This window comes from Enterococcus ureasiticus (assembly GCF_001730285.1).
Lineage (GTDB): Bacteria > Bacillota > Bacilli > Lactobacillales > Enterococcaceae > Enterococcus_L > Enterococcus_L ureasiticus.
In genome coordinates this window covers 1-230,686 of sequence record NZ_MIJZ01000012.1, presented here as the reverse complement: position 1 = coordinate 230,686, position 230,686 = coordinate 1, and the positions used below count along the sequence as shown (strand labels likewise).

At 35.9% G+C, this 230,686-nt stretch carries 211 protein-coding genes, 1 tRNA gene and 1 other annotated feature (1 of these 213 cut by a window edge); of the genes, 159 read left to right on the top strand and 53 right to left on the bottom strand.

Annotated features, from left to right (window positions below; translation table 11 throughout):
- The 4 genes in view from BCR21_RS07120 to BCR21_RS07105 are tightly spaced (at most 47 nt apart) and all read right to left on the bottom strand, a layout consistent with a single transcriptional unit that may run on beyond the window.
- Nucleotides 1-226, bottom strand: the 5' portion of a protein-coding gene (locus BCR21_RS07120; RefSeq protein ID WP_069645792.1) for a hypothetical protein. Its footprint begins 944 nt before the window's first position; the window shows 226 of its 1,170 coding nt (coding positions 1-226); the start codon lies at nt 224-226; its stop codon lies off the left edge, out of view.
- Between the two features lie 33 nt (nt 227-259).
- Complete coding sequence (locus BCR21_RS07115) at nt 260-1,054, bottom strand: YitT family protein (RefSeq protein ID WP_420809825.1); 795 nt, start codon at nt 1,052-1,054, stop codon at nt 260-262.
- 47 nt (nt 1,055-1,101) lie between these two features.
- Complete coding sequence (locus BCR21_RS07110; protein ID WP_069645790.1) at nt 1,102-2,241, bottom strand: M20/M25/M40 family metallo-hydrolase; 1,140 nt, start codon at nt 2,239-2,241, stop codon at nt 1,102-1,104.
- A 29-nt stretch (nt 2,242-2,270) separates the two neighbouring features.
- Nucleotides 2,271-2,480, bottom strand: coding sequence for a hypothetical protein (locus tag BCR21_RS07105; RefSeq protein ID WP_069645789.1), 210 nt, complete (start codon nt 2,478-2,480; stop codon nt 2,271-2,273).
- Nucleotides 2,481-2,808: 328 nt separating this feature from the next.
- On the opposite strand from BCR21_RS07105, the gene cls reads away from it, so the two are divergent.
- Complete coding sequence (cls, locus tag BCR21_RS07100; RefSeq protein ID WP_069645788.1) at nt 2,809-4,305, top strand: cardiolipin synthase; 1,497 nt, start codon at nt 2,809-2,811, stop codon at nt 4,303-4,305.
- A gap of 99 nt (nt 4,306-4,404) precedes the next feature.
- Entirely contained in the window at nt 4,405-5,886 is a 1,482-nt protein-coding gene (locus tag BCR21_RS07095) for an AcpB/EbpR/MafR family transcriptional regulator (RefSeq protein ID WP_069645787.1), read from the top strand.
- Between the two features lie 69 nt (nt 5,887-5,955).
- Here BCR21_RS07095 and BCR21_RS07090 read toward each other — a convergent pair whose 3' ends face one another.
- The 3 genes from BCR21_RS07090 to BCR21_RS07080 are packed head-to-tail and all read right to left on the bottom strand — an operon-like array spanning nt 5,956 to nt 9,711.
- Entirely contained in the window at nt 5,956-7,101 is a 1,146-nt protein-coding gene (locus BCR21_RS07090) for an ArgE/DapE family deacylase (protein ID WP_069645786.1), read from the bottom strand.
- A gap of 13 nt (nt 7,102-7,114) precedes the next feature.
- Entirely contained in the window at nt 7,115-8,512 is a 1,398-nt protein-coding gene (locus BCR21_RS07085) for an MFS transporter (RefSeq protein ID WP_069645785.1), read from the bottom strand.
- A 2-nt stretch (nt 8,513-8,514) separates the two neighbouring features.
- A complete protein-coding gene (locus BCR21_RS07080; RefSeq protein WP_069645784.1) occupies nt 8,515-9,711 on the bottom strand; it encodes a M20 family metallopeptidase in 1,197 nt (398 codons plus the stop codon).
- A gap of 189 nt (nt 9,712-9,900) precedes the next feature.
- Between BCR21_RS07080 and BCR21_RS07075 the strand changes: the two genes are divergently transcribed.
- The 11 genes from BCR21_RS07075 to BCR21_RS07025 all read left to right on the top strand — a co-directional run bounded on the left by BCR21_RS07075 (nt 9,901) and on the right by BCR21_RS07025 (nt 25,518).
- Nucleotides 9,901-12,237, top strand: a complete 2,337-nt coding sequence (locus BCR21_RS07075; protein WP_069645783.1) for a helix-turn-helix domain-containing protein — start codon at nt 9,901-9,903, stop codon at nt 12,235-12,237.
- A gap of 84 nt (nt 12,238-12,321) precedes the next feature.
- On the top strand, nt 12,322-12,795 hold the full coding sequence (locus BCR21_RS07070; RefSeq protein WP_069645782.1) for a glutathione peroxidase: 474 nt from the start codon (nt 12,322-12,324) through the stop codon (nt 12,793-12,795).
- 522 nt (nt 12,796-13,317) lie between these two features.
- Nucleotides 13,318-15,000, top strand: coding sequence for a potassium-transporting ATPase subunit KdpA (kdpA, locus tag BCR21_RS07065; RefSeq protein ID WP_069645781.1), 1,683 nt, complete (start codon nt 13,318-13,320; stop codon nt 14,998-15,000).
- A gap of 19 nt (nt 15,001-15,019) precedes the next feature.
- Nucleotides 15,020-17,080 carry a potassium-transporting ATPase subunit KdpB gene (gene kdpB / locus BCR21_RS07060; RefSeq protein ID WP_069645780.1) on the top strand — a complete coding sequence of 687 codons (2,061 nt, stop codon included), beginning with the start codon at nt 15,020-15,022 and terminating at the stop codon, nt 17,078-17,080.
- Nucleotides 17,081-17,095: 15 nt separating this feature from the next.
- On the top strand, nt 17,096-17,626 hold the full coding sequence (locus tag BCR21_RS07055; protein WP_069645779.1) for a potassium-transporting ATPase subunit C: 531 nt from the start codon (nt 17,096-17,098) through the stop codon (nt 17,624-17,626).
- 56 nt (nt 17,627-17,682) lie between these two features.
- The gene (locus BCR21_RS07050) at nt 17,683-20,343 is read left to right on the top strand and encodes a sensor histidine kinase (RefSeq protein WP_069645778.1); all 2,661 of its coding nucleotides are present in this window, start codon (nt 17,683-17,685) and stop codon (nt 20,341-20,343) included.
- The gene (locus BCR21_RS07045) at nt 20,343-21,029 is read left to right on the top strand and encodes a response regulator transcription factor (protein WP_069645777.1); all 687 of its coding nucleotides are present in this window, start codon (nt 20,343-20,345) and stop codon (nt 21,027-21,029) included. The genes BCR21_RS07050 and BCR21_RS07045 overlap by 1 nt, the downstream gene beginning before the upstream one ends.
- A gap of 89 nt (nt 21,030-21,118) precedes the next feature.
- Nucleotides 21,119-22,240, top strand: coding sequence for a glycerate kinase family protein (locus tag BCR21_RS07040; protein WP_069645776.1), 1,122 nt, complete (start codon nt 21,119-21,121; stop codon nt 22,238-22,240).
- Nucleotides 22,241-22,482: 242 nt separating this feature from the next.
- The gene (locus BCR21_RS07035; protein WP_069645775.1) at nt 22,483-23,163 is read left to right on the top strand and encodes an ABC transporter ATP-binding protein; all 681 of its coding nucleotides are present in this window, start codon (nt 22,483-22,485) and stop codon (nt 23,161-23,163) included.
- Nucleotides 23,164-24,447, top strand: coding sequence for an ABC transporter permease (locus tag BCR21_RS07030; RefSeq protein ID WP_069645774.1), 1,284 nt, complete (start codon nt 23,164-23,166; stop codon nt 24,445-24,447). It begins immediately after the preceding gene.
- A 129-nt stretch (nt 24,448-24,576) separates the two neighbouring features.
- Nucleotides 24,577-25,518, top strand: a complete 942-nt coding sequence (locus BCR21_RS07025; protein WP_069645773.1) for an NADP-dependent oxidoreductase — start codon at nt 24,577-24,579, stop codon at nt 25,516-25,518.
- Between the two features lie 39 nt (nt 25,519-25,557).
- Here the strand turns inward: BCR21_RS07025 and BCR21_RS07020 are convergent, their stop codons facing one another.
- Nucleotides 25,558-25,857 carry an ArsR/SmtB family transcription factor gene (locus BCR21_RS07020; RefSeq protein WP_240488075.1) on the bottom strand — a complete coding sequence of 100 codons (300 nt, stop codon included), beginning with the start codon at nt 25,855-25,857 and terminating at the stop codon, nt 25,558-25,560.
- Nucleotides 25,858-25,972: 115 nt separating this feature from the next.
- Between BCR21_RS07020 and BCR21_RS07015 the strand changes: the two genes are divergently transcribed.
- The 8 genes from BCR21_RS07015 to BCR21_RS06980 all read left to right on the top strand — a co-directional run bounded on the left by BCR21_RS07015 (nt 25,973) and on the right by BCR21_RS06980 (nt 32,467).
- Nucleotides 25,973-26,611, top strand: a complete 639-nt coding sequence (locus tag BCR21_RS07015; protein WP_069645771.1) for a nitroreductase family protein — start codon at nt 25,973-25,975, stop codon at nt 26,609-26,611.
- 13 nt (nt 26,612-26,624) lie between these two features.
- Entirely contained in the window at nt 26,625-26,990 is a 366-nt protein-coding gene (locus tag BCR21_RS07010) for a DUF1304 domain-containing protein (RefSeq protein WP_069645770.1), read from the top strand.
- Between the two features lie 162 nt (nt 26,991-27,152).
- On the top strand, nt 27,153-27,749 hold the full coding sequence (locus tag BCR21_RS07005; protein ID WP_069645769.1) for a nitroreductase family protein: 597 nt from the start codon (nt 27,153-27,155) through the stop codon (nt 27,747-27,749).
- 24 nt (nt 27,750-27,773) lie between these two features.
- The gene (locus tag BCR21_RS07000) at nt 27,774-28,619 is read left to right on the top strand and encodes a VOC family protein (RefSeq protein WP_069645768.1); all 846 of its coding nucleotides are present in this window, start codon (nt 27,774-27,776) and stop codon (nt 28,617-28,619) included.
- A gap of 541 nt (nt 28,620-29,160) precedes the next feature.
- Nucleotides 29,161-29,364 carry a hypothetical protein gene (locus tag BCR21_RS06995; protein ID WP_069645767.1) on the top strand — a complete coding sequence of 68 codons (204 nt, stop codon included), beginning with the start codon at nt 29,161-29,163 and terminating at the stop codon, nt 29,362-29,364.
- 53 nt (nt 29,365-29,417) lie between these two features.
- Complete coding sequence (locus BCR21_RS06990) at nt 29,418-29,768, top strand: hypothetical protein (RefSeq protein ID WP_069645766.1); 351 nt, start codon at nt 29,418-29,420, stop codon at nt 29,766-29,768.
- Nucleotides 29,769-30,031: 263 nt separating this feature from the next.
- Nucleotides 30,032-30,781: a potassium channel family protein gene (locus BCR21_RS06985; RefSeq protein WP_069645765.1), complete on the top strand. Its 750-nt coding sequence runs from the start codon at nt 30,032-30,034 to the stop codon at nt 30,779-30,781.
- A gap of 285 nt (nt 30,782-31,066) precedes the next feature.
- On the top strand, nt 31,067-32,467 hold the full coding sequence (locus tag BCR21_RS06980; RefSeq protein ID WP_069645764.1) for a glycoside hydrolase family 1 protein: 1,401 nt from the start codon (nt 31,067-31,069) through the stop codon (nt 32,465-32,467).
- Between the two features lie 55 nt (nt 32,468-32,522).
- On the opposite strand, the gene BCR21_RS06975 is transcribed toward BCR21_RS06980, so the two are convergent.
- The 4 genes from BCR21_RS06975 to BCR21_RS06960 all read right to left on the bottom strand — a co-directional run bounded on the left by BCR21_RS06975 (nt 32,523) and on the right by BCR21_RS06960 (nt 36,196).
- On the bottom strand, nt 32,523-33,245 hold the full coding sequence (locus BCR21_RS06975; RefSeq protein WP_069645763.1) for a GntR family transcriptional regulator: 723 nt from the start codon (nt 33,243-33,245) through the stop codon (nt 32,523-32,525).
- A gap of 73 nt (nt 33,246-33,318) precedes the next feature.
- Nucleotides 33,319-34,587, bottom strand: coding sequence for a PTS cellobiose transporter subunit IIC (gene celB / locus BCR21_RS06970; RefSeq protein WP_069645762.1), 1,269 nt, complete (start codon nt 34,585-34,587; stop codon nt 33,319-33,321).
- Nucleotides 34,588-34,777: 190 nt separating this feature from the next.
- Complete coding sequence (locus tag BCR21_RS06965; RefSeq protein WP_069645761.1) at nt 34,778-35,590, bottom strand: TPM domain-containing protein; 813 nt, start codon at nt 35,588-35,590, stop codon at nt 34,778-34,780.
- A 6-nt stretch (nt 35,591-35,596) separates the two neighbouring features.
- Nucleotides 35,597-36,196 carry a LemA family protein gene (locus BCR21_RS06960; protein ID WP_069645760.1) on the bottom strand — a complete coding sequence of 200 codons (600 nt, stop codon included), beginning with the start codon at nt 36,194-36,196 and terminating at the stop codon, nt 35,597-35,599.
- Between the two features lie 460 nt (nt 36,197-36,656).
- Here BCR21_RS06960 and BCR21_RS06955 point away from each other — a divergent pair, with 460 nt between their 5' ends.
- The 4 genes from BCR21_RS06955 to BCR21_RS06940 all read left to right on the top strand — a co-directional run bounded on the left by BCR21_RS06955 (nt 36,657) and on the right by BCR21_RS06940 (nt 45,144).
- Nucleotides 36,657-37,544, top strand: coding sequence for an SDR family oxidoreductase (locus BCR21_RS06955; protein WP_069645759.1), 888 nt, complete (start codon nt 36,657-36,659; stop codon nt 37,542-37,544).
- A 1,508-nt stretch (nt 37,545-39,052) separates the two neighbouring features.
- Nucleotides 39,053-43,585 (top strand): Cna B-type domain-containing protein, encoded by a 4,533-nt coding sequence (locus BCR21_RS06950; protein WP_069645758.1) that lies wholly within the window; start codon nt 39,053-39,055, stop codon nt 43,583-43,585.
- Nucleotides 43,586-43,896: 311 nt separating this feature from the next.
- On the top strand, nt 43,897-44,649 hold the full coding sequence (locus BCR21_RS06945; protein WP_069645757.1) for a threonine/serine exporter family protein: 753 nt from the start codon (nt 43,897-43,899) through the stop codon (nt 44,647-44,649).
- A gap of 21 nt (nt 44,650-44,670) precedes the next feature.
- Complete coding sequence (locus BCR21_RS06940; RefSeq protein ID WP_069645756.1) at nt 44,671-45,144, top strand: threonine/serine exporter family protein; 474 nt, start codon at nt 44,671-44,673, stop codon at nt 45,142-45,144.
- Nucleotides 45,145-45,206: 62 nt separating this feature from the next.
- Here BCR21_RS06940 and BCR21_RS06935 read toward each other — a convergent pair whose 3' ends face one another.
- Entirely contained in the window at nt 45,207-45,404 is a 198-nt protein-coding gene (locus BCR21_RS06935; RefSeq protein ID WP_069645755.1) for a hypothetical protein, read from the bottom strand.
- A 242-nt stretch (nt 45,405-45,646) separates the two neighbouring features.
- Here BCR21_RS06935 and BCR21_RS06930 point away from each other — a divergent pair, with 242 nt between their 5' ends.
- The 6 genes from BCR21_RS06930 (at nt 45,647) to BCR21_RS06905 (ending at nt 51,778) form a co-directional block, all read left to right on the top strand.
- Nucleotides 45,647-47,698, top strand: a complete 2,052-nt coding sequence (locus BCR21_RS06930) for a BglG family transcription antiterminator (RefSeq protein WP_069645754.1) — start codon at nt 45,647-45,649, stop codon at nt 47,696-47,698.
- Complete coding sequence (locus BCR21_RS06925; RefSeq protein WP_069645753.1) at nt 47,695-47,976, top strand: PTS sugar transporter subunit IIB; 282 nt, start codon at nt 47,695-47,697, stop codon at nt 47,974-47,976. The genes BCR21_RS06930 and BCR21_RS06925 overlap by 4 nt, the downstream gene beginning before the upstream one ends.
- 25 nt (nt 47,977-48,001) lie before the next feature.
- Nucleotides 48,002-49,369, top strand: a complete 1,368-nt coding sequence (locus BCR21_RS06920) for a PTS ascorbate transporter subunit IIC (RefSeq protein WP_069645752.1) — start codon at nt 48,002-48,004, stop codon at nt 49,367-49,369.
- On the top strand, nt 49,369-50,199 hold the full coding sequence (locus tag BCR21_RS06915; protein WP_069645751.1) for a transketolase: 831 nt from the start codon (nt 49,369-49,371) through the stop codon (nt 50,197-50,199). The genes BCR21_RS06920 and BCR21_RS06915 overlap by 1 nt, the downstream gene beginning before the upstream one ends.
- Nucleotides 50,199-51,122, top strand: coding sequence for a transketolase family protein (locus BCR21_RS06910; protein ID WP_084013255.1), 924 nt, complete (start codon nt 50,199-50,201; stop codon nt 51,120-51,122). Before BCR21_RS06915 ends, BCR21_RS06910 begins: the two co-directional genes overlap by 1 nt.
- A gap of 122 nt (nt 51,123-51,244) precedes the next feature.
- Nucleotides 51,245-51,778, top strand: a complete 534-nt coding sequence (locus tag BCR21_RS06905; RefSeq protein ID WP_069645749.1) for a DNA-3-methyladenine glycosylase I — start codon at nt 51,245-51,247, stop codon at nt 51,776-51,778.
- Nucleotides 51,779-51,818: 40 nt separating this feature from the next.
- On the opposite strand, the gene BCR21_RS06900 is transcribed toward BCR21_RS06905, so the two are convergent.
- The gene (locus tag BCR21_RS06900) at nt 51,819-52,553 is read right to left on the bottom strand and encodes a MerR family DNA-binding transcriptional regulator (RefSeq protein WP_069645748.1); all 735 of its coding nucleotides are present in this window, start codon (nt 52,551-52,553) and stop codon (nt 51,819-51,821) included.
- Nucleotides 52,554-53,287: 734 nt separating this feature from the next.
- Between BCR21_RS06900 and BCR21_RS06895 the strand changes: the two genes are divergently transcribed.
- Nucleotides 53,288-55,510 carry an ATP-binding cassette domain-containing protein gene (locus BCR21_RS06895; RefSeq protein WP_069645747.1) on the top strand — a complete coding sequence of 741 codons (2,223 nt, stop codon included), beginning with the start codon at nt 53,288-53,290 and terminating at the stop codon, nt 55,508-55,510.
- A 99-nt stretch (nt 55,511-55,609) separates the two neighbouring features.
- On the opposite strand, the gene BCR21_RS06890 is transcribed toward BCR21_RS06895, so the two are convergent.
- Nucleotides 55,610-57,046: an AcpB/EbpR/MafR family transcriptional regulator gene (locus BCR21_RS06890; protein ID WP_069645746.1), complete on the bottom strand. Its 1,437-nt coding sequence runs from the start codon at nt 57,044-57,046 to the stop codon at nt 55,610-55,612.
- 383 nt (nt 57,047-57,429) lie between these two features.
- Here BCR21_RS06890 and BCR21_RS06885 point away from each other — a divergent pair, with 383 nt between their 5' ends.
- From BCR21_RS06885 to BCR21_RS06845, 9 genes are all read left to right on the top strand, one after another.
- On the top strand, nt 57,430-57,966 hold the full coding sequence (locus tag BCR21_RS06885; protein ID WP_069645745.1) for a helix-turn-helix domain-containing protein: 537 nt from the start codon (nt 57,430-57,432) through the stop codon (nt 57,964-57,966).
- A 136-nt stretch (nt 57,967-58,102) separates the two neighbouring features.
- Nucleotides 58,103-62,716 (top strand): hypothetical protein, encoded by a 4,614-nt coding sequence (locus BCR21_RS06880; RefSeq protein WP_069645744.1) that lies wholly within the window; start codon nt 58,103-58,105, stop codon nt 62,714-62,716.
- 14 nt (nt 62,717-62,730) lie between these two features.
- The gene (locus tag BCR21_RS06875) at nt 62,731-63,063 is read left to right on the top strand and encodes an LPXTG cell wall anchor domain-containing protein (protein WP_069645743.1); all 333 of its coding nucleotides are present in this window, start codon (nt 62,731-62,733) and stop codon (nt 63,061-63,063) included.
- 46 nt (nt 63,064-63,109) lie between these two features.
- A complete protein-coding gene (locus BCR21_RS06870) occupies nt 63,110-63,967 on the top strand; it encodes a WxL domain-containing protein (RefSeq protein ID WP_069645742.1) in 858 nt (285 codons plus the stop codon).
- A gap of 70 nt (nt 63,968-64,037) precedes the next feature.
- Complete coding sequence (locus BCR21_RS06865; protein ID WP_069645741.1) at nt 64,038-64,916, top strand: WxL domain-containing protein; 879 nt, start codon at nt 64,038-64,040, stop codon at nt 64,914-64,916.
- 96 nt (nt 64,917-65,012) lie between these two features.
- Nucleotides 65,013-65,807, top strand: a complete 795-nt coding sequence (locus BCR21_RS06860) for a WxL domain-containing protein (protein WP_069645740.1) — start codon at nt 65,013-65,015, stop codon at nt 65,805-65,807.
- 104 nt (nt 65,808-65,911) lie between these two features.
- Nucleotides 65,912-66,649 (top strand): WxL domain-containing protein, encoded by a 738-nt coding sequence (locus BCR21_RS06855; protein ID WP_167351770.1) that lies wholly within the window; start codon nt 65,912-65,914, stop codon nt 66,647-66,649.
- Nucleotides 66,650-66,778: 129 nt separating this feature from the next.
- Nucleotides 66,779-67,885, top strand: a complete 1,107-nt coding sequence (locus BCR21_RS06850) for a WxLIP family cell surface protein (protein WP_069645738.1) — start codon at nt 66,779-66,781, stop codon at nt 67,883-67,885.
- A gap of 105 nt (nt 67,886-67,990) precedes the next feature.
- A complete protein-coding gene (locus tag BCR21_RS06845) occupies nt 67,991-68,707 on the top strand; it encodes a winged helix-turn-helix domain-containing protein (protein WP_069645737.1) in 717 nt (238 codons plus the stop codon).
- Nucleotides 68,708-68,899: 192 nt separating this feature from the next.
- Here BCR21_RS06845 and BCR21_RS06840 read toward each other — a convergent pair whose 3' ends face one another.
- Nucleotides 68,900-69,148: a hypothetical protein gene (locus tag BCR21_RS06840; RefSeq protein WP_069645736.1), complete on the bottom strand. Its 249-nt coding sequence runs from the start codon at nt 69,146-69,148 to the stop codon at nt 68,900-68,902.
- Between the two features lie 830 nt (nt 69,149-69,978).
- Between BCR21_RS06840 and BCR21_RS06835 the strand changes: the two genes are divergently transcribed.
- The 5 genes from BCR21_RS06835 to BCR21_RS06815 all read left to right on the top strand — a co-directional run bounded on the left by BCR21_RS06835 (nt 69,979) and on the right by BCR21_RS06815 (nt 72,952).
- Entirely contained in the window at nt 69,979-70,266 is a 288-nt protein-coding gene (locus BCR21_RS06835) for a TIGR04197 family type VII secretion effector (RefSeq protein WP_069645735.1), read from the top strand.
- A gap of 12 nt (nt 70,267-70,278) precedes the next feature.
- Nucleotides 70,279-70,644, top strand: a complete 366-nt coding sequence (locus BCR21_RS06830) for a hypothetical protein (RefSeq protein ID WP_069645734.1) — start codon at nt 70,279-70,281, stop codon at nt 70,642-70,644.
- Nucleotides 70,622-72,010 carry a T7SS effector LXG polymorphic toxin gene (locus BCR21_RS06825; protein WP_069645733.1) on the top strand — a complete coding sequence of 463 codons (1,389 nt, stop codon included), beginning with the start codon at nt 70,622-70,624 and terminating at the stop codon, nt 72,008-72,010. Before BCR21_RS06830 ends, BCR21_RS06825 begins: the two co-directional genes overlap by 23 nt.
- A 12-nt stretch (nt 72,011-72,022) precedes the next feature.
- Nucleotides 72,023-72,547, top strand: a complete 525-nt coding sequence (locus BCR21_RS06820; RefSeq protein ID WP_069645732.1) for a hypothetical protein — start codon at nt 72,023-72,025, stop codon at nt 72,545-72,547.
- 69 nt (nt 72,548-72,616) lie between these two features.
- Complete coding sequence (locus tag BCR21_RS06815; RefSeq protein ID WP_139125619.1) at nt 72,617-72,952, top strand: hypothetical protein; 336 nt, start codon at nt 72,617-72,619, stop codon at nt 72,950-72,952.
- Between the two features lie 258 nt (nt 72,953-73,210).
- On the opposite strand, the gene BCR21_RS06810 is transcribed toward BCR21_RS06815, so the two are convergent.
- The 5 genes from BCR21_RS06810 to BCR21_RS06790 form a co-directional block, all read right to left on the bottom strand.
- Complete coding sequence (locus BCR21_RS06810; protein ID WP_069645730.1) at nt 73,211-74,641, bottom strand: 6-phospho-beta-glucosidase; 1,431 nt, start codon at nt 74,639-74,641, stop codon at nt 73,211-73,213.
- A gap of 142 nt (nt 74,642-74,783) precedes the next feature.
- Entirely contained in the window at nt 74,784-76,115 is a 1,332-nt protein-coding gene (locus BCR21_RS06805) for a PTS sugar transporter subunit IIC (protein WP_069645729.1), read from the bottom strand.
- Between the two features lie 241 nt (nt 76,116-76,356).
- Nucleotides 76,357-76,776 carry an effector binding domain-containing protein gene (locus BCR21_RS06800; protein ID WP_069645728.1) on the bottom strand — a complete coding sequence of 140 codons (420 nt, stop codon included), beginning with the start codon at nt 76,774-76,776 and terminating at the stop codon, nt 76,357-76,359.
- 157 nt (nt 76,777-76,933) lie between these two features.
- Complete coding sequence (locus BCR21_RS06795) at nt 76,934-77,698, bottom strand: MurR/RpiR family transcriptional regulator (RefSeq protein WP_069645727.1); 765 nt, start codon at nt 77,696-77,698, stop codon at nt 76,934-76,936.
- A gap of 156 nt (nt 77,699-77,854) precedes the next feature.
- A complete protein-coding gene (locus BCR21_RS06790) occupies nt 77,855-79,360 on the bottom strand; it encodes an amino acid permease (protein ID WP_069645726.1) in 1,506 nt (501 codons plus the stop codon).
- A 100-nt stretch (nt 79,361-79,460) separates the two neighbouring features.
- On the opposite strand from BCR21_RS06790, the gene BCR21_RS06785 reads away from it, so the two are divergent.
- From BCR21_RS06785 to BCR21_RS06710, 16 genes are all read left to right on the top strand, one after another.
- Nucleotides 79,461-79,889 (top strand): GAF domain-containing protein, encoded by a 429-nt coding sequence (locus tag BCR21_RS06785; protein WP_069645725.1) that lies wholly within the window; start codon nt 79,461-79,463, stop codon nt 79,887-79,889.
- 23 nt (nt 79,890-79,912) lie between these two features.
- Nucleotides 79,913-80,917, top strand: a complete 1,005-nt coding sequence (locus BCR21_RS06780; protein ID WP_240488074.1) for a sensor histidine kinase — start codon at nt 79,913-79,915, stop codon at nt 80,915-80,917.
- The gene (locus tag BCR21_RS06775; RefSeq protein WP_069645723.1) at nt 80,914-81,561 is read left to right on the top strand and encodes a response regulator transcription factor; all 648 of its coding nucleotides are present in this window, start codon (nt 80,914-80,916) and stop codon (nt 81,559-81,561) included. Before BCR21_RS06780 ends, BCR21_RS06775 begins: the two co-directional genes overlap by 4 nt.
- Nucleotides 81,562-81,571: 10 nt before the next feature.
- Complete coding sequence (locus tag BCR21_RS06770) at nt 81,572-82,309, top strand: sirohydrochlorin chelatase (protein WP_069645722.1); 738 nt, start codon at nt 81,572-81,574, stop codon at nt 82,307-82,309.
- A complete protein-coding gene (locus BCR21_RS06765) occupies nt 82,297-82,731 on the top strand; it encodes a precorrin-2 dehydrogenase/sirohydrochlorin ferrochelatase family protein (protein ID WP_069645721.1) in 435 nt (144 codons plus the stop codon). Before BCR21_RS06770 ends, BCR21_RS06765 begins: the two co-directional genes overlap by 13 nt.
- A 31-nt stretch (nt 82,732-82,762) precedes the next feature.
- Nucleotides 82,763-83,581, top strand: coding sequence for a hypothetical protein (locus BCR21_RS06760; RefSeq protein ID WP_069645720.1), 819 nt, complete (start codon nt 82,763-82,765; stop codon nt 83,579-83,581).
- Nucleotides 83,582-83,713: 132 nt separating this feature from the next.
- On the top strand, nt 83,714-86,116 hold the full coding sequence (nirB, locus tag BCR21_RS06755) for a nitrite reductase large subunit NirB (protein WP_069645719.1): 2,403 nt from the start codon (nt 83,714-83,716) through the stop codon (nt 86,114-86,116).
- Between the two features lies 1 nt (nt 86,117).
- Nucleotides 86,118-86,423 (top strand): nitrite reductase small subunit NirD, encoded by a 306-nt coding sequence (gene nirD, locus BCR21_RS06750; RefSeq protein WP_069645718.1) that lies wholly within the window; start codon nt 86,118-86,120, stop codon nt 86,421-86,423.
- A 2-nt stretch (nt 86,424-86,425) separates the two neighbouring features.
- Nucleotides 86,426-87,406 (top strand): uroporphyrinogen-III C-methyltransferase, encoded by a 981-nt coding sequence (cobA, locus tag BCR21_RS06745; protein ID WP_069645717.1) that lies wholly within the window; start codon nt 86,426-86,428, stop codon nt 87,404-87,406.
- Nucleotides 87,407-87,656: 250 nt separating this feature from the next.
- Nucleotides 87,657-88,442 carry a formate/nitrite transporter family protein gene (locus BCR21_RS06740; protein WP_069645716.1) on the top strand — a complete coding sequence of 262 codons (786 nt, stop codon included), beginning with the start codon at nt 87,657-87,659 and terminating at the stop codon, nt 88,440-88,442.
- A 47-nt stretch (nt 88,443-88,489) separates the two neighbouring features.
- The gene (hemC, locus tag BCR21_RS06735) at nt 88,490-89,398 is read left to right on the top strand and encodes a hydroxymethylbilane synthase (RefSeq protein ID WP_069645715.1); all 909 of its coding nucleotides are present in this window, start codon (nt 88,490-88,492) and stop codon (nt 89,396-89,398) included.
- Nucleotides 89,395-90,090 (top strand): uroporphyrinogen-III synthase, encoded by a 696-nt coding sequence (locus BCR21_RS06730; RefSeq protein WP_069645714.1) that lies wholly within the window; start codon nt 89,395-89,397, stop codon nt 90,088-90,090. Before hemC ends, BCR21_RS06730 begins: the two co-directional genes overlap by 4 nt.
- Before the next feature lie 121 nt (nt 90,091-90,211).
- Nucleotides 90,212-90,745, top strand: a complete 534-nt coding sequence (locus BCR21_RS06725; RefSeq protein ID WP_069645713.1) for a dihydrofolate reductase family protein — start codon at nt 90,212-90,214, stop codon at nt 90,743-90,745.
- Nucleotides 90,746-90,871: 126 nt separating this feature from the next.
- Nucleotides 90,872-91,708 (top strand): YitT family protein, encoded by an 837-nt coding sequence (locus BCR21_RS06720; RefSeq protein ID WP_139125634.1) that lies wholly within the window; start codon nt 90,872-90,874, stop codon nt 91,706-91,708.
- A gap of 76 nt (nt 91,709-91,784) precedes the next feature.
- Entirely contained in the window at nt 91,785-92,507 is a 723-nt protein-coding gene (locus tag BCR21_RS06715; RefSeq protein WP_069645712.1) for a GntR family transcriptional regulator, LSA1692 subfamily, read from the top strand.
- Nucleotides 92,508-92,537: 30 nt separating this feature from the next.
- A complete protein-coding gene (locus tag BCR21_RS06710) occupies nt 92,538-93,857 on the top strand; it encodes a Sapep family Mn(2+)-dependent dipeptidase (RefSeq protein ID WP_069645711.1) in 1,320 nt (439 codons plus the stop codon).
- Nucleotides 93,858-93,926: 69 nt separating this feature from the next.
- Here BCR21_RS06710 and BCR21_RS06705 read toward each other — a convergent pair whose 3' ends face one another.
- Nucleotides 93,927-94,541, bottom strand: a complete 615-nt coding sequence (locus BCR21_RS06705; RefSeq protein ID WP_069645710.1) for a CPBP family glutamic-type intramembrane protease — start codon at nt 94,539-94,541, stop codon at nt 93,927-93,929.
- 296 nt (nt 94,542-94,837) lie between these two features.
- On the opposite strand from BCR21_RS06705, the gene BCR21_RS06700 reads away from it, so the two are divergent.
- The 14 genes from BCR21_RS06700 to BCR21_RS06635 all read left to right on the top strand — a co-directional run bounded on the left by BCR21_RS06700 (nt 94,838) and on the right by BCR21_RS06635 (nt 106,328).
- Entirely contained in the window at nt 94,838-95,725 is an 888-nt protein-coding gene (locus tag BCR21_RS06700) for an Rgg/GadR/MutR family transcriptional regulator (protein ID WP_069645709.1), read from the top strand.
- Nucleotides 95,726-95,803: 78 nt separating this feature from the next.
- A complete protein-coding gene (locus BCR21_RS06695) occupies nt 95,804-96,127 on the top strand; it encodes a heavy metal-binding domain-containing protein (RefSeq protein WP_069645708.1) in 324 nt (107 codons plus the stop codon).
- Nucleotides 96,128-96,292: 165 nt separating this feature from the next.
- Nucleotides 96,293-97,246: a glycosylasparaginase gene (locus BCR21_RS06690; protein ID WP_069645707.1), complete on the top strand. Its 954-nt coding sequence runs from the start codon at nt 96,293-96,295 to the stop codon at nt 97,244-97,246.
- A 23-nt stretch (nt 97,247-97,269) separates the two neighbouring features.
- On the top strand, nt 97,270-97,599 hold the full coding sequence (locus tag BCR21_RS06685) for a PTS sugar transporter subunit IIB (protein WP_069645706.1): 330 nt from the start codon (nt 97,270-97,272) through the stop codon (nt 97,597-97,599).
- Nucleotides 97,600-97,620: 21 nt separating this feature from the next.
- Complete coding sequence (gene celB / locus BCR21_RS06680; RefSeq protein ID WP_069645705.1) at nt 97,621-98,979, top strand: PTS cellobiose transporter subunit IIC; 1,359 nt, start codon at nt 97,621-97,623, stop codon at nt 98,977-98,979.
- A gap of 15 nt (nt 98,980-98,994) precedes the next feature.
- Nucleotides 98,995-99,513 (top strand): GrdB-related putative oxidoreductase, encoded by a 519-nt coding sequence (locus tag BCR21_RS06675; RefSeq protein WP_069645704.1) that lies wholly within the window; start codon nt 98,995-98,997, stop codon nt 99,511-99,513.
- Between the two features lie 243 nt (nt 99,514-99,756).
- Nucleotides 99,757-100,203, top strand: coding sequence for a CopY/TcrY family copper transport repressor (locus BCR21_RS06670; protein WP_069645703.1), 447 nt, complete (start codon nt 99,757-99,759; stop codon nt 100,201-100,203).
- A 36-nt stretch (nt 100,204-100,239) separates the two neighbouring features.
- Entirely contained in the window at nt 100,240-100,440 is a 201-nt protein-coding gene (locus tag BCR21_RS06665; RefSeq protein WP_069645702.1) for a heavy-metal-associated domain-containing protein, read from the top strand.
- Between the two features lie 213 nt (nt 100,441-100,653).
- Entirely contained in the window at nt 100,654-102,753 is a 2,100-nt protein-coding gene (locus tag BCR21_RS06660) for a BglG family transcription antiterminator (protein ID WP_069645701.1), read from the top strand.
- A gap of 24 nt (nt 102,754-102,777) precedes the next feature.
- Nucleotides 102,778-103,083: a PTS sugar transporter subunit IIB gene (locus BCR21_RS06655; RefSeq protein ID WP_010770846.1), complete on the top strand. Its 306-nt coding sequence runs from the start codon at nt 102,778-102,780 to the stop codon at nt 103,081-103,083.
- Nucleotides 103,084-103,113: 30 nt separating this feature from the next.
- Nucleotides 103,114-104,403 carry a PTS sugar transporter subunit IIC gene (locus BCR21_RS06650; RefSeq protein WP_069645700.1) on the top strand — a complete coding sequence of 430 codons (1,290 nt, stop codon included), beginning with the start codon at nt 103,114-103,116 and terminating at the stop codon, nt 104,401-104,403.
- Between the two features lie 14 nt (nt 104,404-104,417).
- Nucleotides 104,418-104,819, top strand: a complete 402-nt coding sequence (locus tag BCR21_RS06645) for a hypothetical protein (protein ID WP_069645699.1) — start codon at nt 104,418-104,420, stop codon at nt 104,817-104,819.
- A gap of 23 nt (nt 104,820-104,842) precedes the next feature.
- Complete coding sequence (locus BCR21_RS06640; protein WP_069645698.1) at nt 104,843-105,706, top strand: class II fructose-bisphosphate aldolase; 864 nt, start codon at nt 104,843-104,845, stop codon at nt 105,704-105,706.
- A gap of 4 nt (nt 105,707-105,710) precedes the next feature.
- A complete protein-coding gene (locus BCR21_RS06635) occupies nt 105,711-106,328 on the top strand; it encodes an AAA family ATPase (protein ID WP_069645697.1) in 618 nt (205 codons plus the stop codon).
- Nucleotides 106,329-106,411: 83 nt separating this feature from the next.
- Here the strand turns inward: BCR21_RS06635 and BCR21_RS06630 are convergent, their stop codons facing one another.
- Nucleotides 106,412-106,891: a GNAT family N-acetyltransferase gene (locus BCR21_RS06630; RefSeq protein WP_069645696.1), complete on the bottom strand. Its 480-nt coding sequence runs from the start codon at nt 106,889-106,891 to the stop codon at nt 106,412-106,414.
- A 163-nt stretch (nt 106,892-107,054) separates the two neighbouring features.
- Between BCR21_RS06630 and BCR21_RS06625 the strand changes: the two genes are divergently transcribed.
- The 7 genes from BCR21_RS06625 to dagF all read left to right on the top strand — a co-directional run bounded on the left by BCR21_RS06625 (nt 107,055) and on the right by dagF (nt 114,840).
- Nucleotides 107,055-109,877, top strand: coding sequence for a sigma-54-dependent transcriptional regulator (locus tag BCR21_RS06625; RefSeq protein ID WP_084013250.1), 2,823 nt, complete (start codon nt 107,055-107,057; stop codon nt 109,875-109,877).
- A 491-nt stretch (nt 109,878-110,368) separates the two neighbouring features.
- Nucleotides 110,369-110,776, top strand: a complete 408-nt coding sequence (locus BCR21_RS06620; RefSeq protein ID WP_069645694.1) for a PTS sugar transporter subunit IIA — start codon at nt 110,369-110,371, stop codon at nt 110,774-110,776.
- Between the two features lie 16 nt (nt 110,777-110,792).
- Nucleotides 110,793-111,290 carry a PTS sugar transporter subunit IIB gene (locus BCR21_RS06615; RefSeq protein WP_069645693.1) on the top strand — a complete coding sequence of 166 codons (498 nt, stop codon included), beginning with the start codon at nt 110,793-110,795 and terminating at the stop codon, nt 111,288-111,290.
- A 22-nt stretch (nt 111,291-111,312) separates the two neighbouring features.
- Entirely contained in the window at nt 111,313-112,062 is a 750-nt protein-coding gene (locus BCR21_RS06610) for a PTS mannose/fructose/sorbose/N-acetylgalactosamine transporter subunit IIC (protein ID WP_069645692.1), read from the top strand.
- The gene (locus BCR21_RS06605; protein WP_069645691.1) at nt 112,062-112,898 is read left to right on the top strand and encodes a PTS system mannose/fructose/sorbose family transporter subunit IID; all 837 of its coding nucleotides are present in this window, start codon (nt 112,062-112,064) and stop codon (nt 112,896-112,898) included. The genes BCR21_RS06610 and BCR21_RS06605 overlap by 1 nt, the downstream gene beginning before the upstream one ends.
- A 91-nt stretch (nt 112,899-112,989) precedes the next feature.
- The gene (locus BCR21_RS06600; protein ID WP_069645690.1) at nt 112,990-114,084 is read left to right on the top strand and encodes a DgaE family pyridoxal phosphate-dependent ammonia lyase; all 1,095 of its coding nucleotides are present in this window, start codon (nt 112,990-112,992) and stop codon (nt 114,082-114,084) included.
- A gap of 15 nt (nt 114,085-114,099) precedes the next feature.
- Nucleotides 114,100-114,840, top strand: coding sequence for a 2-dehydro-3-deoxy-phosphogluconate aldolase (dagF, locus tag BCR21_RS06595; RefSeq protein WP_069645689.1), 741 nt, complete (start codon nt 114,100-114,102; stop codon nt 114,838-114,840).
- A gap of 315 nt (nt 114,841-115,155) precedes the next feature.
- Here the strand turns inward: dagF and BCR21_RS06590 are convergent, their stop codons facing one another.
- On the bottom strand, nt 115,156-116,538 hold the full coding sequence (locus tag BCR21_RS06590) for a DUF5808 domain-containing protein (RefSeq protein ID WP_069645688.1): 1,383 nt from the start codon (nt 116,536-116,538) through the stop codon (nt 115,156-115,158).
- 14 nt (nt 116,539-116,552) lie between these two features.
- Nucleotides 116,553-116,927, bottom strand: a complete 375-nt coding sequence (locus BCR21_RS06585) for a GntR family transcriptional regulator (protein ID WP_069645687.1) — start codon at nt 116,925-116,927, stop codon at nt 116,553-116,555.
- Nucleotides 116,928-117,073: 146 nt separating this feature from the next.
- Between BCR21_RS06585 and BCR21_RS06580 the strand changes: the two genes are divergently transcribed.
- From BCR21_RS06580 to BCR21_RS06570, 3 genes are all read left to right on the top strand, one after another.
- Nucleotides 117,074-118,402 (top strand): C1 family peptidase, encoded by a 1,329-nt coding sequence (locus tag BCR21_RS06580; protein ID WP_069645686.1) that lies wholly within the window; start codon nt 117,074-117,076, stop codon nt 118,400-118,402.
- An 822-nt stretch (nt 118,403-119,224) separates the two neighbouring features.
- Nucleotides 119,225-119,560 (top strand): DMT family transporter, encoded by a 336-nt coding sequence (locus BCR21_RS06575; protein WP_069645685.1) that lies wholly within the window; start codon nt 119,225-119,227, stop codon nt 119,558-119,560.
- Nucleotides 119,557-119,871 (top strand): DMT family transporter, encoded by a 315-nt coding sequence (locus BCR21_RS06570; protein WP_069645684.1) that lies wholly within the window; start codon nt 119,557-119,559, stop codon nt 119,869-119,871. The genes BCR21_RS06575 and BCR21_RS06570 overlap by 4 nt, the downstream gene beginning before the upstream one ends.
- Nucleotides 119,872-120,032: 161 nt before the next feature.
- On the opposite strand, the gene BCR21_RS06565 is transcribed toward BCR21_RS06570, so the two are convergent.
- Complete coding sequence (locus BCR21_RS06565) at nt 120,033-120,602, bottom strand: recombinase family protein (RefSeq protein WP_069645683.1); 570 nt, start codon at nt 120,600-120,602, stop codon at nt 120,033-120,035.
- Nucleotides 120,603-121,064: 462 nt separating this feature from the next.
- Here BCR21_RS06565 and BCR21_RS06560 point away from each other — a divergent pair, with 462 nt between their 5' ends.
- The 6 genes from BCR21_RS06560 (at nt 121,065) to BCR21_RS06535 (ending at nt 127,645) form a co-directional block, all read left to right on the top strand.
- Entirely contained in the window at nt 121,065-121,814 is a 750-nt protein-coding gene (locus tag BCR21_RS06560; RefSeq protein ID WP_069645682.1) for a signal peptidase I, read from the top strand.
- Nucleotides 121,815-121,905: 91 nt separating this feature from the next.
- Nucleotides 121,906-122,955 carry a BsaA family SipW-dependent biofilm matrix protein gene (locus BCR21_RS06555; RefSeq protein WP_069645681.1) on the top strand — a complete coding sequence of 350 codons (1,050 nt, stop codon included), beginning with the start codon at nt 121,906-121,908 and terminating at the stop codon, nt 122,953-122,955.
- Between the two features lie 36 nt (nt 122,956-122,991).
- Nucleotides 122,992-123,753: a hypothetical protein gene (locus BCR21_RS06550; RefSeq protein WP_069645680.1), complete on the top strand. Its 762-nt coding sequence runs from the start codon at nt 122,992-122,994 to the stop codon at nt 123,751-123,753.
- A 59-nt stretch (nt 123,754-123,812) separates the two neighbouring features.
- Nucleotides 123,813-124,685, top strand: coding sequence for a BsaA family SipW-dependent biofilm matrix protein (locus BCR21_RS06545; RefSeq protein ID WP_069645679.1), 873 nt, complete (start codon nt 123,813-123,815; stop codon nt 124,683-124,685).
- A gap of 16 nt (nt 124,686-124,701) precedes the next feature.
- Nucleotides 124,702-125,361: a hypothetical protein gene (locus tag BCR21_RS06540; RefSeq protein ID WP_069645678.1), complete on the top strand. Its 660-nt coding sequence runs from the start codon at nt 124,702-124,704 to the stop codon at nt 125,359-125,361.
- Nucleotides 125,362-125,398: 37 nt separating this feature from the next.
- Nucleotides 125,399-127,645 carry a vWA domain-containing protein gene (locus BCR21_RS06535; protein WP_069645677.1) on the top strand — a complete coding sequence of 749 codons (2,247 nt, stop codon included), beginning with the start codon at nt 125,399-125,401 and terminating at the stop codon, nt 127,643-127,645.
- 19 nt (nt 127,646-127,664) lie between these two features.
- Here BCR21_RS06535 and BCR21_RS06530 read toward each other — a convergent pair whose 3' ends face one another.
- A complete protein-coding gene (locus BCR21_RS06530; RefSeq protein WP_069645676.1) occupies nt 127,665-128,537 on the bottom strand; it encodes a helix-turn-helix domain-containing protein in 873 nt (290 codons plus the stop codon).
- Between the two features lie 246 nt (nt 128,538-128,783).
- On the opposite strand from BCR21_RS06530, the gene BCR21_RS06525 reads away from it, so the two are divergent.
- From BCR21_RS06525 to BCR21_RS06510, 5 genes are all read left to right on the top strand, one after another.
- Nucleotides 128,784-131,822, top strand: a complete 3,039-nt coding sequence (locus BCR21_RS06525) for a SpaA isopeptide-forming pilin-related protein (protein ID WP_069645675.1) — start codon at nt 128,784-128,786, stop codon at nt 131,820-131,822.
- A 122-nt stretch (nt 131,823-131,944) separates the two neighbouring features.
- Nucleotides 131,945-132,139 carry a serine-rich class II lanthipeptide gene (locus BCR21_RS16825; RefSeq protein ID WP_139125618.1) on the top strand — a complete coding sequence of 65 codons (195 nt, stop codon included), beginning with the start codon at nt 131,945-131,947 and terminating at the stop codon, nt 132,137-132,139.
- A gap of 109 nt (nt 132,140-132,248) precedes the next feature.
- Entirely contained in the window at nt 132,249-135,362 is a 3,114-nt protein-coding gene (gene lanM / locus BCR21_RS06520) for a type 2 lanthipeptide synthetase LanM (RefSeq protein WP_069645674.1), read from the top strand.
- 10 nt (nt 135,363-135,372) lie between these two features.
- Entirely contained in the window at nt 135,373-137,517 is a 2,145-nt protein-coding gene (locus BCR21_RS06515; RefSeq protein WP_069645673.1) for a peptidase domain-containing ABC transporter, read from the top strand.
- A gap of 42 nt (nt 137,518-137,559) precedes the next feature.
- Complete coding sequence (locus tag BCR21_RS06510) at nt 137,560-138,183, top strand: recombinase family protein (RefSeq protein WP_069645672.1); 624 nt, start codon at nt 137,560-137,562, stop codon at nt 138,181-138,183.
- A 56-nt stretch (nt 138,184-138,239) separates the two neighbouring features.
- On the opposite strand, the gene BCR21_RS06505 is transcribed toward BCR21_RS06510, so the two are convergent.
- From BCR21_RS06505 to BCR21_RS06495, 3 genes are all read right to left on the bottom strand, one after another.
- The gene (locus BCR21_RS06505) at nt 138,240-139,289 is read right to left on the bottom strand and encodes a chitinase (protein ID WP_069645671.1); all 1,050 of its coding nucleotides are present in this window, start codon (nt 139,287-139,289) and stop codon (nt 138,240-138,242) included.
- Between the two features lie 31 nt (nt 139,290-139,320).
- A complete protein-coding gene (locus tag BCR21_RS06500; protein ID WP_069645670.1) occupies nt 139,321-139,905 on the bottom strand; it encodes a lytic polysaccharide monooxygenase in 585 nt (194 codons plus the stop codon).
- A 238-nt stretch (nt 139,906-140,143) separates the two neighbouring features.
- Nucleotides 140,144-140,989 carry a helix-turn-helix domain-containing protein gene (locus BCR21_RS06495; protein ID WP_069645669.1) on the bottom strand — a complete coding sequence of 282 codons (846 nt, stop codon included), beginning with the start codon at nt 140,987-140,989 and terminating at the stop codon, nt 140,144-140,146.
- 443 nt (nt 140,990-141,432) lie between these two features.
- On the opposite strand from BCR21_RS06495, the gene BCR21_RS06490 reads away from it, so the two are divergent.
- The 7 genes from BCR21_RS06490 (at nt 141,433) to BCR21_RS06460 (ending at nt 148,828) form a co-directional block, all read left to right on the top strand.
- Nucleotides 141,433-142,173, top strand: a complete 741-nt coding sequence (locus tag BCR21_RS06490) for an acyl-ACP thioesterase domain-containing protein (RefSeq protein ID WP_069645668.1) — start codon at nt 141,433-141,435, stop codon at nt 142,171-142,173.
- A gap of 143 nt (nt 142,174-142,316) precedes the next feature.
- On the top strand, nt 142,317-143,150 hold the full coding sequence (locus BCR21_RS06485; protein WP_069645667.1) for a DUF72 domain-containing protein: 834 nt from the start codon (nt 142,317-142,319) through the stop codon (nt 143,148-143,150).
- A 34-nt stretch (nt 143,151-143,184) separates the two neighbouring features.
- Nucleotides 143,185-144,024 (top strand): Cof-type HAD-IIB family hydrolase, encoded by an 840-nt coding sequence (locus BCR21_RS06480; RefSeq protein ID WP_069645666.1) that lies wholly within the window; start codon nt 143,185-143,187, stop codon nt 144,022-144,024.
- 228 nt (nt 144,025-144,252) lie between these two features.
- Nucleotides 144,253-144,771 carry a pyrophosphohydrolase domain-containing protein gene (locus BCR21_RS06475; RefSeq protein WP_069645665.1) on the top strand — a complete coding sequence of 173 codons (519 nt, stop codon included), beginning with the start codon at nt 144,253-144,255 and terminating at the stop codon, nt 144,769-144,771.
- 321 nt (nt 144,772-145,092) lie between these two features.
- Entirely contained in the window at nt 145,093-146,349 is a 1,257-nt protein-coding gene (locus tag BCR21_RS06470; protein ID WP_069645664.1) for a glycosyltransferase family 2 protein, read from the top strand.
- A 130-nt stretch (nt 146,350-146,479) separates the two neighbouring features.
- Nucleotides 146,480-147,565, top strand: coding sequence for a non-hydrolyzing UDP-N-acetylglucosamine 2-epimerase (wecB, locus tag BCR21_RS06465; RefSeq protein ID WP_069646030.1), 1,086 nt, complete (start codon nt 146,480-146,482; stop codon nt 147,563-147,565).
- A 36-nt stretch (nt 147,566-147,601) separates the two neighbouring features.
- The gene (locus tag BCR21_RS06460; protein WP_069645663.1) at nt 147,602-148,828 is read left to right on the top strand and encodes a collagen binding domain-containing protein; all 1,227 of its coding nucleotides are present in this window, start codon (nt 147,602-147,604) and stop codon (nt 148,826-148,828) included.
- 95 nt (nt 148,829-148,923) lie between these two features.
- Here BCR21_RS06460 and BCR21_RS06455 read toward each other — a convergent pair whose 3' ends face one another.
- Complete coding sequence (locus tag BCR21_RS06455; RefSeq protein ID WP_069645662.1) at nt 148,924-150,276, bottom strand: aspartate kinase; 1,353 nt, start codon at nt 150,274-150,276, stop codon at nt 148,924-148,926.
- A gap of 194 nt (nt 150,277-150,470) precedes the next feature.
- On the opposite strand from BCR21_RS06455, the gene BCR21_RS06450 reads away from it, so the two are divergent.
- The 7 genes from BCR21_RS06450 to BCR21_RS06420 all read left to right on the top strand — a co-directional run bounded on the left by BCR21_RS06450 (nt 150,471) and on the right by BCR21_RS06420 (nt 160,034).
- Nucleotides 150,471-151,136 (top strand): HAD family hydrolase, encoded by a 666-nt coding sequence (locus BCR21_RS06450; protein WP_069645661.1) that lies wholly within the window; start codon nt 150,471-150,473, stop codon nt 151,134-151,136.
- Between the two features lie 229 nt (nt 151,137-151,365).
- The gene (gene ezrA / locus BCR21_RS06445; RefSeq protein ID WP_069645660.1) at nt 151,366-153,087 is read left to right on the top strand and encodes a septation ring formation regulator EzrA; all 1,722 of its coding nucleotides are present in this window, start codon (nt 151,366-151,368) and stop codon (nt 153,085-153,087) included.
- 122 nt (nt 153,088-153,209) lie between these two features.
- Nucleotides 153,210-154,358 (top strand): cysteine desulfurase family protein, encoded by a 1,149-nt coding sequence (locus tag BCR21_RS06440; RefSeq protein WP_069645659.1) that lies wholly within the window; start codon nt 153,210-153,212, stop codon nt 154,356-154,358.
- 44 nt (nt 154,359-154,402) lie between these two features.
- Entirely contained in the window at nt 154,403-155,608 is a 1,206-nt protein-coding gene (gene thiI, locus BCR21_RS06435) for a tRNA uracil 4-sulfurtransferase ThiI (protein ID WP_069645658.1), read from the top strand.
- Nucleotides 155,609-155,759: 151 nt separating this feature from the next.
- A complete protein-coding gene (locus BCR21_RS06430; protein WP_069645657.1) occupies nt 155,760-156,413 on the top strand; it encodes a redox-sensing transcriptional repressor Rex in 654 nt (217 codons plus the stop codon).
- A 144-nt stretch (nt 156,414-156,557) separates the two neighbouring features.
- Nucleotides 156,558-157,049, top strand: a complete 492-nt coding sequence (tpx, locus tag BCR21_RS06425; RefSeq protein WP_069645656.1) for a thiol peroxidase — start codon at nt 156,558-156,560, stop codon at nt 157,047-157,049.
- Between the two features lie 44 nt (nt 157,050-157,093).
- Nucleotides 157,094-157,313 (top strand) — a binding site (T-box leader).
- A 75-nt stretch (nt 157,314-157,388) separates the two neighbouring features.
- Nucleotides 157,389-160,034, top strand: coding sequence for a valine--tRNA ligase (locus BCR21_RS06420; protein ID WP_069645655.1), 2,646 nt, complete (start codon nt 157,389-157,391; stop codon nt 160,032-160,034).
- A gap of 106 nt (nt 160,035-160,140) precedes the next feature.
- Here the strand turns inward: BCR21_RS06420 and BCR21_RS06415 are convergent, their stop codons facing one another.
- From BCR21_RS06415 to BCR21_RS06400, 4 genes are all read right to left on the bottom strand, one after another.
- The gene (locus BCR21_RS06415) at nt 160,141-162,993 is read right to left on the bottom strand and encodes a BspA family leucine-rich repeat surface protein (protein ID WP_069645654.1); all 2,853 of its coding nucleotides are present in this window, start codon (nt 162,991-162,993) and stop codon (nt 160,141-160,143) included.
- Between the two features lie 21 nt (nt 162,994-163,014).
- The gene (locus tag BCR21_RS06410; protein WP_069645653.1) at nt 163,015-163,464 is read right to left on the bottom strand and encodes a DUF1307 domain-containing protein; all 450 of its coding nucleotides are present in this window, start codon (nt 163,462-163,464) and stop codon (nt 163,015-163,017) included.
- Between the two features lie 603 nt (nt 163,465-164,067).
- The gene (locus BCR21_RS06405; protein ID WP_069645652.1) at nt 164,068-164,661 is read right to left on the bottom strand and encodes a TVP38/TMEM64 family protein; all 594 of its coding nucleotides are present in this window, start codon (nt 164,659-164,661) and stop codon (nt 164,068-164,070) included.
- Between the two features lie 26 nt (nt 164,662-164,687).
- The gene (locus BCR21_RS06400) at nt 164,688-167,249 is read right to left on the bottom strand and encodes a YfhO family protein (RefSeq protein WP_069645651.1); all 2,562 of its coding nucleotides are present in this window, start codon (nt 167,247-167,249) and stop codon (nt 164,688-164,690) included.
- A 364-nt stretch (nt 167,250-167,613) separates the two neighbouring features.
- On the opposite strand from BCR21_RS06400, the gene BCR21_RS06395 reads away from it, so the two are divergent.
- The 4 genes from BCR21_RS06395 to BCR21_RS06380 all read left to right on the top strand — a co-directional run bounded on the left by BCR21_RS06395 (nt 167,614) and on the right by BCR21_RS06380 (nt 170,844).
- Nucleotides 167,614-168,933 (top strand): bifunctional folylpolyglutamate synthase/dihydrofolate synthase, encoded by a 1,320-nt coding sequence (locus tag BCR21_RS06395; protein WP_069645650.1) that lies wholly within the window; start codon nt 167,614-167,616, stop codon nt 168,931-168,933.
- 147 nt (nt 168,934-169,080) lie between these two features.
- Nucleotides 169,081-169,740, top strand: a complete 660-nt coding sequence (locus BCR21_RS06390; protein WP_069645649.1) for an HAD family hydrolase — start codon at nt 169,081-169,083, stop codon at nt 169,738-169,740.
- A gap of 86 nt (nt 169,741-169,826) precedes the next feature.
- A complete protein-coding gene (radC, locus tag BCR21_RS06385; RefSeq protein WP_069646029.1) occupies nt 169,827-170,495 on the top strand; it encodes a RadC family protein in 669 nt (222 codons plus the stop codon).
- 148 nt (nt 170,496-170,643) lie between these two features.
- Complete coding sequence (locus tag BCR21_RS06380; RefSeq protein WP_010760372.1) at nt 170,644-170,844, top strand: cold-shock protein; 201 nt, start codon at nt 170,644-170,646, stop codon at nt 170,842-170,844.
- Between the two features lie 320 nt (nt 170,845-171,164).
- Here BCR21_RS06380 and BCR21_RS16985 read toward each other — a convergent pair whose 3' ends face one another.
- Nucleotides 171,165-171,314, bottom strand: coding sequence for a hypothetical protein (locus tag BCR21_RS16985; protein WP_167351769.1), 150 nt, complete (start codon nt 171,312-171,314; stop codon nt 171,165-171,167).
- 177 nt (nt 171,315-171,491) lie between these two features.
- Between BCR21_RS16985 and BCR21_RS06375 the strand changes: the two genes are divergently transcribed.
- Entirely contained in the window at nt 171,492-171,941 is a 450-nt protein-coding gene (locus tag BCR21_RS06375) for a universal stress protein (protein ID WP_069645648.1), read from the top strand.
- A gap of 56 nt (nt 171,942-171,997) precedes the next feature.
- On the opposite strand, the gene rnjA is transcribed toward BCR21_RS06375, so the two are convergent.
- The 3 genes from rnjA to BCR21_RS06360 form a co-directional block, all read right to left on the bottom strand.
- On the bottom strand, nt 171,998-173,668 hold the full coding sequence (rnjA, locus tag BCR21_RS06370) for a ribonuclease J1 (protein ID WP_069645647.1): 1,671 nt from the start codon (nt 173,666-173,668) through the stop codon (nt 171,998-172,000).
- Nucleotide 173,669: 1 nt separating this feature from the next.
- Nucleotides 173,670-173,882, bottom strand: a complete 213-nt coding sequence (locus BCR21_RS06365) for a DNA-directed RNA polymerase subunit epsilon (RefSeq protein ID WP_069645646.1) — start codon at nt 173,880-173,882, stop codon at nt 173,670-173,672.
- A gap of 293 nt (nt 173,883-174,175) precedes the next feature.
- Nucleotides 174,176-174,565 carry a YbaN family protein gene (locus BCR21_RS06360; RefSeq protein ID WP_069646028.1) on the bottom strand — a complete coding sequence of 130 codons (390 nt, stop codon included), beginning with the start codon at nt 174,563-174,565 and terminating at the stop codon, nt 174,176-174,178.
- 194 nt (nt 174,566-174,759) lie between these two features.
- Here BCR21_RS06360 and BCR21_RS06355 point away from each other — a divergent pair, with 194 nt between their 5' ends.
- The 4 genes from BCR21_RS06355 to BCR21_RS06340 all read left to right on the top strand — a co-directional run bounded on the left by BCR21_RS06355 (nt 174,760) and on the right by BCR21_RS06340 (nt 179,297).
- Nucleotides 174,760-176,490, top strand: a complete 1,731-nt coding sequence (locus BCR21_RS06355) for an ABC transporter ATP-binding protein (RefSeq protein WP_069645645.1) — start codon at nt 174,760-174,762, stop codon at nt 176,488-176,490.
- The gene (efrB, locus tag BCR21_RS06350; protein WP_069645644.1) at nt 176,487-178,253 is read left to right on the top strand and encodes a multidrug efflux ABC transporter subunit EfrB; all 1,767 of its coding nucleotides are present in this window, start codon (nt 176,487-176,489) and stop codon (nt 178,251-178,253) included. Before BCR21_RS06355 ends, efrB begins: the two co-directional genes overlap by 4 nt.
- 124 nt (nt 178,254-178,377) lie before the next feature.
- Nucleotides 178,378-178,869 carry a gamma carbonic anhydrase family protein gene (locus BCR21_RS06345; RefSeq protein WP_069645643.1) on the top strand — a complete coding sequence of 164 codons (492 nt, stop codon included), beginning with the start codon at nt 178,378-178,380 and terminating at the stop codon, nt 178,867-178,869.
- A 77-nt stretch (nt 178,870-178,946) separates the two neighbouring features.
- Nucleotides 178,947-179,297, top strand: coding sequence for an iron-sulfur cluster biosynthesis family protein (locus BCR21_RS06340; protein ID WP_069645642.1), 351 nt, complete (start codon nt 178,947-178,949; stop codon nt 179,295-179,297).
- A gap of 68 nt (nt 179,298-179,365) precedes the next feature.
- Here BCR21_RS06340 and BCR21_RS06335 read toward each other — a convergent pair whose 3' ends face one another.
- Together BCR21_RS06335 and BCR21_RS06330 are read right to left on the bottom strand one after the other, a co-directional pair.
- Nucleotides 179,366-179,986, bottom strand: a complete 621-nt coding sequence (locus tag BCR21_RS06335) for a flavin reductase family protein (RefSeq protein WP_069645641.1) — start codon at nt 179,984-179,986, stop codon at nt 179,366-179,368.
- A 23-nt stretch (nt 179,987-180,009) separates the two neighbouring features.
- Nucleotides 180,010-180,981 carry a ring-cleaving dioxygenase gene (locus BCR21_RS06330; protein ID WP_069645640.1) on the bottom strand — a complete coding sequence of 324 codons (972 nt, stop codon included), beginning with the start codon at nt 180,979-180,981 and terminating at the stop codon, nt 180,010-180,012.
- A 168-nt stretch (nt 180,982-181,149) separates the two neighbouring features.
- Here BCR21_RS06330 and BCR21_RS06325 point away from each other — a divergent pair, with 168 nt between their 5' ends.
- The 10 genes from BCR21_RS06325 (at nt 181,150) to BCR21_RS06280 (ending at nt 190,635) form a co-directional block, all read left to right on the top strand.
- Nucleotides 181,150-182,019 carry an SPFH domain-containing protein gene (locus tag BCR21_RS06325; protein ID WP_069645639.1) on the top strand — a complete coding sequence of 290 codons (870 nt, stop codon included), beginning with the start codon at nt 181,150-181,152 and terminating at the stop codon, nt 182,017-182,019.
- A gap of 101 nt (nt 182,020-182,120) precedes the next feature.
- The gene (locus tag BCR21_RS06320; protein WP_069645638.1) at nt 182,121-182,774 is read left to right on the top strand and encodes an HAD family hydrolase; all 654 of its coding nucleotides are present in this window, start codon (nt 182,121-182,123) and stop codon (nt 182,772-182,774) included.
- A 235-nt stretch (nt 182,775-183,009) separates the two neighbouring features.
- Nucleotides 183,010-184,347, top strand: a complete 1,338-nt coding sequence (gene nox / locus BCR21_RS06315; RefSeq protein WP_069645637.1) for a H2O-forming NADH oxidase — start codon at nt 183,010-183,012, stop codon at nt 184,345-184,347.
- 171 nt (nt 184,348-184,518) lie between these two features.
- On the top strand, nt 184,519-185,940 hold the full coding sequence (mltG, locus tag BCR21_RS06310) for an endolytic transglycosylase MltG (protein WP_069645636.1): 1,422 nt from the start codon (nt 184,519-184,521) through the stop codon (nt 185,938-185,940).
- Between the two features lie 261 nt (nt 185,941-186,201).
- Complete coding sequence (greA, locus tag BCR21_RS06305; protein WP_069645635.1) at nt 186,202-186,675, top strand: transcription elongation factor GreA; 474 nt, start codon at nt 186,202-186,204, stop codon at nt 186,673-186,675.
- 199 nt (nt 186,676-186,874) lie between these two features.
- Nucleotides 186,875-187,606, top strand: a complete 732-nt coding sequence (gene liaF / locus BCR21_RS06300) for a cell wall-active antibiotics response protein LiaF (RefSeq protein ID WP_069645634.1) — start codon at nt 186,875-186,877, stop codon at nt 187,604-187,606.
- Complete coding sequence (locus BCR21_RS06295; RefSeq protein WP_069645633.1) at nt 187,603-188,706, top strand: sensor histidine kinase; 1,104 nt, start codon at nt 187,603-187,605, stop codon at nt 188,704-188,706. Before liaF ends, BCR21_RS06295 begins: the two co-directional genes overlap by 4 nt.
- A complete protein-coding gene (locus BCR21_RS06290; RefSeq protein ID WP_010765961.1) occupies nt 188,681-189,313 on the top strand; it encodes a response regulator in 633 nt (210 codons plus the stop codon). Before BCR21_RS06295 ends, BCR21_RS06290 begins: the two co-directional genes overlap by 26 nt.
- A 166-nt stretch (nt 189,314-189,479) precedes the next feature.
- A complete protein-coding gene (locus BCR21_RS06285) occupies nt 189,480-190,145 on the top strand; it encodes a potassium channel family protein (protein ID WP_069645632.1) in 666 nt (221 codons plus the stop codon).
- 178 nt (nt 190,146-190,323) lie between these two features.
- Nucleotides 190,324-190,635 (top strand): HesB/YadR/YfhF family protein, encoded by a 312-nt coding sequence (locus BCR21_RS06280; RefSeq protein ID WP_069645631.1) that lies wholly within the window; start codon nt 190,324-190,326, stop codon nt 190,633-190,635.
- A 113-nt stretch (nt 190,636-190,748) separates the two neighbouring features.
- Here BCR21_RS06280 and BCR21_RS06275 read toward each other — a convergent pair whose 3' ends face one another.
- Nucleotides 190,749-192,236 carry a helix-turn-helix domain-containing protein gene (locus BCR21_RS06275; protein WP_069645630.1) on the bottom strand — a complete coding sequence of 496 codons (1,488 nt, stop codon included), beginning with the start codon at nt 192,234-192,236 and terminating at the stop codon, nt 190,749-190,751.
- 411 nt (nt 192,237-192,647) lie between these two features.
- Between BCR21_RS06275 and BCR21_RS06270 the strand changes: the two genes are divergently transcribed.
- Nucleotides 192,648-193,586, top strand: coding sequence for a glycosyltransferase family 2 protein (locus tag BCR21_RS06270; protein WP_069645629.1), 939 nt, complete (start codon nt 192,648-192,650; stop codon nt 193,584-193,586).
- 54 nt (nt 193,587-193,640) lie between these two features.
- Here the strand turns inward: BCR21_RS06270 and BCR21_RS06265 are convergent, their stop codons facing one another.
- From BCR21_RS06265 to BCR21_RS06255, 3 genes are all read right to left on the bottom strand, one after another.
- Entirely contained in the window at nt 193,641-194,603 is a 963-nt protein-coding gene (locus BCR21_RS06265; RefSeq protein WP_069645628.1) for a phosphoglycerate dehydrogenase, read from the bottom strand.
- A 100-nt stretch (nt 194,604-194,703) separates the two neighbouring features.
- The gene (gene ispG, locus BCR21_RS06260) at nt 194,704-195,795 is read right to left on the bottom strand and encodes a flavodoxin-dependent (E)-4-hydroxy-3-methylbut-2-enyl-diphosphate synthase (protein WP_069645627.1); all 1,092 of its coding nucleotides are present in this window, start codon (nt 195,793-195,795) and stop codon (nt 194,704-194,706) included.
- A gap of 142 nt (nt 195,796-195,937) precedes the next feature.
- On the bottom strand, nt 195,938-196,750 hold the full coding sequence (locus BCR21_RS06255; protein WP_069645626.1) for a DUF1189 domain-containing protein: 813 nt from the start codon (nt 196,748-196,750) through the stop codon (nt 195,938-195,940).
- Between the two features lie 168 nt (nt 196,751-196,918).
- Here BCR21_RS06255 and BCR21_RS06250 point away from each other — a divergent pair, with 168 nt between their 5' ends.
- The 18 genes from BCR21_RS06250 (at nt 196,919) to BCR21_RS06165 (ending at nt 214,199) form a co-directional block, all read left to right on the top strand.
- A complete protein-coding gene (locus BCR21_RS06250) occupies nt 196,919-197,527 on the top strand; it encodes a superoxide dismutase (protein WP_069645625.1) in 609 nt (202 codons plus the stop codon).
- Between the two features lie 129 nt (nt 197,528-197,656).
- Nucleotides 197,657-198,631, top strand: coding sequence for a diaminopimelate epimerase (dapF, locus tag BCR21_RS06245; protein ID WP_069645624.1), 975 nt, complete (start codon nt 197,657-197,659; stop codon nt 198,629-198,631).
- A 94-nt stretch (nt 198,632-198,725) separates the two neighbouring features.
- Nucleotides 198,726-199,541, top strand: coding sequence for a hypothetical protein (locus tag BCR21_RS06240; protein WP_069645623.1), 816 nt, complete (start codon nt 198,726-198,728; stop codon nt 199,539-199,541).
- 156 nt (nt 199,542-199,697) lie between these two features.
- Nucleotides 199,698-200,531: a YveK family protein gene (locus BCR21_RS06235; protein ID WP_069645622.1), complete on the top strand. Its 834-nt coding sequence runs from the start codon at nt 199,698-199,700 to the stop codon at nt 200,529-200,531.
- Between the two features lie 11 nt (nt 200,532-200,542).
- Complete coding sequence (locus tag BCR21_RS06230) at nt 200,543-201,244, top strand: CpsD/CapB family tyrosine-protein kinase (protein ID WP_069645621.1); 702 nt, start codon at nt 200,543-200,545, stop codon at nt 201,242-201,244.
- Nucleotides 201,245-201,270: 26 nt separating this feature from the next.
- Nucleotides 201,271-202,035, top strand: coding sequence for a tyrosine-protein phosphatase (locus BCR21_RS16980; protein WP_069645620.1), 765 nt, complete (start codon nt 201,271-201,273; stop codon nt 202,033-202,035).
- Between the two features lie 128 nt (nt 202,036-202,163).
- Entirely contained in the window at nt 202,164-202,832 is a 669-nt protein-coding gene (locus BCR21_RS06220; RefSeq protein WP_338031216.1) for a sugar transferase, read from the top strand.
- A gap of 52 nt (nt 202,833-202,884) precedes the next feature.
- Entirely contained in the window at nt 202,885-204,003 is a 1,119-nt protein-coding gene (locus tag BCR21_RS06215; RefSeq protein ID WP_069645618.1) for a glycosyltransferase, read from the top strand.
- Between the two features lie 9 nt (nt 204,004-204,012).
- Nucleotides 204,013-204,975 (top strand): glycosyltransferase family 2 protein, encoded by a 963-nt coding sequence (locus tag BCR21_RS06210; protein ID WP_069645617.1) that lies wholly within the window; start codon nt 204,013-204,015, stop codon nt 204,973-204,975.
- A gap of 18 nt (nt 204,976-204,993) precedes the next feature.
- Nucleotides 204,994-205,926 carry a capsular polysaccharide synthesis protein gene (locus tag BCR21_RS06205; RefSeq protein WP_084013247.1) on the top strand — a complete coding sequence of 311 codons (933 nt, stop codon included), beginning with the start codon at nt 204,994-204,996 and terminating at the stop codon, nt 205,924-205,926.
- A gap of 61 nt (nt 205,927-205,987) precedes the next feature.
- Nucleotides 205,988-207,115 (top strand): EpsG family protein, encoded by a 1,128-nt coding sequence (locus tag BCR21_RS06200; RefSeq protein ID WP_069645616.1) that lies wholly within the window; start codon nt 205,988-205,990, stop codon nt 207,113-207,115.
- Between the two features lie 97 nt (nt 207,116-207,212).
- Entirely contained in the window at nt 207,213-208,148 is a 936-nt protein-coding gene (locus BCR21_RS06195) for a glycosyltransferase (RefSeq protein ID WP_069645615.1), read from the top strand.
- Nucleotides 208,149-208,164: 16 nt separating this feature from the next.
- A complete protein-coding gene (locus BCR21_RS06190; protein ID WP_069645614.1) occupies nt 208,165-209,289 on the top strand; it encodes a polysaccharide pyruvyl transferase family protein in 1,125 nt (374 codons plus the stop codon).
- The gene (locus BCR21_RS06185) at nt 209,282-210,691 is read left to right on the top strand and encodes a lipopolysaccharide biosynthesis protein (protein ID WP_069645613.1); all 1,410 of its coding nucleotides are present in this window, start codon (nt 209,282-209,284) and stop codon (nt 210,689-210,691) included. The genes BCR21_RS06190 and BCR21_RS06185 overlap by 8 nt, the downstream gene beginning before the upstream one ends.
- A gap of 28 nt (nt 210,692-210,719) precedes the next feature.
- Complete coding sequence (locus BCR21_RS06180) at nt 210,720-211,304, top strand: VanZ family protein (protein WP_069645612.1); 585 nt, start codon at nt 210,720-210,722, stop codon at nt 211,302-211,304.
- A 124-nt stretch (nt 211,305-211,428) separates the two neighbouring features.
- A complete protein-coding gene (locus BCR21_RS06175; protein WP_069645611.1) occupies nt 211,429-212,538 on the top strand; it encodes an LCP family glycopolymer transferase in 1,110 nt (369 codons plus the stop codon).
- A gap of 129 nt (nt 212,539-212,667) precedes the next feature.
- Entirely contained in the window at nt 212,668-213,369 is a 702-nt protein-coding gene (gene nagB / locus BCR21_RS06170; RefSeq protein ID WP_069645610.1) for a glucosamine-6-phosphate deaminase, read from the top strand.
- Between the two features lie 122 nt (nt 213,370-213,491).
- Nucleotides 213,492-214,199, top strand: a complete 708-nt coding sequence (locus tag BCR21_RS06165; protein WP_069645609.1) for an MgtC/SapB family protein — start codon at nt 213,492-213,494, stop codon at nt 214,197-214,199.
- Between the two features lie 75 nt (nt 214,200-214,274).
- On the opposite strand, the gene BCR21_RS06160 is transcribed toward BCR21_RS06165, so the two are convergent.
- From BCR21_RS06160 to nrdH, 5 genes are all read right to left on the bottom strand, one after another.
- Nucleotides 214,275-215,099, bottom strand: a complete 825-nt coding sequence (locus BCR21_RS06160; protein WP_069645608.1) for a DUF92 domain-containing protein — start codon at nt 215,097-215,099, stop codon at nt 214,275-214,277.
- A 165-nt stretch (nt 215,100-215,264) separates the two neighbouring features.
- Entirely contained in the window at nt 215,265-216,227 is a 963-nt protein-coding gene (gene nrdF, locus BCR21_RS06155; RefSeq protein ID WP_069645607.1) for a class 1b ribonucleoside-diphosphate reductase subunit beta, read from the bottom strand.
- A gap of 242 nt (nt 216,228-216,469) precedes the next feature.
- Entirely contained in the window at nt 216,470-218,629 is a 2,160-nt protein-coding gene (gene nrdE / locus BCR21_RS06150; protein WP_069646026.1) for a class 1b ribonucleoside-diphosphate reductase subunit alpha, read from the bottom strand.
- Nucleotides 218,610-218,987 carry a class Ib ribonucleoside-diphosphate reductase assembly flavoprotein NrdI gene (nrdI, locus tag BCR21_RS06145; protein ID WP_025871456.1) on the bottom strand — a complete coding sequence of 126 codons (378 nt, stop codon included), beginning with the start codon at nt 218,985-218,987 and terminating at the stop codon, nt 218,610-218,612. The genes nrdE and nrdI overlap by 20 nt, the downstream gene beginning before the upstream one ends.
- Before the next feature lies 1 nt (nt 218,988).
- Nucleotides 218,989-219,213 carry a glutaredoxin-like protein NrdH gene (gene nrdH, locus BCR21_RS06140; RefSeq protein ID WP_010760423.1) on the bottom strand — a complete coding sequence of 75 codons (225 nt, stop codon included), beginning with the start codon at nt 219,211-219,213 and terminating at the stop codon, nt 218,989-218,991.
- Between the two features lie 465 nt (nt 219,214-219,678).
- Between nrdH and BCR21_RS06135 the strand changes: the two genes are divergently transcribed.
- The 5 genes from BCR21_RS06135 to BCR21_RS06120 all read left to right on the top strand — a co-directional run bounded on the left by BCR21_RS06135 (nt 219,679) and on the right by BCR21_RS06120 (nt 223,672).
- The gene (locus BCR21_RS06135) at nt 219,679-220,146 is read left to right on the top strand and encodes a FeoA family protein (protein WP_069645606.1); all 468 of its coding nucleotides are present in this window, start codon (nt 219,679-219,681) and stop codon (nt 220,144-220,146) included.
- A 3-nt stretch (nt 220,147-220,149) separates the two neighbouring features.
- Nucleotides 220,150-222,303: a ferrous iron transport protein B gene (gene feoB, locus BCR21_RS06130; protein ID WP_069645605.1), complete on the top strand. Its 2,154-nt coding sequence runs from the start codon at nt 220,150-220,152 to the stop codon at nt 222,301-222,303.
- A gap of 4 nt (nt 222,304-222,307) precedes the next feature.
- Nucleotides 222,308-222,439, top strand: coding sequence for a FeoB-associated Cys-rich membrane protein (locus tag BCR21_RS16615; protein ID WP_084013245.1), 132 nt, complete (start codon nt 222,308-222,310; stop codon nt 222,437-222,439).
- 111 nt (nt 222,440-222,550) lie between these two features.
- A tRNA-Lys gene (locus BCR21_RS06125) sits at nt 222,551-222,623 on the top strand.
- 176 nt (nt 222,624-222,799) lie between these two features.
- Nucleotides 222,800-223,672, top strand: coding sequence for a hypothetical protein (locus tag BCR21_RS06120; RefSeq protein ID WP_069645604.1), 873 nt, complete (start codon nt 222,800-222,802; stop codon nt 223,670-223,672).
- Nucleotides 223,673-224,478: 806 nt separating this feature from the next.
- Here BCR21_RS06120 and BCR21_RS06115 read toward each other — a convergent pair.
- Nucleotides 224,479-224,985 (bottom strand): phosphatidylglycerophosphatase A family protein, encoded by a 507-nt coding sequence (locus BCR21_RS06115; RefSeq protein ID WP_069645603.1) that lies wholly within the window; start codon nt 224,983-224,985, stop codon nt 224,479-224,481.
- Between the two features lie 85 nt (nt 224,986-225,070).
- Here BCR21_RS06115 and BCR21_RS06110 point away from each other — a divergent pair, with 85 nt between their 5' ends.
- A complete protein-coding gene (locus tag BCR21_RS06110; RefSeq protein WP_069645602.1) occupies nt 225,071-225,313 on the top strand; it encodes a DUF1450 domain-containing protein in 243 nt (80 codons plus the stop codon).
- Between the two features lie 40 nt (nt 225,314-225,353).
- Here the strand turns inward: BCR21_RS06110 and BCR21_RS06105 are convergent, their stop codons facing one another.
- Nucleotides 225,354-226,367 carry an NAD(P)/FAD-dependent oxidoreductase gene (locus BCR21_RS06105; protein WP_069645601.1) on the bottom strand — a complete coding sequence of 338 codons (1,014 nt, stop codon included), beginning with the start codon at nt 226,365-226,367 and terminating at the stop codon, nt 225,354-225,356.
- 225 nt (nt 226,368-226,592) lie between these two features.
- On the opposite strand from BCR21_RS06105, the gene BCR21_RS06100 reads away from it, so the two are divergent.
- A complete protein-coding gene (locus tag BCR21_RS06100; protein WP_069645600.1) occupies nt 226,593-227,180 on the top strand; it encodes a peptidylprolyl isomerase in 588 nt (195 codons plus the stop codon).
- 65 nt (nt 227,181-227,245) lie between these two features.
- On the opposite strand, the gene BCR21_RS06095 is transcribed toward BCR21_RS06100, so the two are convergent.
- Nucleotides 227,246-228,412 (bottom strand): MalY/PatB family protein, encoded by a 1,167-nt coding sequence (locus tag BCR21_RS06095; RefSeq protein WP_069645599.1) that lies wholly within the window; start codon nt 228,410-228,412, stop codon nt 227,246-227,248.
- 198 nt (nt 228,413-228,610) lie between these two features.
- On the opposite strand from BCR21_RS06095, the gene BCR21_RS06090 reads away from it, so the two are divergent.
- From BCR21_RS06090 to BCR21_RS06080, 3 genes are all read left to right on the top strand, one after another.
- The gene (locus BCR21_RS06090; protein WP_069645598.1) at nt 228,611-228,979 is read left to right on the top strand and encodes a CvfD/Ygs/GSP13 family RNA-binding post-transcriptional regulator; all 369 of its coding nucleotides are present in this window, start codon (nt 228,611-228,613) and stop codon (nt 228,977-228,979) included.
- 64 nt (nt 228,980-229,043) lie between these two features.
- Nucleotides 229,044-229,415 (top strand): hypothetical protein, encoded by a 372-nt coding sequence (locus tag BCR21_RS06085; RefSeq protein ID WP_205684833.1) that lies wholly within the window; start codon nt 229,044-229,046, stop codon nt 229,413-229,415.
- Between the two features lie 136 nt (nt 229,416-229,551).
- Nucleotides 229,552-230,058, top strand: coding sequence for a GNAT family N-acetyltransferase (locus BCR21_RS06080; protein WP_069645596.1), 507 nt, complete (start codon nt 229,552-229,554; stop codon nt 230,056-230,058).
- Nucleotides 230,059-230,686 lie beyond the last annotated feature (628 nt).

The following is a 230,686-nucleotide window of genomic DNA, read 5'->3' as shown; positions in this document are numbered from 1 at the left end:
TTGTTGTTCCAAGATGGACTAGGATAAACCCAACAACGGTTGTTCCTAAGGCTAATAAAGAGGAACTAGGCAATAAATCTTCTGGAAATAAGTTCGTTTTAAACCCAATCAAGAAGATCAATGAAGCAATCAATAACGTTGAAAGCAGTGACTTGGTCTTTTTAGAAATATAATCACTGACCGTCCAAACAAGCATAATAATCGTAAAAGCTAATACAGAATTCATAATTTTCGCTCTCCTTTTTCTAAGTGGCTATTTTTATTGAATAGGGTGGTAGGTAAAACCTAAGCCATGAACCTCAGCAACGTTTGAAACAATTACAAATGAAGTTGGATCGATTTGATCGATAATGCGCATAACTGCTGGATACTCATTATTTGAACTGACGATCATCAACATTTGATTTTCCTGCTCAGTTTTACCGCCAGTCACATTGAAAAGAGTGACACCGCGATTAACAGTCTGCAGTAATTCCTCTTTAATTTCAGTTGTTTTATCCTTACTGAAAATCAAAATCGATTTTCTTCGTTTGACGCCTGTTTCGATATAGGTCATAACGATAGATGTGATGATGATCGATAATATCGCATATAGAAACGATTCAATGCCAAAGATAAACACATTCAATAAAACGATAAAGGCATCTGTCACTAAAAGACCTGTTGAGGTATTAATGTGCCAATATTTTTGTAAAATCAGAGGTGGAATTGTCGTACCACCACTAGAAGCGCCGATTTTATAAAGAATTGCAACACCGATTCCAAAAATCGCACTGCCAAAAAGCACGGAAAGTAAACGATCTGAGGTAACCATGATTTCAGGAACAACGGCTAAAAAGAATGGGAACAACAAACTGCCGATCAGGGTATTGAAGAACACTTTTTTCCCTAAAAAGAGGATCGTTAAAAGCAACATCAAACAATTTAAGACCAAAACAACGATCGACCGATCAATCGAAAAGGCTGCTTCTGCCAAAATACCTAATCCACTCACACCGCCTGCGGCTATCTGATGAGGGCCTAAAAACATATTGATGGAGATGCTTAGCAGCATAACTGCTAGGATAATCAACAAGATATTTTGACCTTTACGCACCGCAGTCATTTTACTGACCCGCTTGAAGTATGACTGTCGGGCATTTCATTGACGATAGCTAAAGCTAATTCAACTGATTTTAGCATTTCAGCAATTGGAATGTACTCATTGATTGTATGAATTTCTTCATATCCAATCGATAAATTTAATGTTGGTTTGCCGTGTGCGTTAAAGATATTGGCATCACTACCACCACCGCTGATTTCAGGTGTAAAAGTTCGACCAATTTTAGTTGTTGCCGCTTTAGCGATTCTAACAGGATCAGAATCATCAGCTAAATGAAAACCAGTCGCTTTTTGATCAACTGAAAGAGTGAAGTCACCGCCATGTAAGCTAGTCGCATTTTTGAAGGACTGTTCTAATTTAGTAAGAAAATCACGTGCTTTTTCATCTGAGATCGATCGTACTTCCCCTTGGATCATCAAGTGTTCCATCACAACATTGATCCCTGCACCACCAGAAATTTTTCCGATGTTTGACGTAGTATGCTCATCCAGTCTGCCAAACGGAATGCCTTCTAATGCCGTTTGAGCAATCGTGAAGGCTGAAATACCTTTTTCTGGTTCTAAACCAGCATGAGCGGCTTTTCCTGTCACTTCAATATCAAACATATAAAGGAAAGGACTAGCAACGATTCCATTTCCAGCTGGACCAGAATTATCAAATACATAGCCAAATGTTGAATCGATCAATGACATATCCAAGGCGGCGGCTCCAATCAAACCGATTTCTTCACCAGGAGAAAAGACGAGCTCGATCGGTCCTGTTTCGATATTGTTTTCTAAAATAGTCTCAATCATTTCTAAAAGAATCGCAATTCCTGCTTTATTGTCTGCCGCTAAAATCGTTTCACCTTTAGAATAAAGAATATCATCCTTCTCAAGCACTTCAATGCCTACACCAGGTTCTACAGTATCCACATGACAAGAGAAGAAGACCGGCTCCTTAGCTAAACTTCCAGTATATTTGGCAATCAAATTGTTTGAGCCAAGTTTGGTTGTTTTCATTGACTCATCTTCTGTGACTGTCAAACCTAATGCGATTAATTTATCGCTCAATAACTGCACAAATTCTCCTTCTTGACGTGAAACAGAAGCTACTTGTACCAACTCAGTAAAGGTCTCCACTAATCTTTTCTTATTCATATAAAACATCCTTTCTTATTTACAATCATTTATTCTGTGACCATCCATACTTCATCGATCAGTTTGATTTGATGCAATTTAAAATCTTGCAGCAAAGAGATAGTAGAAATGATCTTTTCCATGGCAATTTCTTCATTTTGTTCCATTGAAACAAACTGCTTTGCAATTGTTTCGCCATGTTTATTCAAAAGTTTGGCTTCAAAAAGGAATCCATAAGAAAAGTACTGCTCGATTTTCATGATTAATCACCATCCATTCTAGTTCGCTTGTTTTGTATATCACAAATTTATCACGGAAGGTTCTTGAAATGAATGGCAAAAAAAGGACTGAAATGACATTTTTTGTCATTATTGTATTTTATTTTAAGCATAAGCCAACAAGGACAAGGGTTTAACTAGGAGCGGATACTTTATCTGGCAATGTTTTCCTTTAAAGTGAAAAAAATGCCTGTATTATTAGATTTTTATCCGCTATTATAATGAATAAATAAGTTTTTTATAAAAAGTAATTCATCAGTTTTTATGATAGTTAAATAAAAAAACTTTTGTTATTTTAAGGAGGATAACTATGAATCAAACATTACGCCAATTTAGTATCGTTTTACTTGTTACAATAATCACATTTTTTCTGCTTTTTATTTTTTATCCGCAGTTCGTTTTGGTTATACTTTCATTTTTTGAGCTGATTTCTATTCTACTAAGTATGTACATTGTTTTTAGACGCAAGGATGTAACAAGCGTTAAAGTGGCTTGGGTCCTGACATTATATTTTGTTCCAGTCGTTGGGCTGTTTGTTTACCTTTTTTTCGGGCGCAGTAACTTGAAAAGTAACACTGTTCAAAAGCAAGAGCAGGACAGACTAGTTCGCTATGTTCAGAGTATAAACAGGAAGACATTAGAACCGTTGAGTTGTTTGGAAGAGAAAAATGAGCGCTTGTCGAAAAAGGTCGTAATGGGGGGGAATCAATTTGAGGTGCTTACAGATGGTGAAGAGACTTTTTCGGCTATTTTCGCAGCACTGAATGAAGCGAAACACCATATTCATTTGTTTTATTTCATAATCAAAGAGGATGAACTTGGGGATCAACTCCGAAAAATCTTGATAAAAAAAGCTTCAGAGGGAGTCAAAGTTCGCTTTGGGGTGGACGGTTTAGGTTCTGTAAAATTATCTGATGCGTATCTTGATTCTTTAAAAGCGGCTCAGGTAGAAGTAGAAATTTTCAATCCGATCCAGTCGTTTTATCATATTGCGAGAGCGAATTGGCGCAATCATAGAAAAGTGATCGTCATCGATGGAACGCTTGGTTTTGTAGGTGGTTTAAATATTGGGAATGAATATCTAGGCATAACACCCAAATTCTCTCATTGGCGAGATACGCATTTACAAATAGCAGGTCCTTTAGTGACACAATTACAGGAAAGTTTTTTATATGATTGGCTGTATATGAAAAATAGTGCTGGAAGTGCGAATGAATTTATGGTGGAAAGTTATTTTCCTACAATTGAAGTAGGAAGCGATGAAGGACAAGTGATTTATGGTGGTCCTTACGATCAAGAACGCGTGGTTCGGGATGTTTTGTTTAATTTGATCGATTCTGCGAAGGAGAAAATTTCCATTGCCAGTCCTTATTTTGTGCCAGACGATGAACTGTTGGCTTTATTAAGAAGGGGTGCTCGTAATGGTATCAAGGTGGAGATCATTATTCCAGGAAAAGGGGATAGAAAACTGTCTTATTATGGAAATGACTTTTATTTGGAAGATTTGATCAGTGCGGGGATTCAGGTCTATAAATACGATGATACGGCCTTTTTACATTGTAAAGTAATGATTATTGATGAGCAAGTTGCCACGATTGGCTCGACAAATTTTGATATTCGCAGTTTTGATATCAATCATGAAGTATCCGCTATTTTATATACCGGTCAAGCAATTCAAAAATTAGCGGATGATTTCAAAAAGGATCGAACCAACGCCAAACAAATCACAGCGCTTGAATTAGCACAAAGAAGCACTTGGAAAAAAATCAAAGGCAAAATCTGTGGCTTGTTTGCACCACTGTTATAAAGCTTGGAAAATCATATCTGACGTGTTTTAAAAGCGCTCGTGCTATACTATTACAAAGAAATCTAATGAAAAATGACGACACATTCAAGGGGGAAAAACATGCGGAAATTGTATATAGACTTAGTAACAGATAAAAAAGCGATCCGATTGATTAATCTAATTTATTTTTTAGCGGATACCTCTGATTTACTGACAATGGAAGATGTGGCAGCCAACTTGGGTGTGACAAAAAAAACGTTAAAAAGTGATCTAGCTATACTGCAGGAATACAGCCCAGTGATCGATGGATTTGTGCAAGTGAAAAAAGAAACTATTATTTTTAACCGGGACAGTACCTACACGATCGAAGAAATATTATCAGATATCATTGACCAGCAGCCACTTTTCACCTTGTTGAGTGCTTTATTGGACGGGGAGGAATATTCGATTGAAACATGGTGTGATCGGATTTGGTTGTCAGAGCGAACGTTGAGACGCTATTTGCCTCACTTAACTGAAGTATTAGAACGATATAACTTAACTTTACAACTATCGCCGCATTTGGCTTTGATCGGAGAGGAAGCCGACATTCGGTATTTATATTTCGATTACACAAGCCAACGGGGGTGGCGAGAAGAAGATGTTCATCTTGATGAGATGGTTCAAAAGTTTTATTACGAATTTCAAGAATCATTTCTAAATAAGTATCAAAGGGTGTTAACACTGGATGCAAATCGGGCGAAAATGTGGCACCATGTTATTTTGCAAAGAGTTGATAAGCATTTTTATATCCCTAAAAAACAGGAGTCTAGTCAAAAATATGCGATGACAGATCGTTTTGAAGTGTTTTCTGAAATCTATGATCAATTGATGAAGAAGTATTTTTCAATCGAAAATTTACCTTATGAAGAACACATCTATGCTTATGTCACAACCTTAGCAAGTGTCATTTATTTACCTCCAGAAGGAGAGATTTACTCAATCAATCTGACACGGAAATCCAATTACGACGATCGGTATAATACGATTTTTGATTTTGGTGAAAGTATTCCTCTTGATCCTTCAAGAAGCAAAGAAATGTATCATTGTGTGAATTCATTTTTGGAAAATCTTAGTTTATTATCTAGAATAACGCCATTATTTCAAAGAAACTCGTTCGAACTAAATCAATATGCCAAAGGGGAATTTCCTACTATTTACCAAGCTTGTTTGGCTAAATTAAAACAAGTCAAGTTAGCCCATGAGGCACGATTGGTATATCCAGAAGATGTAGCAACGAATTTGAGTTTACTTTTTAGCTCCTATTTAATTGATACGACGATCGAAAATAATAAAAAAATTCTTTTGAGTATTTCTGGTGAAGCCTGTTATGTTCAGCATTTAATTGCTATTTTAAAGAAACGAATCCCTGGCAATTTTGATGTCAGCTGGGTTTTTAATGAAAAAATTACTGAAGAGTATATAAAAAGAGAAGGCGTTGACGTGATTATTTATAATCATGTGATGCTAGTGCCAACTGAAGGGTGTTTAAGTATTAAGGTTTCACAGTTTCCTGCAACAGGAGAGTTGGAGAGGCTGACGAAAAAGTTATTTGAGCTTTGAGTAAAATCATAAGCAAGAGAAAAAAAGCCGAAATGAACAGATTAAAGTTCATTTCGGCTTTTTTCTAGGTTATTTTAAAAATTCTTTTGCAATGTTTTCATTGATAGTAATCATTTGGTAAAAGTCGTTAATGTTCACGAATTCATTAGGTTGATGCGCATATTTTGTTTCACCAGGACCTAGAATCAAAATAGGGAATTCTTTTTTTACACGTCCAAATTGAGAACCATCGGTATAACCAGTCATACCGAATGTATTCGCTGTTTCACTTGTAACTTTTGAAACAACTTTTTGTGTTAATACAGTGAAAGGATCGTTAAGTTCAGTTTTCATAGAAGGTAAATCATTGATGAACTCGATCTCTGCTTTAAAATCTGGAACGGTTGCTGTTAATTTATCTAGCATCTCTTTGAATTGTTGCTTTAACTCTGAATGATCTTGAGCTTTGATTGTGCGAATGTCGATCTCTACTGTACATTTATCAGGAACAACATTGGTTCCGTTACCGCCATTGATAATATCTAAACTGGAAGTTGAGGCGCCGACTAATTCATCTACAGATTGAGAGAAATCAAAGGTTTCTTTAAAGGCATTCAAAACTAAAAGCATATGTTCGATCGCATTCACTCCTTGATCTGGCATTGAGCCATGAGCTGTTTTCCCGTAAGTTGTGATACGAGGCCATAAAGCACCTTTATGCGCTACACCGATCTCAACATTTGTAGGTTCACCGATGACTAATGCATCTAAATCATCTGCATAGCCTTTATCAACTAATTGACCAGAGCCGATAGCGCTCGTTTCTTCTCCCACAGTCGCTAAAAGTTTGATGGTTCCTTTAAAGTTTGAGCCTGCTTCTTTTAAACGAGTCATCGCAACAACGGCTGCAATCAAGCCTGATTTCATATCACAGGTTCCACGTCCATATAATAAACCGTCTTTTTCAAATGCGGCAAAGGGATCTTCATCCCAAGGAATTTCACCCACAGGAACCACATCCATATGTCCAGAAAAACCTAGGACAGAACCTGCTTCATTGCCTTTTAGCGTTGCAACTAATTGATTACGTCCCTCGCTGTATTCTACCTGTTCACAAGGGATGTCATACTTTTCAAAAATCACTTGCAGTTTATCTGCAACTACTTTTTCTTTCCCTAAAATACTTTTTATTTGAACGACTTCTTTTAATAATTGTAATGCGTCTTGATTATCCATGAATACTCTCTCCTTATACTTGTTTTTCTTTTGGAATAATAAATACGATTGACCCTAAGGCTAAAACACAGAAAAGAATATTTGTCAGTAAACCAAAGGTAGCTCCTTGTGTATAATTACCGCTAGCACTGAATCCATTGTAAACTGCAGCAGAAATTGCTACTCCCAATGCTCCGCCAAGAGAGCTAGCCATTTTATAAATACCGGAAGCTACTCCGGCTTTTTCATTTGGAACACTGGAAATTGCTGTGTCTGTAGAGGGTGTTGCATACATGCCAAGTCCCATTCCGAATAAACTATAGCCAATAAAAACTAATACGAAATAGGCAGTGCCTGTAACCATCGTTAACGCCATCAAACCAACACCTGTTCCAGAAAGAATGGTACCCCACAACATTGGTTTTTTCGCGCCGATTGTTTGTAATAACTTTTCACCAATTCGAATCGTGATCAAAACTAGACACAAGTAACCGATCGATAACATTCCTGTTTTAGCAGAAGAAAGACCACGTCCTTGTTGAACATACGTATTGATAACGATCAATGTGCCGGCCACAGCATTCAATAAGAAGTTAGAAATCGTTGCACCTAGATAACCGCGGTTTTCAAATAAAGAAAACTCAACAAAACTATTGTCGATCGCTTGTTCTACTTTATAAAAAGCAATCAACCCTAAGATCACAACTACGGCTAAAATCAGCACGACTGGACTTGTCCAACCTAATTCAGATCCTTTAGAAACAACAACATTTAAAGCAACCATTGAAACGATAAATAAAAGTAAGCCCATTGAATCAAATTTACTATTGCTATTACTTTCGACCTTACTTTCAGGTGTACCAAAGATCAATAACGCACTACAAATCGAAACAATAATCGAAAAAATAAAGACATAACGCCAGCCTAAAGAACTAGCAATGGCGCCACCAAAGAACGAACATAATCCAGAACCGCCCCAAGAACCGATCGACCAATAACTTAGCGCTCGTTGACGATCTTTGCCTTCATAATAGGTTTTGACTAAGGCCATTGTTGCAGGCATGATACAAGCAGCCGATAATCCTTGTAAAATCCGACCACCGATAAATAAAATAGGGCCGTGTGCAATGACTAAAGCCGCTGAACCGATAACACTTAAAATAAGACCAATATATGTTAATTTCATTCTGCCTAATTTATCTGCCAATCCACCGGCTACCACGATGAAAATACCAGAGAATAAACCAGTCATGGAGATTCCTATGTTTAAAACGCCAGAAGAAACACCTAAGTCACTTTGTACGGCTGGCGCCATATTTAGTAAAGATTGGGCAAACAGCCAATAAGTCAAAACACTTAACACGATTCCTATCAGTAATTTGTTTGTCCCTTTATATGTTACAACCTCTGCTGTATGTGTTGTTGCTTTCATGATTAAACTCCTTCAGATAAATAATGTAAAACAGCTGCACCCATTGATTTTGCAGCGATCAATAAACAATCTTCGTCAATATAAAATTTTGGATGATGATGTGGATACATCGGCGTTCCTTCTTTATGAGCACCAACGAAAAAGAAACAGCTTGGTCGTTCTTTTGCATAATAAGCAAAATCTTCAGAAGGAGTTTGTGGTCCGGATTCGACTAATTGTTTCACTTCTGGAATTTTCGCTTCGGTCAATGCTTTAACAACCATTTCAGTGGTTTTAGCATCGTTGACACAAACTGGGTAATCATTGGCGTAATCAAGTTCGTAACGGATGCCGAATGTTTGGCAGATACCATCCAAAATTTGTTTGAATTCTTTTTCCACGATTGCTCGTGTTTCTTCTTTCATGATCCGTACATCGCCTTCTAGCGTAACAGAATCTTTAATGACATTAGCGGAACCTTTGCCGTCAAACGAACCAATTGTGACTGTTGCAGTATCAAATGGATTGATTCTACGACTGACGATTGTTTGGACAGCCGTGACAAATTGAGAAGCTGCTACGATCGTATCATTCGCATCTTGTGGTGTTGAACCATGTCCGCCTTTTCCTTGCATCACGACTTTAAAGGTTGCTCGACCAGTGTGAACAGGTCCTGAATGATAAAGAACATCGCCAAGGGGCATCAAACTCATCACGTGAATGCCCAAAACATGATCCACACCATCTAAACAACCAGCTTCGATCATCCCTTTAGCGCCACCTGGTGGTACTTCTTCAGCAGGTTGGTGGATCACACGAATCGTGCCCGCTAATTGATCTTTTAATTCAATCAGTGAATCAGCCAAAATCATCATATAGGCTGTGTGCCCATCGTGTCCGCAGGCATGCATGACATTTGGTGTTTTTGAAGCAAAGGGTAAGCCCGTATCTTCTTGGATCGGCAATGCATCGAAATCTGCTCGAATCGCTAAGAACGGTCCTTTTTTGCCGCCATGAATATCGACTAAAATACCATTACCACCGCCTACATTCGTTTGAACCTCACAGTCTTTACCAGCGTAAAAATCGGCGATATATTTTGCTGTTTCTGTCTCATGAAAAGATAATTCCGGATTCTCATGAAAATGTCGGCGAATCTTGATTAGTTCAGCTTCTTTTTGTTGAAGCAATGTGAATAATTGTGTACGTAAATCGTCCATTTGATCTTCTCCCTTCAAATACACTTCATATTCTATGCTTAATTAATAACTTCACAATGCTAGGAATTTCCAAATTTCAGAAATCCCTTTTAGAAAAGCTAACTCGGAAAATAAAAGGTGGTTGAACGAACAATATTTTCTTGTTTAGGTGTTATAATGAAAAGGAAATAAATAAACGAGGTAAAAATAATGATTGTAAATGAAAATTATCATATCAAGTATCAACAACTGCTGACAGAACAAGATGTGCTTTATAAAGAAACGACTATTTTGATGGTCTTAAAAGGAAGCATGTTTATTACTATAGAAGAAACAACTAATCAAGTAAGTGCAGGGGAATTGTTTGTCATCAATACAGGAGATCGGGTGCTCTTGAATAGCGATTTAAAACAAAGTTGTACTTATTTAAAATTGGGGATCAATAGTGTTTTCTTTGCGGCTCAATTTCCAGCTTTTTTTTATACGCGCTTTGACTGTGCACCAATTCAAAAAGAACATGGGAAAATGCCTGCAATCGCAGCATTAAGAAGACAAGTTGCGGAGTTGTGTTTAGTTGAATTTAGCGATGATCCTTCAAAAAGACTCAAAATCACTTTATTTTTAACTCAGATCATATTGTCTTTGGTTCATCATTTTCAAAAAGAAGAAGTCACAGAGTACCATCCTTCAGACAACCAAAAATTAAGAGAGATCTTGGACTACATCGAAGAACATTACCACGAAGGGGTCTTATTATCGGACACAGCAGAATATTTTTTTATGTCGGAATCCTCTTTATCGAAGTTTTTTAAGAAGGAAACCGGAGATTACTTTTCTCATTATGTGCGGACGATTTGTGTGAAACACAGTTTGTCAGAGTTACTGTATACGAAAAAAAGTATCGAGCAAATTGCTTTAGATAGCGGGTTTAGCAATAGTAAAACGTATCGTCAACATTTCAAAAAAATCTTTAACGATTCGCCAACCAGTTATCGTTCATCTCACTTAGAACAGACGAAGGCGCCACAAAAAATCGAACAAGTCGTTCAAACAACAGAGCTTCAAATCAAAGAAATTTTGGTCCCGTTATACAGTTATATTCAAACGGGTTTGGAAGAAGCTCATCCTTCAGAATTATCGCTAAAAACCAAACAGCTCCATATTACAACGGAGCAATCTGAAGCCGATTATCAAAAAAAAGACGTGATCATTCATGTTGGTTCGTGGGAAGCTTTAGCTTCTAAGAAAATTCAAAGTGAAATATTGGACATAAAAAAACAGATTGGGATCAAGTATATTAGTATCCAATCGCTATTTACACAAATTCCTCTAACGGTTCAGATCCATCAAGAAGCGGGGATGAATTCGTTTCCCGCATTTGAACAATGGGACTACATTCTGACATTTTTAGAAGATGCTCGGCTGGATATTTTTTTCCAGTTGTCTCTTGTAAAATTTAACCAGCTAAGTGTTAGCGTGAAAGACATCTGTCGTAAATTTTTTCGACATGTTCAAAATAAATTTGGCACAAAAATGACTGAGCAATGGAAAATCAATTGTCTATTTAAAGGGCAAAATCTTGCTGACTATTATCCTGATTTTCTAGAAGTGAAAAAAAGCTTATCTGAGCTCTCTTCTAAAATAGAAGTAGGCGCAGAAATTCCTTTACCTGACCCATTCTTTGAGCAAAATGACTCAGAACAAACGCGGTTTTTTTGCGAGACGATCGCAGCAAAGTGTGATTTTTTATCATTTTCTGCTGAGCCTAATTATGTGTTTCAAAATTTAGATAGCACCTTTCCGGATTTGAAAAATTACCATCAATATGTGTTGAATAAAACCTTGCATATCAAGCATGTTTTAAAAGAATACGAAATCAAGCTGCCACTTTATCTTACGGAATGGAACACATTGACTGGGATGACAAGAAATAGTAATGGAACCTTCTTTAGAGGCGCGATTATCTTAAAAGATCTTTTGATGCTGGATACGCTAGTATCTGGATTCGGGTTTTGGCTGAACATCGAGTTGTATGAGAAACAAACACAAGACCGTCCATTAAAAAATGATGGGTTGGAATTGTTTCATTTTTACAGTGGGAGAAGACCTGTTTATTTTTGTTTGTGGCTGGCTAGAAGGTTGGAAGGCAAAGTTCTGGCGCAAGGTGAAGAATATCTGCTGACCTATGTTGACGGGAAGTATCAGTTACTGTTGTTTAATCCGAATTATTTTGATCCACATCTTTCTTCAGAAGAGGCGTTTCTAGAAAGCCAGGCCGTAACGTTTGAAATCGAATTAGCAGCGATTAAATCAGCTCATTATCAAATCAAGCAAATTGATTTCAATCGTCATAATGGCGCGTTATTTTACACCTATGAAGAATTCCGCAATGCAAAAGCACTTGATATAGAGACACAAGAATATGTTGTAGAGAGTACTCGACCGAAAATCAAAGTCTTCGATACTCAAATCGATGATACGTTTAATTATTATGTGACACTAGATACAAATGGTATCGTACTGTTGGAATTGACGCCTATTTTATGATCGATCAAAGGTCGTTTCCTTGACGAAAAGCCCTCTACTGGCTAGTATTTAATTAAGACAGGTAATTGGAGAGGAAGAAGTAAAATGAGTATTTATGATTATCAAGTAAAAACGACAAAGGATGAGACCGTTTCATTGGAAGATTATCGAGGAAAAGTACTCCTAATCGTGAATACAGCGACAGGTTGCGGTTTTACACCTCAGTATGAAGGACTAGAAGAGTTATATAAAAAATACCGTGAACAAGGGTTAGAAATCTTAGATTTTCCTTGTAATCAATTTGGACACCAAGCACCTGGAACAAATCAAGAAATCAGTGAGTTTTGTCAGTTGACCTATCAAACGACGTTTCAAACGTTTGGAAAAATCGACGTAAATGGTGAAAATGCTGATCCTTTGTATGAGTATTTAAAAGGTGAAAAAGGTGGACTTTTAGGTGGCGCGATCAAGTGGAACTTTACTAAATTTTTAGTAGATCGTGACGGCAATGTGGTCAAACGCTTTGCACCAACTGTTGAACCAGAAAAAATTGCTGGAGATATTGAAAAATTGTTGTAAGAAATATTTTTTTATTCTTAATATCAATAATCATCTCATGATATAATGATTGTGCTAAGCAAGAACATAAAGAGTAAGCCCCTGGAGAATTGGACTCTCCAGGGGCTTTTTGTGGCTAATGTCACCATATCTACTGTTACTTCTTGTACTTATTATTCAGCCAATACTTAAAATTACGAGAGTAGGATCCCAACAAGAAGCGGACAAGATTAATGCTACGGACATAAAGAGGACACCTCCGTTCAGTCCCAAGACTGTAAGATAGGCGACAACATAAAATACGCAAAGTTTAAAGTAAATCTATTTTTTACAGAGATTTTAGTTTAGAAAATATAGAAACCGCTTACGCGTATAAAGATTGTATAAAGACCCAACCCAAACTTTAACACTATCTTTATATAAAATTTGATATCCTAAATCCATCAGATGAAAGAGAGGGATTTTGATGACGATTATTACTGGAATTATCGCAGGGTTACTGCTTATTTATCTATTTTACCAACTATTTTGGGGGGATCAACAGTGAGCGCAATTATTATTCAACAAGCTATCTTCTTCATCGTTTTAATCGGATTAGCGATTCCGTTAGGTTTTTATATCCATAAAGTGATGACCAATCAAAAAACGTTTTTGACAAAAATCATCAGCCCGATCGAAACAAAGATCTATCAATTTCTAGGTACGCCAGCGCAAAAAGAAATGACAGCGAAGCATTATGGCTTGAGCGTTTTATTTTTTAGTTTCTTTTCGTTTGTTATTTTGATGGCGATGCTTTTAGGACAAGGCTTTTTACCATTGAATCCAGAAAAACTGCCTGGAACTAGCTTTTCATTAGCCTTTAACACTGCAGCTAGTTTTATTACCAATACCAACTGGCAAGCCTATGCGGGTGAAGATACTCTATCGATCTTTACACAAGCATTCGGATTAACCGTTCAAAACTTCGTATCCGCAGCGGTTGGGATTGCCGTGTTGTTTGTTTTACTTCGTGGCTTCACAAATCGGACAAGCAAGCAGATCGGAAACTTCTGGCAAGATTTAACGAAAATTATTTTATATATTTTAGTACCGATTTCTTTTATTGTTTCCTTGTTGTTGATTTCTCAAGGTGTCGTTCAAACCTTTGCTGGTTCTGTTGAAACGACCAGTTTGGAACTAGGGCAAAAAATCTTTTTACCATTAGGAACAGTTGCCAGTCAAGTTGCAATCAAACAATTAGGTACAAACGGTGGTGGTTATTTCGGCGCAAACTCAGCACATCCGTTTGAAAATCCTAACTTGATCAGTAACTTTATCGAAAATTGTTCGATTCTCTTGATTCCAGCAGCATTAATCGTCGCCTTCGGTTTATTTGTAAAAGACTGGAAACAAGGTAGAACGATTATGATCGTTTCACTTGGTTTTTTAATCGCAGCACTGATTGGTGTGACGTTAAGTGAATATTACGGGCCGCAATTCAGTCACGTGATTGGTCAAATGAATATGGAAGGAAAAGAAACACGTTTTGGTATCGGCTGGTCTGCTCTTTGGGCAGTTAGCACAACGGCTGCTTCTAACGGTTCTATAAATGCTATGCTAGATAGCTTTACGCCACTTGGTGGTTTGATTCCGATGTTCTTGATGCAACTAGGGGAAATCATCTTTGGTGGTGCCGGGAGTGGACTATATGGGATGATCGTTTTCATCTTGCTCGCTATTTTTATCGCTGGTTTATTAGTGGGAAGAACACCAGAATATTTAGGTAAAAAAATCGAACCTTTCGATATGAAAATGGCCTGCCTAGTCATCTTAACCCCTTTATTATTAACCCTACTTGGAACAATGTTGTTTATTTTAAATCCTCAAGCAATGTCTTGGTTGACTAATCAAGGACCACATGGTTTTTCTGAGATTCTTTATGCATTTTCTTCTCTAGCGAATAATAACGGAAGTGCTTTTGCAGGTCTAACAACAGATACGACTTTCTTGAATATCTTAGGCGGCATCATCATGATCCTTTCTCGTTTTATCCCGATGTTGGCTGTAATTTACCTCGCTTCAAACTTAGGGAAAAAGAAAGTCGTAGCAACTGGATCTGGAACACTTTCAACGACAAATGCAACATTTGTAACGATGTTGATTATTGTGATTTTAGTGATTGGCGCTTTAAGCTTCTTGCCATCTATGGCGTTAGGACCAATCGCAGAACACTTTATGACAAAATAAAGTAAAGAAGGGGAAACAAGTGAAAAATACACAAAACAAACGCACTGTTTATATAGATGCTTTTAAATCGTCCTTTAAGAAACTGGCACCAATGATTCAACTAAAAAATCCGGTCATGTTAGTCGTTTATTTAGGAGCTATTTTAACGACAGTTCTTTATTTTTTAACTTTTGCAGGCTACAAAGATGCAGAACCATTCTTTATCTTGGCGATCGCCATTATTTTGTGGCTGACGATTTTATTCGCTAACTTTGCCGAAGCCATCGCAGAAGGGCGTGGCAAAGCACAAGCAGAAAGTTTAAAACAAGCGAAAAAAGAGGTTATCGCGCATAAAGTAGCTTCAATAGAAGACGCGAAAACAAAAAAATTCACGGAAATAAAATCATCTGAATTAAAAAAAGGGGATCTCGTTTATGTAGCAGTCAATGAGCAAATCCCAATGGATGGCGATGTGATCGACGGTGCGGCTTCGGTGGACGAAAGTGCCATCACAGGAGAATCCGCTCCAGTGATTCGAGAATCGGGTGGTGACCGTAGTGCTGTAACAGGCGGAACAACGGTTGTTTCAGACTATCTAGTCATCAAAGTGACCGCTGAAAATGGCGAATCATTCTTAGACAAAATGATTTCCATGGTAGAAGGGACAGAACGGAAAAAAACACCAAATGAAATTGGTTTACAAATTATTTTGATCATGTTGACGATCATTTTTCTAGTCGTTTCAGCAACCTTATTGCCTTTCACCAAATTTTCAAGTGAACTTGTCGGCAATGGTTCTGCATTAGCCTTAACAACGATCATTGCATTGTTGGTTTGTTTAGCACCAACGACGATTGGCGCTTTGGTTTCTTCCATCGGAATAGCTGGAATGAGCCGTTTAAATAAAGAAAACGTGATTGCCATGAGTGGCCGTGCAATTGAAGCAGCTGGCGATGTGGATATTTTATTATTAGATAAAACAGGAACGATTACATTAGGCAATCGCCGAGCAAGTGAATTTATCCCAGTTGCTGGTGTCAGCGAATATGACTTAGCAGATGCAGCTCAACTATCTTCTTTAGCCGATGAAACAGCTGAAGGACGCAGTATCGTTATTCTAGCGAAAGAAAAATTCGATATCCGCGGCCGTGAATTAAATCATGTGGAAGTTGAATTTATCGAATTTACAGCCAAAACTCGGATGAGCGGTATCAATTATCAAGGAGACGAAATTCGCAAAGGTGCCGCTGACACGATGAAAAAATATGTGGAAGAAAAGGGCAATCTCTATCCAGAAGAATGTGATACAATCGTTCAACGTGTTGCCAATGAAGGTGGGACACCACTCGTTGTGGTCAAAAATAATCAAGTATTCGGTGTGATCTACTTAAAAGATATCGTCAAAAATGGCGTGAAAGAAAAATTTGAAGATATGCGCAAAATGGGGATAAAAACCATTATGATCACAGGAGACAATCCGATGACAGCCGCTGCGATTGCTGCCGAAGCAGGCGTGGATGATTTCTTAGCAGAAGCAACCCCAGAAAATAAAATGAGTTTGATTCGTGACTATCAAGAAAAAGGACATCTAGTTGCAATGACGGGTGATGGTACCAATGATGCTCCGGCATTAGCTCAAGCAGATGTTGCTGTAGCAATGAATACTGGCACACAAGCAGCCAAAGAAGCAGGAAACATGATCGATCTAGATTCCAGTCCAACCAAATTGATCAGTATCGTCAAAATAGGAAAGCAATTGTTGATGACACGTGGTGCATTGACGACATTTAGTATCGCCAACGATATTGCCAAATATTTTGCGATCATTCCAGTCTTGTTTTTCAGTATTTATCCAGCATTAGATGCGTTGAACGTCATGAAACTGACTAGCCCAACAACAGCGATTTTATCAGCAATCATCTACAATGCCTTTATCATTGTAGCCTTGATTCCGTTGGCGTTAAAAGGTGTTTCATATAAAGAAAAACCAGCTAGTAAAATTTTAAGTCACAATTTACTTGTCTATGGATTAGGCGGTATTGTAGCACCTTTTATCGCCATCAAGTTGATCGATATTATTTTGACTTTTGTTTTATATTAAGAAGGAGAAAAAATGATGAAAAAAATAATGATCACTTCACTGAAAAGTATTTTATTATTTACCATAATCTGCGGTGTCATCTACACCGCAGCAGTTACAGCTGTCGGACAAGTTTTATTTCCAACTCAAGCAAACGGCAGTCTGATCAAAGAACAAAAATCGGGAAAAACAGTTGTCACGGGATCAAAATTAATTGGACAGACCTTTACAGAAGCAAAATATCTACATGGACGCTCCGATCAAGTCAGCCAATTGTCTCCTGTTTCCAAAGAACAAAAAACGCGTGTTGAAAAACGTGTACAAGAATCTGACAAAAAGCAGGTTCCAATCGATTTAGTCACAGCATCAGCAAGCGGCGTCGATCCTGAAATTTCAATAGAAGCCGCAATGACGCAAGTCGATCGCATCGCTGCCGCTAGAAATATGAAAAATAGCCAAGTCCATGCTATAATCAAACAAAATATCAGTGGCGTTAAAATCGGACCTGTTGATTCACAACGTGTGAATGTTTTAGGGGTCAATCAATCGCTGGATAAGTCTGAATAAACGGTGAGATCAGAATCACTTCTGTCTCAACCTGGATATAAAGGATGGAATAACAAGTGGAAGATGAACGTTTAGATCCAGAACAGCTATTAGAAAAATGGAAGAAAAACGAACAAAGCCTGAGGTCTGGTCGACTGAAGGTTTTCTTCGGTTATGCGGCAGGTGTGGGGAAAACATACGCGATGTTAAAAGAAGCCCACGAACAACTTGCAGAAGGTAAATCTGTCCTAGTCGGCTACGTAGAACCTCACGCTCGTCCAGAAACGGAAGCTTTGGTTGCTGGATTACCTACAATGCAAACGAAAAAGTACGAATATAAAGGTATCACCATCAACGAATTTGATGTAGACGAGGCTTTACAAGCTAGACCGGATATTATTTTGGTCGACGAACTGGCTCACACCAATGCGATCGGAGCTAGAAATAGAAAAAGATACCAAGATATTGAAGAATTACTAAAAGCAGGTATCGATGTCTATACCACAGTCAATGTACAACATATCGAAAGCTTGAACGACATCGTGGAACAAGTGACAGGTGTTCATATTTCTGAAACCGTACCGGATACATTTTTTGAAACGAGCGCTTTAAAAGTAGTCGATATTGAGACCGAAGAGCTATTGGAACGACTGAAACAAGGAAAAATCTATCACTCAGAAAACGCCAAAAAAGCCATGGCCAACTTTTTTAAAACAGATAATCTAACATTATTACGAGGCTTGGCGATTCGAAAAGCCTCCGATCATATCAATACAACCAATCAGCAAGAAACACAAAAAAGTACCGGTATTCATTCGAAATTACTAACGATCATTGATGAAAAAAATCCGGATATGACTAAAAAATGTCTGCGCTGGACTGCTCGTTTAGCTCAAGCTTTGGGGACTGAGTGGATCGCATTAGAGATTTTAGAAGATATGTCTGAGCACTCAGAATCGGATAATTCAAAACTCGCAACCAAACTTGGCGGTGAAGTCGTCACCTTAGAAAGCGACAACCAGCGGGACACAATTGTTCAATATGTGAAAATGCGAGGAGTTACGGATCTGGTAATGGGGAAAGTCATCAAGCGCTCTCGCTTTATTCGCTTGTACCGACCAGATTTGGAGGATGAACTGATTGCTTTTATTCCAGATGTGGATATTCACTTAGTTCCGTATCAATCCAATAAATATCTACTAAATAAATATGCTGTTAAGAAAAAGAACTTACATAGTATATTTACTTGGAAAGATTTTTATATGACTTTAGGATTACTTGCAGTGGCAACGTTACTTTCTGAATTGGGTTCTTACTATCATATTGGCGATCAGAATTTGATTTTGATTTACATTCTTTTTGTTTTGTTAGTGGCTCGGATAACGACGGGCTATTTATGGGCAGCATTGGCCTCGATTGCTAGTGTTTTGATGTTTAATTGGTTTTTTGTTGACCCTCTTTTTTCTTTAACTGTTTATAAACAAGGCTACCCAGTCACGTTGATTTTCATGCTTTTGGTGGCTTTATTGGTCAGCAATTTAATGATGCAGATCAAAAAACAAGCTTTTTATGCCATGAAACGGGAACATCAATTAGAAATTTTGTATGAACTCAATAAAAAATATCTGGTCACTCATGATCAAAAAGAAATCTTAGCGACAACAGCCGAATATTTATCGAATATGCTAGATAGAGAAGTGGTTTTGTATGGAGAACAAGAACTGAAAAATCCAGCTGGTGCTCCGATCAAAGGTCCTTTAAGAAGTTTGGAAGAGCTCGCTGTTGCCAATTGGGTGTTTGTGAATCAAAAAGAAGCAGGCTATGGTACGGATACATTAATGGGCGCGAAAGCTCTTTATTTGCCTGTGTTATCAAATGGTGTCACACTAGCAGTGATCGGGATCGAAAAAAGCAAAGAAAATCCGATTACAGATGAGATTATCAGCTTTTTAGAATTGATTTCTACCCAACTCTCTCTAGCAATCGAACAAAATAAACTGACTTCTGAGCGGCAGCAAATTTTATTTGAAAGTGAAAAAGAGCGGATGCGGGGAAACTTATTACGAGCAATTTCTCATGATCTACGTACACCGCTTACTGGAATATCAGGATCTGTGGAAACCATTTTAAATGATAGTGAAACAGCCAAACTTCCAGAAGAAACCAAACGTAAACTACTTGTCGGGATCAAAGATGATGCGGATTGGTTGATTCGTATGGTGGAGAATTTATTGTCGATCACTCGAATCAATGAAGAAACAATGAAAGTTGCGAAAAGTAAAGAAGCCGCTGAAGAAGTTGTGGCCTCAGCCATTCAACGCATTAGAAAAAGTTATCCAACTAGCCAAATCAACGTATCATTACTGGATGAATTTGTGTTAGTGCCAATGGATTCTATCTTGATCGAGCAAGTACTGTTTAACTTAATGGAAAATGCCATCCGACATTCTAACAGTGAGTCGCCTATTTTTGTAACGGTTTCTTTAACTGAAAAAGAAATCACGTTTGAAATAGCAGATCAAGGGAAAGGATTGACCAAAGAGCAACTTAAATTGTTGTTTAGCGGGATGACTAAACAAAGTACGCCAGTGGATTCTAAAAGTGGAATGGGAATCGGTTTATCTATTGTAAAAACGATCATCATGGCGCACGATGGCACACTTACTGCCGGAAACAGACCACAAGGCGGTGCAATTTTTACATTTACTTTACCGCTAGAGCGAAAGGAGAAAAAATAATGGCGACGATTTTGATTGTTGAAGACGATGATGTAATCGCTGAATTTATGGGTGCTGTTTTAGAAAAAGAAAAGCATACGATTCATTTGGCGCATTCAGCTTTGGAAGGATTATCGACATTTCGAATGTGGTCCGTAGATCTGATTTTACTTGATTTAGGTTTACCAGATCAAGATGGGATAGAAGTTTTAAAGAAAATTCGTGAGACCTCTCCTGTACCGATCATCATTATTTCAGCTCGTGATCATGAAAATAATAAGGTTGAAGCACTGGATCTAGGTGCAGATGACTACATTACAAAACCTTTCGGGACACCAGAATTGCTTGCTAGAATTAGGACGGCCTTAAGGCATGCCGCAAGTAATTCCAATCCTCAATTAGAAGTGAAGCAAATCAACAATGGCGATTTGTGTATCGACATTGAACACCATACTGTCAGCAAGAAGGGCAACGTGATCCATTTAACGCCAAACGAATACAAGATCATTCAAGTTCTTGGTGAAAATATAGGAAAAGTACTGACACACACTTATATTTCTCAGAAGGTTTGGGGACCGTATAGTAATGAAAGTCAAACGCTTAGGGTAAACATGTCAAATATCCGTAAAAAAATCGAAGATAACCCTGTTGAACCAGAATATATTTTGACAGAAATTGGGATTGGGTATCGGATGTTGGAAAAATAATAGAAAAAAGGGCATCTGTTGTGCATATCACCTGACAAAGGATGGTGAAATAAACAATAAGACAGTAAGTGAACAAGGGAGGTCTGGAAATGAATGTTGTAACGGCTATTGATTCTATGAAAGGATCTCTATCCAGTATTGAAGCAAATCAAATCATTGCAAAAGTATTTACTAAACAAGGACATGTTGTTAAAGAAATAGCGATTGCCGATGGCGGTGAAGGTACAGTAGACGCTGTTGTGAAAAATGGTGACGGTCAGAAAATTGAAGCAAGAGTCCATGCTTTAAATGGTCAGTTAGTAAATGCTGAATTTGGCTGGTTTAACTCTGGAAAATTAGCTGTGATCGAATCAGCTGCAGCATCTGGCATTCAATATTTAGATGGAACAAAAACGACTCATCCACTGAATACCTCTTCTTATGGCACAGGAGAATTGATTTTGGCAGCAATCGATCAAGGTGCGCAGACGATCGTCATAGGCTTAGGTGGAACGGGAACAGTAGATGGCGGTATTGGGCTATTAAGTGCTTTAGGTGTTGCATTCTTTGATCAAGAAAATCAGCTATTGCCTGCTAAAGGAAGTAGTTTAGAAAAAGTTGCTCATGTCTCTACAGAACACATAGATTCACGCTTGTCAGGTGTCACCTTCCATATTGCTTCTGATGTCACTAGCCCATTATTAGGTGAGACAGGCGCTGTCTATATGTTTGGGCGCCAAAAAGGCTTGGCGGAAAATGAATTGAACAACTACGAGCGTGGTATGAAGAACTATCAGGAAATAATCAGTGGAACGAAAGAGTCAGCTGCAGGAGATGGTGCTGCTGGGGGACTTGGTTTTGCTATCAGAGTATTTTTAAACGGAAGCGTACGTTCGGGATTTGAGTTTATTTCAGAACAGACTGGTTTAGAAGAAGCGATTAAACATGCTGATTTAGTGGTTACTGGTGAAGGGAAAATGGACAATCAAAGCCTCCAAGGAAAAGTCCCAGTTGGAATTGGACGTATTGCCAAAAAATATCAAGTACCAGTTATTGCTTTTGTCGGAAGTTTTAATGGCGATCATCAGCTTTTTTATGAGGAAGGTATTTCTGTGATTATTCCAATTGTCGATCGAATCGTAACGTTAGAAGAAGCGATGAATGAGGCGAAACTAAACCTAGGAACGGCAGCAAATCGAACCTTGGATTTATTGACGCTGATGGAAAAATAATCGACTAAGTTTATGTTATCAAAAGGATTTAAAAACAATACTTATTAGTATAAACAGCTAATAGGTGTTGTTTTTTTATCTCCTCCTTAAGTCCAGAAAATATAGGTCTTAAGTACCATGACAAGAATGAAGAATTCCCTCAGAATAGTAAGAGAAGTAAGGGGATGTAAGATGAAAAAAAGGAAAAAGAGTAGACAATTATTATGTAAGAAAAAAGAGAGAGAATCAGTGGAGGGGAAAACATGTCTGTAATTGAAGCAAGAAATATAAAGAAAAGTTATGGCCGTAATGAATCGAAATTTGATGCATTAAAAGGTGTGGATTTAAAAATCGAAGAAGGTGAATCCGTTGCGATCATCGGGAAAAGCGGATCAGGAAAATCAACCTTTATGCATATTTTAGCCTTATTAGATAAACCAACTTCAGGAGAAATTTTATTAAATAACCAAGATGTAACAAGCATCGGCAAAAAAGAATTGGATAAAACACGAAACAAACAATTCGGATTTGTGTTTCAACAATTTTTCATGAATTCTAAAGATACAGTTTTAAACAATGTCATGTTACCGCTAAAAATCGGTGGTATTTCAAATGGCAAACGCAAAGAAATGGCGCTTGAAGCCCTAAAAGCTGTTGAATTAGATGATAAAATCAACAATAAAGCGAACAACTTATCTGGTGGACAAAAACAACGGGTTTGTATTGCGCGTGCGTTGGTCAATAATCCTAAAATTATTTTTGCAGACGAACCTACCGGAAACTTAGATTCCACAACGGGTGATAAGATCGAGCAGCTGTTATTTGATTTGAACAAAGAAAAAGGGATCACACTGATTATTGTCACTCATGATCCAGAACTTGCGGCGCGCTGTGATCGCCAAATCCATGTGCGTGACGGATTAATTGTGGGAGGGAACGAGTAGATGAAATTTAGTGATATTTTAAAATCAGCCAGTTCAAATTTAATGCGCAATAAAGGGCGCACCATATTAACGATTGTAGCTATTTTTATAGGAGCATTTACCATTTCACTGACAACAGGTGTCAATATTGGGGTCAATGATTATATCGATAAACAAGTCGGTAGTGTCGGTGGCCAAAATCAAATCATGATCCAGCCCAAAATGACTGGGGGGCCTAGTGAAGATGGGGAACCACAAAAATATGATGAAAACAAAAAATCAAGCTCAATGCAACAGCAGGAAGCGTTAGATAAAAAAGATCTTGAGAAAATCAAAAAGATTGATGGAATCAAAAATGCGGAAGCAATGAAATCAGTTTCGACAAGTTATATTTCTGGAGAGAATAATGAAAAATATGTTTTTTCAGGAATGCCAATGGTAGAAGAATTGAATGTAGATCTCGAAGCGGGCAAAGGCCTTGACCAAAAAAGTTCAGAATTTCAAATCAATTTGGCACCAGAATATGTGAAATCGTTAGGTTACAAATCAAGTGAAGAAGCAATTGGAAAAACAGTCAAAATAGCAGCACCCTCCACAGCTACTGGAGAAGAAAAAGTAATTGAAGCTAAGATCACAGGCGTACGTAATACTAGCTTGATCCAAGATGGAATGTCTTTATTGAACCATTCGCTTGTTGATGAGATTTCAAAAATCAATGAAGAAGGTTTGCCAGAAGCAATGACTGGACAATACGGATTGATCATGGGTGAAATGAGCAAAGATGTAACAAAATCAGAAATCGCCGATGTAAAAGAACGTTTGGATAAAGCAGGCTATATGGGACAAACAGTTGAAGACCAAATCGGTATGATCAGAAACGTGATCAATGCGATCACAGGGGTATTAACGATGTTTGGCGCCATTGCGTTATTAGCCGCAAGTTTCGGAATCATCAATACATTGTATATGTCAGTTCAAGAACGTACAAGAGAAATCGGCTTAATGAAAGCGATGGGACTAAGCAGTGGTAAAGTCTTTACGATTTTCAGTGTGGAAGCAGCATTGATTGGATTTTTAGGTTCCCTTTTAGGTATTTTAGGAGCAGTCGGTGCAGGTGCGTTGATCAACCAAATCGCAGCTGATTCATTCTTGAAATCATTGACAGGCTTCACCTTGATTCAATTCTCGGCTTCTTCATCTGCTGTGATTATTTTGGTAATCATGGGAATCGCATTCCTTGCAGGAACATTACCAGCACGTAGAGCAGCGAAACTAGATCCAATTGAATCGTTACGTTATGAATAAGTGTTAAATGATGAGGACAAAGCATTTATTGCTTTGTTCTTATTTTTTGTAAGCATATTTTTTACCTAAATAAAAAATAAGGAGTATACTGAGTTCATATTTTGTTTAAAAGACGGAGGAATCATAACTATGAAAGCAGTAGTCATCAATCAATATGGCAGCAAAGAAGAATTAACTGAGCAAGACGTAACATTACCTGAATTAAAAGAAAATCAAGTACTCGTTAAAGAGCATGCAACATCGATCAATCCAATCGACTGGAAATTAAGAGAAGGCTATTTAAAACAAATGTTTGACTGGCCGTTCCCCATTATTTTAGGCTGGGACGTTGCGGGTGTTATCACAGAAGTCGGCAGTGGTGTAACTGACTGGAAAGTCGGCGATAAAGTTTTCGCTCGTCCAGAAACAACACGTTTTGGTACATATGCAGAGGAAACGATCGTTGATGATACTCTATTAGCGAAAATCCCTGAAAATGTTAGTTTTGAAGAAGCAGCGGCTGTTCCTTTAGCTGGATTGACAGCTTTACAAGCACTTTTTGATCATGGAAAACTTCAAAAGGGTGAAAAAGTTTTGATTCACGCTGGAGCGGGCGGTGTAGGAACTTATGCGATCCAATTAGCAAAACAAGCGGGTGCTTATGTTATTACAACTGCTAGTGAGAAAAATCATGACCTACTAAAAAAACTAGGGGCAGATGAGGTAATCGATTATCATACAACTAACTTCGCAGAAGTGCTAACAGATATCGATGTAGTTTTTGATACAATGGGTGGAGATATCCAAAAATCTAGTTTTTCTGTTCTAAAACCAAATACAGGACGTTTGATTTCAATCGTTGGTATTGCAGATGAAGCGTTGGCGAAAGAAAAAAATATCAAAGCTGAAAGTATCTGGCTTCAAACAAACGGAAAACAATTACAAGAAATTGCTGATCTAATGGCTTCAGGAAAAGTGATTTCAGTCGTCGGAGAAGTTTTCCCATTTTCTAGACAAGGCGTTTATGATGCACATGTCTTGAGTGAAACTCACCACGCTGTAGGAAAAATCGTCATCAAAATGGCTGACTAACTAAATAGACCATCATCAACGGAATTTGTTGATGATGGTCTATTTGTTTGATTTTCCTGCTCTAAAGCGAATCAGTTCTATTAATCCAGGCAATTCTCGTTGGATGTACTCTTGATTTAAAACATATGTTTTTGTTGTACCAGTTTTGATTTCTTGAATCAACTGAGCATCCTTAAGCAATTTTATATGATGAGACAAGGTAGATTTTACAATATTATATTTTTCTGAAGTTATCCGTTTTTCACCATCAAGTAATAAGCAAGTAAGGATATTCAAACGGATCGGGTCACTGACTGCTTGCAACGCTTGAAGAACAGGATCATTGTTGTTATCGATCATTTTATTTTTCATAAACAGATTATAACATAAACTTTCTACTTTACATATTGCGGAGGGAGTGATATATTTTTAATGTTCGAAAACAATCGAACAAAAGGAAGAAATGAGGGATATTATGGAAAACACATATAAAGAAAATAATTTCGACACGATCATGAAAGGGAGAAGATCAATTCGTAATTACGATCCAACCATTAAAATCAGTCGTGAAGAGATGGAGCAAATCATTAACGATACTGTTAAAGCACCTTCTTCTGTGAATATGCAGCCTTGGCGTTTTGCTGTTGTTGAAAGTGATGAAGGAAAAGAAGCTATCGCTCCATTGGTACGTTTTAATAAATTACAAAATGAAACATCAGCCGCAATGATCGTGATATTTGGGGATTTAAATAGTTTTGAACATGCAGAAAAAATCTATGGTACAGCAGTGGAACAAAATTTAATGCCGCAAGAAGTTAAAGAACGTCAATTAGAAGTGTTGAGTCCTTTATTTGAGCAAATGTCGACAGAAGATAAAAAAGAAATGGCGATTATCGATGGCGCTTTGGCTGGGATGAACTTGATGTTAGTTGCTCGTGCGTACGGATATGACACAAATCCAATCGGCGGTTTTGAACGTGAGAAAATTGCTGAAGCACTAAATATGGATAAAGAACGATACTATCCTGTAATGATCGTTTCAATCGGGAAAGCAAATGAAGAAGGTTATCCTTCGTATCGACTACCAGCTGCTGATATTACAACTTGGAAATAGGAGGCGTAAATCTATGCATATTATTCCGTTGATTTTAGCTGTGATCGTTGCAATTGAGCATTATTATATTTTATATCTAGAAATGTTTCAGACAACGTCACCTGCAGCACAACGTAGCTTTGGATTGGATAAAGAATTTTTAGACGATCCAAGAGTACAAACGTTATTCAAAAATCAAGGACTATACAACGGTTTTTTAGCTACAGGAATTTTATGGGGGGCATTTTTTGCTGTTAATAGCTGGAGTGTGGTGATGTTCTTCATCATCTGTGTGGTTGTTGCTGCTGTGTATGGCGGACTGACATCATCCAAATCGATTTTGATAAAACAAGGTATTCCTGCAATTATTACACTGGTAACACTGTTGATTTTTAGATGATCAGAGAAAAGTTTGAGACAAGAACCCCGTTGTCTTAGGCTTTTTCTTTTATTTTAAAAAAACTTATAAAAAGTAAGTCAAAACCCTTTACTTACTTTTAGTAAGACGATATACTATGAAAGTAATCTAAAAACTAATTCGAATCGAAAAGGAGCAATACACATGACAGAATTTACTCAAGCATTAAAAAAACGCCGTTCAATCTACGCTTTAGGAGATAATCTACCACAATCACAAGAAGAAATCACAGCTTTAGTGAAAGAAGTTGTTAGAGAAAGTCCTTCATCATTTAACTCACAAACACAACGTGTCGTTTTCTTATTTGGTGATGCACACAAAAAATTATGGTCAATCACAGAAGAAGCATTGAAACCTTTAACACCTGCAGAAGCTTTCCCAAATACACAAGCTAAATTACAAAGCTTTGCAGCTGGATACGGAACATTACTTTTCTTTGAAGATATGGACATCGTAAAAAACCTACAAGAACAATTTGAACTATATGCAGAAAACTTCCCAGTTTGGTCAGAACAAGCAAGTGGTTTGACTCAAGCAAACGTTTGGACTGCATTAGCACAAGAAAATATTGGTGCAAATTTACAACATTACAACCCGGTAATCGATGAAGCTGTAGCAAAAGAATGGTCAATTCCAAGCCAATGGAAATTAAGAGCACAACTTGTTTTCGGTTCGATCGAAGCGCCTGCTGGCGAAAAAGAATACATGGAAGATAGCGCACGTTTCCTAGAATTTAACTAATTAAACGTGTGGGAGGGGAAAAGTATGGTGACTAAATTACCGCAAGAAACGATAGTAAAACAAGTAAAATTAAAAGTACAAAACCTGAAAGTAATGACAGATTTTTATACGAAGATGATTGGGCTTGTCTTACAAAAAAAAGAGGGAAATACAACTTTCTTGGGTACGCAAGAATCTTCTGAACCTATTTTGATTTTAGAAGAACTTGTTGATCCTGTGGTAAAAAATAATACAACAGGCTTATATCACACAGCTTTTCTCTTACCTTCTCGTAAGGATTTAGGCAATAGTTTATTATGGCTATTACAAAACAATATTGAAATAGGTGCGGCTGACCATGGCTACAGTGAAGCAATTTATCTAAGCGATCCAGAAGGCAATGGAATCGAAATCTATCGTGATAAACCAATGATTGATTGGGATATTCGTGAAGATGGAGAGATCATTGGTGTAACGGAAGAGTTGGATGGAGATAGCGTCGTCGCAGAAGCTGATGGTCAATGGTTAGGCATGGCACCTGGATCAAGAATCGGGCATGTCCATTTACAAGTCGCAGATTTAGAGGAGACGGAGACGTTTTATGAACAGCTTGGTTTTTCTTTAAAATCTAATTTTGGCAGACGCGCTAAATTCTTCGCAGCGGGTGAGTACCATCATCATATTGGGACGAATACTTGGAATGGTGAACATGTGGCTTTAATTGGTGAGAATCAATTGGGCTTGGCTTGGTATACATTTCAATTGCCATCTAAAGAAGCGTTTGAGTCATTGGTTAAGCAACTGAATGAAACGTCTATTGAATATGTAATCAAAGAGCAACAGCTAACGCTTCAAGATCCCAATGCTATGCAGATTAAATTTGAATATTAATTTTAGAACATACTAAGATGAACTTACCCTCTTATCTTGGTATGTTTTTTTGCTGCTCTCCATAATATTGACTAGGTGTGATAGTAAGTTGTTAGATGATAGGATAAATTTTGTTTTTATATTGATTACTTAAGAGATTGATAAGAACCGTGAAATGAGAAAAAAATTCGCTGACAAATATTTAAATTTTTTGAGTAACATTAAAAAGAGCGTGTGCGAGACAATTATCAGGAGTTTTCTGATGATTGTACCACTTTTTGATTTAAGGGCATAAAAAGTAACTCTTCTCTGTATGATTCAAGTGACAAAGCCTAATAAATAAGGAAGTGAGCATCTTATACTTAAAGTTTATAGTATCAAAGTGACAGACATAGTCTATGAAAGCGAATAATAAAAATCAACAGTATGCTTGATTATATTCAAAATAGTGATATTGTTGAAGAGAATCAGAGCATGTGATGAAGAGTGAATCGAATATCTTGACCGAAGAATAAGAAACAAGTATAGAATTTATTGAGGCTTTTAAAAGGAGGAAAAAGGAATGAGTAAGTATGAATCTTTATGGAAAGTAGTAGAATCGGATGGCAGAAAAAATTTTTATCTAAATTATCAGGAAATAGAGGATATCTTAGGCTTTCCAATTGATCACTCCTTTTTGACCTATAAAAAAGAAGCAAAGAATTATGGATATGAGGTTGGAAAAATTTCAATGAAAGAAAAAACTGTGAATTTTAAAAAACTGTAAATTGTTCGATTCCCAAAAAGAATAGAAAATGAAAAGAGTAGGAGAAGTAATAGATGACATTTGTTGAAATTAGTATCTATCAGGTAAAACCAGATAGAAAAGATGATTTTGAATCGATAATGAATCAAGCTGTGGAGCAAATGCAAACATTTGAAGGATGTCAATTACTGAGATTAGTGCATCGCACACATTATATAAAGGCTATGGATACCATTAAAGAAGGACTCCCAGCAGATAAATTGACTCGAACCATCAAATGCATTAAATACGCTCTTTACTGGGAGTTTGATACAAATGAAAACTATGGAAATGCACAAAAAACATTGTATGAAACTTATTGGAAATCAATAGAGAAATGTTTAATCGCACCGCATGACAAAATTTTAGGAGAACGAATTAAATAGTTTTGGCCGATAACGATTGATTAGAAATCAAAATGATAACAGTTAAATTTTAAGGTATGCAGTCTATATTTTTAAATAAACCTTTTGAGAACATTTTTTACAGTTAGAAGGATAAGATGATGAGAACTTTAAGTGATAATTTTCAGAAAGAAATAAACTGATTTTTTGAAAATACCTGTAAAAGTTCAAAAAATGGAAATTAGAGAATATTACTTTGAATGGGTAATTTTCTAAATCGTTTATTTTTTTGGAGGGAACATAAGTTGAACAAGAAATTAGCTCACAAAATTTATGTAGTCAGTGATTTTATATTAACATTTTTTTGGATAATGATATTTATTCTAAGTTTGGCTGGAACCGTTAATATTAATGATTATCCGTTTAATATAATAGATACGACTATTATAACCATATTTACTATTGAATATATAGTAAGGTTTGTACTTGCAAAAAGCAAAAAGAGATACGTTATAGATAATTTATTTAGCTTATTAGCGATAATACCATTAAATTTGCTAAATATAGGAATTTTAGCGAAATCCAATAGAATATTTAGAGTCATAACATTGTTAGCAAAATTAGGTCATAGTAAAAATAGCATTTTATATAAAAATGGTTTTATCTATGCTTTGTATGCAAGTGGCTGTATAGTATTTGTGGGAAGTGGATTTTATAGTATGGTTGAAAATATAAGTTATGAGAACAGCGTCTGGTGGAGTATTGTAACAATGACAACCGTAGGATATGGAGATATTGTACCAAAAACAGCATGGGGTAGAGTAATTGCGGCAATAACGATGTTGTTTGGAATAGGGTTTATAGGTATGTTAACATCTACAATAACAAATTATTTTAAAGACAAAAAAACTAAAATAAATTATGTTAAAGAAAGAAAAACGGATAAAGTAAGAGCAACTACAGACAGAGACGATTTAAAACAGTTAAACAATAAAGTAGATGAATTGACTAAACTAGTAGAAAGTTTATCGAAAAAAATGGAGGATGAAAACTAGATCTTTTGTATTATAATTCCAAATAATAGTAGTTATTGATTATAGTATATAAAAATAGAATGTGAGAAAGAAAAGCTTACTATTTACTAAATGAATAACTATTGAATAAACACTCGTAACAGAAGCAGGCAATATTCAATCTATGTATTAAAAGATAAGACGAATTGTGTCTTGTCTTTTTTTGCATACTTTTAAATTTAAAAGTATAGACATTTATCGGAGTTGGCTTTATAATAATAATGAATACGATGATTGAAAAACAATTCGATGAAAGTAGGGACAGTCATGCAAAGAACATTCAAAGAAGATTTCTGGTGGGGAGCCGCTACATCAGGTCCACAAAGTGAAGGGCGTTTTAATAAAAAACATGCAAATATGTTTGATTATTGGTATGAGATCGAACCAACGGATTTTTATGATCAAGTTGGCCCAGATGTGACGTCAAATTTTTATAATAGTTTTAAAGAAGATATTGCATTGATGAAAGAAATTGGTCTAAATAGTGTCCGTACCTCGATTCAATGGAGTCGCTTGATCGATGATCTGGAGCTTGGAACAGTCAATGAAGATGCGGTTCGCTTTTATAACGAAGTAATTGACACATTTTTAGAAGCTGGGATTCGTCCTGTGATGAATTTACATCACTTTGATTTACCTGTTGAACTTTATCATAAATATGGTGGCTGGGAATCGAAGCACGTGGTCGATTTATATGTGAAATTTGCTGAAAAATGTTTTGAATTATTTGGTGATCGGGTGAAAGACTGGTTTACCCACAATGAACCAATCGTGGTTGTTGAAGGGGAGTATTTACACCAATTCCATTATCCAAAAATCGTGGACGGTAAAAAAGCAGTGCAAGTCGCTTATAACTTAAATCTAGCTTCTGCAAAAGCGATTCAAGCCTTTAGAAAATTAGGACTGCAAAACGAAGGTGGAAGAATTGGCATCATTTTAAACCTAACACCAACATATCCAGCTTCTGACAGTCCGGAAGATTTAGCAGCGGCAAATATTGCTGAGCTATTTAACAATCGTATGTTTTTAGATACAGCTGTCCACGGGGAATTTCCACAAGAGTTAGTTGATTTATTTATCAAAGATGACGTACTTTGGGAAAGTACGCCAGCTGAATTGGCTTTGATTAAAGATAACACGATTGATGTTCTAGGCGTTAATTTCTATCACCCAAACCGTGTGAAAGCACCAGATATTGCACCAAATAGTGTGGGAGAGTGGCTTCCAAATCGTTATTTTGATGAGTACAATATGCCAGGACGTCGAATGAATATCGATCGAGGCTGGGAAATTTACCCTAAAGCATTATATGATATTGCCATCAATATTCGTGATAACTACAACAATATTCCGTGGTTTGTTTCTGAAAATGGGATGGGGATTTCTGGTGAGGAGCGATTCATGAATGAAGCAGGTGTGGTGGAAGATGATTATCGAATTGATTTTATTCGAGAGCATTTAGAATGGGTTCATCAAGGAATTGAAGAAGGGTCTAATTGTTTTGGCTATCATTTATGGACACCGATCGATTGTTGGTCATGGGCAAATGCGTATAAGAATCGCTACGGTTTTATCTCTACAAATATCCATACACAAATCAAGACGATCAAAAAATCCGGGCATTGGTTTAAAACAGTTGCTCAAACAAATACACTTACAGATAAATAAAATGAAAAATGTGGCGCAAAACCGAAAATCAGTTTTGCGTCACATTTTTTTCTGGCTATGCATAATCAACATTTAAAATAGAATAGCTTCTTTGATCGTATCGATTTCGACTACAAGAAAACTCGATGGGACGTCCATTTTTTGAATAGACGACTTGCTGCACTTCCAGAACAGGATCCTCTTTTTTACAATTTAAATATTGTTGATCGTATTCATCAGACTTATCTGCTTGAATATTTCGATAAGCTCCTGCAAAATCGAGAGATAGCTGTTCTTTGACATAGGTATAAATTGATTCTTTTAAAATATCTGTTGTGAGACCTGGCACTAAATCACAAGGCATATAAGTATGTTCTAAAATAAAAGGCTCCTCTTCAAGAATTCTAAGCCGGATGATCTTATAGACAGGCTGTTCTTCAGAAATGGCCAAACGTTCTTGGACTTCTTTAGAAGGAAATTCGACTTCAAATAAAATCACTTGGCTTTTCAACTTTTTATGGCGATCATGCATTTGTTTGCTAAGACCATCATATTCATTGGCAGGTGAAGTATCTTTATCCCAAAAAGAGCGATTCAATACTTTGGTTCCAGAACCGCGTTGAGAATATAAAAGACCTTCCATGACTAAAATACCGATTGCTTTTTTTACAGTCATTCGGCTCACATTAAACTCTTTTACTAAGTCTGTTTGGTTTGGAATCAAGGTATCTGTTTTGTAAGTATTATTTTTTATTCTTTCACGCAATGTATCTGCGATTTCTTCATATTTTGGCTTCATATCGTCACAACCTCCTCATCTGTATTGTAACTGATTATGAATGTATAGACAATTAAAGAAAAAGAAAGTGCGATTAAATCGCACTTTCTTTTTCTTTATCTAATAGGCGTAGGAATGGAAACCAAAGTAGACCAACAATTAATAGATCTATAAGTTGCAATATACCACCTAAGATGGAATTTGTTGCTAACATACCACTAAAGAAAATTGGAACAGTCCAAGGAACGGATACTCCAGTTGGAGGTGGTACAATGCCAGCTGCCATAACAAGATAATTAAGCACCGTAACGATCAGTGGCGCTAATACCCAAGGAATTAGGATCGTCGCATTTAAAACGATTGGTAAGCCAAAAATAACAGGCTCATTTACGTTAAAAATACCAGGTGCTAAACTTAAACGACCAATATCTCGGTATTGTTTTTTCTTCATGACAAACGCCATGATCAAAATAACGGCTAAGGTCATACCAGAACCACCCAATCCAACAGTGAACGTTTCCATAAATGGTTTTGTAATGATATGCGGTAGTTTTTCTCCAGCTTTATATGCATCTAAATTTTCTAACATCAAGGTATTCCAAATAGGATCCATTACCGAATTGACGATAATTTGCCCATGTAACCCGAAGAACCATAAGAATTGTACAAAGAATAACGCAATCAAAGTCGCCGGTAAACTACTACCTAAACCAACTAATGGTTTTTGAATAACATCATAAATAACATCATGAAGATTAGTTTTGAACAAACCAGTGACAATTGCGTTGATAAATAGAAAAACAGATAAGGTTAAAATAGCAGGAATCAACGCAGCAAATGATTTAGCGACAGCAGGTGGTACACCATCAGGCATTTTGATCTGCCAGCCTTTTTTAGTCACTCTACAATAAATTTCACCAGCAAGAAAAGCTGCGATCATGCCAATAAACATTCCTTTAGCGCCTAAACGATCTAAAGATAAGACCCCAGAAACTTCTGTGCCATCTTCAAGTGTCATCATGAAAGGCGTTAAAAGGAGAAAACTAGCAAATGAAACAGCGCCGCCAAAAATTCCTTCAACATCATATGATTTAGACAAATAATAGCCAATACCAAATGTAACGAAGACTGCCATGATGCTCATTGTCGCATTTTGACCGTTACCAAATAAGGAGGATAAGGTTCCTTTTGTAGCATCACTGAAAAAAGGCAAGTTATTGATAACAACAATGATCGATCCGAACATAGTTAATGGAAAAGATAACATAAAAGCATCTCTCAAAACAGAGAGATATCGGTTTTGTCCAAGTTTATTGGCAAGCGGCATGATCTTTTCTCCAAGAGAATCCATAAAACCATTCATACTAATCAGTCCTTTATATTCTATTTGTAATCGATTACAAATAGAATATACCACTTTAATCGTTAAATGTCTATACTTTTGTTTTTTAATGTTTGTATATATTCTGGTTGTGAGAACTTAAAAAAGAGCAAACCCTTGTTGGTTTGCTCTTTTCTTGATTTATTTAGATAAAATAGGAACGTTTTAGTTTTTAAATACTAGCGCCGCCACCGCCGGAAGAACCGCCGCCTCCAGAGAAGCCACCGCCACCACCGAAGCCGCCGCCTCTACTTGAAGAGCCACCGCCAAAACCGCCGCCGCCCCAATACCAAGGACCACTTCCACGGCCACCGCGACCACCACGTCCTCCTTTAGAAAGTAGGAAAGGTAAGATAATCAGTAAAACAAAGAAAATACTGAAAAATCCTTCTCCATCAGAACTGTCTTCTGATGCAACTTGGTCTATCTCGTCATCGGACAATGCATTTTTATCGGCAGGATAATCATAATGTTTATCAATCAAAGTAGTGACTGCATTAAATGTATACTGCAGTCCTTTATTGATTGAAGCGTCATTATTTGATTTCAAATCGTCTTTAGCATGTTGCAGAATATTTCCAGCAATACTATCAGTGATAACTCCTTCTAAACCATAGCCGACTTCGATCCGGACATTTCGTTGCCCGTCATTGATAGCATATAGAATCAAAACGCCGTTATCTTCTTTTTGATTTCCGATTTTCCATTTCTGAAAAAGGTCGGGTGCGTAACTGTCGATACTGTCACCGTCAGTCGAATCGATCACTGCTAAAACAACTTGAGGAGCTTCTTTTTTTTCTTTATAGAGCTCGCCTTTTCTCTCAACTAAATTTTTAGTTGTTTCATCAAGGATTCCAGGTTGGTCCAAGTAAAAATGATCTGGTGAAGCGGGTAATTCAGCAAATGCAGGTACTTGAAAGCTGACGAAAAAGGTGACAAGGAAAAATAATACGCTAGGCAATAAACCTCGTCTAAGAAGTTTCATCGATCATCACTTCCCACTAGAAGTGCTAGTAGAATTATCAAAATTCACAGAAGGCACAGTGCTGGCTGTTGGATCAGCTTTAAAGTAATCCTTCTTACCTAGACCCATCATATTTGCAAAGATATTTTTAGGGAAAGAAACCACTTGTTCGTTGTATTCTTTCACGACATCATTGTAACGTTTTCGTTCAACCGAAATGCGGTTTTCCGTTCCTTCTAATTGAGTCATTAACGTTTGCACGTTATCGTTTGATTTCAGTTCTGGATAATTTTCATTGATGACATTGATCAACGTACCAACAGATTGATCTAATTCTTGACTAGCTTTGATTTTGTCAGAATCGTTATTAGCTGAACCATATGCTTCACGGGCTTTCGCGATATCACCAAAAACTTTTTGTTCTTGTTGCATGCTACCTTTAACGCTGTTGACTAAGTTAGGAACGAGATCGGCTCTACGCTGCATCACATTTTCCACTTGGCTCCATTGTGATTCGACAGATTGTTCTTTCTTTGCTAATCCGTTGTATTGACTGACTCCGAATACGCCGATTAAAACAATGACGATTAAGACAATCAATCCAACTCTTGTTTTGTTGTTTTTCATAAATTTCTCCTCCTAAAATTAAAAAGTGTATCGGGCTCGTCCAGTCTCGACAGAAAAATAGGAAAATATGATTGTGACGCTTTATGTCACAGGTAAATTTTATCTTTTTTCCTAGAGACTAGCTCGTGAAACTAGATAAAAATAAAAGTGTATCGGGCTCGTCCTGTCTGAGAAACTAGATACCAATAAAAGCTGAACGGGCTCTTTAAACTCGATGTAATGATATTGTAATGTTTCTGAAATAATTTGTCATCCATCTTAAGACCTATTTTTTATAAATAAATCCTTCTATACAGTTAATTATAAGGATTTCTAAGCGATAAGCCAAAGAAACCGACTTTTATAAAAACTTCTTTAGTAGAAAAACAGATGATTTGTCAGGGGCTAGAATTTGTATTAGGGTAAAAGAGTAAGCTGGTCTTACTTTTTAACTAGCAACAAATTCATAGGAGGAATCAAGATGACAGAAAAAATCGAAAATCCGTTAACAAGATTCTACGATGGAAAATTTGAAAAACAATCACAAGAAGCACCTGCGTTACAACAAAAAATGACGCCTGTACCTGACTGTGGAGAAACATCTTACAAAGGATCGGGTAAATTGGCAGGCCGTAAAGCTTTGATCACAGGTGGAGATTCTGGAATTGGACGTGCAGCAGCTATTGCATATGCAAGAGAAGGTGCTGATGTAGCAATCAATTACTTACCTTTTGAAGAAGCAGACGCTAAGGAAGTTAAATCGTTGATTGAAGCAGAAGGACGTAAAGCAGTTTTATTACCAGGTGATTTAAAAGAAGAAACATTTACTCGCAAACTCGTTCATGATGCAGCGAAGGAGTTAGATGGCTTGGATATTTTAGTTCTTAATGCAGGAATGCAACAATCTGTGGAGAACATCAAAGACTTATCAACGCAACAAATCATGGATACGTATATGACAAATATTATTTCAATGTATTGGACAGTGCAAGAAGCGCTAGATTACTTACCAAAAGGCAGCAGTATTATTACAACAACTTCAATTCAAAGTGCTGAACCTAGTGCAAATTTATTAGACTATGCTGCAACAAAAGGAGCTATCACATCTTTTAGCAAAGGCTTATCAGCGCAATTAGCTTCTGCTGGTATTCGAGTAAATACTGTTGCTCCAGGACCAATTTGGACAGCTTTGCAAATATGCGGCGGACAACCCCAAGAAAAAATTCCTGAATTTGGACAACAAGAATCTATTGGAAGAGCGGGACAACCTGCTGAATTAGCTGCTGTTTATGTATTCTTAGCTTCAAATGAGGCTAGTTATGTTACTGGGCAAGTTTATTCGATCACAGGTGGGAGTTTCTTTGCCTAGCTAATTTTAGTATGTAGAGGAATTGAATGATGCTGTCTTGCAATTTAAATGAGTATTCAAGTTCGTTCAAAAACTTTTTAGCTTCTATCAAAAAAGATAAGAGAAAGTATCTAGGTTCGCTAATGATTTAATGATTGAAGGGTATCTAGACGATAAAGTAATCGTAATTGTGTTTTTTAGTGAAAATATCTAGATGAGCCAATAGAGCCTGAAAAAGAAGGAACATTATTTGCTACTAAATTTCAAATTTTTAAAGAATCAAGAATATCGCTAAAAATAAAGAATCAAAAGTTATTATCTAAAGGAAAATTTTTTTAATATAAATAGTGTTTAGATAGTTGTATCAAAATAGTTATAGAGTTAGAGAATAAATTGACTTTTTATAACTATTTTGTTTTTTATAACATCTTCTTAGGAGGAGAAAGCCTACTTTATTTTATAACGTATGTTTCGAAAAAGGCTAAAGTATATTTAATTGATTATGATCGACGAGTTAAAATGATGATTCAAAAGTTGAATGCTTTTTAACAGAGTCATATATTGTAAGCGGATTTTTGTTATATGTATAACAACTAAACGAGTCTATAGTATAGGACTTTTCACTGGAATATATTAATGAAGGGAAGAAGTTTTGTGATTTTATTTGCCGTTTAAATTGCTAGCCAATGGAAATTGAATAGAAAAATATTTTACAAATTTTTACTTTAGTATCTAAGCAGTATCAGTTTGTCTTTGATTATGGAATCAAAGTTGTTACGAATAGTAATGACACAAGTGATGGTTAAAATTGAATTACAAAAAGCAATTGCTTGTACTAAAAATCTTTTAAAATGTAGAAGAAAATCACTTACGATTATAGTAAAGTTTTGATTTTATAAAAAATTCAGATAGTTACTTTAAATAGTTGTCTGATAAATTAAACTGCTATTATCTTAGATTCACTAAAGATATTAGCCAAGAAGACAAAAAACAAGCCAGTAATGAAAAAAATTATTACGGTAAACGTTTCGCAAGAGAATGTTAGTTCAAAATGATAGTGAGAACAATGGCATAAATTAGTTGAGTTAGAGTTTAGATGAGATCTAAACTCTTCTTTTATTTAACTGAAACTTATTTCATCACATTTTTGTGATAGGTTAAAAAGTTGTTATTAGTCAAAATTTAGCGATTGATACATTAATAGAACTAGCAAAGTGCTTTGATGTTTTTTTTTTACAAAACGATGTATAAAATTTATTACGTTATATTAATTAATTTTATATAAGGGTCGAACGAAGGGGGGTGAGAGAAATGTTTTTTTATAAATATTAACGTAGAGGTTTTTTATTTAAGGAATGTTTCTTTTTTTTACAGATCCTAGAATAAACATTAAGTTTTGTTCAAAAATTCATTTTATAATGAATATCTTTTTTTAATTTGTTGTTTTTCGTTTTTTCATCAGGCTAATATCGGAAAAATATACGGTTATTCGTATAAAAAATCATGTTTAAAAAATTGGAGGAATCAGTATGACTATTTTAATAAAAAAAAAATTGAGCTATTTGAGTAATTTGACATTAACAATTATTCTTTTTGTATCTACCTTAACAAATTTTATGCCTTTTGTAGAGGCGATGGGAGCAGAAAAATATGATGGAGATAAGTATATTACTCAATCTAAACTAACAAAGCAAGATGGTGGAGCAATATATGATGGCGATACGATGAAAATTGAAGAAGTTTACTATTTAACATATGATTGGGAAGTTCCGGATAATACATTTTATCAAAATGATGTGTTAACGTTCTCTATTCCTAAAGAATTCAAAATTGTAAACCAGTTTACTTTTCCATTATTTGATTTGGAGGGAGAAGAAGTTGCGTTAGCAAGTGTGTTGGGAAATGATTCAGAAGGTTATTACATTAATATGGAATTTACGACCGATTATGTGGAAAACTATTCATCTGTGTCGGGATTATTTAAGATGGCTTATAAGTTAAATCAAACCTATGTCAAAGGGGATGAAATAATTAAATTACCTTTACCAGAAGGTGACATCACTGTTAATGTTCCGGAATATAATTCGCCTGGCGGAGGCGGCGGTATTGGTGCGGGAGATTCTCAAACATTGGCTAAATCAGGAGAAGTTATGGATAAAATCAAATATAATCCAGTGACTGGTAAATACGATTTACCTCAAAGAGTTGTTGAATGGGAAGTTAATCTCGGCATAGGAAGGTTAATGGATGCCATAGGTGATCATAATATTGACCAGGTTGATCGTGTCGTAATAGAAGATTCACCGAAGGATCAGCAGATTGTCTCAATGACGATGTATCAAGAGAACTGGTCAGATGATGATTGGGGATGGGAAAAGGCCTTCTTCCAAACGATTGATTTTGATTATAAGACAATCAAAGAAAACACTGTTGAGTTAAAGATGGATCATACAAATACGTATTGCAGTTCATTTAGCTACAATATTTGGCCCTATATTCAAAAAGAACTTGATTATGCAATAAAGAACGATACGATATTAGATGAAGTGGCTATCAATTATGATACTGAACCATTGGAGTTATTAACAGAAAATACGCAATTACAAAATGATGCGACTGTAAAAATTTACTATAAAGATGGATCTGAAGGTGAGAAATGGACCTTGAGTGAATCGGTTGATTGGAACGTAGCAGAAGGTGAGATCAATGGGAAAGTTTCAGATGTTTCCTTTAAAAAAATCGATGGCGATACTGGTGAAAAGCTTCCAGGAGCTACATTTGATTTGTACAAAAAAGGACTTGATGGAACTTATACATTAAAAAAAGCAAACATAACATCTGATGCTAATGGAGTAGTCACTGCGAATAAGTTGACAACAGGTGACTATTATTTTGAAGAAACGAAGTCTCCAGAAGGATATCAAGATCCTGAGAATCCTAAAGTAATAGAATTTAAAGTTGAAACCAAAGATTCAGGCGGTTCACAAAATATTAAAGAGCTTGGCGAAGTAAAAAACTTTCAAGAGAACTCTAAAATTAATATTTCTGTTGAGAAAAAGTGGGAAGATGGAAAAAACCAAGATGGTATTCGTTCTAAAAATATTGATGTTCAATTATATGGAAACAATCAGCCCGTAGGTAATCCTGTGACGTTGGATGAGAATAACAATTGGCAATATACATGGAGTGAGCTTAATGAAAAAGAGAATGGTACTGTTATTCGATACGAAGTAAAAGAACTTTCAACAGTTCCTGGCTATGAAGTAGAAATTAATGGAAATGGTACTAACTCGGTTGTTATTACAAACAAACATACACCAGAAGTAATCGATATAAAAGGAAAAAAATCTTGGAATGATGATAACGATAGGAAAGGGAATCGTCCTAGTGAGCTTGTTGTCGAACTATATGCAAACAATCAATTAGTAGATACACAACAAACAACGGCTCAAAAAAATTGGTCCTACGAATTTACGAATTTACCAAAAAATGAAAATGGAAAGGTAATTGAATACACGGTCAAAGAACAAGCTATATCAGATTATCAACCTGAATATAATGGTTACGATATTACAAATAATTATAGCCCTGAATTGACAGAATTTTCTGCCAAAAAAACTTGGGATGATAAAGACAATCAAGATGGCATTCGTCCTAAAGGAATTCAAGTGCAGCTAAAAGGAAATAATAAAACAATAGGTGATCCGGTTACTCTAAATGAAGAAAACGAGTGGAGTCATACTTGGGAAGGTTTAGAAAAGCGAGAAAATGGAACGGATATTCATTACACGGTTGAAGAAGTCAGTGATCTTGGAAAATACACTGTAGAAATGACAAAAGATGGCGACTATGAAGCTGTTTTAACAAATCATTATACGCCGGAAGTAACAGAAGTTAGAGGGCAGAAAATTTGGGATGACAATCAAGATGAAAAGGGAAATCGACCGAACAAAATTGTAGTAGAATTATATGAGGATGGTAAACTTGTTGATAAGCAAGAGACGAATGCACTAAAAAATTGGTCATATTCTTTTACCAATCTACCTAAAAATAACCAAGGGAAATTGATTCATTACGAAGTGAAAGAGCAAGACGTAGAGGATTATGAAGTGTCTTATTCAGGTTTTGATATGACAAATAAATATAATCCAGTCCCTGCTAAGGTCAGCGTACAAAAAAAATGGAACGATAAAGACGACCAAGATGGGATTCGTCCTGATGAGATCCAAGTACAATTGAAAAGAAATGGAAAAACAATCGGTGATCCAGTCACTTTAAATGAAAAGAACGAGTGGAATCATACTTGGGAAGGTTTAGAAAAACGTGAAAATGGACAAAAAATTAACTACACGGTAGAAGAAGTCAGTGATCCTGGAAAATACAAGGTAGAAGTAACGAAGGAAAATGAGTACCAAATTACCTTGACCAATAACTATAAACCAGAAGAAACTGAAATTCGAGGGAATAAAATTTGGGAAGACAATGACGACCAGGATGGGATGCGCCCAGCAGAAATTAAAGTACATCTGATAGCCAATGGCAGACCTGAGCCTGTAGAGACCAAGACTGTTAAACCAGATAAAAACGGCGATTGGACATATGAATTTATAGGCTTACCTAAAAAAGAAAAAGGGAAAGATATTGTTTATTCAATAAAAGAAAAAGCAGTTCCAAACTATCAGTTTTCTGCAGAAGAACCAAAAAAAGATAATGAGTTAAACATCGTGAATAAGCATAATGTCCGAAAAACATTTATTAATGTTACGAAAGAGTGGCGAGATAATGAGGATCAAGATGGTTTGAGACCTCAATCTATTTATGTTCAGTTTTTAGCAGATGGTGAAAAAGTTGGAGAACCAGTTGAATTAAATAATGAAAATCAATGGAGATGCACTTGGAAAGACTTGGATGAACGAAAATCTGGAAAAGTGATTGACTATTCTGTAGAGGAAATTACAATAGACTCAGCATATGAATCTTCAATAGAGAAAAAAGAGGATCAATCATTTACGATCGTAAATATGCATGTACCAGAAGAAACAGAGATTCATGGGATCAAAACCTGGGACGATAATGACGATGAAGAAGGACAAAGACCAGACCAAATTGTGGTCCGTTTATATGGTGATGGACATGAAGTCGCTAAAAAAACTGTGACAAAAGAGGACAATTGGGCATATAGCTTTACGAACTTACAAAAAAATAATAAAGGACAAGAAATTAACTATACGGTCCGTGAAGATGCTGTTCAAGATTATACGCCAGAAGTAAATGGAACGGACATTGTAAATAAATATACACCTGGTGAGACGGATATATCGGTTGTGAAAAAATGGATAGATGGTAACAATCAAGATGGTATAAGACCAGAAAAAATCTTGGTTCAACTTCAAGCTGATGGCCTGCCTATTGGTGAGCCAGTTTCGCTGAGTGAACAAAATAATTGGACCCATATATGGGAAGGATTGGTTGCAAAAGCTTATGGGAAGGACGTTCAATATACTGTTGTAGAGATAGATGTCCCAGAAAAATATCACGTAGAAATTGATGATACGAACAAAGAGGAAATCATTATTTCTAATATCCATGTTCCCGAAACAATCAAAATTTCTGGAAATAAATACTGGGTAGATGACCAGAATAAGCATAATGAAAGACCAGATTCTATTACTGTAAATTTAATGGCGAATGGTGAAAAGATTGCGTCAAAAGAGGTTACAAAAGATGGCAATTGGCAGTATGAATTTTCTGATTTACCAAAATATGAAAAAGGAAAAGAAATTGTCTATACTGTGACCGAAAATGATGTACCGAATTATACATCGAAAATCGATGGATTTGATATCACAAACACGTATACGCCAAAAGAAAAGATACCAGAAACACCTTCAAATAATGGACCTTCAAGACCTGAAATACCTTCAGATAACGGGAATGTAAGCACTAGAACACTTCCGCGCACTGGAAGTAAAGCAACTCATTTTTACAGCGTACTTGGAGTGATTTTAATCGTTATGATGCTAACTTTTGCTGGTTGGTTCAAGCTATGCAAAAATAGTTAGAAGGTTTCAAGGCTAGAAAAAACTGTGTAAATAGCTAATTTTAAATAAGCTATTTACATAGTTTTATTTTATCTAAGAATAATTTGACTCATCTGAATAAAAAACAGAACTAGCCTATATCATTAGGAAATAGCAAGAATCAAACGTTTACAAATAGTTATTTTAGATGGAGATTTTGAACTGGTTTATCAAGTAGTAACAGGTAAAAATAGGCTAGTTCTGTTCAATTTTGTTAAATTAGCGTAAAATTCATTTTGTAGTACGGATTCATTCGATGTAGCATATCTATTATTAGGAGAGGAGTTTTGTATATGGATGAAAAAGAGAAATTTGATTTGATTTTTGATATAGGAAAAGCAATGCTGGAAAATGGGGCGGAAGTTTCTCGTATTGAATCTACTATTGCTCATCTTGCCAATTCATTAGAGTTAGAAGGATTTAATGCTTTTGTGTCCATTGACAGGATATTCTTAACTTGTTCTACTATAGATCAACCTGATAAGGCTCGGGTGAGTTATGTACCTATATCACCCGTATCGTTAGGACGAATTGACCGACTAAATAGTTTGTCCCGAAATATTTCGGAAAAAGTCATTACTCTTTATGATGCAAAAGTACAATTAAAAGAAATTAAAACCGAACATTTTTCCTCTACTAAAAAGAAGTTTGTCGCATATGTTTTAGGTAGCGCAAGCTTTTGTTATATTTTAGGTGGTACATTAATCGATTCATTGAGCGCATTACTTTTAGGTGCTATCATAGGATTATATACACTTTTTGTTTTAGATAGATTAACTATTTCTCATATTATTAAGAATGTGACGAGTAGTTTTATTGTCAGTGTAGTTGCTTGTTTTATGGTGAAAAAATTTCCACACTTAAATTTAGTCAGTCTGATTTCTGGTGGAATTATCACTTTATTGCCTGGAGTAGCGATATCTAATGGCATCCGTTATCTTTTTGATGAAAATTACAGCTCTGGGTGGAGTCAAATATTGAATTCGCTCATCACTGCTTTGTGTGTCTCCATAGGCGTTGGAATTGCATTGAAATTGTTTAACTAGGCAGAGTAGGGAGTGTTGATTATGTTAAAAATTGTATTGGAACTGTTTTTCAGTTTTCTAGGAACTTTGTCGTTTGCAGTGTTATTTGATGTACCAAAAAAGTATTATTTAATATGTGGGACGATCGGAGCAACTGGTTGGATTATTTATTACTTGATTGCTACTTATTCATCACGAACGGTTATGGCTACGTTTGTTTCATCTTTCATATTGATTTGTCTATCCAGAGAGGCGGCATATATAAAAAAAGCACCTGTTACAGTATTTTTAATTTGCGGTATTTTTTGTTTAGTTCCTGGAGTAGGCCTGTACAATTTCACTTATGATTTTTTTGTATCCAATACATCTGATTTGAGTAAGTCAATGATTTATGTTGTAAAAGTTGCAATTGCTATCTCATTGGGAATTACTGTAGGCTATGAATTGCCGTCATTCTTTTTTTGGGGCTACCGAGCGCAGAAAAAGAATCGTGCACGTCTTTCTTCCGGTGAATAATGTAGTGAGTGATGTAAGTGGTATAAACGTTCGGAATTCTGTTGAACTACATCGAAGATCTCTTAGCATGTCTGGATTTCTGCTGATGTGTTTAGTTTCTTAAAATCAAGAAAATGCTCCATATAATGCAGTACATCGTGCTGCTCTTTTAATCCATGTAAATAAGCTTTTATATCCAAAATATCTTGATAAGTGATTGTGTTTGCTCCTAGTGATTTTTCCATATCTAGATTCTGATTGAAGCTATAATCTTTAAACATAAAAGCACGCTCCTTTTTGATTGGGTTTAGTCACTTTAATCTTACAAGGTTGTGTGTTTTTTTGTGTAATTTAAAATGAAAAAAATGGGACAATAAACAGATTTTTTTCTGATTATTGTCCCCAATTTGTTTTGTTATTTTTTAGTTGAGTCCAATTATTTTAGAAAGGTAAGTCTAGATTAGACCCAACGTTTCTTTGATTTATAGCGTTTACATTATATAGTAAGTACAGGAGGGACAAGATGATTGATTATCGAATGAGTTATCTTATCAATAGGCCGGACAAAGTGGGTTACACCATTCAAGAAATCAATGAGATCACAGGATTATCTCCAGAAACAGTTATCGATCAGCTAGGGAAACTCAATGAGCAACTGCAGCAATTTTCCTACGAACCAATTTCTTGGGAAAAAGACAGAATCTATTTCTCAAAGCAGGTAGCTGATAAATGGTTGGAACTTCATTTTGGTAAGTTAGAAACGGAAATCGTTTATTCAGAATATGAAAGACAAGCCTTGCTTTATCTTTTGACGTTTATTGCAGAAGAGGATCTATCTGTTTATCATTATCAAGAATTTCTTCAAGTTAGTAAGAATACAATTTTAGCGGATATCAAAAAGTTGCGAAAACAGTTAACTAAGCAAAAAATCAGTTTGGATTATTCACGAAAAAGTGGTTTTTATTTGTCTGGATGTGAAGAGGATATTCGGATTCAAGCCCATCAGATGATTGCAAAAGTAGTTTCGTCTGTTTCAGGAAAATGGGGCTTGAAAAAAGGGTTGATAAAGTATTCAAAAACGGTTGAAGCAGATGTTCGTTCTTATTTTTTTGAAGCAATCAAGGCGAGTGAGTTAGTCATCGTGCCAAGTCGAATTGAAGAGACGATTTATTTTATGGCCTATGTTTTAAGACGTGCAAAAACATGTTCTTTTAGATTGGATACACAAGCAAAAGATACGTTAAAAGAGCTAAATGCTTTTAATGGAAGTCAGCTGTTTTTGGCTGAATTTCCTGAAATCCTTGAGCCTGAAAATGAGCAGTTCTATTTCACGTTAATTTTTATGACAATCACACAAGGAGAAATCCGTGATACAGCGTTGGAATTTTTACTAGAATGTGCGAGTCAGATCATTCATGAAATGGAACGTTTAGCGGCAATCGAGTTTAAAGCTTATCGAAAATTATTACTTGACCTATTTTATCACTTGGTGCCAGCTTTTTTTAGAATCAAGTATCGTTTTTCGCTAGCGAATGTGTTGACTGAAGAAATAAAAGAACAATATGTTGAACTATTCGCCTTAACCAAAATAGCGTTGCATCCTTTAGAAATGTTGATAGGTCAAGCAATCCCAGATGAAGAAGTTGGGTACTTCACGATTTTATTTGGTGGTGAAATCGGCAATCAACGAGAATTAAATCGGGTGATCCGCTATAAAGCGTTGGTTTTATGTCCCAGCGGTATTAGTTCGTCTTTGATTATGCAATCGGAGTTGAAGGAACTTTTTCCAACGATTGATTTTAGTTTAACGACCACGGTGGATCAATTAGAAAGTATTTCAGAATCTGAATATGATGTGATTTTTTCTAGCGTTCCGTTGAATACACTCAAAAAAATATATTTAGTCAATCCGATCATGTCCCAATTGGAAAAGAATAATCTGATTCGCTGTGTGCAAGAAGATTTATTGATCCCAGGAATTGTTGTCCCTTCTATAGATGAAATTATTGAGATTTTATTACCCTATATCGAGTTAAAAAAAGGTGTTACCAAAGAAAAAATGTACCGTATCTTAAATCGGAAAATGATCAAAAAATTGAAAGCGAAAGAAGATGAGAAGCCAATGTTATCAGAGTTGTTAACGATAGACATGATCCAGTTGACGGATAAAAAATTAAATTGGGAAGAAGCGATTGCTTATGCGGCCCAACCATTGAAAACTCATGGGAAAATCACAGAGGATTATATAGAAGCCATGATTCAAAAGGTCAAGGATTATGGTGCCTTTATTCATATTGGCAAAGGAATCGCATTACCGCATGCAAGGCCTGAAGATGGCGTCAAACAATTAGGGATGTCCCTTTTAAAGGTGGAAGAACCTGTTTTTCTTTTAGATGATCCAAAGCATGAAATCGCTATTTTTATTTGTTTGGCAGCTATTGATAATGAAATGCATTTAAAAGCATTGGCGAGTTTAACAAAAATTTTATCGAACAAAGAGAATTTAGAAAAGCTGTTAGCAGCAAACGATCAAGAAACAATTATTCAGTTATTAAAGGAAGGAGAATCATTATGAAAATGGCAGCAGTTTGTGGATCTGGCTTAGGATCTAGTTTTATGGTGGAAATGAATATTAACAGTGTGTTGAATGAATTAGGTGTAACAGGAGTTGAGGTGGCGCATTACGATATGGGCAGTGCAACACCGGATTTGGCAGATGTCTTTTTTGTAGGTGGCGATTTAGCAGATAGTGCGCAGCATTTAGGGAATGTGATTGTTTTAGAAAGTATTATCGATATGGATGAATTAAGAGAAAAAGTCAGAGCAGTTTGTGCAGAAAATAAATTACTTTAAAGTCTAAAGAAGGTGGGAGAAAAATATGAATAGTATCTTAAATATATTGATCGATATTGCAAGTACTCCAGCAATTCTGGTAGCTTTGATCGCAGTTCTGGGCCTGGGGTTACAGAAAAAGCCGATTTCAGATGTTGTCCGTGGCGGAATCAAAACATTTGTTGGTTTTTTAGTGGTAACTGCAGGAGCTGGTGTGATTGAAGGGTCACTAGCCCCATTTGGTGAAATGTTCCAGCATGCGTTTAATATGCAAGGTGTGGTACCCAATAATGAAGCAATCGTTGCCTTGGCTTTGACAAAATATGGGACATATACAGCACTTATTATGTTAGCGGGAATGGCGTTTAATATATTGATCGCCCGTATTACGAAATTTAAATATATCTACTTAACAGGTCATGCAACACTTTATATGGCTTGTATGATTGCGGTAATCATGAGTGTCACAAAAATGAGCGCAGTTCCATTAGTTTTAGTTGGCGGTTTAGCTTTAGGATTAGCGAATACAATTTTCCCGGCAATCGCACAGCCGTTTACCAAACAAATTACCAAAAATGATTCAGTTGCTTTGGGACATACAGGGAATTTTGGTTATGCGCTTAGTGGTTTTATCGGAAAATATGTGGGGGATAAAAAGAAATCAACGGAAGATATCAATTTTCCAAAAGGCTTGTCATTCTTACGTGATTCGACGGTTAGTATTACGTTGACGATGGGAATTGTGTATACGATCGTGGCCTTGTTTGCAGGGAATGACTTTATTTCTGAAAACCTTAGTAATGGGACAAATTATATTATCTATGCGTTACAACAAGCAGGGATGTTTGCGGCAGGTGTGTTTGTGATCTTGGCTGGCGTTCGTTTGATTTTAGCTGAAATTGTACCGGCATTTAAAGGGATTTCTGAAAAATTAGTGCCTAATTCGATTCCAGCTTTAGATTGTCCAATCGTCTTTCCGTATGCACCAAATGCTGTTTTGATTGGCTTTTTAACTAGTTTTGTTGGTGGGATCGTTAGTTTATTTATTATGATTGCAACAGGTACGACCGTGATTATTCCAGGTGTGGTGCCACATTTCTTCTGTGGTGCGACGGCCGGGGTTTTTGGGAATGCTACAGGTGGTGTTCGAGGAGCCGTAGTGGGTTCGTTTATTCATGGGGTGATTATTAGTTTTATGCCGATTTTACTGATGCCAGTTATGGGGGATTTAGGGTTCCAAGGGTCGACTTTCTCTGATACAGATTATGGTGTTGCGGGGATTTTTCTTGGTAAATTAGCGGATACGGGCGGTCAAATTGCAGTCGTTGTCGGCGTTTTAGCGGTGTTGGCGTTATTGATTGGATTAACGATTTTCGGCAAGAAAAAACCAACTGAAACGAAGGAGGCGGCATAATGGACACACAGAAATTTGCGGATCAGATTCGTTATTATACGATGAGAGAATTAGATAATTTAGGCTTTGGGCATTTTGGCGGTAGCTTGTCCATTGTTGAAACGTTGGCTGTTTTGTATGGAAAAGTCTTGAATGTTTCACCAGAAAGAAAAGATGATCCAGACCGTGATTATTTTGTTTTATCGAAAGGACATGCTGGGCCTGCGCTATATGCTACGTTGTTTTTAAAAGGCTATTTTGATGAAGCATTTCTTTTTAGTTTAAATCAAAATGGGACAAATCTTCCTTCTCATCCAGACCGAATCAAAACACCGGGCGTGGATATGACAACAGGGTCTTTAGGTCAAGGAATCTCAGCGGCAACAGGGATCGCAAAAGGCAATCAGTTGTTAGGCAAAAGTAATTATACCTATGCAATCGTTGGTGACGGGGAATTAAATGAAGGACAATGCTGGGAGGCGTTTCAGTTTGCGGCTCATCAAAAGTTGGATCATTTGATTGTATTGGTTGATGATAATAAAAAACAGTTAGATGGTTATACAACAGATATTTGCGATCCGTTTGATTTTGTCGAAAAAATGCAGGCCTTTGGGTTTAATAGTTGGCGTGTGGATGGCAGTGATGTTGATGCAATTGAAGTTGCGTTGAATCAAGCGAAACAAATGATTGGTAAACCAACAGCGATTGTTTTAGATACAGTAAAAGGACAAGGCGTTCCTTACTTTGAAGCATTAGTGGACAATCATCATGTTCGTCCAGATGAAGCAGGAAAGATAGCCATCAAAGAAGCGATTGACGTGTTGGCTGAAAAGATCGAGGTGAATCAATAATGAAAGACTTAGAAATGCGACAAGTCTATACAAAAACAATTTTAGCTTTAGCAGAGAAAGATCCAAAAGTTGTAGCATTAGAAGCGGATCTAGCAAGCTCGATGGGAACAAGTAAATTAAAAGAGCAACTAGGAAAACGTTATATCAATGTGGGCATCATGGAAGCAGAAGAAATGGGAGCAGCAGCGGGTCTTGCTGTCACTGGTTTTGTCCCGTTTATCCATACCTTTGCGCCATTTGCAACGAGGCGTTCCTTTGATCAAGTCTTTCTATCTCTTGGTTATGCTAAAAATCATGCGGTAATTGTAGGAACTGATCCAGGTGTTACGGCTGAAATGAACGGCGGCACACATATGCCGTTTGAAGATATTGCCTTGATGCGGGTCATTCCGGGAAACCATATTTATGAAGTGTCAGATCCATATCAATTTAAAGCGATTTTAGAATATGCCCATACGGCACAAGGACTATTCTATATTCGAACCATTCGCAAACAAGCGAAGGCACTTTATACTGGTGAGGAAGATTTTTCTAAAGGGTATTGTAGGCTAAAAAAAGGAACAGCAGGTACGATTTTTGCAAGTGGAATTATGGTGGAAGAAGCTCTTCAGGCATCGGAGGATTTAGAGAAACAAGGTATCTCAGTTCAAGTGATTGATTTGTTTAGAATCAAGCCGATGAATGAAGAAATAGTGATTGAAGCGGCTAAACTAGGACCAATCGTAACAGCAGAAAATCATAATGTAATCGGTGGATTGGGTAGTGCTGTAGCGGAAATAGTAGCTGAAAATCATCCTGTGAAAATGAAACGAATCGGTGTCAAAGAACAATTCGGTCAAGTTGGTAAAATGGCCTATTTAAAGGGAGTTTATGGATTGAAAGCAGAAGCTATTTCAAAAGCGATGGTGGATTTGTTAAATTAAGTAAACAGATGTAGAGTTTGGGTGTTTCTTCCAAACTCTTTTTTTAGTTGAGAAATAGCGAATCCATCTCGTTATTTCTTTTGTGCTATTATAAAAGAAATAACTATTTGTAGGAGAAAAAGATGAAAGAAAAGCAACCGTCAAAATTCAACTGGTACCACAAGCAATGGGGCAAACCCACACATGATGATCGTTTACTTTTTATTTTACTCACTGTAGGAACGTTTCAAGCTGGTTTAAGTTGGAAAGCAGCAGCTGGTAAATTAGAGGCATTTTTGAGAAACTTTCATAATATGGAGATTCAAAAAGTTGCGGCTATGATGCCGGACGATGTGGAAAAAATCATGCAAGATCCTGAAATGATTCGTAACCCAAGAAAAATCAACGCAACCATCCAAAATGCGCAAGCGATTTTAGCGGTGCAACAAGAATACGGAAGTTTCGCTGAATATATGTGGGATTTTGTTGGTGGTGTTCCACGTTTGAATGTTTATGAAGAATCGTATGAAGTGCCAAATTTCACACCGCTATCTAAACAGGTGGCGAAAGATATGAAAAAGCATGGATTTACCTTTGTTGGTCCAGTGGTCACGTATATGTTTATGAAAGCCAGTGGGATGATTCAAGATGAAGTGTTGAATCGAGAGTTTGATTAAGAAAAGGATAGTCCAAAATGGATTATCCTTTTTTGTTTTTTTAATAAAAATCAGTGCTAGGAAAATCTTCAAAAAAATCTGGCTGTAAAAATTGAATTAGCGCATAAATATACTTGTTGGCAATCATTTGACGTTTAAGAAGTTCATTCAAAGCACGTAAGGATTGTTCTGCTAATTCAATCATTCGCTTAGGTGAGTCTGCCTGAAATTGCGCCAATATTTCTCGGACTTCATTTAATGACCAAGTAGAGGCTCGAATCAAACGGATAAATAATAATTGTTGTAAGGCGTGTTCATCAAACATTCGATAGTTACTGTCACTATCCCGTGGGACTTCAAGGAGTCGTTCTTTGGTCCAGTGGCGAATCGTAGTTTCAGGAATCGCTAAACGTTCAGCTGTTTCACCGATCGTCAGCCAACCTCGAGTGGGTAACAGCGTGATTTCTTGCCATTCCTCTTCGTGGAGGAGGGATAAGGTTTGATCAGATATATTTTTTCGTTGATTTAGTTTAACTTGTTCTTCATTCAATAACCAAAAAGCAGTTGTAAAGTTATGGCTTTGGATAGCGGCCATAATGCCATTTGTAGCGTGATAGCCATAAGTGAGCGTAGTCGTTCGAACCGCACGAAAGTAATGCAAACTTTCTTCCGTATAAAGTCGATAACCACTGCTGCTTCGCTCAGGTGAGGGGATGAGTTGCTTTTTTTCATAATGCCGTAATAAACTGGTACTGATATTCAATTCTCTGGCAATATCAATGGGTCGAATACTCATGGGATATTCCTCCGGATAACAATGTTTTTGATTATTATAAGCTATTTAACAAGGTTTGTAATCTATAACCTTAGAACTTGCACAAATGTGCTACGATAGGGTTAGTCTAGTGGTATCTAGCTGGACAGGCTAACCTTTCGGGAAAAAGATAAAAATAGAATGAGACAGAAAGCGTCTCAGTCGATTTTTCCTATTTTCCAGTCAAGGTTGAACGAGCCTGTTCCGCTTTTAGTGGTATCTAGCTGGACAGGCTAACCTTTCGGGAAAAAGATAAAAATAGAATGAGACAGAAAGCGTCTCAGTCGATTTTTCCTATTTTCCAGTCAAGGTTGAACGAGCCTGTTCCGCTTTTAGTGGTATCTAGCTGGACAGGCTAACCTTTCGGGAAAAAGATAAAAATAGAATGAGACAGAAAGCGCCTCAGTCGATTTTTCCTATTTTCCAGTCAAGGTTGAACGAGCCTGTTCCGCTTTTATTGGTATCTAGCTATACAGGCTAATCTTTCGGGAAAAAGATAAAAATAGAATGAGACAGAAAGCGCCTCAGTCGATTTTTTTATTTTCCTGTCAGAGCTGGATGAGTTCGCTATGTTTTTAACTGTTATCTAGCTGCACAAATCAATCCTTAGGAAAATAGATAAATTGTCAGTGAAATGAAGGGCATTTCAATGCCAATTTCCTGATTTTCTACAGGATTAACCGATTTGTTCCGCTTTTATTTTAAGGAGGATTTTTATGACAGAATATGTAACAATTAATGGGGCACGAGAAAATAATTTAAAAAATGTCTCAGTAAAAATACCGAAACGAAAAATAACTGTTTTTACAGGTGTTTCGGGTTCAGGAAAATCTTCGATTGTATTTGAAACGATCGCCAATGAATCGCAACGACAATTAAATGAAACCTTTAGTGCGTTCATACAAAATTTTCTACCAAAATATCAGCACCCAGATGTGGACAGCATTGAAAATTTATCGACTTCAGTGGTTATCAATCAAAAGCGTTTAGGTGGCAATTCTCGTTCAACATTAGGAACGATCACAGATATCAATCCTTTGCTGCGCGTGCTTTTTTCAAGATTTGGGAAGCCTAGTATTGGAACAGCCAATTATTTTTCCTTTAATGATCAAGCTGGTATGTGTCCGGAGTGTCAAGGGATTGGGCGAACACTGAGAATCGATGAAGATAAATTTTTAGATCCTTCACAGTCTTTAAACAGTGGAGCGATCCAGTTTTCTGCGTTTAAAAATACAGAATGGCATATGAAAGGCTATTTAGATTCAGGCTTATTTGACAACGATAAGAAAATTTCAGAGTATACAGAGCAAGAATTGGATACACTGCTTTATGGAAAAGACATTAAAGTTAAAATCGAGGATGTTAATTTCACATATGAAGGGTTATTTGCAAAGTTCAATCGCCTCTATTTGCAAAAAGAAGGTGAAATATCACCACGAACCCAGAAACTGATTAATGAATATACCCATGAAGCAACTTGTCCGCTTTGCCAAGGAAAACGCTTGTCACAAGCTTCGTTAGCTGTAACAGTCGGGGACTATTCAATTGCAGATTTTACTTCTATCGAATTGATTAAAATGCTGGATGTCTTAGAAACAATCGAAATCCCAAATGCTACGCCGATCATTAAAAATCTGAAAGAAAAAATCAGTCACTTAGTTGAAATTGGGTTAGGCTATTTAAGTTTAGATCGAGAAACCGCAACATTATCTGGCGGTGAGTCTCAACGGGTCAAGATGGTCAAGCATTTAAATAATAGTCTGGTGGATTTGATTTACATATTTGATGAACCAAGCATCGGACTGCATCCTAGAGATGTTCATCGTCTAAATGAATTGTTGTTCAAACTAAGAGATAAAGGCAATACTGTGATTGTGATCGAACATGATCCAGATGTGATTAAAATTGCCGACCATGTGATTGAAGTTGGTCCTCAGGCAGGAAAACATGGTGGAAATATTATGTTTGAAGGAACGTATAAGGACTTACTCGAGTCAGACACGCTAACAGGAAACTGCTTGAAAAATCAAACAGAGTTGAAAAAACAGGTTAGACCAGCAGTCGATTTTTACCAAGGACGTCTTTCAAGTAAGCATAACTTAAAGGAGACAGCTTTACGTATTCCTAAAAAGACCTTAACGATGATTACAGGTGTGGCAGGATCAGGGAAAAGTACCTTGGTCAAAGAATCCTTCTTATCAGAATTTCCTGAAACCATCGTAATCGATCAAGCTGCAGCTCAAACAAATTCACGTTCAAATCCAGCAACGTATATTGGGATCATGGACAACATCAGAAAGCTATTTGGAAAAGCCAACGATGTTTCGCCTTCATTATTTAGCTATAATTCCAAAGGCGGCTGTGAAAATTGTAAAGGGCAAGGATTCATCGAGACAAATTTAGCGTTTATGGAAGCGATAAAAAGCGAATGTGATGTGTGTCATGGCAAACGCTATAAACAAGAAGTGTTAGATTATCAGTTCCAAGGAAAAAACATCACAGAAGTATTAGCATTGACAGTTGAAGAGGCATTGGCATTCTTCAAAGAGCCGGCAATTTTGAAAAAAATCGAAGCAATGGAACAAGTTGGTTTGAGCTATTTAACCTTAGGACAACCGATGAATACCTTATCTGGCGGGGAATGTCAGCGGATGAAATTAGCCAGTGAGTTTTACAAAAAAGGCAGTATTTACGTTTTAGATGAACCATCAACGGGACTTCATTTATCGGATATCGAACACTTGACGGAAATCATGAATCATTTGGTTGATCAAGGCAATACGGTTATTGTGATCGAGCATCATGTTGATTTGATCAAGCAGGGGGATTGGATCGTTGATATTGGCCCTGATGGCGGTAATCAAGGTGGGGAAATTGTTTTTGAAGGAAAACCAGGAGACATAAAACAGAGTACTTCAATTACAGGACAATTTATCTAGTATTATAAACTAAAAAAAGTCGAAGAGATTAATTTCTCTTCGGCTTTTTTTTATTGTGCAATGCTATTGAAAATAAAACATCTTTAACAGCATTATAAGCTATTCTTGATTAGCAATAGATTCTATAAGTGCGAATATATTCTTCCAGTCTCGTTCATTAGGTGGGAAGTCCCAAATATAAATGTTTGAGGCTAAGGGATGGTCCTGTTCGTCGAAATGGAAATCGGATAGTAATAGATCGTATTGCTCATTATAGACTTGCTGCTTGGTTCCAGTATGAATGATCAAATTGTGACTAGACTGCTTGAGCAATTTTTGACTCAGGTATTCCTCACTGAGTGGCTCTACGGTACAGATTAATTTTACGAAAATTTCCTTTTTAATATCTTGAATGTTGATAGAAGAACTAAAAATTAGCAGGATATTGTAAAGTAAATAGTCTTGATCAAAGTGAATTCTGCTTTTCGGAAAAAGATGGAGCACGCTTTTCATAATTAATTGTGACTGTTTAAAAAAAGGACGATTAGTCTCTTCGATGGAATCTAGGACGTTTGGAATCGTTGAATGATGAATAGTCAAATCTGAAAAAATAACGGTATATATATAAGAAGAAATAAGTTTGAAAATAAGTTTATTTTCATTTATAAATACAAGCCGTTCATTTCGTCTTTTATAAGAGTGGATCAAGCTTATAGCAAATACATAAGCGAGTGTTTTCTTTTTTTTATGCCACTTCACTTTGATTTCATAATCGCCATGAAGTTCATCAAAAACAGGATTTGATATTAAAATCAATGCTAAAAAGGTCCATTCGTTGGTCTGATAAGTACTTGGTACATTAGCTTTTATGAAGGGCTTCATATAATAGGAATAGCGCTGAAGATAGGGATCGACTACATATTTATCAGGAGCTGTAATTATAAAATGTTGATGCTCATATCGGATTTGATTGATTGCTAACCGATATAAAAATTGAAGTCGCTCAGTTTCTGTTAATTGAAAAGACATAGCAGCCATTTTTCTATCATAACTTTCTGAGATATCTTCAAACGAGATCGATTTAAATGGCCATTGTGAACTTTTGATAACAGACCAATAAAAGCGGTAAAAAAATTCTCTGATCAAATATTCAGGTCCTGAGATCACAAAATTATTCATATTAAGCGTCAGCCCATTCTCATTGAAATAAGTGGCTAAGCTTTTGAGTTTTCGATAAATCGTACTAGTTGAGACATAAAAAATATCTGCTAAGTCCGCCAAAGTATATCCTTGTTCTTGAAAAATCAAGTCGATCAATCGATAGCTGATAGTGTCTTTGATAAACAAGCTTTCTGTTTCTCCAATGGAGTGTAGCGGTGTTACTTGTAAAAAAAAGCCCTTATTTTTTTTACTAATAATTTCAAGGCTATCGTTTTGGTCATATTTAATTTGTCTTAAAAGATTCAATGTTCGATAAGTTGCATCAGATGAGCACTTTCCAATTTTTGATAGTTCTTTTTCAGTGAACCAGCGTTCATTGTTATAAAGCGTTCTCAAAAAGAGTAGAGATCTCTTTTCTTGATTGTCTAATAGATTTTCAATAAGTCTTCACCTCACAATTATTATAGTCATGCGAGCTTACTTTTAACAGATTAAATTGTTTGTTTTGAACTTTTTTTATTTTAATTGCCAGTTTTTGAATGATAAGAGTGAAATATCGAACAATCTGTGATTGCAATGATATCAAGGGTTGAACGTATAATTTAGAAATAAAAATAAGATTCTGTTTATTTTTATTTCTAAAACATCAGTTGTTTAATAAGGATTTTGAAGTAGAATAGCGCATGATATTCACGTAACATGAGTTTTGAGCAAACGAGATAGTTTGCAAAAAATATATTTATAATAAAAAAATATAATAAAGAAAAGGAGTGGCAGATATGAAAATTGGTTATACGAACCGATCGTCTAATGAAGAGTATGAAATTCTATATCAACTAGGATGTGAATCGATTGTCGATCGTGATATTTATTTAACAGAAATCGACAGTTTTGAACAGTTTGTAAAGGAGAATATCGATCACGAGATGATCATCGTCGATTTAGCGAGTATTGGTAGTAAATTTACGATCAACCAATTATATCCTATTTTGACACTCATTAAAAAGAATAAGGGTTCGTTGATCATCAACGAGTTCTCTAAAACAAATGTGTTTACTAATGGGCTCTATATAGAATTTCTATACTTAATGGCGACTCATGATAAAAAGGCCTATCGAATTAGAGCAGATGAAGCATTAGAAACAGCTAAGAAAAATGGAACAGCAAGCGGTAGGCCTGCTATTGATTTGGATATCATCGAACGGATTCGTTATATGTATGATAAAGAACATATGACGATCCAAGAAGTTGCGAGAGCTTGTAATGTTTCAATAGGAACCGTTTATAAATATACCAGAGTAGCTGTTGAGAAGTAGACGGTAAATTCCAATTTTATTTTCTTCTACTTCTTATTGAATAGGATGAAAATAATGTGTAAACAGCTTGAGAGGAGGTGGCGGTCTTCTAAATGATGATGGAAAGAACAGTGATGTAAGGAGTGAAAGCAGTCCAATGAAGCAACAACAAACAAAAATAAAGAAGTGGCATTTATTAGGTATTGGTATTACGATCCTAGGATTAGGTATTTGGGTGAGCCAAGCTAGTACAGCTCTGAAAGCAGAAACAGAAGCTGGAGTAACGCAAGATAAAAAAGCGGCTACTGAAGACAAGGTAATTCAAATTTCTAGCAGTTTAAACCCAAAGTTACCTATGGTTACAAATGAACAAGGGCTACAAGCTACACCAAAAGTTGTGACAATTACGCAAAATAGTCAGTTTCCTACGGCTGGAACGTCACAAAAAGAAGTAGCTAAATTAATAACAGGATTGACGATTCCCACACCTTCATCTGGTATTGATTGGGAATACGTGGACAGTACGGGCGCAATTATCGAGCCAAGTAGTGCTGCCGTTGGATTTCAAACAATCTATGTTAAGATCACTGAAAAAAATGGTTCTTCAAGTATTCAAGTACCAATTCCAGTCAGCGTAACGGATAGTAATACGACAGCAGTCTTGACGAATCAAGCAATGATCAAAGCAGATGCTCAGATTATTCTTTATCCAGATGAAATAAAGGATAAGACAAATGAAGAGCTACACGCATTGATCCAAGCCAAAGCCAATCTAAGCGCTTGGGATATGAGTAATGGTTCAGAGCTAAGCGCTTCTGTATCAGAAACCAAGATCACAAACGATAAAATTGGCGATTACACAGCAACATTTACGGTGGATTTAAATGGAGAGTCAGCTACTACAACTAGAACAGTAACTATTTTTGGTGCAACGCTAAAATCTCCTTCCTCCATTTCAGTAGCTCAGAATGAGACCTTAGATATGGGAAAAAATGCTAGTTCAATTTTTGCCAACTATCAAACTATTTCATCTCTTGAGGCAACAGATGCAACCTATGAATGGGTAGCAGATAAAGCGGGAACACCGACAGAGCCGAAAAACACATTTGATACCAGCAAGACAGGGTTCAATTGGGGCTACATAAAAATGGCTGATAAGAAGAAGCCAGAGATTTCTACAGTAATTCCAGTTCCGATTACAGTTACCAATGAAGTTAATACTATTGTAGAAAAGAAGGTAGCTTTCGGTACAACTCGTGGAATGAATATTATTAAACAATCCGAAATCAGTGGGAATGATCCTACGCAATTAAACAATATTTTAAAGGATAAGCTGAAAATCAATGCATGGGACCTGACAACAGGAGCGGACGTACCGATTGAGATTACTGACTTAGGTGGTTTAACTGGAGAATCGACCGTCGGAGTATACGAGCTTACTTTCTCTATGACATTACCAGATAATTCAGTTAAGACCGCTAAAAGAGCCTACACACTGTTGAGTGATGAGATATTCGCTGGCACATCAGGTGCTTCAACTAACAATATGTCTAGAAGTGCCTTTGATGATATATTCGGAAATTCATTAGATGGATGGACTTCTATTCCTTTGAATGAGAAAGCAATAATCACAAATCCAATCAATGGGTCTCAAATCAGTTTTCCAAAAAGAGGGCTGACCGTTGCTGGGCCGGGTGCTACAGTACAACAAGGGTTTATTGTGAAGGATGCTTCGGAAGTAGCTTATGTTCATAATAATGCTAAAGTATCCACGATCCCCTTTGTTAATGGGCAGGCCGTATATCCAAACGACATTAACGGTTTAATAGGATCACATGCAGCAGATAGAGTTATGGGAATCGGTTATGGGATATTAGATGCAATGTTTGAAAGTCAATACTATTTAAAAAAGGGCAACGAGCTTAAACAGATTTTAGTCGATCAAAAGAATCAGCTGATTTATGTTTATGATATAAAGCTTAGTAGGAATTTGAATTTTTCAATCAATTTATCTATGTATAATACAGCTTCGACAACACGAAACTTAGCGATGTTGGAGAATGTAGACACCAATTACTACAATGATAAAGTAGCACTCTATGCTTTAGGTGATAACAATGGGTTTTATATGAAGCCTCAAGCAGGGAAACAATTTGCGATCAAGCTTAAAGATTCGTCTGGTGCTTATTTGTCGGATTATACAATGTTTGCAGCAGGAGCTTACGGTAGCTGGGTGGGGAATTATCCAGATGTGCCAATGAATTTAAGTTCTCTGAATTGGTTTAACCATGATTTTTCACGAGCAGGAATCGAGCAATACAATTATCCTAAAGACCACGTTATTCTAAATTATGTTGATAGTGCCTATCAATTGGGAGCACCTTATCGCCCAGTAGCAACGAATCAAGCTTTAAGGGCAGGGTATGAAGTTTTTGCTGGGACAGAGTTGCCATATATGCGATTGAGCTCAAATCCGAAAGATTGGAATGTTTATGCCGATTATAATGGCGGTGACTTTGTCACAGATTACACTTTAGCTTCTATTCCTAGTATTGGGGGATTTGGAACCCTTTATGTAACGTATCCGAATCAGCAAGAGCATAAAATTCCATTCATAGCAGACGGAAACAAGGAGTCTAATGGCAGATTAACAATTCCAAGAGCAACCTTACCGACTGTATTGAACGATGAATCTGGTACGATCAAGAGTTATACGACAGGTATGCTAGGAGTTTATGAATCAAATGATAAATTGAAATCCTTAACTTCAAATGATTATTCCATGGCAATCAATGTGTACAGTATTGGTGCTTCACCCATCGCACAAACGGTTCAAAGAAATTCAGCATGGACAAAAGCTGCCAGTGCATTGGTCAAAGATCCTGTGATCTTACCTGGACACACAGCGATTTATGAATATGTAGGGGCTCAAGTCGATACATCAAAACTTGGTATACAAACAATTCAAGTGAAGATGACCGACAAAGAAGAACCAACTCAATCAAAAATCATCAATGTGCCAGTCAATGTTGTTGATGGAACGGCACCAACAACAGGCCTAAGCATTGTAGCAGACGATTTTTCACTAGCAAAAGGTGATTTAACAGGTTTATCAGCAGAGGATATCAAAAAGTTGATTTTAAAAGAATCCAAAGCTGTAGGCTGGGATAATGCTACAGGCTTGTCTACAGGTGTGACAGTATCTGTTAAAACAACGGATTTAACAACGAGTGCAAGTCCTGGTAATCAATATAAAGCAACGATTCAAGCAGTAAAAGGCAGTGTAACAGCTGAAAAAACGATTACGATCACGATCACTTCAGAGTTTTCAGCTAAAGCAGTTCCTCAGACTGTTCCATTAGGAGCCGATGAAAGTTATTGGAAAGATGCACTTTTAAAAGCTACGGTCAATGAAGTCAAAAATGGGAGTAGTACAATCTCTAATTATAATGTGAGTTTAGTCACAGCTCCTGTAACTAATCGTATTACGACAAGTAGCTCAATGACGGTCAAGGTGACTAATGCGGCTAATTCAAGCCAATCGATGGAAGTGAATGTTCCAGTAAATGTAACTTGGGGCAATTCAATCGCTCTAGGTGGTAGTGGAACAAATATTACTGATCTTGGTCAATCAAGTTTAGCATTTACCTTACAAGAAGATCAAAGTGGTCGTCCATATATCCGTAGCGCTTACGGTAATTTACCACAAGCAAATACGAATACGCCGTTTGTAAATGCGTCAGCTACAGGGGCATACTTCTTCCAGTTTACGCGTATTGATATGTCTAGTCAGGCAACCGGGCAAGCGAAAGCGAAAGAGGTAACGAATGGAACCTCTTCTGGTTCAGCACTCCAAGCTTTAGGTGCTCGAACACCGGCACAAGTAATAAATGATTTGGGGACAAATGGCAAACTAGATGTGAATTATGGGGATGTTTTAAAACTGTATGTACAAGGAGGACAACATGTCCTGTACACGGCCAATCAAGGTCCAGAGCAACCAATGAAAGAATTATCCAATATGGAAACATTGTTTGTCGTTGTGACCAAAAATGGCTTTACACCACTATATTTCAATCAGTTAACAGCGAAAGAAGTTGAAATCGCAACAGAATCAACAGCTACAAATGCGCTATATGCTGCGCATTATAATAGCATGACGAATTACTTTACTATTCCAAGTGGATCAACGTCTAACTATGCACGTATCCAACCAAATGGCTTCAAGACGTATCCGAAACTTAATCTAGCAGTAGGTGAAAAAGCGGCAGGTAGTGTGTTGGTCACAGAACCGACTAGCACAACAAGTAATCAGTATTTACAACTGAGCTACAATCTAACGTTCGTTGGTAGTGGGCCTGATTTACAAATCGTTACACCACTGGCATCACTAAGCTTTGGTACTCAGACAATCAAGTCTTACAGTCAAGAAATTAAACGAACAGATCCAAATTGGGGCTTCACGGTATTGGATAGTCGTCAAATCAAATCAGCATGGGTCATTCAAGCGAAAATGAGTGAACCATTCAAAACGAGTGGAGCTAACGCTAAGCAACTAAAAGGTGCAGAGCTAAAAGCCAAACAAGCCTCAAGCACAGTTAGTTTAAATAGTGGATTCCAAACGGTTTATACCAAAAATAATCCTGAAGCCAGCAATAGTGTAACCTGGACATCAGACAAAGGTTTCTTCTTACAAGTACCTCCAGGGGTAATTGATAAAGATGCAGCATATTCAACAGAAGTCGAGTTTCTTTTAACCAATGCACCATAAAATAGGAGGATGACATGAAAAAATTTAAAATAAGTTACTTGATTGCCATTCTCCTAGTTCTAATTGTTGGTTTATCGAATCAACGAGTGGTCTTAGCAGAAGAAGCAGACATGAAGAGCAATGCTGGAATTAGTTTTGAAAATGATTATGAAGCTAGTTCCAGCGCACCAGAAGAATTACCAGATACAAATACACCTATCTTAGTGGAAAAACCAATCGCTAAAGAAGCAACAAGCAGCAAAGTTTTACCGCAAACGGGTGAATTAATTGGAAGCATGATGAGTTGGATCGGTGTGATGATGATCTTTGCGATGATCATTCTCCGTATCCGCAAAAAAACGAAATAAGTGCGTAAAAAACGCTTATATATAAAATTTAGGGAGAGTAAAAAATATGAAAACAAATAAAACAACGAAATTATTAAGTCTTGGTCTAATCAGTCTATGTGCACTATCTTTGGGCGCGCCAACTGTATTAGCTGCTGATCCAAAAGCAAACACTAAAGCAGATGTTAAATTTACCGAAGACACTGGGACAGTTGACCCAGAAAAACCTGAAGTAACAGATCCAAAAGATCCAGGTAAAGAACCTGGAATCGTTGATCCAGGCGGTGAAGGCGGCGGTGGTAACGGAACAAAATCATTTAACATCAACTGGGTATCAAGTTTTAAATTTGGTGAAATCAAAATCGCTGGTAGCACAATGTCAGCTTATGCTCAACCAACAACATTAAACTGGGCAGAAGAAGAAGATGGTGATTTAGTACCGACAGGAGAAAAAACAGTGGGTCTAGCAAACTTCCTACAAGTAACAGATAACACAGGGAAGAATGCTGGTTGGACTGTAAATGTTACAGGAACACCATTTTATGAATTGGATGCTTCTGGAAAAGAAATCAAAGCAAATGAGTTAACTGGAGCTGCAATTACTTTAGAAGACCCACAAATCGTTGGTCTTGCGGAAAGTGCTGCCTTAGCACCGATTTCATCACTTTCACCAGGTAAAGATATCTTGGATGGCGGTGCTAACAAAGTCTTTGAAGCAGGCTCTCAAAAAGGACAAGGAACTTGGTCATTAACATGGGGAGCAGACACAGACAAAACAATCCTTAAAGGAATTACAGTTGCTGGTAATACAACAACAGGTAAAGCAACTTCAGGTGTTAAATTAACAGTGCCTGTAACAGCGAAACCCAAAGCAGAAAAAAGCTATCGTTCAAGTTTAGAGTGGGTATTGACAACTGCGCCTTAAGAATAAATGTAAGCTCGATAATGAATGCAAGTTCAATCAAAATGATGAATACAGAGGAGAGAATTAAATAATGAAAAAAATGACATTAGCCGGTTTAGGTGTTGTAATGTTTAGTACATTAGCTTTAGGAAGTCAAACAGCACTAGCAACAGTAGAACAACCAGAGGCAAATAGTGAAGCAACCGTTCAATTTGAAGCAAATACAGATCCAGATTTACCACCAGTAGTAATACCTCCTGTCGGTAATAAAGGTGATGAGGCTGCCATTAATTTACCGGGTAGTGATGGTTCGATCGGGGATGGAAATCCAAGTTTCAATATCGCATATGTGTCTAATTTCCGTTTCAATGAACGGACTGCTGCCGATACGGACTTTACGAAATTTAAGCCAATTAAATTAAATGCCAATGGGATGACTTTATGGGCTAAAGGTACGCAATTAACACTAGATAAGATCGACAAAGCTGGTGAAGTGATTACGCCAAAAGAATCAACTGTTTATGAAAATATTCCTAACTTCGTTCAAGTAGTGGACAACCGTGGTAAATTAAGTGGCTGGAATTTAGAAGTCGAAGCGGGCGCATTTAAAGGCAAAGATGCTGACGACAAAGAAGTTACTTTAAAAGGTGCGACAATTACATTAACGGAACCTACGATTAAAGGACCTGCTGGAATTGATGTGCCAAGTGTTTACGCACCAACAACATTTGCTTCTGAACAAGAATTGACTGTAGATGCAGCAAAACCAATTTTAGAGGCTGCACCTAATGCAGGAATTGGATCTTGGTCAGTGAAATTTGGTCAAGAAGAAACATTAGCTGGTGCTGATTATGCAACATTAGTTGAAGATACAGGTGTGAAATTAACGATCCCTTCTACAGCTGAAGCAAAAGCGAATATTGCTTATAAAGCAAACCTAAAATGGACGTTAACAGATGGACCAAAATAAATAAGCAACAACGACCTGAGTAGGAGGAATACTCCTACTCTACTAATTATGGAATCGATAAAGAGAGATATCGGAAGTTATTCGGAGGGGAAATACATGAAAAAAGTAACATTATTAACAGCAACATTAATCGCAGCAAGTCTTTTAGGTGCTCAGTCCGCACAGGCTGATGAAACAGTTTATCCAGTTAAAGCTAAAAGTGATGCAACAGTTATCTTAGAAGCAGACGATGGGACAGATGGAGTCATCACTGGACCTGGTGGCGGTACGGATGGAGAAACTGGTGGGGAAATCACACATCCGGACGGCGGTGAAGGTGGCGAAGGCGGCGTGGTTGATCCAGGTCAAAATTCATCTTTACGCTTAAGCTTATTAACAGCTTTTGACTTTGGTACAATCAAAAAATCTGGTAATACTGAAAGCTACCTAGCAAAATTGCCAACACCAAACTTTGTTGATGGCGGCGTAAGCGCACGTCCAAACTTTGTTCAAGTAACAGACAACCGCGGAATTTTAGCTGGTTGGAAACTTACAGCTAAAATTGCAGAACAATTTACAAATGGTGAGACAACATTAAATGGAAGTGAAATCACTCTAACTAATGGCTGGTCACAACCATTATCAGCTGATAACACAACGAATGCACCAACAGTAAATACAGGTTCAATCGTTTTAGGAACAGGTGCCTCAGCGGATATCGCGACTGCTCCAGCAGGCAAAGGAATGGGAACTTGGAATATCTTATACGGAACACTTCATGCTCCTGAAAAAGCAACTTTAGGAGATGCTGCTAACAGCGTGAAATTAACGATTCCTGGTAATATTCAAAAAACAGATGGTACGTATACAGCAAAAGTTGAGTGGACATTATCTGATTCCCCAACTAGATAGATCAACAGTACGCTAGACAATTTAAAGTATGGATACTTTGAACGATTCATACTTTAAATCTACTCTAGTATGAAATTAAAATGTTTATCCAAGGGAGTAACGAGATGAAAAAACAACTAATACTTGGTGTGTTATTGATCTTGTTGACAATGCCGGTGAAAGCATCCGCACAAGAGGAAATCAGTACAGGTTCTAATGCCTATGTCACAATCGAAAAATACTCGGGAGATGGCGAACAGCCTGTCAATCCGACAGATCCCAATGAGATAGTAAAACCTGGTCCAAATACCGATGGGACCAATCCGCATCAACCAAGTACTAAAGGACCTTTAAGCTTGAATTACATTTCTAACTTGAAATTTGGCAAGCAAACTGCCAATGGGAATGATGCCGTGTATCAAGTGAAACCTGATCGTGTGATCGATAGTAAAGAAGCAGAAATCGATGTACCGAACTATGTTCAGGTGACGGATCACCGAGGCACTAATTCCGGTTGGACGTTACTAGTTAAGCAGGATGGCGCATTTAAAAACGGTGTACATAGCTTAGCGGGGACAGAATTGGTCTTTACTTCACCAGTTTTAGTCAGCAAATCGGGAAAAGACACGACATCACCTTCAGCCAACGCTAATTTTACTTTAACAGCAGATGGCAACTCAGCGATGGTCATGTATGCAGCAACAGATCAAGGGATGGGAACCTGGGTCGACCGTTTTGGCAAAGATTTAGAAGAAGCAAAAACGGGTATCCAATTAAAAATACCTGGTGATTCTAAAAAAGTCGCTGGTTTTTATCAAACAAGTTTAACATGGACTTTAACGGATACACCATTTACAGAATAAGAAAAACTGAAAAAAGTACGAGTCACTAGTAATAGGAATAATCATCATCAGTTCCTTAAGGATAGCTCTTTGTTTCAGTTGTTTGTAGGTAAACGAATAAAGATGAGCCAAAGAAAAGAGGAACTGAAGATGAACAAATATATTAAATCGATGATCGTGATCATGAGTATCATGGTTATGTACGTACTGGGAACAGAAGCGGTATCAGCTGAAGAAATGAATTTTTCAGTTGAGGCCCAGTTACCAGAGAACCAACTTGACAAAAATAAAACGTATTTTGATTTAAGAGTGTCACCAGATACGAAAGAAGAATTAAAGGTTGAAATCAAAAATAATAAAGACGAAGAAGTAACGGTTCAAATCCAAGCCAATACAGCAATTACGAATGATAATGGGGTAATCGATTATGGCGAGGCCAAACCTAAACTAGATAAATCATTAGAAACACCATTTGCTAGTATTGCTAAGGTAGATCCAGAAGTCGTTTTAGCACCAAAGGAAAAGAAAATCGTGACGATTCCAGTCGAAATACCTAAAGAATCATTTAATGGGATCATCTTAGGCGGACTTTACTTTAACCAAAAAGAAACAGGAAAAGAAGAGAAAGCTGAGGCAGGTATGCAAATCGAAAATAAATTTGCTTACGTAGTTGGGGTTCGTTTATCTGAAAATGATGAAGAGGTTGAGTCAGATTTAAACTTATTAGATGTAGCAGCAGGTCAACGGAATTATCGTAATGTAGTTGTGGCAACTTTACAAAATCCAATGCCTAGAATCTTAGGTCAAATGACAGTTAAAGCGCAAGTCTTTGCTGAAAATGATTTAAAAACAGCAATCTTCACAACCAATCAAGAGAATCTGAATATGGCACCAAACTCAAACTTTGGTTATGGAATCAAGATGGCAAATAAAGCATTTAAGCCAGGGAAGTATGTCATGAAAATGACAGTCGAAGCAGATGGCAAGACATGGCCATTTGAAAAAGCCTTTGAGATTACAGCCGATGAAGCCAAAAAATTCAATGATGAAGCGGTTGACTTAGTAGAAGAACCAAACGATTATTTAATATACATAATCATTGGAGGCGTCATTTTAGTTGTAATTATTATCGGTTTAATCAGCTGGATGGTTTATCAAAAACGTAAAAAAGAAGCAGAAAGAAAACGTAAAGCCAATAAAAAAAGAAAACGTAAAAGCAAAAGTAATGGGGAGAAAAGAAAGAGACCGTTAGATTAGGGAAAAAATAGAATCAAAGAAGTTAGCTATCTGCTGGAAGTGATCAGCTGTGAATTTCAGCAAGTACAAGGCTTCTGTTTTATTTAACAGAAAGGGTGACAAAATATGTACAACATAGGGATCGTACAAGCAAGTGAACAGGGCGATGATGCATATATGAACCAACTTACCCAGCCAACATATCACATGCATCATTTGACAAGAGAAGAAGTACTGAATACTGCTGACGAAATGGATGCATTGATTATAGAAGAGTCTTCTATTTTAGGATTAAAGCATACCTGTGAGTTGATTTTGGAGCTGAGACGAAACTGTAAAGCCTTGATTTGGGTCGTTTCAAAGAATCAAACGAAAACCAATAAACTAGTCTATCTACAGCTAGGAGCGGACGGTGTGTTGGATGAAGAAAAGGAACAAGAAGTGTCACTTTTACAATTTACGAATCTGTTAAAACGGATAAAAGGGGAAAAGCCTTCAAGTAGCGATGGAAATACCTTAGAACCAATAAAAAATGCGAAAGTACCGATTCAATTGATTGCAACAAATTTAAGCGTTATATTGAAAGGGAAAGTCGAAGTAGCATTGACCAAACTAGAATTTGAAATAATTTCTTATTTAGCAGAGCATTCAGGTAAAGCCATTACATATGAAGAAATATATGAAAATATTTGGAATGAAGAATTTGGCGATACAGAATTAGGGAACAAACAATATCGTGTCAGTAATCTGATTTTTCATCTGAGGAAAAAACTGGAAGTCAATTCGGCTAAACCAGAATATATCAAAACAGTTCGTTCAAAGGGATATATGTTGGTGCTATAAGAAATAGAGAATAGGGAAAAAACTGTGTGAGCAACCGATTTAAGGTAGGCTATTCATACAGTTTATTTTCAGTTTTCTGCTCTTGATACAACTTATTTATCGTAAAGGTAAATGGACTTTTGCTAAAAAAGAAAAACGATATAAGTGGTTTTTAGACAGTTTCTTACATCGTTTTTTCTGTAATATCTAAAGTTATTTTGCTTTTACAAGAGTAGTCAAATGTTCATCCGCTGAAGTAATTAAAGTATCCAATGTTTGAAAAACGACATCAAATATTTCAGCACAAGCTTGTATCTCTTGCGGTGTTCTCTTGATTTTAGCATCAAGAAAGTATGGCATAAAATGCAAGACGCCATGCCATGTTTTCAGTTCACGTAAATTGGTTCCTAAAGCTAGAATCTCCTGGTACGCGATTGTTTTAGATTTCTGTGATTTTTCCATGTCTACATTCTCCTAGTCTAAATTTGATTAAAATCCCAACTAGATAGGTAAATAAAAAACGATCAGATCTATGCCTCATCGTTTTCAATAGACCCCCCACAGAACACTTGTCTACACAATTCAAAAGAATTTCTCACATAAGGTAGAAATCTACACTGAAATTGGGTACAATAAAACAAGCTGGTACTTTGGTATTGGCTATCGGCAACTTGTATTGGCAGTGGATGCTGTCTTTACAGGGCCTCACGATTTTGGTTCCCGCCAAAATGTGAGGTGCCGTTTTTTATTTTCTATCAGGTCGTTGTTACGTTAAATGGTATCACGTCCTTGTTTTAGAAATGATAGGATAGAAACAAAAAAAGATATCGGGAAAATTCCCCAATACCTGTTCATCAATAGTATGAACTAACGTTACTGCTTCACTTCCCATCAAATAAAACGATACAAAAAAGAAGCGGTCAAATACACCTGATTTTTGTACAATGAAAGAAGCTAGTTGTAATGCTAGCGACTATTGGCGACTTGTTTGGGCAGTGGATGCTGACTTTACAAGGACTTCCAGTATGAGGTTCCCGCCAGATACTTGAGGTGCCAATGGTTATTTATATGTGATGTAGCTTTATGAACTAAGAAAAGTTCATAAAGCTTTTTTCGTTGCTAACCTATATCAATAAGTATAAAGAACTTAACATGAATGGTCAATACGAACAAGGAATAAAAATACTTGATTTTCTATATATAATTTAACTGCATAAAATGTTATATACTTAATCATCTATGTAAGATATAATTTACATAAGGGTTGAAAATTAAAAAGGAGTGTTAATGGAATGATTGATATTAATGGTGTAGAAGCACAAAATCAGGCAACTAAGATTGGTCAAGCTAATGATAAATTGACTATTTCACAAACTGTTGCTTTTTCCTCTGGTATGACAGTGCCAGGAAATGCTACAGCAAATAGTACTTTTGAAGAATTTAAGACCTCTTCTACAACAATCCAACAATTGTTAAATCGTGATGTAGCGAATATTCACAGCGCTGTTGCAGCGTTTGAACGAGCTGATTCTCAGACAAAAAAATTGTTTGATATGCCGTTTACAGGTTTGACGAAATAAGGAGTGGATCGCATGAAAGAGGATGAAATTAGAAAGAAACGAATTGAAAACGAAGAAAAGCAAGAAGAAAATTCTCAGATAAATATACTGTTAGATCGAAAAATGGAAGAGTGTGGACAGTTATATGCAAGTGAACGAATACATAATGAACGAGTTATTTCTTATTTTCAAAAACAAGAAAAATTTTCTTTTTTTGAAGATATCGTTGAAGATGCTCGCATAGAAGAACGTCGATTTTTTGATGAAATGAATGAGGGACAGGAAATAATAACAAAGGAAAAACGACAATTAGAAGATTATTCAGAAGCACTTTATGAAAAAGAATTGCAAGTGCTCAGAGAGGAGGAGGATGCCGATGGTAAAAATGGTAATTGGTGAAGTAAAGACCCAAACAGAACAAATAAAGTCTTATGCTAAAACATACAGTCAGGCATTGGAATCAGTTTCAGCAGCAACGCAAGGGATTCAGTTAGCGGTAGGAATGAGCGGAGAAGGAATGGACGCCATAAAATCTTATCTCTCAAGCGTTTATCCAGCCTTGTGTAAAGCAGCGATTCTTCACAGTGAGGCAGTTGTACAAGCCAATGAACAATATTTAGAAGCCTACGTCTCTCAATGTGGAAGCGAAGATCTAGATTCAGAAGAATTACAAGATCAAATCAATGAAGCAAACCGATTGATTCAAGGTTTTCAATCTTCCAAAGATAGCTTTGCTCAAGCCAAGAGAAACTTATCAGAAGATAACTCAAAGCTACTCGGAATGATTTTTCAAGCTGCGATGAATAGTATGGATGCAGGAATTACTCGTAATCAAGCGAAGAAAGCTAAGATAGAGGAAAAACTTCAAAAATTTCTTGCGTTTTGTGACCAGTCCACGAGCTATTTTGATGGATTGAATGATACAGGAAGCTTATTAGCCAAAGGAATGCAAGCTTTAGGTGTGAATGGTGGTGGCAGTATTGGTCCTGGGAGTTGGAACGGCAAAGGCTTCTCCTTAAAAGATACATCATGGATCAAAGATGTTAATCTAAGATGGACAGAGCGAGAATTTAAGAATACGAAGTATGAAGTGAACATTCGGATGGATGAATTTGGAAATCCTATTTACGAAGTGTATAAAAATGGTAAACTTGATTCTGAGGCAACGTTAGAGTATATTGCATTGATGGCAGAACTTCGTTTAAGAGAGTTAGATAATTTCTTAAACAGTCCTATTGGAAAAGTCTATACAACTGTTGTAGGGATGTCATTTCTCTATGGTGGAGCTAAAATTATCGTTAAAGGAATTGTAGACTTAGGGAATGGTCTAGCCATGGCATATGGAATGGATGCGGCAACCGGGCAAATGATTCCAATGCTTGTCAGAAGTGATGGATTGGTTATTTCTGAGGTGATTCAATCTGTTTCGGCGGGGGTAGCGCAGGCGATTACAGGGATAGGAATTAGCGCTATTGGCGGTGGTGACTCACTACTTGGTGCCAAGGGGACACAAACCGATAGTAAGACACTATGGCAGAACGGAAAAACTGAACGCGTAGATGTAGAGAATTTTGATCCTGGAAAACAATCTGGAGACGTACATTATCATGAACCAAATAATACTAAATGGCGTTATGATATTGAATTAAAAAAATTTGTTCATCCTAAATCAGGAGAAATTGCTCCTAAACGAATTCAAAAAATTTTAAAAGATCCAAAGGTACAAAAAGCTATAGAGAAAGCATTAAAAATTTTGGGAGTATAAGAGGTGTGAGTTATGATAAAAAACGAAAAAATGAAAAAATTAATCGAAAATGCTGATATAACTGACGTTGATGAAAAGATTAGTGTATCAATAAAGGAAATGCAAGAAGCTTTTAATGTTTCAATAGAGAAACTTTATGATTGTTTAATACTTTCTAATGAAAAAACTAATATAACAGAGGAACAATTTTTAAGAGTTGTCAGTTCATATGGAAGTCTGGCAGGATATGAATTTGCTAACACTGAATGTAGAATGATTGATTTCTTTGATAGTCCTTTGGATGTAATTGAACAATATAAAATCGGACTACTATATGTGCAATGTTTAAATAACAGATTATTGACTTTAACAAACTACAAAATCGCCTATTTATTTAGCTATAATGATGATATTCTAACTATTCGTTTCCATCAAAAAAGAGAAGATGGGGAAGTATTTTTTGATACAGATATCAATAAATTCACAGAACCTGTTGGAATTTTAATGAGTGATGAACTATCTCTTAATATAATTGAGAATAGTAATAATACTAAATAATGAATTAGTTTTAATTGATTCAGAAGTGAATAGATTAAAACAATGGGAGGGAGAATAACGGATCAATTTTTGAAGAAAATCATAAAAGAAATAAATCATGAATACGAACCAGGTGTAGGTGCAGAGATTAATTCGTTTATGACATATCAAAAAGAAAATATAAATGATTATCAGCTTAGTTTTAATGAAAACGAAGAATACTTTTCTCTAACTATAACTTTAGCTAATTTAAATAAAATGGCAGTCAAGCAGCTTTTTTTTCAGCTAATGCTATTTATCGAATATTCGCATGCAACATTTTACACATTCAATCAAGTTGCCGGTGAAATAAGCTATGAAGTGACCTCTTATAATATTGATAAAAAGGGATTTTTATTGAAAATTAAATTTAGTTCATTAAATTAGAGAAAATCTTTAAATAAGTGCGAAATTTTGATTTTTAGGTAGTGGTATAAAGTAATTTCTAATTATAGAGCCTGTAGGAGTTTTAATGAGTGACGAACTACATTCTAATATAATTGAGAATAAAGAAGTTACTTAGAATTATACTGTATAAAATCTATTTTCTACTAAAAATAAGATATTAAAACTTTAATTAAATGAAAAGGTAAACTAAATTGTGCTTGTACAATTTAGTTTACCTTGTTTTTACATCAAAATCTCTTACAACTCTTCACCATTACTCTTAATCACTTGCTGATACCAATCAAATGATTTCTTCTTAGAACGCTTCAACGTCCCTTGTCCTTCATTATCCTTATCCACATAGATAAAACCATACCGTTTCTTCATCTCACCAGTCCCCGCAGAAACCAAATCAATAAAGCCCCAAGGCGTATATCCAATCAATGGAATACCGTCAAATTCAACGGCTTCTTTCATCATCTCAATATGAGCTTTCAAATAATCAATCCGATATTGGTCATTGATCGTGCCATCTGGTTCAATTTCATCGATCGCGCCAAAGCCATTTTCCACAATAAACAAAGGCAATTCATAGCGCTCATTAAACCAGTTCATCGCATAACGCAAACCAAGTGGATCGATTTGCCAACCCCAATCAGATGCTTCTACATAAGGATTCTTAACTAAATCTTGCGACTCATCATAATCAAAAGCAGGTCCCTTATCATGATCTTTAATAGCAAACGACATATAGTAACTAAAGCCGATATAATCCACGCAACCATGTGTTAAATCAGTCAAATCCTGTTCCGTAATATCTAAATCAAACCCTTTACGAGCTAAATAGTTTTCCATAAAGCTTGGATAATGCCCTCTCACATGAACATCTGTAAACCAGTAACGTTTTTGCATCGCACTGACTGACATCATCATATCTTTTGGATCGCATGAATACGGATAAATGGGGCACATCGCGATCATACAACCAATTTGGAAATCTGGGTTGATCTCATGCCCGATTTTAACCGCTTGCGCACTAGCTACTAACTCATAATGAGCCGCTTGATACATGATTTTTTCACGATCTTCGCCTTCTTGGTATTTGATCCCAGAGTTGGTGAACGGCGCAAAGTCTTCCGCGTAATTCGCTTGATTATTGATTTCATTGAAAGTCATCCAATAAGTGACTTTATCTTTGTAACGTTCAAAACAAACACGAGCAAACTTCGCAAAGAAATCAATCATTTTACGATTACGCCAGCCACCATATTCAGTAACTAAATGATACGGCATTTCAAAATGAGATAAGGTAATTACAGGTTCGATCCCATATTTTAAACATTCATCGAATAAATCATCGTAAAATTGCAAACCTTCTTCATTTGGTTCAGCTTCATCCCCATTTGGGAAAATACGTGTCCAAGCAATCGATGTCCGGAAACAATTTAACCCAAGATCAGCGAATAATTTCACATCTTCTTTGTAATGATGATAAAAATCGATGGCTTCATGGTTAGGGTAATTTTCGCCTTTTAACACGCCGTCTGTGATTCGTCTAGGCACGCCATGAGCGCCAACGGTCATAACGTCAGCAACACTGACCCCTTTACCACCTTGATCCCAACCACCTTCTAATTGATGAGCAGCAACGGCGCCGCCCCATAGGAAATTTTCTCTTAAAATTGACATATGATCTACTCCTTTTACTTGTAAAGTTATTCGTTTCTATTTTTAATTCATGCTTGAACGTTAAAATCACCACACAGCTGGGAGGAATTAATTGAACGGAATCAGCTGTGCAGTGATATTTACGTCAGTTTAGAACGGATGTTTAAGCTTCAGCTTCAATTTCTTCTAACACGTCTTCTGTAATAGGTTGATTTGTTTCTTGTGCATAGTTGATAGCATCCATTTTTCTAGCAAATGGTAGGTAAATAAAGAATCCTAACGTTAAAACAAATACTTGAAGTAATGCTGCTTGCCAACCACCGACTAATAATCCAGAAATGATTGGCGGCGTTGTCCAAGGTACTTGAACCGCTGTAAATAATGGGACTAAACCAGTATACAAAGCGAAGTAAGTAATAATAGATGATACGACAGGTGTTAAAATAAATGGAATCGCCATGATCGGGTTCATTACGATCGGTGTCGCAAACGTGATTGGTTCATTAATGTTGAACACGGCAGGTCCAATTGACAAACGACCTAATTGTTTGAATTGTGCTGATTTTGCAAAGAACACCATATAAACCACTAATCCAATTGTCATACCAGCACCCGTTACGGTTAAAAATTGATCTAAGAATTGTTGCGTTACGATATGACCACCGTTTGCAACGGTCAATTCTTTACCAGCTTTTAAAATATCTGTGTTTTCTAAAGAGTTGGCTTGTAAAATCGGACCCATGATTCCGCCGACGATCGTTGAACCGTGAACACCGAAGAACCAGAATAAAGGGACTAAGAAACCAAGTACTAACGCACCGCCCAAGGAATCAGTCACCCCTTGAAGTGGAGATTGTAGGACATCGTAAATGAAATCAAAGAATGTTGTCTTAAAGACTTTATCAAAGAAAATATAAACAAACATTGCGCCAGTGATCAAAGCCGCAGCAGGAATCAAGGCAGTAAATGAGTTTGCTACGTTTTCAGGAACAGCTTCAGGTAATTTGATTCGAATATCGTGACGTAAGAACCAGCTGTAAACCCAACCAACGATAAGACCAACGATGATTGCTGTGATCATTCCCTTACCAGCAGTCCAGTCTTTATTGATAACATTTCCAATAGTCACACCGCTGTCTAAATCAGTCACATCTGGAGACATAAATAAAATAAAGACAACAAGCGAAATCATTCCAGCAGGTAGACCTTCAAAGCCTTCTGTTTTTACATAAGAATAAGCGATCCCGATTACCGCAAAAACTGACATGATGGCAAAAGATGCCCCATAAGCCTGATTGAAGTAAACGACCAAACCACTGTCGGTGATCCATTTTGCCGCTGACTCGATCGGTAAATTGGCTAATAATAGAAAAATTGAACCCACGATTGTAAATGGCATTGTGTACAACATACCATTTCTTAAAGCTGTAATCGCTTTAGTATTAACGAACTTTAAAACGGGTGGTAGAACTTTTTCATTGATCCATTCATTCATTCTAAACCTCTCCTTTGGTTAACTAAAGTAACGGAAAATAATTGCGTGTAGTAGTATTTCAATAGAGCGGCCGCTCTGATTTAAATCTACTGAATACGTTTACATATATACTATAAAAGAAATGTTACGGATTTAAAATAGGTTAAGCTTGTTCAGAAACATGTACCGTGTAAAAAAACAAATCAATTAAAAATACGACCTGGAAACAAATCAAAAAGCAATTTATTTCCAGGTCGCACGTTTACTTACTAACTGCGGGTAGTTTTAATGTAATTTTTTTATTCTCAAAATCAAGAAGTTGAATATTATTTGTTCCACCAATCCCATATTCAGGTGATTGATAAAGCTCACCATAACTTGCGCCGATAAAGTTATCGATATCTGCCAAGGTTTCCCAAGGTCCGATAAATACGGCATAATCGCCAGCTTCTACTGTAAAGGCTCGATTCCCTTCACTATCTTCAATAAAATATTTGTACGTACCATTACTTTCATCTGAGTCATTGATAATGATAGCTTGGACACTATTTTTATCAGTAGGCAGAATCTCTAGTTTTTGGTTGTTCACTTCAGCAAAATCTTCTGGTGTTCTCGGAATAGCAAATTTGTACTGTTTTCCTGTGATTACTTCGTTGTCCAAATGCTCGATGTTAAAAGACATGAACCGTCACACTCCTCTTTAATAATAGGTTAGATGCACTTTAATTTAACTATGTTTGGTTCCTGATGCTCGGTACATCATCTCAGAAACCATAGCAACTCTTGAGCGTTTTGTCAAAATTTCAGTATTATGATCAGTGTGAAAAAAGTTCGTCAGTTTAGTTATTTTTGTGATCAGCTTGCTCAGCAAACTCTTTACCAGCTTGATGAGCAAGCAGTTCAATCAAGGCAATAACTGGGATTTGTGTTGTGATATTAATATAAGGATCGGCATAAATAGATCGTTCATCGGGCATATAATAAGAAATATTGTAATCAGCTAAACGGGCAATCGTTGAATGTTCATCATTGGTAATACTTAGGATTTTAGCACCAGATCGTTTAAAATCAGTTACTTGTTTGATTATTTCAGAGGTTTCACCTGAAACAGAGAGAATAATCGCTAACGTATTTTCAAAACCCCGTTGAGGAATAGGTGTAAATGGGTCCCCGATACTATATGCGTTAATGCCCATATTAGCAAAATAGCGACTACCGTAATTTCCCAAAATACCACTTGTGCCAATGCCTGAAAAAACGATATGACGAGCAGAGGAAATCATCGTGACCGCGGGTTCCAATGTTTCATAATAAGTTTGCTGATTAAGACGTTTTAAAAAAGAATCAACATGGATCGTAGCATCATAATATTGTTCGAAGGAGTGTTCTTGCTGTTGTTCTTTCTTGATGGCATATTTTAATTCTGAAAAACCATCGAATCCCATTTTTGAACAAAAACGTAAAATCGTTGAAGTGGACACGTGACAATTTGTAGAAAGTTGACGAATTGTTAACTTTGGAATATTGTCCATATGTTCTAAGATGTAGTGATAAACAAGCATTTCCAGCTCATTTAATGACTGGACTTTTTCTAAATCAAACAAAAAGATCCCTCCTGCGCAAAAAATAGTAGTTCTTCATTTTTTATATAAGAAACAAAAAAAGTATACAACTTATATTGTACAGGAAACGTTGCTATTTCGCTTGTTATTACTATATTTTATCTATATAAATAAAACAGTTGTGGGAAACAAATTCTCTCAACTGTTTTGCGTAATTTCTTTTCTTCTATGGAAACGTTGATAAAGTAAAGAAGCAATCAGTGTAAATAGCAAAGGCCCAATCAACAACGTTAAACTTTGACGTAAATTACCTTGTGAAAGAGGCTGATAAAGCTGAAATCCAATCGCTAAAGCGATACAGACAATAACACTGCTGCTAATGAATGTTGCGTTGATGTTTGATTGAGTCAAAACGGCTGTCGGATTGTCTGTTAATTGTTTTTTCTTAAATGCAGGATAAGCAAGGGCAACTAACAAATAAGGGATCGCTCTTGATAGATTTGTCATTAGAGTTAGCTGATTATATAACAAAACAACATATTGACTGCCAAGGCTAATACCTAAAATAAACAAGCTGATCAGACCACCTTGAATCAGTAAAGCATAAATCGGCATATCATGTTTATTTTTTTGTTTTAATCGAGGGTGCCAGTAATGTTTAGGAGTCCCTTCCACCAGTGTTCGAATGGGGAGATAAAAAATAGTAGATAATAAACTGATATAAGAAAGCAACAGCGTCAAAGCAGTAAAACGAGTAAATAGTTGAGCTAGAATTTGAGAGTGAGGTGATGAAAAGGAAAGAGCGTGACCTAAAGCATGGCCCAACTTCTCCATTAATTCGTACATCAAATTCCCTAAATGAACGGTATTATTGGCCTTTAAACTATTTAAATCTATCCCGCCGCTCCATAAAAGGATACCTAAAAAATAACAAAGAACAACCAAAAAACTGCTGTAGATCAATAATCTAGGGAACTGCTTTTTTTGTTTGCCTGTCTTATCAACTAAGCTTGCAATCGTATCTAAACCACCAAACGCCGTAATGGCAAAAATCAGAAAAGATAACTGTTCGATCAACGTTTGTCCAGATGAGGAATCGGTTTGAATCCCTTTGAAACTAGTGGCAAGGTTCGGTAGAATATCAGAGCGATTAGTAATCCATAAGAACAAATTACCACCGAGGCTTGCACTAATCAAAATAGTCATCATAATTCCGCTTAAATATAATGAAGAAGCAATCCCTTTAAATCCTCTACTAACAAAGAACAACGTTACGATAACGGCTAAAATAGATAAAATTCCAATTAGAATAGAAGTCGATAAATAGGGAATAGAACTGCTTTTTTTAGTTAAATCTTCACCGAAAAGTAAAATAGATGAAGGAATCCAAATCTTCATAAACAAGCTGATCATCCAAATAAAATAACTGCAATACCATAAAAAAGCGGCGATAAAAGCAATTTTTTCAGACAGGTGACCGGCTAGCCATTGATACAATCCGCCAATATGATTTTTATAAACGCCTGTAAATTCTGCTATAATAATAGCGTAAGGAATAAAATAGAACAATGCGGCTCCGACAAAATACGGGAACGCCTTGATACCCATTAAGAAAAACGCCGTCGTCATACTAGAAAAAGAAAAAACAGTCATGGTAATGATCATAACTAAACGTTTGGGACTAAAAGTAGTAGTAGTTTTCATAAAAAATCCTTCTAAAATAAGATGATGTTGGCTTAAGAATAAGAGAAGATTTAGTAGAAAACAAGCTTTTTTTTTAAAATTAGGGAATAGGAGTAGTCAAATGACGGATCAAATTCAGCAAAGAATCGATCAAATAAAAGAGGACCTTCAAGTCGATTTTGTAGCTTTAGCACTATCCACAGTCAATGAAGTGACAAAAGTCCGAGTGATTCGCTGGAATTATGTGGCTGGAAATACCAATCAACATTATCAACGTATTAAGTTGCAGGTGGGTAAAGGAATTGGCGGCATTGTTTGGCGAACTGGGAGAGCTTACCAAGCGACAGAGCTACAAAAGCAACCGGAAAAATTAGTTGAACTACCGATTACACGGATGGAGAAATTAGCAACCATTGTAGCCTTTCCTGCATTAGAGGATGGAGAGGTAAAAGGTGTTCTGCTAGTCGGCTATCGAGAAGAGACACTTATTACAGAGGATTTTTTGGCAGTTGCAAAAGAGAAAACAGATGAACTTCTTGTTTATCTATAGGGGAAAAAATGGAAAATCTTATAATGGAAAAATTATTTGAAGAAGCAAAAGATGCGTTGTTTTTGATTGAAGAAAACAAATGCATCAAGCAAAATAATGCGGCATCTGAATTAGCAACAGATTACCCTTTTACTTTAGAAAAAGTTCTAGAAATTGCTAGAGGAGAAGGATGTATGCTTCATTCTACGATGGAAAAGTGTTTAGATTGTGAAGTGAGAGCCGACTGGGATCAAGCTGCCTTTCCCTTGATTTTAGAAGATTCAAAAGGTAGACAAGAGCAATTCAGCGGCAGTTATACGGTGATCAATCAACAAAATGCCTTGTTGAGTATTCGTCGTCTAGCCCTTCAAGATCGTCTGCAGCAAGTGATTCAAAATAAGCGCTTGATCGAATACGTCAATCAAGCACATGAAAATGAGCGTCGAGCACTTTCGCAAGAACTGCATGATGGACTAGCGCAAAGCATCTATAGTTTGATGTTGGAAACCAGACAGTTAAAATGGAACGAAGAATCAGAAGACTTAGCGACTAAATTACAAAAAATCGACGAAGATTTTGTTGCATTACTTGGTGAGGTGAAACAACTTGCGATTGATTTACGTCCGACAGCTTTAGATGATTTAGGGTTGGTCCCGGCAATCGAAACGCTATTACACCGTTTGACAGAAACAACTGGAATAGCGATTCATTTTATTCCGATGATCGAAAATAAACGTTTTCCAGACAGTGTAGAAACAATCACCTATCGAGTGTTACAAGAAAGTGTGATGAATAGTGTAAAGCATGCGTCTGTGGATGAATTGTGGGTAACATTAAGTGAACAAGCTGCTCGCTTAATACTTGCTGTTCGGGATCACGGCAAAGGTTTTGATCTCCAACAAATGAATGAACATAGCCAAGGTTTAGGACTTTTAAATATGCAGGAAAGAGCAGAATCGATCGGTGGGCATCTAATTGTACATTCAGAAAAAGCAGAAGGAACGACAGTAACATTGCAGTTGCCTATTCAATGGGAGGGAGTAAAATGAACATCATAATAGCAGATGATCATGCAGTAGTTAGAAGTGGTCTCCGTTTATTGCTGGAAAGCCAAAAGGAGATCACAGTTGTAGGCGATGCAGCAGACGGCACGGAAGCCTTTTTGCTCCTTGAAAAATATCCAGTGGATGTGGTTTTGATGGACATGCGGATGCCTCCAGGAGAAAATGGCTTACAAACCACGCGTCGTATTAAAGAACATTTTCCTGGCGTAAAGACGATTATTTTAAGTATGCATGATGAAGAAGAATATGTCCGTACAGCTTTAGAATATGGTGCAAAAGGCTATATTCTTAAGAGTTCACAGGATATTGTGTTATTAGAAGCAATCAAGCAAGTGGCCGCTGGCAATATTACAATTGATCCCCTATTTGGTCCATATAATAAAGACCATTGGCTAAAAAAAGTCGATAAAGAGGAGAAGGATGAAAAATACGAGCGACTGTCAAAAAGAGAGCGTGAAGTTTTGCCTCTAGTTTCTTTAGGCTACAGCAACAAAGAAATTGCGGAACGTTTATTTATATCCGTTAAAACAGTTGAAGTACACAAATCTCATGTAATGAAAAAATTAGAATTTGAAACATTTAGCGAATTGTTGCAATATAGTATGAAACATCAATTAATCGACTTATGAGGTGAGTAAAATGATTGGTATTATGTATGTGTTTCACGGTAGCCAAAAAAACGAAAAAAATCAGGCAGCAATGGCTTTTATTAAACAACTAGAAAAAAGACTGGATCCCAGTTTGTACCAAGCAACGGCATTTCTAGAAAATCATCCAGATACGATTCCAAGTGTTGCTGAAAACATGATCAAAAACGGTGCAACGAAAGTGATTGTTGTTCCTGTATTATTATTTGCAGCGAAGCACGCTTTAGTTGATATCCCAGATGAACTCGAACTAGTCATAAGCAACCATCCAGAAATTGAATTTATCCAAACAGAAACATTCGGTAGTAAAAAAGGTAGCCGCCAAGTGTTGTTGAAACGATTGCAAGAAGTAGCTGCTTCTTATCCCGACGAGCAATTAGTGGGGATTTTAGTGGCTCATGGAACAAAACAAACGGATGTACCACAAAACATTTTAACTGAAATTGCAAAAGAAATTCAACAACAAGTGGGATTCTCAATTATTCCCACAAGTTTAAAAGGGCAAGACGATTATTTGTCAGATATCAAAAAGCAAGTATCTGAACATCAAAAAATAGTGATCGTGCCGTTCTTTTTATTTGATGGATATTTGATTACAATCATGAAAAATAAATTAGCCGAAGTCTTCCCAACAACGGAGTTTATCATTACTCGGACACTGGAATTTGACCCACGAATCTTAACAGACTTAGAAGCAATTGTGAACGAGGCTATCCAATGTATCCAGTAATGCTTGATTTAACGGGGAAGAAAATCGTCATTGTCGGCGGTGGGAAAATCGCACTACGGAAAACGCTCGGACTTTTAAAAGGGAAAGGTCAAGTAACCGTCATTGCACCAGATTTTTTACCTGAATTTATTGGATTAGATGGAGTCAAACGAATTACAGCAACCTATAAAGCTGAATATATTCAAGAAGCACAGCTTATTTTTGCCTGTACGGATTCTAAAATAGTTAACCAAAAAATCGTCAATGATGCTACTGAGTATCAATGGGTCAATGATTGTAGCCAAAAAGAGAATAGTGATTTTTATAATATGAGTACGATAGAGCAAGAAGATTACTTGATTGCACTGTCATCTTATGGGAAAAATCCTGCGGAAACTAAGGAAAAGAAATTAGCGTTAATTAAGTTGTTGAATATGAATTAAAAATAATAATAAAAAGGTAGGGAAAATAAAAATGGTTGAACACTATTTAAGGGAAAAGAAAAATAAAACTTTGGGAAGAAGTGTTTTAATTTCTTTTTTTGGTATGATTGGTTGGCTTGTCGTGTGCAGTATTTTCATGAGCGTAAATGAAACACTAGTTATGTTAGTCTTTTTTGCTGGTGTTTTTTTCTTTAGCTACTATTTTGTTAAAGGAATATATTGGACCGTAAAAGGGAAAAAAATAATAAGTTGGACACCAGAACAAATAACGATCTATTCGATTTTTACAAATAAAACAAAGTATTCAATTCCTTGGGACAAAATCGAAAGTATCAGTTATGCGCATGAACAAGGTGTTATTTTTATTAGAGATAACAAAATCTATGATGCGTTAGGTATAAAAACAAGTAGACTAAATCAAAAATTTCAAGCGAAAAATGGTGTCTATTTCAACTATAAAAATATCAAAGGCTATCAAGAAAAAGAAGTCTTACTTTATCTGCGCGCTCTGTTACAAGAGTATTCGCCACAAAATTATGCAGAAGAAAATAAACAGAGTATTGACCAAAATCATGAAGTCAATAGTGTGGAAGAGGAACAAAAAAAAGGAGGCGTGATTCGAGGAATCATCATAGCAGCCGCACTTATTTCCATTGGAATTTTTGTGTTATTATGGGTAATAAGTTTATTTTCTGTTGGAATCAGAGAATCTAGAACGATCGAAATTATCAAGTTCATTTTAGAAATGATTATTGCTATGGGGCTTGTTTTAGTTATTTTTGAATCATATAGTTCTAAAGGGAAGTCAAATAATGAGCAGAAGTTGAGAGAGAAAGAACTAGACAAATAAACTGATTATCAAAGAAAGGCTGTGACTATTAGGTAATTCCCTAATAGTCACAGCCTTTCTTTCTTGCTATTCTAAAAAAGACAAAGCATCAATAAGATTGCTCAAAAAATCACAAAGAGGAGTTTACATAAAATGAAAGAAAAGCTTGTTTTAATTGGTAATGGAATGGCTGGTGTTCGTACGATCGAAGAAATCTTAGATCGTGATTCTGAACGCTATCAAATCACGATTATCGGAGAAGAAAAATACCCAAATTACAACCGGATCATGTTGAGTAATGTCTTACAAAAGAAAATGACCGTTTCAGAAATCATCACGAACCCACTAGAATGGTACGAAGAAAATCAGATTGAACTAATTAATCACGATCCGGCAGAAAAAATGGATACAGAAAATAAAAAAATCACTACAAAATCAGGTAAAGAAATCTCCTACGATAAATGTATTCTAGCAACAGGTTCCAGAGCATTTATCTTACCCATTGAAGGCGCTCAATTAGAAGGTGTTGTTGGTTTTAGAACGATTGATGATACAGAAAATATGCTTGAAACGGCTCAAAAATGCCAAAAAGCAGTGGTGATCGGCGGGGGTTTACTTGGTTTAGAAGCAGCAAAAGGCTTGCTTGATCAAGGTATGGACGTAACGGTTGTTCACTTAGAAAAATGGCTAATGGAAACCCAATTGGATGAAAAAGCAGGGAAAATGTTGCAGGCTGATTTAGAAAAACAAGGATTAAAATTCTTGATGGAAAAAGCAACGCAAAAAATCCTTGGAAAAACCCGCGTAACAGGTTTAGCTTTTAGTGATGGCACTACAATTGAGACGGATCTGGTCGTGATGTCGATCGGAATACGCTCAGAAACCAAGTTGGCAAAAGCCGCAAATATCGAAGTGAACCGTGGCATTGTTGTTGATGACTTTATGAAAACCAACGTTCCAGATGTTTTTGCATTGGGTGAATGTGCAGAACATGATGGGAATGTTTATGGTTTGGTTGCGCCACTATTTGAACAAGGAAAAATTCTGGCAGATGTTTTGACGGAAAAAGAAACCAAACCTTATCAAGGCAGTACCACATTTACTTCTTTAAAGGTGTCGGGCTGTGATTTATATTCAGCTGGAAACATCAAAGAGACAGATGGTATCAACAGTATCGAAGCCTTTGATGGAATCAATTACACCTATAAAAAAATCTTTGTTAGAGATAATCAAGTGGTTGGTGTTGTCCTTTACGGTGACACGAGAGAAGGGAATCGTTATTATAATATTTTGAAAAAAAATGAAAGTATTGAAGAGTATACACCCGTATCTTTACTCCATATGGTTGGTGAAGAAGCTAGTGCTGATGTCAGTGAGTGGCCAGATGATGAAGTGATTTGTGGCTGTAATGGAGTCGACAAAGCGACGATCATGACCGCCATCAACGAAAAAGAATTGACCTCTGTGGCTGATGTAACCAAACACACAAAAGCAGGTGGTTCTTGCGGCAAATGTAAATCAGTGATCGGCGATGTTTTAGCGTATGCCTTAGGCGGTGAAGTGGTTTCTGCGCCAACTGGAATTTGTGCTTGTACTGATTTAACGAGGGATCAAATCGTAACGCAAATCTATGCGAAAAAGCTGACCTCTTCAGAAGAAGTGTATCGTGAATTAAACTTTAGTAATTCAGAAGGCTGTCCTAAATGCCGTCCAGCTGTCAATTTCTATCTAAACGTTGCTTGGCCTAAAGAACACACGGATGAAAAAGAATCCCGCTATGTCAATGAACGCTTATATGCGAATATCCAAAATGATGGGACGTTTTCGGTGATTCCAAGAATGCGCGGTGGGAAAACAAATCCGCAGCAGTTGCTACTGATTGCTAAAGTTGCCGAAAAATATGATGTACCAATGGTCAAAGTGACAGGGAGTCAGCGTATCGGGTTATACGGAGTGAAAAAAGAAGACTTGCCTAAAATTTGGGAAGAACTAGATATGAAATCAGCTGGTGCATATGCTAAAGCCGTTCGTTCTGTCAAAACATGTGTTGGTGCGAACTTCTGCCGTTTTGGTACACAAGATTCAATGGGACTTGGTATTAAATTAGAACAGCGTTACGAATTTATCGATACACCGCATAAATTCAAAATGGGTGTTTCTGCTTGTCCAAGAAGTTGTGTGGAAAGTGGTGTGAAGGATTTCGGAATCATCGGTGTAGAAAATGGGTTCCAAATTTATATTGGCGGAAATGGCGGAACGGAAGTGAAAGAAGCTGTTTTATTAACAACCGTTGAAACAGAACAAGAAGTCATCGATATTTGTGGTGCAATGTTGCAATACTACCGTGAGACAGGGATCTACGCTGAACGAACTGCGCCATGGATTGAACGGATGGGATTTGATGTCGTGAAGGAAGTTTTATTAGATCCAGAAAAATGCCGTGTGTTATTGACTGCGTTAGATGAAGCTGTTGCTGGGCGTCGAGGAAATCCGTGGAATGAAGTGGTAGACGATAATAAAACACGCCAAGAATTATACACAGTGGGGAGAGTCTAAAATGGAAAAAATTTTTGTTGGGCAATTAGAAGAGTTAGCGCCGAGAATGGGCAAAGAAGTTATCATTGGAAAACAGAAAATCGCTGTTTTTCGTTTGAGTGATAATCGTGTCAAAGCGATTGAAAATGTTTGTCCGCATAAACAAGGCCCATTAGCTGAAGGAACTGTTTCAGGTGAATATGTTTTTTGCCCGTTGCATGATTATAAAATCAATTTGAATGATGGACAAGTTCACGAGCCAGATGAAGGTTGTGTTCGTGCATATGAAACAATCGTCGAAGAAGACCGCGTTTATGTCATGGTGTAGCAATGGGAAAAGTCTATTTTGTCGGTGCTGGTTCAGGGGATCCAGAACTATTGACACTAAAAGGAAAAAGAGTGCTGGAATCAGCTGATGTCATTATTTACGATCGGCTGGTTCATCCAGTTTTATTATATTTAGCGAAAGATTCAGCGCGTTTTATTTATAGTGGGAAATATCCAAAAAATCATGTGTTAAAGCAAAAGAACATCAACCAATTATTGTTGGAGGAAGGGCAAAAAGAACAAATCGTTGTACGTTTAAAAGGCGGAGATCCTGGTATTTTTGGTCGTGTAGGAGAAGAAATCGCAACACTTCAACAGGAACAGATCCGCTACGAAATTGTGCCAGGGGTCACCGCTGCATCAGCTGCTAGCAGTTACAGCGGTATTCCACTAACGCATCGTGAGCATAGTAGTAAAGTTACTTTGGCAACTGCTCATCGCCAAGTAGGTGAAACAATCGATTTTAAAGGTTTGACGGAAAACGGCACGATGTGTTTATACATGGGAATAGAACAAGCTGCTAGTACTCAAAAAATACTATTAGAGCAAGGTGTTTCAACCGAACTACCCGTTGTAATCGTTGAATGGGCAAGCTTAGGTCGCCAACGAACAATCACAGCCATGATTCAAACAATGGTCGAAGCAATCGAAGAACATAACATTCAAAATCCTTCGTTGATCATTCTTGGTGAAGTTGCAACGTGCCGTAAGGGGACTGATTGGTTTGAACAATTGCCTTTGTTTGGGCATAAAATTTTATTAATCGATACAGAAAAAATCAAGTTTGAAACGATTCTGACTTATACTCAGCAAGGAGCAGATGTTTATGCGATCCAAGTTGGTAAAGATCGTGATCAGCGCTTTGATGAGGTGCATCAGCAATATCTAAGTGATCATTATTTTGATGAGGTAGTGTATTTAAATTCAGAATTGACGACGATGTATAAAAGACAAGAGGATGTTTTGAATAAGCGATTTATCTAGCTTCATGGGCTAGTCTCTCGGAAAAAAGATAAAAATGGAAAGTGACAAAAAGTGTCACAGTTAATTTTTCCTATTTTTCTGTCGAGACTGAACGAGCCCATTACGCTTTTAAGTCTATCTAGCTTCATGGGCTAATCCTTCGGAAAAAAGATAAATTATGAATAAGGCAAAGAGCGCCTCAGTCATAATTTCCTGTTTTTCTGTCAGGATTAAACGAGCCCATTCAGCTTTTAAATTAAGGAGGTAAAATATGAACTCACTTCAACCACCAGAAATAGTCGATGTTACAATTGAAAAGGGGATTCAAAAAGCTCGGGCTAGTTTTTTGACCTTAGCAGTATTAGGATTTTTAGCAGGTGTTTTTATAGCTGTTGCAGGGATTGCCATGATTCGGGCAATGGGGACGATGCCTAAAGAATGGGGATCACTTGTTAATGTGATCGGTGCGGCAGTCTTTCCATTTGGATTGATTTGTTTGTTATTAGCTGGTGGAGAACTAGTTACGGGGAATATGATGGTTGTTTCTATGGCGTTGTTTGCTAGAAAAATCAGTGGGAGGCAATGGCTGAGAAATATTATGATCGTGACACTTTTTAATTTGATCGGTTCTCTATTTGTTGCCTACTTCTTTGGTTATTTAAGCGGCGCATTACAAGGTGATTTTGCTGAACGTGCGATTCAGGTTTCGCTTGGTAGAACCAAAGATACTTTTTTGCAAGGCTTTCTTTCAGGAATTGCGTGTAATTTCTTAGTTAGCACAGCTGTGTATTTAAATTTTGCAGCGAAGGATTTTATTGGTAAAATCGTCGGGATTTTCTTGCCGATTATGGGCTTTGTGATTTGTGGGTTCCAACACGTAGTAGCGAATATGTTTTTAATTCCGATGGGGATTCTTTTAGGAGGCAACACGTGGTCTGCTTTTGGGCAAAACATGGTTAGTGTGTATCTGGGAAATATCATTGGCGGGGGCTTTTTTGTGGCAGGACTTTATTTCTTGGCTTATAAAGTGGGCACTGGTCAGTTGTTAAAAAAATAAAATCTAGTATGATTAGAAGATAAGAAAAGAAAAAGGGAGTAACGTGAATGAAAACCGTTCGTGTCGGCACCAGAAATAGTCCTTTAGCGATGAAACAAACAACGATTGTTTTAAATTTACTGAAAGAAGTTCATGGGGCTTTTCCAGTTGAAATCGTACCGATGACTACTAAAGGGGATCAGATGCTTTCCGTTAGTTTATCTAAAATTGGTGGAAAGGGTTTGTTTATCAATGAAGTGGAACAGGCTTTATTAGCAGGTTCAATCGATTTTGCCGTGCATAGTCTAAAAGATATGCCAGCTAAAGTCGCAGACGGATTGACATTGGCTGCGATACCCGAGAGAAGTGATCCAGCTGATTGTTTGATTTTTAGAGAAGTGACTGCTCTAGAAGCCTTGCCGATTGGTGCAAGGATTGGAACGAGCAGTTTACGTCGGGAATTTCATATGAAAAACTTGCGAGAGGATCTTCAAGTTGAATCAATTCGGGGGAATGTCGGCACTCGTTTGAAACGGATGGAAGAACAAGGGTTAGATGGGATCGTTTTGGCAGTTGCTGGATTAAAGCGGTTGAATTGGTTTGATGCGCCTACTCATCCTTATGTTGTTTTGACAAGCGAGCAATGCATTCCTGCAGTAGGTCAAGGGGCTTTAGCTGTGGAGTGCCGTAGTCAAGATCAGGAGATGAATGAATTCTTAAAGCCAATCGATCATTTATTGACAAGAAAATTAGTTACAGAAGAACGTGCTTTTTTGGCGATGTTAAATGGAAATTGTGATATCCCAATTGGGGCGTTTGCCTGTCAAGAGCAAGGGAAGTATCGTTTTTCTGGATTTTTAGGGGATAAAGAATTACAGCAATCATTCACTGAAACAGTGAGTGTTCAAGATTTGGAAGGTATCGGCGAGAAAATAGCCAAAAACTTACTAGACGTAATGAGTCAGGAAACGCTATGAAAAAAGTTCTTTTAACTCGCTTGAGAGAAGATAATCATGACGATCGTTTGTATTTTCAAAAAAAAGGTTTTGAGTCAATCGAGATTCCTTTACTGGCGTTAAAAAAACGGGAATTAGGGCAGTTATTTGAAATAATGTTAGCAAAAAGTGAATGGGTATTTTTAACAAGCCAGCATGCCGCTGAATTCTTTTTTCAGCAAGTAAAGACAGATAAACGATATATTACGTTGGAAACAAAAAAATTTGCCGTTATTGGAGAAAAAACAGCCGTCATTCTTTTAAAAAATGGGATAAAAGTTGATTTTTTCTCACCTAATCCAACGAAAGCAAGCTTGTTTAAAACTTGGGCTAAAACGTACCCCGTTGCGACAACTATTTTTTATCCTAAAAGTAATTTAGCAGATAATACTGGAGAGGCGGACTTAGTACAAATAGGTCACTATTTATTCACACCGATCCTTTATGATAATTTTTTATTGGAAGAGAGTAACCGACAATTAAAAAAATATTTAGTAGATAACAAAATCGAAGCAGTTTATCTAGCGAGTCCTTCATTATGGGAGAGATTTTTAGCTATTTTCATTGAGACCGGTTTAAATGAAATGCCAAAATTATATTGTCTTGGCGAAACGACCAAGCAAGCAATTACAAGTAATGGATATGACGTAATCATTAAAGAAAAGGATAGCTAAAAAGAGTAAGTTCTTTTTTAGCTATCCTTTTATAGTGACAAAGTAGTTGACGAAAAGGATAAAACTAGTACAATGAATAGTTCAGAGTATCTATCTTTCTAAAGCTTGAGGAGGTTTTTTTATGAGTAGAGAAGTAATTTTATACATTGCTGCAAGTGTTGATGGGTATATCGCAGAAACAGATGGTAGTATTGACTTTTTAGGCGGTGGAATTGAATTAGTCGAAGAGGATACTAGCTATCAAGAATTGATGGGAAAAATCGATACGGTTGTGATGGGACGTACAACATATGACCAAGTGGTAAATGAGTTAGCACCGGATCAATATCCTTATGAGGAGCAATCATCGTATATTATCACTAGTCACCCAGAGGAGAATACTGAAAAATTGTTCTTTACAAGTCAAGGTCCTGTGGAATTGATCCAAGAATTAAAAAAACAAGACGGAGCAGCAATTTGGGTTGTTGGCGGTGCAAGTATTATCGCCCCGCTAGTCGAAGCGAAGTTGATCGATACGTATATTCTTACAACAATACCGACAATTTTAGGTAAAGGAATCCGTTTATTTAATGAATTAAATGGACCTGTAAACTTAAAAGTAGAGCAAGTCTATGTGAAAAATGATATGGTGTATACAACGTATTCAAATAGATAAGTGAAAGAAGCGCAAATCAGTTTTATTTGGTTTGCACTTCTTTTGTTTTCCAGTATATACAAAATAGTATATACTTAGTATAATGGAGAAAAATAGTTAGGAAAGGAGATTTTTTTGATCAAAAAATTGGCAGCATACAAATTATTGGTAGCGCTAGCATATGCTTTTTTATCATCATTGGCATTAAATTTCTTTTGGTTACCAGGAAATATTTATGCTAACGGAATTACAGGCCTTTCTCAACTGATTTCCACGGTTTTAAAAACGATAGACGGTTTAACCGTGTCGATTCCATTACTAGTGTTATTATTTAATTTACCATTATTGATTGTCTCTTGGTTTAAAATCGATCGTGAGTTTACAGTTTATACGATTTTTGCTGTGTTTATGACTGCATTATTTATGCGGATGATTCCTGTTGTTTCTTTGACGACAGATCCTGTGATTTGCGCTATTTTTGGTGGTGTGCTGCATGGTATATCAGTGGGAATCACATTGAAGAGTGATTTCTCCACAGGTGGGTTAGATATCATTGGAATCGTTGTTAGAAAATTAACAGGGAAAAGTATTGGTACTGTTTTTATTGTTTTTAATCTATGTGTTCAATTTGCGGCAGGCTTTCTATATGGTTGGCAGTTTGCGTTTTATAGTGCACTATCTGTCTTTATTAGTGGGCGCATGGTTGATTATGTGAATACAAAGCAGCAGAAAGTCCAAGTCATGATCGTGACGAATCAAGCAGAGTATGTGATTGATCGATTGCATCAAATCTTGAAAAGAGGAATCACTGTTATCAACGATGTAGAAGGCGCATTTGATCATCAGCAAAAAAAGTTGCTTGTTGTAGTTGTTGCAAAAAAAGAGTTGAAGCAATTAAATGAAGCCGTTAATAAAGCTGATGCAAGTGCATTTGTCAGTGTTTCAACGGGCGTTTCAACAAATACTGCTTTTTATGAATGGTAAATTCTTGTGAGGATCGTTCTTGAAACAACTTTCGATTATAATTAAGCTAAGGATATAATTAGATAGGAGAATAAAAATGGCGAAAAAACAAAGTGTCTTTCAAAAAGTAGCAAAACAAATCCAAGAAAAAATCGATAAAGGCCTTTATATTAGTTCACAACGTCTACCTTCTGAATATGATTTAGCTAAGGAGTTTGGTGTTAGTCGTTTAACGGTGAGAAAAGCCATCGATGAGCTTATTTCTAGAAATATTTTAGTAAAACAAAAAGGGAAAGGAACCTATGTAATGACCCAGCAAAAAATCCAAAGTGGACGTGCTGGACTACAAGGGTTTACGGAAGCTGCTAAAACCTATGGGAAAACATCAAAAACGGAAGTAATTAGTTTCGAACCTGCAATTGATATACCCGATGAAGTGAAAACGGCCTTACAACTAGACGATCAAGAAGATGTTTATCACCTAGTTCGTTTACGCTCATATGATAACGAACCAATGACAGTAGAAGATTTATTTATCCGCTCGATTTATTTGCCAGAAGTCACAGAAAAACAATTAGAAGGCTCCCTATTTAAATTGATCGAAAAACAAATCGAGATTGCATACTCTCATCAAGAAGTTGAGGCTATATTGGTGACAAAAGAACTGAGTCCCTTGCTAAAAGTCGAATCAGGTGAGCCGCTATTGATGGTTCATTCAATCACGTATTCTGTTACTGCGACACCGATTTTATACGATACATCTTATTATCGTGCGGATCGTTACACCTTTAAAAACACACTCCATCGTACGACAACTTAGCATTAAAACTAAAAAAGTCAGGTGAAAAAAATGGAAACAATCAGAACTCGTATTCAAGAAGCAATCAAAAAAAATCAACACCATTTTTTAAATGATTTAAATACAATTATGGAAGTACCTAGTGTGAAGGGACAAGCTGAAGTGGGGGCACCTTTCGGGAAAGAGCCAAGGCGAGCCTTAGAAAAAACACTGACTTTAGCTGAAAGTTATGGGTTTAAAACGAGAGTAGTCAAAGATGCAGTTGGTTTTGCACAATATGGGAATGAACAAGAATATATCGGGGTTGTTGGGCATTTAGATGTAGTTGCGGCAGGTAAAGGCTGGGATTTTCCACCATTTCATTTAAGTGAAAAAAACGGTCGTTTGTTCGGTAGAGGGGTTTTAGACAATAAAGGACCTGCTTTCGCTTGTTTGTACGGATTGAAATTGTTGAAAGAATTAGACGTTCCTTTGGAAAAAACGATTCGGATTATTTTTGGAACGGATGAAGAAAGTGGTTCCGCTGATCTACCTTATTATTTGGCAGAAGAACGACCACCGACGTTTGGTTTTACACCCGACTGTAAGTATCCAGTCGTGTATGGTGAGCGAGGAATTGTTAATATTGAACTGATCACGCCATTTTCCGAAACTGATTTGTCCACTTTGGGTTTGATCGAAGGCGATCAAGCTAAAGATCATGTACCCGACGAATTAACAGTTGAACTAAAATCTGGAAAACGGATTGAAGTGATAGGAAAACGTGCGCCAACGAACGCACCAGAATTAGGTGAAAATGCCATTACCTTATTAGCCGAAAAACTGATGAATGAAGCAAGTTTAGCAGAACCACTTAAAAAATATTTTAAATGGGTTTTTGATAGTTTACATGAGTTACATTTCGGGGAAGGATTTAATTTGGCATTGGCCGATGAGGATTCGGGTAAATTAATACTCACACCATATGAATTGCATAAAAAAGCAGAGGGGATCTCACTATCCATTGCGATTCGCTACCCTGTCACGTTCCAAGAAGAAGAGATTATTGAGCGCGTCAAAGCAATAGTGGTAGAAAATACGGAAGTCGTCATCATAAGAAGCATGAAAGGAACTAATTTTCCAAAAGATGATCCAAACATTCTTGCCTTAGCAGATGTTTACGAAAAAGTTACGGGACTTGATGGAACACCCGTTACAACGACTGGTGCAACCTATGCCAGAACAATGCCGAACATCGTTGCATTTGGCCCCTCATTTCCAGGCCAAAAAGGGATCGCACATAATAAAAATGAATACATGGATTTAAACGATTTACTACTCAATCTTGAAATTTATACCTTAGCACTCTATACACTGGCCGCAAAAAAATAAACGCTATAAAAAAGTATCCAGCCTCCTTTAAAACGATAGGAAGCTGGATATTTTTGTTTTATAGACTGATTACATGACAGATAAAGCAATCAAATCAATCAGTACGTGAGCGATCCAAGATCCCCAAATACTCCTACCCATTTTTAAGTAAGCAATATTCAAAATCAAACGGGCAACACCTTGTAAAAGTAAGACATGTGCCACTGTAGAAAACCAAGAGCCATCCCAATAAGCAGGAATGTGCATTAGACCAAAAACAAGTGCGCTTAGTAGTGTACTGGCAATAAGAGAGAGACCTTTACTTTGTGCTGCTTCTAGTATCCCTATTCCTAATAATTCTTCACCCATCAACATAAAAGGTAACATGAGAATAATTGCGCCTAAATGACCAGAGGCAGGACTTGCTGCCCAGTTAAAGCCTAAGGTTTTTGAAAGCAATCCAATAACTAATCCAATAACAAAATAACTGAGGACAGCCACAGGGATCACCCACAATTTATGTGGTGCCCGAAATGCTGATTTACTCTCTTTTCCAAACGCTAATATCCAAGCGAGCGCTCCCCCAACAAAAAGGCCCCACCAAGCCCAAGAAAAAGTCATCAAAGCCCAAAAACCAATGAGCATTAAGATAGCACCGCCAACTAGTCCTATAGTTGAGCTGTGTAAGGGTTCGTTTTTTTTCATCTGAAATTCCTCCTACTAACATGTATGACTGAGACATCTTTATTTCTTAAATGAAAAGAGAGAAAAATAATTAAAACTTCTTTGATTAAGTATACTTTTTATAAGAAAATTAAGAAATAGATATGCCTATTCAATCGACTGTTATCTTTGATGAATTGAAGTTTAAAGGATTTATCATGATATGAGTTAAAAAGTGGCAAATTTGCTACCAGAAAAATAGCAATCAATGCGTTCTATTAGTGGACAAGTACGATTCCTGATACTATAAAGTAAAGCTAAAAAAGTAGGAGGAACGAATGAAAACATACGGGGAAGTAGTTCGCGAACTACGAATAAAAAAAGGAATTTCGCAAAAGCAACTGTATGAGAAAATCATGTCCAAATCCTATGCGATTCGTTTTGAACAAGGCAAGCATGAGATTTCTTTCTACTTACTAAAACTGATCTTAGAGCAATTATTGATGGAAGTCGATGAGTTTTTGTATATTTTCAATGGATATCGTGCATCTGAAATTGAGCAATTTTACTATGAATATGGTGAAAAAGGGAACCAAAATGATATAGACGGGTTAATTTCAATGAGAACACATCTCAAAAAGAATCCTAATAATGTTCAAACTGAACTTAGGATAGCCGAATTAACCGCACGGATCGAACAATTGACTGAATATGAAAAAACAGGGATCTATTCAAAAAAAGTGATTGATACGCAATCGTTAATGGTCATTCAAGAACACTTGTCTAAGGTTCAAACATGGACATTGGGAGAATTAAGATTATTTGCTAATACATTAGATTATATTGATTATGAAAGAAAATCAGAGTATTTTGAGACGTTATTACGATCGATTGATCGCTATAAATACTTTGAACGAGGAAGGAAAGTCATTTGTACACTCTTGATCAATGAAATCCATGAGTTGGTGTTATCGAATGATGTAGCAGATGCTGAGCATTTAATGAAAAAGCTAAGCGCATTTACCACAGGAGTGGACGAGATGTTTTTTAGAAATTGCCATTTATATTATGAAGGGGTGATTTTGTACATAAAAGGAGAACGAACGTCTGGATGTAAAAAAATTGACCAAGCAATCGAAATATTTGCTACTTTGGGGTATCATCATCAAGCAGAGCTGTCAAAAACTATCTATCAAGAATTAAGTATCCACAGAGATAAAAAGTAAGTGCAAAATAAGAGACTTTTTCTGATAGTTTCAGAAAATGAATATAAAATGAGTTTTACTAGAAGAGGAGGAATTACTATGCTTATTACAACAACAGAAAAAATTCCAGGAAAAGAGTACGAAGTATTAGGAGAAGTTTTTGGTTTAACCACACATTCAAAAAACGTTTTTAAGAATATCGGAGCCAATTTAAAAAATATTGTAGGGGGAGAAATTCACGCTTATACAGAAATGCTGGAAGAATCAAGAGAAACTGCGATTGAAAGACTAAAAAGCAATGCTGAAAAATTAGGAGCAGACGCCGTCGTGATGATGCGTTTTGATTCAGGATCGATTGGGACAGATATGCAATCTGTTGCGGCCTATGGTACGGCGGTGAAATTTAAGAATACAGGTGATTAAACAAGCTACAAATGAATTAAAAAACAAGCTAGATTTAACGTAATTATTATGTTTATTCTAGCTTATTTTTTGAATGTTCAATTTTAGTATATACTAAAATGTATATATCATGTATAATGCAAGTATAAAATATTGAAAACGCTATTTTAAAGGATGGGGATGCAAATGTCATGGGGAATAATTGCTACTTGGCGAATGGCACACGATGGTGTCGTTCAAGCAAGTGAGTCACTGAGAAGCAATGGTCAAGCAGGAGATGCAATTGAGGCAACAATTCAAACAGTTGAAGATTATCCATACTATAAATCTGTTGGATTCGGTGGTTTACCTAATGCTGAGGGCATCTTAGAAATGGATGCTGCTTTTATGGATGGTGATACATTTAAGATTGGCGCAGTTGCTGGAATCACAGATACGAAAAATCCAATTTCTGTTGCTAGAAAATTAAGTGATGAAAAGTTCAACAGTTTTAGAGTTGGAGAAGGCGCAACAAAATATGCCATGCTTAATGGATTTGAGCGGAAAAATATGTTGACCCAAAGAGCACATCGAATCTGGGAAAAACGAGTAGAAGAAATCGCTAAAAGTAATTTAAGCCCATATGATGGACATGATACAATCGGCGCAATTTCTCTTGATACAAAAGGCAGTATGGCGGCTGGAACTTCTAGTTCTGGTTTGTTTATGAAAAAACCAGGACGTGTAGGAGATTCGCCGTTATCTGGTTCTGGTTTTTATGTGGATAGCGAAATCGGCGGAGCATCAGCTACAGGTTTAGGGGAAGATTTGATGAAAGGATGTTTGGCTTATGAAATTGTTCGTCTGATGGGCGAGGGGAAGACACCACAAGAAGCTTGTGATCAAGCAGTCTATACGTTTCATGATAAGCTGACCAAACGCTACGGCAAAGCTGGAGCATTCTCTTTAGTCGCAATGAATAATGCGGGTCAATGGGGCGTTGCCACCAATGTTGAGTTTACCTTTAGTGTAGCAAATCATCGAGAAAAGCCGGCAATTTATCTAGCCAATATGGGTGAAAACCATCAAACGATCATTGAGCCGATCACGCAAGAATGGCTAGATGCCTACGAAAAACGAATCAAAGCACCTATTGATTAATATAAAACAAAGGAGAGAAGAACATGAGTAAAAAAAAGATTTATTTATTTTGTGATGCAGGAATGTCTACAAGTATTATGGTCAATAAAATGATGGAAGTCGTCAACAAACATCAAATGCCGTTAGAAATTACTGCATTTCCAGTTGCTAGAGCGCAAGAAGTAGTCGATCAGGAGAAACCAGTCGCTATTTTATTAGGTCCTCAAGTCCGCTTTTTACTTGAAAAAACGAAAGAACAATTTGTACCACAAGGAATTCCGGTGGCTGCGATCACACCAGAAATTTATGGCATGATGGATGGTGAAAAAGCCTTAAAAGAAGCGTTGAAACTAATTAAATCAAATAAAAAATAACGAAGAGTGGAGCGTGTCTATATGAAAAAGTTTTTAGATTGGTTGGAACGCATCTTGACACCGATGGCTAAAGTCATTGGGGAAAACAAATATCTTGTTGCGATTCGTGATGGCTTTTTATTATCCACTCCTTTACTAATCGTAGGATCGATTTTTCTTTTGATTGCAAACTTTCCGTTACCTCAATGGGATCAGTGGATGTCAGGGATTTTAGGAGCTGATTGGGCGGAGCATATGGCGGTTCCTGCTAATGCAAGTTTCGATGTGATGACGATTTTGGCGGTTGTGGGAATTGCCTACAGTTTGGGCCGTCAATTTAAAGTGGATGCAATGCAAGCAGGGATCATTGCACTGGTATCATTTTTCATCGTAACACCTTATTACACAGAGTATACGCCGGAAGGAACAGAACAATTATTTGAGGTTGTAAGTCTGCCATTAAAATGGATGGGCTCTAACGGACTATTTCTGGGAATGATCGTAGCGTTGATTTCCACAAGGATCTTTGTCTGGGTCTTAAGTAAAGGCTGGACAATCAAAATGCCAGATGGTGTGCCGCCAACAGTAGTGAAATCCTTTGAAGCCTTGATTCCAAGTTTTATTGTGGTCATGATTTTCTTTGTTGCAGATTGGCTGGTTAGTTTAACTTCTTATGGAAACTTACAAGCAATTATTTTTGATTTCTTACAAACGCCATTATTAGCTTTAGGAAATACACTTGGAGCGATGATCATTGCGTATGTTTTCTTGCATTTTTTCTGGTTCTTTGGTATCAACGGAAGCAGTGTTGTTGGCGCTGTTTTTAATCCAGTTTTAAGAGCACTATCAGTTGAAAATTTAGATGCATACAAACATGGACAAGAAATTCCGAATATTATTACTGGACAGTTTCAAGATATGTTCGCTACATTTGGTGGTGCTGGTTCGACCCTTTCGTTGATTGTGGTTATGGTTATTTTCTGTAAGAGTCAACGGATCAAAAAATTATCACAGCTGTCTTTAGTACCTGGGATTTTTGGTATTAATGAGCCGATTATTTTTGGATTGCCAATCGTTTTGAATCCATTGATTTTAATTCCTTTTGTATTGGTGCCGACGATTAATATCATCATTGCGTATTTTGCAATGGACTGGGGACTAGTTCCTTTAACAAACGGTATTCAGTTACCGTGGACCACACCAATCATATTTTCAGGATTTTTGGTAAGTGGCTGGCAAGGTGCTGTTTTGCAAGCATTATTGTTTATTTTAGGCATGTTCATCTACTATCCATTTATCAAAGTAATGGACGATCAATATTTACGTGAAGAAGCACAGGCAGTAGAAACAGAGGAAGAAGAAGAGATCAATTTTGATGATTTTGACTTTGATGATATTTAGAAAGAAGGTTCTTTGATGAAAAGAATTATAGTAGTATTAAACCATGTGCAAGCCGGTATGGGGAGTGATGAAAATGCTCATTTAACTCCTGGCGGTAAGAAATCAGCGATGGGGCCAGGTCAAACACTAAGTCCATTTTTTGAAGAGAATGATGCACAAATTGTTGCGACTCTTTATTGTGGGGATCAGTATTATTTAGAAAATCAAGAAGAAGTGACGAAAAAATTTGTAGGCTTTGCCAAAAAGTTTGAAGCAGATGCCATTTTTTGTGGTCCGGCAATGCAGTATCCTAACTTTGGAGAAATGGCGGCTAAATTAGCGATTTCTTTTAATCAATACGGAATTCCAGCAATTGCGGCAATGTCTGTTGAAAACCCAGCGACAGAGAAATATAAAAAACAAATTCCAATCGTTAAAATGCCGAAAAAAGGTGGCATTGGCTTGAATGATTCATTTAAAAATATGGCACTATTGACTGCTAAAAAAGCACACGGCCAAGACACAACAACAGTAGAAAAAGAGGTTTGCTTTTGATAAGTTCAGCTTATCAAACCGTTCAAAGCAGATAGCACTGTAATCAAACTCCTATAAGTAAGCGAAACAGACGTAAAACAATGCTTGTGTTTTACGTCTGTTTCTATAGATTGAGAGTCATAGCAAAAAGAGAGGGAATCTTCCCTTTGACAAACTACAAAAAAAGAGCTATTATCAATATATCAATTGACTACACATGTAGTTTTTAAGAAGCGTCAAAAAACAGTAAAAAGGAGACTTTTTATGTCAGATAATAAAAAAACATTAAATATCACTGATGCAGAATGGGAAGTCATGCGTGTTGCCTGGGCGACGAAAGAAACAACAAGTAAAGAAGTGACAGATATTCTTAATGAAAAAACTGAGTGGAAAAGTACCACGGTCAAGACGTTGCTGAGCCGCTTAGTTGATAAAGGGATGCTAGGAACAACTCGTAATGGTAATAAGTTTACGTATTTTCCTTTAGTTGAGGAACGGAAAAGCATCGAGGCACTTTCTAAAGAAATGCTGACTAAAGTCTGCAGCAAAAAAGTTGGAAGTGTGCTTGAATCAATAATCGAGGATAGTCTATTGAGTTTTGACGATATTGATCGCTTGGAAATATTACTAAAAGAAAAACGAAATTCAGCGGTGAAAGAAGTACCTTGCAACTGTATAAAAGGACAGTGTCAGTGTCATTTGATTCGTTAGGCAGGAGTACTAAAAAAATATAAGGAGTGTTTAACAATGGAAAAAACAGTATCGATCAATGGAATGAAATGTGACGGTTGCGTAAATATCGTCAAAGAAAATTTCGAAAAAATTGCAGGGGTTCAGTCTGCTAGTGTTGATTTAGAAAAAAAATCAGCATCTGTAACAAGTAATAGAGACATTTCTAATGCTGAATTACAGAATTCATTATCAGAAACAAAATTTACTGTTGAATAAAAACAGGCTGAGATAAAAGAATCTTTATTTAAACAAGTGTGGCGCAAAACAAAAACAGTTTTGCGCCACGCTTTTTTTGTATACTAATAATGCAACTATTCAATTGCAACGAAATGGCTACGCTTACATTGTTGCAAATAAATGTTGCAACAATCTCCACTAATCAAATGAACCGTCCAACTATATAATGAAATCAGACAAGGAGAGAAACAAATGAAAGATCGTACAATACAAATATTTAAACGGTTTATTAGGTCAGATTATTGTTTGACTCTTGATGAGCTAAGTGAGGATTTTCAAATTAGTAATCGAACAATCAGAAATGAGATTAACGAAATCAATGTGTTTCTCATCAGTCATAAAATGCCAGAGATCAGAACAATCCGAAATAAAGGAATGCTTTTAACACTTGAACAAACTGAAAAAAAACAATTAGATACGATTATTGATGAAAAAAATGAATTCGATTACTTAAATCGTGAGGAACGAATTTTTGACTTGATCTTGGCTTTTTCTTTATCGGAGCATCCTATTTTTTTATATCAAAAAGAATCGGAGTATCAAATATCAAAAAGCACAATGGACGAAGATATGCGTAGGGTCAGAAGTATTCTCCTAGAGTATGGCATAGAAGTGTTGAGTATTCCTAAACAAGGAATCGTTCTAAAAGGATCGGAGCGAACGATTCGAACAATGATTTACGATGTAGTTAACCAATCAATTGACAGCTTGCGGTTTCTTGATGAGAAGGATGCAGGATTGAGCGTTTCAGAAAAACATTTATTTCGCTATATTCCTAAAAATGTATTGAAAAAAATAGATTATATCTACCATCAAACGATCTCTTCAAAAGAAGATATTTATCGAAATCAACTTGTGATGTTTACGGCTATTTGGCTGAGTCGTTATTTAAGGCAAGAATTAATTGTAAACTCTGATTGGGAAGTATGGGATACGGATCAAAATAAGCTTAGAACTTCTTTTGTCGATCAACTTTGCCAAACTTTAGCAGTTAGGCCGCCGACATCGGAAATAAATTATATCATTTTTATGTTGGAGACCTTTAATACTGGGAGTATAAGCAGTTCGGTTGAATGGGTACAAGCTCAATTATTGTCGATTCAACTGATTCAATATGTCGAACAAATCACCCAAATTCCTTTTTCAAAAAAAGAGGAATCACTGCATGAAGGTTTATATCGACATATGGCAGGTTTGATTAGTCGGGTAAAAAGTGAAATACAGATTTTAAATCCCTTAAAAGAAACAGTTAAACGCTATTATGGAAATATTTATTTTGCTATTGAAAAATTTGCTCCAACGATTGAAGCAATCACTAAAAAGCATCTTAGTGACGATGAAATTGCGTTCTTGACGATTCATTTTTCTACTTCCGTAAGTGCAATTAATCAAGAACTGAAATATATCTATAAGGCAGTTGTAGTTTGCAATCATGGAACCGCCACTGGACGATTATTGGCGGAACATTTGAAAGAACTATTTAACATTGATGTACTAGCTGTTCTGAGTACAGGAGAGCTGGATTTAATCAAAAAACTAGATGTTGATTTGATTTTTTCAACACTTAGTTTAACCTATTTCGAAAAACCAATTTTAGTAGTAGATCCAATTATCAAAATAGAAAGTCGGAAAAAGATTCAAGAGTTTTTAGAACGAAATAGACAATTTAAACGTTTAGTTAATAATGACAATGACTCTACGGAGTTGTTTTACAAAGTTCTTGATTTGATTAAAGAAAGTGGCGGAACGATTTCTAGCAACATCTATCAAACTTTAGAAAATACTTTTGATCAGAATCATTTAAAGATAAATAAAAGGGAGTTGCAGCCGATGCTGAAAGATGTCTTAAAGAAAAGCGATATCTTATTATTAGAAAAATGTCCGGATTGGAAGAGTGCGATTCAACGAGTAGCTCGTCCATTATTAAAAGAAGGGTGTATAAAAGAGTCCTATGTAAAGGCAATGATCGCCTCTGTCAATGAATTTGGTCCGTATATTGTGATAGGTAAACATCTTGCTTTGGCTCATGCAAGACCAGAAGATGGCGTAAATAAATTAGGCATAAGCGTAGCTACTTTAGCAGAGCCTGTCGTCTTTGGAAATGAAGCGAATGATCCAGTGAAGATTATTTTTTGTTTGGCGGCAGTCGATTCGTTTTCCCATCTGAATATTATGAAAAGTTTGATCGAGCTGATCAATGATGAAACAAAAATAACTCGATTAACTAACTGCACCAATATAACTGAATTTGAAACGATTTTATACGAGGATGAGTTAAAAGAAACAAAATAATAAAAACGATAGGAGCGTATAATCATGAAAAAACTAACTATTTTATTTGTTTGCGGAGCAGGCTTAGGGAGTAGCTTTGCGGCACAAATGGCAGCAGAAGATGTACTAAATCAGAAAGGGGTCGAAGCAAAACTTGAGCATACAGATATCTCATCGGCAGTTTCTATGAATCCAGATATCATTATTACCGCTCAAAATTTTCAAACACAATTCGAAAAGTTTAGTATTGACGAAGAAAAAACAGCGATTATCTATTTAAAAAATATTGTTTCAAAAGCAGAGATAGATGAAAAAATCACACCAGTTTTACAAGCAAAAGGCGCTATTTAACGAGAAAAATAGAATGGAGGGGCACATATCATGGGGGTAATTAATTTTATCATCGAAAATATTTTGACGCAGGCATCGATTACGATCAGTTTGATTGCTATGTTAGGTTTGATCCTACAAAAAAAATCGATTGGCCAAATTTTATCAGGGTCATTAAAAACCTTGTTAGGGTTTCAAGTTTTAAGTGCTGGTTCTAGTATTATTGTGGGCAGTTTGACTTATTTTGGTGAAATTTTTACAGAAGGATTTCATATGCAAGGGATCATCCCTTCGATTGAGGCAATCAACGGTCAAGCGATGAATGAACTTGGTTTAGGGCGAGACATTGCATTAACGTTTCTGGCAATTTTCGTATTTAATATTTTGATTGCTCGTTTTACAAGATGGAAATACATTTTCTTAACAGGTCAAGCGATTTTATGGATGGCGACTATGACGACAGTTTTTGGGTATTTTGCAGGACTTCGCGGAATCGTGTTAATTCTTGTTGGTGGATTTATCGGAGGAGTTTTCGCTGTTGCAATGCCAGCAATCGCGCAACCGTTCATTCGAAAAATAACAGGATCGGATGATATTGCGCTAGGTCATTTTTGTACAATTGGTTATTTATTTGAAGCAGGAGTTGCTTGGATTTTTGGGGAGCGTGGGGAAAATAAAAAGTCAGTTGAAGACCTTAAATTACCAAAATCTTTTGAGTTTCTCCAAGACACCTATTTATCTGTGATGGTCGTGATGGTTCCCTTATATATTGTAACCGTGTTGTTTGCAGGAGAAACATTTGCTTCAACATTATCAGGCAATCAAAACTATATTATGTTTGCCTTCTTACAAGCAATCCAATTTGTGGTCGGTGTTTATGTTTTATTAGCAGGTGTTCGTTTATTGCTTGGAGAAATCGTACCAGCATTTAGAGGGATTGCGATGAAATTGGTACCGAATGCCATTCCAGCTTTGGATTGTCCTGTGTTTTTCCCGTATAGTCCTAATGCAGTGATTTTAGGATTTATTACGACAACAATTGGCGCTGTTTTAGCGATGTTTATTTTACCAACCTTTGGATTAGCCATGATTTTACCAGGAATGTTGACGAACTTTTTCGCAGGAGGAACAGCAGGAATTTTCGGAAATGCAGTTGGTGGTCGACGGGGAGCGATTATTGGCGGAATCGCACATGGATTCTTTATTACGTTGTTGCCTGCTTTGTTGGTGACGATATTCAACAGTATGGGCTTTATCAATGCCACAGCGACTGATGTGGATACCGTTACAGCAGCGCTACTATATGCTTGGATCATTAGTCCGATCATGAAAGCATTCTAAAAAGAGGTGAAAATATGTTTGATTTTCTGAAAAAGAAAAAAACAAGTATTGTGAAAACGGAAGTAGCAGAGAGTTTGACTGAGAATCAAAAAAATGACCTTCGTAAAGAAATTAGCCGACTTACAGCGGAAATCAATGAATTAGAACTAGCGGATAGTGCATTAGCTGAAAAATACGAAGAAGTAGGTTTACTCTTAGCACAGCTAGATGAGATCGACCAAGCAATTTCAACGCTGGAAAAAAGTCAGTCTTATAAAAATAGTATCGGATCAGGCTATAAAAAATTGATGAGTTTGTACAATCAAAAACGAGCGGAGGCTGCAAGAAGCGGTGATGATGCTGGTATTGAGCAATGGATGAACAAGATGGATGACATGAGACAAATCGCTAAAAAAGTTACAATTAGCGGTCAATAAATCGATAGATAGGGGAGAAATAGATGTATACAACATTGAAAGACGTCACAAAAACAGCAGAAGAATTGAACTTTACCGTAGGGGCTTTTAACGCCCACAATTTAGAAATGCTACCAGAAATGATTCGAGCAGCCAAAGAAATGGGGGCTCCGATCATTATCCAAACCAGTGTAGATACAGCAAAATATATTGGTTATGATGTATTAGTTTCTGTCGTTAAGACTATGGCTGAAAAGGAAATGGTTGATGCAGTGCTTCATTTAGATCATGCAAGAAATTTTGATGACATCAAAGAAGCAATTGATCTTGGCTATACATCGGTCATGTATGATGGTTCTCATTTGCCTTTTAAAGAAAATATTTTAAAAACAAAAGCTGTGGTGGAATATGCTCATAAAAATGGTGTTTCTGTTGAAGGTGAGTTAGGAACAATTGGTGGTACTGAAGAAGGCATTCACGTAGAGGAGAACGACAAAGTCTACACAAAACCAGAAGATGCACTTACGTTTGTACAAGCTACAGGAATCGATGCTTTAGCGATTGCAATCGGAACAAATCATGGTCAATTTAAATCAAAAACAGAAGTCAATATACCATTATTAAAAGAAATTCATGCACGTGTTGACATTCCACTTGTCATCCACGGCGGAACAGGGGTAAAAGAAGAAGATTATCCAGAATTAATCAACAATGGTATCCGTAAATTCAATGTTGGTACGGAACTATTAGTGAATTGGACTAAAAAAGCGAAAGAATCCTTTCAAGAAACAGCAGTTAATAAATCCTTACGCTACAATGTAATTCCGGCCAATGAAGCGTGTCACGATATCGTCAAGCATAAAATAGGCTTGTTTATGAATGCGAAAAATCCAATCCATATAGGTTAGCCCAATGAAAAAATTTTTGATCCTACTCGCTGGTAGTCCCGCAACAGGGAAAACCTATCTGATTCAAAAAATCAGTGAACAAGTTCCGAATATCTTCTTGATTACACCAGATGAAGGCAAGGAGTTGTTCGCAGATTCAGTTGGTTTTGATACGCTCGCTGAAAAGTCACAGTTGGAAAAGCGAGTTTGGCACTTTTATTATGGTATTTTAGAATTATATATGAATGCTGGAAAACAAGTAATCGTATCGGAATATCCATTTAGTGACAAGCAAAAAAATAAACTTGCAAAACTAGCACAAACTTATGAATACGAAGTGATTACGATTCGTTTAGTAGCCGATTTCGATGTGTTATGGGAAAGAAGAAAAGTACGAGACCTAGAACCAGATCGACATCTCAGTCATTTAATGACGCATTATCATTTTCTTGATCGATTAGACGATCGTAGTAAAGCAGATAATCATATTTCAAAAGAAGAATTCAAAGAAATAATCCAAACTAGAAAATACGACCAATTTCAGTTGGGGGAAGTTCATGAAATTGATGTCACAGATTATAGGAAAGTTGATTATAGCAATCTGCTCGAATACCTCAAAAATAAAATCGAATGTGGCATTTGAAGAATACTAATCAAATCAAAATAGAGACTTCTACTGAAGAGCATTCAGAGAAGCCTCTATTTTGAGGTGATAGAATGAATCATTTATTTTTTATCTCTACGATATACCATCAAATAATTCATCAGCATTACACCATTACGATAGTTTACCTTTTGTTCCACTAATTCAAATCCAAGAGATTCAAAAAATGGTTTAGCTGTGATAGATGAATAAACCGTAAGTTCCTTGGCTCCAGCTTTCAATGCATGATCTATCAAATCTTTAGCCAGCATTTTTCCTATGCCATAACCGATCCATTTTTTATCGACATACAATAAATCAAGTTCACCAGTATCGGTGATATTACCAAAGCCAATAACTTCCATTCGGTTCAAAGCAACAACACTATAGCTCGACGAAAGTCTAGCATCCCATTTTTCATAATCCGGGTTTAACTGAACCAATTGTTCGATTTGTTGTTGTGTATAGTCTTTTTTATTAATTGCTTGAACAGTTCCGTTAAATATAGCAAGTATGTTTTCTAAATCAGATTTTTGATATTTTCTTAAACTGAATACAGTCATTATTTCTTCACTCCTATTCATTAAGCTTAGTTTAATCACATAATAGAAATATGTCAAAGTATAATTGACAGAATATAGCATTTTTTAGCAAAATAATCCACTCTATTAACTTAACAAGCAATCAAGTATAATAATTCTTAGTAAATAAATGAGGTGGGCAAATATGCAACGGTTAGAAAAAGTAAGCAATATTCTCGCTGCACGAACTAAAAAGCAAGAAACAGTGGAAAAATTGAAAGGGGTTACGGCTCAAGAAATCAGCGAGTTATTGTCTCTAGCAAGAAACACTGTCAGTGAAGATCTCAATAAATTATTGACCGAAAAAGAAGCAATCAAGGTAAAAAGCCGTCCAGTTTTATTTTTCAGCAAGCAGGAATTAGAAAAGATATATAGTTGTTCATTTAAAGATCAATTATCGTTTAAAACTTTGGAGACCCTAGTAAGTTTTTTAAAAGGACAAGTGTCAGTTGATACTTTGCATGGAGAAACAAGTAAACCAGAAGAATTTTCAGAAATCATCGGATATACAGGCAGTTTAAAGGATAGTATCGAAAAATTAAAAGCAGCTGTCCTTTATCCGCCGAATGGCTTAAATATTTTATTAGGCGGTGAATCTGGAGTTGGGAAAACATTGCTAGCGGAATCATTGCATCGTTATTATGAGTCATTTACTGGTGAAGAATCGCCGTTTATTTATTTTAATTGTTCAGAATATTTTAATAATCCAGAATTACTAACAACTCATCTTTTTGGGTACAAAAAAGGCAGTTTTACTGGAGCTGTTGAAGATAAACCGGGACTTGTCGAATATGCTGACCAAGGTTTTTTATTTTTAGATGAAGTCCACCGCTTACCGAGTGAGGGACAAGAAAAACTTTTTACTTTGCTAGATAAAGGTTATTTTTCTAGAATGGGTGAAGCAGATGTTAAAAGAACAGTTAACGTTCGTTTCATGTTTGCGACAACAGAGGACTTTTCGCAAACATTTCTAAAAACGTTTTTACGCAGAATTCCAGTGACCTTGTTGCTGCCTTCTGTAAAAGAAAGACCTATTCAGGAAAAAATTGAATTAGTAATCAAATTTTTTCAAAATGAAAGTCGCAAAATCAAAAAAGATATAACGATTCAGTATCCGGTGATCGAGCAGTTGGTCTTCAAAAAATATACAGGTAATGTAGGGGAAATGAAATCTGAGATTCAATTTATTTGTGCTCAAGGCTATTTAAAACAGATCGAAAAACAATCCGCTGCCTTGATGATCGATCAAAGTTTGTTGTTAAATGAAGAACCGTTAGAAAAAGATGCGAAAGATCAAATCGCTTTAAAAGAGCTTTTAGATGGTAAAAGCTTAAAAATAAAATCAGATAATCAATCAGCAGTTAGTCATTATTTTACAGCGAGAGATAAGATCAATGATGCGTTTTACGATTTTTTATTAAAAGAGTTTTCCAATTTGAAAAATAGCAATATTCCACAAAAAGAAGTTGCTTCGATTTTACAGAAAAAAATTGATCAATTGTTTGACATGCGCTTATTTGAACCTATGAATAAAACGCAATCGATACGAAACATCGATGAAAATTTTGAACAAAAGATAGAAGAGTTGACTGTTTATATATCTGAACTTACAGGATTTACGATTCAGAAAAATCTTATAGAAGTTTTGTCAAATCATGTTTATTCTACGTTATTATTTATGGAAATTCCCAATGACGATTTTTATTTATATTCTAGTCAGTTGATGTTGGGCCGTCTTGAAAATTATGATATCTCTAAAAAAATCGTAGAAAAAGTCTCGACTCTTTTTTCAGTAGAATTACCTAAAACAGAAATCACTTATTTCGGGTTGCTATTAAGAAAACTAAAACAAGCGGATAGTCAATATCAACGCAACGATGAGTGTGGTGTGATTGTTGTAGCCCATGGATCAACAACCGCAACTAGCATGGCAGAATATTCTAATGTTTTATTTTCTAGTAATCTGCTAAAAGCTGTTAATATGCCGATTCATCAGACTGTAGAAGAAACATTGGAAAAGGTCAAAAACATTATTAAAATCAATAAGTATAAGCGATTGATTTTATTAGTGGATATTGGGTCACTGGTTTATTTTGGAAATCTGATCAGTGAAGAATTTGGTATCGACGTGTTGCTTGTTAAAAATATCAATTTGTTATCCTTGCTAGAAGTTTCCAGAGAGGTGATCTATGAATCAACTGATTTTAATTATCTATTGCCTGTATTGAATGAAAAAGGTCATCTGTCATCGGTGTGTAAAAAAGGTCATTTTTTTGATTCAAAAGTACTTATCGTTTCTTGTATGACTGGACTTGGAACCGCCTTGAAAATTGAGAAACTGATCATTGATGTTTTTCAAGAAGAAGTGCTGCAAAATATCCGGATACTGACACTAGATAATAGTGAAATACAAGATATCGAACGGATCCATCAACATATTCGAGCCGATGAAAAACTAGTCGGAATCGTAGGCACATTTCAAACTGAAGTACCTGATATTCCGTTCATCCCTTTAGAAGAATTATTTTCAGAAAAAGGTGTCGAACGTCTCTTGCTACTATTCGGTTATGGTATGTCAGATAAAAAGAATCGAACAATGAAGGATCAAATTGCCAAACGCTATGTGCATGGCCTGTCTTTAAAGGCAATCGTCAATCATATCACGGTACTAAATCCACAACGCCTATCGATCGAGGTCAGCCAGATTTATGATGACTTGTGTCGGCAATTGAATTTAAGCAGTGATGAAAAGATCATGTTGCGCTTTTTGATCCATACTTGTTGTACAGTTGAACGCTTGGTGATAAATAATGAATATAGTACATCTGATTATAATGTGTCGTACAAAGATATCCCAAATGAAGCATCTGTCATAAAAATGGCCTTTCGTCCATTGGAAGTGTCGTATAATGTTCAATTCTCTCCTTTAGAAATAAAATATATTTATGAACTGCTTTACGGCAGTTGATAAAGTTGAGGAAGTTCGTAGCACTTAGTGTTACGGGCTTTTTTTTTTGGAAATATCCCTCTAATAGTAAACTACGCGATAATTTGATAGGTTCATTTAATTTTACAATTTAAATGAGTTTTATTTTACGACAGATTATTGGCATGGGACTTGCTTTGTAGTTAGGTAAGGGAGCGATAAAAAGTTTTTGTTATATGGAGATATAGATAGGGGAAGGATTACTTTGCCAGGTGTTATCTAGCTACGCGGGCTAGCTCTTCGGAAAAAAGATAAATTATAAATGAGGCAAAGAGCACCTCAGTTATAATTTCCTATTTTTCAGTCAGAGCTGAACGAGCCCGCTACGCTTTTAATTTTATCTAGCTACGCGGGCTAGTCTCTCGGAAAAAAGATAAATTATAAATAAGGCAAAGAGTACCTCAGTTATAATTTCCTATTTTTAGTCAGAGCTGAACGAGCTTGCTACGCTTTTAATTTAAGGAGATGAAAAAATGACAAAAGAACCAATCATTCTACTCACCCATGGCGGTTGGGGAGCAGGGCTTTTAAAAAGTATCAAAATGATCGTTGGTGAAACGGAAAATATTTATGAAGTTGTTTTACAGCCGGAAGATAATTTACAAGAATACATCCAACGCGTGGAAAATCAATTGAAGTCTGTTACTTGGAGTGAAAAACTGCTGATTTTAACAGATATTAAAGGAGGTACAACAAGTAATGTCGCTTTAAGGCTTTCTAGAGATTATGATGTTTTGGCTATCTCGGGATTGAATACAGCGATGCTTTTAGATGCTGTTATGAAGCAAACAGCACCTTTTACTGAACAAGCAGGGGCTGAGATTTTACAAGCGTCATTAGACAATTGTCAGATTTTGCAATTACCAACAACAAACAATTAGATGGGAGATCATTATTATGGCAAAAATCGTATTAACAAGAGTAGATAGTCGTTTGATTCATGGACAAGTGGTAACAAAGTGGTTACAACAATCTGGAGCAGATGAAATTTTTGTGGTCAGTGATGAACTAGAGAAAGACGAATTTTTACAAAGTATCTATGTTATGGCGGCACCTCCAGGGGTTGAAGTGAAGATCTATGGCATAGAATCAGCACAAAAATATTGGACAGAGGATGCGGTAAATAGTAACGCAAAAGTGCTCTTCTTAGTGCCAGATCTACCTACTTTAAAGGCCATGGTCAACGCTGGTGTGATTGAAAATGATATTCAAATCGGTGGTTTAGGCGGAGGAGCAGAACGAAAAAATGTACTTAAAAATATCAATCTATCCGAAAATGATGTTAGTGTTTTAAATGATTTTCTAGCAAAAAATCTAAATGTTTTCTTCCAAGCGATTCCGGAAGATAATCCAATGCCGATCGAAAAATTGATTGAAAAATACAATTCTTTATAAATAAAAAAAGGAAGTGACAATAATGGGTGTTTTAGGTGTTTCAATTACAATGGGATTGTACTATTGGTTTGCCCGCTTGCGTTTTGGCTATACATTTTCAGGAATGTTGTCTCAGCCCTTGTGTGCAGCCATGGTTGCAGGACTTGCTACAGGAAAAATTGCTGAAGCGATGACGATAGGTGCTGGGATTCAGCTAGTCTATTTAGGTGTAACATCAACGCCGGGAGGAAATGTACCGAGTGATCCAGCTTTAGCTTCAGCAATCGCAATTCCGATCGCTTTAGGTGTGGGAATGAATGCAGAAGCTGCAATTGCTTTAGCCGTACCATTCGGTGTGTTAGGTGTTTTTATGGACCAAATCAGAAGGACGGTCAATGCAACATTTGTTCATATGGCAGACAAATATGCAGAGAGTTTAAATTACAAAGGGATTTACCGTGCAGCCTTTTTATATCCAGCTCTTGTCGGTTTCTTATTACGTTTTCCACTAGTTTTTGCTGGGAATTTCTTCGGGCAATCAGTGGTGACGACACTTTTAGATATTATTCCAGAAAAATTGATGCACGGATTTGAAGTAATGGGCGGTTTATTACCCGCTTTAGGTTTTGCTTTAACGATCATGGTTATTGGTAAGAAAACGCTGATCCCATATTTCCTAATTGGCTTTGTGGCCGTGATGTATTTTGGCGCAGAAGTGATGGCTGTCGCTGTAATCGGGACCTGTATAGCTTTCTTAGTGAGAAATAATGCGCTGAAGGAGGGGGAAGCATAATGGAAAATACGACAGATGTAAATCAAAAAAAATTAACGAAAAAAGAAATCAGTAAAACCTTTTGGATCTATCAACTCGGTTGTGAATTATCCAACTCTTATGAACGCCTGCAAAGTTTGATTTTCTGTGCATCAATGATTCCTGCAATCAAAAAATTATATGCAGATAATGAAGACGAACAACGTGAAGCGCTAAAACGTCATCTAGCCTTCTTTAATACAGAAGGCACGATTGGTGCATCGATTCAAGGGATTTCTTTGGCAATGGAGGAAGAACGTGCTAATGGAGCGGATATTGGCGATTCTGCTATCACCTCTATTAAAACAGGCTTAATGGGTCCTTTAGCTGGTATCGGTGATTCCATTGTATGGGCAGCAATCATGCCGTTGATCATTTCTATTTTTATTCCGATCGCCAAAAACGGCAGTATCATGGGCGGCTTAGGACCTTTAGTGATTTATACGGTTTTAACGATGTATATCAGCTGGGGGTTGATCAATAAGTCCTATACACTGGGGCGTAATTCAATCATGGCACTACTTAAAGATGGTAAAATCAAACAAGTTATCTATGGTGCAAATGTGCTTGGAATGATGATGATGGGTGCTTTATCTGCAAGTTATGTGAATATTGCCAGTCCGATGAAATTCCATGTTTCAGGAGGGGCAACGATTGTTGTTCAAGATATTTTGGATCAAATCATGCGGGGAATCTTACCTTTAACGGCTGTTTTCTTGATTTATTTCTATATGGTTAAAAAAGGACCTCGCTATGGGATCATTATTGGAACGATTGTTGCAGTTAGTATTATTGGCTCATTTTTAGGTCTTTTATAAAATAAGAAGAGGTTGGGATAAAGAAAATCTCATCCTCTTTCTTGAGTTTTATAAAAATAAAGATACTGTTTTTAAAGGAGTAAAGAAGTATATGACAATTAGTTACGAAAAATTCAATTTAAAAGAAGTCATCAATGCCTCAGGTAGAATGACGATTTTAGGCGTATCAAAAGTCTCAGAAAATGTCTTAGCCGCTCAAAAATTTGGAGGGGAACATTTCTTTGAAATGAGCGAACTAAGTATTCAAACAGGTGCTTATTTAGCAAAATTATTGAAGGTCGAAGATGCTCAAGTTGTGTCTTCTGCATCAGCTGGGATCGCACAAAGTGTGGCAGCCCTAATCGGTGAAGGCTCAGCTTATCACGCCTATCATCCTTATACAGATAAAATCACGAAACGTGAAATCATCTTACCTAAAGGACATAACGTAGATTATGGTACACCTGTTGAAGTGATGGTGGAACAAGGCGGTGGTCAGGTCGTTGAAGCAGGGTATGCCAATATGTGTTCACCAGAGCACATTGAAATGATGATCACGGATCAAACAGCTGCTATTCTGTATATCAAGAGCCACCATACTGTTCAAAAAAGTATGTTAAGTGTGGCAGAAGCTGCCGCTGTAGCGAAAGCGCATAAGTTGCCGTTGATTGTGGATGCGGCAGCGGAAGAAGATTTATTCAAGTACATCGAAGCGGGCGCAGATCTAGTGATTTATAGCGGTGCTAAAGCAATCGAAGGCCCAAGCGCAGGACTTGTAATTGGTAAAAAAGAATACATCGAATGGATTCGTCTCCAAGGTAAAGGCATCGGACGCGCAATGAAAATCGGTAAAGACAACATACTAGGATTCACCCAAGCAGTTGAAGATTATGTGAAAAACGGCAGTGAATCCGGCACGTCAATGCAAGCTCGCTTAACGCCATTTATTGAGGGATTGAACCAAATTGACAACATCGAAGCCAAAAGTGTCCAAGACGGCGCAGGTAGAGATATTTATCGTGCCAGTATCAAAGTAAACGGCGCAAAATCGGCCAAAGAAGTCATCAAAGAACTAAGGGCTGAAAGTCCAGCAATCTATACCCGAGAATATCAAGCCAATAACGGGATCATCGAATTTGATATCCGTTCAGTCAATGAAGAAGAAATGAATAAGATTACCAAAAGACTACAAGAAATTATGAATTAAGGGAGAGAAAAAATTATGACATTAACACCAAACTATCTAGAAAACCGAATTTGCTTAAACGTCCTAGCCAACTCAGTAGAAAACGCGAAAGACTGTTATGAAGCAGCGGAAGGCCACATTGTTTTAGGCGTATTATCTAAAAACTACCCAACAGACGAAGCGGCGATCGAAGATATGAAAAAATACGCTGCTGAAACCAACAATGCTTTATCAGTAGGTTTAGGTGCAGGAGATCCTAACCAAAGCCAAATGGTTTCAAGAATTTCAAAAGAGTTACAACCCCAACATGTCAACCAAGTTTTCACAGGTGTGGGCACATCACGTGCGTTACTAGGTCAAAACGAAACGATCGTGAATGGTTTAGTCTCACCAACTGGCAAAGTCGGTATCGTGAATATCGCCACAGGTCCATTAAGCTCACAAGCACCAGCAGGAGAAGTCACGATCGAAACAGCCATCCGCTTATTACAAGATATGGGTGGCAGCTCAATCAAGTTCTTCCCAATGAAAGGTTTAGCACACATCGAAGAATACAAAGCAGTCGCAGAAGCTTGTGCCAAATACGATTTCTATTTAGAACCAACAGGCGGAATCGATTTAGAAAACTTTGAAGAAATCGTACAGATCGCAGTAGATGCAGGAGTGAAGAAGATTATTCCTCACGTATACAGCTCCATCATCGATTCAACAACAGGTGATACACGTCCAGAAGATGTGAAAACATTACTAGGTATGATGAAAAACAGCTTGAAATAATAAAAGCTGAGCGGGCTCGCCCAACTCTGACAGAAAAATAGGAAAATATGAAGGTGGTGCTTTTCGCCACTATCAGATTTTATCTTTTTTCCGAAGAGTTAGGCCGTGAAGCTAGATAAAATAAAAGCTGAGCGGGCTCGTCCAGCTCTGATAGAAAAATAGGAAAATATGGATGTGCCGTTTTTTGTCACAAACATATTTTATCTTTTTTCCGAAGAGTTAGGCCGTGAAGCTAGATAAAATAAAAGCTGAACAAGCTCGCTAGCAATAAAGAAATAAGTTAGGAAAAGCGTAATGCCTTTTCCTAACTTATTTTTATTTCCCTAAATTATCTTTGATATTCCGATAGTATTTTTCAGTTAATTTACTATCTTTATTTGTATAATAGTACAGCTTATCTTTAGTCTTGATTTCTAAAATCGGTTTTTTATCCGTTAAAACAAGCAAATAAGCAGGTTCGGAATTAACCTGAAATTCCCCAGTTAAATAATTTTCTGTGGCTGTTCCGTAAATCCGAAGTTTATCTTTCGGTAGACTATCAACCAGTTCTACTGATTCAATATCGTTCCAATCAATCTGTCTGCGTTGACTTAATGGTGCAGATAGGGCGATTCCATTGTCCGTTGTAGTCAATTCAAATGGATTAGTTGAAAAATCACTGATCAGCATCGGAATACTTGCTGCGATTAAAGCAACTAAAACTAAAACGCCCGTCACTCCTAAAGTGAATTTTCCAACAGGTCTACCTAAATTGACAGAGATATTCATTCCAATACGATCTGGTACCATGATTCTTTTATCATTTGGATTAATATAGACTCCATACTTCCAATATTGATCCTCATCACTGTAGCGGTATTCCTTGGCTTGCGCAATCAGTTGATCTTGTTTTTTCCTAGATGAGAATAAATAATAAAAAGTGAAAACGACAAATGCAAGAATAAGAACAGCATAACCAATTGAAAATACCATCATTCGTTCATAAGGTACCATAACAGAACCGATTGACATAAAAGCCAAGGGACTCAAAACCAATGCTGAAACAGCCATTAAAACAGACCAATGATGACGCATTTGATCATTGACATTTTGATTGATCGTTTCATCGCTTGTTACTGGTTTAACCGGAAAACGAGCAATAAAATAGTAGAAAAGTAAAAACATTCCTGTCATAAGAATTGAAATAAGGCCAATAATCCATGTGCCATTAGACAAACCAAGTGTTTTAAAAGAATAAATACAACCTGAAAGAGTAATGAAGATACTTGGTAAAAACCACCAAATAGAAATCAATTTCCGATTTTTATTTGCTACTAATTTTGTATCGACTAAAATCGGACTTGTAGGTAAAATCCAATTGTTTTTGACTTTTACAGTTGTCATTTTACGAATATAAACAATCTGTAAGTAAAAAGAAGCCCCGATAAAGCCGATAATCATCACGAGAAAATAGAGCAAAGTCAAAGAATCATAAGAAATCAATAAAATTGGTAAAGCGATAATAGTGAAAACCAAAGCCAATTGCATTAACCTTTTTTTGTACGTCTTACTAACGAATAAAACTTGTTCATCTTGAAGTTTATCTTTCGGTAAAGTTGTTTCTAATATAACGTTCTTATGCGGATTTGCAGGAATTCTTCCTGTAAATGCCATTAAAAAGTTGACCCCAACAAGTAATAAATAGAGAAAGAAATTCATTTTCAACACACCTTTTACTGTTCAAATTTTTGATAAATCTGTGTAACTTCTTCTTGTATCGTATTTTCCGAAAGTTGATGAATAGAAGCTTCTGCTAATAATAGTTCTAATTCTTTTAAAAATCGTTCTTGAAAAGAAGGTTCCAGTGATTGTTTTTCAGCAACTTTAGTGCCATTTCTGCGATCTGTTAAAATATAGCCATCGTTTTTCAATAAAGTGTAAGCTTTTGAAACAGTCATCATATTTACGCCAATTTCGTCAGCCATTTGTCGAACAGAAGGCAGGACTTCACCGGGTTGTAGCTTATTTGTCGCAATGCCGATGATGAGTTGATTACAAATCTGTTGATAAATCGGTGTTTGGCTTTGAGTATCTATCTCTAATAACATGTTTTCACCTCTTTTTTAACTCTTTGTATTACATATGATAATACAGGTGATGCAAAAAAGCAATTTTATTTTATTAAAAACTTGAGAGATTGAAAATTCAGGCATATAATGAAAAAGGAATACGATGAGTGAAAGGATGAATCAATATGTCAGTAATCGAACCTACTGTAACAAAAAAATTTCACGACACATTTGTGGAAAACAATAAACAAAATGCCTTACAACGTGGCGTTGTCAAAAATGGCATTACGGCTTCTGCTCAAAATCAGAGTGCAGAAGTAAATAATGTTCCCGTTTTTTCAGTAGATCTTACAACTGGAAAAGTAGCAAATCAAAAACAAAGCGGACGTTGTTGGATGTTTGCAGCCTTAAATACATTTAGACACAAAATGATCAATAGTTTTAATTTAAAAGATTTTGAACTTTCTCAAAACTATACATTTTTCTGGGATAAATACGAAAAATCAAATTACTTCTATGAGAATATCATTGCAACAGCTGATCAAGAATTAGACAGCCGCAAAGTGGCTTTCCTATTAGCAACGCCTCAACAAGATGGCGGACAATGGGATATGATCGTTTCTCTTTTCCAAAAATATGGGGTTGTGCCAAAAACAGCTATGCCTGAAAGCAGTAATAGCTCAAATTCTCGTGACCTAAACAATTATTTAAATAAAAAATTAAGAAAAGATGCAACGATTTTACGTGAGTTGATAGCTAGTGGAAAAACAACGGCAGACGTTCAAATGGCCAAAGAAGCAATGCTAGGAGAAGTCTATAACTTTTTAGCAATTTCATTAGGGACACCACCAGAAACCTTTGATTTTGAATACCGCGACGAAGAAAAAAATTACCATTTGGATCAAAATTTAACGCCGCAATCTTTTTATGAAAAATATGTGGGTGTGAATCTTGATGACTATGTAAGTGTGATCAATGCACCAACAACGGATAAACCTTACAATCAAACCTATACAGTAGAAATGTTAGGGAATGTTGTAGGCGGCAAAGAAGTGAAATATATCAATGTAGATATGACGACATTCAAAAAATTAGCAGTAGCTCAATTAGAACAAGGAGAATCTGTTTGGTTTGGCTGTGATGTGGGTCAGTCTTCTACAAGAGATAGTGGGATCATGTCCCTAGATGCATATGACATGAATGATTTATTCGATATTGATTTCACTATGACGAAGGCTGAACGTTTAGATTTTGGTGAAAGTTTAATGACTCATGCGATGGTTTTAACGGGTGTGGATCTGATTGATGGTGCATCAGTTAAATGGAAAGTAGAAAATAGCTGGGGGGAAAAAGTTGGCGATAAAGGGTTCTTTGTGATGAGTGATACCTGGATGGATGAATATACGTATCAAATCGTTGTTCGCAAAGAATTATTGTCACCGGAGTTACAAGAGGTATGGAAACAAGAGCCAACTGTTTTAGCACCTTGGGATCCAATGGGCGCTTTGGCATAAAAAAATAGTGCTTAAAAGCACCTTTTTCAGTGAAGATTTCCCATCTCCTATGAGGTGGGATTTTTTTATTACCCTAAGTATGCGCATATTTTCAAAAAGATTTTAGTGTGTTATAATTTGTATAAACAAAAGAAAAGCGCTGACATTACTACCGCCTAAAGTAAGTAATATCAACGCTGACTGATTCACTAGGAATCTTTTTTTGATAAGATAAGTGTATCATATGTTGATTAGATTTACAAAATCGTGAGACAAAAATTTTCAGAATTATCTGATTGAATGAGACTTTCTATAAAAGAACAGTGTTCTCAGTAAAGTAGTTAGAATAAATATCGATAAAAATGGTAGGATTGCCAGACATTATATGCGTATAATAAGGTCTAAATAGCACTTTAAGTAGGATTTTAATATTTTTGTTAACTTATTAAATTTTACTTAATAAATAATAGAGAATTTGGCTATTGCCAATTTGTTTATTATGGAGTAGAATGAGAAACAGTTTCAATAGATTGAACGAATAAAACTAAATAAAATAACTTTTGATAACCAGCGCCGGCTGTTTATCAGTAAAAGTGTGGATCGACAATTCTTAGGCCATAGATAGAATTGTTGATTGACACTTTTTTTAGTTGTTTTTGAAACACGCCAAGCAACACAATAAAGTGATGAGTGGTTGTTATTTAGTTCAAGGGAATGCAAAGTGAAACGTTATTCCATATGTTATCTAGCTTCACGGGCTAGCACTATGTTCTGTTTCGAGTTCAACAAATCCTAAGAGCTAAACAAGTCCGCTCGGCTTTAAAAATTAAGGAGGTTTTTTATATGAACAAGGATTGGATAAAATTGATGATTGGTGCTTTTTTTGAAGTATTATGGGTCATCGGAATGAAACATAGTAATACATGGTGGGAGATAATACTGACTATTGTCTTCATTTTCATCAGTTTTTACGCATTGATAAAAGCTGGAGAAACGTTACCTGTTGGAACAGCTTATGCGGTATTTGTTGGATTAGGCACAGCAGGTACAGTGATTACAGGTATCCTATTTTTTGGTGAAGAATTTAAGCTATCAAAATTAGTATTGATTGCAGTATTACTAATTGGCGTGATGGGCTTGAAATTTGTAACAGGAGAGAAAGGAGCGAGTCAAAAATGAGTTGGGTATTTTTAATGGTCGCAGGAATTTTTGAAATGCTAGGCGTTGGATCAATCAATCGCTTTAATTTAAATAAAGATAAACAGTCTTTATTCCTATTACTACTTACATTTGGCAGTAGTTTTATTTTTCTTTATTTAGCTATGAAGAGTTTGCCGATGGGGGTTTCGTATGCTATTTGGACAGGTATTGGTGCAGCTGGGGGAGCCATGTTAGGAATGCTTTTTTACGGCGAATCTAAAGATTGGCGCAGAATCATTTTTATTGGGATTATTTTAGCATCCGTTATTGGGTTGAAATTGATTGGTTGATACATTTAAAATTGAGGCAAAGATAAATAGAATTTATTTATCTTTGCCTCAATTTTTAGTATGTACTACCTATGTTAAATAAGTTGGATAGCTACTTTGCATTCATAAGACTAACTAATTGTTCTTAGTTTTTCCATTTTTTTATGTGGAGATGCTGGGTATTAGTTTACTTTTCTGAGTACATTTTGCTTTTTGATATGGTTATAAACCGTTGGCACCGAGAGATTACATTTTTTCGCAATTTCAGGAACAGATAAATCTGAATTAGTATACAGTTCTAATGCTTCCTTTACCTCTTGAGTTCTTGGTGGGCGTCCCAGTTGTTTGCCATTTTCTCTGGCAGCGTCAAGGCCGGCCATTACCCGTTCACGAATCAATTCCGCTTCCATTTCGGCAAATGCACCCATAACGGTGAAAAAAAAGCGTCCCATTGCTGTCGTGGTATCGATATTGTTTTGAATACTGACAAAGTGAATATTTCTCCGATCAAATTCTTCTAACAAATTCAGCAACTGTTTCGTTCCTCTGGACAATCGATCCAGCTTAAAAATAACCAGTGTATCACCTGATTTTAGACAGGACAATACTTTATTTAGCTCACTTCTAGATGATTTACGACCACTTTCCCGTTCTTTATAAATGAAATCTACGCCATATCGTTCAAGCGCTTTTTGCTGAGAATCAAATTTTTGTTGATGCGTACTGACACGCATATAGCCGATCACTGCCATTAATAAACACCTCTAAATGATTGATAGTTGGATTGCTACTAATAAAAAAAATGTAATGTTGTTCACTTATTCAACGATTGAAACAACTGAATGGAAATTGCTAAACACCATGATCACCGCCCTTTAGATTAATAATACAAAGAGTAAAAAAAATTTTTAAATGCTATTGACTTTCAGTTTCCTCTATAATAAACTAATGTTTTTTATAGAGCTGAAACGCCTGCGATTTTTTTCAGAGGAAACAGTTTAGAAATACGCCATGAAGGGATTTGTCCATTCAAACGTATTTCTTTTTTGCGTTTTAGTTGATTTTCTCAATATCATTAGTTTTTTGGACTCCTCAAATGACTTCAATTCATCAGTGAGAAGCCTTTATTGAGTTTATACTAGTTGATTTTTTTGATTGTTAAATGGAGGAACCAGTGTTTTTGGAAGTACAAGGCAAAGTGAGGGTTTAGAAAAATGAGGGAAGAGCGAAACAAGAAACAGCAACCAAATAAAAGAAAAAGAACTGCGAAATCATCAGCGAAGCAAGCAGTAATTGAAAAAAGCTCTAATCGTTCAAAACCAACAGCCAAATCAGTGAATAAGAAACCACATGCTAGGAAAAATAAAAAAAAGCAGGTTCCTATTTCTAAAAGAAAGAAAAGTATCGCCCATCATAAGCCCCAAAAAACTGTTTATACATTGCTATTTAACGTCATTTTTTATGGCTTTATTTTGTTCGTAGTGATAGGATCAATTATTTTTGCAACTACCAAAAATGCGGATAAGAGCGTTTTAGGACATCGATTCTTGGGTGTGTTAACTGACTCAATGGTACCTAGAGATCCTGAAAAACAAAAAGGAGGATTTCATTCTGGGGATGTAATCATTATAAAAAATATTGCAGGTAATGAGGCTGAAGTGGGCGATATTATCACATTTCGACCAAGTATCAAAAGCCAAGCATTTTTGACTCATAGAGTGAAAGAAAAGTTGGACCACTTAGGTGAGACAAAAGGCACCTACTATATTACGCAAGGAGATGCTAACTTAGCGGAAGATGTCCCTGTTAATGAAAAACAAGTGATCGGGAAAAAAATCCTAGTAATTCCAAAAATAGGTGCATTTCTAAGCTTTGTCCGTGAAAACCCGTTCGTATCAATTATTTTTTTGATCTCGGTTTTTGGCTTTATAACAATCATCAGATACTACATTTTAAATAAGTAAAAGGTATTTACTTTTTTAATAAAGGCAAAAAGACGATTCTGTCACCATTATTAAAAAGTTAATAATAAAAAATTGGGGAGGAACTTGAAAAATGAATAAAAACAGAAAGAAAAAAGTCCTTGCATTGGCGAGTGTTTTTGCACTTGCTGCAATAGCGGCGGCAACATTCGCATGGTTTACCAGTGAAGCCCAAAAAACCAACCACTTTGAGGGACAGATTGCAACAGGAAAAGACATTGAAGTGGTGGAAACGTTTGAGCCACCGACCGAATGGGATCCAGGTTCAGAAGTAAACAAGGATGTAGCAATTCAAAATATAGGTGAATATAAAACCTTGACTCGTGTCTCTTTAGCAGAGTCGCTGAAACTTTTGAAAGACCATCAAGCAAAACCAACAACAGGTGCTGAAATTGAAGGGAAAACAAAGAAAGAAGTTTACGTGTTGCAAGGTACAGAGGCTCCAACTGGCTTCACAGATTCTAAGTTTGACAGCACTGGTGCACCAAAAATCACTATAGCTGCCGGCGATTTCGCAGGAACTTACACATTGAAAGTCAAAGAAAAATCTGAAACCGTTGGAACAAAAACAACGTACACTTATCGTTATGCTTTTGAAAAAGACGGCTCTTTATACTATGCAAGCGGTATTGATGGATTTGTTCGTAATGCAACAAATCAAATCAGCGTAAAATCTGGTACACCTGCACTTAGCTACGTATCACTAGAATACAAAGATGCTGAAGAAAAGGAATGGACGCAAGCGCCTATTTATGCGCCAACATTCACTGAAGATGGTACGTTGATTTGGAATGCACCTGCAGCGACAGGATCAGACAACATCCAAATTTCATTCAACAACATCACAACAGATCCAACTGTTGCAGACAAATGGTATTTCAATAAAGCAGATGGATATTTCTACTATACTAGCGTACTAAATCCAGGTGCTAATACAACACAATTGATGGATGCAGTGAAATTACTAGGTACAGCAGGAAATGAATACAGCAAATTGAGCTATGACCTAACCGTAAAAGGTGAGGGTGTTGCAGCCTATAAAGATGCTGTAGATGGCTGGTTACCAACTGGTGTCAATGATTCTTTAGCTACTGCGCTAAAAGCATTAGTACCTGCTAAATAATTTAAAAACAGCTATCTATTTTGAGGAGGAAAAAGGATGAAAAAAAGATACAGGGGAGAAAAGTGCTTACTGGTATGCTTATTTTTACTAATCAGCCTATCACTTGCTTTAAAACCTGTTGAAGTAAGCTCTGAGTCCAATCTTCCTCCTGGAATAGTTGCTGGTGATGATCAAGGCATCAAAATAAAAAATGACGGTCAATATCTCGTTGAGATTCAGGATGTAGCACCAGGGAAAAAATGGTCCACAAAAATCACAATCATCAATATTGAAAAAGACATCCCCTATCTCTTAACAATGAACATAAGCAAACCGACAATGATCAAAGGCACATTAGACTTGTCCAAAGCGATTCAGATGACATTGATCTACGAGGACAAAGAAGTCTATAAAGGCCCCTTATCCGGCGTAAATAAAATGTTAAACCTCCAAGACCAATCAACGCCATTAAATCTAGGCACATTTAAAGCCGGCGATACAAAAATGCTGGAAGCGCGCTTTGAATTGGATGGAAAATCGTATACTAACAGAGATTTTTTTGAAAAGAATATTGTGGAGAATATTTGGTACTTTAAAGCCATAAAAACGACTTTACCTGATACCTCAGATCCAGATCAACCTGAGAAACCTCTTATAGAAAAACTAATAAGCAAGTTAAGGTTGCCAAATACAGGAGAAGAATGGCGCAATGCGTTGATTTTTTCGTGTATAGGTTTGTTCTTGATATTAATTTCTTTATTGATAGTTAAACATAAAAAACAAGAAAGAAAACCTCGTAAAAAGAAACGAACACATTAGAAGTACGAAATTAGGAAGTGGATTTCTTAGAACGATCAAATGATAGGAGGCGGAGTAGTGTGAAAAAGAATAAACAAAATTCTGTTAAAAGAAACAAACGAAGAAAAAAGAAACAAGTGAAAATAAATACGAAATTAATTATTGCAGTCTGCACATTTCTCTTTTCTGGTTTGATGGTTCTAGGAAGTACATATGCTTGGTTCATCTCAGCAGATAGTGAGGTCAATCATTTTGTCGGAACAAGATTGTCAGCCGAAATTGTAGAAGAATTTGAACCTGAGTTTGAATGGCAACCTGGTTTAACAACAAAAAAAATCATTCAAGTCAAAAACACTGGTAATATTCCAGCATTTGTTCGAATCAGTTTATATGAATACTTATTAACATTCAAAATAGATACCACGGATCAAACCGGTAATGGTAATTTATCAATTTCTCCACAGGAGGTATCGCCAACTGTTAATCAAAAGAACACAGAATCATGGCGACCGGCGGCTAATGCTGGAGGCACTTATTTACATGAAGGCAAAAATCTTATTGCTGCAAAAGCGATTGTCCCAAGTCAGCTTACAGATACTGAAATGTATAAGTTCAATGATAGTGCCAGAGATAAAACTGAGTTACGTTGGTTTCAGTTGACTTTTCCCGACAATGTTTATGATTCAACACCTCCAATTGGAACGAAAGAGTATTGGTTATATAAAGACGGATATTTTCACTATTCTGAGTTGCTTCAGCCTAATGAAGTAAGTGCAGCCGTATTGAATAATGTTCGATTAAGTTCCAATGCACCCAACAAATTTAAAAGTTCTCTCTATCAATTAAACCCTTTAATGGATGCACATGACGGAACAAAAGGACTTTTAAGTACATGGAATATCGGTACCTCAGGAGAGATATACAACATGTATCATGATCGTTTAAGTGACTAAAAGGAGTGGATAGAGCGTGAAAAAAAAGCAGACATCAAAAAAGTATCCAACCGTTAAACAGCTCTTTTTATTTACAGGATTTTTAGTGATGCTTGTTAGTCTTTCCTTTGGACTATATCAAACCTATGCCGCCTTAACGGATAGTGATCAAAAGCAGAATGAATTTAGGCTGGGCGACTTTCAAACTTCAATAGAAGAAGAGTTTGATCCACCAATGACATTTGAACCTGAAAAAGAGTATTTGAAAAAAGTATCTATAAAAAATACTGGCGAACAGGAAAGTTTTGTACGCGTCTTGGCCTTGCCTGTCCTTACAAAAAAGCAACCGAATGGCTCAATCACATTATTACCAGCAACCATTGATGGACCAGCTCCTATCTTAAGTATTGATTATAATTTAAATGACTGGATCGATGGCGAAGATGGTTATTTTTACTATAAAAAGAAACTAACAAAAGGTGAAAGTACAACAAACTTATTCACCAAAGTGAAAATGAATCAAGCCAATATCACCGAAGAGTATGCAGGAGTCTTATTAACCTTTGAGGTCAAGGCAGAAGGAATCAGCACAACAAAATTTGCTTATAGAGATGCTTGGTGGGGTGGTGAAATACCGACCGTTAATCCAAGTTTAGAGATAGATGATCAATTAAAAAATCAAACTATCAATGAGTAGAAGTTGAAATTCTAAGGACAGGAAAGAGGGTGCCGTTTTGAAAAAAAAGAAAAAAGGACGATTGATCTCGTTGAAATGGTTCATACTGATTTTTTGCTTGATCGGTTCTGTTTATGTAGCACAATCCTCATTGTCGTATACGAATGCTCCCGTTAAGGCCGCTAAAAAAACAGAGTTGCAGCCAGGGCAAATAGAATTAAGCAAAACAGCTGAGCCGGTAGCAGGGATGGTCAATCAATGGGATATCACGCTTCGTATCGAAGGTCGTAATCAATTTCCGCCACCACCGACAGATATTGTTTTGATTATCGATACATCAGGAAGTATGAAAGACAACGATCGTATGATCAAAGCAAAGACTGCTGCTGAAAAGTTCGTAAACCTAGTTTTACATAAAGATTACGACAATAGAATTGCACTTATCACTTATAGCTCAGAAGTTACAAATTATACATTTAATGAAAGTGGTTGGAGCGAACAATTTGTCGACTCTAAACATAAAGGGTTATTAATCGATAAAATAAAAGAACTAGAACCAGTTGTGAATGGTGGAACATTTACTCAAGCTGGCATTAAATCTGCAACTGAAGTTATGGCAAAGGCTAAGGGGAAAAAACGAAATGTTGTGCTGATATCAGATGGTGTTCCAACTTATAGCTATCCGCCTACTGAACCATATAATCAGTTGATTGGTATGGATAAATTTAATTACAAACAAGATGACTATACCTATTACGAAAGTGTTAAAACAATTCCAAAAGAAAAATTCAATTACAACAAAACCTATGGAAATGGTGTCAGATATCGGAACGGTGCATTTGCTCCTGAGTATGAACAAATGCCGGCAAATTCCAAAAATCGATTAATGGCTAATCATGCGCACAGTGCAATTGCTGAAGCCACGATTACAAAAAACGAAAAAATGTCGAATGGTGAGTATGTAGTGACCGATTTTTATACGATCGGTGTGGATATGGATTCCACCTCTCAAGATGATGAAGTTGTCAGAGGAAATCAAACAATGAAAGAGATTGCTACTTCTGAAGATAAAAGTTTTTCTGCAACAGCAGATAATTTAGAAGATATTCTTAGTAGTATTGCCGGAGAAATCGTAGGGGCAATCAAATCAGCATTTGTTGTCGATCCAATGGGGCTAGGTTTTGAAATGGATGGGGATGTCAACGTTAGTCAAGGGACCACTGAGATTAAAGAAGTCATTGGTCGACCGACGATTAATTGGAATGTTGGAACACTCAAGACACCTGTTTCTAGTGATCCTGATGAAGATGTTATGTTTGCGGAGATAAAGTACCGAATCAATGCTGTGAATGACATCTTAAAGCCAAATATCATTGATTCCAATGGATTAGCCGCAACAAATGGTAAAACAACGATTGTTTATAAGGACTATAGCGATGAGATCAAGCAAACCGAATTCGTTGTACCTAAAGTCAAACCGATCATTGTTAGTTTGCAAAAAAAGTTACACGATGAAAAAGGTGAAGAAATAGATGATCAAACGGAATTGTTTGATTTTAACTATGGTAAAGATCAATACACAGCAAATGATCGCTTCTCACTTTACTCAAATGAGGTCAAAAAAATAGTCCATCCATGGAAAGCCGATCAGAATTACACAGTAGAAGAAGTATTAAAAGCCAATCAAGAGTATGAAACAACAATCGATATCAATGGTTTAGCGACTACTGGGGGAAAGAGTAGCTTTAAATTCGCACCCAATGCAGATGCCTACGCACATCAACAAATCATTGTTACAAATAAGAAAATTCCAGAAAAGAAAACAGTTATTTTGAATATCCGACAAAGTGTGCTTAAACCAAATTCAGAATTAGTCATTCCATCAAAAGGATTTTACCAATCTGTGATCAATGAAACACAGCAAAAGCTAAATTTAATTTCTGCAAGTACAACTAAGGATTCAGCAACTGAGCTATCCCAAGAACTCTTTACAAAATATGAAATCACATTAGCGAAACAGCAAGAACAACTTAAAATCAAGGATCTGATTCCGGAATATTATACGTTTTTTGCGTATATCGCAACCACGACAAATTTGAATTTAAACATAACGCATCTTTCTAGTAACACTTCAGCTTTAGTCAAGAATAATGAAGCTATTTTAGATTATCAAAAAGATAATGAGTATTGGGTAACGATGTTCATTACACCAAATTTTGGGGAAGATAGTAATGAAGAACTCTTTATTTCACCTAGACCATATAGTTGGGATTACAAAGTGAACAAATTTGGTTCGTCGTTTTAATTAAAAAAAACAATAATGCTCAATAAATGTTGTTTTTTTTAAGATTTTGTTTGTATTCATTTACCGTTGCTTGATAGTCTAAGGATTCTAATATAGTAAGGTAGTTTGTAATATTTGAATTAGCCGGTTGTTTTTTGATCATAGCTTGGGCAATCTCGTAATTTAAGCTTGCAATGATCATTTCAAATAGCCGGTAATTCGTTTGAGCATTTTCTTTTGCCAATTTTGAAAAAAATATAGTATTTTCGTAATCTTGGCAATCTAAACATAAACACGAAAGATTGAGATAGATGTGTAGCTTGATATCTTGATACTGTTCTAGAGTGCCTAATGTATCGATTTTTTCTCCGACTAAGGTTCCTAGAGCGATTGCCTCAGAGAGCTCAAAACAGTATAAGGAATTATTCAACAGTTTCAATTCATAGAGATACCACTTGTCGATTCCTATCAAATATTGTTTGATAGGAAGCATTAACCTTTTCAATGGGCCAATGGTATCAAACGTTGTTTGCCCAGAGTTTAAATAAAACATTGCTTGCGAAATCAAATTTAGGTGAGCGTATTTTTTATTATTTGTAGTTGTATACAGCTGTTCAGACCTTTCTGTAAGCAATGCCAGGCTTTCCGTGTCTTTTTTAAAAACTGCTTGGCTCAATTGATGGTACAAATGGTTTTCAGTTGGAAAAGATTCAGGGTCCAGTAAAAATAGGAACTCATCTACAGAAATAAAAAGCTTTTCCAGAATCATTAAAAATTTGTCAAAGGATGGCATGTTGGCATTTGTTTCAATCAAATAATAGGTTTGCCGGGTCATGATTCCCTCATAGATATCTTTTTGACTAAGTCCTTTTTCTTGCCTAATTTTCTTTAATAATGTTCCATAATCATTCAAAATAATGCTCCTTCCTTTGGGTATAAGATACTTTACCTAGTGAAAAATTTTACAATGCTTATGTTATTATAGCAAAAACATTAAATAACTATCAGCTTACAAGATAAATTCATGATTAATTTAAAATTAATTTGAAATACAGAAAGGGGTTGAGTGAAATGATTCAATTATTTATTTGGTTTATTACCTACTAGAATTAGTATTCAGAAGAGTCAAAAATTAAAATTGTTAGGAGAGAGTTATTTTATGAAACAGAAAATCAGCTATTTATTTTTTTCATTCGTTTTAATTTTATTAGCGATGGTTTCTCTAGATGGGATACAGGCTGAAGCTGCTCAAATTAACGGATCGTGGTCAACAGGATCATCTGTAAACAGCCAGACAGGAACTATGTTTACAGATGATTACATATCAAATACAGAAAATAGTCTTTTAGGACGCGAGAATGCAACATCTCGATTTTTCACCCCAGTATTCTGTGGTGGCGTTCAAGTATTAAAGTATGATGAACGCACTAATGCAAGATTATCAGGTGCGCAGTTTACAATTTATGACAGCTGGAATCGACCTGTCCAAGTGATTGAAACAAACTACAAAGGTATCGCTGAAACAAGGTCGTTGCGTCTAGGTAATTATTCTATACGTGAAACAAAAGCACCTTCTGGCTACCAAATAGAAACAAGTGAGGTTCGTTTTAGCCTACTTTGGGCGGGACAAATTGTTTGTTTAACGAAATGTAATAAACCACTACCAGTTCAAAAAGGAAGCCTAAAAGTCATTAAAACCAATGAAAATAAGCAAGTTTTAGCAGGTGCTGTTTTTGATGTTTATAACGCAAATAATCAATATATGGGAAGAATCACGACTAATGCTAATGGAATAGCAACTTTGGGAAATCTTCCTTATGGAACATATAAGTTGATTGAAGTAAAAGCGCCAAATGGCTATGAATTAGATTCAACACCGAAATACGTTACTATTTCTGCAACCTCACCAAGCGGAGTGGGTAGCATCAATATAGTGAATAAAAAAGAAATCGCAACAGGTGAACTTGAAATAATTAAAAAAGATGAAGCAGGTAAAGCTTTAGCTGGAGCAGAATTTATTGTTTTTAATAGTAATCTGGCGATAGTTGGACAAGTGCAAACGAATGCTAATGGAATAGCGGTATTAAAAGACTTACCTTATGGAAATTATGCAGTGGTCGAAATGAAGGCGCCAGATGGCTACGAATTAGATTCAACAACCAAATATGTTACAGTCTCTAAAACCGATCCAAAGGGTAAGGTAAGTATTACCGTAATAAACAAGAAAAAAATCACAACAGGCGCGCTTAATGTCATCAAAAAAGATGAAAAAGGCAAGTTATTAGCCGGAGCCGAATTTGAAGTTCGTGATGCAAAGAACAAAGTTGTTGGGAAAATCACAACAGGTGCCAATGGAATCGGCGTATTGAAAGATTTACCATTTGGGACTTATAAACTAATCGAGACAAAAGCCCCAGCAGGCTATGAATTAGATGCAACACCGAAAACAATCAAAATTTCTAAAGATGATCCAAATGGTGTGATCAGCGTAACAGTTGTGAATAAAAAAGAAAAAACAACTGGAAATCTTGAAGTAGTGAAAAAAGATGAAGCTGGCGTTGTGTTAGCCGGAGCCGAATTCGAAGTTCATGACGCAAATGATAAAGTTGTTGGGAAAATTACAACAGGTGCCAATGGAATCGGCGTATTGAAAGATTTACCATTTGGAACCTATAAACTAATCGAAACAAAAGCCCCAGCAGGCTACGAATTAGACGCAACACCGAAAACAATCAAAATTTCTAAAGATGATCCAAACGGTGTGATCAGCGTAACAGTTGTGAATAAAAAAGAAAAAACAACTGGAAATCTTGAAGTAGTGAAAAAAGATGAAGCTGGCGTTGTGTTAGCCGGAGCCGAATTCGAAGTTCATGACGCAAATGATAAAGTTGTTGGGAAAATTACAACAGGTGCCAATGGAATCGGCGTATTGAAAGATTTACCATTTGGAACCTATAAACTAATCGAAACAAAAGCCCCAGCAGGCTACGAATTAGACGCAACACCGAAAACAATCAAAATTTCTAAAGATGATCCAAACGGTGTGATCAGCGTAACAGTTGTGAATAAAAAAGAAAAAACAACTGGAAATCTTGAAGTAGTGAAAAAAGATGAAGCTGGAGCAGTATTAGCCGGAGCGGAATTTGATGTTTATAACGCCGCAGATGAGCTGGTTGGAAAAATCACCACAGATGCCAATGGAATCGGTCAATTAAACGATCTACCTTATGGTATCTATAAATTGATTGAAACAAAAGCGCCAGAAGGCTATGAATTAGATACAGCACCAAAATTTATCACATTATCTAAAACAGATCCAAATGGCAAAGCTTCTATTGATGTGGTCAATAAAAAAATAGAACTACCGGTTACGGGCTCTTTAAAAATCACTAAATATGTGAAGGACTCCGACCCAATTGTGTATTTAGCAGGAGCTGTTTTTGAAGTCTACGATACTAACACACAACTCGTAGGCACTTACAAGACAGACGCTAATGGAGAAATTCTTTTAAATGATCTGGAGCCAGGAAGATATTATGTGGTCGAAATCGAAGCACCACCAGGCTATGAGCAAGACTCGACTTTTTATGATGTAGTAGTTGAATCAGGAAAAATAGCTGAAGTTAGACATGCGAATCTCAAAAAAGAAAACTTTGGTGCCTTGAAAATTACAAAATTTGCTAAAGATGAAGATGGTTTTGAAACAGATACTGTCTTGCCGAATGCAGAGTTTGAAGTAAAGGATTCAGCTGGAACGATTCATAGAGGTGTCACCGATGCCCAAGGTGAACTATTCTTCCCTGGTTTACCAGCTGGAGAAGTAACAATCACTGAAACAAAAGCGCCAGACGGCTATGAAATCGACTCAATGACTCAAACTAAATCGATCGTTGCAGAAGTAATTACCGAAGCAACTTTTTATAATAAACCTAAACAAGAACAAGGTCGTGCCTTAGTTTATCTTTCAAGTAAAGATGCAAAAAAAGTGCTAAAAGGCTTGGAATATAGTATTACATGTACTAAAGGTGCAGCCTTTGAAACCACTGTTGTATCCAATACATTTGGGCAAATGAGTATTTACTTGCCGCCTGGTGAATATGAAATCGAGCCAGTTGTAAAAGGGTATAGCAACGATACTAAACCAAAAAGCTTCAAAATTGAAGCGAAAAAATTCACTGTCATTGAATTGGAAATTTAAGCTGGATCAATGAACGAAAAAATTGTTTTAAAATAGATTGTTTCAATAGCAATCTATTTTAAATAAATGATAGTAAAGGTGCACATTTTATTATCGAAAAACATTTAGGAGGAAAAAATATTATGAACAAACAAGCTGAAAAAAAAGTTGGAAAAGCTTTTGAAGAATTAACTTCAGAAGAAATGAATAAAGTACAAGGGAGCTTTTTCGGTGGATGGGGCAGTTGGTCATCATCATCATCATCTTCTTCATCAAGTAGCTGTTATTCTACAAGATGTAGCTATAGCTGCTGCTCTTCAAGATGTTGCGGATGTTAATCTAAAATAATCAAGTTGCTAGACGAGCTCCTCTTGAGAGGAGATTTGTCTAGCACTTGTTTTTAACCAAAGAAATTTTACATAAATAACAACACAAAAGGAGTTTAGCATGAGTCTTAAAAATTTAGCAAAAGGAACATCGATCCGACAACGTTATGATGTTCTAAAAGAATATTATTTAAAAAATCATATGACTTATTCTGAGGAAAAACTTGAAAATTATAAAAAGTGGCGTAAGCGTCCTACGATGGTAACAGATGAACGTTTTAAAGAGATTTTAGACTCATTAGAGTTGACAGAAGAAGGCTTTGATCTAGCGATAAAAGAGCTGACAACAGAAGAAAAAGAATATATTTCGGCAGCTATTCACAATGAATCATGGGTAAAAACGACGAAGTTGATTTTAGCACAAGAAGATCGTTTAGTCGAAGACATTTTGGACAAAAACAAAGCGAATTTTACGTATGCTCTACGGTTGCATATTGACTATTTTGAAAAACAATTACAGCAAATAATAGCAGATTTCCCAACCATCCAAGTTAAGGAGACGGCAACAGCAGATTTTGTAGGTGAAGTGATCAACCGCTTTATGGACATAGGTTTACGAACTTTTGTATACGATCTACATGTGGAAAAAGAGAAGATGTCTATTTCAGAGTCAATGGATGAAAAAGAAGGGTTCCAACAATACGTAACAGCACGTTTTGATACACAAAAAAAATTGCTTGAATTTTTTGATCACTATCCAGTCTTAACAAGATTATACGCAGAAACAATCGATTTTCAACTTATTAATTTTCGAGAATTGATGGAAGCCATCGCTGAGAGTGAAACAGAGCTGAACAAAGTATTCCAAGTAGGAAAGCCAATTTGTCTGACTAACTTAAAAATGGGTGCAGGAGATTCTCACGATCAAGGAAAATCAGTTGCGATTCTAACATTCAGTAATGAAATCGATGTTGTTTATAAACCTAAGAATTTACAGATTGGTGAACGTTTTGATCGCTTTGTTCAAGAAATCAATAACATGGAGCCAGAATTTGATTTTTATTTAACCACAAAAATAGTCAAAGAAGAGTATACATTTGAAGAGCGTTTGATTTATTCTGAATGTTTATCGCAAGCAGACGTTATGCACTATTATCGCCAATTTGGCCAGACTGTGGCTTTAGTATATTTACTTAATGGTAATGATTTTCACTTGGAAAACGTGTTGGCATATGGTAAATATCCTGTTTTGATCGACCTTGAAACAATCATTCAAAATCATTTTCCTATGCCGGATAGCGAAAATGCGATCGTTAAAGTTATGCAGGAAAATGGGGAATCCGTGGTTATGAGCGGTCTTGTGCCGATCTACTTATTTGAAGAACGAGCTGAAGCTGATATCGAAGGCGCAAACAAAGGAATTCAACTTAGTGCATTAAGTGGTGGTGAGCAGAAATTGCCATATAAAGTATTGAAATTAGTTAATTTTGATTCGGTCAATATGCAGTTTATGTATCAAGAACATATTACGGATGCGGCTGAAAATATTCCGTTGTTTAACGGTGAAAAAGTTGATTTTGTTCCTTATATTGAAACGATCATCGCAGGATTTAAGGAATTTTCAGCATTTGCCATAAAAAACAAAGAGACCTTGGCATTTTTAGCAGAAAAAACATTTTCAGATTGCCTAGTCCGTAATGTAATCAAAACTACTCAAAGCTATGGAGATTTGTTGGATTATTCCACACATCCTACCTGTATGGTTGATTATATTGAACGGGAAAAACTATTTGAGAATCTATGGATGCATGGCTATTCTAACTCAAAACCAGTGCCTTATGAAGTACGGGATATGTTGCAACATGATGTACCGATTTTCTTTAATCCAACTAGTACAAAAAATCTAATGGCCAGCCAAGGTGAGATCATCCAGAATATGTATTCAGAAAAAGCCATTGATTTTGAAGTTTTGAGGTTGAAGAATTATTCAGAAGCACAAGAACAACAGCAGTTAGATTACTTAAAAACATCTTTTGGCCTGTATCACTCGACAGACCTACAAGAAAAAACAATTCCGCTGAGGGAGCAGAGACATCAAATCAACTTTTTGGATGGTGCGGCAGCTGTGGGGGAAGTAGTTCTTGAAGCGGCATTTTTAGGTGAAGATTCAATTGCCTGGAAAGACATTGAAGAAACGTCGCCTGATAATTATATTGTAAATGTCATGAACGAAAATTTTTATGACGGAATTACAGGAATGTATCTGTATTTTAGTGAACTGTATCATGTTACAAAAGATAAAAAATTCCAAAAACCGTATAAGCTGGCAGAAACCTTTATTTTGAAACTTGAAGACGATTATGTGGATAGTATTTCGGCATTTTATGGTTCTTTTGCTGCTGTGTATCCATTGCTTTATACGTATCGTTACAATCACGATCTTAAATTATTAAAGACAGCAGAATCGATCGCTACTAAATATATGGAAAGATATGACAAAGAAAGTATTGAGAGTTATGACTGGAATGGCGGTACGGCTTCGATCATAAAAGTTTTTGTTCATTTGTATCAACTAACGAGTAAAGAAAGTTATTTTAGGTTTGCTAAACAGTTACTTTTAGATTTAGATCTGGCTAAAATCACCCAAGGCGGTTTTGCCCATGGCTATTCTGGTGTGATCCATGCAGCGAATAGTTTGTTAAAAATCGAAGAAAATCCTGAAATCATGTTGGTAATCAAAAAGTGTTTAGTTAAAGAAAGAACGACCTTTGATCCTGTTCAAAAAGGCTGGTTAGATCTTCGACCAATACCACCAATGGTCAACGATTTATGGTGTTATGGTTCTACTGGAATCGGTTTAGCCTATTTAGATTTACTAAATAGTGATTTTGAAGATTCTCTTTTAGCTGAAGAAATTCAAATTGCAGCACAACGATTGATCAAGCAAGAGAAAAGAGATGATTGTTTATGTCATGGAAACTTTGGCGATTTGGAGTTTTTAATTGAATATAGCAAAACATCATTGGCTACAAAACATCAAAAAGAGCAGATCAAAGCGAAAGTAGAAAAAGCAAATCAGAAAATCCATAATGAACAGTATACTTTTGAAGGGTTACCGACAATTCCAAAATATGGATTGTTTACAGGCTTGGCAGGTATTGGACATCAGCTTTTACGGTTCCATACTGCAGAACAGACAGCTGACTTATTAACGTTAGAATTACCAAAGAAATAAGGGGGGAAGCATGTTGACGAAAAAAGTACCATTTACTGAACAAAGCGAGCATAGTGAATGCGGATTGGCTTGTACAGCGATGGTTTTGAACTATTATGATGATCATGTAACACTAAGCCATCTTCGTGATGTCTACGGCGTTCCCAAAGGCGGTAATACGCTGATGAATCTAAATCAAATTTTATTGGATCGAGGAATCAAAACAAAAGCGATTCGAGTACTAGATTTAGAAATTTTAGAGGAGCAAACAACACCGACGATTTGTTTTTGGGAAGAACGCCATTATGTTGTATTAGAAAAACTAACAGCGAAAGAAGCAACGATTCTTGATCCAGCAAGCGGACGAAAAAAAATCAAACGATCTGAATTTCAAGATAGCTTCTCTAACATTGCCTTGATTCTAACCGATATCGATGTTACGGTCACGCAACGGAAGAAGCAAAAAAATGCGACATGGCTTATTTTAAAAGATATTTTTAATGATCAAAAAGCTAAAGTTGCACTGTTTATCGTTTTAACGCTTTTGATTCAAATGGTGACGATCGCAATTCCAAGATTAACACAAACAATCATCGATAATTCTAATGTCGCTGTCTCTAATATCGTTCAAATCAGTACAATAATCGCGATTCTCTTTATTGCGTATTACCTACTGCAAGTTGCTAGAGGATTAGTTTTGATCGTGTTAGAAAACCTATTTGATTTAACTCTGATGAAAGCATTTATGAAGAAAATCATTCATTTACCATTGCGATTTTTTGTTAATCGTTCAACTGGGGATTTGATTTTTCGTGCCAACCTGAGTGTGATCATTCAGCAAATCATGAGTCAACGGATGCTCACAATTTCGGTTGATTTCCTATTTGTGTTCATCTATCTGATTTTAATGGTCAATTTATCATTGAACTTGACGTTGATTGCTATTTTTGGTGCCTTTATGATGGGCGCAATTTCAGTCGTCAATTCTAGACGAGTCCAAAGCATTACGAATAAAGAACTGATTGCTCAATCTAAAGTACAGCGGATACTAGTAGAATTATTTGAAGGGATGGAAACTGTTAAATCATCCGGCTCTGAAAACCAATTCTATACAAAATGGCGTAATGAATTCAAAAATCAAATTATGCTGCGGGCGGAGAAAAATCGTTTTTCTACTTGGGTTAGAACCATCCAAACCTCTATCCAATTTATTTTGCCAATTGTATTGATTTATGTTGGACTATTCCAAGTAACGAAAGGTCAAGTGACAATAGGAGAATTGATTAGCTTCAATGCATTGTCAGGAGCATTCATTGCACCCATTGTTACAGTTTTTGATTCTTATACGGAGTTCTTACTTTTACGTTCTTATTTTGGGAAGTTAAATGAGATTTTAGAAGCAAAAGACAATCCTCGTTTAGCAATTGAAGGGGAAAAAATAACCGCAATCGATTCGGTGAACGTTGAAGATGTTTCGTTTAAATACAGTTACTTTGAAGAAGAGATCTTACATTCTGTTTCCTTCAAAATAGAGCCAGGAGATAAAGTAGCAATTGTTGGGAAAAGTGGTTCAGGAAAAAGTACATTATTGAAGTTGTTGGCAGGTTTATACGATACGTCTTCAGGTCAGATTAAATTCAATGATATCGATTTAAAACAAATCGATGATGATTCATTAAAAGACTGTATCAGTATTGTTAATCAAAAACCGACGATATTTAACGCTTCTTTGTACGATAATATTGTGTTGAATCAGGCAGAAGCTAAGAATGAACGAGTGGAACAAGCAATTTTTGATTCAAGAGTAGATGAAATCATCATGAATTTGCCTTTGGGTTTAGAAACACAAATTTCAGAAGGTGGAATGAATTTATCAGGTGGTCAAATGCAGCGAATCTCTATCGCTAGGGCATTAGTAAAAGAAACAAGTTTATTACTGATGGATGAACCGACAAGTTCACTCGATAATATTTCAGAAAACTTTATTATGAATCGGTTAAAGACCTATGATTTTACGTGTATCATTGTGGCCCATCGTTTAAATACGATCAAACATTTCGACAGGATTTTAGTAATGGATCAAGGAAGAATTGTTGAAGAAGGAACGCATCAAGAGTTGTTGGCTTTAGAAGGGTATTATCACTCGATCTATTTTGATCCAATGAACATCACATAAAAGCTTTGGCCAGGACATCTGGAGAGGGAAGGAGAGGATAAAATGGCAGTTATTGGTTATATGCGTGTCAGCACACATTATCAAAAATTTGATTCGCAACAACAGGCTTTGAAGGATTATGGTGTTGATATAATTTTCAAGGAATATGAAAGTGGGCGTAAATGTTTTCGCAATGAGTTGAATAAAGCTTTGACGACGTTGGAATCAGGTGACACGTTTGTTATTTTTAAACTAGATCGATTAGCTAGAGGAACGAAGCAACTTTTAGGTTTATTAGAAGAATTCGATCGACGAAATATTCATTTTGTCAGTATTGAAAATAATATAGATACCTCAACACCAATGGGACGGTTCTTTTTTACGATCATGGGGGCATTCGCTGAAATGGAAGCAGAATTGATTCGCGAGCGCGTATTAGCAGGACTGAGTGCAGCTAAAAAGAATGGTGTTATCCTGGGGCGCCCGCCGCTTGTCAATCAAGTCAATGAGGCACTTGAACTATATCACAATACCACTATGTCGACAGAAGACATTTCCAAACGTTGTGGTATTGCTACATCAACGATTTACCATCATTTAAGAAAAGCTGGTGTGTACCGAACGAAAAAAAACGCTGATTTATCGGCAAGCGATAAAGTATTAGTTCGTAGCGGAGAAAATAAATAGAAAAAAGGAGACTGAAAATAACTCATAGAGTTTTATCCAGTCTCCTTTTTTGTCACTTATTGTAAAATTCGAGCATATCTTGTAGCGAATTCACTATTGTAAGACACACCATTTACGTTTGTACCGACGTCCCAATTGGCAGACCAAGTCATCAATCCTTTGATTGGATTACCATCTTTAGCTAACTGATCGAGTGCTTTGTAGACAGCCGTTGGATCGATCACATAACCGCTGCCAGCACCGTCAACATTCGCAGGAAGGCCTAAAACAAGCTTGTCATTTGGAATTTTCAAGAATGTCCGTGTACCATGAATCATTGAGTCAGACATATAATAGAGGAACTCGTATTTCAATGCATCGTTACTTTGTGGAATCCATTTATTGATTTCATCTACCCAAACACCATCTCCGCCTTGATTATACAATTGCGGCGCAATATAGTCGTAGAAACCTTCTAAAGAAGTAATGTATTTTTCATAGGCACCACCTGGTTTTAAGTAAGGAAATTCTGGTGCCATTGTGATGATGAAATTTTTACCTTGTGCTCTGTAATGCTCTTTGACTTTTTTCAAAGCAGCTGGGATAACGGTTTGGTTATCGCCTGCTGTAATTGCTGATTGCTCTAAATCAATATCCAGTCCATCAAAACCATACGTTTCTACTTGTCGAATGATTTCATCAGCAAAGGCTTGTTCATCACCCGTTTTTAATTGGATATGAGCATCCGCACCGCCAAGTGCAAGTAAAACTGCACGACCTTGACTGTTGAGTGTTGCAACATCTTGTCTAAAAGCAGCATCCGTTTTGTTATAAGGGGCGAATGTTGGAATGCGACTGACACCGTCACTTTTCATAAATGATACAGGAACTACATTATATGCTTTGTTTACTTCTGCTAAAGAAATATTTGCGGAAGTCCCCTGTTTATAGCCATCTCTACCCTTAGAAGCCCAGTTATGCCAATAACCGACAAGTACTTTTTTATTCGCTACACTGACCATTTCACTAGCAGAATCTGATGCTAGTGTAGGTGTTGCTGTATACAAACTAGCAACGGCAATACCTGAGACTAATAGAAAGGCTGGGATAAATTGTTTGATTTTCATGTGCACTGCTCCTTTTAGTTTCGTGGATTAATTATTTTACGTTTACATCAATAGCTTGATAAAAAGCGTTCGTAGTATCGTAAACATTCCAAACAGCATAGATCACATGATATCCTTTACGGTCACTAGGGACAGTAATCGTATGTTTTACAGAAGCTTCAGGAACAGTCGCTTTGTCATCAACTTGACCAATTAAGTCAAAGTTTTTGATATCTAAAGGTTGATTTGGATTCCAACCTTGTTTTGTCATATAGTAATCCCATGTAGAAGTTCTGTGACGGGCAGTTAAAGTCCAATTGATTGCAAGAGGGCCTGTTGTAATATCAGATTTATACCAACGATCAGCAGTCTGAACATCTAATGGATCAAACCCGCTAACACCTGCACTGGCTAATTTTCCTGGAGTGAACGTATTTTTAGTTGCTTCAATGCTTTGAGGCTCCCACTCAGCACGACCAACATTTTTATTTATTTTTCCACCTTGAGTACTACCGAAGTATGCGCGGCTTCCTGGGGATGAAACATAGCCATGAGCATGTGTGACCGTGGTTGAAAGAGATAAACCTCCAGCTAATAAACCAAGTGTTAGAACTGCTTTGAGCATTGTTTTTTTCATTGTGATTCCTCCTAAAAGTATTTTTGTAGCGCTTACAATGGTTAATTTAACATGTCACGTTATATTATTCAAATGATATGATTTTTATTTTATTAATGATATATTAGTGATATTTTAATAAGTATATTATTAGTAAAAAGTAAGTATATGTTTTTTTTTAGAGAGAAAAATTGAAAAACCGTCAGTTATGAGCATAGTGAATCTACACTCTAACTGGCGGTTTATACTAGTAATTGATCTAGTGAGTTAATGTTTTTTCATCATTAGCAATCACATCTAATAAACTTTGATTATCATTAAAAGTAGCAAAAACTTTTGCGCTGCTAAAATCTGGTACTTTTAAATCTGGTGATCTCATAAAGTCATTAAAAGATGCTTCGTAAGCCAAAAGATCTAACATATATAACGATTGATAGGATTTATTTAAGGCCATTCCTTTAGAAGCTAACTTAAAAGCTGTCTCGTAATTTTTGATCAATGAATAGAATTTGGCTGTATTGAAGAATATTTTGGTTGCTTCAATCGGCATTTTTATTGTCATTCTATTCAGCATATCGATCGATTTCTCATAATAAACTTGTGCTTTATCCAACTCATCGGCCATTTCATAAACGATCCCCAAACTATTGACAGAAAGGATCGCATAAACAGAATTTGAATCGCCCAGTTCATCAGCTCTGTAAAAATAAAATAAACTATCTGTTGTATTGTTGTAGCCCAATAAGTTCGTGATTCCCATAAAATAAAACCAGCGAACTTCTAATTCTCTATTTTGAAAATCAGAAACATTGACCGAGGTTGATTTTAAAAGTGAGTGAGCTTCTTTATGTTTGAACGTATTACACAATTCTTCCACATGATTTAAAATAGAAGTAAGTTTTTTTTCATCGTTATCATCTAATACGCTTTCGAGACTGAGGTTTAATCTTTTGCAGATTGCATCAAGGATTTCAAGGCTATCGCAAACATTTTTATTTTCAATGTTACTAACCGTTCCTTGAGTACAAATTCCAGCGGCTAAAGTTACTTGCGACAATTTTTTTTGTTTTCTGACTGTGCGGATGATGTCTCCTTTGATTCTCATAATGTTCCCCTCTATGTTTATGCATTATAGTTCTAGTTTATATAATAGTATGGTATTATTCTTTTGGAATCAACTAATTTTTTGGAGGGATAGACATGGAAACGCTTTTATGCTTATTGGATGAAGTGCTTGGCTATGGAAATACGGGGCACGTATAGTGTGAAAAAATTAGTGATTAGAGTTTACTTTCTAACAAATAGGTAGGACTGAAAAACTTTTTAAAACAGGAGAAATTTTGCTTCCGTTTTGAAAAGTTTTTTTTAATTATATTAAATAAGCAGGTCTATATTATCTTTTTTGTGTTTGTTTGGAATGTATTTTACAGGAATTACAATAGCTTGTAAATGAATTGAATCAGTTTATAGATTCATTTTTTTGTAACCCGTTTGGTATACTATGTTATAATTTAACTAGTCATACAAGCATAAAAAGGAGGAGATCCAGTGGCAAAAAAATTTACAACCCCATATGAAGTAGCTTATTATGATGGCGATATTACTAGAAAAATGACGATTCCATCAATGTTGGCTGTTGTAATCAAAACATCTGAAGAACAAAGCGATGCCTTAGATAGAGGAAGTGATTTTGTTGCTTCATTTGGCCTTGGCTGGGTCATTACCAATTACGAAATCCATATTACACGTTTACCTAAAGTTGGAGAAAAACTCGCTGTGACGACTCAAGCGATGGCGTATAATAAATATTTTTGTTATCGAAACTTTTGGGTTCATGATGAACAAGGCAATGAATGTGTATTGATCAAGTCGACTTTTGTTTTGATGGATAAAGAAAATCGTAAAATGAGTAGCGTATTACCTGAGATCATTGAGCCGTATGAAAGTGAAAAAATCAAGAAAATTTATCGTGGCGAAAAAATTGAAAAAGTAGAAGATGGTGAATTCCTACCATATCGTGTGCGTTATTTTGATATCGACGGAAATCAGCATGTTAATAATGCAATCTACTTTAATTGGCTATTAGATGTATTAGGCTATGATTTTTTAAGCACGTATGAGCCGACCTTTATCAATGTAAAATTTGATAAGGAAGTAGAATACGGTCAGGTAGTAGAAAGTCATTATGAAATGCTTGATACTGATGAAGGAAAAACAACACGACATGAAATCCGAATCGATGGTCAAATCTATTGTGAAGCAAACATGAAATGGAAAAAAAGCCAATAGGATTTTAGAACCAAATTATTTTTTGGCTAAGACAACTTTTTGTTTTGTCTTGGTCTTTTTTAGTATAAAATAAATGATAGAAAAATCATTTTAACTATATGTATATTATAGTAGTTTTATGAAGAGAAAGGATAAAATACGCTATGATTCGTTTAGGTTTGACTTCTTTTAATGAACATGATAAATTAACCGGAAAAAAGCGTTCTACGTTATATGAATATGCAGGTTACCTACCACTAGTCGAGATGGATACAGCTTACTATGGCATTCCAAAACAAGACTCTGTTCGAGAGTGGACTAAATCAGTTCCTGAGAATTTTCGATTTGTGATGAAAGTATATAGCGGCATTAGCTGTCAAGGTGAATGGCAACAGTATTATCAAAGTGAAGAAGAGATGATTGAAGCTTTTTTGACAAGCATGGCGCCCATGATCGAAAGTGGGAAGCTTTTTGCATTTCTGATTCAATTTTCTGGAACGTTTAGCTGTACGAAGGAAAATGTTCAGTATTTGGAAAAGATTCGTCACTGGTTTGCGGGATTTCCGATTGCGATAGAATTGAGAAATGGTTCATGGTATACAGCTAAATACATTAAACAAACACTGTCGTTCATGAAAAGCAATGAGTTTTCATTAGTAGCAGTCGACGAGCCGCAGATTCCAACGAATCCAGTACCATTTTTCCCTTATGTTACTAATGATCAATTTTCGTTATTCCGATTTCACGGGCGCAATGCCGCAGGGTGGATGGCAAATGACAAAGATTGGCGTAAAAAGCGGACCTTATATCGCTACAATTCAGAAGAAATCGCAGACTTGAGTGAAGCGGTGGAAAAGGTGGCTCGTGAGACGAAAGAAGTTGGTGTGATCTTCAACAATAATTCAGGCGGTGATGCAGCAGGCAACTTATTAGAAATGAAAGCTGCCTTGAAATTGGAATACAAGAATTTAAACCCAAAACAAATGGGCTTATTTTAACAAATGACATAGTTCAATTAAAGAAAGGAATACCATGATTAAAGCTATTTTCTTTGATATAGACGGTACTTTGGTGAACAAAAATGCCAAAGCCTTGGTATCGACTAAACAAGCGATTGAAAAGGCCCAAGCACAAGGAATCATTTGCGGAGTAGCAACAGGTAGAGGACCAGTTCATTTAAGCCAACAAATAGATGAATTAAATCTAGATGTTTTTGTTACTTACAATGGTCAACTAGTTTATACAGAGGAAGAAACGATTCGAGCAGATCACTTTTGTGATGAGACGCTAAAGAGGATTGTTTCATTTTCAGATTTTTATCATCGTCAAATTATGTTCGGTTCAAGACGGAGTTTGGAAGGCAGCTCACTGATGCGTTTTGGCCAAAAGAAATGGGCAAAAAAACTGGTTCGTTTTTTACCTAAGCACTTTCCAACAACGTTTGTAAAAAATCTGATCAGCCGCTTTTCAATTCATAGAAAGGCCCAACGCTATCATGACCTGGATATTTTAAAAGAACCGATTTATCAATGTGTTTTATTAAGTCCACAAGCTGAGTTTGATTTTCTAAGCGAACAATTACCAGGTTGCCAACTGACAAGATCGAATCCCTATACACTTGATATTATTCCAATTGGTGGATCAAAACTTGCGGGCATTCAGAAATGTGCCGAATATTTTGGATTTACATTAGACGAAGTAATGGCATTTGGAGATAGCTGGAATGATATAGAGATGCTTAGTGGTGTCGGGTTTGGTGTTGCAATGGGAAATGCAGAAGGCGAAGTCAAAAAAGTTGCGAAATATGTGACTAGAACAAATGAAGAAGATGGAATTTATCAAGCATTGCAGTATTATGGAGTAATTATGTAGTGGTATAGGCTAAACTTCCGGAAAAAGGCTAAGAAGCGTCATAGTCAAGTATTGCTAATTTCCAGTCAAGGTTGAACGTTGTTACTGATGTGTTATCTAGCTACGCGGACAAGTCTCTCGGGAAAAAGATAAAATCTGCATGTGACAGAAAGCATCACAAACATATTTTTCTATTTTCCTGTCGAGACTGAACGAGTCCACTCCGCTTTTAAATTTAGGAGGAACCAAATGAAAATCGATAATCCTTTTGAAAAAACCGAAGCATTTCATGAAAAATTTGATAATAGGAAACCTAAGATTCCAACGCAATTTTCTGCTAAACAAGCATCAGACAGAGCGGGTTTTAAAGTGGAAGAATTAGTTGAATTTCTATATGGATCTGCAAATAATGACCCTATTGTATTCAAAGAATTAGTAAACCAGTTAAAAATATCTGTCGATCAAGCAGAAGAAAAGGTGCTTAGTAAGCAAAATAAAGTAACAGATCCTTTGGTGGAACAAGTAGATGCACTAATTGATTTATTGTATTTCACATACGGTTCGTTTTCACTATTAGGTGTTGATCCGACAGAAATATTTTCGATTGTTCATGAAGCCAACATGGGGAAAATTTTTCCTGATGGGAAACCCCATTATCATCCAGTGACACATAAAGTATTGAAGCCTGACAATTGGGAAGCTGATTTTGCTCCCGAACCAAAAATTAAGGCTGAGCTAGAACGCCAATGTAAAGCGATAGAGGAATAAATAATAGTGAATTATACGCCCAACTTGATTCGGATTTAGTGTTTGTCAAAGCTAATTTTTAGTTTTGATAAACACTATTTTTTGTTGAATATAAAAAAATCCATCTATTATTCTCATTATTTTAGAATCTGAGCGAATAAAGTGATAAAAATTACATAATTTATATGATAACATACATATAGTTGGATTAAAAAAACATAATATTTATTTAAAATTACGAAGGAAGATAATTGTTGTGTAAGTTAGGGTTGTTACTACACATAGCTTGTGAAAAAACAATTATGATCAAACCCTTTAGTATCCAAAGAAAGGTGGGGCTAAATGGGCGTTATTTACGTTATTTCCATGATTTCAATTAGTGTGTATTATATCTATATCACAATGATCAAAAGTGCAAAGGAACTTTATATTGAAGCGCTTTTTATACCAAATCGTAAAGTACATTACGCAGTAGTCATTCCTTGTTTTAATGAGGAGAAAGTCATTAAAGAAACGCTTCTTTCTTTATTACGTTTCTCAACAGAAAATTTAACAATTTACGTTGTTGATGATGATTCAGCTGATGATACGCTAAAAGTCATAACTGGAGTTTCTGATTCCAGAATTAAACTAATTGAGAAAAAAAAACCAAATGCTCAAAAAGGTAAAGGTCATTCATTGAATGTTGCTTATAGAAAAATTCTTCAAGATTATCGACAAATAGATTCTAATCAGGTCATTGTCACGGTTCTGGATGCGGATGGTTTCTTATGTGAAGATGCTTTCAATATTGCGGATAGAATTTTTAGTCATTCTGACATTCATGGAATACAAGCACGCGTTCGAATTATCAACAATTATAAAGGTGGAAACTGGTTGACATTATTGCAAGATATTGAATTTTATGAAGTGATTGGAAATATACAAAAACTTAGAATGAAGACCAAAACTGTTGGACTTGGCGGAAATGGTCAATTTACCCGATTGTCCGTATTAAAAAAATTTGAAGACATTCCTTGGAATGACTGTTTACTTGAAGACTATGATTTGACGATTCGATTATTGTTGAATAATGAGCGAATCGTTTACACAGATCGACTAATCATTTACCAACAAGGTGTGACAAGCTATCAGCGCTATATTAAACAACGAAGTCGCTGGATTCAAGGCAGTCTTCAATGTCATTTTTATGTGTTTAGGTTGTTCAAAACTAATTCACTTTCAAAAATTGGAAAACTAGAGATGCTCTATTTTTTACTACAGCCTTATTATAATTTGATCAATAGTGTCATTCTTATAATCTCAATAAGAATGCTGGGTCACTCATTACTAGAAGAAATGACGCTAAAATCTGTGTTGACTATACTTTTAATGGCGTTTATTACAGTTTATCCAGGTCTAACATTTTCTAAAAGATATATAAAAGAAACCAGAGATATTGAAACAATTGAAAATTCTCCCAAAATTAGATGCTATTTAGGTGGTATCTTTATGTACCTGTATATTTTTTTAACAATTCCCAGTATCCTTTTAGCATTTGCTAGACAGCTAGCAGGGAAAAAGTCCTGGATAAAAACGAAAAGAGAAGAGAATGTCTAAAATGAATGAAATCAACGGTTATTTTGATAGTCGATTGTTTTCTATCTTGCCACCTATTGTCATTGTAATAAGTATTGTTTTCGGTAAATTTTTATGGTTTTTTCTAGTTGCAATAGAAAGGAGGTCACCGATGAAACATTATATGATCATTTTTGGCACAAGGCCTGAATTAATAAAAATGTTTCCGATAATTAAAGAGTGTCAGAAGCATGCACAACGTATCAAACTAACCATCGTTAATACTGGACAACAAAAAGAAATGGTCGACATTCTTTTAAAGGAATGGGAAATTCAACCACAATACGATTTAGGTGTTATGAAGGACAAACAAACATTAACAAATTTGACTATCAACATGATGAGCACCTTGGAACCTATTGTGAAGGCAGAAAATCCTGATTTGGTGATTGTTCACGGGGATACAACAACAGCTTTTGTCGCTAGCTTAATGGCGTTTTACCAGCAGAAAAAAATAGCACACATTGAGGCCGGACTCAGAACGGGTAATAAGAATGCACCATTCCCAGAAGAAATAAATCGGCAATTGGTCGATCGGGTAGCGGATTATTATTTTGTTCCAACGCAAAGCAATAAAGAGAATTTAGAAAAAGAAGGTATACAATCCGTCATTAAAATTACAGGTAATACAGGTATCGATACATTACGTTATCTTGATTTAAAGCGGACGATTGCGGAAGAACAGCGGCAAATACTTGTTACCTTACATCGACGAGAATTAGATGTGGAGAAGTTAAAGAAAATTTGTATCGTTTTAATAAAAATCGCAAAAAAATATCCCGATATTGTCATAAAATATCCCGTACACCTCAATCCTAAAATAAAAAAGGTAGTATGTTCACTATTAGCTAATCAATCGAATATTGTTTTAACGGCTCCCTTGAATTATTTGGCGTTTCAGCAAGAGATGATGAATAGCTTTTTAGTTATTACAGACTCTGGGGGGATTCAAGAAGAAGCACCCTATTACAAGGTCCCAGTTTTGGTGATTAGAGAAGTGACTGAGCGACAAGAAGCAGTTACAGCAGGTTTTTTAAAACTTATTGGTACTAATGAACAAATGCTTTATAAAAATGTTGTTACTCTTTTGAATAATACAGACGAATATGAAGCAATGCGAACGGTTGAAAGTCCTCTTCCATTTGGAGATGGACATGCTGCAAAAAGGATTATTAAGTGTTTGTTACAGGAAGTATAGATAGTGAAGAAACTTTTAAAAAAAGGAGACTATGTAATGAAAAGTAAAAGAATTGTTCAAGCCACTATTTTCTGTCTGATTTTTAGTATTTTCTTCCCAGCCTATTCATATGCCAACACGGATTTTGGCGATCTATATGTTTCTAATCCAACGATAGTCAAAGGTGATACTATTGTTGATGAGGAAACCGAAATCAGTTATCATCAAAATGTTTCATTAACATACACATATAATATCCCCGATACTGTTTCAATCGTTTCTGGAGATACGATGAATTTAAGAGTTCCAAGCAATACTTTAATCGCAAGCGACTTTTCCTACGATATTACTACAGAGGACGGTTCGTTAATTATGACGATCAGTGGTGATTCAGAATCAAATACGGTGACAGCAATTTTCGGTCCATTTTATGAATTGCATAAAGCAAATCGCCAAGGGGAAATCCTCTTTTATGCTCGTGGAACAACAATGACAGAAAATGAAAATTGGGTGATGAATAAAGTCGGTTGGAATAGTTCTGATAATACCTCAGCCATTTGGAATATTATCATTAATCCTGATTCAAAATACATTACAAATACTATTTTGACTGATGTTCTTGGGGATAACCAGGAATTTGGTAATGACTTTCTAATTCAGGCTGAAATTGGAACATATGACAAGACAACCCAATTGTTTTACCCAAAAGAGCCTATCGATCCAGCTAAAATAAGCTCAACTAATGTAGGTTTCATAGTTAACTTAGGAACATTGAACAATGCAGTTAGTCTAACGTATAGATCGAACAAACTAACAGACCCGAATATACCTTATAGAAATAAAGCTATTCTAGAAGCCGATGGTGAAGGAAATCAGGTAGTGATTGAGGCTGAAACACCAGGGCTTGGTGGCGGTGGAAGCGGATCGGGAGAATCAGGGGAACCAGATCCAGAAGAATCTACTTCTGAAACGATAGAAACATCAACCACAGATTCAACCACGATTGAAAGCTCTACAATTTCTGATAGTAGTATTGAGAGTCATGAAGAATCGACAGTAGAGAGCACTACTAACTTTAGCACAACAGAACAAGGAGCGACCACCTACCTAGGTTCATCAGCAAATTCAGCTGAAAGTTCCAGTGATTTGAAACAAAAAAGTTCAAACAAACTGCCACGAACAGGTTATCTAAAATCAATGATTGGATTGATTGGCTATGTACTGCTCTTCATCAGCGTGTCGTTGTTTCTATTTAATAAAAAACATCAAAACGGTATTAAATAATACGTGAAAGAAAAAGGGAAACAATCAGTTTAAGAAATTTTCTTAAGCTGATTATTTCCTTTTTTTACTCTTATTTGAAATGTTACTAGTATTTTTTATCTTTCAAAAAAGGTTTGATATAAAGCCTGAATCGCTTTTTTCTCTTGATCTTCACGAATACCAAACATGATACTGACCTCAGATGATCCTTGGTTGATCATCTCTAAGTTGATTTTATTAAAAGCTAAGGCTGCAGTACTGTCAGCCATGACCCCGATTCGTTGGCGCATTCCTTCTCCCACGACCATCAACATTGACAAGCCATTGGTAATCCGCAATTCATCAGGTTCAAGCTCATCCTCTATACGTTTCATTAATTCTTCTTCTATCTCAATTGTTAATTGACCTTCTCTTAAAATAATTGAAATATCATCAATTCCAGAAGGCATATGTTCATAACTAAGCCCTAATTCTTCGAGAATTTGAAGTAAACGACGACCGAAACCTAACTCTCTATTCATTAAATACTTGCTTATATAGATACTAGCAAAACCTTGATCACTGGCAATTCCTACAACTGGGTCATGTTTGGCCGTTCTAGAAGTCGTGATCAATGTGCCAGGATGTTCAGGATTATTCGTATTCTTGATGACTACTGGAATATTGGCGCGATAAGCGGGCATCAAGGCTTCATCATGTAACACAGCAAAACCGGCATACGCTAATTCCCGCATTTCTCGATAAGTCAGTTCTTTAATCGTTTTTGGCTCATGAATAATACCAGGATGGGCGACAAAAATTCCGTTAACATCAGTAAAGTTCTCATAAATATCTGCTTTTACACCAGCGGCAACGATCGATCCTGAGATATCAGATCCGCCTCTAGAAAATGTACAAATGTCGCCAGCTTCTGTAAAGCCAAAAAAGCCAGGAATCACTAAAATTTCTTCAGTTGTAGTGAATTGATTGATCTTGCTTAAAGAAGAAGGCAAAATCCGAGCATTTCCAGGTTCATCTGAAACGATGATACCAAGATCTAAAGGATTTTTATAACGAGCATTCAAGCCACGTTGCTGGAAAAATGCAGCCACTAGCTTAGCATTATTGTCTTCACCGCTAGCTAAAAAAGCATCTAAAAGATGAGGATTATTTTCTTTTTTCAAAGTAGCTAAATGTTGAATCGCAAGTTGGATGTCTGTTAAAACATCTTTATTAAGTTTTAGTTCATCTAAGATTGCCTCATAGCGGGCAACGATTTTTCCGATGATTTCAGTAGTCTTTTCATTATTTAAATATGCATGATAATAAGTAATAAGCAGATCTGTTACTTTAATGTCTTCAGACGAACGTTTACCAGGAGCTGAAACAACGATGAACTTTCGTGAAACGTCTTCTTTTACGATTTGTAAAACTTTCTCTAATTGTGTTGCAGAAGCAAGTGAGCTTCCCCCAAATTTTGTGACTTTCACTTTTTTCACTCCTAATTTTAATAGATTTTTCATTATAATAGTAAAAGAATACCGAAATATCCTATGAAAAGCAACCGTAAAATGGACAATTATTTAATCTTTTCCGTTCTTTTTCAACAAATTTCTTCATTTTTTTTCAAACTTTTGTTAGACTGGTAGAGCTGAATAAGAATAGTAAAAAAAGGAGCACCAAAATGATACAAAGATATGAAGGAATTATTTTCGATATGGACGGTGTATTGGTTGATAGTGAAGAGTTTTATTATCAACGTAGACAAGCCTTTCTTAAAGAATACGATCTATCCATTGAACAAATACCGATTCCTGAATTTGTTGGAGCAGATATGCGAAGTCTATGGGAGACGATTCTAGAAGTAAATGATACAAACTATGATGAATCCTTCCTAACTGAAAAATATTTACAATATAAAATCGATCATCCCATCGATTATGGTAGTATGATCGATCCAGATGCAAAACGAGTCTTACAATTTCTTAAAAGAAAAGGGTACAAAATCGGTTTGGCCTCTTCATCAATGAAGGATGCAATCCAAGAGGTATTGAAAGCAGGGCAATTAGCCAGTTACTTCGATGTGATTGTCAGTGGAACTCAATTTAAAAAAAGTAAGCCCGCACCCGAAATTTATGAATATACTGCTAGTGAATTAGGAATCGAGCCTGAAAATTGTCTTGCGATTGAAGATTCAGAAAAAGGAATACGCTCAGCACATGATGCAGGTATGACCGTCTGGGCTATAAAAGACATTCGTTTTGGAATGGAACAGCAGTTAGCAGACGCACAATTGGATACATTGAGTGATATGTGTAAAAAGTTGCAAGAAGTGGAAGTTATCGTTTAAACTTGATAGTAATGTGGACGGAAGCATCACAATATTACAAAGTCAAAACATTTATTAAGAAATTACAATTAACTAGTGCTTGATAGCGTGGATTGTGGTATAATTTTCTGTAGGTGTTTTTAAGGATTTTATGTAGATAAGAGAGTAATGCAATTGTAGATAGAAGTGATTTTGTTATTTATCAGCGGTTGTATAATCATATATGGATAAATAAACGGAGGAACCATGAATGAAGAATAATCTGATCATTATCGTAGTTTTAGCTATAATAATCATCGCAGCAGTTTTGTATTTAGTTGGTTATTTTATGAGAAAGAAAAATCAAATGAAACTCGATGATCTGGAAAAGAGGAAAGAAGAGCTGTTCGACTTACCAGTGATTGAAGAGGTCGATGATGTCAAAAAGATGCACATGGTCGGGCAAAGTCAGAACACGTTTAGAGAATGGAATCAACGTTGGACTGAGATTTCTACTCGTTCTTTTGCGGAGCTAGAAAGTCAGATTTTTGAAGTCGAAAATTTAAATGAAACCTTCCGTTTTATGAAAGCAAAAAAAGCAGTTGCTGAAGCTGATCAAACGATGACTGAGATGGAATCAGAAGTTGAGATCATCCGTAATGGTTTGAAAGAACTACGTGAGAGTGAAGAGCGTAATTCACTTGAAGTACAAAAAGCTTTAGATGTTTATGAAGAAATCAGTAAATTACTTCATGATGAAAAATCAGAATTTGGCTCTGCCTATCCTGAGTTACAAAAACAAATCAAAAATATCGAAATCGAATTTACTCAGTTTGTGACACTAAATACTTCTGGAGATCCGATCGAAGCGCGTGAAGTTTTAGAAAACGCTGAACGTCATACCTATGAATTAGACGACGTGATGAAACGTATTCCACCACTTTATGACGAATTGAATCGAACGTTCCCTGATCAATTAAAAGAGATTGAAGAAGGATACAAACGTCTACTTGCAGATCATTATGTTTTCCCTGAAAAGAATTTCGAAGATGAACTAAGACGTGTTCAAAAACGTGTGAAAAATTCAACAGTCGATTTAGAGAAGACAGAAGTTGATGCAGTAGAAGTAGCTAATCGTGATACAGCTAATGCAATTGATGCATTATACGAAATCATGGAACGTGAGATCAACGCGAAGAAATATGTGATGACGAATCAGAAAGTCGTTGGTGATTATATCGCCCATGCACTGAAAAATAATCGTCAGTTGATGATTGAATTAGATCATACATCACAAAGCTACACATTGAACCATAATGAGTTAGGACGTTCAAGAGGTTTCCAAACAGAAATCGAAGAGCTGATTCGCCGTTATGAAGATTTTGAACCAAAAATGAAAGAACATACAGTTCCTTATTCTGAAGTACAAGCATTCTTTAAAGATTGTTACAAGATATTAGATGACATTGAAAATCAACAAGTTGAAATTGATGATTCATTAAAAGAATTACGCAAAGGTGAAAAAGCTGCTCAAGAAAAAGTTGATCAATATGATTTCCGACTACGTAATATCAAACGTCATGTTGAAAAACAACGTTTACCAGGATTACCAGCTGATTACTTAGAGTTTTTCTTTGTAGCAACAGATCGTATTGAAGAGCTAAGCAAGGCATTGAATCGAATTCGTATCAATATGGAAGAAATCAAAAAGCTTTCTGATCTTTGTAATGAAGATTTAGAATTACTAGATAAGAAAACGAATGATTTAGTTAACTCCGCTGCATTGACAGAACAAATGATGCAATATGCGAATCGTTACCGTCATACACATGAAGCAATTCGTGTGGCAATGGAAAACAGTTTAGAACTATTTTCGAAAGAATACAGATATCAAGATGCTCTAGATGAGATTGGCACTGCACTTGAACGAGTGGAGCCAGGCGCGTTTAGAAGAATTGAAGATTTCTACTTCAATAATCTTGATGCAATTTAAAGAATTTAGGGTGAGACATGTGTCTCACCTTTTTATTTTGATTAATTCTGTTTGTTTGGTTGAACTACAAAAATAGAAAGTATATAATAGGAAAGAATTTCAAAAGAAGAAGGTTTTTTAAGATGATATATTTTGATAACAGTGCAACAACACCGATTTATCCTCAAGCGTTAGATACATATATAAAAGTAAGTCAACGTATTATTGGTAATCCGTCTAGTTTACATGACTTGGGAAATCAGGCGAATCGTTTGTTAGAACAAGCGCGTAAGCAAATAGCAGACTTGATTCAAGTGAAGCCAAGCGAGATTTTCTTTACAAGTGGCGGAACAGAAGGTGATAATTGGGTTTTAAAAGGAACAGCTTTAGAAAAAAAATCTTTTGGTCGTCATATTATTATTTCGAATATTGAACATCCAGCTGTTTCTGAAACAGCAAGACAACTTGCAGAAAATGGATTCGAGCTTTCAATCGCTCCTGTTGATGAACGTGGCTTTGTAATAGTCGATGAATTAGCGAAACTAATTCGCAAGGATACGATTCTCGTTTCGATCATGGCAGTCAATAATGAAATAGGATCGATCCAACCCATCCAAGCAATTAGTGACTGTTTAGCAAATTATCCAACGATTCATTTTCATGTGGATGCGGTTCAGGCAATTAGTAAAGTTAGTCAGGAACAATGGCTAACACCGCGTGTAGATTTCGCGACTTTTTCTGCTCATAAGTTTCATGGTCCTAGAGGTGTAGGGTTTATTTATTGGAAACATGGTCGTAAGCTTGCGCCGTTATTAACGGGTGGAGGTCAAGAAAATGATCAAAGAAGCGGAACTGAAAATGTTGCGGGTATTGTTTCTATGGCTAAAGCTTTGCGTTTGTATACAGACAAGAAAACTGAAAAACCAGACCACACTTCAACTATCCGTCGTTATTTGATTGAGGCATTGCAGGAATATTCGAATGTTACAGTATTTTCAAAAGAAACAGCGGACTTTGCACCGCATATTTTATGTTTTGCTTTAAAAGGAATCCGTGGAGAAGTACTTGTACATGCGTTAGAAGAAAAACAAATCTACACATCAACGACTAGCGCCTGTTCCAGTCGAAAAAAAATGGCTAGCAGCACGTTACATGCCATGAAAGTCCCTGACTCTTTAGCGACATCGGCCATCCGTGTCAGTTTGGATGAAAGCAATACGATTGCAGAAGCAGAACAGTTTATGATTATTTTTAATCAACTATATAAAAAATTCTTGGTGTTAAACGGCTAAGAGAATCAAAAAAATCAAGCTTTACAGAAAAGGATTGAAAACTTGTGAAATATACTGAAATCATGGTTCGCTACGGCGAACTTTCAACTAAAGGAAAAAATAGAAAATTATTTATCTCCCAACTAGCACAAAATGTCAAAAGAGTACTTGGTGATTTTCCAGCTGTCAAAATCCATGCTGACCGAGATCGGATGCACCTAATATTAAATGGTGAAGACAGCACACAAATCTTACCTAAGTTAGAAAAAGTCTTCGGTATTCAAAACTTTTCGCCAAGCGTTCGTGTAGAAAAAACAATGCCGGCAATTCGTGCAATGGTTCAAACGATCATCAAATCTGCTTATCAGCCAGGACAAACATTTAAAATCACCTCTAAACGTTCTGATCATAGTTTTGAATTGGATACAAATGAATTAAACCGAGAACTTGGCGGTGCCGTTTTTGAGCTTTTCCCAGAAATAGCTGTACAAATGAAAAAGCCGGATATCAATATTCGTGTAGAAATCCGCAAAGAAGGTGCTTATCTTTCATATGAAACGATTCGTGGTGCTGGTGGATTACCTGTCGGAACGAGTGGCCGTGGTATGCTGATGCTTTCTGGTGGGATCGATTCACCTGTTGCAGGGTACTTGTCAATGAAACGCGGTGTGGAAGTTGAAGCTGTTCATTTTGCCAGCCCGCCATATACAAGCGAGCAAGCACTACAAAAGGCTAAAGACTTAGCTGCAAAAATTGCACCATATGCTGGTAGTATTCAATTTATTGAAGTACCCTTCACTGAAATCCAAGAAGAAATCAAACGAGTGGTACCAGAAGGTTATTTAATGACGGTAACACGCCGAATGATGTTGCGTTTGACTGATGCGATACGTGTTCAACGAAAAGGATTAGTCATCATTAATGGAGAATCATTGGGTCAAGTTGCATCACAAACCTTGCAGAGTATGGTAGCAATCAATGAAGTTACTACAACACCGATTATTCGTCCAGTTGTATCGATGGATAAAGGTGAAATCATCGAAATTGCTGAAAAAATTGATACTTTTGAGCTAGCGATTCAACCATTTGAAGATTGCTGTACGATTTTTGCGCCACCTCAACCAAAAACGAGACCGAAATTAGATAAAGCACAAGCCTATGAAGCCAGATTAGATATAGAAGGATTGATGGCACGGTCAATGGCTGGTTTAAAAGTTAGTGAAATAACTGAATTAAGTGAACAAAACGAAGAATTTTCTGATTTACTCTAAAAGTTGAAAGAACAGACTTGATACCGCTATCGAATCTGTTCTTTTTATTAGTTTTTTCTAATACCTCCCTTTTTTTTCACAAACAAGTTGCCCACAACATACAAGCATGCTAAACTATATATATGTGAAATTAGTAACAAGGAGGGGAAATATGAAAGAATTACATAAAGAAAAAACAATGCCCAAAGCTACAGCTAAGCGGTTGCCATTGTACTTACGTTATTTAAAAATGCTAGGAGATTCTGGTGTAACACGAATCAAGTCAAAAGAATTTAGTGACGTGATCCAAGTGCCTCCAGCAACGATTCGTCGTGATTTTTCTCACTTAGGTGAATTGGGACGCAGTGGTTATGGCTATGATGTACCTTACTTGATTGAAGTTTTTAGCCAAATTTTAAATACGCAAGAAGAAAAACGAATTGCATTGATTGGTTGTGGCAATTTAGGGAAAGCGTTGGTTAAAAATAATTTCCGTAGAAACGAGAACTTGAATATTGTTTGTGCATTTGATGCGGAAGAAGCACTTGTAGGATTATCGGTTGATGACATCATGATCCAACCAATGGAAAATTTAGCGGAAGAAGTTAAAAAAACAGGTGTCACGGTTGCGATTTCCACAGTACCTAGCCAATTTGCACAAGAAGCCATTGATAAAATCGTTGATGCTGGAATTACAGCGATTTTGAATTTCGCGCCTGATCGTGTAACAGTACCTAACGATGTCAATGTGCAATATATTGATTTAACGACAGAACTGCAAACATTGATTTATTTTGACGAAACTTTTTCAAGTAAAAAAGCATAGAAAGCAAGAACTTTGTCATCTCTTCCTCCTTCCTCTATACTAAATAGAGAAAGATCATTTTAACTTGCTGAGCTTTTGAAGCTTAAATATCAAGCTTTGTGAGGCAGCAGCTCATTCAGCTTTTAAATTAGGAGGAGAAAAATAATGATAGTAACAAAAAAAGGCGAAGAAGTAGAAATAATTGGTGTACAACCTGAGGTAGGAACCAAAGCACCAGATTTTTCATTAAAAAATTTAAACGATGAAGTAGTAAACCTAGCAGATTTTGCTGGTACTCCAGTCTTAATCAGTGTTGTCCCTGATATCGATACTAGGATCTGTTCGTTACAAACAAAACGTTTTAACCAAGAAGCGGCGAACGTCGAAGGGGTAAAGTTCATTACGATTTCTAATAACACAAAAGAAGAACAAGCAAATTGGTGTGCAGCTGAGGGTGTCGATATGGAAATTTTACATGATACTGAAGGTAAATTTGGTGAAGTATACGGTTTATTTATTCCTGCAATGGGACGTTTGGCTCGTGGCATTTTTGTGATCAATAAAGAAGGTAATATTGTTTACGAAGCGATTTCTACAGAAATTGCGGAAGAACCAGATTATGCTACTGCGCTAGAACAAGCAAAAGCAGCACGTTAATCTTTTTCAAATTGACTTCTATTCAACTTCAATGTTAAAATGTAACAAAGACTGTGAACAAGAGGAGTACTACTGGCATCGTTATAGAGAGAAAATCGTTTGGTGGAAGATTTTCACATAACCAGTAAGAAGGTAGCTTGGGAGTCGATGATTTGAATGTAGTAGAATGATTCGAGTAGTGATCGTTACCTCACGAATGAGCGGTGTTTGGACAGTCAGACACAATTTAGGTGGTACCGCGTATAACGTCTATACGCCCTAAAATACGAAAGTATTTTAGGGCTTTTTTATGTGCATCACGACTATAATTTGAATTAAAAACAGAAAGAAGGAACTTGTATGTCAGAAGAAAAAAATCTACCGACAAAGTACCAGCCCACTGAAGTGGAGCAGGGTCGTTATCAAAAATGGCTAGATCAAGATTTATTCAAACCAAATGGCAATAAAGAAGCAAAACCTTATTCAATCGTAATACCACCACCAAACGTTACTGGTAAACTCCATTTAGGTCATGCTTGGGACACGACTTTACAAGATATGATCATCCGTCAAAAAAGAATGCAAGGTTTTGACACATTGTGGCTGCCGGGAATGGACCATGCTGGTATTGCAACTCAAGCAAAAGTAGAAGAAAAATTAGCAGAACAAGATATTTCTCGTTACGATTTAGGTCGTGAAAAATTTGTTGAGCAAGTGTGGGATTGGAAAGAAGAATATGCTTCTCATATCCGTGAACAATGGGCGAAAATGGGTTTGTCTTTAGATTATAGCCGGGAACGTTTTACCTTAGATGAAGGCTTGTCTGAAGCTGTTCGCAAAGTCTTTGTTTCATTATATGAAAAAGACCTAATTTATCGTGGCGAATACATCATCAACTGGGATCCAAAAGCAAAAACAGCTTTATCTGATATTGAAGTTATCCACAAAGATATCGAAGGCGCGTTTTATCATATGAGTTATCCACTGACTGATGGAACAGGCGTTGTGGAAATTGCAACGACTCGTCCTGAAACAATGTTGGGAGATACAGCGATCGCGGTTCACCCTGATGATGAGCGTTACCAAGCGTTGATCGGTAAAACAGTCACATTACCTTTAGTAGATAAAGAAATCCCGATCATTGCCGATGAGTATGTGGATATGGAATTTGGGACAGGGGTAGTAAAAATCACGCCAGCTCATGACCCCAATGACTTTGAAGTAGGTAACCGTCACGATTTACCTCGCGTAAATGTAATGAATGAAGATGGTTCTATGAACGACTTAGCTGGAAAATACGCAGGCATGGATCGTTTCGCTGCACGTAAATTGATTGTTTCTGATCTAAAAGAAATGGGTCGTTTAATTAAAATCGAAACAATGAATCATAGCGTTGGACATTCAGAACGGACAGGTGTCGTTGTTGAACCTCGTTTGTCTACACAATGGTTCGTTAAAATGGCCCCCCTTGCTGAAAAAGCCATCAAAAATCAAGAAACAGACGATGCAGTAGAATTTTATCCACCACGTTTTAACCAAACCTTCTTACGTTGGATGGAAAATGTTCATGACTGGGTAATTTCGCGTCAATTATGGTGGGGACATCAAATTCCTGCTTGGTATCATAAAGAAACGGGTGAAATGTATGTTGGCATGGAAGCACCAGCTGATGCAGAAAATTGGACACAAGATTCTGATGTACTAGATACATGGTTCAGTTCAGCGCTATGGCCATTTTCAACAATGGGTTGGCCAGATGAGGAAGCAGCTGATTATCAGCGTTATTTCCCAACAAGTACATTAGTGACAGGCTACGATATTATCTTCTTCTGGGTTAGCCGCATGATGTTCCAAAGTTTAGAGTTTACTGAAAAAGCACCGTTTAAAAATGTTTTGATGCATGGTTTGATCAGAGCAGAAGACGGACGTAAAATGAGTAAATCACTAGGTAACGGAATCGATCCAATGGAAGTGATCGATAAATATGGGGCAGATGCTTTGCGCTGGTTTATGTCAAATGGTTCAACACCAGGTCAAGATATGCGTTTCAGCTATGAAAAAATGGATGCATCTTGGAACTTTATCAATAAAATCTGGAATGCTAGTCGTTTTGTAATCATGAATGTTGAAGGAATGTCTTATGAAGATATTGACTTTAGTGGTGAAAAAACTGTAGCAGATCGATGGATATTAACGCGTCTAAATGAAACAGTTGCTCGTGTTACTGATTTATTTGACCGTTTTGAATTTGGTGAAGCTGGTCGTCAGTTATACAATTTCATCTGGGATGATTTCTGTGACTGGTATATTGAAATGAGCAAAGAAATTCTTTACGGAGAAAATGAATCTGCAAAACAAACAACACGCAGCATTTTAGTGTACACACTAGACCAAATTTTACGTCTATTACACCCAATCATGCCGTTTGTGACAGAGGAAATCTGGGAAAATATTCCGCATGAAGGGGTATCTCTTGTGGTTGCGGATTACCCAGTTGTCCATGAAGAATTTTCAGATGAAACAGCCGCTCGCGGTATGGAAGTCTTAAAAGAGGTGATTCGCGCGGTGCGTAATATTCGTGCAGAAGTGAATACACCACTGTCAAAACCAATCACATTATTGATCAAAACAAGTGATGAAACGATTGATAAATTCTTGATCGAAAATACAAATTACATCGAGCGTTTCTGTAATCCAGAAGAGTTGACGATCGCAAGTGACATTATTGCACCAGAATTAGCGATGTCAGCGGTTCTAACAGGAGCTGAACTATACTTGCCATTAGCTGGTTTGATCAACGTGGAAGAAGAAATAGCCCGTTTAGAGAAAGAGTTAGATAAATGGACGCAAGAAGTCAAACGTGTTCAAGGGAAATTAGCGAATGAACGCTTTGTTTCTAACGCACCGGATGATGTTGTGGAAGCTGAAAAAGCAAAAGAAAAAGATTATTTAGAAAAACAAGTGGTTGTGAAAGAACGAATTGCGCAACTTCGTACAGTGAATTAAGAAATAAAAAAAAGGAACAATAATCAGGTAAGAATTTGATTATTGTTCCTTTTTTTTATAGTCATTATTAATTTAATCACATTATTTCTGAAGTTAATTAATTACTTTAATTGGTTACTGTAACAGCGAATCGCTTAATCTCAATTCCTGAATCATTTAAAACAGCCACTTGCACTCTATCTTTAGGTGATAAAATAGCCATCCCTAATAAGCTAAATGTGCCATCTTCAGCCACTTTAACGGTTTGTTGTCTTCTACCGTTCACATATAAACGAACATTTTTGGCAGATTTTCCAGTCACTTTTCCAGTAACATATGGATCATCTACTTTATATGGAGATAGAGCCATTTCTATCACAGGTTCTTGAATCGCGACTTCTTTCCGAGTAATTTCATCGTCATAACGATAACCAACGATATTTACTTCATCATCTGCATATTCAATCAACCCTTCTACATCAAAACTAAACTGTCTTGTTGAGGATAACGGTTTACGTTCTACTTCCTCACCATTAATTAGTAAGGCTACATGGGTATGGAAATAATCGGTTTGTCCAGTAACAGTCGACTCTTCGTATAAAGTGTAGGGATTCACGGTTAAGTTGTAGGATTTTTCCTCGATAGTTACACTAGTTCGGTCTAGTTCTTTATTTTTTCGGTCTAATGCAATGGCTTCCACTTTATCCGTTACTTTGGTGATCATTCCTTTTGTATCTAGCTCGAAACTGCCATCGCTGAATATCATCGATGTAGTAATTACTTCACCATTTACGACTAATTGAACTTTTTTAGCAGATGAACTAGGATCTATGCTTCCCGTTACATAGCTATCAATTCCTAAGTAGAACGGATCAATCAATAATGAACTTGGTTCCACAATAGCAACAGTACTGGTCGCTTTTAAGCCGCCATCTGAGGTTGTCGCAGTAATAAAAGCCGTTCCTTTTTTTAGAGCTGTTATAACACCATCTTCAGATACTGTCGCTATAGCATTGTCAGACGAGGTATAACTGACTTTTTTATTACTTGCGGTATCAGGTATAATTTTAGATTGTACTGTTGTTTTTTCAGATACTGCTAATTCTATGGTAGGAGGAGTGAGTTCAATTCCTGTTACTTTTGTGTTATCTTCAACTTTTTCACGAACGTATTTTCCAGTTTTCGTACCGTCGTAGTTTGTCATAAAATCTTCACTGCTAGAATAACTATTTTGTGTGTCAGGGGAGACTAATGTCCAGTTTCCAGTATATGGATCATCATTTTTCTCTGGAAGATTAGAATTTTTTAATAGAGTATGTTCTCCTAAAATTAAAGTGTCTATTGAGCTTTGACTAAACATATTACTCAAAGTCCTTACGTTACGAGTATCCCACTGACTCAAATCTAATGTAGTAAAACGGGTATTAAAAAATATATACGACATATTAGTTACATTAGTAATATTCCATTTGCTTACATCTATTGCTGTTAGACTTAATGTGGCAGCGAACAATGTCTCCATATTGGTTACATTACTAGTATCCCATTTGCTCACGTCTATTGCTGTCAGCTTTGATGCTCCCTGAAACAATGCCCTCATATCGGTTACGTTTTTAGTATTCCATATACTCACATCTATTGTTGTTAGATTTGGTGTGTTAACAAACATTGCCGCCATATTGGTTACGTTCGTAGTGTTCCATTTACTCACATCTATTGTTGTTAGATTTGTGAAAGCAAATAGTACTGACATATTGGTTACGTTACTAGTATCCCATTTACTTACATCAAGTTCCGTTAAACTACTTGCACCATTAAACATGCACTCCATCCTAGTTACGTTACCAGTATTCCATTTACTCACATCGAGTGTGCTTAACTCACTAGCAACCTCAAACATATTCGCCATATTGGTTACGTTACTAGTATTCCATATACTCACATCTATTGTTGTTAGCTTTGATGCGTTAGCAAACATTCTATACATATCGGTTACGTTACTAGTATTCCATTTCCCCACATCTATTGTTGTTAGCTTTGATGCGTTAGCAAACATTTCATTCATATCGGTTACGTTACGAGTGTCCCATTTGCTCACATTGAGTGTGCTAAGATCTCTAGCATACTCGAACATACTCGACATATTCGTTACGTTACGAGTGTCCCACTGATTTAAATCAAGGGTTGTCAAAGCCGACCAAAGAAACATACTCGACATATTCGTTACGTTACTAGTATTCCAATTACTCAGATCTATATCTCTCATATAATTTGTATATAAAAACAAACCAGCCATATTGCTCACTTTACTAGTATCCCATTTATTTACATCAAGTTTTCTGAGACGTAACGCCTCCCTAAACATATAAGACATATCAGTTACTTGACTAGTGTCCCAATTATTCAGATCTAATTCTTTTAAAAAGTGTGCACTTTTAAATAAATTATTCATATCAGTTACATTACTGGTATCTAATAATTCTTCGCCATCAATAGAATTTAAGTAGTATAACCATGAGAATAAATAACTAGAATTTTTATTGGCTATAACAGGTTTCGTGAAAACTATCTTTTTAATATATATGGATTTTGGAAGCGATTTTTCAATGATGCTGTGAATACTTGATGACTCATCTGTATTGGGAAATTCTCCCTCTCCAAAAACAAGTGTTTCTGTTTCTATTTCCAAAGTCCATGGAACTGTTCCAAAGGTTCCTGTCACTGTTTCTTTGTCTTCCTCAGTAATAGTTTTCGTACCTTTTTCAGTAGATTGCCCTGCGTCTTTTGTTTCGATAGTGCTTTCTTCGGTTGTTGTTTTTACAACTGCTTCTGAGACATCTGTAGATTCTTTTACTTCACTAGAATCAATGGATGGTATAGGTTCCCTTTGTTCATTTGCTAAAACTGTAGGAGATTGTAAACCAACGAATCCAATCAATACTATTACCATCAAACCTTTAATCACGTCATTCTTTTTCATAATTTCTCCTTTTGAATCGTTCTACTTCTTCTTAAAACCTAAATTTGTTAATTGTTTTTCATTTTCTTTTACACTTGCTGAATCCAAATTCTCTTTGGGTAAAGAGATCAACGGTAAAGTTTCTGCATCGTCTGTAGAAATTTCCTTTAAGTCGATTTCAATTGTTTCCACGGCTTCTTTTTCTCTAAAATCGACAGAATAGTGAATGCCTTTTTTATTGGTAAAAAGTTCTTTGCTTGGTTCTAATAGTTTCTCTGCTTTGGCTTTTGTTTTTACGCCAATTGTTTTGTATTGGATCGTTGTTTTGATAGTTTGTTTTAGCAATGTATCTTCTTTATAACTATTTTGAATCGAGACATTTTCATCGTCATCTTTCAGTGTATACGTAGAGATTTGTTCCTTAGCACTGCAAGCAGACATGAATAATAAAGATAAAAGACTTGTACCAACAACCTTATAAAATTTTTTCATCTGTTCACCTCCTTATAAAGATATAATATATACCGATGGTAAATTCGATATATATATATAATTATTTTATCACATTATGTATTATATTTTGTTTTTAAGTAAATTAATTTCGTATATAATATTTAAATTATTAATTGGTGTTTAATTATCATTGTATTCAAAATTTAGCAGGAGAAAAATAGATAAAAATTTTGTTTTATTATTTTTTCTTAGATATAAGGAGATGATTCTTAGAGACTATGTGAACGATACTGGGAAGTGTCCTGATATCGTTTTTTCTATTCTACAAATTTAAGCAAAAAAGGTTATATCAAATTAAAAGAAAAAGGCACTTCACCACTTGGCGACAATCTAATGATGAGGCCTTGCCCACCTATATACAAGTTGCCAATCAACAGCACACAAGCATAGCTCTTTTGGTTGTACCTAATTTTACTGGAATTTTCTAATCTGTCTGAAAACTTTTGGGTAGGATTTTACATTTTATAGAGGGATTGAGCTTTTCTAAGGGGGAAATTGGGTCAAGAGAAAAAATAAAAATCTAAAAAACAAGTACGATTTTGATAATTAACATCAAAATCGTACTTGCTTTTATATCTGTATTTAATTAATCAAAAATCGATTAAAAAAGAATAACAATATATATCCATACGTCGCAACGGACCAAAATTTAAAGAGAAATAAAATCTTCATATATTCCTTAAATGGCAAATCAGCTAAGCCTGCGACTAAACAAGTCAAATCATCGGGGGCAAAAGGAACCAACAACGTAACAATCATCAATTTCTTAATACCCTTTTCAGGTCGGTCTAACATCTTTTCGAAGGATAAGTACTTTTTTTTCGAAAGAATAAGCTGTGCAAAAGGCTTACCATAATATCGTGCCAACCAATAAACAATGATATCTCCTATCATTAAACCGATATAGCTATAGACTAAACCTTGAAGACTACCAAACATTAACATGCCAACAACCGTCGAAATACCTCCAGGAAGGATCGGTACAATTACTTGGATCATTTGTAAAAAGATAAAGATCAACACAGCATATTCACCAAATTGCTTCATAAAATCTTGTAAAGAATGAACCGAATGGAAAATACCTTTGTAATAACCGTATATAATTAAACCAGTAAAACAAACAATTCCTATAATAGGTAGCAAGTAAATAATCTGATGGATAATTTTTTTCCCCATGGCTGTCGTTTCCCCTCATAATCATTTTAAATTCTTTTCTTAACTCTTTTTAATAATTGATAAAATAATACCCCCAAAAGAACAGAAATGCTAATCAAAACTCCCACAATGAAATTTCGTTGCTGGTAATGCATCGTAATTTCGTGACTTCCAGACGTTAATTCAATTCCTGTAAAATTACCTAGAACTGACTTAGCTTTGACTTTTTTTCCATCGACTGTGATCTGCCAATTTTTATCATATGGAATCGCTAAGTAAAGTAATGAATTTTCTGGATCTGTTACGGTGATTTTTCCGGTCAATGTACCTGAGACTTCTTCTTCAAGCTGAATTGCTTGTGACTTTTGTTTGGTAATAAATGAATGAAAGGTTTCTTGCTGCAATGTTTTTAATTCAATATTTTTGTCCTCAAGCTCATTTTCGGACTCAAGCTGTAGCTGAACGACGTCATCTTTTTTGAAGTAGCCAAGATTAAATAATTGATTTGTTGCAATATAAACTGCAGGCTGGATTTTTTCTCCATTTACTTTAAATGAAGTGATTTTTTTCCAGTCGATTTCTGGTGCATAAAGATGAAGTTCGCCATCTGTGGTTGTTTTTGTATTGAGTGTGTAGTGATGATCAGCTTGCTCTGACCAAGCTATTTTTTGTGTTTCTTGAAAATAAGCTTGGTTATTTTTTTGGATCTGCTGTAAAATCATTTCCTGATTTTTTAGAGGCTGATTTTCAGCTAATTTAAGATCAGCAAATGCTTGTGGAACTAAAAAGCCCATACCGATTGCCTCTTCATTTTCATAAACATTTGTTGAGGGATCACTTGAAATATTTTTCTGGTAAAATTTAAGCTCAGGAGTTAATTGATAGTTCACATTTAATAGTAAGTTGATCACTTTTGACTCATCAACATAAGCAATTCTGCGATCATTTTTTTGATATAAGCCTAAAGCATTCAAGGTATCCTGGGTCTTAGCATCCAGCGTAGAGGTATAGCTGGAAACGCCAGCATAGCCATACAGAATCGGATTATTGTAACCATTGTTTTTCTCGTTATAACCTGCAGCATCGGAATCAATCGTTTGTTTTATTCGGAATAAATGAGGATGCTCGTTTTGTAAATCAGAAATGATTTCATCTTGAATCTGATAGGTTTGCGCAAATTTTTCTTGATTTCCAAATGGAATATCCTTAAAGCTGATCCAAAAATTAAAGATTAATTCAGCGCAAACAACTAAGAATAAGAACAGGTAGAGACCGTTCTTTTTTGCTCCATGCATTTTTTGAATCAAGACTACCAACCCAAAGGTCAACCAAATGCTAACTAGACTGATAACAACATAATAATCGGACAATAAAAAGATTTTCTCTTTTGAAAATTTTAAAGCAATATAACCAAAAAGCAACAATCCAGAAAAAATACTAGGAACAACAACTTTTAATTTTGCCCCTTCCTTTAATTTCAGAAAGGCTTCATACGCAAATTTTATCATCAAAAAACTAAAGATAAATGTATTTCTATACGGAAATCCCGCAGGACTTTGAAACATATGCCAAATCGTATTGACAAGTTCCAACCAGAAACTCAAGAAAATAAATCCAACTAAAAACGCAGCACCAATTTTCTCCTTTTTTGAAATAGCCGATAGTTGAAAATAAGCGATAAAAAACAAGACCATCAAGATACCAGAAAAAATCGTCGGCAAATGTTCTAAACGCCATTCAAAATTAACACTACCAAGACCTAATTGGGAAAGAAAATTAAAGCCAAAATTAGGTGTGGGTAAAAAAGTTTGCCACTCAAAATTAGTCTTTTTTGTCGCCAACATTCCTTCTACAGCAGGAATCAAAATGAAACTGGTGCTAATTCCTGTTAGAAAAGACGTGACAAAAAACAAACGACCATTCTTAATAAATAGCCAAATCGATTTCTTTTCAGCTGACTCTGTTTTTTGATAATACCAATAAAGACTGTAGCACACAGCAAAAATACAGAGCATATAGCCCATATAATAATTTGTTACGATAGCCAAAAATAAGGCCGCTGAATAAAGAACATATTTCTTGTGATCCCATAACCGCTGAATTCCTAATACCAGTAAAGGAAGTAAAATCAATGCGTCCAACCACATAAAATTCAAACAATAGACCGTCACAAAACCACATAAGCTATAAGACGTTGAAAAAAGCAATGTTGAAATAGTTGATTGACGATATGTTTTTTGAAGATAATAAAACATTGAACTGCCCATGAGGGAAATTTTTAGCGTAATAATCAATAATATAGCGATTGGCAACTGCTCATAAGAGAACAGCAAGACTAAAATATTGAACGGACTTAATAAATAATAAGCACTTAAGGGTAAAATAGTTCCACCGAGTGCATCAGAAAATGAATACAAGGAATCAGTCTTTCCTTGGAAAAACTGCTTAAACGCACTTAAAAATGGCATATATTGCGTCCCTAAATCACTAACCAAGAGATTGTTATTTCCAAACGGTGCTAAACCTAAAATCGACCAAAGTATGATTAATAATAAGAAAGGAAGAAAAAAACTTCCACTGACTAATAATTTTTTTTTCGTTTTTGACATAGTATACTGCTCCTCTATTCTAATAATTTGTAACTGTTTTAGGATAAAGGTTCAATCAACCCTGAAAAATCAAGCGAACTACCTACAACAATATTATTTTTGAAACTCGTTATTTATAAAACAAACGTGATTAGATTTCTCTCTAAGATTCTAGTCTATCATGGGATTAGGTCTTGATGCAAAAGAATTTGTGTTCAGTTCATACATCGAGTCTTGTTTATTTTATCATAGTTGTTTTTATTTAAAAGTACGGAACCATTTGATTACTCTTTTTTTATGGAATCAATCATTTACAGAATTAAAGTCGTTAATTAGTGAAAAGCACTCCAGCTTTCGATATAATAGAGAATGAGGAGTTGATAAGATGTCGTTGACGATAGAAGAAGCAATCGATTGGATTCATAGTAGACTACCATTTGGATCTAGACCAGGTCTCGATCGAGTGGAAGCATTATTGAAAAGAGTCGGTAATCCAGAAGAAAAAGTACCGACGATCCACATTGCAGGCACAAATGGGAAAGGCTCTACAGTAACATATTTACGCTGTATGTTAGAAGAATTAGGACTCACTGTGGGAACTTTTACTTCTCCGTATATCGAGCACTTTAATGAACGAATTGCCATTAACGGACATGGGATTTCAGACAATCATATCATCCAATATGTGGAAAAATATCAAGAGTTGATCAAAGACATGGATCAGCAGCCGGAAAGTGCTGGAATCACTGAATTTGAAACATTGACGGTTATGGCCCTTGATTACTTTCTAGATGAACAAGTAGATATTGCCATTGTCGAAGTTGGACTTGGTGGGTTATTAGACAGTACTAATGTAGTGAAACCAATGCTAACGGCAATCACTACGATCGGAAAAGACCATACAGAAATTTTAGGCGATACGCTTGAAAAAATTGCTTTCCAAAAAGCTGGGATCATTAAAGAGGGAATACCTGTTGTGACCGGCAATATTGAAGAAGAAGCGTTTGTTGTGATCAATGAAGTCGCCGCAGTAAAACACAGTAGAGTGTATCGTTATGAAAAAGACTACAAAGCAGAATACCGACATCCAGATAAAAATTGGGGGGAGATCTTTGATTTTTATGGTGAATCAGGCAAATTGCCTAAAGTCAAAGTGCCTTTATTAGGTCGTCATCAAGTAGAAAATGCGGCCGTTTCGATTCAGCTATTTTATCTCTATTGCGAAATGCAGCAAATCAATTTTACAGATAGAGATGTTTATCAAGGGTTGGCTCAGGCTCAGTGGCCAGCTCGAATGGAAAAAATCAGTGATGAACCATTGATTATTTTAGACGGTGCACACAATGACCATGCTATGCGCCGTTTAGCTGAAAATCTGAAAAAGGAATTTCCAAATCTGGATATCCATATTTTATTCTCAGCATTAGAGTCAAAAAATATCGATCAGATGATTGCAATATTAAGGAAAGTCCCTAATGTACATCTGTATTTGACTACCTTTGATTATCCTAGAGCGATCGATTTAACTAAAATGGAACATTTTGAAGATGATAAAACGGAGATCGTTTCCTTATGGCAATTTGGCTTAGGTGAGATTTTGGAAAAAATGTCGGCAGATGACTTGATGTTAGTAACGGGTTCACTTTATTTTGTTTCACAAGTTCGTGAATTGTTATTGAATATAGGATCTGGTGATGAGAGTTAGCCTCATGTTTTCCTATTTTTTAGTAAAGGCAAAACCAGCTCGACCAGCTTTTGCTTTGAAAAGCTGTGAATAAAATGAACTGATATTGAAAAGTACAAGAGTTTCAAAGAAACTGTTGATCATTAATTATTATACAAGGAGGAAATCATGAAAAAAATCGATGGGGTAATTTTTGATATGGATGGTCTATTATTTGATACAGAACTGATTTATTATCAGTCATCTCAAAAAATAGCAGATGCGATGAACATTCCATACAGCAAAGAAGTTTATTTAGAATTTGTAGGTGTGTCGGATGAAGAGGTGCAAGAAAATTATCATCGAATCTATAAAGATTTCGGTAAAGAAAAAGTAGACGAGTTTATCCAGCGTTCGTATGATGATACCTATCAAGTATTTGAAGCCGGCGAAGTTCCATTAAAAGAGGGGGTTCTAGACTTACTCGATTATCTTGATCAACAAGAGATTCCCAGAATTGTTGCTTCAAGTAATGTCCGCCCGGCAATCGAATTATTATTAGATGGTGCTGGGATCAAGGAACGCTTTTCAGGAATTGTATCGGCAGAAGATGTGACCCGAGCAAAACCAGACCCACAAATATTTAGAAAAGCCTTAGCTAATCTTGGGACAAAGGCAGAGAACACTTTGATCTTTGAAGACTCATTTCATGGTGTAACAGCGGCTGATGCAGCAGGAATTCCTGTGATCATGGTTCCAGATCTGTTGGCACCAACCGATGAAATCAAAGCAAAAACGTTGGAAATTTTTGAGAGTTTAACTCAAGCTCCAGTTTATTTAAAAAAATAAAAACCTGACTCCTTTGCGTATCTTTTGTTAGAAGAGCATAAAGGAGTGATTTTTTGATCAAAGAAGAAAAATTATTTATTAGAGAAATGCCGGAAGATTGTTTACCTCGTGAACGTTTAGAAGTCGTAGGTGAAAAAGCCTTATCAAACCAAGAATTGTTAGCAATTTTACTAAGAACGGGTTCAAAGAATACGAATGTGATGGAGGTAGCGTCCAAATTTTTGAATTATTTCAATCACTTATATGAATTGAAAAATGCGACACTTACCGAAATGATGGAAACCAAAGGAATTGGTCGAATCAAAGCAATTGAATTAAGAGCTGCAATAGAGTTTGGTTATCGAATTCAACAAAGTACTCAATTGAAGTTAGGAAAGGTTTCTTCCAGTTATCAAATTGCCCAAAATCTGATTTATGAATTACAGGATTTTCAACAAGAGCATTTAGTCTGCTTGTATTTAAATACTAAAAATGAAGTGATTAAACAAGAGACTGTTTTTAAAGGATCCCTGAACCAGTCAGTAGCACATCCAAGAGAGATTTTTCGCAGTGCAGTGAAATGTTCTGCGGCACGTTTAATCCTCGCTCATAATCATCCAAGCGGTAATCCAACTCCATCAGAAAGTGACATTCATTTTACACAAAGAATGCAGGAATGTGGAAAGATGATGGGAATCGAGGTTTTGGATCATATCATCATTGGAGAACAAGTTTACATCAGCATGAGAGAAGAAAATTTTTTTGCGGCAGACTAGCTAGATTTCTTGCAAAAATAAGGGTTCGCATGTACAATATAGGTGTAATCTTGTTTGGGACAATATAGAAGTTTTAATTTTAAAACCCTCTATCGTACACGGGCAATGTTACAATATTTAGTGCTTAAGCACGAGGAGGAACAAAAGAATGGAACAAGGAACAGTAAAATGGTTTAACGCAGAAAAAGGATTTGGATTTATCTCTCGCGAAGACGGTAGCGATGTATTCGTACATTTCTCAGCTATTCAAGGTGAAGGATTCAAAACAATCGAAGAAGGCCAATCAGTAAGCTTCGACGTTGAAGATTCAGATCGTGGACCTCAAGCAGTTAACGTTGTAAAAAACTAATCAATCCATTCCAAAACATCTGACATTTGTCAGATGTTTTTTTTTGCTGTGAAACACTGCGATTGAGAAGTAGTGCAGATGTTTAATAGTACTAAGCGACCAAAGGGAGAGTGGTGACCGTACTAGTGAAATATCTATAGTTTACACCAAAAAAATCAAAGGAATGGCTCAATTATAAAGCAAATACGTTTCAATTAAGATCAAAAAAATAAGTAAGAATAAATCTAGCACAAAACAAAAAAGGCATCCGTGATTTACCATTCACTGGATGCCTTTAAATCGTATTAGAACTTGAATCGCTCATTTAGGTTGATAACTCCTTAAATAGATTTTTTCAATTCTTTTACTGCTTGTGTAATCGTGATACCATAAGCGATATTTGCTTGGTTATTTGCATCGATAGCCATAAACAAATTTCTCTCTGTATCAAGTGCTACACGGTATTTTAATACTTTATTACCAAATGTCATAATAATTCTCCTCTCTTGATTCTTATGAAAGGCAACGATATCTGATAACGAAATTCCATGATTACTATAACATGGCTTTTTAGAAGTGTAAAGAAGAAAGTTTTTTTACTCGGCAGTATTTTTGTTGAAAGCCCTTTTAAGTAGTATAATAGAAGTACCTAGAAGGAGGTTTTTATCATGGAAGAGACCTATAAAAATATTTTAGTGGCTGTAGATGGTTCTGATCAGTCAGAAAAAGCTTTTCAAGAAGCAATCAAGATTGCTAAACGAAATGGCGCAGCTTTACACATTTTATCTGTTATTGAAGAGATGGGTAATTATTTTGGCGAACTAACAATGTCGATGGGAACACTGATGGAAGATCTTCGTACAAGAGAAGAAGATGAAATGAAAAAAAGAGAGTCAAAAGCTCTTGAAACAGGAGTATCCCAAGTTTACACATACGTTATGTATGGCTATCCGAAAACGTTGATTGCTGATTTTACAGAGTCAAAAGAACCAATCGACTTAATTGTGATCGGTAGAACTGGTTTAAATGGTTTTGAAAGATTGATGGTAGGTTCAACGACTTCTTATGTTGTTAACCATACAAAAGCGAATGTTTTAGTAGTGAATAACGTAGTATAGAAATAAAAAAGCAACTGACAAATGAAATATGTCAGTTGCTTTTTTTGTATTCAAACTCATGAAGTCATGATCATTGGTAAAATCATTGGATGACGTTCTGTTTTTTCAAACAGGAACGGTTGTAATGCGGCTGTTATCGCATCACACAATTTCGCTTCTGTACAATTTTCATCTCGTAATGCTTCACGGATTGCATTGAACAATAAACGCTGTCCTTCATGAATCATTTCGCCTGATTCTCTCATATAGACAAATCCGCGAGATAAAATATCTGGACCAGCCAAAATTTCTTTATTTTTAATATCGACAGTCGCTACTGCTAAAACTAAACCTTCTTCTGAAAGAATTCGGCGGTCACGCAAGACGACATTTCCAATATCACCGACACCATTACCATCTACATAAACATCGCTAGCATTGAAGTGTCCGGCAATACGAGCATTATCTGATGTTAAAGCTAGCACATCGCCATTTTCCATAATGAAACAATTGTCCGCAGGTACACCAACATCTTGTGCTAACGACGCATGGATTTTTAACATCCTAAATTCACCATGAACGGGCACAAAATATTTAGGTTTCATTAAACTCAACATCAATTTTTGCTCTTCTTGGCCACCGTGACCAGAAGTATGGATATTATTGATTTTTCCATGAATAACTTCAGCACCTGCTTCTGAAAGCAAGTTGATCAGACGGTTAACACTTGTTGTATTTCCAGGAATCGGAGAACTTGAAAAGATCACTGTATCACCTGGTTGTACTGAAATTTGACGGTGCGTTCCGTTAGCGATTCGACTCAGTGCCGCCATCGGTTCACCTTGGGAACCCGTACATAAAATCATCGTTTCACCAGCAGGTAGTTGATTCAGCTCACTAGCATCCACAAATGTTCCTTTTGGCACATTGATATAGCCTAAGTGTTCACCGTTCACAATTGCATTCTCCATACTACGACCAAACACTGCTATCTTACGTCCCGTTGCAACAGCGGCATCCGCCGCCTGTTGGAGACGGAAAATATTTGAAGCAAAACTGGCAAAGATGATTCTTCCTTCTATTTTTTCAAAAATCTTTAAAATAGAAGAACCAATCGTTTTTTCTGATTTAGTAAAGGTTGGAATTTCCGCATTCGTACTATCAGAAAGTAGGCATAAGACGCCTTCTTCTCCTAATTTTGCCATACGATGCAAGTTTGCAGGTTCACCAACTGGGGTAAAGTCAAACTTGAAATCTCCTGTTGCAACGATATTTCCTGACGGTGTCTTAACAACTACACCTAAGGCATCAGGAATACTATGTGTTGTTCTAAAAAAGCTGATCGCAGTTTTACGGAAACGAATTACAGTATCTTCATTGATTTCATGAAGTTCAGCATCCCGCAATAAACCATGTTCATCCAATTTATTGGTAATCAAAGCTAAAGCTAAAGGACCAGCATAAATCGGTATATTAGCTTGACGCAATAAATATGGTACACCACCGATATGGTCTTCGTGTCCATGAGTGATAATTAACGCTTTAACTTTATGCAGATTTTGAACGATATAACTGTAATCTGGAATAACATAGTCGATCCCAAGCAAATCATCTTCTGGAAACTTGATTCCAGCATCAATAATGATGATCTCATCTTGAAATTGAACCCCATAAGTGTTCTTTCCGATCTCGCCCAAACCGCCTATTGCAAAAACGCCGGTTTCATTGTTTTTTATATTTACTTTCATATTAAAACTCCGTTAAAGAGAATTCCGCGTGCTCTTGTTCATAAGCTAGGTGATTTTCATCAAGTGCTTGAATGTATTCAATGTTGTATGGGGTATTTTCTTCTACTTGTTGACGCACGATAACATCGCTTTCTGCTTCAACATAAATAGATTTTGTATCTTCTCTTTTTGGGTTTCTTATTTTTGTTTCTTGGTAATAAACTTTATAGATCATATGTTTTTTCTCCTTTATCTGCCAAAGCAGTTAATTATTTATTTTTATATTTTCTTACTGTAATTTTTGAACACAACAAAATGAGGTGGTTGACCACCTTAAAAACAATTGTCACCAAAAACATTCGTTGATGATGAAATGAAGCCTCGACTTTGCTTCACTTTACTTGTTTTATGGAAACTGTACTTTCTTTCAACCGTCCATTGTGTTGTGCTGTACAACAATTAATCGTATTTTATCACAAAACAGCGAATAAGTATAGAAACAGACTTGCCACTTTAAAGAAAATATTATTATTCATTTGGTTCATTTAGAGGTGGGACTTTCTTTTTATTGAAATACAAATTTAGACCAATAAAATGTAGCAAATAGACGATTACTAATGTTGTTGTCATAAATGGATTACGGACGATAACACATGGAATCGCAAAAACTACAAATAAAGTTGAAAATAACTTTATTCGGCCGAGAGGGGTGATCTTTTTTTCCACAATAGATTCTTGGATATATTTTTGGTAATGGGTCGATTCAATAAATTTTGTATATAAATATTCAGAACTGCGCATCCAGAAAAAAGCGGTTAAGATATAAAATATCGTTGTGGGCAAAAGTGGTAGGAAAATTCCTATCGTTCCCAGGCAAAATGTGAGACAGCCTAAAGAAATATAAAGTATTTTTTTCATTGATTCGATCCCATCACTTTCGTCTGATTTTAGTACAAAAATTAAAGTAATCACCATTATACCATAGTAAAAATGGTCCCGTTTATTATTCTGTTGAAAAGTGTGCGATTTTCATTTAAATATAATTTACCTGGCTGTTAGTTTTATGCTATAGTGAAAGTACTGGGTCAAAAATTGAAATGGGAGATGATTGATTGAAATTGATGTGGCGTTACACGATGAGATATAAGAAGCTATTATTTTTAGATTTCATTTGTGTTTTTGGATTTATATTGATAGAACTAGGGTTGCCAACGATTTTAGCACGAATGATCGACGTTGGGATCAAAAATAATGATTATGACTATGTAAAACAGCAAGGTTTGTTGATGATTGGGATCACGGTTGTTGGTGTAGCAATGAATATCATGCTAGGGTATTTTGGTGCACGAATGACAACAAATATTGTACGTGATATTCGTGATGATCTATTTGAAAAAGTACAGACTTTTTCTCATCGTGAATATGAAACAATAGGAGTCTCTTCATTGATTACCAGAACTACAAATGATGCGTATCAAATTATGTTGTTTATGGGAAATATCTTGCGGATCGGTTTCATGACACCGATGATGTTTTTTGTCAGCTTATATATGGTTATGCGTACAAGTCCATCATTAGGTTGGCTTGTTTTAGGAGCTTTACCATTTCTTTTAGCAGCTGTGGTATTGATCGCTAAAATATCTGAACCATTATCCAATAAACAGCAAAAAAACTTAGATGGAATCAACGGAATTTTAAGAGAAAATCTTTCTGGTTTGCGAGTGATTCGTGCTTTTGTTAATGAGAAATTTGAAGAAAGTCGGTTTAGCAAAGTCAATGAAGACTATACGAAAAGCTCTAAGAGTCTTTTCCGCTTAATGGCGGCAGCACAGCCAGGATTTTTCTTTCTATTCAATATCGTGATGGTATTGATTATTTGGAAGGGTGCACTTCAGATCGAACAAGGGAGTCTATTAGTTGGGGACTTGATTGCGTTTATCGAATATATTTTCCATGCACTATTCTCATTTATGTTATTTGCAAGTGTCTTTATGATGTATCCTCGTGCAGCTGTTTCAGCTCGCCGAATCCAAGAAGCATTCGATATGGAGCCTGTGATTCGCGAAAATGAAGCGGGTATCACAGAAACGAAGACAAAAGGCTACTTAGAATTTAAAAATGTTACATTCGCTTATCCTGGACACTCAGAAAGTCCCGTGATCCGTAATGTTAGTTTTACAGCGTCACCAGGTGAAACTGTTGCGTTTATCGGTAGTACCGGGAGTGGGAAATCAACATTGATTCAACTGATCCCACGTTTTTATGATGCTTCAGAAGGTGAAGTTTTACTTGATGGAATCGATGTACGTGATTATAAATTGAGTACATTACGCAATAAAATCGGTTATATTCCACAAAAAGCGTTACTGTTTACTGGAACCATAGCAGAAAATATGCGTTATGGCAAAGAAGATGCAACAGTAGAAGAAATGGAATTAGCAGCAGAGATTGCCCAAGCAACAGAATTTATTTCGCAAAAACCTGATGGATACGATGAACTTCTTTCAGAAGGCGGAACAAATTTCTCAGGTGGTCAAAAACAACGTTTAGCAATCGCTAGAGCAGTGATTCGCCGTCCAGAGGTTTATATATTTGATGATAGCTTCTCAGCATTGGATTATCAAACAGATGCGAATTTAAGAGCACGTTTGAAAAAAGAAACAACAGAATCAACTGTTTTGATTGTCGCTCAACGAGTTGGAACGATCATGCACGCAGATAAAATCATCGTACTAAACGAAGGCGATGTCGTTGGTATCGGTACCCATCGTGAATTGCTTGAGAATTGCCCTATCTACTATGATATTGCTGCTTCTCAATTGTCAGGGGAGGAATTAGCATGAAAAACGCACTCTCTTCTATTAGACGTTTAGGCAGATATATCAATCCTTATAAGAGAACTTTCATTTTAGTGATTATCTTTACTGTTTTGACTGTTGCTTTTAATGCAGCGATGCCTTATGTTTCAGGTTTACCAATCACTGAAATCAGTAAAAATGTTGCAGCAGGGGATGGCTTGAATTACTCATATATTATCAAGTGTTTGATATGGATTTTGATCGTCGGACTTGGTTATTGTGCGGCACAATTTTTGTCAGGATTTTTAATGGCAACGGTCGTTCAACATTCAATGCGAGATTTGCGCCGTGATATCGATGAAAAAATCAATCGTCTACCTGTTTCTTATTTTGATAAGAATCAACAGGGAAATATCTTATCTCGTGTGACCAATGATGTGGATGCTGTGAGTAATGCAATGCAGCAAAGTTTTATCAATATCGTTTCAGCTATTTTAGGAATTGTTATGGCTGTTGTGATGATGTTTTATATCAATTGGTTGATGGCGTTGATTTCGATCATCATGATTCCTTTATCCTTATTTATTTCCAAAACAATCGTTGGTATTTCACAAAAATACTTCCAAGGAATGCAAAATGCGCTTGGCAGTCTAAACGGCTACGTGCAAGAAAATATGACTGGTTTTAGTGTTTTAAAACTTTATGGCCGTGAAGCAGAAACGTTACAAGGCTTTAAAAAGGTTAACCACAACTTGAATAGCTTTGGTTTTAAAGCAACGTTTATTTCAGGGTTGATGTTACCACTTGTTCAAATGACAGCTTATGGGACCTATATCGGTATGGCTGTTTTAGGTAGTTATTATGTTATTACTGGTGCTATCGTGGTTGGACAGTTGCAAGCTTTTATCCAATATATTTGGCAGATCAGTCAGCCAATGGGGAATATCACGCAATTGTCAGCGGCGTTGCAAAGTGCCTCAGCTGCGACGACACGTGTATTTGAAATCTTGGATGAACCTGAAGAAAAATTAAATGAACACGATATTCCATTACCGGAAAATGTTCAGGGGTCAGTTCAATTTGATAATGTCAGCTTTAGCTACGACCCTGCAAAACCATTGATCAGAAACTTGAACTTTGAAGTACAAGCAGGTCAGACGGTGGCGATTGTTGGACCAACGGGTGCAGGGAAAACGACATTGATCAATTTATTGATGCGATTTTATGATGTTAATGAAGGAGCAATCAAAATTGACGGTATCGATACGAAAAAAATGGATCGAAGTGATGTGCGTTCAGTCTTTGGCATGGTCTTGCAGGATGCTTGGCTATATGAAGGAACGATTGCAGACAATATCCGTTTTGGTAAATTAGATGCGACTGATTATGAAGTGGTGGATGCAGCTAAGACTGCCAATGTTGATCACTTTATCCGCACAATGCCTGATGGCTACGAGATGGAAATCAATTCTGAAGGAGACAATGTTTCTCTTGGGCAAAAACAATTATTGACGATTGCCCGAGCAGTAATTTCTGATCCAAGAATTTTGATTTTGGATGAAGCGACAAGCTCAGTTGATACTCGTTTAGAGGCGTTGATCCAAAAAGCGATGAAACGAGTAATGGAAGGGCGCACAAGCTTTGTGATCGCTCACCGTCTATCAACAATTCGTGAAGCTGACTTGATTCTTGTAATGAACCAAGGTGAAATCATTGAAAAAGGAACACATATTGAGTTATTAGAGCAAGGTGGTTTTTATGAAAAACTATATAACAGCCAGTTTGCTGAAGATGGCGATTACGATTAACAAGTATGAAGGAAAGACACCGATTAAGTGTGTCTTTCCTTTTTTGATGGGGATGAAGAAGCCTTTTTAACTACGGAATTTAGCCCAATTTGTTATACTAAAGATAGTAGAAGAGGTGAACAATATGACAAAAGAGTATTTTATTGCAGCAAGTGCCGATGTATATGGAAATGTAGTACTGGCTAAAGATACTAGTATTTGGTTTCAATCCGTGCTCAGAGGAGATAACAATACAATTACGATCAATGCAGGAAGCAATGTACAAGACGGCACAGTAATTCATGTTGATCAAGATGCCCCAGTGGTTATTGGTGAAAACGTGACGATCGGACATCACAGTATGCTTCATGGCTGTACGATAGAAGAGGGCGCCTTGATTGGGATGAGCTCAACGGTGTTAAATCATGCAGTGATTGGAAAGAATAGTTTGATCGGTGCCGGCTCCTTAGTTACGGAAGGGACGGAGATTCCACCAAATGTCTTGGCATTTGGACGACCGGCAAAAGTGATTCGCCCTTTAACGAGAGAAGAAATTCGGAAAAACAAAGAAAATGCCCAGCATTATGTAGCATTATCAAAAGAATTTGCTGCAGGAAATTATGCACGATTAGACTAGGAAAAAATCGTAGTCGGAACCATTTACATGTACCTACAAATTTTTGGCTTACTAGTTAAGAAAGAGGTGAAGAATGGATGTATTTGAAAGTTAGCGATGAAGCTCAAGTAAAATTGATTCCTTATATCGAAAGCAAAGCAGTGATTATTTTAGATTTAGACGATGGTGTTGGTAAGTATTCTAAAATGGGTATCTGCTCTCTTGATACAAGCTTTCGCTTATTGATATTGGATCAATTGCAGGATAAATCTGATTTTGATTTGACAGTAGATTCCGATATTGGGGCTATTTATATCAAAGATTATTCTAAACGCTATTTGGATGAAGAGATGACGCTAGAAGTTGATCCTCGATTACAAGTCTTTAAATTGAAAAGTCCTAGTGGGATTTTGGATGGGAATGTGCCAATTGTAGATTTAAGACCGTAATAAATTAAAAAGAGGTTGAGACAAACACCGAGGGCATCGCCCTTATGGGTATTTGTCTCAACTTCTTTTTAATCAGGTCTTTTTAGATCAAACAAGTCATTTATATGAGCATACGTATTACCTGCTAAACGTGCAATTGGTTTGAAGACTTCTGGTAAGATGTACTCACGTTCTTGATCAAATACAGCTTCATCAAAATAAAAATCGGTTATTTCGACAATAAATAAATCGGTAATGATTTGATCGTGATGATTTTTAATTGGAACATATTGATGTAACCGTGCTTCCATACGAATAGGCGCTGCCGTGATTCCAGGAACAGTCACAGATTTACTAGCAGTCGTTTCTATTTTGTTGATGGTAATTTCACTTTGATCTGCTCTTAAAGAAGCCGCTGTTTGATTCATGGATTCAACTACGTGGTCATTGACTAAGTGGATTACCAGTTCATTTGTTTCTATAATATTTCTTGCGGTATCTTTTATTTCTCCATTTCGTCTAAGAATCGATAAGGTGACTAAAGGAATATCGGAAGCTGCAGCATTAAAAAAGCTGAATGGTGCAGCATTTATAGTTTCTTGATCCTTATTCAGTGTTGTTACCCACGCGATTGGACGCGGGATGATACTGCCTGATAGAAATTTATAGGATTGTTTTGATGATAAATATTTAGTCGGATAATGCAACATAAGGCTTCTCCATTTCTCTGTTATTAACGTGCTTTATTTGCATCAGAAGTGTCAAAAGGACGAACAAATTCTTCGATTTCTTTTCTTTTTCCTTCTAAAAATGGTGGTAAAGATAATTTTTCTCCAGCTGCTTCATATGTTTCATCTTCTAAGAATCCTGGTCCATCAGTAGCTAATTCAAATAAAATATGAGGAGCCGCTCTGAAATAATCAGATTTGAAATAAAAACGTTCAACAAAACCAGAGCTAGGAAATTGAAGTTGATTGATTTTGTTGATCCAAAAACGTAATACGTCTTGATCTGCAACACGAAGAGCTAAGTGATGAACATTTCCAAAGCCTTCTTGTGCATCTGGAAGATCGTTTCGATGTTCAACAATGATACTGCCGCCATTGCCTCCTTCACCGACTTCAAATAAATGGAAATTACCTTCAGCATCGACTAGCTTAAAGCCTAACACTTCAACTAAAACTCGTTGCATATGGTCAAAATCTGCTACGGTTACAAAGACTGGACCTAATCCAATCAGCGCATGCTCAGCTGGAACGTCTGTTTTTTTCCAAGGTGTTCCACTTGCTACACCTTGATTGTTCTCATCAGAAATCAATTGATATTGCTGTTTGTCGAAATCTTCAAATTCAAGATATTTTTTACCAAAACGTTCTTGGATTTCTCCATGATCAATTTTATTTTCGTTAAAGCGTTCGATCCAATAAGCTAAAGAAGCATCGTTTTTAACGCGAAATGATGTACGAGAAATAGTATTTGTTCCTTTAGTTCCTTGCGGGATGCCAGGGAAATCGAAAAAGGTGATATCAGTACCAGCTGAACCAAGGTCGTCAGTGAAGTATAAGTGGTACGTTTCGATGTCATCCTGATTGACTGTTTTTTTGATTAGGCGCAACCCTAGAGTATCTGTAAAAAAGCGATAGATTTTTTCTGCACTTGATGTCATAGCTGTAACGTGATGAATTCCTTTAATTTGTGTATCCATAATATAAAACCTCCAAATTGATAATTATTATTTTTCACTTACTAAAAGTAAGTTTACATCTAAACTAAGAATTAAGCAACTGTTTTCTCTTCTCCTAACTATTGATGGAAAGAATAAAGAGGAGTACTATAGGGATATTAAATGAAAAAAGGAAAGTAGGGGAAAATCATGGAAGAGAAAAAAACGTTTCATGTTAATGGATATATCGCGTTAGTAGTGTTAGTTATTTTAATTATTATTGGCGGGTACTTTACTTATATTGGCGTAATGGACGAAAGTTTTGGCATGATCACAATTGGTTTGGTATTGTGGGGGATATCAGCTCTATTTTTAAGCTCATTAACGATCGTTAGTCCAAATCAGGCAAAAGCAATCTTATTTTTTGGACAATATTTAGGTACGATCAAAGAGAATGGCTTATTTGTGACAACACCTTTAACTCAAAAAATCAATGTTTCACTAAAAGTGCGCAACTTTAATAGCTCGTTGTTAAAAGTAAATGATTCCGATGGGAACCCTGTCGAAATTTCTGCAGTCGTTGTTTTCAAAGTCGTTGATACGGCTAAAGCTTTGTTTGATGTGGACCGCTACCAAGACTTTATAGAAATCCAAAGTGAAACAGCTATTCGTCACATTGCGACACAATATCCGTATGATACGTTCAACGATGATGATTTGACTCTACGTGGAAATACGACCGAAGTTTCAGAAGAAATGGCGAAAGAATTGCAAGAACGTCTAGCTGTTGCGGGAGTCGAGGTCATTGAAACACGCTTAAACCATTTAGCCTATGCGACTGAAATTGCCAGTGCGATGCTGCAAAGACAACAAGCCAAGGCGATTCTTTCAGCACGACAAATTATTGTTGAAGGAGCAGTTTCTATGACACAAATGGCTTTGGAACAGATCGAAGACGGGCAAGAAATCAATTTTACTGACGACCGTAAAGTTCAATTGATCAACAATCTTCTCGTATCGATCATTACAGATAAAGGAACCCAACCAGTTATCAACACTGGAGATGTACATGAAAGATAGAACGAAAAACGAACAGATAAAGGAGGCAGAGGCTGATAAATTAGAAGCTTCTGTCTTAGATTTTTCAAAAATATTATAAGACAAAAGAAAGTGAGTCTCCTATGCATTATAAAACAATTTTATTTGACTTAGATGGAACAATCACTGATTCTGGGGAAGGGATCATTAACTCTGTCATCTACGCTTTAAAAAAGATGAACTTAAATGTGCCGAATCAAAACGATTTATTTTCTTTTATAGGCCCGCCATTAAGTGACTCATTTAAAAATTTATGTCATTTAGATGACCAATTCACTGAGCAAGCAGTAGGTTATTACCGTGAATATTATCAAGCCAAAGGAATGTATGAAAATCACTTATATGAAGGAATACTCGAAGTACTGACCGACTTACAACAAGCGGGTTGTACTCTTTATATTGCCACCTCTAAACCAGAAATCTACGCAAAACAAATCTTAGCTCATTTTAAACTAGATCGTTATTTTGTTGGGATATATGGAGCTAGTTTGAATGGTGAACGTTCAAAAAAAGAGGATGTTATACGATATGCTCTGAAATCTGCAGGAATTACCGATTTAAACAAAACACTGATGATCGGTGACCGCAGTCATGATATGATTGGAGCAAAAGAAAATCGACTAGCGTGTATTGGTGTGTTATATGGATTCGGTGATCAAGTAGAATTGGAAACCGCTGGTGCTGATTATATAGCAGAAACTCCTGAAGATATAGAAAAAATAATTTTAGAAAAATAAATAGAAATGCGAGCTTCCAACGTAGGAGGCTCGTTTTTAATGTATTTCAGTAAACTTATTTTACTTATACGCTCAAAAACAAGATTTTATCTTAAGAAAATAAGAATAATTATGGTGATTTAGTGAAAAAGATGAGAGATTCTCAAATTTTTTAATGAAACGCTGATAAATTGATAAAAGAAAGCCCTTTCTTCGGGTATAATTAAGTTCAATACATCACATGAAGGAGAGTCTTATGAGCAAAACAAAAACAGTTATTGTAGGTACTAATCACGCAGGAATCGCTGCAGCAAACACATTATTGGATACTTATCCAGATCAAGAAGTAGTAATGATCGACCGAAATACGAACCTTAGCTATTTAGGCTGTGGAACAGCGCTATGGGTAGGACGTCAAATCGAATCTTATGAGAATTTATTTTATACGAATAAAGAAGCCTTTGAAGCAAAGGGCGCTAAAATTTTTATGGAAACTACAGTGGAAAGTGTCGATTTTAAACAAAAAAAAGTTCATTGCAAAAAACATAACGGGGAAGAATTTACAGAAAGCTATGACAAATTGATCTTAGCAACTGGGTCAGCACCAATCAATCCAATGATTCCAGGAAGGGACTTGAAAAATGTAGAATTCTTAAAACTTTTCCAAGATGGTCAAACAGTTGATGCTGCAATGGCAGATGCAGAAGTCAAAACAGTTGCTGTGATTGGGGCAGGTTACATTGGTGTTGAAATCGCTGAAGCGGCGAAACGTCGTGGCAAAAACGTTCTATTGTTTGATGCCGCAGAAAGGTGTTTACCGAATTACTATGACAAATGGTTTACAGATGATATGGACAAAGTCCTAGCTGAGCATGGTATTGAGCTTCATTACAATGAATTGGCGAAAGAATACAAAGGGACCGAAAAGGTTGAAGCGATTATAACTGACAAAGGAGAATACGCCGTAGACTTAGTAATCAATGCAATTGGGTTCAGACCCAATAATGGTTTAGGAAAAGACCACTTAGAATTATTTGCTAATGGTGCCTATCTTGTTGATCTTCATCAACAAACAAGTGACCCAGATGTCTATGCAGTAGGTGATTGCGCAACGATTTTCTCAAATGCTGTGCAGCAGACAACGTATATCGCGTTAGCAACAAACGCAGTTCGTTCAGGAATCGTCGCAGCGCATAACGTTGGTGGAACACCACTAGAATCGATCGGTGTTCAAGGGTCAAACGGTATTTCAATTTTCGGTTACCACATGGTATCTACAGGATTGACTGTTCAAGAAGCAGAAAAATTAGGCTTGAAAATAAAATATACTGAATTTGAAGATTTACAAAAACCTGGATTTATGAAAGAAAATAACAAAGTGAAAATCAGAATCGTATACGAAGAAGACTCACGCCGTATTGTTGGAGCACAGATGGCTTCTTATGAAGATATCTCAATGGGAATCCATATGTTCTCATTGGCAATCGAAGAAAAAGTAACGATCGATAAACTAAAATTACTAGATATTTTCTTCTTACCACACTTTAACCAACCATATAACTATATTACAATGGCCGCACTTAGTGCAGAATAATTACGATTTTAATGGCTGAGGACATAAGTTCTCAGCCTATTAATTTGATTTTAAAAAGAAATCAAATCTTACAAGTTAGTGACTTTTCTCTAAAAAAGTTTAAATTTAAAAAGCTTTCATGTATAATGGTTAAAGTTAAGGAAGATACATAGAAAGTAAGGAGGATTTGTTTTGGCAGAAGATAACCAAAATAATCAAGATCATTCCAATGCTTCATTCAAAGATCAGGTCTTGCGTTCTTTGCGGGGAGAAGAAATAGGGAATGATGATTCAGCTTCTTCTGAACACAATGCTCAGAACGTATCGCAGCATAACGAAGCAGAATATAATAGAACACAGCGTTCTCAAACAGATAATCAAAAAGACCCGATAAAACTAGATGAGATGGAATCAGTTGGCTCCCGCAGTACAGAGCATCACACAAAACGACCAGAGCCGTCGGATGAACAGTTGCAGATCCCTAATGAAGATAATTCTAACAAACGTACTAGAAAGAAAGAAGATCGCATTGTCAGCCGGATCGTGCTGATTGTAACATCTGTTTTGTTATTAGTTATAGCGATTTTTGGTTTTACTTTTTATAAGTACGTCAATGCAGGATTACAACCGCTTGACCCAAAAGATAGTAAATTAGTCCAAGTACACATTCCAGAAGATTCATCGAATAAGAAAATTGCCAACATTTTAGAAGACAGCAAAGTTATCAAAAGCGGAATGGTGTTTAATTATTATGCGAAATTTAAGAATCTGACTGATTTTCAGGCAGGCTATTATCAAATGTCGCCAGACATGACGCTAGATGAGATTGGTGCACTTTTAAGAGAAGGTGGAACAGCAGAGCCGACGCAACTTGCTGATGGAAAAGTAACGATTCCAGAAGGCTTTGACATTGATAAGATTGGTGATGCAATCGAAAAGAATACTAATTTTAAGAAGGATCAATTTATTGAACTGATGAAAAATCAAGCATTCTTTGATACGATGAAGGAAAAATATCCAGAGTTATTGACAAGTGCAGCTGAAGCAAAAGACGTTCGTTACCACTTTGAAGGTTACTTATTCCCAGCAACATATGACTACTACAAAGATGCAAAACTAGAAGATTTTGTCGATCAAATGATTGCGAAGTCCAATAGTGTAATCGAACCGTTTATCCCAATGGTCCATGCTAAAGGCATGACGATCCAACAAGTGTTGACACTTGCTTCATTGGTTGAAAAAGAAGGAGTAAAAGAAGAAGACCGCAAGAAAATTGCGCAAGTTTTCTTTAATCGAATTGCGGCTAATATGCCGTTACAATCAGATATTTCTATTTTATATGCGTTAGGTGAACATAAAGAATTAGTTACGTATAAAGATTTAGAAGTAGATTCACCGTATAATCTTTACAAAAATACTGGTTATGGTCCTGGACCATTTGATAGTCCTAGTGAGCAAGCAATCAACGCTGTTTTAAATCCAATAGCAAATAATTATCTTTATTTTGTTGCTGATATCTCAACTGGAAATGTTTATTTTGCTGAGACTTATGAACAACATCAAGAATATGTGGAACAATATGTAAATAAAACAGAAACTGAAAAAAGTGAATAACTTTTAAGTTTGCGTAATATATTACGAGCCAACCTATAACTTAGGCGGCTCGTTTCGCTTTACTCAGGATTTGCGCGTTCAATTACCAGAAGGAGACTGAAAGAGCAATCTATTAGAAAAAAATCTAGGAGATTTATAAAAATTAAGTGAATATTATTTACAATTTGCTTAAAGCGTGGTACTCTTTTCTGGATTGAAAGCGGAATTTTTCAACGAAAATAAAATAAAAACATTGTAGTAAGTTAAGAAGGAGAAATTAACATGGTAGAAAAAGTATTTCCTATGACACTTGAAGGCAAAGAAAAATTGGAACAAGAACTTGAAGAACTAAAAACGGTAAAACGAAAAGAAATCGTTGAACGTATAAAAATTGCAAGAAGTTTTGGCGACCTATCAGAGAACTCAGAATATGAGTCTGCCAAAGATGAGCAAGCTTTTGTAGAAGGAAAAATCACTACTTTAGAAAATATGATTCGTTTTGCGGAAATTATTGATAATAATGGCGTTGATACTGATGAAGTATCAATCGGTAAAACAGTGTCATTTATTGAATTACCTGATGGTGATGAAGAAGAATATACTATTGTAGGTAGCGCAGAAGCTGATCCATTTTCTGGTAAAATTTCAAATGATTCACCAATTGCACAAGCATTGATCGGTAAAAAATTAAATGATCAAGTCGCTATTGCAACTCCTGGTGGAGATATGCAAGTAAGAATCACAAAGGTTGGTTAACAAAACAGTTAATAAGAACAAAGGGCGGGCCAAAGCTAATATTAGTTTTGACTTGCCCTTTAAACCTGATTATATAGCGAGTTGATTCCTGTTAGTTGTAGAAAAATTAGGGCTAAAGTCCTATAGTAAAATGGGGCTTTAGCAACTAACATTAATAGGGGAATCAAGGTATACTAATTTCATAGGAAGGGGGATTATAATGAATAACCCATGGCGTTTTTTTATCGTAGTAGAAGCATTACTTTTTATATTAGCCTTATGGCAAATTATACATAACCCAGGCTTAGCAGTAGTATTAGTACTGGGTATCTTGAGTGCTGTTTATGCACTGAAAAAGGTTCATCGCAGTAATTTTAATAATTTCCAATTAGTGTTGGGTATTATCTTGATTTTAATTGGGGTAATGAATAGTCCTGCATTTTGGTTGATGTTAGTATTTGGCGTTTTATTTATTGGTTTAAAAGGTGTAGAAATCGCAGGCGTTGATATCACTCAGCGTGCACCTTGGAGAAAGAAACAAATGATCATGGTGGAAACAACTAATGTTGAACCAAAAAGCGGACGTCGTTTCAAACGTCCATGGTTTGCTAATGAACGTATCGGCAGTAATGTTTATGAATGGGATGACATCAATATAGATGTTCTTTCAGGTGATACGATCGTTGATTTAGGTAATACCTTATTGCCTAAAGATGACAGCATCATCATTATTCGTAAAGGATTTGGCCGTACAAGGATTTTAGTTCCGCTAGGCGTTGCCGTAACACTAGAACATTCTACTTTTTATGGAAATGTTAACTTTGAAGAAGAGAAATATCATCTGAAAAACGAATCATTAAGAGTCTACAGCAATGACTTTGATACAAATAACCGCCGCTTGAAAATCATGACTAATACATTGGTCGGGGATCTTGAGGTGATTCGTGTATGATGGGTAAGATTTCTCGACAGATGCTTTCCTTGTACGCCGCTTGCAGTACGTTTATTGTAGTTTTACTTACTCTATTTTCATACTTTCATTCAATCAAGCAAAAAAATTGGATGTTGGAATTACTTCAAAGGAAGGTATTTTACATTCCTTTGATTTTCCATATGCTTTTGATTTCCCTTTTGGTGGGATTATCAACGTTTTTACTCGTATCTATTGTACAAAAGGCACAATATGGTAGAATTGAAGAAAAACTTCGTTTATTAGCAAGAGGGAGCTACGAAAATCCAGCTTTGGCTAAAAATGTAGCACATGCTAGTAATGATCAATATATCGGGGAAGTTGACCGAGATATTTCCAAAGTCCAAACGAAATTATTAGAAATGTCAAAGGAATTGCAATTATTGAATAGTCGTCCCCAGTTGATGGACGGTGAAACAAAAGAAGAAATTTTAGAAGAAGAGCGTCACAGGCTCGCTAGAGAGTTACATGATTCTGTCAGTCAGCAGCTATTTGCCGCAATGATGATGCTATCAGCCCTAAATGAGCAAGCACAACGAAGTGAAACACCAGAGATATTTCGCAAACAGTTAGTAACAGTTACAGATATTATCAATGCTTCTCAATCTGAGATGCGTGCTTTATTGCTTCATTTACGTCCAGTAAGCTTAGAAGGGAAAAGTTTACGTAAAGGGATCGAGCAGTTATTAAAAGAGTTACAGACGAAAATCAAAATCGAATTGACATGGGATGTTGAAGATGTTCATTTGAATAATAGCATTGAGGACCATTTGTTTAGAATCGTTCAAGAATTATTGTCCAATACGCTTCGTCACGCTAAAGCAAAAGAACTTGAAGTTTACCTTCATCAAGTAGACAAAAATGTTTTATTGCGTTTGGTGGATGATGGTGTGGGATTTGATATGAGCGAAAATGACAATAAGGCTGGCAGTTACGGCTTAAAGAATATACGAGAACGTGTAGCTGGAATGGGCGGTATCGTTAAAATCATTAGTTTTAAAGGACAAGGGACAAGCGTTGAGATCAAAGTGCCTGTAATAAAGGAGGAAATAACAAGTGATCAAAGTAATGTTAGTGGATGACCATGAAATGGTACGATTAGGCGTATCTTCATATTTATCGATTCAAGAGGATATTGAAGTAGTTGGGGAAGCTGAAAACGGCCAGATTGGTTATGAAAAAGCATTAGAATTACGACCTGATGTGATTTTGATGGACCTAGTCATGGATGTGATGGATGGAATCGAATCAACAAAGGCGATTTTAAAAGATTGGCCGCAAGCACGAATCATTATTGTCACTAGTTTTATCGATGATGAAAAAGTTTATCCAGCGATTGAAGCTGGCGCTGCGGGTTATCTATTGAAGACCTCTACGGCTCACGAGATCGCGGATGCTATCCGTGCTATTTCTAGAGGAGAACGGGTTTTAGAACCGGAAGTAACGACTAAAATGATGGAACGTTTGACGAAAAAGCAAGAACCTGTTCTACACGAAGATTTGACGAATCGTGAACATGAAATTTTGATGTTGATCGCCAAAGGACGTAGTAACCAAGAAATCGCTGATGAGCTATTTATTACGCTTAAAACGGTAAAAACCCACGTATCAAATATCTTAGCAAAATTAGATGTTGAAGACCGAACACAAGCGGCTATTTATGCGTTTCAGCACGGGTTAGCAAAATAACAAGTTGAATCAAATGTTGATTCAAGGTGAATGAGATAAACGTTACTAGTTTGTCTTGCTCGCCTTTTTTGTATATTAATTAGTAACGAAATAAAACCTCTGTTTCTGTTCAATTGTCAGTCTGTTTGTTATACTTAAATTAAATTTAACGGTAGGAGAAATAAACATGAAGCAAAATTTTGCAATTATTGGTCTAGGAAGATTTGGCGGTAGTATCTGTCAGACTTTGATCGAATCTGGTCAAGAAGTTTTAGCTATTGATAGTAATGAAGATCGAGTGAATGAATATATGAATATCGCAACGCATGCTGTTGTGGCAAACGCCCAAGATGAAGCGACACTGCGCTCTCTAGGTATTCGTAATTTCGACCACGTCGTTGTTGCGATCGGTGAGGATATCCAGGCAAGTATTTTGGTTACTCTAATGGTCAAAGAAATGGGTGTGCCAAACGTTTTAGCGAAAGCTGTAAATGAGTATCATGCAAGAGTGCTAGACAAAATTGGTGCAGACTTAGTTGTCCATCCAGAACGTGATATGGGCATCAGAGTGGCACATAAATTGGTTTCTAGAAATATTTTAGATTATATTGAACTATCAAATGAAGTGTCATTAGCAGAAGTTCGTGTCTCTAATCCAAAATTTTATGGCAAAACTTTAGGTGATTTGAACTTTCGCCAGCGTTTTGGGCTAACGGTAGTTGCTATACGTCGCTCAAAATCACAAGTAATTGCATCTCCTGCTGCAGAAGAGATGGTCAGAGAAAACGATAATTTATTAGTTGTTGGGGAAACCGACGATGTTGATTTGTTGGATGAAAAAATGAATGAGTAAGTTCAAGCACTTTATTCTCTGAAAATCAGACTCTATGCTAAAATGACAAGTGGATACGTAAACTAGTCTCTCAGAAAAAAGCTAAATTATGAAAGAGACAAAAAGCATCGTAGTCATAATTTCCTATTTTCAGTCAGATTTGAGCCCGTTACGCTTTTAAATTAGGAGGAACTTAAAGATGAAATTAACAATTACGCCACGTGCACAACAATGGTTTAAAAATGAAGTAGGTGTTACTTCAGATAGTGGTATACGCTTTTATGGTAAAATTTATGGTAAGACAGATGTTCATGAAGGCTTTTCTATCGCAATGTCTGTTGAAGCTCCAGATCAACCGTTGGTCAAAGAAGAGATAGATGGGATTACTTATTTTATTGAAGAAACCGATGATTGGTTTTTTAAAGGATATGATTTATTTGTGGACTATGATGAAGAAGCAGATGAGCCAAAATATAAATTTGCTGAAAATAAAGAAGACCTGAAACAATAGTTTGATTATTTTTCAAACTATGGTGAGATAAAAAAGTGGAGCAAAACTATTTGTTGGTTTTGCTCCACTTTTTAAACATGAATATACAGCCTTAACGAAATAAAATAGGTGTATCAACCAACTAAAGAAGAAGTTTTTTCTGTATATCTTTTATGTAAAGTATCAATGAGACTCACTTGATAATCTAGTGCGGGGGATAATGGGATTATCTGAAAATTACCAGTCAGTCTGATTTTATCTGGTAATAAAAGTTTTGATGCCGCTATGTAAAAATCATAGTCATCCTCAGATGTTGAAGAAACAAATGAGACAGAGATAAATGAAATTTGTTCTAAAAAATCAAATAGAGATTGTAGGAAAATGGCATTGGGTGACAAAATAATGCCTACATTTAATTGATACTTTTTATTGCTGCGTTCGTAAAAAGGAAGCAGTAAAAAGGAACAAATATAAACTAAATCTTCTAAACAATTTTTGATCCAAGCGAATTCTGGCTCTGAAATAATCTCTTCTAAGAACGTTCTGACTTCTCTGGAAAGAGGTTCATATAAGGGATTTTGTTCTTTCATACAGGATTCCATAAAATTAATAGCGATTGGTAGTGAATCTTTTATTACAAAATGATTCAGACAGGTAGTGAAAATATTCGTATTCAGCACCTCTTTTTCATTATCAGAAAGTTTTTTTTCTGAAAATAAAGGTTGGTAAAAGGCATTAAAACGCTCAATTAAATTACCTAACGGTTGCTGATCACTTGCCATGTATTCTTTTACATAATGGATTCTAGGATCATCTGCATAAAAATAAATATTCCAGTAAAACATCATAAATGAAAGAAAAGTCGATTCTCTTTCAATAAAATGCTGAGGAATCTTCGCTTTTTCTAATTTTTTAACAAAGGAAATACTTGTTTGTGGAAAAGTTAGTTGTTTGAATGGTGGCTCAATAATGAAATGCTTCTTTTGGATTCGCAATTGAGAAATTGTTGTTAATAAATACCATTCTCTGGGCTCTATATATGTCATCCATTGATGGTCTTCGGGATCGAATAAATCAAAGCCTCTTTTTGTTTCATCTAAAGCTAAAAAAAGATCTTCGCCATAAGATGCAATCCAAAAGAAGTTTAAATAAACGATCCGAATTAAGTTTTCTTTTCCAGTGATCCGAAGTTTTGTACAATTTAACTGGATATCAAAATCCTTTAAATAATTAATCATAGGTTGAAGCCTTCGGATAATCGATGCTCGGCTAATAAAGTGATCCCTACAAAAATTTTCGATTGTGTATTCTTTTTCTAAAATGGTTGCAAGTAAAAATTTATAAGGTAAACTTTTGCGAAATAAAAATTGAGAATATGGAATATCACGTAACTTTGATGAATCTATGTGTACCTTCCCTTGATCCGTTAATAACTCAAAACCTTGTTTTTCCATGAGATCTGCATGTATTTCTGAAAACAATGAGTTCAAGCGAGCGTAAGAAAAGTCTGTGAATTGTTCAAAGTAATGAACACTGTATGTACCATCAGCCGTGGTCAATAAGTGATTAAAGACGCTGATTTTACGTTGGGCAACATCATCTAATAAAATGTCTTCTAGCATATTTAGTCTCCCTTTGTAATTAATTATGATTTTTCTGATAATAAAAGTTATTAATTTTACAAAAAATAATATATTATAGATACAAATCATTTACTCTATCTATAATAACCATTTATCTGTTGGATTTCAATTAGAAATTAAAGATAAAAAAAACATAGTTCAATTATTTTGAATTAGTTTTATACTCTATTTTTTATTTGTAATCGCTGTATTTATTATGGTTTAAGTAATCATATTTTTAGTTTAATTAAAAAATATGTGTTATTTATATTGGGGGGATTTATTTTTTGCTCTTGTTTTTTCTTTGAGTCAATTGTTGAAAAAAGTAATTAAAACTATTTATAATTTCATTATTATTCTGTTGTAGATATGTGCTATAATCATAAAAGAATACTTTTTGGAGGAAATGTCATGCTATCAATTATTGTTCCTTGTTACAACGAAGAGGAATCAATTCCTCTGTTTTTTGAAGAAGTGGAGAAGATAAGTTCACAAATTCAACATAACATAGAATACATATTTATTAATGATGGATCAAAAGATCAAACCCTAAATGCACTAAGAAAATTATATAAAGAGAATCCTGAAAAAGTGCGCTATCTTTCTTTTTCTAGAAATTTTGGGAAAGAAGCAGGACTCTATGCAGGACTTAAAGAAGCTAAAGGTAGCTTGATTACAGTGATGGATGTGGATTTACAAGATCCGCCTGAGCTGTTGCCTGAAATGATTCGAATGCTAGAGACAAATAAAGAATTAGATTGCATTGGCACAAGACGGGGTGATCGTGAAGGGGAACCTATTATCCGCAGCTTCTTTGCTAGAATGTTTTATCGATTAGTCAACAAAATCGGAGAAACAGAAATGGTTGATGGTGCTAGAGATTTTCGTTTAATGACACGTCAAATGGTAGATGCTATTTTAGAACTGACGGAGTATAATCGTTTTTCAAAAGGTATTTTTAGCTGGGTCGGTTTTAACACGGAGTATCTTTCTTATGAAAATCGCGAACGTGTAGCGGGTGCTACATCATGGTCTTTTTGGAGTTTATTAAGTTATTCGATTGATGGGATTGTCAATTTTTCAGAAGCACCGCTGAATTTGGCTTCTTATGTTGGAGCCTTCTCGTGTGTGGGATCAGTCATGGCGATGCTTGTTATTTTCTTTAGAACAATCATCAAAGGAGATCCTACTAGTGGTTGGCCTTCGATGGTGTGTATTATTTTATTTGTCGGTGGACTGCAATTACTTTGTCTTGGAATCATTGGGAAATATATCGGGAAAATTTTCTTAGAGACAAAGAAACGCCCAATTTATCTCGTGAAGGAAACAGAAAAAGATCAACAACAATAAAAAATACTGACTCGAATCTTTTATAGTGATTCGGGTCAGTATTTTTTATTTAGGTCAATACCCTTGGTGTAAGGCAATTTCATTTTTTGCTAACGTACCATCTTTTAGAAACTGTCTAAGGTTTTGTGTGAAAATCGTCAAAAGTTTTGACTTGAAACTAGGTGTTAAACCAGATACATGAGGAGTAATCAAAACATTCTCCATTTCCCATAATGGACTGTTATAAGGCAAAGGTTCTTCTTCAAAAACATCTAGAGCGGCAAAGCTTAATTGGCCTGTATTTAATGCATGGATCAAGTCGTTTGTGTTAACAGAAGGACCACGCCCGACATTCACAAAGACAGTACCAGGCTTCATGGCAAGAAACATTCGTTCGTTATACATTTGATACGTATCATCTGTCAGAGGGAGAATGTTTACAACAATATCCATCTCCTTCACGATACGGCTCATATTTTTATGAGAATAACACTCGATGAAGCCATTTGTTACATGACCAGAAGTGTTTACTCCATATGTTTGAATCCCTAATCCTTGTGCAAAGCTAGCAAGTTGTTGGCCGATGTGTCCAGTGCCGACAATCAGCATTTTTTGCATAGACAGTTGCTGATAGGAAATATTCTCTCTTGTCCATTCTTTTTTTGCTTGATTAATGATACTGGTACGAATGCCTCTAAACTCAGCTAATAAAACACCTAAAACATGTTCTGAAATTGAAATACTATGAATACCGCTAGCGTTAGACAGCAAAATACCTTTTTTAGAAAAATGGTCTAAATCATAGGTGTCCACACCAGCAGAAATAGATTGGACCCATTTTAGACGGCTCGTTTCAGAATCCAATAATCGCTGTCCTAAATCTTTATTCCAGCCTAACATGATCTCAATATCGTCCTCAATCATTTGTGGTGATTCTCTGGTAGCATCAATAACAATATAATCAGGAGCGTTTTGTCTGATTGTCTCAACTTGTTCTTCTTTCATCTGTTCATAAAGATAAATTAGTGGTTGTCCCATGTTGATTCCCCCTTGCTAATCCATTGTAACAAAAAAGCACCTCAAACAAAAAAAGATTGAACTATTGCTAGTTTCAATCTTTTTTTGAGAATCATCTATATTATATTTTTTCTCCACGAGCATATGCTGCGGCAAGACTATCAACTTCTTTTTTCAACTCATCAACCATAATTTCTTCTGGAACGGTACGAATGATTTTGCCTTTTTTGAAAAGCATTCCTTTACCATGTCCACCGGCAATCCCAATATCAGCTTCACGTGCTTCACCGGGACCATTAACGGCACAGCCTAAAACAGCAACTTTGATTGGAGCCTTGATTTTTTCGATATATTCTTCGATTTCATTAGCAATCGGAATCAAATCAATTTCGATTCGGCCGCAAGTAGGACAAGAAATCAATGTAGCGGCATTACTTGCTAAACCAAAAGCTTTTAAAACTTCTTTAGCCACTTTGATTTCTTCTACAGGATCAGCGGATAATGAAACACGACAAGTATTTCCGATACCTCGAGACAGCAATGCACCAAGTCCTGCGGCAGACTTCATTCCGCCAGAAAATTTGGTCCCAGCTTCAGTGATTCCTAAATGTAGAGGATAATCAAACGTTTGTGCAGCTAAAGTATAGGCTTCAATAGCTAAGTTAACATCACTAGCTTTTAATGAAACGATAATATCGTAAAATTCTAAATCTTCAAGTATTTTAATATGTTCAACAGCACTGGCAACCATAGCCTCAGCCGTTGGATAACCATATTGCTGTAAGAATTTTTTTTCTAGAGAACCCGCATTAACACCGATTCTTATTGGTATCCCTTTAGATTTACAAGCGGTAACAACTTTTTCTACACGGTCTTTACGTCCGATATTTCCAGGATTGATTCGGATCTTATCAACACCTTGTTCGATTGCTTTTAATGCTAAGCGGTAGTCGAAATGAATATCAGCAACTAAAGGAATTGAAATTTGACTTTTGATAGCACCTAACGCTTCAGCTGCTGCATCATCTGGAACAGCTACTCGAACGATTTGACAGCCAGCATCTTCCAAACGCTTGATTTGAGCTACAGTACCTTCAATATCATGTGTTTTTGTTGTGCACATACTTTGAATGAATAATTCATCATTTCCGCCAATCGTTAAGTCGCCGACCTTAACTTGACGTGTATTTTTACGATGGGTCAATTCTCCCATAATGATTCTCTCCTTATTGCTACACTATTATTTTGCTGATTAGATTTCAACAAGTATAATTCATGGTTTATCTTATCACATAATCATACACCTGAGAATGTAAGAAAAGTTTAAGAATAGATCAAGTGATTTTGACTTAACATTAAGCTAAAGGTGGATTTTGCCGCTCTTCAGTACGTGTCGCAAAGAAAAAGATCAATAAAGAAACGAAAACAATCAAAAAACTATCGTCAAAAGATCGATTAATAAAATGAAGAATACTGCTAACAATTACAGGGAATGTTGCACAATAGGTTGAAATTTTTAAGCAATCTAAAAATCGTAGCTTGTACAAACGAATCTTACTGTAAAGATTTGCGCCGATTGCGATCATAAGTAAATTGATAACCAAGTTGATGAAAGTTGGGTATAAAGTAACGACAAACACAATTAGTTTTATCCAAAAAGGGACACTAGCTTCATCCAAGGCCTTTTTTAAATCCGTACTGTTTAAACCATCTAAGGTCCCTTTAGCATAAGGAACTTCAAATTGATTGGTACCTAGCAAAGAGTCTGCGGCACTTGAATTAGGTAAAGACACGACAAATTCATCCTGTAAAAAGCCTAAACCAACAGCGTTACCGACTGAATCAGCCGTGACATCATTAAGTGAACGTTTTCCATCAGGATCAAAAGTAAAAATAATCGAGTTTGTTTGATAAATAAATCCTTTAGCTCCGCTTGCTGTTTTTAGTTTTCCATCAGTGATGTTAAAATCTGGTAATTTTGCGGCAATTTCTTGTCCATCACTTTTGATATCTTGCATTATAGAGAAGATTTGTTTTGTTATTGGAAGGGCAAGAATGATACTTAGAAAAACAACATATAAAATGACTTTCCAAAACGGCATTTTTTTAGCCTGATGGAGATCAGTTAGCTGAAATAATGAGTGTTTAAAAAGTGTAAATGAGTTCATAAATTCTCTCCTGACTTGAAATTGAGTACACTCGTCATTTTAAAGGAGTTAACAGGGAAAAACAAGTTTAGTCCAAACTTTGTAAGCAATTACTTTGAAGGTTGCCATAAAATCTGTTATGCTATAAATGTATGAAACGTTATACCTAATTGATGGAGGGATTTTATTATGACTTACACTTTACCAGATTTACCTTATGCTTATGATGCATTAGAACCTTATATTGACGTAGAAACAATGCATCTACACCATGACAAACACCATAACACTTATGTGACGAATTTAAATGCAGCAATCGAAAAACATCCTGAACTTGGGACTAAATCAGTAGAAGAGTTGATTTCTGACATGGATAGTATTCCTGAAGATATTCGTACTGCTGTACGTAATAACGGTGGCGGACATGCGAATCACTCATTCTTCTGGGAAATCATGGCTCCTAATGCTGGCGGCGCACCAACAGGTGATATCAAAGACGCTATCGATGCAGCATTTGGTAGTTTTGATAAATTAAAAGAAGAATTTAAAACAGCTGCAACTGGACGCTTTGGTTCAGGTTGGGCGTGGTTAGTTTTAAATAACGGTAAATTAGAAATTACCTCAACACCTAACCAAGATTCACCATTAATGGATGGCAAAACACCTGTTTTAGGCTTAGATGTTTGGGAACATGCGTACTATCTAAACTATAAAAATGTACGTCCAGACTACATTGATGCATTCTGGAATCTTGTAAACTGGGATGAAGTTAACAAACGCTTCGCAGCAACTAAATAATCTGAAAAATAAAATTTTTAGAAACTTTTTGAGGAAAACAGTAAATTACACTGTTTTCCTCTTTTTGTTTGTGGCATACTTATAGTTAAGAATAAAAAAATGGAGAGCATTGTGTAAAGGAGTTTTATAATGAATATAACGATGCAAAAAGTTCACGGATCAGAAAATGAGTTCTTTTTAATAGATGAAACACAATTGGAGCGTGCCTTTACAGATAAAGAAATCGATGCTTTACGTACCTATTTGTGTGATAGAGATAATGGTTTACTTAATGGAGCAGATGGCCTGTTACTTGTAGAAAAGGTAGCTAAGGGAGAATCATTAGCTAAGATGCGCGTAATCAATAGTGATGGTAGCGAAGCCAGCATGTGCGGTAACGGATTACGCACAGTTGCTAGATATTTAGCTGAAAAATATGACAAAGAATCTTTCACTATAGAAACCATGTTTGCAGATCTCAAAGTGAGACAAGCACCCAATTTAGCCAAACAAGTGGCGACCTATCAAGTGGAGATTTCACCTGTTCGCTTCGAGGCTGAAGCAATCCCGATGCATACTACAAATAATACGATAATCGATGAAGTGATTCCAGAATTATCAAGTGATTTGAGATTTTCAGTCGTAGCTGTTCCTAATCCCCATTTGATTACATTTGTTGATCATCAAACACTTATGGGAAAAGAGTTTGAACGAATTGCGACCTATGCAAATGGAGACAATCCGATTTTTCCTGACGGTGTCAATGTGAGTTTTGTGGAAATATTAGGAAATAACGAATTGTTTGTGCGAACTTTCGAACGTGGAGTTGGCTTTACAAGTGCTTGTGGAACTGCGATGTGTGCAAGCAGCTTAATGTATGTATTATTGCATGAAGGAGAGTTTAATGAAACGATTGCTGTCAAAAATACGGGTGGTATGGTAAAAACGGTGGTACATGAGGCAGATTCAGATGGCTATTGGATGGAACTGATTGGGAATGCGACAGTTACCCACCTAATATCTGGAGCTTTAATAGATTTCACAGAAGGTCACTTTGAAAAAGCTACGATTAAAGAAACAACTGAACAAGCAGATTATATAGGATTTTTAGAATCTATAAAATAAATGAACAGCAGATATTCAGGGTTGGTATGCCCAGAATATCATAATGAAAAAGCTGGTTATTTAATAGAAAGGTATCTTTAAGAGGAGTGTAATAGTGGTAAAAAGTAATTGGGTTGTTAAAGGTATTTACATAATGGTTATCCTCGTTTCAATTTGCATCTGTTTTTTAGGAATTAGATCAAATACTAATCAGGAACAGCGACGAAAAGTTGAGCATGCAAAATCAACGATAAAAGAGGAAGCTGCAAGAATCAAACGGCTGAATAAAAAAATCAGTCAATTTTATCAAAACGATCAGGAAGAATTTCTAGCAGATCCAATAGAAAAAGAGGAATTAAGGGATGTTGAAAGAAGCATCATCACTTTGAAGACCGAAGCAATTGATTTTGGTATAGAAAGCAAAGATTTTTCTGCAAATACTTCCGAAGTAACGCAAGGGAAAAAAGAATTAATGGTTAAAATGGAAGATATCAAAAATAAAAGAGATATTCAAAACCAAGTGACTGAATTACTGGTTCAAGCACCAATTGATTGGACAGCAGGTAATGGAGAGATTGTTATAAAGGAAACTACAACTGCGGAAAAAATTTCAAAGATTCGTAATAACATTTCTAAAACTGAAACTCAGTGGAGCACAGCCGTCACCACTTTTTTAGATGAGATGGATACACAGGTTAAACAATATAAGGATATAAAACAATCAATTGATATGATGGAACGAGATGGTGGATTAACGAGTGATGCAACGATCGAAAACATCATTCTTATTTTTAATCAGCTACCCCAGATTAAAAATGAAACATTGAAAAAAGAATTATTTGATAAGTTGGATATAATTGATAAACAGCTAGAAAAGCAAGAAATAGGGGATTTAGTAAGTGGACAAGAAGAAGTTCCATCAAGTGAATAACTGAAATAGTAAAGTGTTTTTAGAATGAAAAAATGTAAGCTATCAATTATTTCAACAATTGTTTAAATAATTGATAATGCATTCTTTGCAAATAACCTTGTACTTGAATCAGCTAGAATTTATAATTATTTGTAATGGAATTAATTGGAGGAAAAAATGGAAGAGACAATCAGTTTACAAGAATTATTGGGAGTATTAAAGAAACGTATTGGTTTAATCATTGTCAGTATGTTTTTAGGATTAGGTGTTGCTGGAATATTGACTTATTTTGTGATTACCCCTAAATATAGTTCTCAGGCACAATTAATCGTTCGATTACCACAAAATGAAACAACGAATGTCAATGACATCAATGGAAATCTGCAAATGATCAACACGTATAAAGATTTGATCAAAAGTGACACCGTAATGACAGAAGTACAGCAAAGAATGAAAACGGAGCATCAAAATGATTTATCTGTTGAAGCATTAGGCGCAAGCATTTCAGTAAATCAATCACAAAACTCACAAATGTTTTCTATCGTTTCTAAAGTAACTGATCCAATCGTAGCCCAAAATATAGCCAATCAGACTGCTTTAGTTTTTCAGGAGCAAGCGAAAGATATGGTGAATGTCGATAAAATTACGATTATATCTGCAGCGACTGCAAATGTGAAACCCGTCTCGCCAAATAATAAAATTAACTTGATGATTGGTCTAGCTCTGGGCATTGTGTTTGGAATAGCTGTGGCCTTTATTTTAGAGTTATTCGATAAAACAATCAAAGATGATGGTTTCGTTGAAGATGAGCTAGGCTTTACGATATTAGGTGTTGTTCCTAATATGACCGCAAAGGAACTTAGTGCAAAAGCAATTCGTACGCCTTCCAATTTAGTAATGCCTTCAGTTGAGCCGCGAAATCTTAATAAAGACATTCCAAGAACAATGCCAAAAGAGAACGATAAACCAGATAATTCTGCACCAGCACGCAGAAGTCGGCCACGAGTTTAAAGGAGTATAAGATGACAAATAAAATAAGACCTCAAAAAAAACAGAAAACCAAAGCCGTAAGTTTAATTACTTTAGCCGATAAATCTTCACCGATTTCAGAACAATATCGAACAATTCGCACGAATATACAATATGCTATGGTCGATAGAGATCTAAAAACATTAGTGATTACGTCCTCAGGTCCAAGTGAAGGGAAATCCACTACATCTGCAAATTTAGCAATTGTATTTGCCAATTCAGGCAAACGTGTATTGTTGGTAGATGCAGATATGCGTAAACCTACAGTAGCAAAAACATTTTCGTTAGATAATGTACGTGGTTTAAGTACTTTGTTAGGCAGTCGTGAAACAGTATTACATCAAGTTGTTCAATCATCAGGTGTCGATAATTTATTTTTGATAACAAGTGGCCCTAAACCACCTAACCCTTCAGAGTTGCTGGATTCTAGACGCATGAAAGAATTAATGGTGGAATTAAAACAACAATACGATTTAGTAATCTTTGATCTGCCGCCAGTTGTAGCTGTGACCGATGCACAAATTGTATCTTCAAAATCAGATGGAACGATTTTAGTTGTTCGAGAGAATGTTTCAAAAAGGGATTCGTTATTGAAAGCTAAAAATTTGTTAGAGTTGGTGGACGCGAATATTCTCGGTGTTGTATACAACGGATCCAAGAATATAGCAGATCAAGGTTATTACTACGGTTCGTAAATAACAGGTAGGAAGGAAATAATCCGATGATTGATTTACATTGCCATATATTACCAGGGATTGATGATGGGGCGAAAACAATTGATGACTCACTTGATATGGCTAGAATGGCCGTTAAACAAGGGATTACCCATATTCTTTGTACACCTCATCATAACAATGGTAAATATGATAATCCTGCTGGACAGGTAATTACTCATGTGGTAGCTTTGCAGAAAGAATTGGATATTAGAAGTATTCCCCTTGTCTTGTTTGAAGGACAAGAGGTTAGGGTTGGTGGGGATTTAGTGGAGCAAATCCAAACCGGGGATATTTTATTTACAGACCTTAATAATCGTTATATTTTAATTGAATTTCCTACTAACGATATTCCTGCATATACGGAACATTTATTTTTTGAATTGTTAAAAGCAGGTCATACGCCAGTAATCGTTCATCCAGAAAGAAACAGCAAATTTATTCAAGATCCTAACAGACTGTTGCCGTTTTTAGAGATGGGAGTATTGACCCAACTGACAGCGCCAAGTTATATTGGTGTTTTTGGAAAACAAATCGAACGAACCGCAAAACAGATGGTTGCTCATAATATGGTCTATATGATGGCTTCTGATGCACACAATATTAACAAACGTGGTTTTTTTATGAAAAAAGCCTATGATGCGATTGAAAAAGATATGGGTGTTGAACCTGTCAAAGCAATGCAGCAAATGGCTAGAGATATTTTAAATGGGGATGATGTACAAAGACCAGAGTTCAAGGAAATCAAATTGAAAAGATTTGGTTTGTTTTAAAAAAGTAGCTACACAGTTGTTGGTATGTGCGGTTACATAGTAATTATTTAATTAAACATAATATGGAAAAAAGTTGTTGGTAAGCAGTTTTTGTGTTAAAAGGAGTGGAAAATTTGGAGGGAAAGTTTGTGGATGTTGGTAAACGTGTTCAGCAAAAAAATGATTTTGGACAACAATCTTTATTTCTTAGATTGTTCAAAAGAATTGTGGATATTTTTGGTAGCGTACTTGGCCTAATTTTATTAAGCCCAGTGTTTCTAGTTGTGGCTTTTTTGATACGAAAAGAAGATCCGAACGGCCCAGTTGTCTTTTCTCAGAAAAGAGTTGGCAAACAGGGGCGTTTATTTACCATGTACAAATTTCGCTCCATGTGCATAGATGCAGAAGAACAGCTACACGATTTGATTGAATTAAACGAGATTGAAGGAGCTATGTTCAAAATAAAAGAAGATCCTAGAGTAACAAAAATTGGAAAAAAAATTCGGAAAACAAGTATCGATGAATTACCTCAACTATTGAATGTTTTAAAAGGAGAAATGTCATTAGTGGGTCCCAGACCACCGTTGCAAAGAGAAGTAGTTGCGTATAGTCAACGCGATATGCAACGATTAAGTGTCAAACCAGGATGTACAGGTTTGTGGCAGGTTAGAGGCAGAAACGACGTTCATTTTGATGATATGGTTGATTTTGATTTAGAGTATATTGAACATCAGTCAATTTGGAATGATTTTAAGATTATTTTTCAAACGATTAAGATTATGTTTTTAATTAGTTCAGATGATAATGGTGCGTACTAGTAAACAATTAATTAATAAGTCTAGTTAAAAATAATGCAGGAGATCGATACTAATGGACGATGAAAAAAAAATAATTAGAGTTGCCATGATTATGGGGAAAATGATTGGTGGAGGAATCGAAGCAGTTGTAATGAATTATTACCGTCAAATTGACCATTCTAAAATTCAATTTGATTTTATAATAGATAGTGATTCTACGATTGTTCCTAAAGAGGAAATTACTCAATTAGGTGGTAGAATATTTGAAGTTTCTCCGTACCAATCAATAAGAAGGTACAATAAAGATTTAGAATCTTTATTTAACAAAGAACACTATCAAATCGTTCATTCTCATATAAATTCATTAAGCTTTTTTCCGCTAAGAATAGCAAAAAAATGTGGAGTTCCAATCAGAATTGCCCATAACCATAGTACGGCTGCTCCAGGAGAAACCAAAAAAAATGCTATGAAATATATTTTGAGATTGTTTTCAACTATTTATCCTACACATTATGCGGCTCCTACCCTGTATGCTGGGAGATGGCTTTTTGGGAAAAAAATTGCAAGTACGCAATTAGAGATAATAAAGAATGCAATTGAACTTGAAAAATTTGATTATGACCCAATAGTTAGAAATACTCTTAGAAATGAATTAGGTTTCACTAAAGATGATTTTGTTATTGGTAATATTGGTCGGTTTGTTTGGCAGAAGAATCAGGCATTTATTGTAGAATTATTTAATGAAGTGTTAAAGAAAAAAGGAAATGCAAAACTTCTTTTGATTGGAGAAGGTCCTTTAAAACTAGAATTAGAAAAAAAAGTTTTAGCATATGGCATTGGAGACAAAGTAACTTTTTTCTCAAATACTGATAATATTCATGAATATTATCAAATTATGGATATTTTTTTATTTCCTTCGAATTATGAAGGATTAGGAATGGTGGCGGTAGAAGCTCAAATTTCTGGTTTACCAGTAATCACTTCAACAAAAGTTCCTATAGATGCGAAAATAAGTAATAGGTTTTATCAAATTGATTTAATGAAACCCAGAGAGCGATGGATAGAATGTTTTTTGACTATACCAGTTGAAAAGAGAGTAGGGAATATAAGCGAAGCGGATAATAATGGATATAATATTTATACTGAGGCTTCTAAACTTTTGAATTACTATGTTACCCTTTTAAAAAAATAAGGAGAAAAAATGTCAGAAAAATTGGTTTCAATTATTGTTCCAGTCTATAATCTTGAAAAATATATTGATAAGTGTGTAGATTCTTTAGTTAATCAAACATATAAGCATATAGAAATAATTTTAATTGATGATGGATCATCAGATGCTTCTAATAGTAAGTTGAAACAATGGGCATTAAGCGACAGAAGAATAGCTGTGTATGGACAGAACAATGGTGGTATGGGTTCTGCTAGAAATATCGGACTTAAAAATGCTAATGGAGAATATATTACTTTTGTCGATGGTGATGATTATGTGAGTGATACTTATGTATATAACCTTTACCAAGGTATTCAAATGGGTGCAGATATTTCTATGCTTAAGCGACAACTAGTGGATGAGGATGGAATAATCATAGGGAGAAAAATAACTTCTTCCCCAAAGATAGAGTTATTGACAGGAAAGCAAACGATGGAGGCAATTCTTTATCAAAATCCTGATACTGAGGTTTGGGGGAAGATGTTTCCTAAAGAATATTTCTCTGAAGTGAAGTTTCCTGTCGGTAAATATTATGAAGACATGGCAATAATGTATAAATTGATTGAGAAAAGTAGCAAAGTAAGTTATATGGATTCTGTTGATTATTTTTATGTACAACATAAAAATAGCATAATCAATAAATCTTTTAGTCGTAATAAAATGGATATTGTTGAAATTGGAGAAGATTTATCTACCTACATCCAAACGAAATATCCTGATTTAGAAATAGCAGTATCAAATAGATTATTTGCTGCGTATTCAAATGTATGGTTGCAAATCCCTTCAAACAATAATAAATATATAAAAGAAAATGAAATACTTTGGACTCTAATTAAAAAATATAGAAAAAATGTAATATTAAATAAGTCAAAAAATGCTAAAGCCAGAATTGGTGCAGCAATAAGCTTACTGGGCAGGAAAATCTTTAGAGTTGCCTTTAAAATAGCAAATTAATAATCGGAGGAAGATTAAATGGACTTAAAAAGTAACTTAATGTATAGATTATCTAAAAGTACCTTTATTCTTTCAAAAATATTAAGAAAATTGAAGGTGAATTCTTTTTTTAGTAGAAAATTCAATAAATGGCGTCATGAAATAAATTTAGCATACCTAAGAAATACGTGTTCAGATACAATTGATGAATATAAAAATCTATCAACGATAGAATCTAGTAAGAACGGTAATAGTAAGTATATCTGGATTTTATGGTTACAAGGTGAAATGTTAGCACCTGAAATAGTACAATCTTGTATTAATAGTATTAGACAAAACACTCTTGATTGTGAAGTTATTATTTTATCGGAAGAAAATTTAGATCAATATATCACTATATCAGATATAATTATGCAAAAACTAGAAGATGGAACAATAACTTATACTCATTTTAGTGATATTGTACGATTTAATTTGCTGAAAAATTATGGTGGACTGTGGATGGATGCTACATTACTAACGGTTTCACCTTTAAATAGTCAGTATTTCTCCAATTTTTATACGAGTGGACCATATGAAGATAATGAACTTTTTAATATTTCAGAAGGTAAATGGACGGGTTTTTTGATAGGGGGACCTTCAAATGATGCTTTATTCCATTTTATGTGCGACTTCTTTTTGAAATATTGGAATAATGAAGAAAAACTAATAGATTATTTTTTGATCGATTATGGATTAGAAATTGCTTATTTAGAAAATATTGGTGGACTCAGATTTTTTGTCGAAAATAGGATACCATCTAATCCAAACTTATTTGAACTAGCGCCATATTTAGGGCAAGTTTATTCGGAAAAAAAGTTTTTAGAACTGAAAAAAGACACAGATATATTTAAACTTTCTTATAAAATTAATGATAAGACTATGGATAAAACAGAAATGACGTTTTATGGTCAGTTGATTAGGGATAATTAAAAAATAACTTATATATGTAGAAAAAAATTCAGCATTTGTAGGACTAAAAGTAGGTGATACGGTGATTTATATTCTTTTTTTTGTAGTAGCCACAATATTATCTTTTTTTTCGGAAGTGGTTAGAAATAGAGGCAACAAGTATTTTTATGGCTTATTGGTGATGTTGCTTATTGTTACTATATCAATTCTAAATGGTACTCGCGATTTTACAATAGGAACAGATATTAGGGTTTATGGGAATAAGTATTTCGAACTAGCAGTTTTTAGTTATAGATTTTTTGACTATCTAGATTTGACCCGTTCTTTTTACAATTTAGACGTGGAGTATGGTTATCAGGCATTGAATTATCTGGTAAGTAGGTTTACAACTAACATTCATATTTTTTATTTTGTACTAGGAATTATAACAAATGGATTATTTTATCTAGGTATTACAAGATTTAGACAATGGGTTAGTGTACCATTTTCTTTCTTAACATATCTTTTCTTGTTTTATGGAAATACATTAAATATTATGAGACAGTCTGTTGCTATGGCATTCGTGTTCTTTGGAATAAGTTTATTTATGACCTCAAAGAAGCGTTTGGGAATAGTCATGTTGTTTTGCAGTTTGCTTTTTCATAATTCAGCAATAGTTGGTTTTGCAATTTTGTTCTTATATATAATTTTAGAAAAGTCTAAAAATACTTTGAAGTTGCATCTGACAATACTACTCTCCGCACTAGTAGTATCTGTGTCGGCCGTAACTATTTTAAGTATGCTAACTAAAACGGGTATAATTGGGAATAAATTTGAACAATACATTGGGAACAATCAATCAGAGTCAGAAGTTTCATTATCAACTATTGGAATGCGTCTACCAATCGCTGTATGGTGGATTATCTCATATAAATCTTTAGTAAAGAAAAACCTATTTTTTTCTTTTATGTTTTTAATAACTATGATGGATTTGATCTTTATCTCGTTGAGAACGATTGATATCACAGTTAGTCGCGTTATCTTGTATTTATCGGTATTTAAAATTATCTCTTATCCCTTGATAATAAGGTATTCAATTAAAGATAAGAATATTAGGTTTTTATGCTATTTATTATTTATTGCCTATTTATTTCTAGTATGGTTTTTACAAGTTGTTGTTGGTGGGAATGGTGAAATATATCCATTTACGTCAGAAATTTTGGGGATATAAATTTTCGTGAGAGTAAGTTTATGGAAAAATTTAAATACTATCAAATCATAAGTAGTTTGTTAGATTGATAATATTTTTTTGAAAGGTTGATTTGTTGATGAGAGAAAAAGTTTCTGTGTTAATGAGTGTTTATAATGAAAATCTAGATTGGCTAAAAGATGCTGTAGAATCAATAATAAATCAAACATATACAAATTTTGAATTTCTTATTATAGTAGATAACCCATTTAATTTTGAAAACATAAATTATCTAAAAGAATGGACAGTAAAAGATAGTCGCGTGAAGGTAGTGATTAATGAACAAAATATTGGCTTAGCTGAATCACTAAATAAGGCTATAGCGTTATCAGAAGGGGACTTTATTGCTCGTATTGATGCAGATGATATTGCGGACAAAAAAAGGTTAGAGCGCCAATTGAATAAATTTAAAGAGCAACCAACAATTGATTTTATTAGTGGAAATGTAGATATTATTGATGATGATGGGTGTTTAGTTAGAGAAGCTAGAACAAAAGAATATAATATTGAAAAATTGAAAAAAATATTACCAGTAGTAAATGTTTTAGTGCATCCAACTTGGATGGTTCGAAGAGATGTCTACGAAAAATTACATGGTTATCGCACATTTCCAGCAGCTGAAGACTATGACTTTGCTTTAAGAGCGATAGATTCTAACGTGATGATTTACCACATGAAAGAAAAACTAGGACAATATAGAATCCGAAATACAAGTATGGGCTATGATACGGCATTGGTTTCTCAAATTATAAGCAAGTATATTGTGGAACTTCATAAGAAAAGAAAAGCTGAAGGAATGGATTATTATGATATAGAACATTTAAATAAGATTCTTCAGATTCCAGAAGGAGAGAAAATAAAATATTCTAAATACATAGTAGAGCTGAAAATAAAAAATAGAGGAAACTTCATGAAGATGTTGATGACTATTTTTAAAGCAAGCGTGAATTCAAAATATTTTCGAAGAGAATTTATAAAAATGCTGTATATTCAATTTGCTTTAAGAGTATACTGAAAGGACTAATTTACCCATGAAAAAAATAAAAAAATGGATAGTAGATAATCCAGATAAGTTTCAATTATTGTTCTACTACTATTTTAAAGTTAAATATTCAAGAAAAAGGGACCTCAGTACAGATGAGTTTTTTAATAAAATAATGAAAGAATTGAAGAGCAATGGTGCTAAATTTATTGTAGTTGGTACTCCTGAACATGGAAATATTGGAGATGCTGCAATCGTGTATGCGGAATACATGTTTATTAAAAAAGAATTTCCTGAATTTCAATATATTGAAATTCCAGAAATTTATGTCCCAGAGTTTTCAGAAATACTTCCATCTCTAATATCAAAAGAGGACAAGGTATTGTTTCACGGTGGGGGGAATTTAGGTTCATTATATCCGGCTGTAGAAATTGTTCGTGAAAAAGTTGTAAAGAATATGATTGATTGGGAAATTGTATCCTTCCCCCAATCAATCTATTTTGAGCAAACTAAAGTTGGAAAAAAAATGTTAAAATTGAGTAAAAAAAATTATAAAAATCCTAAATGGAGTTTTTTCGCTAGAGAGCCTGTTAGTTTTAGTATAATGAAGGAGAATTATCCAGATTCATTTGTTGAATTAGTTCCTGATATTGTTATGTCCCTTGATATTTCACAAGAATTTGAAAAAAAAGAACGAAAAGGGGTAATTACACTACTTCGAACTGATAATGAAAAAGTGATTTCAAATGAAACAATAGATCAATTAAATGGGATTCTTTTGAAATTTTTTTCAAATGCTATTACTCAAAGTGACACAACATTAGAAGCTGGAAAAACAATTCCACAGAAATCGAGAAAAAAAATATTAGTAGAGAAGTGGAAAGAGATTGCTGAGCATGAACTTGCTATTACAGACAGACTCCATGGCATGATTTTTGCTTTTATTACGAAGACTCCGTGTATCGTTTTCAAAAATGGAAATCATAAGATTGAATCAACGTATCAGCACTGGCTATCAGAATGTGGCTTTATTCGGCTTGTTGATGATCACTCAAATAGTGAGATTGAGTCAATGATTCAAGATGTGCTAAATGCAAAAGATTTTGATTTTTCTTTAAAAGGGGAATATACCCCCTTAATTGAAAGAATTAATAGGATGAATCATGATGAGTAAGTATCAAAAATTAATAAGTAACTCTATTATTTTCACTATTGGTAATTTTGGAAGTAAATTATTGTTGATTTTATTAGTCCCCCTGTATACCTATTCGCTTACTCCGACAGAATATGGATCAGTTGATTTGTTAATGACAACAGTCAGTTTGTTGCTTCCAATCGTATCTTTAAATATTTTTGATGGTGTTATCCGTTTTGTTATGGATAAAAATGAATCGAAAGAGAAAGTTTTTACAAATAGTGTGTTTCTACTTTTTATTATGGCTATTGCTAGTAGTTTAGGAATTATCTGTCTGTCATTTCTTTTTCCATTATCAAATCATTTTTGGTATTACTTATATTGGATATTGATACTACAGGCACTTCAAACAACATTTGCTCAGTTTGCTAGAGGAATTGACAAAATTAAAGTATATGCTCTTAGTGGAGTTCTACTAACATTTGTTACTGCTGTATTAAATATTATTTTACTGGTTATCTTCAAAATGGGGATACAAGGTTATCTTATATCTTTGGTATTAGCAAATATAATAACAATTATATATATTGCTTGTGTACTGAAAATTTGGTCATTTATTCACTTTAACAAATTAGATAAAGAATTGATAAGAAGACTTTTAATTTATAGTCTACCATTAATTCCTAATGCAATTATGTGGTGGTTAATGAACGCGTCAAGCCGATATTTTGTTGTATTTTTTATTGGTAGTTCTGCAAATGGCCTTTTAGCTGTTGCAAATAAAATTCCTAGCTTAGTATCACTTTTAAATACAATTTTTATGCAAGCCTGGCAAATGTCAGCAATTGAAGAATTTGATTCTGAGGATAAGTCGGCATTCTATTCAAAAGTATTTAATTATTTTTCTATTGTAATGCTTTTGGGAGCTTCAGGGTTACTAATGATTTTAAAACCATTAGTAAAATTAGTTATTAATGTGGATTTCTATAATTCTTGGGAGATTGTTCCACCATTATTATTAGCGGTGGTATATTCAAGCTATTCTGGCTTTCTCGGAACAAATTATATTGCTGCTAAAAAAACGCAAGGAGTATTTCTCTCATCAATTATTGGAGCTCTGGCTAGTGTTATTTTAAATCTTTTACTAATTCCATCTATAGGAACAATTGGAGTGGGTATTAGTTCTATGGTTAGCTTTTTTTTAATATTTGTAATCAGATATTTTGATACTAAGAAATTTATTCATATGACAATTAACGTTAAAATTATGCTCATGTTTCATCTAGTAATTGCACTTCAAATCGTTTTTTTGTACTTCTTGGATGGAGTTAAATTGATGATAGTAGAGGTAATATTGTTTTTTTGTACTCTTTCTATTGGTAAAGAGATATTTGTTTTAATCTTTCAATTCTTAAGAGTAAAATTAAATAAAAAAAGATAAAAATTAACACACTTAATTAGGGGAGAGAATGAAAAATATAAAATTATACAGTGTGTTTATTTTTGTTAGTTTGTTGGTGGCGTTCTTTTTTACTAGATTGTTAATCTTGTTAATAGAAAGATACACGCAATTAGTTAAAGTTTTTAATGCAATAAATTCTTCATATTCAATCCTATTCCTAACTTGTTTTTTCATGTCGTTTTTTCTATTGATCCAGTTATATACGAAAAAGATTTTAGCGATTTATAGCTATGCTTTTTATATCTGTTATTTTTGTCTGTTGTTCATATTTCTTTTTCTTAAACAATCAAATAATCATGATGTTAGTTTAAATATTTTAACAGATTGGATGTATGCAGGTGGAATAAGTGAAAGTATATTGAATTTTGTTGGTTTTATCCCTTTTGGTATTTTATTTAAAAGATTGCAGGCTTTACAAACAGTTGTTTTGAGTTTGTTCGTAGTCACAGGAATTGAAACCGCACAATACTATTTTTATGTAGGAACGTTCTCATTATTAGACATTATTTTAAACGTTTCTGGAATGTGTGTGGGCTATTATGTAAGAAGACATTTGAAGAATTTGGAAATAGAGAAAAATAGAATCGCATAAGTTTGTTATTATTTTACAAATACATTAAGATATCATGCCAATTCCCCAAAAAAGTTGCGGCTTGGTTCAAATTGTGAGAAAATAGGTTTCATGAATTATTCTTGCAAAAATGAGGAAGTGTCTTATGAAGTTATGGAAAAAAGTAATATTAACCGCTTTAGGATTAGTTCTTGTTTCAGTTGCAGGTTTCTGCGCATATGGGATTAAAATGTATTCTGATGCATCTGGTACAGTAAAAGGTGTGTATGAATCAATCGACCGGACTTCTAAAAGAAGAGATGCGGCTGTGAATATTGATGCACAAGAACCTTTTTCAGTTTTACTGATGGGAATTGATACTGGTGATTTGGGACGGACAGAACAAGGTCGTTCTGACACGACAATGGTGGTTACGATTAATCCTAAAGAAAAAAAATCTACAATGATTAGTTTGGATCGGGATATTTTAACTAATATCGTTGGATATGGCACAGAAGATAAGTTGAATCACGCCTACGCTTTTGGCGGTGCAAAAATGGCGATTGATACGGTTGAGAATTTATTAGATATACCAATCGACAATTACGTATCGATCAATATGAAAGGTATGAAGGATTTAATTGATGCTGTAGGCGGTATTGAAGTGGATAATCCATTTGAATTTACGTTAGATGGTATTACGGTTCCTAAAGGTCACATCAAGCTTGACAGCGAGACTGGTTTAGCCTATGCGAGGATGCGTGAAGAAGATCCAGAAGGCGATATTGGACGTCAACGCCGTCAAAGAGAAGTTGTTGAAAAAATTGTTAATAAAGTCATCAGTTTAGATGGCGTTTCTAAATACAGAAAGATTTTAGATGCAGTCAAAGAGAATGTGAAGACAGATTTAACTTGGGATAATATGGTAGATATTCAGAAGAAATATATGCCCGCTTTTAAAGATATTGATTCTTTACAATTAGAAGGTGAAGGGCAAGAGATTGGTGGCATCTATTATCAAATTTTAGATCCAACCAAATTATATGATGTTCAAACAAATTTACGGGCTCAATTAGGTTTGCCTGAAAATAAAGATATGCAAGCAAAAGATAATAGTAACTATAATAATTATGTTGGCGGTAATGTGACTGGCTCTTATGGAAGTTCAGACACTGCTAATAATTATGACTATGCTCAAGATGCAGCAAATGTTGATCCGAATTCTTATACAGACCAAAATGTGGCAGATGAAGGACAATATTCAGGTGGTTATTAATAAAAAAACTTCTGTTCTCGAAAGAGAATAGAAGTTTTTTTATTTTATATCCACTTTAGACTAGAAATCTTTTTTATAGGGTGTTATAATTGGACTATACCAAATTTGAACAAAAGGGAGCAATATTCAATGGAAATTATCAAAGTAGCGAACGCAGAAGAAGGCGGAAAGAAAGCATTTGAACTCATTAAAGAAGGCATGAACAATGGTGCAAAAGTTTTAGGTCTTGCGACAGGAAGTACACCTGAGACATTATACAAAGAAATGACTGCAAGTGATTTAGATTTTACAGATATGACTTCTGTAAATTTGGATGAATATGTTGGTTTAGGTGGAGACGATGATCAAAGTTACCGTTACTTTATGAATGATCAATTATTCAATAAAAAACCGTTTAAAAACACATACGTACCAAACGGAAAAGCTGAAGATTTAGCTGCTGAATGTAAGCATTACGAAAGTATTATCGACAGCAATCCAATCGATATCCAAATCTTAGGTATTGGTCAAAATGGACATATTGGTTTCAACGAACCAGGAACTCCTTTAGATAGTCTAACTCATGTAGTTGAATTAACAGAATCTACGATCAATGCGAACAAACGTAATTTTGAAAAAGTAGAAGACGTGCCAACAAGAGCTGTTTCAATGGGAATCGGTTCAATCATGAAAGGTAAAAAAATGATTTTAATGGCATATGGTGAAGCGAAAGCCGATGCGATCAAAGGAATGATCGATGGAGCTGTTTCTGTTGATTTACCAGCAAGTGCTTTGAAAAATCATTCAGATGTTGTTGTCATCATTGATGAGGCTGCAGCAAGTAAATTATAAGAATCAAATGTGTGATCAGGGCTAGCTGCTTCGGTCACACTATTTTTTTATAAAAATGAACATTATTCTCTTAATTTAAATTAGTGATATAATGAAGTAGAAGAGCAATAGGAGGAATGAGTATGACAAATATCGATTTAACGGTTCCTGAAATTATCATACGCTTATGTTTGGCAATGCTAATTGGTGGGGTGATTGGATTTGAGCGGCAATATAAAAATCGACCAGCTGGTATGCGGACGCATATTCTAGTTTGTATGGGGGCTACGATTATCGCATTGATTCAAGTTGAAATTGCTGCAAATGCCTTGAACGATGCGATAAATCATCCAGAATTGTCTGGCGTGATTCGATCAGATCAGGCTCGCCTGATTGCTCAAGTAGTTAGTGGAATTGGTTTTTTAGGTGCGGGAACGATTATTGTGACGAAACAGTCAGTAACAGGGTTGACCACAGCGGCTTCATTATGGGCTATCGCAGGACTTGGAATTGCGATTGGCATGGGTTACTATGCAATTGCCATCACTAGTTTTATCGGTGTATTCATCGCCTTGACATTGGTAAAAAAAGTAATCCACGTTCCGACAACAAAAAAATTAGAGATTCGCTATATACACAAACAGGAAACGAAAGAATTTATCAACCAGTATTTTGAAGAACATAAAATCGAAATCGAAGATGTAAATTTTAATATGGTATTAGCTCAAGATACGCAAATTTATACGAATATTTATACGATTGATTTGCCAAAAGGAATGACCTATGCTGAAGTTATAGAAGATTTATCGATTTATAAAAATATAACTAAGCTGCGTTTGGTAAGTATCTAATCTATTTTTATGAGAATGACTAAAAGAAGGTCCCTTGAAATAGCATCGAGGAAACCTTCTTTTTTAGTATAGCGATTATTGTAGATAAAAAATAAGGATCCAACTTGATAAAACAGTCAAACAACCACTAAAAAAATTGACCCAATCATTTGTCATCCATGAGAGTCCACTGATCTGTTTCGTTTGTTTTAGATGATGTTGTTTTTGTTCTGTTATTTGATCACAGATAGGACAACGGTATTTTGTTTGAAGTGTTGCACCTAATAAACTATCCACAAGAGAATTAAAAACACCACAAATAAGAGGGACGATAACGAATAAACTAGTTGGAAGCTGAAAAATAGGATACCAACTATAAACTAGCCAGAAAACGACTGAAATCAATAGGCTACCAAAGAAAGAAGCAACACTTCCAAGCATAGATACACCACCGGACAATCCAGGTTCAATCTGTTTAAATGACATAATAGAACGAGGAACGCTCTTACTTAAAATTCCGATCTCAGAGCCCCATGTATCAGCAGTTGCTCCAGCAATTCCGCTAACATAACCAATCAAGAATAATTGGTTTTCTGTGTAATAGAAAAGAATTAAAGAAGTAATTGCTGGAAGACTATTAGCAAGTACTTGCCAAGCATCTCTTGTATGATCTTTTTGAACAAGTGATTTAGTTTTAGTCACGTTTATCCTTTTTTTTACCAAATGAATACATCCTGAACTTGCGAAAAATAAAATAAGTAATCCCCAAGTTGGCCATGATCCAAAACCACAAACAACTGTAGCAACAAAGATTAAAGCAAGTGCTCCAGATGTTGTAAGTAGACGAGCGATATAAGAAAACAGAGCAATTATGCTTCCTACAATTAAGCCTAACAGTAATTTATATAATAAAATAGTCATGGTACACCTCATAAAATAATTGCTTTAGTAAAAGCGTTGTGAATAGATTAAGTATATCATGGAAAGCCCATTAATATTAAAGCGAGAAATTCAAACTGTCTAGGAAAAAAATAAGTCTAAGATGAAAACTCAAGAAGTTTTATCCTAGACTTATTTTAGAAAGAATTATTCCATACCAATCAAATAATCGTCATCTTTCATCGCTTCAACAGTTCCTAATAGGTAACCATTACCGACTTGAGAGAAGAAATCGTGATTGCTTGTTCCAGTAGAAATACCATTCATAACAATTGGGTTAACATCATTTGCTGTATCAGCGAATAATGGATCCATACCAAGGTTCATCAAGGCTTTGTTAGCGTTATAACGTAAGAAGGTTTTCACTTCTTCAGTCCAGCCTAAACCATCATATAATTCTTCAGTATAACGTTCTTCATTTTCATACAACTCATAAAGAAGGTTGTACATCCAATCTTTCATTTCATTTTGTTCTGTTTCAGATAATTCATTGAATCCTAATTGGAATTTGTATCCAATGTAAGTCCCATGAACAGACTCATCACGAATAATCAATTTGATGATTTCAGCAACGTTTGCTAGTTTGTTATTTCCTAAATAATAAAGAGGCGTATAAAAACCAGAATAGAATAAGAACGTTTCTAAAAATACGCTCGCCACTTTCTTTTCTAATGGTGTACAGTTTTTATAAATTTCATTGATTTTTTCTGCTTTTGTTTGCAAATAAACATTTGTATTTGTCCATTCAAAGATATCATCGATTTCTTTTTTAGTGTTTAATGTACTGAAGATCGATGAGTAGCTTTTAGCGTGAACAGATTCCATAAATTGGATATTGTTTAAAACCGCTTCTTCATGTGGTGTGCGGACATCATTTCTTAACTGCTCCATACCACTTTCAGACTGAACAGTATCTAACAATGTCAAACCGCCAAAAACGTAGCCTACCGTTGTTTTTTCGAGGTCTGAAAGAGTTCTCCAGTCATCTAGATCATTTGATAAAGGGATACGAGTATCTAACCAAAATTGTTCTGTTAGTTTTTCCCAAGTTGATTTATCGATCACGTCTTCGATGGCGTTCCAGTTTATTGCTTCATAATATCTTGCCATGTATTTTCCTCCTCATTACCTTTACAATAAAATACAGTAAATCATAGAATAAGGCGACCAGAGGGCGCCTTGTTCTGTTGATCCAGCTTCATGAACTAGCTCTTTGGAAAAAAGATGAAAAAGGCTAGTGATAAGGAGCATCACAATCCTTTTTCACTATTTTTCAGTCAGAGCTTGACGAGTTCGTTCCGCTGTTCATTGATCTAGCTTGCTCAAGAGCTAGGTGAGCCTGTTCCGCTTTTCTAGATCACACAGCTTTCACATTGGTTACTACCAATCTCTTCAGCATCATCTGTAAACGTTCGTACGTAATAAATCGATTTAACGCCTTTATGGAAAGCATAGTGGCGTAAAATATTCAGATCACGTGTTGTTTGTTTTGGTGAATCTTTCCATTCGTATAAACCTTCTGGAATTTCAGAACGCATAAACAATGTCAAACTCATTCCTTGATCCACATGTTGTTGTGCTGTTGCATAGACATCGATTACTTTACGCATATCCATGTCATAAGCAGATGTGTAATAAGGAATCGTATCATTTGCTAGATGAGGAGCAGGGTAGTAAATTTTACCGATTTTCTTTTCTTGGCGCTCTTCGATAATACGAGTGATTGGGTGGATACTAGCACTTGTATCATTGATATAAGAAATAGAACCATTAGGTGCTACAGCTAAACGATTTTGGTGGTACAATCCGTCGTTTTTCACTGCATCACGTAAGTTTGCCCAGTCTTCAGAAGTTGGAACAAAAATATCTTTAAAGATTTCTTTGACTTTATCTGATTGAGGAGTGAAATCTCCTTCAATATATTTATCGAAATATGAACCATTAGCATAATCAGATTTTTCAAAATTATGGAATGTTTCGTTGTATTGTTTTGCAATGTTATTACTTTCTACTAAAGTCCAGTAGTTTAATAAAGTAAAGTAAACATTGGTAAAATCAAGTGAGTCTTTAGAGCCATATTCCATATGGTTTTTAGCAAAGAATGTATGCAGACCCATCGCGCCAAGTCCAATTGTATGACTTAATCTATTTCCGTTTTGAATAGAAGGAACGACATCGATATCTGAAGCATCAGTAACAAAAGTTAATGCGCGTGTCATTGCACGAACAGATTTACCAAAATCAGGACTGTCCATCAAGTTGACGATATTTGTTGAACCTAAGTTACAGCTGATATCTGTACCAAGTGTTTCATATTCTTGTTTGCCATTTAAAACAGAAGGTGTTTGAACTTGTAGGATTTCTGAACATAAGTTACTCATAATGATTTTGCCATATGCAGGATTGCTTCTGTTAGCTGTATCGATATTGATGATATATGGGTAGCCAGATTCTTGTTGTAATTTAGAAATTTCATTTTCTAGATTACGTGCTTTGATTTTACGTTTACGAATTTTAGGATTAGCCACTAGATTATCGTATTCCTTGGTAATATCAACGTAAGAGAAAGGCACGCCATACTCACGTTCTACACTATAAGGGCTGAATAAGTACATATCTTCATTATTACGAGCTAACTCATAAAACTTATCAGGAACAACGACACCTAAAGATAAAGTCTTCACACGAACTTTTTCATCCGCATTTTCTTTTTTCGTTGAAAGGAACATTTCAATATCTGGGTGGAAAACGTTTAGGTAAACAACTCCAGCACCTTGACGTTGACCTAATTGATTAGAATAGCTAAAGCTATCTTCGAACAATTTCATAACAGGAACCACGCCACTAGCAGCGCCTTCGTAGCCTTTGATCGGTGCTCCAGCTTCACGTAAGTTTGCTAATGTGATACCCACACCGCCGCCAATACGTGATAATTGTAAAGCAGAGTTGATCGAACGGCCGATGCTGTTCATATCATCTGTCACTTGGATCAAGAAACAAGAAACAAGCTCACCACGACGTTTACGTCCAGCATTTAAGAAAGAAGGTGTCGCAGGTTGGTAACGTTGGTGGATCATTTCATCAGCTAAAACTAAAGCCAATTCTTCGTTGCCATCAGCAAAATACAATGCATTGAAAGCCACACGATCTTCATAGCTTTCTAAGTATTCTGTACCTTCATTGTTTTTAAGTGCATATTGTGAATAAAACTTGTAAGCTGCCATAAATGATTTGAACTCGAAATTTTGCTCATCAAGAAATGTATATAATTGTTCAATAAAAGCCATAGAATATTTTTCGATAAATGCTGTTTCTAAATAATCGTTGTCTATTAAGTATTTGATTTTTTCTTCTATAGTATTGAAGGTTCTTGTATTAGGAAGGACATTTTCTTTGAAGAAAGCTTCCAATGCTTCTTTATCCTTATGTAAAGGAATTTGTCCGTCAACAGGACGGTTGATCTCATTATTCAGCTTAAAATAGCTAACATCTTTAATTTCTTTTAGACTCAAGTTCATTCACTACTTTCTTAAAGGATTCCACGTCTTCGTTCGTACCGCTAAATTCAAAAGCAAAAAGCATTGGAACGTTGTAATCACGTGCTATGTCTTTGGCTGTATATACATATAATTCTGCGAAATTGAGGTTTCCGCCTCCAGCAACGCCTTGTAAGTATTCTCGATTGCTTTTGTAATCAAGAAAATCGTTCACTACTTCAGTGATTTCTTGGTCATAAGTAGGAACAACTAGGACAAAAGGCTCATTTATCTCAAAAAAAGGATTCGCAGGCTCAATTTCGCAAGCTGCTAAATCCAATTTTTTAATGAAGCGTCTGGTTTGTCCGGTAACTGAAAAATAAACAATTTTCATTTTAGCTAGCCAATTGTTTTAATTGATCAGGACGGAATCCTACAACAGTTGTAGCATCAGAAGTGATAACCGGAACACTTTGGAATCCTTGTTCTTTTAACCAATCGATTGCGTCTGGTTGGATATCGATATTTACTTCTTCAAATGCTATATTATTCTCGCTCAAAAAGCGTTTTGCCATTTTACATTGGATACAATTATTTTTAGAAAAGATTTTTACGTTCATTTTTAATTCCCCCTCAATTAGTTTACTTCACTAGTATAAATCTCTCAGGGAAAAAGTCAACACTTAGGCACTACATATTGTGGTTGTTTTTCGATGTAATACCATGTTTTGTGTTTTTGAAAGAAATATGAAAACACGTATTCTCTAGATTTGAGCGACTTTTATGACCATTTTCGTGCTTAAAAAAGAAATTTATTAAATTTTGAATTGGAAATTTTAATTGGCAAAGCACAAGATATAGTGGTAAGTCGATGTAAGACACACTAAAAGAATAGGACTGACTTTGGCTGGAAAATATTTTCTTACTATAGGTAGAAAGGAGATTGATTTAAGTATCACAAACGGGTATACTTAATGAGAACGATTATCAATATCAATGGTAATTTAGATGAAACTTTTTCACATGCTGAAGAAAAAGTTTAAGTATACATGAGCGAGCACTTTTAAAATAGGGAGGACCACCAAATGTTGACATTGGCACAAGCAAAGTTGAATAAGGTTTATACAATCGAAGAGATTCAGGCAGAAGGTTTTGCAAAGAAACATTTGAATAATCTTGGTCTTGTCCCAGGTGGGAAAGTTGTCTTGGTGAATTATTCTAGTGAGAATGGAATTGTTTTGCTGCATAATAGCCGAATTGCGATTAATCTATCTGTGCTGAAACAGATTACAATAGTAGAAAAAAGTATGGATGAAGAAAATTGGCTATCTCTAGATAAGTTAACAGTAGGTGAAAAAGCTCGTGTCATTGGGATTCATGGGCAAGGAGCTGTTAAAAGACGATTGATGGATATGGGGCTGACAAAAGGTGTGGATCTTCTTGTTAGGAAAATGGCACCTTTAGGAGACCCAATTGAAATCAATCTTCGTGGGTACGAACTGACACTAAGAAAAAACGAAGCAGAACTAGTCTTGGTACAGAAAGAAGGATAAGGAATGAAAGAACAACATATTGCTCTGACAGGAAATCCGAATAGTGGGAAGACAACGGCGTTTAATGCACTGACAGGTGCCAATCAATATGTGGGGAATTGGCCGGGCGTTACGGTTGAACGAAAAGAAGGTAAACTGAAAAAAAATAAGCAGATAACGATTCAGGATTTGCCAGGTATTTATTCTCTTTCTCCGTATACACCAGAAGAGGTGGTGGCCAGAGACTATTTACTTAGTGGTAGTCCAGATGTCATTGTAAACATCGTTGATGCTACAAATCTAGAACGGAACTTGTATTTGACGACTCAATTGATGGAGACTGGGATTCCTGTTGTGGTCGGGTTGAATATGATGGATATTTTAGATAAAACTGGAAAAAAAATCAATATTGAAAAACTATCTTATGGTTTAGGTGTAGATGTATTAGGTGTCAGTGCTTTAAAAAATCGTGGACTTGATGATTTAGTAAAAAAAGCAGTTAAAGCAACAGAAGTCTTTCCTCCAGAATTTAACTATCCGACTTATGATAATCGTTTAGAAGCAGCATTAAATGAAATCATGGATGTTTTAGGGAATAGTGTTTTGGAGAAACAAACTCGTTGGTACAGTATCAAATTGTTTGAAAGAGATGCTAGAGTCCGCAAAGAGCTAGAATTGAGTACACTACAGCAAAATGAAATAGAAGAAATTATTAAGATCACAGAACAAATCTTTGGTGATGATAGTGAATCGATCGTCATTAATGAACGATATGAATTTATTACTCGTTTAACGGCTCTTTGTTCAATCGAGAAAAATGAAATTACATTTAGTGCAAGTGATAAAATCGATCGAGTCGTGACGAATCGCTGGCTAGCTTTACCTATTTTTGCTGTGATTATGTGGTTTGTTTATTACTTAGCGATTCAAACAGTCGGAACGATGGGAACAGACTGGATCAATGACGAGTTGTTTGGAAGTCTTGTACCAAATACCGTTGAAAATCTATTAGCTAATTGGCAAGTAGCGCCGTGGATGCAAAGTTTGATTTTAGATGGAATCATTGCTGGCGTTGGAGCTGTACTAGGTTTCTTGCCGCAGTTAGCTGTTTTATTCTTATGTTTAGGTTTCTTGGAAGATTGCGGGTATATGTCAAGAATCGCCTTTGTCATGGATCGTTTGTTTAGAAAATTTGGGCTGTCAGGTAAATCGTTTATTCCGATGTTGATTGCGACAGGTTGTGGGGTGCCAGGTGTCATGGCCAGCCGTACGATCGAAAACGAAAAAGACCGTAAGATGACGATCATGGTTACAACATTTATGCCATGTTCAGCAAAATTGCCGATTATCGCCTTGATTGCTGGAGCCTTTTTCCCGAAAAGTAGTTGGGTTTCACCATCCGCATATTTTATTGGGATAGCCGCAATTGTATTATCGGGCATCGCATTGAAGAAGACACGTTCATTTTCAGGAGATCCAGCTCCGTTTATTATGGAATTACCATCCTATCATATGCCGCAATTGCGCGGTGTTCTCCGTCATGCGTATGATCGTAGTAAATCCTTTGTTAAAAAAGCGGGAACGATTATTTTCGTGATGAGTATCATTATTTGGTTTACATCTACGTATACATTTACTTTACAAGAAGCAGCTGAAGATCAAAGTATTTTGGCAAATTTAGGTAAAGTTATTGCACCACTGTTCGCACCACTTGGTTGGGGAACTTGGCAAGGAGCGGTTGCTACAATTACTGGTTTAGTTGCAAAAGAAAATGTGATTGGCACATTTGGTATTTTGTTTGGACATGTAGGTGAAGTATCTGAGGATGGTGTGGAAGTTTGGTCTGCGTTGCAAGGTGCATTTACACCAGTTGCGGCCTATTCATTTTTAGTATTTAATTTGCTGTGTGCGCCATGTTTTGCAGCGATTGGCGCAATTCGCAGAGAGATGGGCGACTGGAAATGGACCTGGGGTGCGATCGGGTATCAGTGTGGTTTAGCTTATGTTGTTAGTTTTATTATCTATCAATTTGGACACGTTATTTTTGAGAACGGTCAAGTCGGTGCGGGGATAATGATTGCCACACTGTTATTGATCATCATGGGCTATTATTTAGTTAGAAAACCAAAAGTAAAAGAAGAACCAGTTATCACATTGGTAACTTTAGAAAGAGGGTAAGAACATGGCAACGTTTATTTTGGCGGTATTGATTTTTGGCGCAGCTGGATATGTTGTCTATTCTCGAATCAAAAAAGGGAAGAGCTGTGATGATTGTCATACGACTTGCCCCGTAAAAAAAGAACAAGGGAAGTAGAAAAGGTCAGATACAACGAGATAAAACGAACGTAATTTATTTCGTTGTGCCTGATGTTTCCTCTTGAATAAACAACTTTCAAGTGCTACAATATTTAAGTACTAATTATTTGGGTCGTTAGCTCAGTTGGTAGAGCAGCTGACTCTTAATCAGCGGGTCATGGGTTCGAGCCCCTTACGACCCATTGGGTGCCAAACCCACGAGAATGGTATTCTGTCGGCGTCTTCGGACGTTTAGAAGATGGAATATGCATTCTCTTTTTTGTTTATTTTGATTTGTTCTTTGTAATAATCATATGAAGTGAGTATTCCGTTATTTAATGATAAACTAAATAAAAGAAACATCTAGGAGGGGAAAAGAATGAAAAAGAAATTTATCTATTCATTTATATTACTAGCAGGATTAACGCTAGCTGCTTGTGGAGGAAAAGGCAAGACTGTTGAAAGTTCAACTACAGCTAAAAGTACTGAAAAAACCAGCCAAACCACCACTACAACCAGTAAAACTACTACAAAATCTAGTACCAGCCAAAGCTCAACAAAACCGTCTTCATCAGAAACAAAGACAAGCGAAAGCCAATCTGCTGTGAAATCAGATAATAATACACCTGCAAAACAGGCAGACGCTGTTTTAAATCAGTTAAATAAAGATTTTCCAAACAACCAATTACCACAAGCGATATTAACAAGCCAAACAGCTGAGTATTTGACAGCAGCAACGACAAGTGCTGCTGATCAAGGGAATTTCAGAATCTTATATTATGCTGAAGATCATGGAATTACGGTCAATAATCTTGCAGTCAATGACTTACAACCCATTGCTTCATTCGAAAAAAAATCTTATGGTTCCAATGATGAAGCTGCTGGTGCTGTGAATCAAATTATTGATAATGGTGGAAGAAAAATCGATTTAGGTTATGGAATTACAGGTTATCAACAAGGTGCCGCAGGTTCTAGTTTCTTAACATGGCAAGAAGGAAATTGGAGTATGGTCGTTAGAGCATCAAATATTGGTGGAGAAGTTGCTGAACCGTTAGCTAAAGAATCCGTTGCTTATTTAGAAACAGCAATGCTCCCAGCTCCTCAAAACGTGGGGCAGATTTCTTTAACAGCTAGTATAAGCGATAGCTACCAAAATAATTCAGTTGTTTGGCAAAAAGGGACCACAGTTTACACGATTCAACACTTCGATGCCCTACAAGCACTCAAGATGACTGTATCGACAAATCAATGATCCTAATAATTATTTTCTAACGAAAACAAAAGAAGTATTATTGGGTTAATAGGAATTTCTACTAATCAAAAAATAATGAGGAAAGCCTTGTGCCTATTATTTGTTTAAAGAAAGATTGATTTTCAAGGAAAAAATAAAGCAGAATCAGCATTGACGAAACATTCACTCATCTTGTACAATGAGTACATGATAGAAGTGAAATAATAAAATAAAAAAAGGCACTTCACAGTTTGGTGGCCGCCAAACTATGAAGCCCTGAAAAGTCAGCAGACACTGACCGATCAAGTTGCCCTCGTCAATGCAAAAGCACTGACATGATTTATTGTACTCAATTTTTAGGAAAATATCTACCCCTAAAAATACACGAGATAATGAACATGCCAGCGTTTACTTATTGAACGATACAACGGTATTGGAAGGAATTCTGATACCGTTTTTTATTTTTCACTTCTATCTCTTCTTTTAGATATCCTTGTTGATCGTACATATATATTGGAGGTAAGTATGATTTAACGATTTGGGGTATGTTGAATAAAGTTTACCACTATAGGCATTTGATTTATCTATTGGGGAAGAAAATCAACGACTGAAAAAATGTGCTCATTTAAAATCAGAAGAAACTCTTTTTTGCCTATAGTGGTAGCTTTAAACATAAGTATAGGAATATGTCGTATACTTTAAACTTATTATAATAGAAGAATTACGTCAGACGCAATTGAAACGCCGTTAAAAATATAAAAAGGAACAGAACCCTTTGTTTAACTACCAAATAATCTTGGTATGATAAGGTTCTGCTCTTTTTTTATTTATTGTGTAATACTACTTTTATCGGGCTGAGAATGAGCTAAACGACTAGCCGCCGCCGCTGCAATGGCACCAACGATATCATCTAAAAAAGTATGAACTTGTGGTCCTTCATGAGAGTTCAACTTGGCTAAAATACCAGGTTTTACTTTATCGATATAGCCGTAATTTGTAAAACCAATCGAACCATAAACGTTAACGATTGAAAGAGCTAAAATTTCATCAATACCGTAAAGACCTTCATCTTCTTCTAAAATTTCTTGTAAGGGATGAAGTAATTTTTTTTCTTCAGCTAAAATATCTAACTGAATCCCCGTAATAATTGTATTATGCACTTCCCGTTTTGATAAAACACTATCAATATGTTCGATACAAGTCGCTAAATCAAGATCTTCAATATAGGGCTTTTGTAAAAATAAAACCAATTCTGCCAAATCCTCCATCTCAACACCACGTTCTTTTAATAATTGACGTGCTTTTTGCTCTAATGTTTCCCCTTTTATTACCAAAATAAAAACCTCCAATGCGTCATTTTTAAACTTAGAATACATCAATGGTATACTATCTAAAGAGAAAAATGCAAGGAGAAGATCAATGAACCCACTAATAGAATGTTGTGAACAAAATTTAGCTAAAGGTGCAGAGCTGTTGTTGAATGACCCATTTATCGAAGAAAACGGTGATGTGATCTCTTATTCCTGTATGAATGAATGTGTCCTTTGCGCACAAACATTTTTTGTTTTGTTTGAAGGAGAACGAATTACTGGTACCACACCAGAAGAGCTGGTTGAAAATATAAAAAAAGCCATTCTATTATGGCAGGAAGATATGGGGTAAAAAAATAGAACGTGCCGTTAAAAGGCACGTTCTATTTTTTTTAAAGCATTTTTGCTTCTTTTCCTTCAAATAAACTAGTACTATGCATTGGCTGAGTCCTTGTATCTGGTTTAATATAGTGAAGGGCATTGTTGACAGCAGTCGGTGCTTCACCAAAGCCTGTTGCAATCAGTTTTACTTTGCCATCATAATTACAGATATCACCAACGGCGTAAACACCAGGAATATTTGTCGACATATCTGAGTTGACTTCGATTGCATTTCGACTAACATCTAATCCCCAGTCCTTTAAGTGACCTAAAGATGAAGTAAAGCCATAATTGATGATCAAAGAATCTAAATCAAGTTTTTCAAAATTATCTGCTTTTGTTTCTTTCAATTGAATCCCTTTGAATGAGTCATTCTCGACTAACAGTTGGTCAATAACGTAAGGTGTATAAATGGACACCTCAGAATTTTTTAAATTATCCACACTGTGTTCATGTCCGCGAAACTCAGGACGACGATGGATGATCGACACTTCTTCTGCAATAGGTTCTAACATCAAAGCCCAATCAATTGCAGAATCACCGCCACCAGCTATAGCAACTTTTTTTCCAGAAAATTTATTCATATCTGTAACGTAATAATGAACATGATTTCCTTCAAGTTCCTCTGCGCCATCAATCGTTAGACGTCGAGGTTGGAACGAACCATTTCCGATAGCAAAGATGACCGCTTTAGAATAGTGAACGCCTTTTGAGGTTTCAATGCGCAAGTAACCATCTTCTTGAACTAGATTTCTCACTTCTTCTTCTAAACACGTTTCATGAGCAAATGGCGCGATTTGTTTCTCTAGATTTTCAATCAACTCACTGGCTTTAATTGCAGGGAAACCAGGAACATCATAAATATATTTTTCAGGATAAAGCGTAGACAGCTGTCCGCCAAGCTGAGGCAAACTATCAATAATTTTAGTTTTCGCTTTACGAATCCCTGCATAAAAAGCAGCGAAAAGACCGACAGGGCCTGCGCCAACAATGGTTAGATCATAAATGTTTTTTGAATCAGACATCAAAATTTCCTCCAGTTTCTATAATAAAAAAGTTTTCATCTATATAAAATGAAACCAAAAATGTAGTATATCGTTTTTCACAAAATATCACTTGTAACAGAAAAAAGCAAGTGGGAGTTTGTGAAAAAAAGTTTCTCTTTAAAGAGTATCAAAGATAATGGAATTTTCAAGTGAAGTTGTTTATGATATTATAAGGAAGTAAAAATTAACGAGGAGGAAATAACTATGTCAGAATTTCCACAATTAGATTTAACAAATGTAAAAGGCCCTAAAGCTGTGATAAAAACCAACCGCGGAGATATTACGGTTCAACTTTTCCCAGAACAAGCACCAAAAACAGTTGAAAACTTTGTTCAACTATCAAAAAAAGGCTATTACGATGGTGTGATTTTCCACCGTGTCATCCCTGATTTCATGATTCAAGGTGGCGATCCTACTGGAACAGGTATGGGTGGCGAAAGTATCTATGGCGAAAAATTTGAAGATGAATTTTCTAAAGATGTTTTCAATTTGCGTGGTGCACTATCAATGGCAAATGCTGGACCAAACACTAACGGTAGCCAATTTTTTATCGTTAATAACCAAAATGTTCCAGCAAACATGATGGGACAACTAGAAGGTGCGGGTTTTCCAGAAGAAGTGATTGAAGCCTATAAAAAAGGTGGAACTCCATGGTTGGATTTCCGTCATACAGTTTTTGGCCATGTGGTAGAAGGCATGGATGTTGTAGATGAAATTGGCGGAGTGCAAAAAGACGCTCAAGATCGACCAACATTTGATGTAGTTATCGATAAAGTAGAAATCAGCGAATAAAAGTATATTGATCAATTAAAAAAGTGAAGCTTAAACGATTATCAGTTTAGGCTTCACTTTTTATCTTATTCAAAAGAATGTTTGATTCTACGCAAACCCTCTAAGAGTGTTTCTTTTGGACAAGCAACATTTAAGCGCATATGCTGTGTGCCATTGGGGCCGAAAGTGATGCCAGGATTCAGTACGACTTTACCTTTATGAACTAGTTGGTTTTGTAGTTTTGCATCAGTTAAACCAAAAGCAGAAAAGTCTAACCAGATCAAGTAAGTCCCTTCTGGCCGCATCATTTTTACTTCAGGAAGTTCTGTTTTTAAGAACTCACTAACCGTATCGATATTTTCTGTTAGATAAACGAGTAATTCCTTTAACCAAGTATCACCATTCTGATAAGCAGCCTCTGTTCCTACATAGCCGAAAATATTGATTTCATTCTGAAAATTACGTTCCTGAGCTTCAACGAACTGCTTCCGCAGATCAGGATTTTCTATGAAAATCATTGAGTTTTTAATACCAGCTAAGTTGAAAGTTTTGGTCGCAGCTGTCAACGTAATAGAGAAATCTTTGAATGTCGAATGAACATTTGAGAATGTTGTAAATACATGAGGAGCAAAAATCAAATCTTGATGGATCTCATCACTGATAACGAGTACATCATATTTTGCACATAATTTACCAAACGCTTCAAGCTCACTCTTTGTCCAAACACGTCCGCCTGGATTGTGAGGGTTACAAAGGATAAACAGTCGAACATTTTCAGCAACGATTTGTTTTTCCATCTCTTCCAGATCCATAATAAAGTGCCCGTGCTCTGTTAACAATTGGCTACGAATTAGTTTACGGTTATTTTGTTCAACAACTTTAGCAAATGGAGGATAAACTGGGTCGTGGATCAAAATAGCATCACCTGGTTCAGAGTATGCTTGAATAGCTAAAGAGAGACTTGGCACAACACCACTATTAAAAAGAATCGCATCTTTACTGATTGAATAATCGTGATGTCGCTTTTGCCAACTTTGAATGGCTTTGTATAATGAATCGGGAGCTGGAGAGTAACCCAAAATACCTTGTTCAGCTGTTTTCTTTAAGGCACTTAGGACAGGTGGGTTCGCTTTGAAATCCATATCGGCTATCCACAAGGGCAACAAGCCATCTTCTCCATACGTATCTGTAATAGAATCCCATTTAGAACAATTTGTATTACGGCGGTCATAGACTGTATCAAATTCTACCATTCAATTCTTCCTTCCTATATGAAAATATTTTTCGTTAAACAAGACGTAACTATAGTATAATAGAGTTTCAATAAAATATGAACAAAAAGAATTAATAATATAATAGTAGAAATAAATTCATGCACTTTTTAATGGAACATGATATCATTTTAAATGAGAAAATCATTTTGATGGGAATAATGAAAAGAGGATAATAGTATGGAATACAAAATAGGGATGATCCTTGATGGAACAATTACAGGTCTACAGCCTTATGGGGCTTTTGTTTCACTAAGTGATACGGTCCAAGGATTGATACACGTCTCAGAGGTACAAGCGGGCTACACCAAAAATATTCATAGTTTATTAACAGTTGGTCAAAAAGTCCAAGTCCAAGTAATCGATATAGATGAGTATTCAAAAAAAATCAGTTTGTCTTTAAGAACATTAGAGACTCAAATACAGCCGCCAAACCATCGACGCAAAAGATATTTCACGAATAAAAATAAAAAAATTGGCTTTGAAACTTTGGAAAAAGAGCTTCCTATCTGGACTGATGAAGCAATGGATGCACTACTCGAGAAATAATTCTGTTTTTTTTCAGAAAATATGGTACAATTTTCCTAGTTCATGAAAACAAAAATTAATTGAGGTGGATGTTTTGTCTAACAAAAAAGTCGCTGGTACTATTATGCTGAACCTGAATGATGGTTCGAAGAAGTTTCTTGTTCATCCAGTTGGTGAGTCAATGGCGTTTGTTACAGCAAAAGTTTCTGAAGATATGACGGGATTAGCGAGTATGTTGCAGGTTTTCAAAGAAGAGATTCAACTAGATGTTACTTCAATTAATTTAGTCGAGTTAACAAATGCACATACAGATGCTGAAAATATGCCTTTATTTGTATTTGAAATGAATGAAGATCATGTAGTTCCTTCTATTGATGATAGATATGTATGGGAAAAACCATCTGAATTAAAAACTTTATTAGCTTCTTACGATATTGAAGGAGTCCCGATGTTTTAAAATTAAATAGATACATAAGAATAAGAGGACACTGCAACACTATACCTTTTTATTCCAGATTAAATAGACGGGACAAAACTATATACTAGTTTTGTCCCGTCTATTTTTAAATAAAATATGATAGGAGATAACGACTATGAAATTAAAACAAGCGACAATAGAAGAAACTCAACTAGCAATGTCCTTATTGAAAGAAAGTGCTGAATGGCTGAAAGAAACAGGTAGTAATCAATGGTCAGATGTTTTACAAGGAGAAGATCGACATGGATTAGCAGATGCTGTTGCCAAAGGAGAAGTCTATTTCTTCTATAATAGTAAGAATCAATTGGTAGGAATGGCAGCTGCTTGGAAAACTCCGACTGAGTGGGATAAACTACTTTGGGAAAATGTTGGATTCAATCAATCTGCATGTTACCTTCATCGCATAATTGTTCGCCCAGCATACAGAGGGAAAGCTTATGGGCGAGAATTGTTGAGTTCGTTAAAACGAAAGTTTAGAGATGAAGTATCGGAGTTACGTCTAGATTGTTTAGCTAGTAATCAGAAGTTAATACAGTTCTATCGAGGAAATGACTTCATTAACATTGGTAGTTCAAAAGATTTGAATGAAATTAAATTCGAACTATTTTCATATGAATTATAAAAAACAATCGTGATTAATTGGCATTTCGCTAAAAAAAATAGGACTAAATCAGTTTTGTCTCATAAAGACGAAAGTACGATGTATAATAATAAAATTAGATAAAAAACTTTTTAATTTCTTTCGAGAAAATGGTTGACCAATAAAGAAAAACTTGTTATATTATATCTTGTCGCAAGGCACTGATGTAACACGCTGAACGATAAGAATAATATAACAGTCTGAGTTTGAAAAAAACTTTGACAATCAGCGAAATAGTTGTTGACAAATAACAACAGTCCTGATAAACTAGTGAAGTTGTCATCGGAAACAATGACGATTAACTAAAATAGAATAACAATTCAGGTTTAAAAAAACTTGAAAAATCAGTAAGAAAGTTGTTGACAAACAGCGAGTAACCTGATAAACTAATGAAGTTGTCGCGAAACATTCGATAACATCAAGCAGAAAAAACTTTGAAACTTTTTTAAAAAAGTGTTGACATCAAATCGAAGATTTGATATGATATAAAAGTTGCTGCGAGGTAATACAGTAGACCTTTGAAAACTGAACAAAGTAAGACGAACCAAATGTGTAGGTTGTTTTTACAACGGTAAAAACAAACAACAATTTTTAACAAAAGCGAAGCAAT

Coding starts and splice junctions, on each gene's coding strand:
- BCR21_RS06450 (WP_069645661.1), top strand. CDS start 150,471: ATGATACAAAGATATGAAGGAATTATTTTCGATATGGACGGTGTATTG.
- BCR21_RS06760 (WP_069645720.1), top strand. CDS start 82,763: ATGGTTGAACACTATTTAAGGGAAAAGAAAAATAAAACTTTGGGAAGA.
- BCR21_RS06800 (WP_069645728.1), bottom strand. CDS start 76,776: ATGTCTTTTAACATCGAGCATTTGGACAACGAAGTAATCACAGGAAAA.
- BCR21_RS06380 (WP_010760372.1), top strand. CDS start 170,644: ATGGAACAAGGAACAGTAAAATGGTTTAACGCAGAAAAAGGATTTGGA.
- BCR21_RS06195 (WP_069645615.1), top strand. CDS start 207,213: ATGAGAGAAAAAGTTTCTGTGTTAATGAGTGTTTATAATGAAAATCTA.
- BCR21_RS06495 (WP_069645669.1), bottom strand. CDS start 140,989: ATGAGAATCAAAGGAGACATCATCCGCACAGTCAGAAAACAAAAAAAA.
- BCR21_RS07015 (WP_069645771.1), top strand. CDS start 25,973: ATGGAAAACACATATAAAGAAAATAATTTCGACACGATCATGAAAGGG.
- BCR21_RS06470 (WP_069645664.1), top strand. CDS start 145,093: ATGGGCGTTATTTACGTTATTTCCATGATTTCAATTAGTGTGTATTAT.
- BCR21_RS06375 (WP_069645648.1), top strand. CDS start 171,492: ATGGAAGAGACCTATAAAAATATTTTAGTGGCTGTAGATGGTTCTGAT.
- BCR21_RS06955 (WP_069645759.1), top strand. CDS start 36,657: ATGACAGAAAAAATCGAAAATCCGTTAACAAGATTCTACGATGGAAAA.
- liaF (WP_069645634.1), top strand. CDS start 186,875: ATGAATAACCCATGGCGTTTTTTTATCGTAGTAGAAGCATTACTTTTT.
- BCR21_RS06335 (WP_069645641.1), bottom strand. CDS start 179,986: ATGTTGCATTATCCGACTAAATATTTATCATCAAAACAATCCTATAAA.
- BCR21_RS06185 (WP_069645613.1), top strand. CDS start 209,282: ATGAGTAAGTATCAAAAATTAATAAGTAACTCTATTATTTTCACTATT.
- BCR21_RS06845 (WP_069645737.1), top strand. CDS start 67,991: ATGTACAACATAGGGATCGTACAAGCAAGTGAACAGGGCGATGATGCA.
- BCR21_RS06440 (WP_069645659.1), top strand. CDS start 153,210: ATGATATATTTTGATAACAGTGCAACAACACCGATTTATCCTCAAGCG.
- BCR21_RS06965 (WP_069645761.1), bottom strand. CDS start 35,590: ATGAAACTTCTTAGACGAGGTTTATTGCCTAGCGTATTATTTTTCCTT.
- BCR21_RS06605 (WP_069645691.1), top strand. CDS start 112,062: ATGGAAAATACGACAGATGTAAATCAAAAAAAATTAACGAAAAAAGAA.
- BCR21_RS06905 (WP_069645749.1), top strand. CDS start 51,245: ATGAAAGAAAAGCAACCGTCAAAATTCAACTGGTACCACAAGCAATGG.
- BCR21_RS06635 (WP_069645697.1), top strand. CDS start 105,711: ATGAAAAAATTTTTGATCCTACTCGCTGGTAGTCCCGCAACAGGGAAA.
- BCR21_RS06080 (WP_069645596.1), top strand. CDS start 229,552: ATGAAATTAAAACAAGCGACAATAGAAGAAACTCAACTAGCAATGTCC.
- BCR21_RS06725 (WP_069645713.1), top strand. CDS start 90,212: ATGAGTAGAGAAGTAATTTTATACATTGCTGCAAGTGTTGATGGGTAT.
- BCR21_RS07055 (WP_069645779.1), top strand. CDS start 17,096: ATGAAAAAAATAATGATCACTTCACTGAAAAGTATTTTATTATTTACC.
- BCR21_RS07110 (WP_069645790.1), bottom strand. CDS start 2,241: ATGAATAAGAAAAGATTAGTGGAGACCTTTACTGAGTTGGTACAAGTA.
- efrB (WP_069645644.1), top strand. CDS start 176,487: ATGAAAAACGCACTCTCTTCTATTAGACGTTTAGGCAGATATATCAAT.
- celB (WP_069645762.1), bottom strand. CDS start 34,587: ATGAATGGTTTTATGGATTCTCTTGGAGAAAAGATCATGCCGCTTGCC.
- BCR21_RS06835 (WP_069645735.1), top strand. CDS start 69,979: ATGATTGATATTAATGGTGTAGAAGCACAAAATCAGGCAACTAAGATT.
- BCR21_RS06420 (WP_069645655.1), top strand. CDS start 157,389: ATGTCAGAAGAAAAAAATCTACCGACAAAGTACCAGCCCACTGAAGTG.
- lanM (WP_069645674.1), top strand. CDS start 132,249: ATGAGTCTTAAAAATTTAGCAAAAGGAACATCGATCCGACAACGTTAT.
- BCR21_RS06110 (WP_069645602.1), top strand. CDS start 225,071: ATGAACCCACTAATAGAATGTTGTGAACAAAATTTAGCTAAAGGTGCA.
- BCR21_RS07035 (WP_069645775.1), top strand. CDS start 22,483: ATGTCTGTAATTGAAGCAAGAAATATAAAGAAAAGTTATGGCCGTAAT.
- BCR21_RS06645 (WP_069645699.1), top strand. CDS start 104,418: ATGTTTGATTTTCTGAAAAAGAAAAAAACAAGTATTGTGAAAACGGAA.
- BCR21_RS06640 (WP_069645698.1), top strand. CDS start 104,843: ATGTATACAACATTGAAAGACGTCACAAAAACAGCAGAAGAATTGAAC.
- BCR21_RS06770 (WP_069645722.1), top strand. CDS start 81,572: ATGATTGGTATTATGTATGTGTTTCACGGTAGCCAAAAAAACGAAAAA.
- BCR21_RS06775 (WP_069645723.1), top strand. CDS start 80,914: ATGAACATCATAATAGCAGATGATCATGCAGTAGTTAGAAGTGGTCTC.
- BCR21_RS06820 (WP_069645732.1), top strand. CDS start 72,023: ATGATAAAAAACGAAAAAATGAAAAAATTAATCGAAAATGCTGATATA.
- hemC (WP_069645715.1), top strand. CDS start 88,490: ATGAAAACCGTTCGTGTCGGCACCAGAAATAGTCCTTTAGCGATGAAA.
- BCR21_RS06930 (WP_069645754.1), top strand. CDS start 45,647: ATGATTGATTATCGAATGAGTTATCTTATCAATAGGCCGGACAAAGTG.
- BCR21_RS06590 (WP_069645688.1), bottom strand. CDS start 116,538: ATGAATTTCTTTCTCTATTTATTACTTGTTGGGGTCAACTTTTTAATG.
- BCR21_RS07025 (WP_069645773.1), top strand. CDS start 24,577: ATGAAAGCAGTAGTCATCAATCAATATGGCAGCAAAGAAGAATTAACT.
- BCR21_RS06160 (WP_069645608.1), bottom strand. CDS start 215,099: ATGACTATTTTATTATATAAATTACTGTTAGGCTTAATTGTAGGAAGC.
- nirB (WP_069645719.1), top strand. CDS start 83,714: ATGAAAGAAAAGCTTGTTTTAATTGGTAATGGAATGGCTGGTGTTCGT.
- BCR21_RS06950 (WP_069645758.1), top strand. CDS start 39,053: ATGACTATTTTAATAAAAAAAAAATTGAGCTATTTGAGTAATTTGACA.
- BCR21_RS07000 (WP_069645768.1), top strand. CDS start 27,774: ATGGTGACTAAATTACCGCAAGAAACGATAGTAAAACAAGTAAAATTA.
- BCR21_RS06275 (WP_069645630.1), bottom strand. CDS start 192,236: ATGCTAGAAGACATTTTATTAGATGATGTTGCCCAACGTAAAATCAGC.
- BCR21_RS06860 (WP_069645740.1), top strand. CDS start 65,013: ATGAAAAAAGTAACATTATTAACAGCAACATTAATCGCAGCAAGTCTT.
- BCR21_RS06705 (WP_069645710.1), bottom strand. CDS start 94,541: ATGAAAAAAAACGAACCCTTACACAGCTCAACTATAGGACTAGTTGGC.
- BCR21_RS06165 (WP_069645609.1), top strand. CDS start 213,492: ATGACAAATATCGATTTAACGGTTCCTGAAATTATCATACGCTTATGT.
- BCR21_RS06475 (WP_069645665.1), top strand. CDS start 144,253: ATGAAAATCGATAATCCTTTTGAAAAAACCGAAGCATTTCATGAAAAA.
- BCR21_RS06715 (WP_069645712.1), top strand. CDS start 91,785: ATGGCGAAAAAACAAAGTGTCTTTCAAAAAGTAGCAAAACAAATCCAA.
- BCR21_RS06665 (WP_069645702.1), top strand. CDS start 100,240: ATGGAAAAAACAGTATCGATCAATGGAATGAAATGTGACGGTTGCGTA.
- BCR21_RS07020 (WP_240488075.1), bottom strand. CDS start 25,857: ATGATCGATAACAACAATGATCCTGTTCTTCAAGCGTTGCAAGCAGTC.
- BCR21_RS06780 (WP_240488074.1), top strand. CDS start 79,913: ATGGAAAAATTATTTGAAGAAGCAAAAGATGCGTTGTTTTTGATTGAA.
- dapF (WP_069645624.1), top strand. CDS start 197,657: ATGAATATAACGATGCAAAAAGTTCACGGATCAGAAAATGAGTTCTTT.
- BCR21_RS06925 (WP_069645753.1), top strand. CDS start 47,695: ATGAAAATGGCAGCAGTTTGTGGATCTGGCTTAGGATCTAGTTTTATG.
- wecB (WP_069646030.1), top strand. CDS start 146,480: ATGAAACATTATATGATCATTTTTGGCACAAGGCCTGAATTAATAAAA.
- BCR21_RS16615 (WP_084013245.1), top strand. CDS start 222,308: ATGGCAACGTTTATTTTGGCGGTATTGATTTTTGGCGCAGCTGGATAT.
- BCR21_RS16980 (WP_069645620.1), top strand. CDS start 201,271: ATGATTGATTTACATTGCCATATATTACCAGGGATTGATGATGGGGCG.
- BCR21_RS07090 (WP_069645786.1), bottom strand. CDS start 7,101: ATGGATAATCAAGACGCATTACAATTATTAAAAGAAGTCGTTCAAATA.
- BCR21_RS06485 (WP_069645667.1), top strand. CDS start 142,317: ATGATTCGTTTAGGTTTGACTTCTTTTAATGAACATGATAAATTAACC.
- BCR21_RS06915 (WP_069645751.1), top strand. CDS start 49,369: ATGGACACACAGAAATTTGCGGATCAGATTCGTTATTATACGATGAGA.
- BCR21_RS06340 (WP_069645642.1), top strand. CDS start 178,947: ATGTATTTGAAAGTTAGCGATGAAGCTCAAGTAAAATTGATTCCTTAT.
- BCR21_RS06235 (WP_069645622.1), top strand. CDS start 199,698: ATGGAAGAGACAATCAGTTTACAAGAATTATTGGGAGTATTAAAGAAA.
- BCR21_RS06870 (WP_069645742.1), top strand. CDS start 63,110: ATGAAAACAAATAAAACAACGAAATTATTAAGTCTTGGTCTAATCAGT.
- BCR21_RS06560 (WP_069645682.1), top strand. CDS start 121,065: ATGAGGGAAGAGCGAAACAAGAAACAGCAACCAAATAAAAGAAAAAGA.
- BCR21_RS06285 (WP_069645632.1), top strand. CDS start 189,480: ATGAAGCAAAATTTTGCAATTATTGGTCTAGGAAGATTTGGCGGTAGT.
- BCR21_RS06390 (WP_069645649.1), top strand. CDS start 169,081: ATGAAAAAAATCGATGGGGTAATTTTTGATATGGATGGTCTATTATTT.
- BCR21_RS06855 (WP_167351770.1), top strand. CDS start 65,912: ATGAAAAAACAACTAATACTTGGTGTGTTATTGATCTTGTTGACAATG.
- BCR21_RS16825 (WP_139125618.1), top strand. CDS start 131,945: ATGAACAAACAAGCTGAAAAAAAAGTTGGAAAAGCTTTTGAAGAATTA.
- BCR21_RS07010 (WP_069645770.1), top strand. CDS start 26,625: ATGCATATTATTCCGTTGATTTTAGCTGTGATCGTTGCAATTGAGCAT.
- BCR21_RS06740 (WP_069645716.1), top strand. CDS start 87,657: ATGAACTCACTTCAACCACCAGAAATAGTCGATGTTACAATTGAAAAG.
- BCR21_RS06175 (WP_069645611.1), top strand. CDS start 211,429: ATGAAGTTATGGAAAAAAGTAATATTAACCGCTTTAGGATTAGTTCTT.
- BCR21_RS06555 (WP_069645681.1), top strand. CDS start 121,906: ATGAATAAAAACAGAAAGAAAAAAGTCCTTGCATTGGCGAGTGTTTTT.
- BCR21_RS06765 (WP_069645721.1), top strand. CDS start 82,297: ATGTATCCAGTAATGCTTGATTTAACGGGGAAGAAAATCGTCATTGTC.
- BCR21_RS06460 (WP_069645663.1), top strand. CDS start 147,602: ATGAAAAGTAAAAGAATTGTTCAAGCCACTATTTTCTGTCTGATTTTT.
- BCR21_RS06505 (WP_069645671.1), bottom strand. CDS start 139,289: ATGAAAATCAAACAATTTATCCCAGCCTTTCTATTAGTCTCAGGTATT.
- BCR21_RS06670 (WP_069645703.1), top strand. CDS start 99,757: ATGTCAGATAATAAAAAAACATTAAATATCACTGATGCAGAATGGGAA.
- nrdH (WP_010760423.1), bottom strand. CDS start 219,213: ATGAACGTAAAAATCTTTTCTAAAAATAATTGTATCCAATGTAAAATG.
- BCR21_RS06135 (WP_069645606.1), top strand. CDS start 219,679: ATGTTGACATTGGCACAAGCAAAGTTGAATAAGGTTTATACAATCGAA.
- BCR21_RS06840 (WP_069645736.1), bottom strand. CDS start 69,148: ATGGAAAAATCACAGAAATCTAAAACAATCGCGTACCAGGAGATTCTA.
- BCR21_RS06975 (WP_069645763.1), bottom strand. CDS start 33,245: ATGAAGCCAAAATATGAAGAAATCGCAGATACATTGCGTGAAAGAATA.
- BCR21_RS07105 (WP_069645789.1), bottom strand. CDS start 2,480: ATGAAAATCGAGCAGTACTTTTCTTATGGATTCCTTTTTGAAGCCAAA.
- BCR21_RS06990 (WP_069645766.1), top strand. CDS start 29,418: ATGACATTTGTTGAAATTAGTATCTATCAGGTAAAACCAGATAGAAAA.
- BCR21_RS06360 (WP_069646028.1), bottom strand. CDS start 174,565: ATGAAAAAAATACTTTATATTTCTTTAGGCTGTCTCACATTTTGCCTG.
- BCR21_RS07095 (WP_069645787.1), top strand. CDS start 4,405: ATGCGGAAATTGTATATAGACTTAGTAACAGATAAAAAAGCGATCCGA.
- BCR21_RS06785 (WP_069645725.1), top strand. CDS start 79,461: ATGACGGATCAAATTCAGCAAAGAATCGATCAAATAAAAGAGGACCTT.
- nrdF (WP_069645607.1), bottom strand. CDS start 216,227: ATGGCAAGATATTATGAAGCAATAAACTGGAACGCCATCGAAGACGTG.
- BCR21_RS06585 (WP_069645687.1), bottom strand. CDS start 116,927: ATGTTATTAGAGATAGATACTCAAAGCCAAACACCGATTTATCAACAG.
- BCR21_RS06895 (WP_069645747.1), top strand. CDS start 53,288: ATGACAGAATATGTAACAATTAATGGGGCACGAGAAAATAATTTAAAA.
- BCR21_RS06515 (WP_069645673.1), top strand. CDS start 135,373: ATGTTGACGAAAAAAGTACCATTTACTGAACAAAGCGAGCATAGTGAA.
- BCR21_RS06630 (WP_069645696.1), bottom strand. CDS start 106,891: ATGACTGTATTCAGTTTAAGAAAATATCAAAAATCTGATTTAGAAAAC.
- BCR21_RS06180 (WP_069645612.1), top strand. CDS start 210,720: ATGAAAAATATAAAATTATACAGTGTGTTTATTTTTGTTAGTTTGTTG.
- BCR21_RS06825 (WP_069645733.1), top strand. CDS start 70,622: ATGGTAAAAATGGTAATTGGTGAAGTAAAGACCCAAACAGAACAAATA.
- BCR21_RS06805 (WP_069645729.1), bottom strand. CDS start 76,115: ATGAATGAATGGATCAATGAAAAAGTTCTACCACCCGTTTTAAAGTTC.
- BCR21_RS06250 (WP_069645625.1), top strand. CDS start 196,919: ATGACTTACACTTTACCAGATTTACCTTATGCTTATGATGCATTAGAA.
- BCR21_RS06695 (WP_069645708.1), top strand. CDS start 95,804: ATGCTTATTACAACAACAGAAAAAATTCCAGGAAAAGAGTACGAAGTA.
- BCR21_RS06480 (WP_069645666.1), top strand. CDS start 143,185: ATGATTAAAGCTATTTTCTTTGATATAGACGGTACTTTGGTGAACAAA.
- BCR21_RS07045 (WP_069645777.1), top strand. CDS start 20,343: ATGGCGACGATTTTGATTGTTGAAGACGATGATGTAATCGCTGAATTT.
- BCR21_RS06510 (WP_069645672.1), top strand. CDS start 137,560: ATGGCAGTTATTGGTTATATGCGTGTCAGCACACATTATCAAAAATTT.
- BCR21_RS07030 (WP_069645774.1), top strand. CDS start 23,164: ATGAAATTTAGTGATATTTTAAAATCAGCCAGTTCAAATTTAATGCGC.
- BCR21_RS06525 (WP_069645675.1), top strand. CDS start 128,784: ATGAAACAGAAAATCAGCTATTTATTTTTTTCATTCGTTTTAATTTTA.
- BCR21_RS06120 (WP_069645604.1), top strand. CDS start 222,800: ATGAAAAAGAAATTTATCTATTCATTTATATTACTAGCAGGATTAACG.
- BCR21_RS07080 (WP_069645784.1), bottom strand. CDS start 9,711: ATGGACGATTTACGTACACAATTATTCACATTGCTTCAACAAAAAGAA.
- BCR21_RS06900 (WP_069645748.1), bottom strand. CDS start 52,553: ATGAGTATTCGACCCATTGATATTGCCAGAGAATTGAATATCAGTACC.
- BCR21_RS06215 (WP_069645618.1), top strand. CDS start 202,885: ATGGACGATGAAAAAAAAATAATTAGAGTTGCCATGATTATGGGGAAA.
- nirD (WP_069645718.1), top strand. CDS start 86,118: ATGGAAAAAATTTTTGTTGGGCAATTAGAAGAGTTAGCGCCGAGAATG.
- BCR21_RS06395 (WP_069645650.1), top strand. CDS start 167,614: ATGTCGTTGACGATAGAAGAAGCAATCGATTGGATTCATAGTAGACTA.
- BCR21_RS06270 (WP_069645629.1), top strand. CDS start 192,648: ATGCTATCAATTATTGTTCCTTGTTACAACGAAGAGGAATCAATTCCT.
- BCR21_RS06320 (WP_069645638.1), top strand. CDS start 182,121: ATGCATTATAAAACAATTTTATTTGACTTAGATGGAACAATCACTGAT.
- BCR21_RS06205 (WP_084013247.1), top strand. CDS start 204,994: ATGGACTTAAAAAGTAACTTAATGTATAGATTATCTAAAAGTACCTTT.
- BCR21_RS06690 (WP_069645707.1), top strand. CDS start 96,293: ATGTCATGGGGAATAATTGCTACTTGGCGAATGGCACACGATGGTGTC.
- BCR21_RS06255 (WP_069645626.1), bottom strand. CDS start 196,750: ATGAACTCATTTACACTTTTTAAACACTCATTATTTCAGCTAACTGAT.
- BCR21_RS06685 (WP_069645706.1), top strand. CDS start 97,270: ATGAGTAAAAAAAAGATTTATTTATTTTGTGATGCAGGAATGTCTACA.
- BCR21_RS07070 (WP_069645782.1), top strand. CDS start 12,322: ATGAGTATTTATGATTATCAAGTAAAAACGACAAAGGATGAGACCGTT.
- BCR21_RS06610 (WP_069645692.1), top strand. CDS start 111,313: ATGGGTGTTTTAGGTGTTTCAATTACAATGGGATTGTACTATTGGTTT.
- BCR21_RS07085 (WP_069645785.1), bottom strand. CDS start 8,512: ATGAAAGCAACAACACATACAGCAGAGGTTGTAACATATAAAGGGACA.
- tpx (WP_069645656.1), top strand. CDS start 156,558: ATGATAGTAACAAAAAAAGGCGAAGAAGTAGAAATAATTGGTGTACAA.
- BCR21_RS06090 (WP_069645598.1), top strand. CDS start 228,611: ATGGAATACAAAATAGGGATGATCCTTGATGGAACAATTACAGGTCTA.
- BCR21_RS06580 (WP_069645686.1), top strand. CDS start 117,074: ATGTCAGTAATCGAACCTACTGTAACAAAAAAATTTCACGACACATTT.
- rnjA (WP_069645647.1), bottom strand. CDS start 173,668: ATGAAAGTAAATATAAAAAACAATGAAACCGGCGTTTTTGCAATAGGC.
- BCR21_RS06625 (WP_084013250.1), top strand. CDS start 107,055: ATGCAACGGTTAGAAAAAGTAAGCAATATTCTCGCTGCACGAACTAAA.
- BCR21_RS06730 (WP_069645714.1), top strand. CDS start 89,395: ATGAAAAAAGTTCTTTTAACTCGCTTGAGAGAAGATAATCATGACGAT.
- BCR21_RS06675 (WP_069645704.1), top strand. CDS start 98,995: ATGAAAAGAATTATAGTAGTATTAAACCATGTGCAAGCCGGTATGGGG.
- BCR21_RS06295 (WP_069645633.1), top strand. CDS start 187,603: ATGATGGGTAAGATTTCTCGACAGATGCTTTCCTTGTACGCCGCTTGC.
- BCR21_RS06365 (WP_069645646.1), bottom strand. CDS start 173,882: ATGATCTATAAAGTTTATTACCAAGAAACAAAAATAAGAAACCCAAAA.
- BCR21_RS06650 (WP_069645700.1), top strand. CDS start 103,114: ATGGGGGTAATTAATTTTATCATCGAAAATATTTTGACGCAGGCATCG.
- BCR21_RS06995 (WP_069645767.1), top strand. CDS start 29,161: ATGAGTAAGTATGAATCTTTATGGAAAGTAGTAGAATCGGATGGCAGA.
- BCR21_RS07005 (WP_069645769.1), top strand. CDS start 27,153: ATGACAGAATTTACTCAAGCATTAAAAAAACGCCGTTCAATCTACGCT.
- BCR21_RS06400 (WP_069645651.1), bottom strand. CDS start 167,249: ATGTCAAAAACGAAAAAAAAATTATTAGTCAGTGGAAGTTTTTTTCTT.
- BCR21_RS06865 (WP_069645741.1), top strand. CDS start 64,038: ATGAAAAAAATGACATTAGCCGGTTTAGGTGTTGTAATGTTTAGTACA.
- BCR21_RS06550 (WP_069645680.1), top strand. CDS start 122,992: ATGAAAAAAAGATACAGGGGAGAAAAGTGCTTACTGGTATGCTTATTT.
- BCR21_RS06655 (WP_010770846.1), top strand. CDS start 102,778: ATGAAAAAACTAACTATTTTATTTGTTTGCGGAGCAGGCTTAGGGAGT.
- BCR21_RS06700 (WP_069645709.1), top strand. CDS start 94,838: ATGAAAACATACGGGGAAGTAGTTCGCGAACTACGAATAAAAAAAGGA.
- BCR21_RS06810 (WP_069645730.1), bottom strand. CDS start 74,641: ATGTCAATTTTAAGAGAAAATTTCCTATGGGGCGGCGCCGTTGCTGCT.
- BCR21_RS06830 (WP_069645734.1), top strand. CDS start 70,279: ATGAAAGAGGATGAAATTAGAAAGAAACGAATTGAAAACGAAGAAAAG.
- BCR21_RS06960 (WP_069645760.1), bottom strand. CDS start 36,196: ATGAAAAACAACAAAACAAGAGTTGGATTGATTGTCTTAATCGTCATT.
- BCR21_RS06500 (WP_069645670.1), bottom strand. CDS start 139,905: ATGAAAAAAACAATGCTCAAAGCAGTTCTAACACTTGGTTTATTAGCT.
- BCR21_RS06280 (WP_069645631.1), top strand. CDS start 190,324: ATGAAATTAACAATTACGCCACGTGCACAACAATGGTTTAAAAATGAA.
- BCR21_RS06910 (WP_084013255.1), top strand. CDS start 50,199: ATGAAAGACTTAGAAATGCGACAAGTCTATACAAAAACAATTTTAGCT.
- BCR21_RS06940 (WP_069645756.1), top strand. CDS start 44,671: ATGTTAAAAATTGTATTGGAACTGTTTTTCAGTTTTCTAGGAACTTTG.
- BCR21_RS06790 (WP_069645726.1), bottom strand. CDS start 79,360: ATGAAAACTACTACTACTTTTAGTCCCAAACGTTTAGTTATGATCATT.
- BCR21_RS06430 (WP_069645657.1), top strand. CDS start 155,760: ATGAAAGAATTACATAAAGAAAAAACAATGCCCAAAGCTACAGCTAAG.
- BCR21_RS16985 (WP_167351769.1), bottom strand. CDS start 171,314: ATGACATTTGGTAATAAAGTATTAAAATACCGTGTAGCACTTGATACA.
- cobA (WP_069645717.1), top strand. CDS start 86,426: ATGGGAAAAGTCTATTTTGTCGGTGCTGGTTCAGGGGATCCAGAACTA.
- BCR21_RS06405 (WP_069645652.1), bottom strand. CDS start 164,661: ATGGGGAAAAAAATTATCCATCAGATTATTTACTTGCTACCTATTATA.
- BCR21_RS06230 (WP_069645621.1), top strand. CDS start 200,543: ATGACAAATAAAATAAGACCTCAAAAAAAACAGAAAACCAAAGCCGTA.
- BCR21_RS06330 (WP_069645640.1), bottom strand. CDS start 180,981: ATGGATACACAAATTAAAGGAATTCATCACGTTACAGCTATGACATCA.
- feoB (WP_069645605.1), top strand. CDS start 220,150: ATGAAAGAACAACATATTGCTCTGACAGGAAATCCGAATAGTGGGAAG.
- BCR21_RS06945 (WP_069645757.1), top strand. CDS start 43,897: ATGGATGAAAAAGAGAAATTTGATTTGATTTTTGATATAGGAAAAGCA.
- nox (WP_069645637.1), top strand. CDS start 183,010: ATGAGCAAAACAAAAACAGTTATTGTAGGTACTAATCACGCAGGAATC.
- BCR21_RS06190 (WP_069645614.1), top strand. CDS start 208,165: ATGAAAAAAATAAAAAAATGGATAGTAGATAATCCAGATAAGTTTCAA.
- cls (WP_069645788.1), top strand. CDS start 2,809: ATGAATCAAACATTACGCCAATTTAGTATCGTTTTACTTGTTACAATA.
- BCR21_RS07075 (WP_069645783.1), top strand. CDS start 9,901: ATGATTGTAAATGAAAATTATCATATCAAGTATCAACAACTGCTGACA.
- nagB (WP_069645610.1), top strand. CDS start 212,668: ATGGAAATTATCAAAGTAGCGAACGCAGAAGAAGGCGGAAAGAAAGCA.
- BCR21_RS07115 (WP_420809825.1), bottom strand. CDS start 1,054: ATGCTGCTAAGCATCTCCATCAATATGTTTTTAGGCCCTCATCAGATA.
- ezrA (WP_069645660.1), top strand. CDS start 151,366: ATGAAGAATAATCTGATCATTATCGTAGTTTTAGCTATAATAATCATC.
- BCR21_RS06095 (WP_069645599.1), bottom strand. CDS start 228,412: ATGGTAGAATTTGATACAGTCTATGACCGCCGTAATACAAATTGTTCT.
- BCR21_RS06410 (WP_069645653.1), bottom strand. CDS start 163,464: ATGAAAAAATTTTATAAGGTTGTTGGTACAAGTCTTTTATCTTTATTA.
- BCR21_RS06620 (WP_069645694.1), top strand. CDS start 110,369: ATGACAAAAGAACCAATCATTCTACTCACCCATGGCGGTTGGGGAGCA.
- BCR21_RS06100 (WP_069645600.1), top strand. CDS start 226,593: ATGTCAGAATTTCCACAATTAGATTTAACAAATGTAAAAGGCCCTAAA.
- BCR21_RS06565 (WP_069645683.1), bottom strand. CDS start 120,602: ATGGCAGTGATCGGCTATATGCGTGTCAGTACGCATCAACAAAAATTT.
- BCR21_RS07040 (WP_069645776.1), top strand. CDS start 21,119: ATGAATGTTGTAACGGCTATTGATTCTATGAAAGGATCTCTATCCAGT.
- BCR21_RS06105 (WP_069645601.1), bottom strand. CDS start 226,367: ATGTCTGATTCAAAAAACATTTATGATCTAACCATTGTTGGCGCAGGC.
- BCR21_RS06880 (WP_069645744.1), top strand. CDS start 58,103: ATGAAGCAACAACAAACAAAAATAAAGAAGTGGCATTTATTAGGTATT.
- BCR21_RS06885 (WP_069645745.1), top strand. CDS start 57,430: ATGAAAATTGGTTATACGAACCGATCGTCTAATGAAGAGTATGAAATT.
- BCR21_RS06850 (WP_069645738.1), top strand. CDS start 66,779: ATGAACAAATATATTAAATCGATGATCGTGATCATGAGTATCATGGTT.
- BCR21_RS06980 (WP_069645764.1), top strand. CDS start 31,067: ATGCAAAGAACATTCAAAGAAGATTTCTGGTGGGGAGCCGCTACATCA.
- BCR21_RS06325 (WP_069645639.1), top strand. CDS start 181,150: ATGGAAGAGAAAAAAACGTTTCATGTTAATGGATATATCGCGTTAGTA.
- BCR21_RS06210 (WP_069645617.1), top strand. CDS start 204,013: ATGTCAGAAAAATTGGTTTCAATTATTGTTCCAGTCTATAATCTTGAA.
- BCR21_RS06920 (WP_069645752.1), top strand. CDS start 48,002: ATGAATAGTATCTTAAATATATTGATCGATATTGCAAGTACTCCAGCA.
- BCR21_RS06265 (WP_069645628.1), bottom strand. CDS start 194,603: ATGGGACAACCACTAATTTATCTTTATGAACAGATGAAAGAAGAACAA.
- BCR21_RS06570 (WP_069645684.1), top strand. CDS start 119,557: ATGAGTTGGGTATTTTTAATGGTCGCAGGAATTTTTGAAATGCTAGGC.
- BCR21_RS06875 (WP_069645743.1), top strand. CDS start 62,731: ATGAAAAAATTTAAAATAAGTTACTTGATTGCCATTCTCCTAGTTCTA.
- nrdI (WP_025871456.1), bottom strand. CDS start 218,987: ATGAAAATTGTTTATTTTTCAGTTACCGGACAAACCAGACGCTTCATT.
- celB (WP_069645705.1), top strand. CDS start 97,621: ATGAAAAAGTTTTTAGATTGGTTGGAACGCATCTTGACACCGATGGCT.
- BCR21_RS06935 (WP_069645755.1), bottom strand. CDS start 45,404: ATGTTTAAAGATTATAGCTTCAATCAGAATCTAGATATGGAAAAATCA.
- BCR21_RS06615 (WP_069645693.1), top strand. CDS start 110,793: ATGGCAAAAATCGTATTAACAAGAGTAGATAGTCGTTTGATTCATGGA.
- BCR21_RS06345 (WP_069645643.1), top strand. CDS start 178,378: ATGACAAAAGAGTATTTTATTGCAGCAAGTGCCGATGTATATGGAAAT.
- BCR21_RS06710 (WP_069645711.1), top strand. CDS start 92,538: ATGGAAACAATCAGAACTCGTATTCAAGAAGCAATCAAAAAAAATCAA.
- BCR21_RS06575 (WP_069645685.1), top strand. CDS start 119,225: ATGAACAAGGATTGGATAAAATTGATGATTGGTGCTTTTTTTGAAGTA.
- BCR21_RS06415 (WP_069645654.1), bottom strand. CDS start 162,993: ATGAAAAAGAATGACGTGATTAAAGGTTTGATGGTAATAGTATTGATT.
- ispG (WP_069645627.1), bottom strand. CDS start 195,795: ATGGGAGAATTGACCCATCGTAAAAATACACGTCAAGTTAAGGTCGGC.
- BCR21_RS06600 (WP_069645690.1), top strand. CDS start 112,990: ATGACAATTAGTTACGAAAAATTCAATTTAAAAGAAGTCATCAATGCC.
- greA (WP_069645635.1), top strand. CDS start 186,202: ATGGTAGAAAAAGTATTTCCTATGACACTTGAAGGCAAAGAAAAATTG.
- BCR21_RS06660 (WP_069645701.1), top strand. CDS start 100,654: ATGAAAGATCGTACAATACAAATATTTAAACGGTTTATTAGGTCAGAT.
- dagF (WP_069645689.1), top strand. CDS start 114,100: ATGACATTAACACCAAACTATCTAGAAAACCGAATTTGCTTAAACGTC.
- radC (WP_069646029.1), top strand. CDS start 169,827: ATGCCGGAAGATTGTTTACCTCGTGAACGTTTAGAAGTCGTAGGTGAA.